This is a genomic window from Amycolatopsis sp. NPDC051373, assembly GCF_040689465.1.
Lineage (GTDB): Bacteria > Actinomycetota > Actinomycetes > Mycobacteriales > Pseudonocardiaceae > Amycolatopsis.
On the sequence record NZ_JBFBAE010000003.1, the window covers coordinates 1 to 226,027 of the forward strand.

Sequence of the window (226,027 nt, forward strand, 5' to 3'; positions counted from 1 at the left end):
GATTGAGCGGTGCGATCGGCCGCCCGGCCGATCGCACCGCTCAATCCACAAGCCGGCGCGATCTCGCGCCGTGGTTACGGAACAGGGGTGCTGTAGCGGCGCCACGCATTGGCGTTCCCCTGCGGCGCGGGCTGAAGGAGGTCGTGCCCAAGATCGCGGGCGCGATCAAGGCCTGAGCTCTCCCGCGCGCACCGGCGTCCTCCCGAGGAACGCCGCCAGCCGATCGGCCGCCGCCGCGTCCGGGGGCGCCGGCCGCTCGGGCGCGAACGGACCGCCCGGTGGCCGGGACTGGTCGCCGAACCGCGTCCGCCAGGACTCGAGCGCCTGCTCCGCGAGGTCGGGCACGAAGTCCGTGGGCTGACCCGTGGCGTCGGCGACGTCCCAGCCGTGCGCGAGGTACTCGTTGAGCCGCATGTGGACCAGCAGCGAGCCCGGCACGTCGCCGAGCGGCGTCGTCACCAGGCGCGTGGCCAGGCCGGGCTCGGCGAGCACCTCGCGCGCCCGCGCCACGGACGCCGTGAACGCGCCCGGTGGGTCGGCGCCGAGGTAGTCGCCGGGTGCCGCGGCCGGGCCCGCGCCGGCCCATTCCGCCACGCGCGCGTTGCCGTGCGCGAGGTGGTTGACCACCGCGCGCACGTCCCACTCCGCGCACGCCGTGGGCAGCGACCACTGGTCGTCGCGCACCGAACACACCACAGCCTGCACCACCGCCGCGGCGCGGTCGAAATCGTCGAGCATCACCATGCCGACCAGTGTGACGCTCACCACCGACAATTTTCCGACCGACACTGCAATTTGGCCCCGCCTCCGGCGGGGCGTGCGAGATCGCCTTTGAGCCGGGTTCCGGATGGGGGCGGTCGGATCGGCCGGGGGCCGATCGCGCCGCCCCCCATCCGGAAACCGGCGCGATCTCGCGTTGTGGTGAGGCAGGGGCCAAATTACTGCAGCAGCGCCACGCACTCCACGTGGTGGGTCATCGGGAACGCGTCGAACGCCCGCAGGTCTGTGAGCGAATACCCGTGGTCGGCGAAGGTCGCCAGGTCCCGGGCGAACGCCGCGGGATCGCAGGCGACGTACACGATCCGGTCGGGTGAACCCGCCGCGATCGCGTCCACGACCGCGCGCCCCGCACCCTTGCGCGGCGGGTCGAGCACGACCACGTCGACGGGCTTCGGCGCGTCCGCCAGGGCGTGTTCGACCCGGCCCGCGCGCCACGACACCTGCGGCAGGTCCGCGAGGTTCCGCTCGCCGTCCGTCACCGCCTGGCGGCCGGACTCCACGGCGAGCACGCGGCCGTCCTCCCCGACCTGCTCGGCCAGCACCGAGGCGAACAAGCCGACGCCGGCGTAGAGATCCCACGCGACCCCGCCGCGCGGGGCCTCGGCCCACTCTCGCACGAGCTGTGCGAAGGTGTCCGCCGCGAAGGGGTGCACCTGCCAGAAGCCGTGGGCGTCGAGGCGCCAGTCGCGGTCCGCGGCGTGCTGCACGGCGAGACCGCCGGACAGCTGGCGCGACTTCGTGCGGCCGTGGACGGTGGAGAGCTCACGCAGGTGCGTGTGCCCGTCGCCGTCGGTGGTCGTCTCGAGCTCGGTGCCCGGGCGCCAGCGCTTGGCCAGCGCCACGTCGAGCGTGCCCGGCACCGCGATCGGGCAGTCGTCTAGCGCGACGACGCGGTGGCTGTGGTGCGCGCGCAGCCCGGCGCGGCCGTCGCGCCCGGCCACGAGCCGCACGCGGCTGCGCCAGCCGAGCGGGCCGCCGTCGAGCGGCTCGACCACGACGTCGCGCGTGATGCCCGCCAGGCGTTCCAGCTGCTCGGCGACCACGGCCGCCTTCAGGGAACGCTGGTACTCCGGGTCGGCGTGCTGCCAGTCGCAGCCACCACAGCCCCCTGGCGCGGCCAGCGGGCACGGCGGCGTGACGCGGTGCTCCGAAGCGCCGAGCACCTCCACCGCGTCCGCCCGGCAGAACGAGCCGCCTTTGTCCTCGGTCACCTCGGCGCGCACGCGCTCGCCCGGCAACCCGTGGCGCACGAACACCACCCGTCCGTCCACACGCGACACGCAGTGGCCGCCGTGGGCGACCGGGCCGATCTCGAGCTCGACCACGCGGCCGAGCCAGTTCTCCGTCATTCAGCAGGTTCCTTGGCTTGTTTCGGGGTTTCCACAGGCTTCGCGGCCGCTGCCCCGCCGCTCGCCGCGAACCCACGCCGCACGTCACCGGCCGCGGGACGGGCCCGGCGACCGCGCTCCGCCGCCTTCGCCGACGACTCCAGCTGCCACGGCACGCTCGCGACGATGACACCCGGCTGGAACAGCAGCCTTCCCTTGAGCCGCAACGCGCTCTGGTTGTGCAGCACCTGCTCCCACCAGTGACCCACCACGTACTCCGGGATGAACACGGTGACCACGTTGCGCGGGTTGTCGCCGCGCACCCGCTTCACGTAGTCCAGCACCGGCTTCGTGATTTCGCGGTAGGGCGACTCGACGACCTTCAGCGGCACCTTGAACTTGTGCGCCTCCCACTCGGCGGTGAGGCGGCGGGTGTCAGCGTCGTCGACGTTCACGGTCACGGCCTCGAGCACGTCGGGCCGCATCGCCTTGGCGTAGGCGAGCGCACGCAGGGTCGGGCGGTGCAATTTGGACACCAGCACGATCGCGTGGTTGCGCGAAGGCAGCACAGTCGGGGTGTCGCCGAGCTCCTTCAGCTCCTCGGAAACACGGTCGTAGTGCTTCCGGATCGCCGTCATCAACGCGTAGATCGCCACCATCGCGGCGATCGCGATCCACGCGCCGAGCAGGAACTTGGTGATCAGCACGATGATCAGCACGGTGCCGGTCATCGTGAGACCGATCGCGTTGACCGTCTGCGAGCGCCGCATCCGCCGCCGCACCGCGCCGTCGGTTTCCTTGGCCAGCAAACGGTTCCAGTGCCGAACCATGCCGGTCTGGCTGATCGTGAACGACACGAACACACCCACGATGTAAAGCTGGATGAGCCGGGTGACCTCCGCGTCGAACGCGATGATCAGCACCAGCGCGAAGACCGCGAGGAACAGGATGCCGTTGGAGAACGCCAGCCGGTCGCCGCGCGTGTGCAGCTGCCGCGGCAGGTAGCGGTCCTGCGCCAGGATCGAGCCGAGCACCGGGAAACCGTTGAACGCCGTGTTGGCCGCCAGCAGCAGGATGATGCCGGTGGCGAAGGAGATGTAGTAGAACGCCGGCGGGAAGCCGGCGAACACGGCCTGGGCGATCTGCGTCACGATCGTCTTCTGCTGGTACCCCTGCGGCGCGCCCTGCAGCTGCTCGGCCGGATTGTCGGCGAAGTTCACCTTGGTGATCACGGCGAGCGTGATGATGCCGATGAGCATCGTCACCGCGAGCACGCCCATGAGCAGCAGCGTGGTGGCCGCGTTCTTCGACTTCGGCTTCCTGAACGCCGGCACGCCGTTGCTGATCGCCTCGACCCCGGTCAGCGCCGCCGCGCCCGAGGAGAACGACCGCAGGATCAGGAAGACGAACGCGAACCCGGTCCACGTGCCCTCGGAGTGCAGCGTGAACCCGGCGCTCTCCGCCCGCATCGTCGTGCCCGTCGCGGCCTCGATCAGCCCCCACACGACCATGACCAGGATGCCGATGATGAACCCATAGACGGGGATTGCGAAGGCTTTGCCCGATTCGCGCACTCCGCGCAGGTTCAGCGCGGTCAGCACCGCGACGATCACCACGGCGGTGATCACCTTGTGCTCGGCGACCCACGGGATCGCCGAGCCGATGTTGGCGACACCGGACGAAGTGGACACCGCGACGGTCATCACGTAGTCCACGAGCAGGGCGCTCGCCACCGTGAGGCCGAACTTGCTCCCCAGGTTGGTGCCGGCGACCTCGTAGTCACCGCCACCGCTCGGGTAGGCGTGCACGTTCTGCCGGTACGACGCCACGACCGTCAGCATGACCAGCGCCACGGCCACCCCGATCCACGGCGCGAACGCGTACGCCGACAGCCCGGCGAAGCTCAGCGTCAGGAAGATCTCTTCCGGCGCGTACGCGACGCTGGAAAGCGCGTCCGAGGCGAAGATCGGCAGCGCGATGCGCTTGGGCAGGAGCGTGTGGCCGAGCCGGTCACTGCGGAACGGACGTCCGAGAACCAGGCGCTTCAACACGGTCGGGAACTTCGACACCCTGGTGAATCTACAGCGCAGCGGAGCTGCTCCGTTGAGGGCGGTGGAGGGGAGGACGGTGGAACCAACCGGGGCCCGGCAGGGTAGGTTCGCCCGTGGTGCGCGAGGGTACCCACGAACGGGTTTACCCCACCTACGAGGAGGCAAGGCGTGCACGTGGTGATCATGGGGTGCGGCCGGGTCGGCGCATCCCTGGCCGCGGCGCTGGAGCGTCTCGGCCACGAGGTGGCCGTCATCGACAAGAACCCCCAGGCGTTCCGCCGGCTGGGCCACGACTTCCACGGCCAGCAGATCGTCGGCGTCGGTTTCGACCGGCAGGTGCTGATCGAGGCCGGCATCGAAGAGGCCGGCGCGTTCGCGGCCGTGTCGAGCGGGGACAACTCCAACATCATCTCCGCGCGGGTCGCGCGCGAGAACTTCGGCATCGAGCACGTGGTCGCGCGGATCTACGACCACAAGCGCGCCGCCGTGTACGAGCGGCTGGGCATCCCCACCGTCGCGACGGTGCCGTGGACCACCGACCGCTTCCTGCGGACCCTGCTGCCGGACGGCGTCGCGTCGGTGTGGCGCGATCCGTCGGGCAACGTCGCGCTGCTGCAGTTGCCGCTGAACGAGGGCTGGGTCGGGCGCAGCGTGCGCGACCTCCAGGACGCCACGGGCGCGCGCGTCGCGTTCATCATGCGGTTCGGAAACGGCGTGCTGCCGGACAACAAGACCATGGTGCAGGCCGACGACGTCGTGTACGTCGCGGCCCGCTCCGGCACCGTCAGCGACGTGACGAGCGTGGCCGCTCGCGCTCCGGAGGAGGAGAACTGATGCGGGTCGCGATCGCGGGTGCCGGCGCCGTCGGGCGCTCCATCGCCGTCGAGCTGATCGACGGGCGGCACCAGGTGATGCTGATCGAGCGGGAGGCGGACCAGTTCGAGCCCGAGAGCGTGCCGCAGGCCGACTGGGTGCTCGGTGACGCGTGCGAGCTCTCGAACCTCGAGGAGTCCGGCATCGAGCGCTGCGACGTGGTGATCGCCGCGACCGGCGACGACAAGTCCAACCTCGTGGTGTCGCTGCTCGCGAAGACGGAGTTCGCCGTGCGCCGGGTGGTGGCCCGCGTGAACAACCCCGCCAACGAATGGCTGTTCACCGACGCCTGGGGCGTCGACGTGGCCGTGTCGACCCCGCGCATGCTCGCCGCGATGGTCGAGGAGGCCGTGAGCGTCGGCGACCTCGTGCGGCTGATGACCTTCCGCCAGAGCCAGGCGAACCTCGTGGAGCTCACGCTGCCCGAGGAGACCCCGTTGGCCGGCAAGCCCGTGAGCGACATCGCGCTGCCCCGCGACGCCGCGCTCGTCACGATCCTGCGCGGCGACCGCGTGATCGTGCCGCAGCCGGAGGACCCGCTGGAAGCCGGTGACGAGCTGCTGTTCGTGGCGACGTCGGACGTCGAGCCGGAGATCCGCACGGCCCTGGGATACTGAGAAACACAGGAAAGGCCCCTCATGAGCGTGTGAGGGCCTTTCCTGTGTCTCGGGGAAGGCCGTTAAACCTCCGGAGTCGGCGTCTGCGCGTACTTCTCGCGAAGCCGGGCCTCGACCTCCGCGTCGGTCTCCGGCTTCGGCTCAGTCTCGGCCAGCGCCTTCAGCCGCTTGTCCGAGCGGCGGACCGCCCAGACGACAACGAGCAGGCCCAGCGCGTAGAGCGGGTAACCCATGGCGATCTTCGCGAACGCGAGCCAGCCGGTGTAGTCGCTGTTGTAGAGCCAGCGCTGCACCACGAACCGCGCGGCGAAGATCACGGCCAGCGCGAGCGTGGCGACGTCGTAGCCGTAGCGCGAGGGCTTGTCCTTGCGCCAGGCCTGGCCGGCGCCGTTGAGTGCGCTCCACACCACGCCGGCGATCGGCCAGCGCACGAGGATCGACAGCACGAACACGCCGCAGTAGGCGAGGCTCGCCCAGATGCCGAAGAGGAAGAACCCCTTGGCCGAACCCGTGCGGAACGCGATGAACGCCGCGATCGCGACCCCGAAGAAGCCCGAGATCGCCGGCTGCAGCGGTTCCTTGCGCACGACCCGCAGCACCGTGATCGCCACGGCGCTGCCGACCGAGCCCCAGATGGCCGCGGTGAGCCCGAAGAAAGCGTTCACCAGCACGAACACGATCACCGGCACCGACGAGTAGAACAGGCCCGACACGCCGCCCATCTGCTCCAGCAACGTGGGTTCGGGCTTCTCGGTGTCGTTGTCCGTGTCGTGCTTTTCGTCCCCGCCGCCGGGCACGTTCGTCTCGTCGCGGGGAGCGGGTTCAGTCACGGGAGTCGATCAACCTACCGGGCTCTGGAGTTCGTAGTACGGGTTGTACAGCACCTTCTGGCCGTCACGCTCTGCCATCCGGCCGCGGACCTTGATGGTCCGACCCGGCTCGATACCGGGGATCCGGCGTCGGCCCAGCCAGATTAGCGTCACGCCCTGTGTCCCGTCGAACAGCTCGGCCTGGAGCGTCGGAGTTCCCTCGCTCGGGCACAGCTCGACGCTGCGCAGCCTGCCGAGCACTGTCGCCTCTTCGCCGGACCGGCAGTCACAGGCGCGGCGAGCACCTTCGGCCCCTGACCTCTCGGACATCTCGTCGGCGTCGAGGTCCTCGACGTCGCTGGTCAGCTTGCGAACCAACCGGCTGAAGTAGCCGCCGTCCTTGGCGGACATGGTGTGCTCCTGTGCTCCGGGGCCCCCGACTTCGCGGCCCGTGCGTAATCCAGCGTAGCTGTGGTTCACATCAGCGAAACGGGTTTGCGCCAAGATCGCAACGTGACGTCCGCAATCCGGAACCTCCCCGTGGTCCTGCTGCCCGGTACGGGGTCCGACGAGGTGTTCGTTCAGTCGGTGTTCACCGGCCCGTTGGCGTTGGTGGGCGCCCGGCTGATCGCGCCGCCCCCGCCGCCCGGCGCCGCGCTCGCCGACGGGTACCTCGAAGAGCTCGACCGGCTCGCGCGCGTCCACGGATCGCTGGTCGTCGGCGGCATCTCGTTCGGCGCACACCTGGCCACGGAGTGGGCGGTGGCGAACCCGGGCCGTTGCGAGGGGCTGGTGTGCGCGCTCCCGGCCTGGAACGGCGAACCCGGGTCAGCGGCCGCGGCCGTCGCCGCGCGGGCCTCAGCGGATCTGGTGGCCTCTCAGGGCGTCGACGGCGCGTTGGCCGCCGTCGCCGCCGGGAGCCCGGGGTGGCTCGTCGACGAGCTGTCGCGGGCCTGGCGACGGCACGGCGACGAGCTGGTGGCGGGCCTGCGGGTCGCCGCGGGACGGCGGGCGCCGTCGTTGGCGGAGCTGGCGACGGTCGCCGTGCCGGCCGGGATCGGCGGGTGCGCCGGGGACCTGGTGCACCCCGTGGCGGTGGCGCGCGAGTGGGCCGGGGCGCTGCCGAGGGGCGAGCTGGGCGTGGTCGAGCTGGCCGGCTTCGGACGGGACCGCGAGGTGCTGGGGCGCGCGAGCCTCGTCGGGTTCCTGAAGGGCTGGTTCGGGTCCGCCGTGGGCCCGCGATGAAAACCAGGTGGTGAAAAGAAATGAAAGAAGGCCCCGGCACAGGTGAGTGCCGGGGCCTTCCTTCGCTTGACTGTCAGCCTTCTTGCTGCTCGGCGATGTGCTGCGCGACGGCTTCCGGGAGCGTGATCGGGAGCGGCGTGCGCACCGGCATCGGGGAGTCGCCACGGTCGACGATGGTGTGGCGCACGATCATGCGCAGCACGTCGGGAGCCTGCGCGGACTGCGACTGCGGGCCGGCGATCACGCCGCGCAGCATCCAGCGCGGGCCGTCCACGCCGACGAAGCGCAGCGCGACGTCGCCGACGATGGCCGACAGCTCCAGGCCCCACTCGCCGCGACCCACCGTCACCTTCGCGCCGTCGGCCCGCAGCTGGTCGGCCAGCTCGGTGCCGACCTCGCGCCACAGACCGCCCGAACGCGGCGCCGCGTAGGCGCTGACGGTGATCTGGCCCTGCTCGGTCACGACGTGGACCGCGCGGACACCGCCGGCCTCCGGGTCCATCTCGACCTGCACCTGCGAGCCGTCCGGGACCGGGACCCGCACCGAACCGAGGTCGATGCGCGGGATGCCGTCCTCTTCGGCGTCGGCGACGTCGAAGGGCCCCTGCTCGGTCTCCGACAGCTGGTTCTCGGGTTCGACCGCGTCGTCGGCGTCCGCCCCGGTGTCGCCCGCGGCGCCGCCGCCGGGCTCGGTCCGCCCGTCGTCGGACTTGCGCTTGCGTCCGAAGATCCCCACTACTTCTCCGTTCCTTCCCCAGTGCCCGCGTCCGTGCCGGGCACGTGCGGGACCAGTGTGGCGTGCCCGCCCGTCGAGCCGTAACCACCGGCGCCACGTTCGGTGTCACCGAGCTCGGCGACCTCGACGAACTCGGCGCGCTCGACCCGCTGGATCACGAGCTGCGCGATCCGGTCGCCGCGCGCGAGCACCACCGGCTCGTGAAGATCATGGTTGATGAGGCAGATCCGGATTTCACCGCGGTACCCCGCGTCGATCGTGCCGGGGGTGTTCACCACCGACAGCCCCACGCGTGCCGCGAGCCCCGAACGCGGGTGCACGAACCCCGCGTGGCCGGGCGGCAGCGCGATCGCGACGCCGGTGCCCACCACCCCGCGTTCGCCGGGCCCGAGGACGATATCCGAGGTGGTGACGAGGTCGGCGCCGGCGTCGCCCGGCCGCGCATACGCGGGCAACGGGACACCGAGGTCGAGCCGGGTGAGGAGTACCTGAACGCTGGAGGACACGGGCGGCGAGACTACCCTTGTCGCGTGGCTGACACCGTGAACACCGCCGTGAAGCGCGGACTGGCGCACTCCGAACGGCTGTACGTGCCGTGGTGGGGCTGGCCGCTGCCGATGCTCGGCGCGATCCTGCTCGGCGTGGAGATCCACCTCGGGTACCCCTCGATCCCGGTGTGGATCCCGCTGCCCATCGCCGTCGTGGTCATGGGCGCGCTCGTGCTGTCGCTCGGCCGCTCGCGCGTGCGGGTGACGGGCGGTGACGAGCCGGAGCTGTGGGTCGGCGACGCGCACCTGCCGCTGCGCTTCGCCGGTGTGGTCGAGATCCTCGAGAAGGACGACAAGCGTCGCGCGCTCGGGCGCGACGGCGACCCGGCCGCGTTCGTCCTGCACCGCGGCTGGGTGGGCCCGGCGGTCCGCGTGCAGCTCACGGATCCGGCCGACCCCACGCCGTACTGGCTGTTCAGCACGCGCAAGCCGAAGCGCGTCGCCGAACTGCTGCGCGCCCGTTCCTGAGCGAACGCGCCTGAGTTCCGCGGAACCGGTCCCGCGGACGCGGAAGGGGGCCGGCCTGGTAAGCCGACCCCCTTTACCCAGCTCGCGAGCGAGCTTCCCCGGACCGCCGCGACTGTGTTTCCCCTGAAAAACCTGTTCCCTGAAGTCCTGTACGAGATCCCCGTACGCCGTCAGGCGCAGGCTGTGCTCAGGCGCAGTCGCGACAGATCAGCCGGCCGCCGTTGTCTTCGGCGAGCCTGCTGCGGTGGTGCACCAGGAAGCAGACCGAGCAGGTGAACTCGTCAGCCTGTTTCGGCACGACCTTCACGGTCATGTCCTCACCGGAAAGCCCGGAAAGGTCGGCACCAGGAAGCTCGAAGTTCTCGGCGTTCGCGTCCTCGTCGACGTCGACGACGCCGGACTGGTTCTCGTTCCGCCGGGCCTTCAGCTCCTCCAACGAGTCTTCGGCCAGCTCGTCGGCTTCGCTGCGGCGCGGAGCGTCGTAGTCGGTAGCCATGTGTCCCTCACCCCTGCGAATCAGCTTGTCTTGTTCTTCCGGTCCCCCGGGCGTGCCCGTGAGCCGGTCGTGCCGCTGGTCAACGTTCCAGGGCCCCTGTTTGTGCCCGGCGCCCGCAGTGACCGAGGTCTCAGCCAGGTGCCCCTCTTCCTGCGGCCGGAGCCCGGGAAGGGTAGCTCACCGTTCGCCGAGCTCCGCACCGAGTCGCGCATTGCTTGAATTTCGTCACCCGACAGGGGGAATCCGCAGGTGAGACGGGTGACGTCCGTTGAGGTTGCCCACGGGTCGCGAAGATCACCCGGCAGCGTTGTCCGCTTGCTCCCGCGGAGGTCTCCGTGGTGCGATCAGCGGACCGGGGATTCGCGGCCCGGCCTCGGCGGGGACGGGGCGGGCGCAGGGTGACCCGCGCCACCGGGCGCGGCGCGGAACGCCTAGGCTGGGCGGCTACGGCGGCCCTCACAGTGTCGCCTGGTACACCGGGGACGACACCGGGGGACGACATCGACTGGGGCGCGCGGCGCCACGGGGTTGTGGGGTCCTGCGGGGCGGGGTCCGCGGACGGGGTTTCCGCGTTCGGGAAGGGACGGGGCAGGTGGCGTCGGGGAACGTCTCGGGGGACCGTGGTGCGCGGCCCTATCGCAAGCACCGGCCGCTGCCCGCGCTCATCGTGATCGGGGTGCTCGCCCTCGGCGCGGTGTTCGTGTGGGTGAACGCCGTGGTCGGCCGAGGGGACGTCGACGAGGCCGTGCTCTGCACGCCGGCCCCCGCTCCGCCTCCGGGCACCACTTACACGACCGTGGCCCACAACGGCCTCGACGACCGCTCCCCCGTGCCGCCCGACAAGGTGGCGCTGAAGGTCCTCAACGCCAGCACCACGCGCGGCCAGGGCGGCATCACGACCACGGCCCTGCGCGAGCTCGGCTTCACCGCCATCGGCGACCCGGCCAACGACCCGGCCTACCCCAAGGGCGACGCCAAGTGCCGCGGCCAGATCCGCTACGGCGAGAACGGCGCCGCGGCCGCCCGCACGGTGAGCCTCGTGGTGCCGTGCGCCGAGCTCGTGCGCGACAACCGCAAGGACGCCAGCGTCGACCTCGTCACCGGCACCCTCTTCGACGACGTCCGCCCGCGCCCGGAGGCGCGCCAGATCCTCCAGAAGCTCGCCGACTGGTCCAAGTCCCACCAGGGCGGGGGCGGCAACGAGCAGTCCTCGGGCCCCGGCGCGCCCGTGATCGACCAGACGCTGCTCGCCGCGGCCCGCGACGTCGCCTGCTGACCCTGGACCCCCGGGCGGGGGTCCAGGGCGGGCGTCAGACGCTCTTGGCGTCCAGCGAGGCCAGCACCTGCCGCAGCGGCTCCGCGATGCCGGGCGCCGCCGCGAAGGTCACGTCCTCGCCCAGGTCGGGTGCCGAGCCCGGCAGGAGGATCGTCGCGCCGGCTTCGGCCGCGACGAGCGCCCCGGCGGCCCAGTCCCAGCGGTGCAGGCCGTGCTCGAAGTACGCGTCGAGCCAGCCCGCGCCGACCGCGCACAGCTCCAGCGAGGCCGCTCCGCCGCGGCGGATGTCCCGCACGTGCCCGAGCAGCTCGCCCGCGAGTGCGCCTTGACGCACGCGACGGTCGCGCGCGTAGGCGAACCCGGTGCCCACCAGTGACAGGTCCAGGCGCGTCGGCGAGGACGCCGACAGGCGCCGGCCGTCGAGCCAGGCGCCCTGGCCCCGCGCGGCCGTCCAGCGACGGCCGCTGACGGGTTCCACGACCGCGCCGGCCACCGACACCCCGTCGACCTGCGCGGCCAGCGACACCGCGAACGCCGGCAGCCCGTAGAGGAAGTTCACGGTCCCGTCGATCGGGTCCACCACCCACGTCACGCCGGACCCTGCCGTGGCGCCGCCGCCCTCCTCCCCCAGCACCGGTTCGCCCGGGCGCAGCTCGGCCAGCCGCTCGCGCACCAGCTCCTCGGACTCCTTGTCGATCGCGGTGACCACGTCGGTGTCCGCCGACTTGGTGTCCACGCGGACCACGCCGCCCGCCTGCATGGCGGTCCAGGCCGCCCGCACCAGCCCGGCCGCCTCGACCGCCACCTGCTCCGCAACGCTTTTCAGCAACGACTCGTCAGCTCCCACGTCCGACATGTCACCACATCCGGTTAAAGTCTCCGAAGCAGACTTCTGAATCGTGCGAGAAGGGACCACGTCAGTGACGGCGACCCGAGGTTTCGGAATCGACATCGGCGGCAGCGGGATCAAGGGCGCGCTGGTCGATTTGGAAACGGGACAGCTCATCGGCGAGCGACACCGGATCGAGACGCCGCAGCCGTCGACGCCCGAAGCCGTCGCGGACGTGGTGGCCGAGATCGTGCGCATCGCGGAGTGGGACGGACCGGTCGGCGTGACGCTGCCGGCGGTGGTCAAGAAGGGGGTCGCGCACACCGCGGCCAACATCGACCACGCCTGGATCGGCACGGACGCCGACGCGCTGTTCGCCAAGCGGCTCGGCAAGAGCGTCGCGGACGTGGCGATGCTCAACGACGCCGACGCGGCCGGCGTGGCCGAGATCCGGTTCGGCGACGAGGCCGCGCGCACCGGCGTCACCGCGCTGCTGACCTTCGGCACCGGCATCGGCAGCGCCGTGTTCCACGACGGCAAGCTCGTGCCCAACACCGAGTTCGGCCACCTCGAGGTCGACGGCCACGACGCGGAGAAGCGCGCCGCGGCGTCGGTGAAGGACAACGAGGGCCTGAGCTACCACCAGTGGGCCAAGCGGGTACACCGTTACTTGACCGTGCTGGAGAACCTGATCTGGCCGGATCTGTTCATCGTCGGCGGCGGCGTGAGCAAGAAGGCGGAGAAGTGGGTGCCGCTGCTGGACGTCCGGACCCCGGTGATCGTGGCTTCGTTGCAGAACAACGCGGGCATCGTCGGCGCCGCCGCGGCTGCGGTCGAGGGCATCGCGCACTGACCCGGACCCGCCCGTGAACGGCCGTGAAACCTACGCGCGGGTCACGGGAAGGTCACGTGCGGGTACCGTGCGGCAGGCCGGAGGGTGATCGCTTCGCGACGCACTGCCCGGCCGTCGTTACAATGGAAGGCGGCCCACGGCTGCGGGAGTGAAAACCGCAGGCCGAGGCGTGTTCCCCGAATGTGAGGCAGCCGAGGTGGCGATACCTCGGCTCGTCATGATCGACCGCTGCGAAAGGGCGTAAGTGGCAGCCGCAAGAACCGCAACCCGAAGCGGGACGAAGACAGCGACCGCAGCCGGCGAGCCGGCCGACGAGGCAGCCACCGGCGCGGCGAAACCCAAGACCGCCACCAGGTCTGCCGGCGCGAAGAAGGCTCCGGCCAAAAAGGCGCCGGCCAAGAAGGCCACCACCAAGGGGTCCAAGACCGAAGACGGCGACCCGGACGGCCCGGCCGACCTCGACGAGGCCGAACTCGACAGCCCGGACCTGTCCGACCTGGAAGAGGTCGAGGTCGACGTCGTCGACGAGACGGTCAACGACGAGGTCGCCGAAGACGACTCCGACGACTCGGAAGAAGAAGCCGAGGAGACGGAGACGCCCGCCGCGCGCCGCCGTAGCAACGCAGCCGCCGAGAAGGGGCCGAAGTCCGCCTCGGACAACCCCGACTTCGTCTGGGACGAGGAGGAGTCCGAGGCGCTGCGCCAGGCGCGCAAGGACGCCGAGCTCACCGCTTCGGCCGACTCGGTGCGCGCCTACCTCAAGCAGATCGGCAAGGTCGCGCTGCTCAACGCCGAGGAGGAGGTGGAGCTCGCCAAGCGCATCGAGGCGGGGCTCTACGCCGCCGAGCGCGTGCGCACCGCCGAGGAGGAGGGCGAGAAGCTCGTCACCCAGATGCGCCGCGATCTCAAGTGGATCGTGCGCGACGGCGAGCGCGCCAAGAACCACCTGCTCGAGGCGAACCTCCGGCTGGTGGTCTCCCTGGCCAAGCGCTACACGGGCCGCGGCATGGCGTTCCTGGACCTCATCCAGGAAGGCAACCTCGGCCTGATCCGCGCGGTGGAGAAGTTCGACTACACCAAGGGCTACAAGTTCTCGACGTACGCCACGTGGTGGATCCGCCAGGCGATCACCCGCGCGATGGCCGACCAGGCCCGCACCATCCGCATCCCGGTGCACATGGTCGAGGTCATCAACAAGCTCGGCCGTATACAGCGCGAACTCCTGCAGGACCTCGGCCGCGAGCCGACGCCCGAGGAGCTCGCCAAGGAGATGGACATCTCGCCGGAGAAGGTCCTGGAGATCCAGCAGTACGCGCGTGAGCCGATCTCGCTGGACCAGACCATCGGCGACGAGGGCGACTCGCAGCTCGGTGACTTCATCGAAGACTCCGAAGCGGTCGTCGCGGTCGACGCGGTGTCGTTCACGCTGCTGCAGGACCAGCTCCAGTCGGTGCTGCAGACGCTGTCCGAGCGCGAGGCGGGCGTGGTCCGGCTGCGCTTCGGCCTCACCGACGGCCAGCCCCGCACGCTCGACGAGATCGGTCAGGTCTACGGCGTCACGCGTGAGCGTATCCGCCAGATCGAGTCGAAGACGATGTCGAAGCTGCGGCACCCGTCGCGGTCCCAGGTCCTCCGGGACTACCTGGACTGATCGCTCGGTCTCGACGAGGAACCCCGTCACCGGAATCCGGTGACGGGGTTCTTTGCTGTGCGCGAAGATCCGCTGGGCACTGATCAACCGGGAACTGATCGATCGGGCATGCTCCGATCAAGCGCTGGCTCGACCGGCCACTGTGGACGAAGAAGGGCCGAAGCAGAGGACTGGACCTCTGTCGGCGGGTCGCCGGCAGGCACAGAGGTCCAAACCATGACCGGTATGTCCGTTTCCGGCGTTCCGCAGCCGTTCGCAGCATTTCCGTCCGCCCTCGGAAACATTTCCGGAACGTGATCCGCGGTATTCGCCCACACACCCACCGCGACGAGCCGCACGTAGTGAATACCTCGCTGGCCCCGCCCACCGCAACAGCCGAAAGTCGGTCCTTCACGTGCCTGCGGCGGAAATCGTGATTATTTGGTTGCCTGGGAACGAAGATCGGAGGGCCTTCTCCGGATTATGCTGCGCCGACAACGAGCGTCAGCAGCATTCGGAAGGCAGCACCGGCTAGTGTTTTCGACGAAAACTCAATCGGGCGAGAGTCAGGCGTGGCCGTCGGTACGGAGTGGAACCTCCGTTCCCGGTGAATCGAGGAAATCGTGATCGGCTTCCTCCTCCGCCGCCTCGTCAACTACGTGGCATTGTGCCTGGTCGCCACCTTCGCAGCCTTTTCCTTGGCGTCGCTGGCTTTCAGCCCGCTCGACGCGCTGAAGCTGCGGAACCCACCGGCTCCGCAGTCCACTATCGACGCCAAGGCGGCCGAGCTCTACCTGAACCAGCCCATCCCCGAGCGCTTCTTCACCTGGCTCGGCGGAGTGCTGCAGGGGAACTTCGGTCGCACGGTCGCCGACCAGCCGATCACCGACGAGCTCTTCCGCCGTGCCGGCGTGAGCCTTCGGCTGTTCTTGCTGGGCATCACGATCGGCATCATCATCGGCGTGCTCGTCGGTGTGGTGAGCGCGATCCGGCAGTACAAGGTGAGCGACTACGTGGCCACCACGTTCTCGTTCGTCGTGCTGTCCACCCCGGTCTTCGTGATCGCCACGATCCTCAAGGCGGGCGCCCAGTCGGTGAACGACAACCTGCTCGGCGGGTACCAGTTCTTCATCGTGCAGGGCGAGACGAGCGGCATCGACGGCAGTTTCGGCGACGTGCTGCTAGACCGGTTGCAGCACATCATCGTGCCGACACTGGCGATCGTGCTGACGCAGGTCGCGTACTACAGCCGCTACCAGCGTTCGGCAATGCTCGACGTGCTCGGCTCCGACTTCCTGCGCACTGCACAGGCGAAGGGCCTCACCCGCCGGCGCGCGCTGTTCAAGCACGGCCTGCGCACGGCGCTGATCCCGATGGCGACGCTGTTCGCGTTCGGCTTCGGCCTGCTCATCACGGGCGGCATCTTCACCGAGCGGATCTTCGGCTGGTACGGCATGGGCGACTGGCTGGTGACCGGGATCCAGAAGCAGGACACCAACATCGTCGCGACCGTGACGCTGTTCATCGCGATCTGCGTGCTGCTGGCCGGGTGGCTGGCCGACGTGCTCTACGCCGCGCTCGACCCGAGGGTGAGGATCTGATGGCCGCTCCCGTGAACGAGGCCGACATCGCCGACTCCGCCGTGCTGGCGGTCGACCCGCGCAGCGATGCCGAAAGCAGGTCCTCCAGCCGCGGCAAGCTCGTGCTGCGCCGCTTCCTGCGCAACAAGCTCGCGGTCATCTCGCTGGCCGTGATCGTGCTGTTCTACGTGCTGGCCTTCACCTACACCTGGTACTCGCCGTGGTCGTACGACGAGCTCGACCCGCTGTCGAACCTGCTGCCGCCGGACGGGAACCACTGGTTCGGCACGAACCAGATCGGCGGCGACATGTTCGCGCAGACCATGCGCGGGCTGCAGAAGTCGCTCACGATCGGCCTGCTGGCCGCGCTGTTCTCCACCGGCGTCGCCTCGATCGTCGGCGCGGCCGCCGGTTACTTCGGCGGCTGGACCGACCGCATCGCCATGTGGGTCGTGGACCTGCTGCTGATCCTGCCGCCGTTCCTGATCATCTCGATCCTCTCGCCCGCCTTCCGCGGCAAGACGTGGCTGATCCTGGTCGGCCTGATCGCACTGTTCCAGTGGATGATCACCGCCCGCATCGTGCGCGGTATGACGCTGACGTTGCGCGAACGCGAGTTCGTGAAGGCCGCGAGGTTCATGGGCCAGCCGTCGTGGCGGATCATCGCCAAGCACATCGTGCCGAACATGGCCTCGCTGCTGATCATCGACGCGACGATCAACGTCGGCGTCGCGATCATCACCGAGACCTCGCTGTCGTTCTTCGGGTTCGGCGTGCAGTCGCCCGACGTCTCGCTCGGCACGCTCATCGCGAGCGGTACCGACGCGGTGCGCACCTTCCCCTGGCTGTTCTACATCCCGGCGGGCTTCCTCGTGGTCACCGTGCTCGCGGTGAACTACGCGGGTGACGGCCTGCGCGACGCGCTCGATCCTTCTTCGTCGCGGTCGCGGCGCAAGGAGCGCAAGCGCATCGCCGAAAAAACGAAGTCCCCCAGCACCACAGGAGCCACAGCATGACCGCCTCGCTCGCACTGGGCGCGGAGACCGAGAAGCCCACCGGCACGGTCCTGGAGGTCTCCGACCTCGACGTGTCGTTCCCGTCCGAATCCGGCCGCGTGCACGCGGTCCGCGGGCTCTCCTACCAGGTCGCGGCCGGCGAGGTGCTGGGCATCGTCGGCGAGTCCGGTTCCGGCAAGTCGGTGTCGTCACTCGCGGTCATGGGCCTGCTCCCGCCGCAGGCGCGCATCTCCGGCTCCATCCGGTTCCAGGGCAGCGAGCTCATCGGCAAGTCCGACACCGAGCTGTCCAAGCTGCGCGGCAAGAAGATCTCGATGGTCTTCCAGGACCCGCTCTCGGCACTGACGCCCGTGTACACCGTGGGCGCGCAGATCGCCGAAGCACTGCTGGTGCACGCCAAGGGCTCGATGTCCAAGCAGCAGGCCAACAACCGGGCCGTGGAGCTGCTCGACCTCGTCGGCATCCCGAACGCCGCCGCGCGCGCCAAGGCGTTCCCGCACGAGTTCTCCGGCGGCATGCGCCAGCGCGCGGTGATCGCCATCGCGATCGCCAACGACCCGGACCTGATCATCGCCGACGAGCCGACCACCGCGCTCGACGTCACCGTGCAGGCCCAGGTGCTGGAAGTGCTGAAGACCGCGCAGGAGGTGACCGGCGCCGGCATCGTGATCATCACCCACGACCTCGGCGTGGTCGCCGGGTTCGCCGACCGCCTGATGGTCATGTACGCCGGGCGCGCCGTGGAGCAGGGCCCGGTCGAGACCATCTACGCCCAGCCGCGGATGCCGTACACGCTGGGCCTGTTGGGCTCGATCCCCCGCGTCGACGCGCACGAGAAGCAGCCGCTGGTCCCGATCGAGGGCCAGCCGCCCTCACTGGTGAACCTGCCCTCGGGCTGCCCGTTCGCGCCGCGCTGCCCGCTGGTGATCGACGCGTGCCACCAGGCCGAGCCCGCGCTGTTCACGATCACGCCGGGCAACCCGAACGCGCCGGTCGACACCACCCACCGCGCCGCGTGCATCCGCACCGAGGAGCTGGCCGGCCCCAAGGCCGACGCGGCCGAGGTCTACGGCGCCGAGGTGATCGAGGAGGCGGCGGTCGCGAAGCTGCCGCGCGCTCAGCGCACCGCGGTGCTCGATGTGCAGGACCTGCAGAAGCACTACCAGATCACCAAGGGCGCGGTGCTCAAGCGCAAGGCCGGTGTGGTCAAGGCGGTCGACGGCATCAGCTTCGACATCGTCGAGGGCGAGACGCTGGGCCTGGTCGGCGAGTCCGGCTGTGGCAAGTCGACCACGCTGATGGAGATCCTCGAGCTGGCCGCCCCCCAGAACGGGTCGGTGGCGGTACTCGGCCGCGACGTCGCGAAGCTGAACGGCAAGGGGCGCAAGGAGATCCGGCGCGACCTCCAGGTGGTGTTCCAGGACCCGATGGCCGCGCTCGACCCGCGGCTGCCGATCGGCGACATCATCGCCGAGCCGATGGTGACCCACGGCTACGGCAAGGCGCACATCGCCAAGCGCGTGCCCGAACTGCTCGGGCTCGTGGGGCTGCGCGCGGAGCACGCCGACCGGTACCCGGCGGAGTTCTCCGGCGGGCAGCGCCAGCGCATCGGCATCGCCCGGGCGCTCGCGCTCGAGCCGAAGCTGATCGTGCTCGACGAACCGGTGTCCGCGCTGGACGTGTCGATCCAGGCCGGCGTGATCAACCTGCTCGACGAGCTGAAGGCGAAGCTCGGCCTCTCGTACCTGTTCGTGGCCCACGACCTATCGGTGATCCGGCACATCGCCGACCGCGTGGCCGTGATGTACCTCGGCAAGATCGTCGAGATCGGCGATGTGGAGACGGTCTTCGACGCGCCGCAGCACCCGTACACGCAGGCGCTGCTGTCCGCGATCCCGATCCCCGACCCGATCAAGGAACGCGAGCGGACGCGGATCATCCTCACCGGTGACCTGCCCAGCCCGGCGAACCCCCCGTCGGGTTGCCGGTTCCGCACCCGCTGTTTCGTGTTCTCCCAACTGTCCGAACAGGACAAGCAAAAGTGCATCGACGTCGAGCCGCCGCGCGAGTCCCGCGCGGACGACCACGACGTCGCCTGCCACTACGCCAAGACCCGCGAAGTCGTGTAGCCATCCGTTGGCACACAGGGAAAGAAAGGTAAACATGATGCGACGGAGAATGGCCGCGATCGTGGCTCCCGTTGCCGCTCTGGGGCTCCTGCTCGCCGCTTGTGGCGGCGGTTCCTCCAGCGGCGGCAACAGCGGACTGCAGGACGCCGGCAGCCAGCAGGTCAAGACCGCGGACATCAATGCGATGCCGGTCGACCAGCTCAAGGACGGCGGCGACCTCAAGTGGCCGGTCGACCAGCTGCCCGACAACTGGAACTACAACGAGGTCGACGGCACGGTCGCCGACGGCGCTTACATGGACGGCGCCATCATCCCCTACCCGTTCCCGCAGAACGCGGACGCGACGGTGGGCGTCGACCCGAGCTACCTCACCTCGGCCGAGGTCATCAGCACCGACCCGCAGGTGGTCGAGCTGAAGATCAACCCGAAGGCCAAGTGGAGCAACGGCCGGCAGTTCTCGTGGGAGGACTACGCCGCGCAGGCCAAGGTGCTCAACGGCAAGGACCCGGCCTACCAGGTGTCGGGTACCACCGGGTACGAGGACATCGCCAAGGTCGAAAAGGGCACTGACGACCAGGACGTGAAGATCACCTTCGCGAAGAAGTTCGCGGAGTGGAAGTCGCTGTTCAGCCCGCTCTACCCCAAGGAGCTGAACGCCGACCCGGACACGTTCAACAAGGCCTGGGCAGCCAAGCCGCTGATCACCGCCGGCCCGTTCAAGGTCAAGAGCATCGACCAGACCGGCAAGACCGTGGTCTTCGAGCGCGACCCGAACTGGTGGGGCCCGAAGCCGAAGCTGGACACCGTGACCTACAAGGTCGTGGAGCGCGCCGCGCTGCCGGACGCCTTCGCCAACGGCCAGATCGACTTCTACAACCTGAACAACGACATCAACGCCTTCAAGCGCGCGCAGGCCGACCCGAACACGGTCATCCGCCAGTCCAACAACCCGGACTACACGCACGTGACCTTCAACGGCGCGTCGGGCGCGATCCTGGCCGACAAGGATCTGCGCGTGGCGATCATGAAGGGCATCGACACGGTCTCGATCAGCAAGGCGATCCTCGGCCAGATGCAGAAGGACACCACGCCGATCGGCAACCACCTGTACCTCAAGGGTTCCAAGACCTACGAGGACAACTCGGGGCCGTACAAGTACAACGCGGACGCCGCGAAGGCCGAGCTCGACAAGCTGGGCTGGAAGCAGTCCGGTGACCTGCGCGCCAAGGACGGCAAGCAGCTCAAGCTGCGCCTGGTGATCCCGTCGAGCACCCCGATCAGCCAGCAGACCGGCCAGATCATGCAGTCGGAGCTGAAGGCGATCGGTGTCGGGCTGGACATCCAGGCCGTGCCGAGCACCGAGTTCTTCAAGAACTACGTCAACGTCGGCAACTTCGACCTGACGCTGTTCCGCTGGCTGTCGAACTCGTTCCCGATCGGCGGCAGCAAGGGCATCTACTACCTAGACCCGAAGAACATCAACCAGAACTACGGCCGCATCGGTGACGACAAGCTGAACCAGCTGCTCGACACCGCGGCCCAGGAACTGGACGACACGAAGCGGGCCGCGGACATCAACGCCGCCGACAAGGAGATCTGGGCCCTGGGTCACCAGCTCCCGATCTTCCAGTCGCCGGGTGCGTTCGCCGTGCGCAAGACCCTGGGCAACTTCGGTTCGCCCGGCTACGCGAACACCCCGTACGACTACACCAAGATCGGCTTCGTGAAGTAACGCTGTACCCCCGGGAGAGCGGCGCGGGCCCCGGCCCGCGCCGCTCTTTCCTTTGTAGACACCTAAGGTGACACTCATGCGTAGTTTCCTGCGGCTGCGGCCGGTGCGCCACGTCCTCGTGACGAGCGGCGTGGTGCTGCTCGTGTGCGCGGCCGTGTTCGTGTTGCAGCTGCTGGAGTTCTCCCACGCGCAGGCCGACGTCCGGGGCATCACGGCGCAGGCCACGGGCACGGTGGTGCGCGGCGGCGAAGGCTCGGCGACCGTGCGCTTCCCGGTGGCCGGCGGGTCTCTCACCACGGCCGATGTCGCGCTGGACAGCTCGGCGCCGAAAACCGGCACGAGCGTGCCCGTGCTGTACGACCCCGCGCAGCCGTCCCGCGCGCTGATCCGCGACGCGACCCCGATCGTGACCGCCGACCGCGCGACAACCTACGCCACCGTGACCGTGGTCGCGGCCGCGGCGGTGCTGGCGGTCGATCTTTTGCTGCTCTTCACACGCTTCATCCGGCCCGCGCGAGCCGCGGCGTCGACGGCACCGATCCCGGTGCGACGGGTGAAGGTGCAACGCGGTCTGCTCACGCGGTCCTGGCTCGAAACCGAGACGGCGTCACCGCGCTGGATCCCGGTGTACTTCTCCCCCACCCTGATCGGCCTGCCCGCGCCGACGAAGGTCGTGGTGCGCGGCGACGTGCGCCGCGACCGGCTTGTCGCCGTCGAGGTGGGCGACGAGCTGCTGTACTCGGCCGGCTCCGTGCGGGCCACCGAGCCGCGCGGCCGCCGCACCGACAACCCCGTCGAGCCCGACGAAGAACGCGCGCTCGCCGCGGCGCGCCCGGTGTCGCTGGCCCGCCAGTTCCGCGCCGACCTCCCGGTGCTGGCCGTCGCCCCCGTCGTCGGCGCGTTCTGGGCTTTCGTCGACGGCAGCGGCTTCAGCGGGTGGCTCGTGGTCACCGTGCTCGTCGCCGCGTTCGGGTTCTGGTGGGCCGCGCTGCGCGGCTCCGACCCGTCAGTCTGAGCCCAGCTCTGCGAGGACGGCGGCCAACTCGTCGTAGGAGTCCGCGAGCTTGTCCGCCTGGTCGAGGCGGTGGCGCTCCAGCCGCAGCGCGCCGAGGTGGCGGGCGCGGTAGTAGAGCATCCGCCGCCGGGCCTCGGGTGAGGTGTCGAGCGGGCCGTAGGCCTCCCAGAACGTGTCCCGCTCCGTGCCGGGTTTGGCCAGCGCCATGCGGATCGGCCAGTCGGCCGCCGGGTCGCCCCACCAGCTGCGGTCGTGGTCGTAGACGCCGGTGACGCGGAGGTCGTCGGCGAGCATCACGTTCACCGTCCACAGGTCACCGTGGAGCAGGCGCGGTTCGGTGACCTCGTCGAGCAGCGCCGAGTCGCGGGCGGCGAGCTTGCCGATCTCCCGCACGTCGGCGGCGTCGAGGCCGAGGTCCTCCAAGTCGAGCGCGTTGTCGGCGAAGAAGGCGACCAGCGCTTCGCTCCACGTGGCGAAGTGCGGCCCCGCGACCGGGCCGAAGCCGGGCCCGCGCACGTCGTGCACGAGGCGCGTCAGGCGGCCCAGCTCGCGGAAGAACGGCCCGCGCTCGGCGGGTGGGTGGCTCGGCAGGACGTCGGGCCCGGCGCGGCCGGCGAGCACGGCCTGCACCACGTAGTCGCGCGGGACCACCTCGTGGGTGAAGTCGGCCGCGATCGTGCGCGGCAGCAGGTGCGCGATGGGCGCGAAGTAGGGCGCGGCGATGTACTCGTTGCGCATGAACTGCCACTCGGTCCGCGCCTGGCGCGCAGGCTCGGGGGCCACGCGCAGGATCACCGGCCCGTCGGCGAGCTCCACGCGGTAGGTCGTGTTGTAGCCGCCCCAGCCCAGCTCGATCGCGGCGCGGACCACGGTGGCGGGCCCGAACACGCGCTCGCACACCGCTTCGATCTGCTCGGGGCCGAGCTGCTGCTGGAACGCCCCGATGGGGCGGTCGAGGGGGCGGAAGTCCATGGGCTCATCCTGGCAGCCCCGTCAGCGGCACCTGATCACGAGCCGCACCCCTTCCGCTCAGGGCACCGCCAGGCCCTCGCGCCTCAGCAACTCCTCGATGCGCAGCCGTTCGAGATCGCGGTCGATGCCCTCGGGCAGCGACTCGAGCCGGTGCTCGACGTCGACCGCGCGGCAGGCCGTCTGCAGCAGCTCGTCGTAGGCCTGGCGGGTGCCGATGCGGCGGGCCGCCGGAGTGCCGGGCGGGTACGACGCGAGCACGCGGTGCACCCGTCGCAGGTCCGCGGAGAGGCGCTCGACGGGCGGGCCAGCCGGCTGGAGCTGTTCGCGGCGGCGGTCATGCAGCCAGCGGTAGAGGGTGGGCACGCGCAGCGCGCACCAGAAGAGCGCCGAGGGGGCGATGCTGACCACGGCGAAGAGGACGAGAGGCCCGGCCACGCTGCCGGTCGCGTCGGCCACGCGTCCAGTGTAAGCCGCGTCACAGGTGATCGCGCCGGCGTTTGCGAGCCTGTCCGGCGAACAGGACGGCCGCTCCCACCGCGAGCAGCACTGCGCTGGCCGCGATGTGCAGCTGCGGGGGCAGCAGGTGCAGCTGCACGAACCAGCTCGGGTTCGTGGAGCCGGCGAGCCGGTTGATGAGCCCGCCGGCCCCCTGGATCACGAGCAGGAGACCGAGGAGCTCGATCACGAGGTCACCTTCTGCTTGCTCGCCTCGTCCTTCTTGCCGAACAGCTCGGTCCACAGCGGGCCGGCAAAGAGCCAGATGCCCACGAGACCGCCGAGGCGCGGCAGCCACTCCCACAGCGGCCCGACCTGGCCCGGGCGGCCGATCAGGAAGATCGCGGCGAGCAGCAGCACCGCGGCGATCACACAGGCCAGCACGCACTTGTACCACTCACGCCACTCGTGGCGGACCTTCGCCTTGCCCCGCAGCTTCGGCGCGAGCGGCGGGCCGCCGGCGAAACGGTGGGCGAAGCGCACGTCGGCCCAGCGGACCATGCTCGGGCCGAACACGATGCTGAAGCCCAGGTACACGGCGGCGAGGCCGTGCGAGAGGTTCGGGGTGGTGCCGCGCGCGAGGTCGACGACGGTGGCGACGAGCACCACCAGGTCGATCACGGGCACGGCGGCCAGCAGCACAGTGCTGACCTTCTTCAGCTTCAGCGGGTAGCGCGCCACCAGGCCGCCCACGAGGACGACCCAGAAGGCCACTTCACCACCGACGATGAACAAGGTCGCCGGGTTGTCGACGAGGTAGTTCCCGATACCGTGCATGCCCCTAATGTCTCGCGATCTTGCCTGGGAAGAATCGGTGAAGAGCACGATCGGGGGGTCATCACTTAGTAGGACGACCGCCAGTGGCCCTTGTGCTTCCATGGGGTCGTGCCGCTGCGAGGAACCCGCGCGCCGGCCCTGTTCAAGCCCCGGGAGCTGCCCCCGTGGCAGCAGGACGGCCTCATCGGCCTGTTCGTCTTCGTCGTGGGCCTCGCGCTGTACCTCACCGACGTCTACCGCCTGATCCCCGGCCCCGACCACTTCGGGCTGTGGGTGCGGCTGGTGGAGCTCGCGGCGCTTTGCGGCCTGTCGTTCCTGCGCCGCTGGGTGCCGGGCGGCCTGCTGCTGGCCACGGGTGTGCTCGCGGTCGACCTGGTGCTGGGCCCGTCCCTGCCGGTCGTGGCCGTGTACACCGACTTCCTGTACGCGGCAACGCTCTACGGGTCGCGCCGCATGAGCCGGGTGATGATCGGCGTGGCGGCCACGGCCGCGCTGGCCGTGCTGGTCGCCGCGCTGGCCGTGTCCGCGCAGTGGCGCGTGGCCGTGATCGGCGCGCTCGGGATCCTGCCGTTCCTGCTGGTGCCGGTGTGGTGGGCGGCGAACGTGCGCCAGCAGCGCGACATCGCCACCACCGAACGCGCCAACGCCGAGCAGCTGGCGAAGATCGCCGAGCTCGACCGGCGCGCCGCCGTGGCCGCCGAGCGGGCCCGGATGGCGCGCGATCTGCACGACGTGATCGCGGGCCACCTCTCGGCCATCGCGATCCAGTCCGAGGCCGCGCTGTCGATGGCCGAAGACCCGAAGATGTCCCGCGCGGTGCTCGAGGCCGTGCGCGAGAACAGCGTGAGCGCGCTCGATGAGATGCGCACGATGATCGGCCTGCTGCGCGCCGCGTCGGAAACGGGCGACGACGAGTACGAGACCACCGCCCCCGCGCGGCTCGCCGAGCTGTCGCGGCTCGTGGAATCCGCGCGCGCCACGGGATTGGAGGTCGTCGTCGAATCCACAGTGGACTCCTCCGCCGGCTTGCCCGCCGCGGTCGACCTCACCGCGTACCGGATCGCGCAGGAAGCGCTCACCAACGCGGTGAAGCACGCGCCGGGTGGGCGGGTGGTGGTGGACCTGCACTGCGACGGCGGCATACTCACCGTCGAGATCGGCAACGAGCTGCGCTCGGCGGCCGCGCGCACCGGTGGCACGGGCCACGGGCTGCTGAGCATGCGCGAACGCGCGAGTGCCGTGGGAGGGAAGCTGAGCGCGGGCCCGTCGGGCTCGGACTGGGTGGTCCGCGCCGAACTGCCGCTGGTGGAGGGACACGCGTGACGGTCAAGGTGGTGGTGGCCGACGACCACGGGGCGATCCGGGCGGGCCTCGGGCTGATCCTCGGCAACGCCGAGGGCATCGAGGTGGTCGGCGAAGCCGCCGACGGGGCCACCGCGGTCCGGCAGGCGCGAGCGCTGCGGCCCGACGTCGTACTGATGGACGTGCGCATGCCCGGCACCGACGGCATCACCGCCACGCGCGAATTCGTCGCCGAAGGGCTGGCGCAGGTCCTCGTGCTCACGACGTTCGACCTCGACGAGTACGTGGACGCCGCCCTGCGCGCCGGTGCCGCGGGTTTCCTGCTCAAGTCTGTCGAAGCGCCGCGGCTGATCGAGGCCGTGAAGCTCGTCGCCGCGGGCGAGGGGGTGCTGGCCCCACAGGTGACGCGCAAGCTCATCACGGCGTTCGCGCAGTCGGCCGGAAAACTTGTCACCACGCCCTCGGGTCTGGACGACCTCACCGACCGCGAACGCGAGGTGCTCGGCTGCCTCGGCGCCGGCCTGTCCAACGCCGAGATCGGCACCCGCCTGCACATCGGCGAGACCACGGTGAAGACGCATGTGTCGCGCGTACTCACGAAACTCGACCTGCGCTCACGCCGCGATCCTCGCGCAGGAAGCCGGGCTCGCACTGGACTGAAGTCCGCGCCGAGCAGCCGATCTGCGGGCCGGCCCGTGAGCTTCTAACGTTCTTCCATGGGTGTGCGGAGAACGTTGGACGTGGACGAGGTCCTGAAGCGCCAGGACTCGGGCGAGCTGAAGCGGCGGCTCAGGGGACGCGACCTGGTGGGGTTCGGCGTCGGCATCATCATCGGGACCGGGATCTTCACGCTCGCCGGCGTCGAGGCCAAGACCCACGCCGGCCCGGCGGTCACGCTGTCGTTCGTGATCGGCGCGATCGTGGCCGGGCTCGCGGCGCTCTGCTACGCCGAACTGGCGTCGAGCGTGCCGACGGCCGGCAGTGCCTACACCTACGCGTTCGCCACGCTCGGCGAGGTGTTCGCGTGGATCATCGGCTGGGACCTGCTGCTGGAGTTCGCGCTCGGCGCCGCCGTGGTGTCGCGCGGGTGGTCCGGGTACCTGGCGAACCTGCTCGGGTTGTCGCCCACGTGGTTCGGCGAGGACGCGAAGGTCAACATCGGCGCGGTGATCATCATCGCCGTGCTGACGGTGGTGGCCGTGTTGGGGATCAAGGAATCCGCGTGGCTCACCAACCTGCTGGTGTGCGTGAAGGTCGCGGTGTGCGTGCTGATCGTCGTGGTGGGCGTGTTCTTCGTCAAGGGCGCCAACCTCACGCCGTTCATCCCGCCGGCGCAGCCGCCCTCGGGGGGCTCGGGCGTACTGGAACAGCCGGTGGTGCAGGCCGCGCTCGGCCTCGAGCAATCCGTGTACGGCATCGCGGGTGTCGTGACCGCGGCGGCTGTGGTGTTCTTCGCTTACACCGGTTTCGAGGCGCTGGCCAACCTCGGCGAAGAGACCATCAACCCGCGCAAGGACCTGCGCGTGGGCATCCTCGGCGCGCTGGCCGTGTGCGCCGTGCTCTACATCGCCGTCTCGATCGTGCTCACGGGCATGATCCCGTTCACCGACATCGACACCGGCGCCCCGCTCGCGGCCGCGTTCGACAGCGTCGGCCAGCACTGGGTCGGCGCGCTGATCTCGCTCGGCGCGGTGACCGGCCTGACGTCGGTGATGATGGTCGAGCTGGTGACCATCGGCCGCATCGGCTTCGCGATGGGCCGCGACGGCCTGCTGCCCAAGGCCATCGGCACCACCCACCCGCGCTGGGGCACCCCGCACCGCATGACCATCCTGGGCGCCATCCTCATCGCGGCGCTCGCCGCGTTCGTGCCGATCTCCGCGCTGTCGGACATGGTCAGCATCGGCGCCCTCTCGGCGATGATCATCGTCGCGCTGGCCGTGCCGGTGCTGCGCAAGCGCCGCCCGGACCTGAAGCGCCCGTTCAGCGTGCCGTTCTCCCCCGTGGTGCCGATCATCGCCGCCGTGGCGTGCTTCTACCTCATGCTGAACCTCGACGTGCTCACCTGGATCCGCTTCGCCGCGTGGCTCGTGCTGGGCCTGCTGATCTACTTCTTCTACGGCCGCAAGCACTCCCGCCTCGCGCCGGGCAACCGGGCCGGGTCGACCACTTAGGCGAAGCCGGGCCGCAGGCCCGCGCCGGCGACCGCTTCGGCGAGCTCGCCGGCGTGGGCCGCGTCCGCGACGAGCAGCAGCACTCCCGAGGCGGCCAGCGCCGCCGTGACCCATTCCGCCGGCTGGTCGTGGATCCCGTTGTCCCCCAGCACGGCGTAGGTGTCCACAACGGACAGCAGCGTGCCTTCGGCGCCGATCCGCACGCCGGCCACCAGTACGTGGTGGTGGCCCGGCGGGCGCCACCGGTTCGTCCACAAGGGAGGTACGCCGGTGTGGAGGTAGTCGAGCAACGCGCGTTCCGGGGTGTCGGGCGAGCCCAGTTCGGCCGGGTCCAGCCGCGCGAGCACCGCCACTCGCGGCAGGTCCCACAGCGCCACGAGCAGGTCGACCAAGGCTTGCGGGGACCACTCCCCTGTCGCCGGGACGACCCGCAACCGCTTGCCCGACAACGCTTCCACGGCGGCGGCCAGCGCTTGCGGCTCAGTACCCGCTGTGGCGGCGTCGCACGGGACGGGAAGCCGGAAGACGTCCCGGTTCTTCGCCCCGGCCGGCGGTTCGCCCGGCGCGCGCACGGTGCCGGCCGCCACCGCGACCTCGTCCTGGTCGGTCACGGCGCAGCCGGCCGCCCGCAGCACGGCCAGCGCCGCGAAGGCCGCCGAGAGCCCGTCCTTCTGAGGCAGCTCGGCGCGCGCTTCGGCGATGAGGCGCGCGGCTCCGGGCAGCCAGTGCACGGCGGAGAGCTCCGCGTCGGCCACGCGGTCAGTACCGCCAAGCGTGGGCCGCGACGATCTCCTCCGGCGTGCGGTCCGCGGCCCACGCCGCGTCCGATGCGCGGACCGCGCGGAACGCGCCCAGCAGCTCGTCGCCGAGAACGCCGGCCACGCGGGGGGACGCGAGGAGCGCCGCGTCCTGTTCGGCAGGGTTCGCGGGCAGCGGCAGCACGCCGCGGGTCTCGCGCTCGCCCGCCGTCCAGCCGCCCGGGTCTTCGGCGATCGGCTCGGGCAGCGGGGCGCCGTCCTCGATGCCGGCCATCCCGGCGGCCAGCACGACCGCCAGCGCGAGGTACGGGTTGGCCGACGCGTCGGAAGCCTTGAGCTCGACGTTCGCGTGGTCCGGGCCGAGCAGGGCCGAGCCCGGCACGTACCGCAAGGGCGCTTCGCGGTTCTCCACGCCCCAGAACGCGTACGCGCCGGCGAAGTAGCCCGGGCGCAGCCGCAGCGTGGAGGGCACGCTCGGGGCCGTGACGGCCGTCAGGGCGGGCAGGTCGCGCAGCAGGCCGCCGAGGTAGGCGGCGCCTTCGCCGGCGAGATCGCCGGGGCGGCCCTCACCCGCGAGCAGGTTGCGGCCGCGGCGCCGCACGGAGGTGTGCAGGTGCCAGCCGTTGCCGGCCGCCGCGAGGCTGACCAGCGGCGCGAAGCTCACGGCGAGGCCGTGGGCGAGCGCGGCGGCGTGGATGGTCTGGCGGGCAAGGAGCTGGTCGTCCGCGGCCGACACGGGGTCGGTGGCCGCCAGCGACAGCTCCAGCTGCGCCACGCCGTACTCGGCGTGCAGCTGACCGATCTCCAGGCCGTTGGCGGCGAAGTCGTGCAGCAGCGCGGCGACGAACGCGTCGAGGCGGACGAGCGCGTGCGGGCTGTAGGCGGGGCCGGGGTGCCCGGGAGCCGTGACGACGTCGGTGCTGCCGGCGGGCGTCACGGCGAACTCGAGCTCGTAGCCCGCGCGGAACTCCAGCCCGCGCCGGCCGGCCTCGGCGACCTGGCGTTCCAGCACCGAGCGCTGGCAGTAGGGCCACGGCGAGCCGTCGGCGGCGACCTGCCGTGCGGGCGCCCAGGCGAGCGCGGGCTGGCCGGCGAGGCGGCGCAGGCGTTCGAGCACCGGCACGAGCCGGATGTCGCCGGACGGCGTCGCCAGGCCCGCGTGGCCGTAGGTGATGGCGTCGTGGCTGTCGAACACGGCGAACAGCGAGGTCGCGCCCACGCCGCGGGCGGCGGCGCCCGCGAGGCCGTGGATGGGCACGATGCGCGAGCGCGGGATGCCGTTGTTGTCGGCCCAGGACAGGTGCACCCCGCCCACCCCGGACAAGGCCAGGTCCTTCGCGACCGCCGACGCCGCCTTGGTCATCGCCACCTCCGGGGTTCGGGTCAGTATCGCGGCTCCGGCGAGACATCGTCGAACGCGGGCTCGTCCCTGCGGCGCAGCGCGACCCCGGCGACCACCGCGAGGGTGCCCAGCGCCTCCGGCAGGCTCGGCACCTGCGCGAGCAGCGCGTACCCCGTTACGCCGGCCGTGACCGGGAGCAGCGCCAGCAGCACCGCGAAGCCGGCCCGGCCCACGCGCCGCAGCACGAACTGGTCGAGCACGTAGGGCACCACCGTCGACAGCACGCCCACGCCGATGCCGAACAGCAGCATACGTGGCGAAGACCACACCTCACGGGTGCCGAGCGCCAGGGGCGAGAGCACGACCGTGGCCACGGCGAATCCCACCGCGAGGCTGTCCACGCCGTCGCCGGCCACCGCGACGCGCTTGCCGAGCCCGATGTACCCGGCCCACGCGGCCGCCGCGACCAGAGCGAACACGACGCCCGACGCGCTGCCCTCCAGCCGCACGTCGGCGATCGCGACGACGCCGACGGCCACCAGCGCCAGCGCGCCGAGGTCGCGGCGCGTGCGCGACCCCACGGCCGCCACGACCACGGGCCCGGCGAACTCCAGCGCCACGACCGTGCCGAGCGGAAGGCGGGCGATGGCCTCGTAGAAGGCCACGTTCATGACGGCGGTGACCACGCCGAACGCGGCGGCGAGCAGGAACCGCCGGCCCCGCCACGCAGCGCGGGCAGGCCGGCGCCACGCGAGCAGCACCACGGCGGCGCCCAGGCAGCGCAGCCAGGCCACCCCCGAGGGGGAGGCGTGCCCGAAAAGCCCGACCGCGATGGCCGCCCCGGCATACATCGAAATTCCGCTGAGAACGAACAAGACCGGGGCCGGAATGGCCGTCGCACGTTTTCCGGATAGCACAGAACCCACTCGCGCATGGTGCCTGACCTCGGAAAACGACTACGCAGAGGCACCCTTGTCCTAAGGGGCGGGATGGGACTACGGCAACTGGGGTAATTCGGCGTGACACAGGTCCCACCGGTGCGGGAACACTTGCGGGCCGCGAAACGTCTGGAACAGTGGAAGCACGAACACCGCGGAGCCGGAGGCGATCCCGCCGAGGGCATCACTTCCGAAGTGGGCGTAGCTGGATCGAGGTACTGGGTAACCAGTACCGGGACGGAGGGAGACCCCCATGACATCACCCACGCTCACCCGCCCCGAATTGACCGCCGCCGACCGATGCGACCGGTGCGGGGCTGCGGCTCAGGTACGCGCCGTCCTCAGCTCCGGAGGTGAGCTGCTCTTCTGCGGGCACCACGCCCGTGAGCACGAGGCCAAGCTCAAGGAACTGGCCGCGGAGATCCAGAAGTAGGGGTCTCGAAAGACCACGCCGAGACGAACGACTCGGCCCGAAGGCGGCGGGTGCCCGATGCACCTGCCGCCTTCGGCGTATCGAGACCCATTCGCGGTGAAACCGAGACCCCGGCGACTTCGCCACTTGCAACTTCACGTTTTGCACCGGGTGCTGAATTGACAATTCCTGTCCGGTCCGAAACCGCACCGAAACCGAATACCAGGCACTTCAGTGGCAAACGCCACACCCGGCAATTCCCAGTGGGCGATCGCCGGGAAGTCCGTGAAGGGCACCTTGCGGGACTCGGAGTCCGGCAAGGTGCCCTTCACGAAACTGCCTAGACCGTGTCGAGGACGACCTCGAACGCAACCTCGGCGGCGCCCAGCAGCTTCACGTCCGCGCCCAGCGCCGAGCTCACGATCCGCGTCCCGCCGACGGCCCGGCTCACCAGGCTGCGCCGGCGGACCTCGGCGGCCACGGCGCGGATGACCGAGTCCGGCAGCACCGTGAGCAGGTCGCCCAGCACGACGAGCTGCGGGCCCAGCAGGTTGACCACGTTGACGAGCCCGAGCGTGAGCCACTCGGCGAACTCCTCGAGCCGGGAGAGCGCCGCCTCGGGGTCACGGGCCAGCTCCCGCAGCTCGAACAGGATCGCGCCCCGCGCGGTGTCCTCCGGCAGTCCCAGGGCCCGGCACAGGGCCGCCTCGCCGATCTCGGTCTCCCAGCAGCCACTGCTGCCGCAGTAGCAGGCGCGTCCGCCCGGGCGGACGACCATGTGGCCGATCTCCCCGACGTAGCCCGCGCCGCCCCGCAGCGACGAGCCCTGGGCGATGACGCCGCCGCCGACACCGACGTCGGCGGACACGAACACGGCGTCGGACGATCCACGGGCCGCGCCGCGCAGGTGCTCGGCGACGGCGCCGAGTTCGGCGTCGTTGCCGACCAGCACGGGGATGCGCAGCACGCTGGACAGGCGCTCGCCGAGGGCGACGTCGGTCCAGCGCAGGTTCGGCGCCTCGTGCACGTGGCCGTCGGCGCGCCGCACGACCCCGGGCACCGACACCCCGACGGCCACGGGCGTTACCCCGAGGTCGCCGGCCAGCACGGCGGCCGACTCGATCACGTGTGTAATCACTTCGTCGGCCTCGCGCATCCGGCCGCGCAGGTTCCAGCTGTTGCGGCCGAGGATCTGGCCGCCCAGCCCCACGAGCGCGATCGCCACGTGCTCGACCTGAAGGTCGACCGCGAGCACGACCGCCGCGTGCGGCTGGGGCAGGACCAGGAGCGAGGGGCGGCCCGCCCCTCGTCCCGGCCTCGGCACCTTCTCCTCGACGACGCCCGCTTCCGCGAGCCCGTCGACGAGGGTCTTGATCGTGCTCCGGTTGAGCCCCAGCTCCGCGGCCAGGGTCGCCCGGGTGCTCGGCCCGCCGACGTGCAGCAGGCGGAGCAGGGTCGTGCGGTTGTGCCGGCGCACCTCGTCGGGTCGTGCGACGGACGAACTCGTCACCGGCTTGAACGTGACATCGGGCGTCAGCGTGCCGACGCAGCCGCTCGGCGCCGCGACAGCGCGTCGACGGTCGCCGCGAGCAGCAGGACGAGACCGGTGACGATGTTCACCACGGCGGCGGTCTGCTGGAGCAGGCCCAGGCCGTTGTTCACGATCGCCAGCACGGCACCACCGATCACCGCGTCGATGATCCGGCCCTTGCCGCCGAACAGCGACGTGCCACCGATGACCGCCGCGCCCACCGCGAACAGCAGCGTGTTGAGGCCACCGGACTGCGGGTTGACCGAGCCGATCTTCGACGAGTACACGATCGCGCCGATCGCCGCGAACGTCGAGCTGATCACGAACACGCTGGTACGCAGCTTCGGCACGTTGATACCGGCGCGGCGGGCCGCTTCCTGGTTGCCACCGACGGCGTAGAGGTGCCGGCCGTAGCGCGTGCGGTTGAGCACGTAGGTGCCCGCGACGAGCAGCGCCAGCACGATCGGGACGACGAAGGGCACGCCCTCGATCACCACGAGGTTGTTGGACGAGCGGTTGACGGTGAGCAGGTACGTCGCGACTCCCGCGATCACCGCGACCAGGCCGACCTTGAACAGCACGATCGGCGTGGGCTGCACCACGAGGCCACGCTTGAGCCGCGAGAAGTGCTGCCCCAGAGCCACGAGCGCGTAACCACCGGCCGCGACGATGAAGAGGATCCAGCTGCCCAGCACCGACAGGTTTCCGTTGGCCACCGCGTTCAGCGTCTGGCTCGTGCTGATCGGCAGCGTGCCGCCCTCACCGATGAACTGCAGGATCACGCCCTGCCACACGATGAACAGCGCCAGGGTCACGACGAACGACGGCATGCCGATCTTCGAGACGAGGAAACCGGTGATGCAGCCGATGGCCGTGCCGGTGCAGATCGCGATCAGCATCTCGAGCCACGCGTTCACCGGGACACCGATGAGGATCACCACGATGCCGATCCCCGCCACCACCGCCCCGGCCCAGATCCGCTGCAGCACGGCCAGGATCACGGCGAGCGCGAGCACGGCGATGAACGTGATGAACACGCCGCTGCCCATGGTGCCCAGCAGGTTCCCGTTGTGCACGTAGTGCAGCGCCATCAGCGAGGCGCACACACCGGAGGCCGTACCGGCCGACAGGTCGATCTCGCCGAGCAGCAGCACGAACACGATGCCCATCGCGATGATGGTCTGGCCCGCGCCCTGGGCGAGCAGGTTCGCGATGTTGCGAAGCGTGAAGAAGTCACTCGAGAGGGCGCTGAACAGGATCGCCAGGACGATCACGCCGAGCACGGCCGGGACCGAGCCGAGCTGGCCGTCCTTCATCCGCGCGAAGTAGTCCTTGATCGCCTCGCCCGTCGACATCGACGTGGTGTCGATACCGAAGTCGGCGATCGCGTTCGCCTGGTCCGGCTGCGGGGCCTTGGCTGGAGTCTCAGTCATCTGCGATTCTTTCTCGTTGCTCACAGCACGACGGCTTCGGGGCGGGCCAAGCCGAGATCGCCCGACCGGCCGGCGGTGATGAGTTCGACCACCTGGTTCGTGGTCACATCCTTGGTCTGGACCTCGGCGACGAGCCGGCCCAGGTACAGCACGTCGATACGGTCGGCGACCTCGAAGACGTCGGCCATGTTGTGGCTGATCAGCACCACGCCGAGGCCCTGCTCCGCGAGCCGGCGGACCAGGTCCAGCACCTGCCGGGTCTGCGCGACACCGAGGGCGGCGGTCGGCTCGTCGAGGATCACGACCTTGCTGTTCCACAGCACCGACTTGGCGATCGCGACCGTCTGGCGCTGACCACCGGAGAGCGCGGAAACGGGCGTGCGCACGGACTTCACCGTGCGCACCGACAGGGAGGCCAGCGTTTCACGCGCGGCCTTCTCCATGCTGGCCTCGTCGAGCAGCCACTGGCTGCCGCGCTCGCGGCCGAGGAACATGTTCTGGACGATGTCGAGGTTGTCGGCCAGCGCGAGGTCCTGGTACACGACCTCGATGCCGAGATCGGCCGCGTCCTTCGGGCTGTGGATGTGGACGTCCTGGCCGTTGAACCGCACGGTTCCCGTGTCGTACGGGTGGATGCCGGCGATGCACTTGACCATCGTCGACTTGCCGGCGCCGTTGTCGCCGACGAGCGCGGTCACTTCACCCGCCCGCACGGCGAAGTCCACGTCGTGGAGGACGTGGACCGGGCCGAAGCTCTTGTTCAGACCTTTGATGTCGAGAATGGGCTCGCTCATGGGGTTCGCATATCTCTCGCGTGGGTACCGGGCCGGGATGCGTTGTCGGGGAACGCATCCCGGCCCGGCTGTTTGGGGGTGTGCTACTCAGTCAGCTCAGGAGATGCCGTACTGGGTGCACTTGGCGGCGAGGTCGCCGGTGCAGATGTCCGACGCCTTGACGTAGCCCTGCTGGACCACGGTCTTGATGTCGTTGACGGTGATCAGCTGCGGCGTGAGCAGAACCGACTTCAGGTCGCGGTTGTTCTGCGGGTCGTGCAGCGTGCCGGTCGCGATCGCGTCGGCGGCGGCCTTGTCACCCTTGGCCAGCGCGGCGGCCAGCTTCGCGGTGTTCTCGGCCTCTTGCTTGATCGGTTTGAAGATCGTCAGCGTCTGGTCGCCGCGCAGGATGGCCTGCAGGCCGGCCGCGGTCGAGTCCTGGCCGGTGACGGGGACCTTGCCGTTGAGGCCGTTCTTCTGCAGCACGGTGATGACCGCGCCGGCGAGCTCGTCGTTCGCCGCCACGACGCCGTCGACCTTGCCGCCGGCCGAGGTGAAGATCTGCTCGAAGGTCGTGCCGCCGAGCTGCGGGTCCCAGTCGTTGATGGCCTGCTTGCGGACGAGCTTCAGCGCGCCCGAGGCGTACAGCGGCTTGAGGACCTTGTCGTGGCCGTCGCCGAACAGCGTGGCGTTGTTGTCCGTCGGAGCGCCCTCGATCTGGACGACCGAGGCACCCGGCTTGTTCTTCAGCGCGTCGACCATGCCCTGGGCCTGGATCTCGCCGACCTTCTCGTTGTCGAACGAGACGTAGTAGTCGGCCGAACCGCCGAGGCTCGGGCGGTCGTAGTCGATGACCGGGATGCCCGCGGTCTTCGCCTTGGCCTCGATCGCGGCACCGACGGCCGGGTCGGACGGGGCGATGACCAAGACCTTCACGCCCTGGCTGATGAAGCCGTCGGCCAGGGTCGAGAACTTCTGGTTGTCACCCTGGGCGTTCTGGATGTCGGCGGTGAAGCCCTGGGCCTGGAGAGCGGCCTGGAGCATCGGCTTGTCGAACGCCTCCCACCGGGCGGAGGTGGCGGTCTCGGGCAGGATCACGCCGACCTTGCCGTTCGCGCCGCCGCCGGCGGGGGCGGAGGCCGAGCCGGAGGCGGAGCTGTCCCCCGTGCCCCCGGAGTTCGAGTTGGCACCGCACGCGGTCAGCACCAGGCCGGCGCTCACCGTGGCGGCAAGGAGGGTAAGGGTTCTGCTGCGCATCCTCGTTCCTTCCGGATCATGCTCGCGGGGCGGTGATCCGGAAGGCCCGGCGCACCGACGCGCATATGTTGTGGCCGACAACATATGCCGCTGAGCAGCTTCGCGGAAGATAGCTGGATCGATTAAATGACACCAATTGGACACGGTTTCGCAACACGGCCCGACCACAGCCCGGAAAGGGTAAATCCACTGACGGAGTGATCGCCAGTGCGCACCGAGCGTGACGAGATCGACTTCGCTGACTCTTCGTGAGCCTGACGCCTCAACGGGGTCGCCCACACACGTTCAGTAATCAACCCCGCCACACCCTCCGCATCGCCCCACTGTGGCGTTGGTTGCGTTCAACGCACCCGATGGGGTGTTTGGGCGGATCGGAGGCGAGGAAGCAGGGGTCACCAGGAACGCAGCGTGACGATCCGCTCTTCGAGCTGCTCCACGGTCGCCATGGCGGTCGGCGGGCCGCCGCACACCCTGCGTAGCTCGTTGTGGATCGCGCCGTGTGCCTTCTTCGTGCGGTGGTGGTAGACGCCGACCAGCGCGTTGAGCTCCTTGCGCAGCGAGCCGAGGCGCTCGCTCACCGACTGGGGCCGCGCGGCTGCCGGAGCGGCCTTCTCGGCCTCGGGCTTGCGGCGCTTCTCGTCGGAGAGCTGCTCCTCCTGCCGCTTGCGCAGCAGGGCGCGGACCTGGTCCGGTTCGAGCAGCCCGGGCAGGCCGAGGTACTCCTGCTCCTCGTCCGAGCCGGAGAAGACAGCGGTCCCGAACGAGTTACCGTCGTAAATCACCTGATCGAGCTCGGCCGACGCGCCGAGCGAGGTGAACGCCTTCTCCTCTTCGCCCGGTTCGTCCTCCGTGCGGTTGGCCTGGGCGAGCAGCTCGTCGTCCCAGCCGTCCTTCTCGCGGTGGGGCTTGCCGAGCACGTGGTCGCGCTGCGCCTCCAGCTCGCTGGCGAGCTCCAGCAGCACGGGCACGCTGGGCAGGAAGACGCTCGCCGTCTCGCCCTTCTTGCGGGCCCGCACGTAGCGGCCGATGGCCTGGGCAAAGAACAGCGGGGTCGAGGCGCTCGTGGCGTACACGCCGACCGCCAGCCGCGGCACGTCGACGCCTTCGGAGACCATGCGGACCGCGACGATCCAGCGGTCGGTGGAGTCGGAGAACTCCTTGATGCGACCCGAAGCCTTCGGGTCGTCCGACAGCACGAGCGTGGGCGTCTGGCCGGAAAGGCGTTCGAGGATCTTCGCGTACGCGCGCGCCGACTCCTGGTCGGTGGCGATGACCAGGCCGCCCGCGTCCGGCACGCCCTGGCGCACCTGCGACAGGCGCGTGTCGGCGGCCTGCAGCACCGAGGGGATCCACTCGCCCGACGGATCGAGCGCCGTGCGCCAGGCCCGCGCGTTCTGCTCCGCGGTCAGCGGCTCGCCCAGGCGCGCCGTGAACTCCTCCCCCGCGCTCGTGCGCCAGGAGGCCTCGCCGGAGTAGGCGAGGAAGACCACGGGCCGGACCACGCCGTCGGCGAGCGCGTCGGCGTAGCCGTAGCTGTGGTCGGACTTGCTGCGCTGGAAGCCGCCCTCGTCGGGCTCGTAGGTGACGAACGGGATGGCCGAGTCGTCGCTGCGGAACGGGGTGCCGGTGAGCGCCAGGCGCCGCACGGCGGGCATGAACGCCTCACGCGTCGCGTCGCCCCACGACTTCGCGTCGCCGGCGTGGTGCACCTCGTCGAGGATCACCAGGGTCTTGCGGTTCTCCGTGCGCACGCGGTGCAGCGTCGGGTGCGCGGCCACCTGCGCGTAGGTCACGGCGACGCCGCGGTAGTCCGACGACGTGACACCGGTGGTGTTGCGGAAGTTCGAGTCGATGTCGATGCCCGCCGCCGCGGCCGCGCCCGCCCACTGGTGCTTGAGGTGCTCGGTCGGCGTGACGATCGTGACCGCCTCGATGGTGCGGTCCGACAGCAGTTCGGCGGCGATGCGGAGACCGAACACGGTCTTGCCGGCGCCGGGCGTCGCGACCGCGAGGAAGTCCTTCGGCTTGCTTGAGAGGTACTTCGTGAGCGCCCGGCGCTGCCATGCGCGCAGCGGACGCGCGGTGGTGTCCTGCTCGGCGGGTGGTGCCCCGAGGACCCCCTGCGTCGTCGTCTCGGACAACCTCGCTCACCCCCTCCCCAGGGCCGCGAATCGCGGCCGTGACGTGCGAAAACCCCCACTGTGGTACCGGCTTCGACGCCGGCGACTGCGGTGAGGGCACTTCGGGCAGCTTACCTTCCGGGCACCGCGGCGCCCGGCACCGCCACGGGTGATGTCCCCCGACACGCCCGGAGAGGGGACCCGCGACGAGCCAAATTCCCGCGAATGGACCATGCTGGGACCCACCATGGGTGAGGTGAGACCGGACGCCGAGGCGGCGACGGCGACGAAGACGGCGCGCAAAGGGCCGTGGCGCCTCATCACGCGCACCTTCGCCAAGGCCTGGGACGGCAACATCTTCTCCGAGGCGGCCGAAGCCGCGTTCTGGCAGACGCTCTCGCTCCCGCCCCTGCTGCTCGGGCTGCTGGGCAGCCTCGGCTTCGTCGGCGAGTGGTTCGGCCAGGGGGTCGTCACGGCCGTGCACGACCGCATCATCACGTTCTCCCGCACCATCTTCAGCACCAATGCGGTGCAGGAGATCATCGAGCCGACGGTGAACAGCATCCTCACGGTCGGCAAGGGCGAGATCGTGTCGGTGGGCTTCGTCATCTCGCTGTGGGCGGGCTCGTCGGCGATGTCGTCGTTCGTCGACGCCATCACCGTGGCCCACGACCAGTACGGCGTGCGCAACGAGGTGTGGCAACGGATCTTCGCGCTGCTGCTGTACCTGTGCGGGCTCGTGATCCTCGTCGTCGGGCTGCCGCTGCTGGCGATCGGGCCGGACCTGCTGCCGGAGTTCTTCCCGGTCGCCTGGCGCAGCACGGTGTCGGCGTGGGTCGGCACGCTCTACTACCCCGTGCTGAGCGTGATGATCGTGCTGGCGCTGACCACTCTGTACAAGCTGGCGCTGCCGCGGCGGCTGCCCTGGCACCGCGGGCTGCCGGGCGCGGTGCTCGCGATGCTCGTGTTCCTGGTCTCCAGCATCGGGTTGCGCATCTACCTCAACGCGATCACCAAGACCGGCTACACCTACGGCGCGCTCGCCGCGCCGATCGCGTTCCTGCTGCTGATGTTCTTCATCGGCCTGGCCGTGGTCGGCGGCGCGTACTTCAACAGCGCGATCCAGGAACTGTGGCCCGCCAAGGCGACCCGGCGCCAGCGCCGCAAGTGGCGCCGGCTCGAGATGGAGCGGGCCAACGAGCGGATGCGGGCCGAGGAGGGGCGCAAGCTCTGGGACCGCACCACGATCCCGTTGCGGCGCCCCAAACGCCCTGACACCGCGGACGGGGCCGAGCCCGAAGTGGCGCAGGAGGAAGCGGTTCCGGACGAGGACGCGGCGGACGAGCTGCCCGACCGGTCCGGTCACGACGCCGCGCGCAAGCTGCCGTGAAGGGCACCTCTCGGCAGAGATGCCCTTCACCGGCCTGGGTCAGCCTTGCCGGAAGCGCCAGGTCTTGCTGTCCACGGCGATGCAGACGCTCGGCGACATCACGATCACGCGCAGGGTGCTGTCGCGCTCGTCGAAGTCGATGCCCTCGACCTCGAAGTTCCCGCTGCACCCGCTCTGCAGCGGCAGCTGGCCCCGCGACGTCACGTGGCCGGTCACGTCGGAGCCGGACAGGGGCGCGTCGAGGTCGACCTGCAGCAGCGGTTTGGTGGTGCCGAAGAGGCTGCCGTCGGGGTCGTCGGAGGCGCACATCAGCCGCGTGGCCGTGACGAAGTCACAGCCCTGCACATCGCGGACCTGGTGGTCGAGGCGGATCGCGGAGGCGTAGGTCAGGTTCTGCGCCGGGTCGGTGAAGGCGACGCCGGGCATCGGGTGCACGAGGAGGCGGTCCATCGTGCCCCACTCGCCTGCCACCAGCCAGCGCGCGTCGGGCGAGACGGCGGCGAAGGAGTTGTTGCTCGCCTCCCATGGCTCCAGCGCGTGCCGGTAGTCGGTCTGCGTGCCGTCGGGCGCCTGCACGCGGAAGAGCTTCGCGCCGCGGTCGTCGCGCTGGTAGGGCTCCACGTACCAGCCCTGCGCCGAGCCAGGGTCGCCGACGTGGTTCCAGCCCTGCACGGCCAGCCCGACGTCGACCGTGGCGACGCCGGTGTAGCGGATGGTGGTGCCCGACGGGCGGACGATCGTGGCGAGGCCCTGGCTCTCGTCGAGCGGGCGGGCGCGGTCGGACCCGACGGCGGTCCACCCGGTGACGGCCTGGGCGAGGCCCGGCACGGCGGCCGCGAGCACCACGACGAGGGCGAGGACGATCCCGGTTCTGCGCATGTGGAAGTCTCCTGCGGGAAGGAACTGGCGGGATCGCAGATCTACCAGTTCTTCCCCGGCTCCACAGCCACAGGTGAATGATTTTCACGTTTGTTCGCCCGGGCGTGCCTGAGCGGCCACGCCCGGGGCGGGTCGTCGGGACCTGCTCGTCGTGCCTACTTGTCCCCGCCGGGGCGAAGGCCGTCGTAGATCTCCTTGCAGGCCGGGCAGACCGGGGAACCCGGCTTGGGCGACTTCGTGACCGGGAAGACCTCGCCGCAGAGCGCCACCACGTGCGTGCCCATGACCGCGCTCTCGGCGATCTTGTTCTTGCGCACGTAGTGGAACATCTTCGGGGAGTCGTCGTCAGTCGACTCGGTGCTGTCGGTCTCCGGCTTCGTCAGCGTCTCGGTGCTCACGAGTCCATCATGCCTCAGTCACGCGGGTGCCGGAATCACCGGCCGTGCGACTATCGTCAGTGCACTCACGGGCGCCGGAGGGCGGGAGCCGCGTCATGGACGGACCGATCGCGACCAGGCCGCACATGCCGGGCTACGGCATCGCACCCGCTTCGGCCGGGCTGCTGCCGTGGCACTGGGCCGACGAGCGGCTGCGCACCTCCCACGACTACTGGCTCGCCACCGTCACACCCGCGGGCCTGCCCCACCTCATGCCCGTGTGGGCCGTGTGGACCGGCGCGGTGCTGTGGTTCTCCTCGTCGCTGCGCTCGGTGAAGGCGCGCAACGTCGCGGCCGGCTCGGCCGTGTCCGTCGCGACGGAGGACCCCGAGGAGCCGGTGGTGGTCAGTGGCCCGGCCGAGCTCGCATCCGACGCGAAGGAGATCCGCGAATTCCTCGACGCGATGAACGCCAAGTACGACACGGGGTACGGGATCGACTTCCTCGACCCGGCCGTGAACGCGTCCGTGCGGGTGCGGCCCGAGACGGTGTTCGCCTTGCGGGAGAAGGACTTCACGACTTCCCCGACGCGCTGGGAGTTCACTTCGTGACGGCCTGGGGCGCCGCGGTCGCGCACGTGGGCGGCGACGAGGACGTGGCCCGCGAGGCCTGGCGCGAGCTCGAAGCACGCTACGGCGAACCACACCGCCACTACCACGACCTCGCCCACGCCTCGGCCGTCGCGCGCGACGGTGCGCAGCTGGCCGCCGAAGCCGGCGTCGGCCCCGACGAGTGCGCCGCCGTCGCACTGGCCGCGTGGGCGCACGACGTGGTCTACGACGCCGTGCCGGGCGAGGACGAACGCGCGAGCGCGGCCTGGCTGCGCCGCTGGCTCACCCGGGCGGGCGCCGGCGCGCACCACGTCGGGCGCGCCGAGGCCCTCGTGCTCGCCACCGCGGCCCACGAAGCGCCGGAAGACGACGAAGCGGCCACCGCCCTGCTCGACGCCGACCTCGCCATCCTCGGCGCCACCCCCGCGGTCTACGCCGGGTACGCCGCCGCCGTCCGCCGCGAGTACGCGAAGTACGACGACCCGGTCTGGGCCGCCGGGCGCGCCGCGGTGCTGGCGAACCTGCTGGCCCGGCCCCTGCTGTACCGCAGCGAATCCGCGCGGGCCCGCTGGGAGACGGCTGCGCGGCGCAACCTGGCGGCCGAGCTGACCCGCTGGCGGGAGTACGCCGGCGATCACCGATGATGTCCGTCCGTGACCACACAACTCTTCCTCCACGAGGAGGTCGCCTCGGCGTTGCGTGACGGCCACCCCGTCGTCGCCCTCGAGAGCACCATCCTGTCGCACGGGCTGCCCCACCCCCGCAACCTCGACGTCGCCCACCGCCTCGAGCAGGTCGTGCGCGACGGCGGCGCCGTGCCGGCCACGATCGCCGTGCTCGACGGGCGTCCGGTGATCGGCCTGTCGCCCGCCGAGCTGGAGCGTGTGTGCGCGCCCGGCGCCGGGCTGGACAAGCTCTCGCTGCGCGACCTCGGCCCGGCCGTCGGCCTGGGCCGCTCGGGCGCGACCACCGTGGCCGGCACGTCGGCGCTGGCCGCGGCGGCCGGGATCGGCGTCTTCGCCACCGGCGGCCTCGGCGGGGTGCACCTCGGCGCGGCGCAGAGCTGGGACGTGTCGGCGGACCTCGGTGTGCTCGCGAAGGTGCCGACGGTCGTGGTGTGCTCCGGCGTGAAGTCGGTGCTCGACATCGCGGCGACGCTGGAAGTGCTGGAGACCAACTCCGTGCCGGTGCTCGGCTACCGCACCGACGAGTTCCCCGCGTTCTACCTGCGCTCGTCGGGCCACCCGGTCGGCTGGCGCGTGGACGACGCGGAGGAAGCCGCCGCCGTGATCGCCGCACACCGCGCGTACGCGGATTCCGGTGTGCTGCTGACGAACCCGATCCCGGAAGAGTCCGAAATGGACCGCGAGGTGCACGACCGGCTGCTGGCCGACGGGCTCGCGAAGCTGCGCGAAGGCGGCGTGCACGGCTCCGATGTGACGCCCGTGCTGCTGGAGCACTTCCACACCGCGAGCGGCGGCGTGAGCATCGACGCCAACGAAGCCCTGGTGCTCAACAACGCCAAGCTCGCCACCGAGGTCGCCGTCGCATCGGCGGTGCGCGCGTGACCGGCATCGTGGTGGTCGGCGACGCCGGCCTCGACGTGGTCGCCCGCCACGACGAACCGCTCCCCCACGGCGGCGACGCCCGGGCACAGATCCGGTTCACCGGCGGCGGCGCGGGCGCGAACACCGCGCTGTGGCTGCGTTTCCTGGGCGCCGACACCACGCTCGTGGCCCGCATCGGCGACGACTCGGGCGGCCGGCTGATCAAGGCCGAGCTGGAGGCGACGGGCGTGCGCTGCGCGTTCGCGGTCGACCCCGAGGCCGCCACCTGCTGCGTCGTCGTGATGGTGGACGCCGAAGGACAGCGCAGCATGCTCGCCGACCGCGGCGCGAACAAGCGGTTCCGGCCCGAGGACGTGACGCCCGAGGCGCTGGCCGGCGCGAGTCACCTGCACCTGTCGGGCTACGTGCTGCTCGACCCGTCGTCGCGGCCCGCGGGCCTCGCGGCACTGGCGGCGGCGAAGGAGGCCGGGCTCACCACGTCGGTCGACCCGCAGGCGGCGGCGCACATTCACGCCCCGGCGGCGTTCCTCGACGACGTGCGCGGCACCGACCTGCTCATGCCCAACACCGAGGAACTGGTGGCGCTCACGGGTTCGGCCGATCCGCTGTCGGCCAAGGAACTGCTCGGCACCGTCGGCGCGGTCGTCGTGACGGCCGGCCTCGGCGGCGCCGCGTGGGTCGACGCCCACGGCGTGACCACCGTGCCGGCGGTCGAGGCCGAGTGCGTGGACTCCACGGGCGCGGGCGACGCGTTCGACGCGGGTGTGCTCACCACGTGGCTCGCCGGGCAGTCCACTGTGGATGTCCTGCGCGAGGGGACGCGGCTGGGCGCGCTGGCCGTGAGCCGCCTCGGCCCCCAGCCCTGAGCCTGAAAACCCGTGGATGCTGCCGGCGAGAACCGGCGGCAGCACCCACGAGCGGGCTTCAGCCGTCGATCACCCGGTGTTCGCGGTTCTCGATCTGCTTCGCCTCCCGCTCGTAGCGGTTGACGTTCTGCGTCTTGCGCGGCGGCCGGTCGTTGGCGATCAGCACCGCGATCCACGGCAGCGGCACGGAGATCACGAGGAACGTGACCGCGAGCCACCACGTGTGGTAGGTCAGCCCGGCCAGGATCAGGCACGGAATGCGGCACACCATCATGATGATGTACTTCTTCTTGCGTGCGGCCAGCTGATCGTCGTAGGACGGCTCCGCCTCGGTGATCAGCACCGGGGCCGGGCGGGGATCGGAACCTCGGGCGGGCTCGTTCACAGCACCACCTCCACGTCTTCCATGCTCCCACTCCGGGCCGTCATCCGACACCCGGGTGGGACATCCGTGACAACGCGGCGACGACGAGCGTCTCCACGCCCGCGCGCAGCGTCGGGTGCAGGATCGGCGCGAAGCGCGGCGAGTGGTTCGACGGGATGTCGCTCTCGAACCGCCCCTCGGTCATCGCCGTGATCACCTCCTGCGGTTCGAGGCCTCCGACCAGCCAGAACACCGACGGCACCCCGGCCGCCGCACCGAACTCGCCGAAGTCCTCACTGCCGGTCACGAGCGGCGCCGGCAGCACGGTGCCCTCGTCGAAGTGCCCGCGGAACACCTCGGTGAGCTCGTCGGAAGCGGTCTCGTCGTTCGAGGTGGCCGGATAGGAATTGAGCAGCTCGATCGTCGGCGGCTTCGGCGCGTTCGCGCCCACGGCCTCGGCGTTCACGATGCGTTCGATGGCCGCGCGCAGCCGCAGCAGCACCGCGTCGTCGAAGGCGCGGGTGTTGACTTCGAGCACGGCGTCGTCGGCGATGACGTTGCCGACCGAGCCGACGTGAAGCGAGCCGACGGTGACCACCGCCGGTTCGGTGGCCGCGACCTCGCGGGAGACCACCGTCTGCAGCTTCAGCACCACCGACGCCGCCATCACGGCCGGGTCGACGGTGGTCTCGGGCCGCGAGCCGTGGCCGCCGCGCCCGTGCAGCGTGATGCGCAGCGTGTCGGAGGCCGCCATGAGCACACCCGGCCTGGTGAGGACCCAGCCGGCCGGACCGGGCACGAGGTGCTGGCCGAAGACCACGTCGGGGCGCCCGGCGAGGTCGAACAGCCCGTCGGCGATCATCTCGGAGGCACCGCCGTTCCCCTCTTCCGCGGGCTGGAACACGACCAGCAACGTCCCCGCCCAGTCCTCGCGCGCGGCGGCGAGCAGGCTCGCGGCGCCCGATAGCCAGGTCGCGTGCATGTCGTGCCCGCAGGCGTGCATCACGGGCACGTCCTTGCCCGACTCGTCGACGCCGCGCGCGGTGCTCGCGTAGTCGAGGCCGGTCTTCTCCTCGACCGGCAGCGCGTCGATGTCGGCGCGCAGCATCACCGTGGGGCCTTCGCCGTTGCGCAGCACGCCGACCACGCCAGTGCGGCCGACGCCGGGGTGGACCTCGAACCCGTCGGCCTCGAGCCGGCGCGCCAGCTCGGCCGCGGTGCGGGTCTCGGCGAACGCCAGCTCGGGGTGGCGGTGGAAGTCGACGTAGAGCGCCTCCAGGCCGGGCAGGGCCGCGGCGAGCGGAGCGAGGACACGTTCGACGGCATGGGAGGTCACGGAACCCATCGTGGCAGGCTTACCCACCGTGAGCACGAACACGCCTCTGCCCGACCTGTCCGACGACGTCTGCGCGCGGTTGCGCGAGGCCTTCCGGCGCGCCGACTACGACGCCGACGGGGTGGTCGACGCCCTCGGCGGCGCCGCCCACGCGGCGCTCGGCCGCGGCGAGCCCGAGCCCGCCCGGCGCGCGAGCCTCGACGCGGGCGACCTCGGCACGCTCGTGCGGCTGTTCCTGCTCGGCCTCACCGAGTCCGAAAAGTCCGTTGAGTCCGCTTTTTCGCCGCTGACACCGGAAGCCGCCGTCGCAGCGGGGATCCTCGCGACCGCTGAGACTTCTCATGACGGCGACGGGTACAAAGCCGCCCTCGACATCCGCCCGCACGGCGACGAGGAGGGCTCCTGGTGGGTCGTGGCCGACCTCGACGCCGACCTGCTCGGCCACGTCGTGCCCGAGGACCACGTGCTCGGCGTCGGCCACGCGTCGCTCAGCCTCATCCGCGCCACCAGCCGGCGCCCGGTCGGCACACTGCTCGACGTCGGCACCGGCAACGGCGTGCAGGCCCTGCACGCCACGCGCCACGCCCGGCGCGTGACGGCCACGGACGTCTCCGCGCGGGCGCTCGCGCTGGCCGCCGGCACGTTCCGGCTCAACGAGCTCGACGTGGAACTGGTGCGCGGCGAGTGGTTCGCGCCGGTCGCGCGCCGCCGGTTCGACCAGATCGTGTGCAACCCGCCGTTCGTGGTCGGACCGCCGCGCGTGGACTACACCTATCGCGACTCGGGCCTGGCCGGCGACGACGCCAGCGCACTCGTCGTGCGCCAGCTTCCGGGGTTCCTCAACGACGGCGGCACCGGGCAGCTACTGGCTTCCTGGCTCCACACGGGTGGCGAAGACTGGGCCGATCGGGTGGCGCGCTGGCTGCCGGCGGAAACGGACGCGTGGTTCGTGCAGCGCGATGTCGCCGACCCCGCGCTGTACGTGGGCACCTGGCTGCGCGACGAGGGCATCGACCCGCGCTCGCCCGAAGGCCGGGTGAAGGCCGCCGCGTGGCTCGACTGGTTCACCGAGAACCGCGTGCAGGGCATCGGCTTCGGCTTCGTCACGCTGCGCCGCGCGGCCGGGAAGACGCCGACCGTGGTGTGCGAAGACCTGCGCCAGGCCTACGACGACCCGCTGGGCCCGGAGGCGGCGAACTGGCTCGACCGCGTCGACTGGCTGCGCACGCACGGCGACGAGCTCATGGGCACCGCCTTCCGCGTGCCCGACAGCGTGCTGCTGGAACGCGTCGACTCCCCCGGCGACGAGGGCTGGGAGACCACCGTGCGGCGCCTGCACCGCACCGACGGACCCGGGTGGCAGCACGAGGTCGACGAGCTCGCCACGCGGCTGCTGGCGGGCTGCCGGGGCGTGCTGGCACTGGAGGACCTCGTGGAACTGCTGGCGGCCGCGCAGGGCCTCGACCCGGCCGAGCTGGCCGCTGCCGCGCTGCCCGTGGTGCGCGAGCTCGTGCGGCACGGGATGCTCGTGCCGGCTTCGGTTCTGACGTCACGGTGAAGGCCGTCGCGGCGCGCGTCACCCGGGCGAGTGTGACGGTCGACGGAGAGGTGACGGGCGCGTTCGAAGAACCGGGACTGTTGGTGCTGCTGGGAATTCACGCCGACGACGATCGGGTGAAAGCGGCGACGATGGCGCGCAAGCTCCACGAACTGCGGATCCTGCGCGACGAGCAGTCCTGCGCGACCGCGGGCGCGCCGTTGCTGGTGGTGTCCCAGTTCACGCTCTACGGCGACACGCGCAAGGGCCGCCGGCCGTCCTTTGTCGCCGCCGCGCGCCCGGAAGTGGCCGAGCCCCTGGTGGACGCCGTGGTGCAGGAGTTGCGTGACCGTGGGGCTTCCGTGGCCACCGGGCGCTTCGGCGCCATGATGGCGGTGGAGAGCGTGAACGACGGTCCGTTCACCGTTCTCGTCGAGGTCTAGACCACTGTCTACTCGGTGCCCGGGAACGTAACCGGGCACGAAGAGGTTCACCCCGTGCGCGGATTCTCATGGAATTCTCATGATTATTCCCGCTGTGGCACGCTTCTCAGCAAAAGCTCAGTTTTGGTGGAGCAACCAGGCGACGGGTGTGGCCGTCCTTTCTTCAGAAGCCGGGAACGTTTTGGAAACCCGGCGCGTTACCACAAGTGTCCAGCTAAGCCGGCTGGGCCGGAGGCCAGGGTTTCCACAGGGCCTGACACCGAAGGCACAGCACCGGCGAGACACGTTCAGCCCGTGACCGGGGAGGCAGAGAATGTCAGTCCAGACTCTCGAACGCGAAGCGCGCGGGATTCGCGAGCGTGGGATTCCAGCACAGCAGAACGAGGAGCCCGTGAGTGTGGGGACGCTCACGGACGCCGACCTCGACGCCCAGAGCCCGGCCGCCGATCTGGTGCGTGTGTACCTGAACGGCATCGGCAAGACCGCGCTGCTCACCGCGGCCGACGAGGTCGAGCTGGCCAAGCGCATCGAGGCGGGCGTGTTCGCGAAGCACATGCTCGACACCGCCGAAGACCTCACGACCAAACGCCGCACCGAGCTCACCGCGCTGGTGCGCGACGGGCACGTGGCGAAGAACCACCTGCTGGAGGCCAACCTCCGCCTCGTGGTCTCGCTCGCGAAGCGCTACACCGGCCGGGGGATGCCGCTGCTCGACCTGATCCAGGAGGGGAACCTGGGTCTGATCCGCGCGGTGGAGAAGTTCGACTACTCCAAGGGGTTCAAGTTCTCGACCTACGCCACCTGGTGGATCCGCCAGGCCATCACCAGGGGGATGGCCGACCAGGGTCGCACCATCCGGCTGCCGGTCCACCTCGTGGAGCAGGTCAACAAGCTCGCCCGCATTCGCCGCGACCTGCACCAGCAGCTCGGCCGTGACGCGACGCACGACGAGCTGGCCTCCGAATCGGGCATCCCGGTCCACAAGATCGCGAACCTGCTCGACCAGTCGCGCGACCCGGTGAGCCTCGACATGCCCGTGGGCGCCGAGGAAGACGCCCCGCTGGGCGATTTCATCGAGGACTCGGAAGCGACCGACGCCGAGAGCGCCGTCATCTCCGGCCTCCTGCAGGACGACCTGCGCCGCGTCCTCGCGACGCTCGACGACCGCGAGCAGCACGTCATCCGCCTGCGCTACGGCCTGGACGACGGCCAGCCCCGCACGCTGGACCAGATCGGCAAGCACTTCGGTCTCTCGCGCGAGCGCGTGCGTCAGATCGAGCGTGAGGTCATGGCGAAGCTTCGCCAGGGCGAGCGGGCCGACCGCCTGCGCGCGTACGCGTCGTAAGCATCAGTAGTCCGAAGACCCCGTGGCCCCCGGTCCACGGGGTCTTCGGCGTTTCAGGGAGTTCGCAAGATCGCGGGTGTGAGCGGCGACCGATCACCGGCGTTTGAGGCTGTTGGTGACTGGGTAGCAAGGTGTGGGCAACACCCGTTCGGCCGCGTTGACTTATGACCTACGTCACGAGACTGTCGTGCCAGGCGAACGGAACGCCAGGTGAGCCACGCGGAACGGGTGTACGCATCCGTCCGCTTTCCCCGGGAGGTCGGGTCCGTCGGGGTGGACCCGGCCTCCCGAACCAAACTCCGGGGGCCGCGCGGACGGCCATTGGGCAGCCGCGAACGACCCGGGCCGAGTGCCCTGCAACACAGTCGTCGCGCGGGTGTGCGGGGAGCCGGGGGTCGCTGAGTACCGTGGTCGGATCCCGATCAGGGCAAAGGAGCCTGGCTGTGCCGTCCACCACGTTTCAGCACACCGAAGTCCTGCCGCTCGGCAAGGACACCACCACCGAGTACCGGCTCGTCACGGCCGACGGCGTCGAAACCGTCGAAGCGGCCGGCCGGAAGTTCCTCAAGGTCGACCCCGGGGCGCTGACCACGCTCGCCCGCACGGCCATCACGGACATCCAGCACCTGTTGCGTACGTCACACCTGCAGCAGCTGCGGGCGATCGTCGACGACCCCGAGGCGAGCGGCAACGACCGGTTCGTCGCGATGGACCTGCTGCGCAACGCGGCCATCTCGGCCGGCGGCGTGCTGCCGATGTGCCAGGACACCGGCACGGCCATCGTCATCGGCAAGCGGTCCGAGGGCGTCCTCACCGGCGGCGACGACGAGCGGGCCCTGTCGGAGGGCATCTTCGACGCCTACCAGCAGCTGAACCTGCGCTACTCGCAGATGGCGCCGACCAACTTCTGGGACGAGCGCAACACGGGAACGAACCTGCCCGCGCAGGTCGAGCTCTACCACAAGGACAACACAGCCGGGGAATCGTCAGATCCTTCCTACGAGTTCCTGTTCATGGCCAAGGGCGGCGGGAGCGCGAACAAGACGTTCCTGTACCAGGAGACCAAGGCCGTGCTGAACCCCAAGCGGCTCGCCCGGTTCCTGGACGAGAAGCTGCGCAGCCTCGGCACCGCGGCGTGCCCGCCGTACCACCTGGCGATCGTCGTCGGCGGCATGTCGGCGGAGTTCAACCTGAAGGTCGCGAAGCTTGCCTCGGCGCGCTACCTCGACACGCTGCCGACCGAGGGTTCCGAGCTGGGCCACGCGTTCCGCGACCCGAACCTCGAGCAGCAGGTGCTGGAGATGACGCGCCAGTTCGGCATCGGCGCGCAGTTCGGCGGCAAGTACTTCTGCCACGACGTGCGCGTGATCCGCCTCCCCCGCCACGGAGCTTCGTGTCCGGTCGGCATCGCGGTCTCGTGTTCGGCCGACCGTCAGGCCAAGGCGAAGATCACCGCCGACGGCGTGTTCATCGAGCAGCTCGAGCGCGACCCGGCGCGGTTCCTGCCGGACGTGACCGAGGACGACCTGTCCGACGAGGTTGTGAGCGTGGACCTCAACCGCCCCATGGACGAGATCCGCGCGCAGCTCTCGCAGCTGCCGGTGAAGACGAGGCTGTCGCTGTCGGGGCCGCTGGTCGTCGCGCGCGACATCGCGCACGCGAAGATCGCCGAGCGGCTCGACGCCGGCGAGGAGATGCCGCAGTACCTCAAGGACCACCCGGTGTACTACGCCGGCCCGGCGAAGACGCCCGACGGCTACGCGTCCGGTTCGTTCGGCCCCACCACGGCCGGGCGCATGGACTCCTATGTCGAGCAGTTCCAGGCCGCGGGCGGCTCGATGGTGATGCTCGCGAAGGGCAACCGCTCCAAGCAGGTCACGGCCGCCTGCCAGAACCACGGCGGCTTCTACCTCGGCTCGATCGGCGGCCCGGCCGCGCGGCTGGCCAAGGACTGCATCAAGAAGGTCGACGTGGTCGAGTACCCCGAGCTCGGCATGGAAGCCGTGTGGAAGATCGAGGTCGAGGACTTCCCCGCCTTCATCGTCATCGACGACAAGGGCAACGACTTCTTCGCCGCAACCAGCGAACCGGTGCTGCAGATCAGCTTCCGCTAGCCGAACAGAACCGGCGCCCCCGCCCACCGAGCCCGGTGAGCGGGGGCGCCGTCTTCGGTCAGTCGTCGGTGATCTGCGCGGTCAGGCGGTCCAGCTCGGCCAGCTCCGCCGACGACAGCGCGAGCATCGACTTCGGCGGCTCCCCCAGGATGCGCTCGGCCCGTTCCGCGGCCACGGCGCCTGGGGCCGTGACGGTGACGACCCGGCTGCGCCGGTCCTCCGGGTGCGGTTCCCGCAGCACGAGGCCGCGGCGGACGAGCTCGTCGACCACGTGCGTGGTGTAGGGCCGGTCGGTGTTGAGCTGTTCGGTGAGCTCGCTCATCGTCAGCGGCCTGGCCGCGACCCGGCGCAGCGCCTTGATCTTGATGAAGCTCATGCCGAGCGCCTCGCACACCTCGCGTTTGCGCTCGTGCCGGTCGAGGACGAGGGCCCGCAGCCGAGCCCACACGCGGGTCGCGATCTCGTGGTCGTCGGCGCTCATGTCAGGCCTTCACCAGTCCCGTGTCGGCTTCCTCTTCGACGCCCACACGCCGCGCCGTGGCGTATGCCCAGCGCGTGGTGGTCACCAGCCCCAGCACGAGCACCAGCAGCCCGCAGCCACCGATGATCCACCAGCCGGCGTGGCTGGCGGCCGCGAGGCCCTCGGCGAACGGGCCGTGGACGCGGGCGGTGACGACCGCACCGATCACCGCCACCCCGAGTGACGTGCCGACCTGCCGGCTCGTCGACGCGATCGCCGCGGCCACGCCGGCCTGCGCCCGCGGCATCCCGGACACCGCCGCGTAGGTGATGGGGGCGTTGACCAGCCCGAACCCGATGCCGAACACGACGTAGGCGATGATCAGCCGCCACAGCGGCGTGGTCGAAGACAGGTCGAGCATCAGCAGCGCGCCGATCACGGTGCCGATGCCCGCCCCCACCAGCGGCAGCCGCGCGCCGCGGGTGCCCACGAGCCGGCCGGAGATGGGCGCGCAGATCGCGCACATGATGGCCATCGGCAGTGTCAACAGGCCCGCGTGCAGCGCGCTGAAGCCGCGGGTGTCCTGCAGGTAGAGCGAGTTGAGGAAGAGGAACCCGGCCATCGCCGCGATGCCGGACACGGCGGTGAGCGTGGCGCCCGAGAATGGCGCGCTGCGGAAGAACCGGGGCTCCAGCAACGGGTCCCGCCGCCTTCGTTCGTACGGCACGAACACGGCCAGCGAGACCAGCGCGAGCACGAACGCGACGAGGATCCGCGGCGAGCCGTACCCGAGATCGCGGCCTTCGATGATGCCGTAGGTGAGCCCGGCGAGGAACACGATCACCAGCAGCTGGCCCACCGGGTCGATCCGGCGCGGCCGCGGCGCGCGCGACTCCGGCACGAACACCGCGGTGAGCACGACGGCCGCGATGACCACCGGCACGTTGACCCAGAAGATCGACCGCCAGCCGGCCGCGCCCACGAGAACACCGCCCAGCACCGGGCCCACGGCCATGGACAGCCCCATCGTGGCGCCCCACATGCCGATCGCGCGCCCGCGCTCCTTCGGGTCGGTGAAGGTGTTGGCGACGATCGACATCGCCACCGGGTTGAGCATCGAGCCGCCGATGGCCTGCAACGCGCGGAACGCGATCAGCAGCCCCACGCTGGGGGCGACACCGCAGAGCAGCGAGCCGACGCCGAACAGCACCAGGCCCGTCTGGAACGTGCGCCGCCGCCCGAGCCGGTCGGCCGTCGACCCCGACAGCATCAGCAGGCTCGCAAGCACGAGCGTGTAGGCGTCGATCGTCCACTGCAGGCTCGACACCGACGCGCCCAGCTCGTGCTGGATGGAGGGCAGCGCCAGGTTCACGATCGTGTTGTCGAGCCCGACGATGAACAGGCTCATGCAGCAGACCGCCAGCACGATCTGCCGCCGCCGACGGCTGAGCTCCGGCACGGCACCCCTCAAGGTCATCACGGAAGTTAGTTGTAGAACCCTAACATTTAGCACACTACAACTAACTGTCCGCGCCTACCGCCGAACGCGGTACAGCTCACGCCGCATTGCGGTCAGCCAGGGAACATCTTCGTAAGCCGGGCGAGGGTCTTCTCGATGCCGTCGGCGTTGCGCTTGGGGTAGCCCATCAGCTTCAGCGCCAGCGGTGAACGGGCGGTGGAGTAGTCGAATGTCTCGGTCACGGTGGTCCGGCCGTCGCCCGCGGGCTCCACCAGCCAGCGCCAGCGGTGGCCCCCGAAATGGAGCCACGCGATGAGCCGGTTCTCCTCGAACTCCACCACGGTGTTGCTGATTCGGTACGGCGCGCCCATTTTCATGTCCATCCCGAACGTCGCGCCGAGCGAAAGCCGCGAGGGAGCGCCGTCACGGCCGGCGCGAACGGTGCCGGACCCGTCGATCAGTGGGTGGTTGGCCGGATCGGCGAGCAGGTCGAAGAGCTGCTCCGGCGAGGCGGCGACGACGGCGGTGCGCGAGATCTGGCGGGTACCCATGCCCGGTGAGCCTAGGGCTCCGTCGGTGCACTCACGATTCGGACGGCGGGCGCCGCGGGGAAGATCACCCAGGTGCCAAGGTGGGAGGTGGCACCCGGGTGACCGTCCGGCCGGTGCCGGGCGGCTCGGGCCAAAGCCCCCCGAACGAGCCGCGCAGCGCCGGCATTTGCGAAGCCGTCACCGAGGCGGCGACTGCTTCAGGACCACCGTCCGCTCGCCGAGCGGCGCGGCGAGCGCGACGGAGATGTAGGGGTAACGCAGGTCCATCGTGCACATCTGGCCGGTCTGCGCCTTGGTCTCGCTCAGATCCAGCACCACGTGCTGCGCGGTCTGCTCGATCGCCTCGCCGAGGGCGTGGCCACAGCCGCCCTCTTCGGCACGGACGTTGATGATCGTGCCGCCGTTGGCCGTGTAGACCTCGTGCGGGAAGCCCGGTGGCAGTGCCTTCGCGTCGACCTTGTCCGCAGGAACCGGCGTGCTGCCGGCCGGCACCTCGAGCCGCGGTTTGCCCGGCGGGTTGGGCAGGGGCTTCGGCACCGGCGACGGCGAGGTCGAGATGCTGCCGCTCGGCGCCGCGGGGTCGCCTCCGGACGCGGGGTTCGTGGCCATGGTCCCCTGGGCGCCGCAGGCTGTCACCGTGGCGAGGATCAAGCCTGTGCCGACGAGCTTCGTCAAGTACCTCATGAGCCAAGGACGGAACGGGGGGAGCATCCGGTTGCATCCGCTCACGGGCCGGGGCGCAGCACCAGCTGCCGGCCACCGAGCGGCTCGGCCAGCGGCACGGGCAGCGACACCTCGCGCACGTGCATGGGGCACATCTGGCCGTGGGGCGCCTTGGTGACCGTGACGACCACGACGGCCTGCTGCGCGTTCTCCTCGCCGGCGGCGGCCATGATGTGGTCGCAGCCGGCCTCGTCGGCGTGGATCACGACGACCTTTCCGCCTTGCGCAAGCGTCACGTCGTGGGGATAGCCGGCGGGCAGCGCCGACGCGTCGATCTGGCCGGCGGCCGGTGCCGTGTCGCCGGGCGGCGGGCCCTGCGTCGGATGGGTCTGCGGCGGGCCGGACGGGGACGGCAGCGGCATCGGCGGGGGCAGCTTGGTGGAAGGCGGCACTGACGGCACCGACGGCACCGACGAAGAAGGCGACGAGCTCGCAGGGCCCGGTCCGGCCGGCGCGGCCCCTCCGCCGCCGCACGCCGCGGCCGAAAGCAGCAGAACGCTCACACCCAGGACTTTCACCATTGTCCGCATACCATGCGGACGGAATCCGGGCCGGGGTGGTTGCACGGGCCGGCCGGAAACTTCAGTCGAGCACGTCCGGCAGGTCGCGCACGGAGTCCAGCACGTGCGTCGCCCCGGCTCCGGTGAGTTCGGCGCGCGTGCCGGCGCCGGTCAGCACCCCGGCCACCACACGCGCGCCCGCGGACAAGCCGGTGCGCACGTCCGACTGCGTGTCCCCGGCGACGGCGACGCAACGCACGTCGGTGACGCCCAGGCGCAGCACGGCCGTGAGCACGAGGTCGGGGTACGGGCGGCCGCGCAGGCCCTCGCCCGGGGCGAGCGCGAGGTCGGCGAGGTCGCGCCAGCCCAGCGCCTCGAGGATCGTCTGCTGCGTGACGGCCGCGAAACCGGTGGTCAGCGCCACCTTCACGCCGCCGTGGCGCAGCCCGCGGATCACGTCCTCCGCGCCGGGCACGGGCTCGCACTCCCCCGCCGCGACGAGGTTGGCGTAGGCGCGTTCGAACTCGGCGTTGGCGCGCTGCGCGAGGTCCTCGGTCGGCAACAGAGCGCGGAAGACGGTGATCTTCGACTGGCCCATGGTGGCGTGCACGTGGGCGAGCATCGCCGGGAAGCGCTCGTCGGTTTCGGACACTCCGGCGCTCGCGATCGCGGCGGTGAAGGCGCGCACCACGAGACCGTCGTCGACGACGGTGGTGCCGGCGAGGTCCAGCACCACGAGCTCGGTCGTCACAGGCCCAGCTCCCGCGCGGTGTCCGCGGCGATCGCCGGCGAGCACGTCATGCCGCGACCGCCGGGCCCGGTGACGAGGAAAGCTTTGTCCGCCAAGCGTTCCCGGTGCACGATCGCGGCCGGGTCGAGTGCCTGGGCGTACACGCCGGCCCAGCGGCGGCGGATGCGCGGCAGCGGCCGGCCGAGCAGCGCGCCGGCGACTTCGGCGAGGTGCTCGTACGGGTCTTCGGTCACGTCGAAGCCGAAGGGCTGGTCGTACTCGTGCGTGTCGCCGATGGTGAGCGAGCCGTCGAGGCGCTGGACCATCAGCAGCTGCATCTTGTGGGCGGCGGCGACGTCGCCCTGGGGCTGGGTGCGGCCGAGCTCGGCGAGCGCGTCGCCGCGGAAGGCCGGGTAGTAGCGGAAGCTGTCGGCGTCGGCGACGCTCGTGGTCAGCGTCTCGCCGAGGGGCTCGGTCTGTGCCATCTGCAGCCGCACGCGGCGGACGGGGACCTCACCGGCGAGCTCGCGAACGAGGCCGCTGAGCCACGCTCCCGTGCAGAAGATCGTGACGTCGCCTTCGTGGTGGTCGCCGTGGTCGTCGGTGACGCCGGTTTTGGTCAGCGTGCGGACTTCGCGGCTGGGCAGCCACGTGTAGCGGCCGGTCTTTCGCAGCGACGCGCGCAGGGCGGGCTGGGCGGTGCGGGGTTCGACGGCCGCATCGCGCTCGCACCACAGCGCGGCCATGAAGTCACCGCGCAGCGCCGGGTTCAGCCGGCGGGTCTCGGCCGGGGTGAGGAGTTTGAAGCCGCGCTCGGCCGCGTCGGCGTTCGTGGTCGCGGCTTCGGCGACGGCGCGCTCGGCTTCGGTGCGCAGGACCGTGAGCGAGCCGTTGGCGCGAAACCCCAGCGCCGGCGTCTGCTCGGCGATCGCCTGCCAGAGCTCGCGGGCGCGCAGCGCCGTGGTGAGCTCCGGACCGGCCGCGCGGCCGCTGACCCAGACGAGGCCGAAGTTGCGCACGGAGGCGCCGCGGGCTTCGGGCTCACGTTCGAGGTGGACGACGTCGTGGCCGCGGTGGATCGCCTGCCACGCGTGCATCGTGCCGAGGACGCCGCCACCGACGATGAGGATTCGCACGAGCGCCACGGTCGTTCAGCGGTGGGAATGGGGAGTTTCGCGGTGGGGAACGGAGAGTGAAGACGTGCGGTGCAGTGACTCGGGGTTGTATCCGTCAGAGGCGGCCGGTGGCGACGAACACCGCGAGGGCGAGGATCAGGGCGTTGACCGTGACGTTGCGCCACTCCGCGGCCTTGTGCCGGACGACCGCGAGGCGCGCGTGCATGGCCATGGCGCCGATCATCACCACGACCAGGCCGACGGCGGCCCAGCCCGTGAGGCTCGGTGCGACGCCGGTGAGCTGGGGCAGGATGAGGCCGACCACGGCGATGAGCTCGCAGATCGCGGTGAACCGGACCACGGGCAGCGGGTAGGCGGCGGCGCCGGTCTGGCCGGTTTCGAGCAGGCGCTCCCGTGACATCGTGGACTTGAGCGAGCCGGACAGGGCGAAGAGCAGGGCCAGGACGATCTGCCCGGTCCAGAGTGCGGCGTTCACAGGGTCTCCCTTCGAAGGACGGTCGCGAAGGGAACGAGGGAGCGCCGCGAGGTGTGACAGAGCTGATCTGCCGACCCGTCCGGCCGTCCGCTGTGGTTGGCTGTCGCTGCCCGTCACCGGTGAGAGGAACCCACGATGCCGCTCGCACGCCGGTTGGGGCTGGCCGATGCCGTGTTCCTCGGACTCGGGTCGATGGTCGGCGCGGGCGTGTTCGCGGCGTTCGCGCCCGCGGCCGGCGCCGCGGGGGCCGGGCTGCTGCCCGCGCTGGGGATCGCGGCGGTGGTGGCGTTCTGCAACGCGACGTCGTCGGCACGGCTGGCGGCGCGGCACCCGGAATCGGGCGGCACCTACGTGTACGGACGGGCGCGGCTCGGCGAGTTCTGGGGGTACCTCGCGGGCTGGGGGTTCGTCACCGGCAAGACCGCGAGCTGCGCGGCGATGACGCTGACCGTCGTGGCATACGCGGCCCCCGGGCTGGGGCAGCCGTGGCGCGCGGTGATCGCCGTCGGTGTCGTGGCGGCCGTGACGGGAGTCAACCTCCTCGGGGTGCACCGGTCGGCCCTGGCGACGCGGGTGATCGTGGTGGTCACGCTGGTGGTGCTGGCGGTGGCCGTCGCGAGTGCGGCCTCAGGTGGGTTCGTGGCCGAGCCGTTCGCGCCGTTCGACGGGAGCGGGGTGCTGACGGCGGCGGGGTTGCTGTTCTTCGCCTTCGCCGGTTACGCGCGGCTGGCGACGCTCGGGGAGGAAGTGCGAGACCCCGCGCGGACCATTCCGCGGGCGATCCCGCTCGCCCTCGGGCTGACGCTGGTGGTCTACACCGTGGTCGCCGTCGCCCTGCTGCTCACGCTCGGGCCGCAGCGGCTGGCGGCGAGCGCGGACCCGATCGCGGAGGCAGCGGCGCCGTGGCTCTCGCCGGTCGTGCGGGCCGGCGCGACGCTGGCGTCGCTGGGTTCGTTGCTGGCGCTGGTTCTCGGCGTCTCGCGCACGACGTTGGCAATGGCCCGTGACGGACACCTGCCGCGCGGGCTCGCGGTGGTGCACCCGCGGTTCGGGGTGCCGCAGCGGGCGGAGCTGGCGGTGGGCGTGGTGGTGGCGGTGCTCGCCACGACGGTGGATCTCCGCGGGGCGATCGGGTTTTCGTCGTTCGCGGTGCTGGCGTACTACGCGATCGCCAACGCGGCGGCGTTGCGGCTGCGGGCGGACGAGAACCCGGCGCCGCGGTTCGTCGCCGTGCTGGGGCTTTTCGGATGCGGGGTGCTGGCGTTCAGCCTGCCGTGGCCGTCGGTGGCGGCAGGGTGCGCGGCGCTGGCGCTCGGGGCGCTGGCCTACGCAGTGCGGCGGCCGACCGGCCGGCACTGAACCGGTTCCGTGGCACGAGGGGACCGCTCGCCCGAAAGATCCGAAGAAAGTTGGTTGTCCGGTTGTCCGGGGTCTGGTGTAGTCGAGTCATCACTCCCCGTATCCCCGTTCCTATGTGGACACCGGAAGGACGGATCCCCCATGACCTTCAAGAGACGGTTCACCCTGCTCGGAAAAGCTCTCGTCGGCGTCACGGCGCTGGCCGCCGCGGTCGGGCTCGCGACCCCCGCCGTGGCCGGCCCGCCGCCGTCGACGAACGGCACCCAGGTGGTGGGCGGCAGCCGGGCAGCGCAAGGTGAGTTTCCTTGGATGGTAAGGCTTTCCATGGGCTGCGGCGGCGCGCTGTACACGCCGCAGATCGTGCTCACCGCCGCCCACTGCGTCTCGCGCACCGGCTCGAACTCGTCGATCACGGCGACGCTCGGCGTGGTCGATCTGCAGAGCTCCAGCGCGAAAAAGGTGCGCTCCAGCTACGTCTACCGGTCCACCACGTACGACACGACCGGCGGTGACTGGGCGCTGATCAAGCTCGCGAGCCCCGTCAGCGGCGTCCCGACGCTTCCGCTCGCATCCAGCGCTTCCCTGAACACCGGCACGTTCACTGCCGCGGGCTGGGGCGCCGCGACCGAGGGCGGCGCACAGCAGCGTTACCTGTTGAAGGCGCAGGTGCCGTTCGTCAACGACTCGACGTGCAAGGCGCAGGGCGGCGACTACTCCGGCCTCATCGCGAACGCGGAAATCTGCGCGGGCAACGTCTCCGCCGGCGGCGTCGACACGTGCCAGGGCGACTCCGGCGGCCCGATGTTCCGCCGCGACACGGCCGGCGAGTGGGTACAGGTCGGCATCACGAGCTGGGGCACCGGCTGCGCCCGCGCCCACGCGCCCGGCGTGTACACCGAGGTGACGAGCTTCGCGAGCGCGATCGCTTCGGCGGCTTCGAAGATCTGACCTCCTGCGGACCGGAAGCGGCGTGCACCGTTCGGGCACGCCGCTTCCGTAACGTGAGCAGCCGATTACCCGACTTGCCGGAAAGGGGCGAACCACAGGGGGCGGCATGCGCGGGAGCACACGGACGGAGGTCCTCGCGGGCCTGGTCTCGGCCGAGGCGGCGGGGGCGTACGACCGGCTTCACGCCGCAGGCCGGCTGCCGGTCGGCGTGGGCGCATTCGACGCGGACGCCCCCGCCGAGCGTGAGCTGCAGGAGGCGGGGGTGATCAGCTTCGGCGGTTCGGGCGCGGACCGGTTCGCGCGTGCCGTACCACCGGCCGTCGCGTTGCGGCGACTGCTCGATCGGCAGCACCGGCACATCTCCGAGCTGCAGGCCGATCTCGCGGGCACCTGGGAACGGTTCACCGCACTCGTCGCTCCGACCGGCGGCTTCACCGCGGTCGATCGCGAAGGGGTTCGCGCCATCGAGGACCACGACGAGCTGACCCGGCTCGCGTCCGGCCTCTACCGCTCCCCGCGGCGGCTGCTGCGTGCCACGTTCACCGGCAGCACTGGCGGGCACCGGGTGAGCGAGGGTGTGCTGCTGCCGCCCGCCGACGCCCTCGCGGCGGGCGCGGCGTTCCGGATGATCTACGACACCGCCCACGCAGCCGACGGCTGGGGCGCCCGCAGCATCCGCGAGTCCACGGCCGCCGGTGAACAGGCGCGGGTCCGCAAGTCGGTGCCGTTGCGGATGATGCACGTGGACGACACCGTCGCGCTGGTCACGATCGATCGCACGGGCGCGTCGGGTGCGCTGCACGTGACCTCGCCCGAGCTGTTGAAGCTGCTCGCCGAATGGTTCGACGCGCTGTGGGCCGCGCCGGACACCGTGCCGCTCGACGGTGCCGACGGCGACGAGCTCACCCCCGCCCGTCGCCGGGTGCTGTCCCTGCTCGCCGCGGGGCTGACCGACGAGGCGATTGCCCGCAGCACCGGCACTGGCGAGCGGACCGTGCGCCGGCACGTGTGCGCGATCCTCGAAATCCTGCAAGTCGAGAGCCGATTCGCCGCCGGTGTGGCTGCCGCCAAGCGCGGCTGGGTGTAGCGCGGTCACCCGGTGGCCGGAACCGGACATTGGCCGGAAAATCACTCGCCGGGTCTCTCCGGCAGCCGCGAAGGTGGGACGAACGGGTCGAGGGGCGACCCGGTCAGGGGAAGGATTTCGATGCGCAGGATTCTCACGCTCGCCAGTGCCGTGGCGCTCGTCGGTACCGCGGTCTTGGCGGCAGCACCGGCCGGACAGGCGGCCGGGCGGTACTCGATCGTCAGCACGTGCCCGGGCAGCATGGTCAGTGGCTTCCCGAAGACTTTGCACAACGCGGTCGACGAGACGCAGGGCACCGTCGAGCTCAGGTATTCCAGTGCCAACGGGGGCACGAACTGCGCGAAGGTCTACGACAACGCGTCAGGCAAGCACGCCATGAGTGTGACCATGACCGTCGACGGGATTGCCGGCTCGGGACAGGACTCGGGCACCTTCGAGACCTACGCGGGCGGCGTGCTGGTCACCGGCACCAACGGTCACTGCGCACACGTGAGCGGCACGCTGGTGATGGGCACGCACTCGATCGACCACTTCAGCTTCAGCTCCGGCCCGGTGGCCTGCGGCTGACGGGGGTGAGGTCCTTTCAGGACGGATCGTCCTGAAAGGACCTCACCGCGTCTTGTCCAGCCGATCGAGCGCCGCCTCGTAGCCATTCACCAGTTCCGCCATCACCTCGGCCACCGGGCGGACACGGTCCATCCGGCCGACGATCTGCCCGACCGGCATCGACACCACCGCCGGGTCGTCCGCGGCGTGGATGCGGTTGTGGGCGTGGGAGACCAGGAGGTTCTGCAGCGGCATCGGCAAGGGCTCGGGCGCGTCGGGAGCGGCCCAGGCGTCCGTCCAGCGCGTTTTGAGCAGGCGGGCGGGTTTGCCGGTGTAGATGCGGGTGCGGACGGTGTCGGCCGACGTGGCGTGGGCCAGCGCCGTCTGCATGGCGCCGGAGCCCGGCATGGTGCGGCGGTATTCCTCGGTGGCGAGCCAGAACGAGCCCATCCACACCCCCGACGCGCCGAGCGCCAGCGCGGCCGCGGCCTGCCGGCCGAAGCCGATGCCGCCGGCCGCGAGCACCGGGACCTGTGCGCCGACGGCGTTGGCGATCTCCGGCACCAGCACCATCGACGCGACCTCGCCGGTGTGCCCGCCGGCCTCGTACCCTTGCGCCACCACGAGATCCACGCCGCGTTCCACGTGCCGCGCCGCGTGCGCACCTTTGCCCGCCAACGCCGCCACGGGCACACCGGCGCCGTGCGCGCGCTCGATCACGTCTTCGGGCGGCGAGCCCAGCGCGTTGGCGATGAGGCTGATGCGGTGCTTGAGCGCGACGTCCACATGGGACCGCGCGACCGAATGTGACCACCTCGACGGGGGTGCCGTCTTCGCGTTTCGCCACTGGGGGCGGTGGTTCGGTCGGTTGTGTTTCGGGTGCTTCCGCGGGCAGGAAGTACGCGATGCCCGCGTGCGTGAAGGTCTACATCCCGCCGCGCGGCGCGTGCCCCACCGACGGCGTGCCGACCACCGATGAGGTCGAGCTGCCGGACACCGGCATCGTCACCACGTTCTGCATCGTCAACGTCCCCTTCCTCGGCCAGCGCATCAAACCGCCGTACGTCGCGGCCTACGTGCTGCTCGACGGCGCCGACATCGCCTTCCTGCACCTAGTGCTCGGCTGTGCCGCCGAGGACGTGCGGATGGGGATGCGCGTGCGCGCGGCGTGGCGCCCGCGTGAGGAGTGGTGGACGTCGCTGGAGAACATCAGCCACTTCGAACCGACCGGCGAGGCCGACGCGCCGTATGAATCCTTCGCCCACCACTTGTGAGGGGGACGCATGCCCGAAGTCGCCGTCGCCGGGTTCGCGCAGGCGCCAAACGTCCGCGAGACCGCCGGCACCACCAACGGCGTGGAGATGCTCGTGCCGATCCTGGCCGAGGTGTTCGCCGCGACCGGATTGTCCCCAGCGGACATCGGGTTCTAGTGCTCCGGCTCGTCGGACTACCTGGCCGGGCGCGCGTTCTCCTTCATCGCGGCCGTCGACGCCATCGGCGCCTTCCCGCCCATCCACGAGTCGCACGTGGAGATGGACGCCGCGTGGGCGTTGTACGAGGCCTGGCTGAAGATCCGCATGGGTGAGGTCGACACCGCGCTCGTCTACGGCTTCGGCAAGGCCAGCGCCGGGCAGCTGCGCCGGGTGCTCGCGCTGCAGCTCGACCCGTACGTGCTCGCTCCCCTCTGGCCCGATTCGCTCGCCATCGCCGGCCTGCAAGCGCACGTTGGTCTGGACGCCGGGCTGTGGTCCGAACCGCGGCGAGGCAGGCAAGGCACTCGCCCACGCGACGAGCGGCCCGGCCCTGCAACAGAACCTCCTCGCCGTGCTGGAGGCGCGATGACCAAGCAGCGGTGCTCGGCACCGGCCAGACGCACCACCGCGCGAAGCGCACCGACGTGTCCATGCCCGGCCTGCTGCGCGAAGCGATCGACCGCGCGATGGCCGACGCTCAGGTCGGCTGAGCCGACATCGAGGCCGTGGTGCTCGGCAAGGCCCCCGACCTGTTCGAAGGCGTGATGATGCCCGAACTGTTCCTGGCCGACGCGCTGGGCGCGACCGGAAAACCGTTGCTGGCGCGTGCACACCGCGGGTTCCGTCGGCGGCTCGACCGCGCTGGTCGCCGCGTCGCTGATCCAGGCCGGAGTGCACCGGCGCGTGCTGATGGTGGCATTCGAGAAGCAGTCGGAGTCCAACGCGATGTGGGGGCTCTCGATCCTGCCGCCGTTCCAGATGCCGGTGGGCGCCGGCGCGGGCGGGTACTTCGCGCCCCACGTGCGCTCCTACATCCGGCGTTCCGGCGCGCCCGCGTACGTCGGGGCGATCGTCGCCGCGAAGGATCGGCGCAACGGGGCGCTCAACCCGTACGCGCACTTGCGCCAGGCCGACATCACCGTGGACTCGGTGCAGGCGTCGCAGATGCTGTGGGGCCCGATTCGCTACGACGAGACCTGCCCCTCCCCCGACGGCGCTTGCGCCATGGTGCTCGGCGACGAAGCCGCGGGCGACGCCGTGCCGGGCGGGGCCGCGTGGATCCACGCCACGGCGATGCGCACGGAACCCACCACGTTCGTCGGCCGTGACCAGGTGAACCCGCGGGCCGGGCGCGATGCGGCGAAAGCGCTGTGGCACGAGGCCGGGATCACCGATCCACTGTCCGAAGTGGACGTCGCCGAGATCTACGTGCCGTTCTCCTGGTTCGAGCCGATGTGGCTGGAGAACCTGGGGTTCGTGCCGGAGGGCCAGGGCTGGAAAGTCACCGAGGCCGGCGACACGGCGCTCGGCGGCCGGCTGGCGGTGAACCCGTCGGGCGGGGTCCTGTCGTCGAACCCGATCGGCGCGTCGGGGATGCTGCGGTTGTCCGAGGCGGCCAAGCAGGTGATGGGCCGCGCGGGCGCCTACCAGGTCGACGGCGCGCGCGTGGCGCTCGGCCACGCGTACGGCGGCGGCTCCCAGTACTTCAGCATGTGGGTGGTGGGCTCGGTCAAGCCCGGCTCATGACCGGCGGCGGCCGCGCAGCGCGAACAAAGTGCCCAGCGCCCCGAGCACCGCGCCGAGCGCGAGGGGACCGGCCGTGTGCCGGCGCGGCGCGACGACCGGCCGCAGCTCCGTGGGCGACGGCGGCGGGACCGGTTTCCGCGGCGCGTCTCGAGCCGTGGCCGTCCAGGCCGTGATGTACACGAGCATGCGCGCGATCAGGGAGATGAAAAACAGGAGACCGATCACGGAGCCGAACGCGACGCCCGAGGGCGACGCGCTGATCAAGTTCAGGTAGATACCGCCCGCCTGCTTCAGCAGCTCGAACCCCAGCGCCGCCGCCACCGCGCCGCGCATCGCGCTGCGCCAGCCGACGCGCTCGCGCGGCAGCCGCGTGAGCACCCACAGGAACACCAGCCAATCGGCCAGCAGCGCGAGCGGCACCGACGCGGCCGAGAGCACGGAATGGCCCCAGCTGGTGTCGTCGACGCCGACGAGTTTCAGCAGGTAGCGGCCCATGGCCGTCCCCGACACCGTGATGCCGAACGACACCAGCAGCGCAGCCGCGAGCCCCAGCAGCGCGAGCACGTCCATGAGAATCGTGCGCAGCAGCGGTGCGTCGGAGCGGTTCTGGCCGTACATGGCGGTGAGCGCGTCACGAAGGGAGTTCATCCAGTTCCACCCGGAGTACAGCCCGACGACGAGACCCGCGACGCCGACGCTGGTGCGCTGCTCCACGAACCCCGTCAGCAGGTCCGAGGCTTTCTCCCCCAGCGCCCCGGGCAGCGTGCCGGAGATGGCGTGCAGCATCTGGTCGAGCAGGTGCGGCTGCGTGGCCAGCACGAACCCCGCGGCCGACGACGCCAGCATCAGGATCGGCACCAGCGAGAGCAGGCTGAAGTACGTGATCGAGGCGACGTAGTGGTAGCCCCCGTACTCGAGGTACCGGTTGGTGGCCAGCGCGAGGTGGTCGAGCCAGCGGTACCGGGCACGCGCGCGGGCCCACCGGCTCGGCCCAGGCAGTTGACGGTTCACGGTCACTGTCTACCCAGCCGCGGCCGGGTTTGTCGCACCGGACACACCTTTCACGCCAGGACCACGGGTTTGTCGTGATCGTCGGGCGGCGGCGCGGTGTCGGTGGTCGCGAACACGGTGGCGCCGAGGAAGTCGAGCTCGCAGCCGAGCGGCGTGAGGAATCCGGTGTCGGCGGCGTCGCGACCGGTGGCGATGCGGAGCATCACGGGGCGCGGGGCGAGGCGGGTCGCGTCGAACACGAGCCAGCGCCCGCCGACGCCGGCCTCGAACACGGCGTGGAAGTCCATGGGTTTCAGGCCAGGGGCGTAGACGGTGGCGAAGCGGGCGGGGATGCCCACGGCCCGGCAGAGCGCGATGCAGGCGTGGGCGAAGTCGCGGCAGGCGCCTTCGCCGGCTTTCAGGGTGGTGGCGGCGTCGCGGCCTTGGGGGGTGGCGGGGACGTAGCTCAGCCGCTCGTGGACGTGGTCGGCGATGGCGCGGACGCGGGCGCGGTCGTCGCCGTGGTCGGGCTTCAGGGCGGCCATGCGGTCGGACGGGCAGAAGCGGCTCGGGCGGGTGTAGCGCGCGAGGTCGGCGAGCGTGACGGGCTCGGCGGTGGCGCGGCAGAGCGTGCGTTCGCCGTGGTAGGTCACGCGGTGCTCGCCGGCGGGGAGGTCGTACACCTCGGCGCGCGTGCCGTGGTCGAGCTCAGCGGCGCGAGGGGCGCCGGCGGCGGAGACGGTGAGCTCGTCGGTGTCGGCGTGGACGGCGGCGACCGAGATCGCGGCGAGACCGGGCTTCGTCACCCGGACGCCGAACTCGACGTCGACCGTCACGCGTTGCGCCACCTGGCCATCATGCCGGTTTCGGGCGGATCGGGCCTGGTCAGGCGTAGCGGACCGGGTAGTGCTTGATGCCGTTGAGCCAGCCGGAGCGCAGGCGCTGCGGGGGCGCGACCTCGGCGATGCCGGGCATGACGTCGGCGATCGCGGAGAAGATGAGGTCGATCTCGAGGCGGGCGAGGTTGGCGCCGAGGCAGTAGTGCGAGCCGGTGCCGCCGAAGCCGACGTGGGGGTTGTCCGCCCGGAAAACGTCGAAGCGCTCGGGCTCGTCGAACGCGTCGGGGTCGAAGTTGGCGGAGCTGTAGAACATGCCGACGCGGTCGCCGCGGCGGATGTGCGCGCCGCCGAGCTCGGTGTCGCGCGTGGCGGTGCGCTGGAACGCGACCACGGGCGTGGCCCAGCGGACGATCTCGTCGGGCGCGGTCTTGGGCTTTTCCTCGCGGTAGCGCGCCCACTGGCCGGGGTGGTCGAGGAAGGCCTTCATGCCGTGGGTGATGGCGTTGCGTGTGGTCTCGTTGCCCGCGACGGCCAGCAGGATCACGAAGAAGCCGAACTCGTCGGAGCCGAGTGCTTCGCCGTCGACGTCGGCCTGCACGAGCTTGGTGACGATGTCGTCGACCGGGCAGCGGCGGCGTTCCTCGGCCATGTTCCAGGCGTAGCCGACGAGCTCGGCGCTCGCGGTGAGGGGTTCGAGCTCGTACTCGGGGTCGTCGTAGGCCACCATCTGGTTGGACCAGTCGAAGATCTTCATGCGGTCCTCCTGCGGCACACCGATGAGCTCGGCGATGGCCTGCAGGGGCAGCTCGCACGCGACGTCGGTGACGAAGTCGCCTTCGCCCTTGCTGCGCGCTTCGGCGACGATGCGCTCGGCGCGTTCGCGCAGGGTGTCCTCGAGCTTGGCGATCGACTTCGGAGTGAAGCCCTTCGAGACGACGCGACGCAGCTTCGTGTGCTGCGGGGCGTCCATGTTGAGCAGCACGAGGCGGTTAGCGTCGAGGTTCTCCGACGTCATCTGGTCGTCGAACCGGATGATCGCGGTCTTCTCCCACGACGAGTACAGCTGGCTGTCGCGCGAGACCTCCTTGACGTCGGCGTGGCGCGTGACGACCCAGTAGCCGTCGTCGCCGAAGCCGGCGGTGTTGCGGCGCTGCGGGTTCCACCACACCGGCGCCGTGCGCCGGAGCTCGGCGAACTCCTCCAGCGGCAGGCGGTTCGCGTAGAGGTCCGGGTCCGTGAAGTCGAAACCGGCGGGCAAAAGCGGAGCGGCCACGGCTGCCTCCTGCACCGGGATCGGCGATGATTCGCGCACTGCAACACGTTCTATGGCTCATTGGAGCATACGGTGTTAACTTACGGAACCCCGTTTGGTGATACCCGTTTACTTTACCGATTCTGCGCTGGTGAGCGAGCGCTCAGTTGGTGAAGATCGAGATCGTCCGGCAGCTGGGAGTTCTTGTGCTTAACTGTAACATGTTCTAATTCCGGATGGGTGAACACTGTTAGTTCTTCCGGCGAGCCCGTGATCGTGGCGGCGGTGCGCACGCCGATCGGCAAACGCGGCGGCCGGCTCTCGGGCCCGCACGCGGCCGAGCTGCTGGGCGCGGCGGACCTCGCGGTGCTCGACCGCAGCGGCATCGACCCCGCCCTGGTCGAGCCGGTCATCGGCGGCGCCGTGACCCAGGCCGGCGAACAGGCCGGCAACATCACCCGCACGGCTTGGCTCCACGCCGGCCTGCCGCCCACCACCGGCGCCACCACCATCGACGCGCAGTGCGGCTCGGCTCAGCAAGCCACGCACTTGATCGCGGGGCTGATCGCGGCGGGTGCCATTTCGGTCGGGGTGGCGTGTGGGGTGGAGTCGATGAGCCGGGTGCCGTTGGGGGCGAACCGGTGGGTGGGGCGGCCGGGTCAGGTGGGCCGGTGGGGTCGGCTGGGCCCGCCCGCTCCGGCGTCTCCACCGGATCGCCGCGGCCGGAGTCGTGGTCGATCGCCATGCCGGACCAGTACCGCGCGGCCGAACGCATCGCGGTGCGGCGCGGCCTCACGCGCGCGGACGTCGATGAGTTCGGTGCTTCTTCGCAGCAGAAGGCCGCAGCCGCGTGGGCGGCCGGTCGGTTCGACCGCGAGATCGTCCCGGTGAAGGCCCCCGACCCCGTATTCGGGGAACCCCGCCTGATCACCCGGGACCAGGGCCGTCGAGAGACCACTGTGGACGGTCTGGCCGCGTTGAAACCCGTGCTGCCCGACGGCCTCCACACCGCCGGCACGTCCTCCCAGATCTCCGACGGCGCCGCCGCGCTCCTGCTCATGGACGCCACGCTGGCGCGCTCCCTCGGCCTGCGCCCCCGCGCGCGCATCCTGGCCCAAGCCCTGGTCGGCGCCAAACCGTACTACCACCTCGACGGCCCGATCCAGGCCACCGACCGCGTGCTGGCCCGGGCCGGCATGACCATCGACGACCCGGACCTGTTCGAAGTCAACGAAGCGTTCGCCTCTGTCGTCCTCTCCTGGCAGCGCACGCACTCCCCCGACCCCACGCACGTGAACGTCAACGGCGGCGCCATCGCCCTCGGCCACCCCGTCGGCTGCACCGGCGCCCGCCTCCTCACCACGGCGCTGCACGAACTCGAACGCCGCGACACCGCAACCGCCCTCGTCACCATGTGCGCGGGCGGCGCCATGTCGACCGCGACGATCATCGAACGCTTCTGAGTCCGGCCGCGGATCGGCCTACGCTGGGGCGATGAAACTGACCGCGACCGTGCTCGGCGCGCCCGACCCGCGGGCGCTGGCGAAGTTCTACCAGGCGCTGCTGGGGTGGCCCCTCGGCGCGGACGAGCCGGACTGGGTCACGCTGCGGCCGCCCGAGGGCGGGCCCGGGCTGTCGTTCCAGCTGGAACGTGAGCTGGTGCCGCCGAGGTGGCCGCAGGAGCCCGGGTACCAGCAGATGATGCTTCACCTGGACATCGAAGTCGACGATCTGGCGCAGGCAGGCGCGAAAGCCGTCGCGGCCGGGGCGCGGCTCGCGCCGTTCCAGCCGCAGAAGCACGTCCGCGTGTACCTCGATCCGGCCGGGCACCCGTTCTGCCTGTGGGCCCGGGCCTGAACCGGCTCACGACAGCGGCACGGCGACGACCCCCGGCGGCCGCTGCCCCGGCTCACGCCGCCACACCGCGGCGAAGGCCTGGGCGAGCCGCTTCGGAACTTCCACCTGCGCGCCGCCTTCGTGGAAATCGACGGTCACCAACGTCGCCTCGACATCCCAGGGCACGCGGCGCAGCAGCTTCGCGTAGTCCGCGCTCGCGGACCCGAACCCGAGGACCCGGCGGGCACCGAGCCGGTGCACCTCGTACTGGATCGCGGCCCCGAGCGTGCCGGGCGGCCAGTCACGAAGGCGGAGTTTCCGGTCGTAGAACGCGATCTGCTCGTCCGCCCTCGCGACGCCGTAGCCACCGCTGAGGATGAGCAGCCGCCCGGACGCCGCGGCGTCAGGCAGCGCGTCGCCGACGTGCCGGTAGAAGTGGCCGTTGTAGCGCTGCCACGCCGGCAGCCGCGTCCGCTCGTCGACAGCGGAGCGGGGCAGGAGTTCCTCACGAGCCCGGAGCAGTTCCTCGGGCCAGTCGGCACGAGCCGCCGGGCGGGGACTGCCGCCGGTGACCTTGGCCTTCGACGGTCCGATGATCAGCAGGGTGCCGGGCTCGTCGACCAGGTCCTCCACCAGACGCATGCCCGCATTCAACCACCCGGCCCAGCGCCGTCACCGCACGCGTGCACCTGCGGGCAGGCCGAACCCGGCCTTACCCCAGGCCGCCGGCAGACGCTCCAACGCGCGCAGCCGAAACCCAGTCAGACTCGAGCACACGGCACCGCCCGTCCCGACCGACCGCCGCCCCGACCCTCACGCAACCCCGGCAACACTCAACCCAGCACCCTGCGCTCCCCCGGGCCGCTGTCCGGCCGCGCGAAACGCACACACGCGAGCAAGCCAACCCCGCACCACCCCACGTAACCCCAGGCCGCCGCAAGACACCCCAACACACGCAACCGAAACTCGATCAAACACCACCCGACCCGCGTCCTCTCGCAACCCCGCATCACTCATCCCAGCACCGTCCGCTCCACCGGGCCGTTGTCCGGACGTGCGAAACGCACCCAAGCACCCCCCGCGTGCCAAGACTCCACGAACAGCGTGTTGTCCGCGACCCACGTGTAGACCGCTTCGTGGATGTCCAGCTCGAAGAGGTGGCTGCCGGAGTCAGCGCGGTCGTCGGTGATTTCCCGGGCGACGCCGGCGAGTTTCGCGTCGCCTGGGCCGTTTTCCTCGATGCCGGGGAAGGCGTGGAGGGCGAAGCGGCCGTCGTGCTGGAGGTCGCGGGCTTTGCGGGCGTCGAGCATCGAGCCGACGTACAGGGAGCCGTCGTCGCGGAAGGAGACTTCGGAGCCGCTCACGCGAGGTGAGCCGTCGCGGCGCAGGGTGGCCAGGACGTGGGACTCGCCGCTGAGGAAGCGTTCGTGGATGCGCTCGGCCAGCGAGGGGGCGGCCGCCGCGAAGGTCTGCCAGGTGGTCATGCGAACGAGTCAAGCACGCGCCACCGACAAAACAAGCTCAAGCGCCGTACACCGGTTCAGGTGAAGGCGCGGAAGCCAGCAACGAAGCCACCACCGGTCCCAGCTCGGCCGGCTCCCCCTCGACGGAGAGGGAAAGCCTTGAGCGACAAGCGGATGACAGCCGACGAGGTCGTCGCCGAGCTGCGCGACGGCATGACGGTCGGCCTCGGCGGCTGGGGTTCGCGGCGCAAGCCGATGGCCCTCGTGCGGGCGATTCTGCGCTCCCCGCTGAAGGACCTCACCGTCGTGTCCTACGGCGGCCCGGACGTCGGTCTGCTCGCCGCCGCGGGCAAGATCCGCCGGCTGGTCTTCGGGTTCGTCACGCTCGACTCCGTCCCGTACGACCCGTGGTTCACCCGCGCCCGCGAAGCCGGCGCGTTCGAGGTCACGGAGTACGACGAGGGCGTGCTCGGCACCGGTCTTTCCGCCGCGGCCCAACGGCTTCCGTTCCTCCCGACCCGCGCCGGCCTCGGCTCCGACGTCGTGACGCTGAACCCCCACCTGCGCACGATCCACTCCCCCTACGCCGACGGCGAGGAGCTCCTGGCCGTCCCCGCGCTCAAGCTCGACGCGGCGCTCGTCCACCTCAACCGCGCCGACGCCCGCGGCAACGCCCAGTACCTCGGCCCCGACCCGTACTTCGACGAGCTGTTCGCCCTCGCCGCCGACCGTTGTTACGTCTCCGCCGAACGCGTTGTCCCCACTTCGGAGCTGCCCGCCACGCCCCTGCAGAGCCTGCTGCTCAACCGCGCGAGCGTGCACGGCGTCGTCGAAACCCCGCACGGCGCGCACTTCACCAGCGCCGTGCCCGACTACGGCCGCGACGAGAACTTCCAGCGCCACTACGCGAGCTCGGCCAAGGACCCGGACCGGTGGCCGAAGTTCGCCGACCGGTTCCTGTCCGGCGACGAAGCCCGGTACCAAAGCGAAGTCGCCCGGTTCGCCGAGGAGGCGGCATGAACCTACGATCGCGCCGGCCCGCTCGTGCCGCCGACCGGGTGCCGGTGTCCCGCAAGGCCCAGGAGGCGCCATGACCGAGGTGACGCGTGCCGAGTACGCCGTGATCGCGTGCGCGGAGCTGTTCCGCGGCAACGGCGAGATCCTGGTCAGCCCCATGGGTTTCCTGCCCTCACTGGGCGCGAGACTGGCGCGGCTGACGTTCGAGCCTGATCTGCTGCTCACCGACGGTGAGGCGTCCCTCGTGACGGCCGACGGCGTCGTCGAAGGCTGGCAGCCGTTCCGCAAGGTGCTCGACACCGTGGTGCCGCACGGAAAACGGCACGTCGTGATGGGTGCGAACCAGCTCGACCGCGAGGGCAACCAGAACATCTCCGCCATCGGCCCGCATGCGAAGCCCGAAGCAGCTTCTCGGCGTACGCGGCGGGCCCGGCAACACCGTGAACCACCGCACGAGCTACTGGGTGCCACGCCACAGCCGGCGGGTGTTCGTCGACCGCGTGGACGTGGTGTCGGGCGTCGGCTACTCGCGGGCGGACGCCCTGCCGTACCACGACGTGTACCACGTGGTGACCAATCTGGGCGTGCTCGACTTCGGCGGCGCGAACCACTCGCCGCGGCTGCTTTCCGTGCACCCTGGAGTCTCCGTCGAGGACGCCACCGCGGCGACGTCGTTCCCGCTCGACACCTCCGGCACCGGACAGACCCGCGCACCCGGCAACGACGAACTACGGTTGATACGAGAAACCCTGGACCCGAAATCGCTGCGCGACAAGGAAGTTCCGTCGTGAGAACCGCGCTGACCGACCTCGTCGGCGTCCGCCACCCCGTCGTCCAGACCGGCATGGGCTGGGTCGCGGGCCCCCGGCTCGTCTCCGCGACCGCCGAAGCAGGCGGTCTCGGCATCCTCGCCTCGGCCACCATGACCTACGACGAGCTGGCCGCCGCGATCAAGGAAATCCGCTCCCGCACCGAAAACCCCTTCGGCGTCAACCTCCGCGCCGACGCCGAAGACGCCGCCCGGCGCGTCGATCTGATGATCACCGAAGGCGTGAAAGTCGCGTCCTTCGCGCTGGCTCCGAGGCGGGAGCTGGTCACCAAGCTCAAGGACCACGGCGTGGTCGTCCTGCCGTCGGTCGGCGCGGTCCGGCATGCGGAGAAGGTTGCGGCCTGGGGCGCCGACGGCGTCGTCGTGCAGGGCGGCGAAGGCGGCGGGCACACCGGTGGCGTCGCCACGACGCTGCTGCTGCCCGCCGTGCTCGACGCCGTCGACATCCCGGTGGTCGCAGCGGGCGGCTTCTTCGACGGCCGAGGCCTGGCGGCCGCGCTCGCGTACGGTGCGGCCGGGATCGCGATGGCACCCGGTTCCTGCTCACGCGCGAAAGCACGGTGCCCGACGCGGTGAAGCAGCTGTACCTGGACCACGACCTCACCGGCACGGTCGTCACGCGCAAGGTCGACGGCGTCGGGCACCGCGTCCTGCGCACCGGACTCGTCGACGCGCTGGAGAAGTCCGGCCCGCTCGCCGGGTTCGCGCGCGCGGCCGGGAACGCCGCCCGGTTCCGCCGGCTCAGCGGGCTTTCGTGGGCCGCGCTCGCGCGCGAGGGCCTGCGGCTGCGCACAAGCGGGCGAACACGGGCGCAAGTGCTGATGGCCGCCAACACGCCGATGCTGCTGCGCGCGGGCCTCTTCGACGGCGACCCGGCGGCCGGTGTGCTGGCGTCCGGGCAGGTCGTCGGGCTGCTGCGTGACCTGCCGCCGGTGGCGGACCTGATCGAGGGAATCGTGGCCGACGCGGAGGCGATCCTGCGCCGCCTCGGCGACGGCCGTTGTGCTTGACTTCAAGGCATGATCTCGGAAAGCCGCTGCCCGGTCGCGGAGGGCGAGCTCGCCGTCAGCACCGGTGGCGAGGGCCCGATGCTGCTGCTCATCCCCGGGGGCACCGGCGGCGCGGACTCGCTGCGCGCGCTCGTCAAGCAACTGCAGACGGACCACACCGTGGTCACCTACGACCGGCGCGGCCACTTCGCCAGTGCGGACACCACGTCGGGTCCGGTGCCGGTTTCTCTGCATTCGGACGACGCACTCGCCGTGCTCGACCACGTCGGCGCCGGCCCGATCCCCGTGTTCGGCACCAGCGCCGGCGCGCAGATCGGCCTCGACCTCGTGGCGCGCCACCCCGAGCGGGTGTCCGTGCTCGTCGCGCACGAACCGCCTGCCGTGCAGCTGATGCCCGACGCCACGGGCTGGCTCGAGGCCGCGAACGACCAGATCCGGCTGGCCCGTTCGGGTGATCTGATGGGCGCCGTCACGCGCTTCGCCGACGGCATCGCGGGCGCGGCGCTGCCCGATCTGCCCAACCTGCGCCTGCCGCACGAGGCCGACTGGCTGCGCCTGTTCGACCGCGAGCTCGCCGAGTTCTTCGACTACCTACCGGACCTGCGCGCGTTGCGCCGCGCGAGCACCGAGATCGTGCCCGTCGCCGGCGAGGCCAGCCGCGGCCGTTACCACTACCAGCCGGCGAAGATCCTGGCGCTCGAGCTGGGCCTGCCGTTCGTCGAGGTCCCCGGCGCGCACCTGGCGCCGCAACGCAACGCGCCGAAGTTCTCGGCCGCGCTGCGCGAGCTGCTCGCGTCGGCGCAGGCCTGACCGCTCACCACGTCAGGGGCAGCTCGGCGAACGCCGCGTGCTCGGCATCGGCGCGCAGCCCCGGTTCTTCGGCCGGCACGGCGAAGTGCCCGTCCGGCACCAGCCGCGGCAGGGCCGTGAAGACCGCCTGCAGGTCCAGCCGGGCCGGTGGTGCGCCGAGGCAGTCGTACGGGCCGTCGCCGAACGCGAGGTGGCCGGTGGCGTCCCGGTGGACGCCGAACTCGCGGGCGTCCGGGAACGCCGCCTCGTCGAGGTTCGCCGCCACCGCGCTCAGCAGGACGAGGTCGCCGGGTTCGACGCGGTGCTCGCCGATCGCGAAGCCGGCCTTGGCTCGACGAGGCGAGGAGCACGACGCCCTTGTCGATCGCGGCCGTGGTGGTGGCGTGTCCCGCGTAGAGCAGCAGTGCCGCGTACCGGGCGGCTTCGGCGGGCGGGACATCGCGGACGAGCTCGGACAGCAGATCGTCCGCGGGGTGGTCGAGCTTGCCGCGAGCGACGTCGGGCCAGGTCTTCACCGGGCGGCGCGCCGAACAGGCGCCGGATCACCAGCTCCGGGAACGGAGCCGAGAAAGCCGCGTGGAAATCGGCAGGCGGGCCGGGCAGCTCCGCGAGAAGCCGCTCCGCCAGCGCCTCGACATCGTCGCGCAGCGTGGCCAGCCGCCGGGCGGCGAAGGCGCCGCTGAGCAGGCGGCGCATCCACCGGTGCTCGGCCGGGTCGCTGGCCGGCAGCGGCTCGAGCCGTGGGTCGGCGAAGAGCCGCTAGACCTCCGCGCACCCCAACACGACCCACGGCTCACTCACGCCGCACGCAGCCGGTTGCGGTAGACGAACATCGCCAGCAGCCCAGCGCCGATCACGGCATAGCCCACGGGCTTGCCCTCGGCCAGGAACGTCGCGGTCGGCAGGGCGATCGCCAGCACCAGCAGCACCGCCGCGTGCACGGTGAGCATCCCGCCGATCATCGCCGTCATCACGGTGATCCCCCTGCGCTGGGCCGGCTCCGGCGCGGGACGGCCTGTGAACCGGTGGACCAACAGCAGCAAGGGCTTCCCGATCACCGCCGAACCGATCAGCACGAGCCCCACCGGCCCGGTGAGCACCGCCTCCTGCAGTTTCAGCACGAGCTCGTTGCCGCCGGTGAGCCCCAGGACCACGAGCATCACCACGAACCCCGCGATCGCCACCACCCCGACCGGGTCCAGCCGTCGGCGGACGGCGAACTCGCCCACCGTGACGAGCAGCGGGATGGCCGCGGAGATCGCGAGCGCCACCACTTCGCTCCCCACGACGGGCTTCAGCAGCAGGTACACCACCAGCGGCAGCGCGACGTTCAGCACGAGGCTCGGCAGCAGCCGGCGCAGCAGTTCGGGTTTCATCAGCAGGTCCTCCCCATCGGTGATTCGGACCTGCTCAGCGTGGCTTCCGGCGCCCCTCACCGCGTCGGCGCCAGGGTGGGAAATCCTTGTCCACCCACGGGTCTACGCGGGCGCCCGCTCCGCCGATCGACGCCGCAGCAGCCCCGCTCCCGCCGCCACGACCAGGAGCCACAGGAACACCGCCGGGGCCAGCGTCTGACCCGCCAGCCCCAACGTCAACGGGATCGCCAGGCCCGGGATCGCCGTCACCACGGCCCACTGGACCCCGCGGCCCGCCGCCAGCCCGGCGAGGGAGCCGATCACCGCGAACGCCGCGATGCTGCCGCACAGGAGCCAGCGCGTGGACGGTTCGAGATGGCCTTCGGAAACCGACTCGACGGCGTCGCCCAGCGCGCCGGCGAACGCGGCCAGCAAGCTGGCCACCAGGCAGTGCAGGGGCAGCAGCAGGCGCGGCCCGAGGGCGTCGGCGGCCAGGTACGGGATGCCACCGAAGCCCTGGTTGAGCGAGGTGCCCCAGAGGGTCGCGAGCAGGGCCAGCGCGGCGATCACCGTCAGGAACACGCGGGAGTGGTTCCACTCGGGGATGGCGGCCATCGCATCGGTGACGTTGAGAACGCCTTCGCCGAGCACGATGATCGTGAACAGGCCCAGCCGTTCGCCGAAGTGGACGGTGTCGAGGCGGGCGAGTGTCGGGCGCGGGCGGGCGCCGTCGTGGTGTGCGAGCTTCGCGGTGATGTTCGCGACCAGCCGGTCACCGGACACCGCGAACGTGATGACGAGGTCGAGCGCCAGCCCCAGCGCCCACAGCCCGTAGCGCCACGGCGAGTCCACCCAGAGCGACACCACCCACGGCACCACGCCGAACCCCAGCTGCGCCACCGGCCAGTCGACGATCACGCGCACGCCGCGGCGGCTCTCCCACACGCGGTCGGCCAAGGCGCGCACCGCGATGTAGGCGATGGCGAACACCTTCGCGTGCTCGCCGTGGATGTCCTCCACCGACGCGGCCATGAACGCGAGCCCGGCCATCGCCAGCAGCACGGGCATCGTGCGGGCCGCGCCTTTCGCGACGTTGCCGTAGACGGTGAAGCACATCCACGCCGTCCAGAAAGCCAGGAAGCACACCACGTACAGTCCGACGTCGCCCCAGGACGTGCTGCCGTGCACCAGGTGCGCCAGCTGCGCGACCCCGGCCACGGCCACCAGGTCGAAGAACAGCTCGAGCCAGGAGGCGTGCCGTTCCTCGCTTTTCTCGATCGTGGTCATGGCCGACAGTATGGTCGCGCGATCTACACCCGAGGGTTGAAGACTCCAGCGCGCCCCGCCGATATCGTCGGCCGGGTGTCCGACGCACCCGTGAACAGCGCCGACCACCGCGTCCAGCGGCTGGTCTCGGTGCTCATCCTGGTGCTGCTCACGTGGCTCGCGGCGAAGTCCGAACCACACCCCGCGCTGCACGGCCAGGGGCTCGGGGTGCTGCTCGGCCTGCTCGGCGTGCTGCTCGGCGGGGCGATGCTGATGTCCGGCGTGCAGCAGTGGCGGCTGCCGGCGCCGGTCGAGATCGGCTTGTTCGTCCTCGTGCTGGCCAGCTCCGTGACGCTGGTGTGGCTCGAACCCAACGGCACCGGGTTCTTCGGCGGGTTCCTTCTGGCGGCCACGGCGTCGGCGCGGCTGGACCCGCGCAGGGGTGGGATCGTCGCCGGTCTGGTCGTGGCGACGCTCGTGGCGGCGAGCCTGTTCGGGGCGCGTCACGAGGCCGTGCCGACGCTGCTGAGCGCGCTCGGCGTGCTGGCGTTCTACCGCCTGGGCGTCTACATGCGAAAGCTGCGCGAACGCACGGAAGAGCTCGAACAGACCCGTGCGGCCCAGGTCCGCGCGGCAGCGCTGGCCGAGCGCCAACGGCTCGCGCGCGAGATGCACGACGTGCTCGCGCACTCGCTGTCCGGCCTGCTGCTGCACCTCGAAGGCGCGCGGCTGCTGTCCGTCCACAGTGGAGCTGATCCGCGGCTGACCGACACTGTGGAACGCGCCCACCAGCTCGCGCAGAACGGGCTCGCCGAGGCGCGCCAGGCGATCGGCGCGCTGCGCGGCGAGGACCTGCCCGGCCCGGAACGGCTGCCGGTGCTGGCGGCGGAGTTCGAACGCGACACCGGGATCCCGTGCGAGGTCACCGTGAGCGGGCAGGCACCGGAGCTGGCCGCGCAGACGCGGCTGACGCTGTACCGGGTGGCGCAGGAGGCGCTGACCAACGTCCGCAAGCACGCCGACGCCGAGCGCGTGGACCTGCGGCTGAGCTACGAACCGGACGGCACGCTGCTGACCGTCGAGGACCTCGGCAGCCCGGGTGCGGCACCCGGCGACCACGGCTACGGCGTGAGCGGCATGCGCGAACGCGCCGAACTGCTGGGCGGGCAGCTCGACGCCGCGCCGACCGGCACCGGGTTCCGGGTGAGCCTGTGGGCGCCGGCGTGATCCGCGTGCTCGTGGCCGACGACCAGCGCGTGGTCCGCGACGGCCTGTCGATGCTGCTCGGGCTGCTGCCCGGCGTCGAGGTCGTCGGCACCGCGGCCGACGGCGATCAGGCGGCCGAGCTGGCCGGGCGGCTGAAGCCGGACGTCGTGCTGATGGACCTGCGCATGCCGCGCTGCGACGGGATCGAGGCCACGCGCCGCATCCGCGCCCGCGACCACGACGTGCAGGTCGTCGCGCTCACCACGTACGCCGACGACAAGTCCGTGCTCGACGCGTTGCAGGCCGGCGCCCGCGGCTACCTCACGAAAGACGCCGGGGCCGACGACATCCGCCGCGCGCTGAGCCAGGTGACGCGCGGCGCGGCCGTGATCGACCCCGCGGTGCAGCACCACCTCGTCGACGCGCTCACCTCCGGCACGCCCCGCCCGGCGTCCGCCTCCGCGCCCGACGGCCTGACGCCGCGCGAGGTGGACGTGCTGACGTTGATCGCCGACGGCCTGTCCAACACCGAGATCGCGCACCGGCTCTTCGTGGCCGAAGCCACGGTGAAGAGCCACATCAACCGCATCCTCGGCAAGATCGGCGCGCGCGACCGGGCGCAGGCCGTCGGATACGCCTACCGCCACGGGCTGACTTCGGGCTGAGGCCGCCGTAGAGTCGGCCCATGGCTGAGGTGCTTCCGTGGCTGCTCGATTCCGACCCGGCGCTGCGCTGGCAGGTCGAACGCGACCTGGCGGGCTCGCCACCGGAGGTCTGGGAGGCGACGCGCGCCCGCGTCGCCACGGAGGGGTTCGGCGCGCGGCTGCTCGCGCTGCAGGACCCGGACGGCCAGTGGGCCGGCGGCGCGTTCTTCCCCGCCGAGTTCCAGGGCTCGCCCGAGGACGGCCAGCCGTGGACCGCGACAACCTGGTCCCTCAACGCCCTGCGCGACTGGGGCCTCGACGCGTCGGTGCTCAACGGCGCGGCCGAACTGCTGGCGCGCAACAGCCAGTGGGAGTACGAGAACCTGCCGTACTGGGACGGCGAGGTCGACGTCTGCATCAACTCGTGGACGCTGTCCAACGGCCTGTGGCTGGGCGCCGACGTCCACGGCATCGCCGAGTGGTTCATCGAGCACCGCCTGCCCGACGGCGGGTGGAACTGCCTCTGGGTCGAGGGGGCCGAGCGCTCGTCCGTCCACTCGACCCTCAACGCGCTGAAGGCCTTGCTGGACTACGAGAAGGCCGGCGGCTCTGTGGCTGATGTTCGCCTCGGTGGCGAGGAATACCTGTTGTCCCGCAACCTTTACCGGCGCCGGTCGACCGGCGAACCGATCGCACCGTGGGTTCGGTTCTTCAGCTACCCCTTCCGTTGGTTCTACAACATCCTCAACGCAGCCGACTACTTCCGCGCCGCCGCCCTGTTCGACGGCACAGCCCCCGATCCGCGCATGGCGGAGGCCATCGAGATCATCCGCGCCGCACGGCAGCCCGACGGAACGTGGCTGCAGGCCCGCCGCCACCCCGGCGAGGTCTGGTTCGAAATCGACGCGCCGGGCGGGGAACCGTCGAAGTGGGTCACCTTCCACGCGCTGCGGGTGCTCGACTGGTGGGACTCTGACACACCCTGAGGACGTCGGACGGTCCCTCGGGCCAGTCAAACCCCCGCCCTCTCTGGGGGCGTGCCCATGTCCATTCTATCGCCCCACACCGACAAAACCGGCCATCGCGGCGCTGGGGGGCCTGGTTGTCCACAACCCGGTTTGCCGGTGGACAACCAGGCAAGTCCTTCGCGAAGCGCCGTGCGGTGGTCGGCTACGTCGAGACCTACGGGCAGCGGCGACTCCTCGTGCGCTCGCGTGGGGCGCCCGGCTGGTGAGCATGACCCACAACGCCATCGCAGCAGCCGTGCTGCGCGGCGAGCCGGTGCAGTTGTCCGAACGGGAGTCGGCGCTCGCGGAGTGGGCCCGAAAAGCGACCCGAATGCGACGACCGCCGAGGACGCGGCCGCGCTGCGCGCCGCCGGTCTGGACGACCGCGAGATCTTCGAATCCACCACGTGGATCGCGCCGCGGCTGACGTTCGCGACGGTCAACGACGCCCTCGGCGCAGCTCCCGACCCCGAGCTGCGCGCTAAAGTCCCCGCCGCGGTCCGGACAAACGGTCACGTCCGGCAGGTGACGGTTCACTCGTGCGGGTGCGAGGACGCGTCCGTCCCTGCCGCGCCCGGCTCGGCGGTGTAGGCCTGAGGAGGTCGCCGCCGAGGGGAGAGAGCATGAAGCTGGGTCGGGCGCTCGTGCTGGCCGTTGTCGTCGCTGTTCCGCTCGCCGCACCTGCCACAGCCACGCCGCCGGACGCCGCCACGGCCCAGGTCGCGCAGGCGGTGCGCGCGGGGACGCTGGGCGAGGACCACAGCGTCGCCGACTCGTGCACCGGCGTCGTGCAGGGGCACCAGGTGGACCTCGGCTGCCTGACGAAGGTCGTCACGCGCGACAAGGCGTCGGCCGATCCCCTCACCACCCCCGCGCCCGCCGGGTTCTCGCCCGCCGACCTGGCGCGGGCCTACCACCTGCCGGACGCGAAGACCGGCGAACGCGGCATGGTGACGATCGTCGGCATCGGCGCGTACCCGACGCTGGAGGCCGACCTCACGACCTACCGCGGCCAGTTCGGCCTGCCCGAGTGCACCACGGCCACCGGCTGCCTCAAGATCACCGACTACCACGGCGGTCCGGCGCTCAAGCCCGTCGACGGGCTCGGCGAGATCGAGGAGGCCTACGCCACCGAGACCGCGCTCGACGTCGACCTCGCCTCCGCCGCGTGCCCGATGTGCCGCATCACCATGGTCCAGATCCCGATGGACGTCGGGCGCCTGCTCAACGCCGTGCTCCTGCAGCTGCCCGGCCAGCTCGCCGACGACTTCGGCACCGCCGTGAGCTACGCGGCGAGCCTGCGGTCGAGCGCCGTGAGCATGAGCTACGGCGTGCCCACCGGACTGCAGGGCGACTACCTCAGCAGCGGCGCGCCCGCCGTGGCGCTGCACCACCCGGGCATGGCCGTGGTCGCCGCGTCCGGCGACAAGGGTTATCTCGGCGGGCCGCAGCTGTGGCCGCAAGAACTGCCGTGGGTCACGTCGGTCGGCGGAACGTCGCTGAGCGGATCCGGCGGCTCGTTCGCGCAGAAGGCCTGGGGCAGCCTGTTCACCCCACACGGCGAGCAGCAGCGCTGGGTCGGCGCCGGCAGCGGCTGTGCCCTCGACCTCGGTCCCGCGCAAGGGCAGCCGGCCGCCATCGCCGCCAACTGCTCCGGCCACCGCGCGGGCTCCGACGTCTCCGCGGTCGCCGACCCGCTCACCGGCGTCGCCGTCTACCGCTCCTACGCGCCAAACGGCGGCAAAGCCGGCTGGCTCATCGTCGGCGGCACCAGCGCCGCCTCGCCCTTCGTCGCCGGCCTCTACGCCCGCGGCGGCCGGCTGTCCGGTGTGGACGGTCCGAACACTCTGTACAGCGCCCCTTCCGGCACGATCGCCGACGTCTCCTCCGGCTCCAACGCCCAGCACGGCCCCGCCGACTGCGCGCAGTTCAAGCCCGTCGTCTGCTCCGCCGGCCCGGGCTGGGACGGCCCGACCGGCCTGGGCGTCCCGGTGGGACTCGGCGCGTTCTAGCCGCACGCGATGAGGACGTACCGCTCGACGAAGAACCTGTCGAGCACCGGCAAGAGGGCGGCTTTCGTTGTGGTGTCCCGGTTCGCGAGCACCGCGCGGATGATCGGCCCCTGGGTTCTCCGCGCCCGGCGCGGCGGACAGCGGTGACAGCGCCTCGGCAGAGAGCTCGCAGTCCTCGGCGATGGCACCGGAGAACCGGCAGCAGCAGATTTCCTGGGCGGTGATTTCGTCGACGTTGCGCGCCCGGGCGCACTTCAGCCGAGCATGCCGGCGACGACACCGCGGCGCTTCAGCCCCGGACGAGCCGAAGCACCGCAGACGCATCACACCGCGCGCACGCCGTCCTGCCAGACCTCGCGGACGTTGGCCGCCAGGTCGGCGAAGTCGTACGGATCCCCGGCCACCACCACGATGTCCGCGCGGTGACCAGGAGCCAGCCGGCCCAGGTCGCCCTCCATGCCGAGCAGCCGGGCGGCCGACGACGTGGTCGCCACGAGCACGTCGGCCGGGCTCATGCCGCACGAGCGCATCAGCTCCAGCTCCTCCAGGTTCGTCCCGTGGGGACCCACCCCGCTGTCCGTACCCATCGCGATCCGCACGCCCGCGGCGACCGCCCGGCGCACCGAGTCGGCGTGGACCTCCGCGACCTCCTTGGCCTTCTGCACCACGGCGTCCGGCAGCGAAGCACCCGCCGCGGCCGCGCGGATGACGTTGACCGGCGCCACCAGCGTCGGCACGAGCCAGGTGCCGCGGGCCAGCATGAGTTCGATGGCCTCGTCGTCGAGGTAGATGCCGTGCTCGATGGAGCGGATGCCGGCGCGCACGGCGTTCTTGATGCCCTCCGCGCCCTGGGCGTGGGCCATCACGGCGCGGCCCTGCATCTGCGCCTCGGTGACGAGGACGTCGAGCTCCTCCAGCGTGAACTGCGAGTGCCGCGGATCGTCGCGGGGTGACAGGACGCCGCCGGTGGTGCAGACCTTTAGCACGTCTGAGCCGGCGCGCAGCAACGTCCGCGCGACGCGGCGCATCTCGTCCGGGCCGTCGGCCGTCGCGTCGGGGCGGCCGGGGTGGGGCAGCGACAGCGGAAGGCAGTGGCCCGAAGGCATCCAGCCGTCGCCGTGGCCGCCGGTGGGGCTGATCAGGCCGATGGCGATCTGCAGCCGCGGCCCGGGGATCAACCCGTCGGCCACGGCCTGCTTGATGCCGAGGTCGGCGCCTGCCGCGTCGCGTACGGTCGTGATGCCGAGCTTGAGCGTGGTCCAGAGGTTCCGGGCGGCCTCGTAGAACTGGTACGAGAACGGCTTCTGCACGCGCGGCAGCAACCCGAGGTCCGACACCGTCACGTGCACGTGGCAGTCGAACAAACCGGGTAACAGCGTCGCGCCGGTGCAGTCGACCGAGCGGTCGCCGTCGAGGCCGGTGCCGACCTCGACGATCCGGCCGTCCTCCACCACGACGTCGGCCGGGGCGGGGGCGCTGCCGGTGCCGTCGAACACCGAGCCGCCGCTGAACACCGTACGGGTCATACCGGTTCTCCTGTCTTCACGGGAACACCGGGCCGCGTCACGGCCCGCTCGATGCCGGTGGCCACGGCGAGCACGACGACGTTGGCCGCGAGCCCGATCAGGCCGACGTTCACGGTGCCGGCGAACTTCGTGTCGAAGAACGTCAGCCAGATGACCACGAGCTCGCCGGCGATCAGCCCCGCGAGCACCGGGCCCTTGCCGACCGGCACCTTCTTGAGGAAGCCCAGCAGGTTGGCCGGCGCGAGCTGCACCGAGCCGGAGTACGTGAGCAGCAGCAGGTTCGCGAGCAGATCGGGCCGGAAGATGCCGAGCACCAACGCGAGCGCGCTCGCGAGCACGACCGTGCCGTGGTTGATCCAGAACTGCCTGCGCTCCCCGCGCACCCGCGCGATGTTGCGCGCCACCAGCGACGAGATCCCGATCAGGATGCCGGCCGCGGGCACCATCGCGGTGGCCGTGGCCGCCACGACGACCAGCCCCGTGACCCAGCCCGGCAGCGCGTCCTTGCTCAGGGTCAGGAGCACGCCGTTGGGGTCACTGGTCTTGTCCACCACGAGGATCGCGGCGAACCCGATGATCATCGGCAGCAGCAGGCACAGCTCGTAGATCGGCATCCACGTGTAGTTGCGCCGCAGCACCTTCGGGTCGCGCGCGGCCATCAGCGCGGGCCACGAGTGCGGCAGCGTCATGAGGCCGACGCCGATCGCGCTCACGAGCATGCTGGTGATGAACCACGTGTGGTCGTTGGTGCCGGCGTGGATGAACAGCTTCTCCGGGTGCAGCTGCTCGATCTTGTGGAACACGCCCGAGACGCCGCCCGCGAAGTGCGCCGGCACCGCGATGATCAGCACCACGAGGACCACGAGCATGATCGCGTCCTTGAAGTACGACGTCGCGGCCACGCCCCGCAGCCCGGCCCACAGCACGAACGCGACGATCAGCACGCTGCCCAGCACCATGCTCAGGTTGCCCGACGCCGCGTCGCCGGTCACGAGCCGCACGATCAGGCCGAGCCCGGTGATCTGCAGCTGCAGGTAGGGCAGCACGAAAATCACGCCGAGCACGGCCGAGAGCGTGCCGAGGAACTTGCTGGAGAAGCGGTCCTCGAGGAAATCGCCCTGCGTGAGGTACCCGCGTTCCTTGCCCATCCGCCACAGGCGTTTGGCCAGGAAGAACAGGACCACGTAGGCGATCGGCACATACGGCAGCGCGTAGATCGCCGCGACGCCGCCGGAGAACGCGAGCCCCGCCATGCCGAGGAAGGTGAAGGTGGTGAACACCTCGCCGGCCTGCAGGAACCACATCGTGAGCGCGCCGAACTTCCGGCCGCCGACGGTCCACTCGCTGAGATCCGCCGCGGGCTTGCGCCGCCCGACGAAGCCGAGCACACCGATGAGGACGATGCCGACGAGCGTGAAGGTCAGGATCATCAGTCGTCACCCGCCCCCGCGCGCGCCATCATGCGCTCGCTCAGCAGCAGGGCCGGGGTGAACATGAGGCACCAGAAAGCGCCCCACACCAGCATCTTCGGCAGGCCTAGCCACAGTCCGGTGGAGTTGACGAACGGCAGGAACGGCATGAGGACCAGCGCGATCACCGGGATGATCGGCGGGAGGTGGTAGCTGCGCATGTGATCACGCTGCCAGGACCGCGAGCTGCCGGCACGCCAGCTCGGCGAGCAGGGTCGCGCCGTCGGCGAGCACCGAGTCGTCGAACGCGGCGCGCGGTGAGTGGTTGTTGGGTGCGCCGACCGGATCGTCCGACCGCGACGCGCCGAGGAACACGAACGCGCCCGGCACCTTCCCGAGCACCCGGGAGAAGTCCTCCGACCCCGTCATCGGCTGTTCCAGCAGCTCGAACCGTTCCTCGCCGAAGACCTCACGCACGGTGCCGGCGATGAACTCGTGGCCGGAGTCGTGGTTCACCAGCACGGGGTACTCGGCGTCGTAGGTGATCTCGACGTCCAGACCGTGCGCGGCGGCAATGCCCTCGCACACGCGCACGACCTGCGTGCGGATGCGCTCGCGCACCTGCGGGTCGAACGAGCGCACGGTCGCCTCGAACACCGCGTCGTCCGGGATCACGTTGCGCCGCGTGCCGGCGTGGAAGCTGCCGACGGTGAGCACCACCGGCTCGAACGCGCCGAACCCCCGGGTCATACGCGTCTGAAGAGCGGTGACCATCTCGCACGCGGCCGGGATGGGGTCACGCGAAGCCTCCGGCGCCGAACCGTGGCCGCCCGCGCCGACCACCCGCACCTTCACCGCGTCGGACGCGGCCATGAGCGGCCCGGGCCGGCAGGTGAACAGGCCCCGCGCATGGCGCGAAGACGAAACGTGCAGCCCGTAGGCGGCGTCGACCTGGCGGCCGGACGCGGTGAGCACGCCCTCGTCGATCATGTAGCTCGCGCCGTCGCAGCCTTCTTCACCGGGCTGGAACATGAACACGACGTCGCCGGCCAGCTGGTCGCGGCGGCAGACGAGCAGCTGCGCGGCGCCGACGAGCCCGGCCGTGTGCAGGTCGTGGCCGCAGGCGTGCATGGCGCCGTCGATCTCGGAGGAGAACTCCTCGCCGGAGGCCTCCGTGACGGGCAGCGCGTCCATGTCGCCGCGTAACAGCACGGTGCCGCCGGGTCCGCCGCCACCGCGCAGCACGGCGGTCACCGACGACAGGTCACGGCCGAGGCTGATCTCGAGGCCGAGGCCGTCGAGGGCCTGAAGCACCTTTTCCTGGGTGCGGGGCAGGTCGAGGCCGATTTCGGGGGTTCGGTGCAGCGATCGGCGGAGCGCGACGAGGTCGGGGCGGAGCGCTGCGGCGTCGGAGCGCAAGGACATGGGTCTCCCTCGCTGGAACATCGACATATGCTGGCCCGAAGATGATGCGAGTGTGGAACGCTCCTGCCGGCCGAATCGCAGGAATCCGCCAAATCGGTGCCGCGCGGACGAAGGATCGGCCATGTTGAGCGAGAGCGACCTCAAACTCCTCGACGCGCTGCAGACCCGGCCGCGCGCGACGTGGGCCGTGCTGGGCCAGGCGCTGGGCATCGGGGCGGTGACGGCCGCGCGGCGTTGGGAGACGCTGGTGGCGCGCGGGCAGGCCTGGCTCACCGCGTACCCGGGCGGCGAGCTGGTGGCGCAGCTGGCACTGGCGTTCGTGGAGATCGACTGCGCGCCGGGTTCGGCGTTGGCGGTGGCCCAGCGCCTCGCGGCCGACCCGCACGTGGCGACGGTGGAGTACCTGGCCGGGCACTGCGACCTGCACATCCACCTGGTGGCGCCAACGCTGCGCGCGATCTCCGACTACGTGCTGCACCGGTTGTCGGCGCTGCCCGGCGTCACGGCGACGCGCACGGTGGTGTCGCCGCGCTTGTTCACCGAGGGCAGCCGGTGGCGCGTCCGCGCCATCTCGCCGGGCGAGCGGGAGGCTTTGGTGTCACCCTCGGCGCGGACGTCCGGACCGTTGCGCTTCGGCGAGCTGGACCGGGCGCTGATCCTGGCCCTCGGGGAGGACGCCCGGGCGTCGGCCGCTTCGCTGGCGGTGGAGCTGGGTGTGGGCGCGAGCACCGTCCGGCGCCGTCTCGAGGCCCTGCTGGCCCGCGGCGCCGTCCGGCTGCGCTGCGAGATCGCGCGGCCCCTGTCCCCCGCGCCCGTCACGGCGATGCTCTGGCTGCGCGTCCCGCCCGACAAGCTCGAGACGACCGCGCGCTCGCTCGCGATGCTGCCGGAGGTACGCATGTGCGCCGCCCTGAGCGGGGCGGCGAACCTGATGTTGGTGGTGTGGCTGGGTTCCCAGCACGACCTGCCGGCGCTGGAGGGCTCGCTCGCGGCCAAGCTGCCGTGGCTGGAGATCGTCGACCGCGCCGTGACGCTGCGCGGGATCAAGCTCATGGGCCACCTGCTCGACGACGAGGGCCTCGCCGCCGGCCACCTCCCCCTGGACTTCTGGTCCGCGGTGACGAAAAACCCTTGACCGGTCCGGCGGGTGCGGGGGGATGTGGGAGGGAAGCGCCCGCCGGACCGGCAAGGAACCCGACCCGGCGAGTGGGGGGTGGGTGAAGGAGAGGGAACCTCGCCGAATCGGAGCTTTTTTGGGGGGTGGTCAGCCGGTTTCCGATGTGGACACCGGGGACACCGGCAACACACCGGAGAACCGCCCGGAACCTGCTGCCCTGCCGCCGCCCTCACGCCACGGCAGGTCGGCAGCGGTGTCGCGCGCCGCGCCGGCCGGGTCCTCGCGACCGTCGCGGTCGAAATCCTCGACGTGGTAAGGGAAATTCATGACTGCTCCTGAATCTTTCCGTGTTCCGTCAACGCCAAGGGTGCCCGCGCAGAGCCCGAGCGAGACATCGCACCGCGCCGCCGGTCCTGGCGGCGGAATCGCAGGACCCGGGTTCCCACCCGCCGGCGGCCGCGACGCGCCGTGAACTCCGCGTGGCTCGGGGAGATTCGCATCGAAACTCCTTTCCTGGTCTGGTCGGGTCCGCATCGGCCGGCGCAACGGGTGCTGTGAGGGGTCGTGGCGCCGGACGGGGCGGGGGCGGCCCGGGTCCCAGCGGTGCCCGAGCGAGGCACCACACCGGGCCGCCGGCTCCCGGGTCATTCCTTACAGCGCTTGCCCGTGTTGATGCAGGAGACCACGCGGTTCATCTGCGACTGCGTCATGACGTTGGCGAAGTCGTCGTGATCCGAGCGGGGGTTGTGCTTCTCCTCGGGAAACGCGTCCACTTTGTACTGTCCCTTGACCTGCACGTCGTGCGGGATGTTGTAGACCAGGGTGATCTTCAGCTGCGGCACGGCCTTGAAGCCGCGCTTGCAGTTACCGTTCGCGTCGGAGAAGACGATGTGGGTGCGGTGGTTGGCGCTGTCGATGTTCTTGCCGTCCCAGCAGTTCGGGAAGGCGTGGATGCGCTCGACCTTGCTGCCGTCGGGGCAGATCGGGTAGTGGTCGGTCAGCCGGTCCTCGAAGCCGGAGCACGTCCAGCTCGCGCGGGCGTTGGCGGGACCGTTGGCGCCTTCCTTCGCGTCACCGTAGAGCACTCGCAGGAACCGCGGCATCGCCACGACTTTGCGAGCGCCACCGCTGCCGAAGGACAGCGTCGCGGAAACCACGCGCTGGATCTCGCCGTCGTTGCCGGCGACCTCGTTCTCGCCGTTCACGCCCGGCAGCTCAGCGGCCGCGCCGTTGTCCTGCTTCTGGTCCTGCTCCGTGGCGCTCTCGCCGCCGGTCGGATCGCTGTTGGCGCCGCCGTTGTCGAGGCCTGTGCTGTCGGAGTCCTGCACGGCGCAGCCGGCCAGCGCGGCCGGGTCTTCCGGCTTCACGCCCTGCTCGGCCATCGTGTCCGAGATCTTCTTCAGCGACGCGGACCGCTTGCCCTTCAACGACTTCAGCACCGCATCGGAATCCTGCCCGGCCTCGACCTGCTTGTCGGCCTGGTCGACCTGCGAGTCCATCGCGTCGAGCTCGGTGTTGACCGCGTCCATGGCCGCGTCGGGCACGTCGGGCAGCTCGCTCGCCACGTCGGGGCACTCGACCTGCGGCTCGGCGGCTTCCTTCGCCGCGTCGGCGCGGTCGGCGGCCACGTCCTCACTCTCGGCCGGGGCTGCCGCTTCGGAAGACGCCGGGGCTTCCTCCTCCTCCTCGTCGTCGGTGTCGATGCGGACCACCGGCCAGTAGTAGGTGGACTTGTCACCGTTCTTGCACGTCGTGCCGGCACGGGCGAGGCTGCGGTTGGTCGAGTCGGCGTTCGTGGAGAGGTTGCCGACGTAGTCGTGCAGGTGCTGGGCGCCGTTGCGCACACCCGGCTGCGCGATGAAGTTGTCGGGGTTGAAGTGGCCGTTCTCGTTGCGTCCACAGTCGACGGTGAACGTGCCGCGCGCGCCGCGGTTCTGCGCCCGGCTCACGTTCGAGCCCTTCGGGACCTTGGTGATGTCCAGGAAGAACGACTTGTCGGCCGGGTCGGCGCCGGCGCGGTCGGGCTCGCCGGACGTCGCGTTCACGGCCAGCGCGCCGACCGCGAGGGCCAGGCCGAGCGCACCGGTGACGATCGTGACGCGCTTCGCCGGCCGGTGACGGGGATGGTTCCTGGTCATGGTGCTGTGCTCACCTCGTTCGATCCTCCGGGCGCGCCGAACTACGGCCGCGGCCCGGGTGTGAACTACTTGGAGTCGAGACGCTCAGCAGCTCGGATGCGGGGGAATCCGGTGCCGGCACTGGGGAATACGGACGGGAAGTCGAAGTGGTTCAAAAAGAAATCGCCGCGTTATCCGCACGTGATCGGCAGGTCAGCCCCGAAAATCCATAAAGGACAGAGTATTTCCCCAGCAGGGAGGGTCAGCGATCGACGACCACGAGCAGCGTGCCGTCGTCGGCCCGGACCTCGAATCGCGTGATCTCGTCGGCAGGCAGCGACGTGCCGCCCGTCACATGCAGCGGATCGGGGGAACCCGGGATCCCGTAGCCCTTCGCGGGCACGGACCAGCCCGTGACCGTGCGGATGTCTCCGGCCGAGGAGATCGCGAGCAGCTGGTAGTTCATCGGTCCCGCGACCCCGCTCAGATCGAGGCCCACGGAGCTGCCCCACTCGCGCGGCGTCACGGACACGCGCGCCGTCACGGCCGAAGCGCCCTGACCCGACGACGTGCCACCGCCGGGCGCGGACAGCGAGGAAGACGGCGACGGCGGGACCGAAGTCGGCGCCGCCAGGCTCACCGCGGGACCCGCGGCGTCGGCCGGGCGCACCGCGAGCGTGACGAGCGGACCCGCCACCACGAGCGCCACCGCGGCCGCCGCGGCGACGAGCCCGAGGCGCCGGCGCCGCTTGCGCTTCACCGTCGCCTCGGCCATCAGGGCGCGCAGCACGCGCGGACCGGGCGCCAGCGTGCGCCCCGGCGTGACCGGTACCGGCGGCTCCGGCCAGGTCTTCTTCACGAGGTCGAGCACGTCGGGCAACTGGTGGAGCTCGACGAGGTCGAGCTGGCAATGCGGGCAGTCGAGCAGGTGTTCCTCGAACCGCGTGTTGTCGGCTTCACTGAGCACGCCGAGCACGTACGCGGCGAGGTCGGTGTGCGGGGATCCGGCCACCGTCACGTCACCCCCGCTCGCGCATGGCCTTCCGCAGGGCGCGGACGGCGTGGTGGATTCGCGATTTGACGGTACCGGGCGGCACTCCCAGGGTGGCGGCGACCTCGTTCACGGTCCGGTCGGCCAGGTACGTCTGCTGCACCGCCTCCCGGTGCTCGGGAGAAAGCCCTTGCAGCGCCTCATAGAGGATCATGGCCGCCACCGTCTTGTCCGACTCGTCGGACACGAACACGGCATCGGACTCGATCTCCTCGAGCTCCTGCGGACGAACACTGCGGCTGCGCCAGCCGTCGATGACGATGCGCCGAGCGACGGTGAACAGCCACGCGCGCAGCATCGCCGGCCTCCGGTCGAGCTTGTCGGCGTTGCGCCAGGCCTTGATCAACGTCTCCTGCACCACGTCTTCGGCCCACTGCCGGTCGTGACCGGTCAGGCGCAGCGCGAAGCCCATCAAGGCTCCACCGAACTCTTGGTACAACGCTTTGGCCAGGTCGTCATGAAGTCCGGGGGTTTCGGTTTCATGATCGTCCGTCGGGCTCAGCGTTCGATTGTGCCGTCCCACGCCGCACATCTTTGTGGCAACGACGCCATTTCGTCCAGTACCAAAATCACCGGCTTTGGTCACGAAAGTTTTTTGAACCGTGTCGAACCTGTGTCCGTATCCCCCGTCGAAGACCCCGACAACGCGTCGTTCCCCCGCGACGCACCGCATTCACCCTGGGCTTACTGTCCACAGTGGATAAACTGCGCCCTTTTCCCGCCGTTCCGCGTGACGGCGCGCAGTTCCGCCCCCTGGAGGAAGCCGTGAACCGCTTGTTCCGCACAGCGGCACCGCCCGTTGTGTGCCTGGCCGCATTCACTTTGTTGACCGCATGTCAGTCCGGAACCGCTCCCGGTGGCTATATCCCGAGCCCCGCGGGCCCGATGAGCATGCCGATGCAGATGCCGGCCGACCAGACCGACCCCGCGAAAGCCGCCCTGCGGGCCGCGCGCGCATTCGACCTCGGCGACGTCGTCGTGGACGGGAGCGGTTTCGCCGTCTACCGCTACGACCGCGACAGCGCCAAGCCGTCGCGGTCGCGCTGCACCGACGAGTGCGCCGAGAAGTGGCTGCCCGTCCGCGCGAGTGGTGACGTATCACTCACCGGCATCGACCGTGATCTCGTGGGCAGCGTCACGCGTCCCGACGGCACCGATCAGGTCACCCTCGCCGGCTGGCCGCTCTACCGCTACACCGGCGACGAGATGCCGGGTCAGACCGCCGGGCAGGGCGCCGACCGCGCTTGGTTCCCGCTCACGCCCGAGGGCGGCAAGATCGCGACCACCACCGATTCTTGGCGGGCCGATGCGTTCCGGATCTAGCCGTTTCCGCAAGTTCTTCCGCGTCGTGCTGGTGGTGTTCGCCGCCGTCGTGGTGCTGCAGCCCCAGCCGCCGGCGTCGGCGCAGACCGGCGTCGACGCCGGTGACGAGCTGCTGCTCGTGAAGGTGCGCCAGGCCGGGCTGTGGGAGATGCCGGCCGGCACGTGGGCCGAGACCCGCGGCGCGAGCCCGAAAGTGCGGGAGGTCGGCGCGGCGATCATGGTCGACCACGGCCGGCTCGACGTGCTCACCCGCCAGCTCGCCGCCAAGCTCGGCGTCACGCTGCCCACCGAGCCGTCGGCTCAGCAGCTGGGCTGGCTCAACGAACTGCAGAGCGCTCCCACCCCGCAGGACTTCGACCGCCTCTTCGCGAACTTGCTGCGCGCGGCCCACGGGCAGGTGTTCTCCGTGATCGCACAGGTCCGCGCCGGCACTCGCAACCCCGAGATCCGCGCGTACGCGACCGTCGCGAACCAGGCCGTGCTGCGGCACATGACGCTGCTGGAAAGCACCGGATTCGTCGACTACACCGCGCTGCCGCAGTCCGCAGTGGCCGATTCCGCGGCGCCCGCCGGCGCCGCACTCGACGTGCGGACCACCGACGTGCTCACTGCCGCGCTGCTCATCCTGCTGGTCGGCGGCGCGACGCTGCTCGGGGTCCGCTACGCGAAGTCAGGTCGCCTGCGCGGCGGCCGGCTCCGCCCTGACTCAGGAGAAACCCATGGTTGACACCGTCCACGAGGCGGTGACCACCCTCGCGCAGCAGACCACCGACCCGGCCGCCCGCGGCATCGCGGCGTTCTCGGCTCGGCTGTCGTACGCGTTCATGTGCCTCACGCTCTGCTGGGGCGTGCTCACCGCCACGGGCTGGGTGCGCTCGGTCACCGGCCGCAAGGCCCTGCGCAGCGGCCACCTCATGCTGTCGACGCTCGCGCTCGCGTTCGGCTGCCTGCACGCGGTGGGTTTCCTCTACCTCACCGTGAACCCGTACTCGCTGGCGTACATCTCGATCCCGTTCATGCCGGGCACGCTCGCGCGGCACACGTTCGGCATCGTCGGGCTGGAGCTGATGCTCGCCATCGCGTTCACGACGTGCGTGCAGCGCTGGACGTCGTACCGGCGGTGGCTGTGGCTGCACCGGCTGGCCTACCCGGCCGTCGCGCTCACGGCGCTGCACGCGTTCTTCGGCGCGATCGCGAACGGTCACCTCGCGGCGATGTGGCTGGTCGGCATCACCCTGCTCGTGCCGCCGTTCACGCTGGCGCTGCTGCGGTTCCTGCCGCCGCGGACGCTCGAGCGGATCGGCCTCGTCGAGGAGCAGGTGGCGTGAAACTGCCCGGTAGCGGGCCGCGCGTGAGTGTCGACAACGACCGGTGCGAGCTCTACGGAATCTGTGCGATGGAGGCCCCCGGCCTCTTCGACCTCGGCCGGGACGGGCGCCTGCGCTTCCGCAAGCGCCTGCTCGAACCCGAAGACATGACCCAAGCGATCGCCGCGGCCCGGGTGTGCCCGATGCAGGCGGTCGTGCTGAGAGGGGAACTCGATGGCTGACGGCGACCGGATCGTCATCGTCGGCGCAGGTGTCGCCGGCTTGCGCGCGGCGGAACGATTGCGTGAGCTCGGCTTCGACGGCGAGATCGTGGTGGTGGGCGACGAGGCCCGCCGCCCGTACCACCGGCCGATGATCTCGAAGCAGCTCGTGATGGGAGCGGCGCGACCGCCGGACACCACGCTGCGTGCCTACGGCGACCTCGACGTCCACTGGCGCCTCGGCACGCGCGCGACGCACCTCGACACCGTCGAGCGCGTCGTGCACCTGCCCGGCGGTGAATCGCTTTGGTACGACGGGCTCGTGCTGGCCACCGGCGTCGTGCCGCGACACCTGCCCGGCTCGCCGCGCCACGACCCGCGCGTGCGGGTGCTGCGCACGATCGACGACGCGCTGGCCGTGCGGCACTGCCTGCACGCGAGCAACAAGCCGGCCGTGGTGATCGGCGGTGGCTTGATCGGCAACGAGTTCGCCGCGAGCATGCGCCACCTCGGCCGCGACGTCACGCTCGTCGGCCACGCGAAGGCGCCGCTGCACCGCTTCGGCAGCCGGATCTCCGACGCCGTGGTGAAGCTGCACAAGGAGCACCGGACGAAGCTGGCGATGGGCTCGGAGGTGCGGCACTGGATCAGCACCGACGACACCGTCGGGCTGCACCTGACGAACAACAAGCTGCTCGTGGCCAGCTGCGTGGTGCTCGCGATCGGCAGCGTCCCTGCAGTCGACTACCTGCGCGGCTCGGGCCTCGACGTCGAGGACGGTGTGCTGTGCGAGCCGACGCTGTTCGCCAAGGGCGCCGACGACGTGGTCGTGGCGGGTGACCTCGCGCGCTGGCCCAACCTGCGTTTCGACGAGGTGCCGCGCCGTGTTGAGCACTGGATCAACGCCGTGGAGTCGGCGCGCGCGGCCGCGGAGAACCTGATCGCGGGCCGGTCGGCGGCCACGCCGTTCGCGCCGCTGCCGCGGGCGTGGTCGACGCTCTACGACGTGCGGCTGCAGATGGCGGGCATGCCGTCGCTCGGCGAGGACACCGTGTCGCTCGCCGACGGCATCACCGGGTTCATCCGCGCCGGGCAGCTCGTGGGCATCACGGCGTGGGACAAACCGCGCGCGATGCTCGACTGGACGGCCGAGCTCGACCGGCGGCTGCCGGTGCCGGAGCACATGCCGTCCTTGGCCGCACCGGAGCCCGTCGAGACCTGGCCGGACGAGCAGTTCGACACCGATGAGCGGTTCGACACGCAGGAGTTCTACGCGCAGTTCGCCGACGAGTTCGACGCGGCGGAGGACTTCGCGCGGTGAGAGCCGGGGGTGGCCGCGCGCGGCGGCCGCCCCCTTCCACCGGTCACCACACCGTCCCAGCGGCTGGGCGGTGTGGTGACCGGCCCTTCGGCTTTTGGCGCGGCTACAGCCGTTCGACGATCGTGACGTTGGCGGTGCCGCCGCCTTCGCACATCGTCTGCAGGCCGAACCGCGCGTCTCGCCGTTCGAGCTCGTGCAGGAGCGTGGCGAACAGTTTGGTGCCCGACGCGCCGATCGGGTGGCCGAGCGCGATGGCGCCGCCGTTCACGTTCACGCGATCCGGGTCCGCGCCGGTCTCGTCGAGCCACGCGAGCACGACGCTGGCGAACGCCTCGTTGACCTCGAACAAGTCGATCTCACCGATCGTGAGGCCGGTCTTGCGCAGCGCGTGCGCGGTCGCGGGGATCGGTCCGGTGAGCATCCAGACCGGATCGGCGGCTCGCACCGACAGGTGGTGGATGCGCTCTCGGGGCTTGAGCTTGTGCTCGCGCACGAACGCTTCCGAGGCCAGCAGCGTCGCGCTCGCGCCGTCCGAGAGCTGGCTGGAAACGGCGGCCGTGATGCGGGAACCTTCGGAAAGCGGCTTCAGCGTGGCCATCTTGGCGAGGCTGGTGTCGCGGCGGGGACCTTCGTCCACGCGGAAGTCACCGTAGGCCACGAGTTCGGCGTCGAAGCGCCCTTCGTCGATGGCGGCGGCCGCGCGTTCGTGGCTGCGTAGTGCGAACTCCTCCAGCTGTGCGCGTGAAAGGTCCCAGTGGCGCACGATGAGGTCGGCGCCGCGGAACTGTGAGACCTCCTCGGCGCCGTAGCGCTCCTGCCAGCCTTTCGAGCCCGAGCCCGAGCCCGAGAACGGGTCGGGGAACCCCAGCTCGCGCCCGGCGAGCATCGCCGAGCCGATCGGCACGGCCGACGTGTTCTGCACCCCGCCCGCGAGCACGAGGTCGGCCGTGCCGCTGAGCACGGCCTGCGCGGCGAAGTGCACGGCCTGCTGGCTCGAACCGCACTGGCGGTCCACCGTCACGCCCGGCACGTGGTCCGGGAACCCGGCGGCGAGCCACGCCGTGCGCGCGAGGTTGCCGGCCTGCGGCCCGAGCGTGTCGACGCAGCCGAGGATCACGTCGTCGACCATTTCGGGGTCCACCCCTGCGCGATCGACGACCGCTTTGATCACGTGCGCGCCGAGGTCGGTCGGGTGCACCGCGGCGAGCGCGCCGCCGCGCCGGCCGACGGGCGTGCGCACGGCGTCGAGCACGTAGGCCTCAGCCACGGCGCCTCCGTTTCGCGATGCCGTCGAGCAGGATGCCGAGGTACTGGCCGGCGACGTCGTGGGCGCTCAGCGCGCCTTCGGGGTTGTACCAGCGCACGGCGACCCAGACCGTGTCGCGGATGAAGCGGTAGACGAGCTCCACGTCGAGATCGGGGCGGAAGACGCCGGCCTCGACGCCGTCGGTGAGGATGCCGTTCCAGAGCTTGCGGAACTCGGCGTTGCGATCGTTGAGGTACGCGAAGCGCGGCAGCTGCATGAGGTGCTGGGCTTCGTTCTGGTAGATCGCGACCTCGGCGGGGCGCCGGTGGATCGAGTCGAACGACGCGACGACCACGGCTTCCAGCGTCTCGCGCGGGCCTTTGCGCTCCGCGACGATCTCCGCGTAGGCCCCGAACAGCTCGTCGAGGAAGCCGACGTCGGCGGTCCAGGCGCGGACCTCGTGGATGCCGTCATCGCCTTCGATGTGCTCGGCCGCTTCTGCCCGCCCGGCCCGTGGACCGACGCCGCGGTACTGCCGCTGCTGCTCGACGACGACGTGCTGGCCTCGGTGGCCGCCGGCGAAACCCTCGTATCGCTCTCCTTCCCGCCTTACGTTCCCTATGCCCTCGACGCCGACATCGCCGACGCCCGCTACCTCGTCGACGGCACCCGCCTCCGCAGCTTCACGCCCGGTAGTGCCCTCTCCTCTCGCGACGCAGCGCGCCGCCTGCTCGAGCCCCTGCCCGGCGCCGACGTCGGCCCCGCGCTCGCACCGGCGCGCGCATTCGACCTCGGGGCCCTTCTCACCGCGGCCCAGTTCCTCGGCGCCGCCGGTGGCTTCTCGAAGCCTCGGTCACCCATGCCCTCACCCGCCGCCAGTTCGGCCGCGAGATCGGCCGCTACCAGGCTGTGCAACACCTCCTCGCCGACGTCGCCACGGCCCTCGAACTCGCGACGCCCCTCCTCTACGGCGCCGCCGTCACCGGCGAGCCCGCCGACGTCTCCGCCGCCAACGTGTCCTGGCGGCGATCGCGCCGTGACGTTCACGCCCGAGCAGGACGACCTCCGTGCCAGCGTCCGCAAGCTCCTCGACCGTGAGGCCGAGCCGTGGCCCGCCCTGTGCGCTCAGGTCGGCGTCGCCGCCCTCACGGTGCCCGAGCGGTTCGGCGGGTTCGCCACCGAACCGGCGACCCAGCCGGCGGACCCAAGCCACCGGGCCAGCCTGATCCGCCCGTCCAGTTCCACCGACTCGGCCGACCCAGCCCATCCGGACCAGTCCATCGGCCTCACCGAGGTGCAGATCGTCGCGGAAGAGCTCGGCCGCAACCTCACCGACGTGCCGTTCCTCGGTTCCTCCGTCCTCGCCGTCACCTCCCTTCTCTCCACCACCAACACCAACGCCACCAACACCGGGGCCCCGGCTCTGGCCCGCCTGCTCCCGGCCTTGGCCGAGGGCACCGTCGGCGCTCTCGCCTGGACCGCCGACGGACGCTGGGACCCGCTGCAGCCCGCCTTCACCGCGGACGAGTCCACAGTGGATGGAACGGCCCACTACGTCCTCGACGCCGCCGACGCCGACGTCCTCCTGGCCGCCGCCAGGACCCCGGACGGCCCCGCCCTCTTCGAGGTCGATCCCGCACGCCCCGGCGTCCGCCGCGAACCCGTGCCGACGATGGACGAGACTCGCCACCTCGCCACCGTGACGCTCGACCGGGCCCGTGCGCGTCCGCTAGGACGCGTCGACCTCGCACGGGTCCGCGACGTCGCCTGCGCCGTACTGGCCGCCGAACAGGTAGGCGCGGCCTCACGGGCGCTGGAGCTCACCGTGGAGTACACGCGGCAGCGGGTGCGGTTCGGCCGCCCGATCGGGAGCTTCCAGGCGCTCAAGCACCGGATGGCCGACCTCCACGTGCTGGTGGAGACCTCCCGCTCCGCCGCCTACGCGGCGCCGGCGTCGCCCCGGCTCGCGGCGGTGGCGAAGGTGCACTGCAGCGAGGTGCTCGGCGAGGTCACCGCCGAGATGATCCAGCTGCACGGCGGCATCGCCATCACCTGGGACCATCCGCGCACCGGTACTTCAAACGAGCACACGCGGCCGCGCAGCTATTCGGCGCACCCCATCACCACCTTTCGCGCGTCCCCCTAGCGGGGTGGGGTCACCCCCCGTACGGGTTCTGGGGTCTGCCGGGTTCTGCTCGGCCGGCTTCCCCGAAAAACTCGACGAGGTGACCACAGACAATCTCGTCCTCCCGGCCGCGGCCGGTCCCGGCAGCGACTTCGCCCGCCTCTCCCGCCGCATCACCGACGCGGGGCTGCTCGCGAGGCGCCCCGGCTACTACACGGCCAGGATCGCCGTGGTGACCACGCTGTTCGCCGGCGGCTGGATCGCCTTCGCGCTCCTCGGGGACTCGTGGTGGCAGCTCGCCGTCGCCGCGTTCCAGGCCTTCATGTTCGGTCAGATCGCCCTGCTCTCCCACGATCTTGCCCACCGCCAGGTGTTCCGCACGCGACGCCCGTCCGAAGCCGCCGGACTCCTCGCGGGCAACCTGGGCGTGGGCATGAGCTACGGCTGGTGGATGGACAAGCACACCCGCCACCACGCGAACCCCAACCACGAGGAGCTGGATCCCGACGTCGAGCCCGACATCCTCGTGTGGTCGCAAGACCAAGCCCGCGCCAGCCGCGGTGTGCCCCGGTTCATCGGACGGCACCAGGCGTTCTTGTTCTTCCCGCTGCTCACACTCGAAGGCCTGAACCTGCGCTGGTCCGGCATCCGCGCCGTCGCCCGACCTGGCCTGCGCCGCCGCGGCGTCGAGGCGACTCTCCTGGCGCTGCACTTCGCGGCCTACCTCACCGCGTTGTTCGTGGTCCTCCCGCCGGGCCTGGCCCTGCTCTTCTTCGCTGTCCATCAGGGACTGTGGGGTGTCTACATGGGATCGATCTTCGCACCGAACCACAAGGGCATGCCGACGCTGACCGGCCGCCCCCAGCTCGACTTCCTCCGCAAGCAAGTGCTCACGTCGCGCAACGTCCGTGGTGGCGCGGTCGTGGACGTCGCCCTCGGCGGCCTCAACTACCAGATCGAGCACCACCTCTTCCCGAGCATGCCGTCGGTGCACTTGCGACGCGCTCAGCCGATCGTGCAGGGTTACTGCGCCCAGCTCGGCATTCCCTACCTGCAGACCAGCCTCGTGGAGTCCTACCGGCAGGCGCTGACCCACCTCCACGAAGCTGGGGCTCCTCTCAGGAAGCGTTCGTAGACTCGAGGGCATGCTCAGGAAAACTGTCTCGGCACTCGGTGACCTTCCGGTGGCCTTCGGCGCGAAGGCCACCGGCGCGCGTGCCGAGCGGATGCGCCGCTCGCCGCAGTACGCCGACGGCGTCTTCCACAACGCCTCACCCACGCGCTCGGCCCCTTCGCCCTCGGCCGCCGGTGGCATCCTGCGCGAGCTGCTCTTCGGCGACGACCGCGACCGCCGCAAGCCTTCCGCGGAGATCCCGCTCGTGGCCGACGCCGCCGCCGACTCCGACGAAGGCCTGTTCCTCACCTGGTACGGCCACGCCTCGACGCTCGTCGAGATCGACGGCGCCCGCGTGCTGTGTGATCCGGTGTGGAGCGACCGGGTGTCGCCCGCCGCTTTCGCGGGCCCGCGCCGCCTGCACGCCGCGCCGGTACCGCTGGACGCGGTCGGCCGGGTCGACGCGATCGTGATCTCGCACGACCACTACGACCACCTCGACCTCGCCACCGTGCGCGCCCTGCTCGAGGCGCACGACGCGCCGTTCCTCGTGCCATTGGGGGTCGGCGCGCACCTGGAGCGGTGGCACGTGCCGGCTTCGCGAATCGTGGAGCTCGACTGGCACGAGGAAGCCGAGATCGCCGGCATCCGGTTCGTGGCGACGCCGGCCCAGCACTTCTCCGGCCGCGGCATCGGCAACGACAGCACCCTGTGGACGTCGTGGGTGATCTCCGGGCCGCAGCACAAGGTGTTCTACAGCGGGGACACCGGCTACTTCGACGGCTTCGCCGAGATCGGCGAGGAGTACGGCCCGTTCGACGCCACGCTCATCCAGATCGGTGCGTACGCCCCGCACTGGCCGGACATCCACATGACGCCCGAAGAAGGCATCGCCGCACACATCGACGTTCGCGGCGGGCTGCTCCTGCCCGTGCACTGGGCGACGTTCACCCTTGCCATGCACCCTTGGGGCGAACCCGCTGACCGCGTGTGGCGCGAGGCCAAGGCGAACGACCTCGCCCTCGCCGTGCCGAAGCCTGGCCAGCGGATCGACGTGGCGAACCCGCCCGCTGTGGACGGTTGGTGGCAGACCCTGGGGTGACGCCCTGGGTCTTCGCTCGCCGTCCGTGAGGCGGCGCTCCGGTCTCCAGCTGAGACGAACCTGTTTGCGCGCCGCCGAATTGACTTCTGCTGGGTACATCGCTGATCCGTTCTCACGTGAATGTGTGTCGGTGTGCTGCTCGAGATGTGCTGCTCGAGTGCAGAAATGATTGCTGCTGAAGGATTTTCGCGCCGATGAGGACGGGGCGGAGTCGCACCGCGTCCGGCTGCTTTGATGAATTCGACGTTAGCGCACCCCAGGCGGCAATTGCCGCCCTTCACCCGAGCGACCACTCGATCGTGCGAACATGTGTTCGAATCGATGACATCGGCGGATCACCGTGGGCATGATGGAACGGTGCTGCTCCAGTGATCCTTACTCGTCACCCATATCCGGGCGCCCACCTGCTGCAGATCCCGCGTCGGCAAGACGCTCCTGCAGCCTCGCGTGCCGGAACTGGTACACCTCGCCGACCTGACGCAGCACCCCGCGCCGGTGCGCGTCGGCGAGGAAAGCCATGAATCCCCACGGAATCCGGCCGCGCGACGCCAGCCAGAGCCGGGTGAACGCGAACGCGCCCCACGCCCGGGCCAAACACACACTCACGCCGACCGAAAGGCCGAACAGACCGCCACCTGCCACCGCCTGCACCGCGCTGGTCGCGGGCAGGAACACCTGTCCACCGATGACCGCGCCGGCGATTCCGTAGGCGATACCACCCAGGTTCGCCACGAGGTACCGGCCCAGCAGCCCGGCGGCCACCCCGCCCGCCAGGCCGAGCACGACGTCGTAGTGCCCGTTCAGCACTTCGAAGGTGGACTCGGCGGGGGTGAGAGCCAGTGCCAAACCGTAGAAGAGACCCAGGGAGACCATGAATGACAACGTGAACGAGAGAGCCGCGGCACGATCGTGGCGCAGCACGGTCTTCGGGCTGGACACCCGGTTCGCGTCGAGCGGCGTGCCCAGCCAGACGTGCACGCCGATGGCCAGGCCGAACACGAGCGCGAGCAGGCTGACCACCCAGGCCGGGAGCGACCAGCCGAGGCCGAGGCAGACTCCGATCACGGCGCCCACCGCGAACCGGCGGGCGAAGCGGCCGGCGGTGCCCGCGAACCTCGGTTCCACTCGTAGCGGTCCTGGCCGGCGCCCGACGCTGTGCGTGACGCAGCCTGCGATCGCAAAAGAGCCTCCGTAGATCGCCCCGATCACCGGGCCGGCGGCCAGCCAACCGGTGAGGGCGAACAGCACCGCGGGCGGCAGGCCGAGGTACAGGCCGACGACGAGCCTCGGCACGGCGCGGTCGAGCTGCCACCAGGCGAGGTCGCCAGTGCGTTCGCGCTCATGCAGCCGCGCGAGGAAGGTGAGCCAGCGCTCGGCCTCCGCGGGGTCGTAGTCGCGCGGCCGGTGTGGGCGGACGAGCTGAGCGGGAGGCGCGGGTTTGCGGGTGTAGACGGCGGGGAGGTACGCGTCGAGGAGGTGTCGTTCGACGGATGCGCGGTCCGGGAATCGCGTGGGGTCGCAGAGTTCGCCGGGGTCGGTGGCGGGGTTCGCGTAGGCGGTCCTGGCGAGGTCGACCATGAGGGGCGTGCGCAGGGCTTGGGCGAGCGGCCCGGTTGGCTCGCGGCGAAGGCGGCGGACGAGCGGGTCCCAGCGGGTTTCGCCCGAGCGTCGGCGTGCGGTGAGGAAGGCGATCGTGTCCTCGATCTCGACCGGCTCGATCTCGACCACCGCGGCCCGGGTCAGGAAGGAGCCCGCTTGGCGGACCGCGAGCTCGTACTCGGCGCTGCGGCAGGTCACCACCAGCGGGCGGCCGGCGCCGACGGCCTGGTCGAGCGCATCGATGGCGGCGGTGTGGAGGCCGGGCGGGGTTTCGTCGAGGCCGTCGAGGACCGGAATGATCCGGCCTTCGAGGACCAGGCGCAGGCCAGCGTCCTCGCCGTAGGCGGCGGTGTTCGCGAGGCCCGGGTATTCCTCGACCAGCTTGCGCGCCAGCCAGGTGTGCAGGTGCTCGCGGTGCGGGTTCCAGGAGGCGAGCGGCAACAGCACCGGCACCGGCTCGCCCGGTGGCGGGTCGGTAAGCAAACCGAGAGTGAGGAGGATCGCCAGCACGGACTTTCCGGCGCCGGGCTCGCCGAGTACCACGAGCTGACGGGCCGGGACCTGCCGGAACTTCGCGACGACGTCGGTCAGGTCGCCGCTCAGCACGAGGCGGTCCGGGCCCTCGCCGGGGCGGGCGCCGAGCACTGCTGACGCGGCGGCGGCGACCTCGCGCTCGGTGCTCGACCAGTTCAACGGCACCGGCTCCGGCCGCTTGAGCGAGCGCATCTCGGCTTCGGCAGTCCACTGCCGGGTGATTGCCGCGGCGAGCTCCTTCGCCGCGCGGTCGAGCTCGTCCGGGGGTGCGGCGGTGGCGGGCGCGTCGCCGGCCGGGCGGTTCTCGCCGCGGAGGATTCGTTCGTGCAGGTCGCGGACGTCGGGGCCGGGGTCGATGCCCAGCTCTTCGGCGAGGTCGGTGCGCAGGCGCTGGAACACCTTGAGCGCGTCTGCCTGCCGGCCGGAGCGATCGAGCGCGAGCATCAGCTGGGCGTGCGGCCGTTCGCGGAGCGGGTGCTCGGCGACGACCTCGGCGAGTTCGTCGACGACCTCGCGGTGCTGGCCGAGCGCGATCTGCCAGTCGACGCACGACTCGAACGCGTCCAGGCGCTGCTCGTCCAGCCGTCCGGCACGGCTGACCAGCACTGAGGTTTCGAGCCCGTCGAGTGCGGGACCGCGCCAGAGCTTGAGTGCGGCGCGCATCTCGCGCACGCCGTCGCGCAGGGCGCCCTTCTCCGCGAACCGCCTCGCGTCGGCGATGCCCTTGGTGAAGCGGAACAGGTCGAGCTGGTCGTCGGCGACGGTGATCCGGTAGCCGGGACCGTCGGTGACGATGAGGCGCTGCTCGGCGTCACCGAGCCGTTCGCGCAGCGCCGACACGCAGTTCTGCACCTGCTTGGTGGCCGTGGCGGGCGGCTCGCCCTCCCACGTGGCCTCGATGAGCCTCGCCATGGGGACGACGGCGTTGGGGGTGAGCAGCAACGTCGCCAGCACGCGCTGATGCCGGGTTCCCGGGAGGGGCAGCCGTCCCCCGGCCGTCCAGATCTCCAACGGACCCAGCACACAGAAGTCCATCCACAACCCTCCCCGGGCCGTGATCATACCTGCGCTGACCTGCGTGAGGACGGCGCGATGATGGCGCGAGGACGGATCTCGGCACGGTTGAGCCATCCGGTCGCCCGCTCCGGGGTGACCGCTCAAGGGGAGAGAACCGCCATGTCGAAGATCCGTTCCGCCGCCGCGATCGCGGCCGCCGTCGCCGGTGTCGCCGCCGGCACCGTGCTCGCCGCAGCGCCGGCCTCCGCCGCGACCGCGCCCTGCCCGGCGAACTACTACTGCTTCTACCAGGACAAGGACTACAACGCCGGCGTCTACAACCAGCGCTGGCACCTGAACTACAGCTCCACACCGTCGGGGAGCTTCAACAACCCGCCGCAAGCGACCAAGGGTGACCGGCGCAGCGAGCTGTCGTCGATCATCAACAACGGCAACCGCACCATCTGCCTCTACAACCACCGCGGCGTCCTGGGCGACAAGCTGATCCTGAAGGTCAGCCCGTTCAAGGACTACAAGAACCTCGCCGACATCCCGGGCGCCAACGACAAGGCCGACTCCTGGAAGATCAACGCCTGCTGATCTCTCCTCTTCGGACCGAGCCGCCGGCGCCGTGAGGGGTGCGCCGGAGGCTCGGTCCGGTCGTCTCGCGGGGCGCGCGTGGCACGCTAAACGGCATGAAGCTCAAACTCGACCTGCACGACATCTACAACCGCAGCGGCGAGATCGACCGGGCGCTGCGGGCGGTGATCGACGAGGCGGTGGCCAAGAAGGCGCCGCTCGTGGAGATCATCCCGGGCAAGGGGTCCGGGCAGCTGAAGAAGCACGTGCTGCGGTTCTTGGAGCAGAAGGAGATCAAGGCGCTCTACCACCGGGTGGAGAAGGACAAGGACAACTTCGGGCGGGTGTTCGTGCATTTCCGCTGGAAGTGAGGCTCGGGCGCGCTACAGCCAGTCGTCCGGGCGGGGCCAGGGCAGGAGGGCCGCGAGCCGGTCGGGGACCGGTTCCGTGACGGTGTACTGGCCGCGGTGGAAGAGGAGCGGCCGGGCGTCGGAAGTGTCGCCGAGGGCGGTCACGCGGCCGATGACGACCTGGTGGTCGCCGGCGGGGTGCACGGTCTCGAGGGCGCAGTCGATCCATGTGAGGGCGCCGTGGATCAGCGGGGCGCCGGACGGGGCGGGGTGCCAGGCGACGGTGGCGAACTTGTCGTCGCGGCGGGCGCCGAAGGTGGCGCTGAGGTCGCGCTGGTGCTCGGCGAGGACGTTGACCGCAAAGCGACCCGTGTCGGCGAGGACCGGCCAGGTGCGCGACGCGCGGGCCACGCAGAACAACGCCAGCGGCGGATCCAGCGACAACGCCGCGAACGACTGACACGCGAACCCGACGGGAGTGGCCCCGTCGCGTCCGGTGACGATGGTGACGCCGGTGCAGAAGTGCCCGAGCACGGCACGGAATCGAGACGGATCGAGTACGGCGGTCATCCAGGGCTCATCGACGGTGCCGTAGGACGCCAGGTCGCCGGTGGCTCCGAGGCCACGGCGGGCGGGCGTGGGCGGAGAAGACTGCGAAGCGACGTGGCCATCGGGAACGGAAGCAGAAGTCGCAGTCCCACAAAGACACGCGGCGCCGAGGCACGCGGAAACGCTGCAAAGCAACGCGGCCATCGAGAACCGACGCTGAAGCCACAGGCCCACAAAGACACCGCGGTGCCTGCGCACGCGGAGACAAATGCGAAGCACCGTCGTCATGGAGAACTGACGCTGAACGCGCGGCCCCACAACGACCCCGCGACGCCAGCCCGGGCCGAGACAACCGCGAACCGCCCTCATCATCGAGAATCGACGCCGAGGTCCTGTCCTCACAGCGACACCGCGATGCCGGCGTGCGGAAAAAACTGCCAAGCACCGTCGTCATCGGGAACCGACGCTGAAGTCGTGGCCCCACAACGACACGGCGGTGCTTTCGCGGGCGAGCCAGGTGGTGTCGTCGACGTGGCGGCCTTCGCAGCCGTATTCGAGGTCGAAGCCGCCGGGGGTTTTCATGTAGAAGGAGAGCATGAGGTCGTTGACGTGGCGGCCGAGGGTGGCCGACAGCGGCACCGAGCGGCGGTGGGCGCGGTCCAGGCAGCGGCCGACGTCGTCGGTGGATTCGACTTCCAGCATGAGGTGGACGATGCCGCTGGGGGTGGGCATCGGGAGGAACGCGAGGCTGTGGTGGCGGGGTTGCAGCCGAAGAAAGCGCAGCCATGCGGGTGGGCCGTCGGCGGGGCGGCCGATCAGCTGGGGTGGCAGGCGCATGGAGTCGCGGAGGCGGAAGCCGAGGATGTCGCGGTAGAAGGCGAGCGCGGCGGCGTCGTCGTGGGTGGACAGGACGACGTGGCCCAGGCCTTGGGGGCCGGTGACGAAGTGGTGGCCGTAGGGGCTGACGACGCGGCGGTGCTGGAGGGCGACGCCGTGGAAGACTTCCAGTGTGGTGCCCGAGGGGTCGGCGAAGGTGATCAGTTCGGTGACGCGGCGGTCGGCCAAGTCGTCGGGCGTGCCTTCCTTGTAGTGCACGGAAGCGGCGGCCAGGCGGATGCGGATGTCGTCGAGTTCCTCGGCGTTGGCGGCTTCCCAGCCGACTTGTGCGAGGCGGTCGGCGGGGCCGGGGACGATGACGAGGCGGGCGGGGAAGTCCTCCATGCGCAGATACAGCGCGTCGGGGTTGGGGCCGGTGCCTTCGACCAAGCCCAGGACCTTCAACGCATAAACGCGCCAGGCGGGGACGTCGGTTGCTTCGACGCGGAGGTAACCGAGGGAGCTGATGGCCATTACGCACGCCCGAGGAAGTCGAGGGCCGGGCGGACGTACCTCAACGAACTCATGGCCCCAGGAAGTCGAGTGTGAGGCGGTTGAACTCGTCGAACTTCTCGAGCTGGGCCCAGTGCCCGCAGCCGCCGAAGACGTGGAGTTGGGCGCGCGGGATGGTTTTCAGGGCGAGGAGGGCGCCGTCCAGGGGGTTTACGCGGTCTTCGCGGCCCCAGACGAGCAGGACGCGTTGGCGTAGGCGGTAGGCGTCGCGCCAGAGGAGGCCGTCCTCGACCGACGATGCGAACGACTGGCCCAGCGAGCGCATGGCGGCCAGGGATTCCGGTGAAGAAGCGGCGGCGAAGCGGTCGTCGATCAGCTCGTCGGTGATCAGGGACTGGTCGTGGACCATGATGCGCAGGAACGCGGCCATGCGGTCGCGCGTGGGGGAAGCGGCGAAGCGGCCCAGCAGGCGCACGCCCTCCGTGGGGTCGGGTGCGAAGAGGTTCACGCTCAGGCCACCCGCGCCCGTCAGGACCAGGCGGCCGGCGCGCGAAGGGTGGTCCAGGGCCAGGCGTACGGCGGCGCCCGCGCCCAAGGAATTGCCGACGAAGTGGGCGCGCGCGATGCCGAGCGTGTCCATGAGGCCAACGATGGCGTCGGCGCTGTGGCGGAAGTAGTGGGGGTGCTCGGTGGGCTTCGACGACTGCCCGAAACCCGGCTGGTCGACGGCCAGCATGCGGTACACCTTGCCGAACTCGGGCAGGGTGCGTCCGAAATTGGACCACGCCGAGGCGCCCGGACCGCCGTCGTGGAGGAGGATCAGGGTTTCGGCATGCTCGGTGCCGGCTTCGTGGTAGTGCAGCGAGAGCCCACTCGGGACAGTAACGAAATTGCCCATCACACCATCGCATTCTCGACGGGCAGCCCGAAGGCGCCGGTGCCGAACATGACGTACGCGCGCTCGGCGTCGTTGGCGGCGTGGACGCGGCCGGCGTGCGCGTCGCGCCAGAAGCGCTGGATCGGGGTGCCGCGTTGCAGCGCGCGGCCGCCGGAGTTTTCGAAGAGGCGGTCGATCGCGGAGATCGCGCGGTCGGTGCCGCGGACCTGGTCGCGCCGCACGCGCAGCCGCGTGGAGAACGGCAGCTTTTCACCGCGGCACGCCAACTGGTACAGCTCGTCGATGTTGTGCGTAAGCTGCAGCCACGCGGCGTCGATCTCGCTGGCCGCCTCGGCGATGCGGATCCTGGCGAACGGATCGTCCTGCGCCTTCTCCCCCGCGTACGCCGCTCGCACGCGACGCCCTTGGTGCTCCACGTGCGCGTCGTACGTGCCCTGCGCCATGCCGATGATCGGTGCGGTGATCGTGCTCGGGTGCACCGAACCGTAGGGCAGCTTGTACAACGGCCCCGGGTTCACCTCCTGGCCCGGCGTCCGGCATTTGGACGTGGCCACAAAGGACAGTGCGCGGTGCGCGGGCACGAAGACGTCTTCCACCACAACATCGTTGGACCCCGTCCCGCGCAGGCCCACCGTGTCCCACACGTCCACAAGGGAATAGTCGGACAGCGGCAGCAGGTACGTGCAGAAGTCCACCGGCGCGCCGTCCGCGAACGCCGGCGCGCCCAGCAGCACCCACGTGCAGTGGTCGCAGCCGGACGAGAAGCTCCAGCGGCCCGACAGCCGGTAGCCGCCGTCGACCACCGTCGCCTTGCCCATCGGCGCGTACGACGACGAGATCCGCACGTCGTGGTCCTCGCTCCACACCTCTTCCTGCGCCCGCGCGTCGAACAGCGCCAGGTGCCACGGGTGGACGCCGAGGATGGACACGACCCAGCCCGTGGACCCGCACGCGCTCGCCACGAGCTTCACCGCGGTGTAGAACGTGACCGGGTCGGCTTCCAGCCCACCATACCGCTTCGGCTGCAGCAGGCGAAAGAACCCGGTCTCCTGCAACGCCTTGACGGACTCGACCGGCACGCGCCGCGCGTCCTCGGTCTCCTGCGCGCGTTCCCGCAGCACCGGGAGCAGGTCACGCACTCCCGTGATCACGGCAGGCAGCTCGCTCATCGGCCGTCCTCTCGTTCGACGAGACCAAGAATAGAACACGTTCTCGTTTTGTCGACGCGATTGGACTCCGGAGCACTGCTCTTCCCTGCCCGACGACCGGAAAACACGCAGTCGGCCAGCGACAGACCGCTCACGTAGGACCTGGAACAGATTCCCACCGCCGTCCGCCCCGCCGCGTACAGACCGCGAACGCCGGCCACCGCGCCGGTGTCCTCGTCGACCACGAGCCCGCCCAGCGTCAGCATCGGGCACGGGTAGCCGAGGCTCGGCTTCACGGACACGTCGATCAGCGAGAACGGTGGAGTGTCCAGCGGCCTCGCGAACTCCGCGGGCTTGCCCAGCGGATCCCGGCCTTGCCGATACGCGGCGTACGTCTCCCGCAACCCCTCCGGGCCGACACCGGCACGCCGGGGTATCGAGCTGGGATTGTCGGTGGGCGGGCGGGTCGCGGAGATGGACCGGATCTCGGCGTGGCGGTTCCTCACGCCGCCGGCCGCGTTCCTCGGCGGCTTGCTCGTGGACGTCGCCGGGCGCTGGATCATCGACGAATCCCGTTACGGCGCGGCGATCGGCGAGCGGATGATCACCGCGCACGGCGGACGGGGCTGGCTGCTCGTCGACGAGCCGGTGGTCGCCGAAGCTCGGCGGGACGGACGCAAGCAGGGGCAGTGGTTCGCGCGGTTGCAGCTGTGGCACCTCCTGGGCCGCGGGCGCGTCACGGGTGCTTCGTTGGAGGAAGTCGCGCGAACCGTCGTCGGCCGAAGTCCCCAGCGCAAGCCCGCCGCGGTACGCCGGTGCATGCCGGCGCACCAGCTCACGATTCGCGATGAACCCGCCCGCCGCGAGCACCACACTCCGGCGCGCGACGATCCGCACCTCACGCGAATACCGCTCTTCCAGCCGCTCCACGCGCCGGTGCAACGAGCGTCGAAGCGGTAGCACATAAAATCCCCGGCTTCGCGGCGTACGAAGCCAGCAATGCATGCCGACGCCGCGCCCAACGCCCCACTCGAGTTCCGCTGGGTGCCCGGCTACAGCGACTACCACCCCGAAGCCCCCGGCGGACGCGCCGCAGGCCGCTCCGTCGAACCGAAGCCGCTCGACGCGAAGCTCCTGGGTGACGACCTGGCTCGCCTGGAGCCGCCGTACAGCGCGCCGCCGCTCGGCGTCCCGATCACCCAGTCCGACTATCGCTGGCTGAGCCTGCTCCCCGCCACCCCCGCGGCCTCGCCCGCGTCGCCGAACTCGGCGCTCGCTGGTTCGCCGGGAGACTCCGCGGGCAGCAGCCGATCGCCATGGGGCAAGCGCTTGCGGCCGGGCTTTTCCTGGGGCTCAGGCGCGCCGGCGTCGACGTCCTCCTCGACGCCCCGCTCGTCGAGCTGACGACGGACGACGGCCGCGTCACCGGCGTCCGAACCACCGCCGGCGTCTTCCACGCCCGGCGCGGCGTGCTGCTCGCGTGCGGCGGCTTCGAGCACAACGAGGAGATGCGCACCAAGTACCAGCGCGCTCCGATCGGCACCGAGTGGACCGTCGGGGCCGCTGCCAACACCGGCGACGGCATCGCGGCCGGCCTGAAGCTCGGCGCGGCCACCGACCTCATGGACGACGCGTGGTGGGGCCCGTCGATCCCGCTCACCGGCGGCCCGTGGTTCGCCCTCGCCGAGCGGTCGAGGCCCGGCTCCCCCATGGTCAACGCGCGCGGCAGCCGGTTCGTCAACGAGTCCGCGCCCTACGTCGAAGCCGTCCACGCGATGTACGGCGAAGGCGACGGCCCCGCCGAGCACATCCCCACGTGGCTCGTGTTCGACCAGCGCTACAAGGACCGCTACCTGTTCACCGGCATCGGGCCCCGCCGGCCGCTGCCCGGCCGCTGGTACAAAGCCGGCATCGTCGCGAAGGCACCGACGATCGAAGAGCTGGCCACCAGCATCGACGTACCTCCCGAAGCCCTGCGAAGCACCGTCGAACGCTTCAACGGCTTCGCCCGCACCGGCGTCGACGAAGACTTCCACCGCGGGCGAAGCGCCTACGACCACACTACGGCGACCCGCGCAACCACCCCAACCCCAGCCTCGGCCCGCTGGCCAAACCGCCGTTCTACGCGGTGAAGATCGTGCCCGGCGACCTCGGCACCAACGGCGGGCTGCGCACCGACGAGCACGCCCGCGTGCTGCGCGAAGACGGCTCGGTCATCCCCGGGCTCTACGCGGCGGGCAACACCAGCGCGGCCGTGATGGGCCGCACCTACGCCGGACCCGGCGCGACGATCGGGCCCGCGATGGTGTTCGGCTACCTAGCGGCCGAGCGGCTCGCGACCGAAGATCGGACCGGCACGGGAGGCAGCCAGTGACGTCACCACCGCGAGAGACCGTCCGCACGATCGAACGCCGGCACGCCGCCCACACGCTTCGCCCGCGGCTGGCACTGCCTCGGCCTCGCCGGCACCCTCCGCGACGGGAAACCCCACGCCATCGAAGCGTTCGGCACGAAGCTCGTGGTCTTCGCCGACTTGTCGGGCCGGCTCAACGTGCTCGACGGCTACTGCCGCCACATGGGCGGCGACCTCACCCAGGGCTCGGTGAAGGGCGATGAGGTCGCGTGCCCGTTCCACGACTGGCGCTGGAACGGCGCCGGCAAATGCGTGTCGATCCCTTACGCCAAACGGGTTCCGCTTCGCGCGCGGACACGGTCTTGGCGCGTGCTTGAGGAGAACAAGCAGCTGCTCGTGTGGCACGACCCCGAAGGCAACCCGCCGCCCGACGACGCGGTGATCCCCCGCGTCGAGGGCGCGTTCAGCGACGAGTGGAGCAACTGGACCTGGGACTCGATCCTCATCGAGAACGCCAACTGCCGCGAGATCATCGACAACGTCGTGGACATGGCGCACTTCTTCTACGTCCACTACGCCTACCCCACGTACTTCAAGAACGTGTTCGAAGGCCACGTCGCCACGCAGTTCCTCAACACCAAGGGCCGCCCCGACATCGGGATGGCTTCGAACTACGGCGGCGAGGACAACCTGCTGCGCTCGGAAGCCTCGTACTTCGGGCCGTCGTACATGATCAACCACCTGGTGAACTCGTTCCAGGGCTTCGAGATCGAGAACGTGCTCATCAACTGCCACTACCCCGTCACGCCGACGTCGTTCGTGCTGCAGTGGGGGATCATGGTCAAGAAGCTGCCAGGATCTCCGATGAGCACGCGGACAAGATCGCCGCGCGGCTCGCGAAGGGCATCGGCGTCGGGTTCCTGCAGGACGTGGAGATCTGGAAGAACAAGACCCGCATCGACAACCCGTTGCTGTGCGAGGAAGACGGGCCCGTGTACCAGCTGCGCCGCTGGTACGAGCAGTTCTACGTGAACGCCGACGACGTCACCGAGGACATGACCCGCCGCTTCGAGTTCGAGGTCGACACCAGCAAGGCCAACGAGGCGTGGGCCGCTGAGGTGGCGGAGAACCTGGCGCGACAGCGCGCCGAGGCGGAAGAGGCAGGCGTGTGACGGCAGAGGTCACGGAGTTCCTCACCGCCGGGCTGCGGCCGCACGAGTGCCGCGGCTGCGGAACGTGCGTGCTGGTGAAGAAGAACAGCCTCGCGCACACGAGCATCCAGTGGACCACCGACGCTTCCCACAGCTGTCCCGTTTCGCCGCGCACGTGGCCGCCGGCCGGCATCCCGCGTTGCTCGACACGTGCGGGAAGCTGGCCGGCAGCATTGCCGACGCCGTGCGCGACGGGAGCCTCGCCGTGGCCGACGTGTCCCGCGACGGCAGCACGGTCGAGGTGGTGCGCGGTGGCTGACGTCGTGACGCTGACCGTCGCGGAGGTGATCGTCGAGACCGCCGACGCGCGCTCGATCGTGTTCACCATCCCGGAAGGACATCAAGCGGCCTTCGCCTACGCGCCCGGCCAGTTCCTCACGCTGCCGATCCCCAGCGACCGCACCGGGTCCGTCGCGCGGTGCTACTCGCTGTCGAGCGCGCCGTACGAAGGCCGGGTGCAGGTCACGGTGAAACGCACGGGCTTCGGCTCCGGCTGGGTGTGCGAAGAGCTGCGGGTCGGCGCGGAGATCGATGTGCTGCCGTCGGCCGGGGTGTTCGTGGCGTCCTCCTTGGACGACGACTTCCTGCTGTTGGCGGCGGGCAGCGGGATCACCCGGTGATGTCGATCCTGAAGTCGGCGCTGCGGCACGGCACCGGTCAGGTCGTGCTCGTCTACGCCAACCGCGACGAAGCGTCCGTCATCTTCGCCCGGGAGCTCGCCGAGCTCGTGACACAGCACCCGGACCGGCTCACCGTGGTGCACTGGCTCGAAAGCCTGCAGGGCCTGCCGTCCGCGCGCATGCTCGAAACCCTCGCCGCGCCCTACCGCGGCCACGACGCGTACCTGTGCGGGCCGGCGCCGTTCATGGCCGCGGCCAGGACCGCGCTGACCGAGCTCGGGGTGCCGCGCGAGCGAGTCCACGTCGAGCAGTTCCACTCCCTCACCGGGAATCCGTTCGAGCAAACACCCGAGCCTGAAGCCGCCGGCGACGAGACGGCCCGGCTCACCGTCGATCTCGATGGCGAGACGCGCACCGTCGCTTGGCCCCGGCAGCGGAAGCTGCTCGACCACCTGCTCGCCGAGGGTCTCGACGCGCCTACTCGTGCCGCGAAGGCCAGTGCAGCGCTTGCGCGTGCCGCCTTGTGTCGGGTGAGGTGAAGATGCTGAACAACGAAGTGCTGGACGCCGAAGATCTCGCCGATGGGATCGTGCTGGCCTGCCAGTCGCTGCCCGTCACCGACGAGGTGTCGGTCAGCTACGAATAGCCGAAAACCAAGGAGACTCCGTGCCCATCGACCCCGCGCTCGCGAGCGGTGCCGACCTCGGCGAGGTGCGGTTCGCCTGGACGCCGTCCGACGTGCTGCTCTACCACCTCGCGCTGGGCGCGGGCGCCGATCCGGTCGACGAGCGCGAGCTGCGCTACGCCTACGAGCAGGACCTGCGCGTGATCCCCACGTTCGCCACCGTCGCGGTGAACCTGCGCACGTTCACCCCGCCCGCGCTGAAGTTCCCGGGCGTGGACATCGACCTCGCGAAGGTGTTGCACGGCACGCAGGAGATCGAGCTGCACCGGCCCATCCCCGTCGACGGCGAAGCGGTGGCGCGCACCCGCATCACCGACGTGTTCGACAAGGGCAAGGCCGCGGTTCTCGTGCAGGAGACCACGGTGTCCGACACCCAGGACGATCCACTGTGGACGGCTCGTTCCGGCATCTTCGCCCGCGGCGAAGGCGGGTTCGGCGGCGACCGCGGGCCGTCGCGGAAGCTCGCGTGGCCCGAGCGCGAGCCCGACGCCGTGCTCGACACCCCGACGCTGCCCCAGCAGGCGCTTTTGTACCGGCTGTGCGGCGACCGCAATCCGCTGCACGCCGACCCCGCGTTCGCGAAGGCCGCCGGGTTCGACCGCCCGATCCTGCACGGCCTGTGCACCTACGGCGTGGTCGCGAAGGCGCTCACCGACGCGTTCCTCGACGGCGACCCCACGCGGATCCGCTCGTTCGGGACGAAGTTCGCCGGCGTGGTCTTTCCGGGCGAACCGCTGCGCACGCGCGTGTGGCGCGAGAGCGACCGGCTGCTGGTGACCACCACCGCTCCGGAGCGTGACGACACTCCTGTGCTGTCCGACACAGTGCTCGTGCCGCGCTGAGCCGACCGCCAGTATTACGGTGTCGGAAAGGACACCGGAACAGGGACGGGACGGCGGATGGCGGACGAGCACGCTCTCGGTCAGCACAGCGGCACCTTCTTCGTGGTCCGCGGACCGGTGGAGCCGGGTGACAAGCGCGGCCGGGAGCTGGGCTTCCCCACGGCGAACATCGCGCTGCGCAACCAGAGCGGGCAGGTCGGCGACGGTGTCTGGGCCGGCTGGGCCGAGCGCGCGGACGGCACGCACGTGGCCGCCGCCGTGTCCGTCGGGCGCCGCCCCACCTACTACGGCGCCGACGGCTACCGGCTCGTCGAAGCGCACCTGCTCGATTTCAAGGGCGACCTCTACGGCGAGACGCTCACGGTGTGGCTCGGCGCGCACCTGCGCGAGCAGCAGAGGTACGACTCCGGCGAGGAGCTGATCGCGGCCCTCGACCGCGACGTCGCCGCCACGCGCAAGTGGATCGAGGAGAACCCGGTGAGCGAGCTGCCGGACCTCGGCACGCCCCCGCCCGACGGCGAAGTGCGCCGAATCGGCTGAACCGGCCACACTCCGTCACACCGCAGCGAGCAGCAGGTACCCCATACCCGCACCCATCACCGCGCGGCACACCGTGCGCGAGGTCAGCCCGGGTGCGGCCGCGCCGCGCGTGCGCACCGCGATCACTCCCGACCGTGCTGCGTCGGCCACGAAGTACACCGCGCCCAGCACGGCGAGCAGCGGTACCGCGAGCCGGGCGTCCATTGAGGACATCGTGAGCCACGGGCCGTGGACCATGCCGTCGTGGGGCATCGCGGTCACCATGTACAGCATCGCGGCCGCCGACAGCGCGTGGTGGCCGCAGCCTGAAGCGTGCGCCGCGTGCGCCTGACCCCGCCCGCGCCACCAGGCGAACCCGAACCAGGCCGCCGTGAGCACGAACACTGCCTGCCAGCCCGCCGCGGGGATCGGGCCGCCGACGGGCGAGAGCATCGCTACCATAGCGACCACGAGCAGCAGCTCGGCGAGGTCGGCGTGGCGCAGGCCGTGGCCCAGCCGTGCGTAGTCGAGTCGCACGAGCCGCAGCACGCACGGCAGCGCGAGCACCGCGAAGACCGCGGTGAGCAGCCACGCCACCAGCACCGGTGCACTCATGGCGAGCCCGCGAGGACGGTGGATCCGGACATCGTCGTGCCTGCTTTCACGCTGCGTCGCTGATCTCCGCTCCACGGTGACATTCCACGGCGGGTGAGCACCAGCCAGCAAAGAGGTGAAAGCCGTTGCCCCACAAGAATTACCGCCCTTGTGGAGCTACCCGTACGGGGCCAGGGTATGGGTCGCGCTCAGTGACGAGTCAAGACCAGTCCACTGGTGGGGACGCCGGTGCCCGCGGTCACCAGCACCGTCTCGGCGTCGCGCACCTGGTTCACGGCCGTGCCGCGGATCTGGCGCACGGCCTCGGCGATGCCGTTCATGCCGTGGATGTAGGCCTCGCCGAGCTGCCCGCCGTGCGGGTTGAGCGGCAGCGCGCAGTCCGGCGTCAGGGTGTCGCCGGCGATGAAGTCCTTCGCCTCGCCACGGCCGCAGAAGCCGAGCTCCTCCAGCTGCATCAGCACGTACGGGGTGAAGTGGTCGCAGAGCCCCGCGACGTCCACATCGGACGGTCCGAGCCCCGACCGTGCCCACAGCTGCCGGCCCACCACACCCATCTCGGGCAGCGCGGCGAGGTCGTCGCGGTAGTAGCTGGTCATCACGTACTGGTCCGGCCCGCTCCCCTGGGCCGCCGCGGCGACCACGGCCGGCGCGTGACGCAGGTCGAGCGCGCTCGACGCTCGTGACCACCAGCGCCACCCCGCCGTCGCTCTCCTGGCAGCAGTCGAGCAGGTGCAGCGGTTCCGCGACCCAGCGCGACGCCTGGTGCTCGGCGAGCGTGATCGGCCGGCCGTGGAACCACGCCGCCGGGTTGGTCGCGGCGTGCGCGCGATCCACCACCGCGACGCGGCCGAAGTCCTCGCTCGTGGCGCCGTAGTCGTGCAGGTAGCGGCGCGCGATCATGGCGACGGTGGCGGCCGGCGTCGCCATGCCCATCGGGTAGTGGAACGCATTGTCCACACCGGACGAGTTCACCTGCGTCGCCGCGGCGGCCGACACGCGGCCGAAGCGCTGTTCGGAGCGTTCGTTGAAGGCCCGGTACACCACCACGACGTCGGCGACACCGGTGGCCACGGCCATCGCGGCCTGCTGCACCGTCGCGGCCGCGGCGCCGCCGCCGTAGTGGATGCGGCTGAAGAAATTTGAGCTCCGGGATGCCGAGCTCGCGGGCCAGCGCGATCTCCGCGGTGCCGTCCATCGTGAACGACACCAGTCAGTCCACTTCGGACGCCGACAGGCCGGCGTCGGTCAGCGCGTGCGTCACGCATTCGGCCGCCAACCGGAGTTCGCTGCGACCCGAATCCTTGGAGAACACCGTGGCCCGATTCCGGCGATCGCCGCCGCGCCCGCCAACGTCACGGCGCACCACCAGGCAGGGCGAGGGAGAGCGCGCCGGTCAGGTGTTCGCCCAGGCTGCCGGTGGCGGACACGGCGAGCTCGACGTCGTCGCCGGAGCGGGAGACGACCTGACCGGTGAACGTGAGCCTGTCCCCCGCGTAACACGGCACGCCGAGGCGGATCTTGATCGAGCGGATCAGTGCCTCGGGCCCGGCCCACTCGCTCACGAACCGTTGCACGAGACCGGTGTCGGTGAGGATGTTGAGGAAGATGTACTTCGAACCCCGGGCGAGGGCGGCGTCGCGGTCGTGGTGCACGTCCTGGAAGTCGCGGGTCGCGAGCGCGGTGCTGACCACGAACGTCGTCGTCGCCTCGATCCGCAACGACGGCACGACCTCACTCATCGTGCCACCCGCCACGCCGGCAAGGTCAGCTCGTCGTCCACCCGCACGAACGCGGCGACCACCGGCAGCCCGACCCGCACCTCGTCCGGCGCCGCGTCGAGCAGCTCCGCCATCACGCGCACGCCTTCCTCCAGCTCCACCAACGCCACCACGAACGGCAGCCGCTTGCCCGGCACCGGCGGGTGGTGGTGCACGACGTAGCTGTAGACCGTGCCGCGCCGCTCGCGACGACGTAGTCCGGTGTCGCCGCCAGCGAGCCGTCGGGCGACATCGGGCCCGGCGGGTGCCGCAGCGTGTCGCCCCACCGCTGGATGCGCAGCTCGCCGTCGGACAGCCGGCCCAGAAGAACTCCGTGTCCCGGCTGATCACCGGCCCCAGCACGGGCGCCGGTGGTTCGGAAACGGCCGCGGGCCGGAACTTCAGCACTCGGAACACCATGTCCGCCACCGGCTCGCCGTCCACGGTCCACGACGGCCGCGTGGTCACGAACCAGCCCTCACCCAACGCGGTACGCTTCGGCCCGGCGACGTCCAGCAGCTCCGTCGTGGCCGCGACGCGCTCCCCCGGCCGCAGATAGCGGTGGTAGGTCTGGTCGGAGTTCGTCGCGACGAACGACGTGTACCCGGCTTCGTCGAGCACCGCCATGATCGCGCCCATCGGGTCGTCGTCCGCGCGCCCGCCGTGCAGCCCCGCCATCGTCCACACCTTGCGCCATCGCCGCGGCGCCACCAGTCCCTTGTGGACGGAAGCCGACGCGACCGCGGGATCGACGTAGACGGGATTGGCGTCCCCGATCGCCTCCACCCAGTTGTTCACCATGGCCTGGTTCACCGGATCCCGCGCGAGCCGCGGCACGCACGGTCCCGCGGCGGCGATCTTCGCGGCGGCTTCCTCGATCGTCGTCATCGCGGCACCCTCGGCAGTCCCAGCCTGGCGGAGGCGATCAGCTTGCGCTGGATTTCGCTGACGCCCCCGCCGAACGTCAGCACCAGGTTGCGTTTGGCCAGCACGTCGAGCCACTCGGCGAGCTCGGCCGTCTCCGGGTCGGCGAGGTCGCCGTGGCGCCCCACGAGCTCTTCCAGCAGCCGCCCGATCCGCTGGATGCGCTCGGAGGCGAACACCTCCGTCGCCGACGCGTCGGCCACCGCGACCGGGCCCGTCCCCGAAGCAACCTGCCCGTCGAGCAGCTCGTTCACGCGCGCCACCGCGAACGTCTCGGCCAGCACCGCGCGCACGTCCGGCAGGTCGAGCAACGGCAGGCCGTCCGGGTGCGGCGCGCGGCGGCCCACGCCCACACGCGGTCGTGCAGGCCGCCGATCCGCCCGGCCGGGCCGAGCATCACGCGCTCGTGGTTGAGCTGCGTGGTGATCAGCCGCCAGCCCTCGTTCTCGCGGCCCACCAGCAGGTCCGCCGGCACGCGGACGTTCTCGTAGTAGGTGGCGTTCACGTGGTGGGCGCCGTCGCAGGTGATGATCGACGTCCACGAGTAGCCGGGGTCGCACGTGTCGACGACGAGGATCGAGATGCCCTTGTGCTTGGGCGCGTCGGGCGAGGTCCGCACGGCGAGCCAGATGTAGTCCGCGTCGTGGCCGCCGGTGGTGAAGATCTTCTGGCCGTTAACCATGTACTCGTCGCCTTCCCGGACCGCGCGGGTCCGCAGCGAAGCCAGGTCCGTGCCCGCCTCGGGTTCGGTGTAGCCGATGGCGAAGTGGATCTCGCCCGCGAGGATCCGCGGCAGGAACCGCGCCTTCTGCTCCTCGGTGCCGAATTCCTGCAGCGTCGGGCCCACCGTCTGCAGCGTCACCGACGGCAGCTGCACGTCGGCGCGCGCGGCCTCGTCCACGAACAGGTGCTGCTCGGTCTCGCCGAACCCCTGGCCGCCGTAGCGCTTCGGCCAGCCGACGCCGAGCTTGCCGTCGCGGCCCAGGCGCCGCACGACCTCGCGGTACACCCGGCCCGTGGCGCTCCCGCAGCAGCACCCGGTGTTCCTCGGGCGTCAGCAGGCCCGCGAAGTACTCCCGCAGCTCGGTGCGCAACGTCTGCTGCGCGGCCGTCAGCTCGATGTGCGTGCTCACCCGGCCACCCGCTCCCCCAGCCGGCCCAGCCGGTGCGCGGCGCCGCCGATCGCCCGGCCGAGGTCCTTCACCGCCGAGGAGTAGCGGTGCAGCGGGTACTCGCGGTCGACGCCGAGGCCGCCGTGCAGGTGGTGGCACGTCGCGAGAGCGGCAGGCGCCTGGTCGGTGAGCCAGTAGGCGGCGACGTCGAGCTCCGTGTCGGCGTCGAGGCCCGCCGCCAGCCGCCACCCGGCCGACGTCGCGGCCAGGTGCACGGTCCGGGCGGCCACGTAGACGTCGGCGATCTGCTGGGCCACGGCCTGGAACGCGGCCAGCGGACGGCCGAACTGCGTGCGTTCGGCAAGGTGGCGCGTGGTCAGGGCGAGCGCGCCGGCCAGCAGCCCGTCGCCGAGCGCCAGCGCGCCCGCGAGCGCGAACCGGTGCAGCGTGGCGACGGCGTGGCCGGGCGAGCGGTCGCGCAGGAACTCCGTGTCGGCGAGCCGCACCCCGGCCAGCCGCACGGGGTACTCGGGTGAGCCACCGGAGCTGGGCGTGCGGACGAGATCGACGCCGTCGGCGCACGGTCGATCAGCGCCACGGCGGTGCCACCCGGCAGCGCGACCGGGGTGAGGATCCGCGTGGTGTCCGCGGCATACGGCACGCCCGTCTTCACGCCGGTGAGCTGCCACACACCGTCGGCGGCCTCTCCGACGGTGTCGGGAACGGTCGTGAGCGGCGCGGACGGCTCGTGCAACGCGGCGCGGCAGCCGCGCGGCCGGCTTCGGTCAGCACGGGCGGCGACCTCCGCGAAGCCGAGCCCGTCGCCCCCGAGGTCCGCGGGCAGTGCGAGCGCGAGCAGCCCAGCGCCGGCCAGCGCGCGCCACTGCTCTGCCGCGTCGGCGGATTTGCCGAGCACCCTTGCGGACAGCGCGGTGGTCTCGGCCTGCGTATCGTCTGGGGTGAAGTCCACGCCGGTCCCTCCCTCCGGATGGCCGTCACAAGTGGAACACGTTCTAGTCTTAACCGGAAGGGGCGGGCTCGGCAACCCCCGGTGGCCTCGGCAACCGGGTACGCCAGAAGCGGAACAGGCCGTCGAGCGAAGAGGGGTGCCGAGTCGACGTGGGTGCGGAACAGGTTCTCCTAGGCGCGCTCAGCGACGTCGGCTGGCAGGCGACCCGGAAGGTGGCCACGATCCCGCCCACGGCCGGGGTGCCGGACCCGGAGCCGCTTTCACTGCCGGGCCGCGGCCAGACCGTGGTGGTCGACGTCGGCCCGCGCCAGGCACCCGCGATCATCCTGCTGCACTCCGTGGCCTGCACCGGCCTGCTGACCTGGTACCCCGTGCTGGACCGGCTTTCCGCGCACTACCGCGTGGTCGTGTTCGACCAGCGCTGGCACGGGCAGGGCATTCGCTCCCACGAGTTCACGCTGCAGGACTGCGCCGACGACGTCGTGGCGGTGGCCGACGCGCTCGGCATCGACCGGTTCATGATCGCCGGCTACTCGATGGGCGGCATGGTAGGGCAGATGGTCGCCTATCAGCAGCGCGAGCGCGTGAGCGGGCTCGTCCTGTGCTCCACGGCGAGCTACTTCCGCCGCGGCGTACGCCAGCGCGTGGCACTCGACCTGTTCGGACGCACGCTGCAGCTCATGCGCGACCAGGCCAAGATCGGCCTCGTCCCCGGCGACCCGCGCCGCGAACGGCTCGCGCGCCTGGAAGACCACCGGTGGGCGCTCGCCGAGTTCCGGTCCACGAGCCCCTGGGCCATCGCCGTCGCGCTCGACGAGATCGGCCGCTTCGACTCCGCGCCGTGGCTGCACACGCTGCGCGTGCCGACGTCGGTGGTCGTGACCAGCCGCGACGGCTTCATCGCGCCGGCGCACCAGCGGTCACTGGCCCGGCGCATCCCGGGCGCGGCGACGTACGAGATCCCCGCCGGGCACACGGCGTGCGTGCTCGCAGCGAACCAGTTCGTGCCGGCACTGATGGCGGCGTGCACATCGGTGCACGCGGCGATCGCCGACGAGGAAACCGGCCGGGTGCGCGAAGAAGAACCCGACTCGGCATGAAGATCAGTAGCTGGAAACCAGGTCCGCGGGGCTGAGGGAGATCCGGTAGGGCACCTCGAGGTGCACGGTCTCGTCGCCGGTGGCCTCGGCGTCGAGCACGAATTCGGTGCCCTCCAGGCGAAAACAGCTGAGCGTGGGCTCTCCTGGTTCGATCACCCAGTAGAACGGGCAGCCGGCCGCGGCGAGGCGGGCGGGTTTGAGGTGGCGGTCGATGTAGCGGCTGGACGGGGAAACGACCTCCACCGCGAGCACCGGCACGCCCACGAGCGCGCGCTCGGTGAAGGTCTCGCGCCGGCCGACCACCACGTCGGGGATCATCACGGTGAACTCGTCGAGCACGACGTCGACCGGTGCGGGGAGCACCTCGCAATCCGCGGGGCACACCGGGCTGAGCGCCGCGAGCAGGCGCGCGACGACCCTCTGGTGCAGCGGACGCGGGGACGGGCTCACCAGAAGCGTCCCGTCCACCAGTTCGTATCGATGGCGTTCATCCGTGATCGCCTCCAGGTCCCGACGGGTGAGACGGTCGCCGTGTGCGAACGACGGGACTGTCATCATGCTGCCCCCAGGACGGGCCGATCGGAAAACGACTAGGCCAGCGTAGACGGGCACACGCCGCAGCGCGAACCGTCCTCCTTCGAGCGGGAAACCCGGGCGGCCTATTCGTCCGCGCACCGTCCGGCGCTCGCCATCACGCAGGGTCACGAAAACGCGGAGAAACAGACCCGGACAGCCCAGGAGAACCCCCTTCGACAGGGCCGTTCGAGTTATGTGAGCGAATTCCCAAAATGGCCATTCCAGGTAGGGTAATACGACACCAATGGATTACCCGTTAGACTTCTGAGCTGGGCCGAAACCGATCTTTCGCGATGCCGTAAACGTCCCCCGTCCCGCGCCACATCACGTTATCATTGCGCGATCCGCCAATGCGGGAAACCCCGAGTAAGGTGAACTTCACCATTCCGCATCACGTTCGCTCTGCGTGATTAACCGGATGGACAAGAAAATCACGCATTCTGACTCGACCTTCGCACGCGTCAGCACACTTCGGTGGTGGTCATGCCTGCCCCGTCCGCACCCAGCCGACCCGTCTCCCTCTTCCGCCTCGACGGCACCGGCGCCGAGTCCGACCTGCTGGTGTCGCTCAAGCCCGAGCAGGTCACCACCGACACGACGGTGGACCTCTCCGGCACACGCGCGCGGCTGGTCGCCGGCGCGTTCCACACGGAGATCCCGCAATGGCTTCCGCACGCGAGCGCGTTGACCGGCAGCGAACTCGACCTCTCCTCCACGTTGCCGTTCGCCGTGCTGCTCGTGCCGCGTCCACCTTGGACATACGCGGTGTCCTGGGGCTCCGGGCACCTCGTGCTCAACGACGAGTACGTGGAGCAGGGTTTCGGGCTGCTGTTCGGGATTCGCCGCCTCGACCCGTTCGACCTCGGGCTGGTGTCGAGCGCCGCGCTCGACGTCTCGGCACGCGCCACGCAAATCTCGATCCCGGGCGGTGGCGAGCTTTCCGCGTTCCGGCTGGAGCCCTACGGGGACCTCGTGAACCGGCTGGCCGGCTCGGCGGACCTGACCGACCTCACCTACGGGCGCGTGACCGGCAAGCGCTACCGGATCCGCGTCGGCAACTCCCTCTACGTGCCGCTTGCGAAGGAACCACAGGCTTTTCTCGCGGATCTCGACGCCGTCGGCGCGGTGGTGGACGAACCCGACGCGTCCTCGGCGCTGCGGTTCGTGGCGCAAACGCGGCCGCTCGACCGCCACCACCGGCTCGTGCCGACGCTGGAGGCGCGCCTGGCCGAAGCGCTCGGCGGCGACACCGACGCGTCACTCGGCCTGGCGTGGCCCGCGACCGCGGTGAACGACGCCGAGAACGCCGGCTCGTTCCGCATCACCGGCCTCGGCTCCGGCGGGCCATTGCACGTCGAGTCGCGCCTGGAGCTGGAACACCTCACCGGCCGCCTCGCGCAACTGCCCGAGGACAAGCGGGTGAAGGCCCTGCGCGCCGGGCACGTGGTGACGTGCGCCGACGAGGCCGGCGAGGAGGAGACCGGATCACCGGTGCAGGTCGCGAAGTGGCTCGTGTTCGAGACGACGATCGGGCACACGCGCTACGTGTTCCACCAGGGCCGCTGGTACCGCATCGGCGAGACGTACGTGGAGCAGATGCGCGAGCAGGTCTCGCAACTGCTCGCGCGCAAGTACGAGTGGCCGGACCTCACGTGGAAACCCACCGGCGAGCCCGACGACGAGAACCGCTACTGCCGCCAGGTCGCCACGCTCGACGGGTACGTCTGCCTCGACCGCGACACCGCGACCACGCCGCTGCACCCGCGCTTCGAGCTGTGCGACCTGCTGGGCCCGCGCAACGAACTGATCCACGTGAAGTGGCTTGGCCGGGCGACGGCCGCCAGCCACCTCTACACCCAGGCGCTCGTGTCGGCCGAGGCGCTGCACGACGAGCCGGAAGCGTTGGCACAACTGGCCGAGAAGGTGTCCACATCGGACGACGGACGCGTGCTGACCGAGGCGCCGGACACCGTCGTGCTCGCCGCCGCCGGCCGCGCGTGGAACGTCGACGAGCTGTTCACCCTGTCGCAGGTCGCGCTGCTGCGCCTCGACCGGGCGGTGCGCAGCCTGCAGGCGACGCTGAAGTTCGCCGATATCCCTTACGTGGCTAAGAAGAAAACCACAGCGCAGCCCGCGAAACGCCGCCGGAAGGCGTGCCGCGGTTAGGCTGACCGCCGAACCCCGACGGCAAGGACGGTACGGCTGTGACTCCTGATCCCGAGATCCGTGCCCGGATCGAAGAGCACTGGCGGGCTTCCGAGCGCGGGGACATCGACGTCGAGCACGCGATCTACGCCGCCGACGCGATCCTGGACTACCCGCAGTCCGGCGAACGGTTCCGCGGCCGCGACCGCATCCGCGCGCAACGCGGCGGCCACCCGGCCGAGCGGCACTTCACCATCAGCCGCATCACCGGCAGCGGTGACCTCTGGGTCAGCGAATGCGTGATCACCTACGACGGCGCGCCCACCCGTTCGGTGAGCGTCATGGAGTTCACCGACGGCTTCGTCACGCACGAGACGCAGTACTTCGCCGACCCGTTCCCCGCGCCCGAGTCGCGGGCGGCGGTGGCGGAACGGATGCCCGACTAGGCCGGTGAGGCCTTCAGCAGCTCCGTCATCGCCTCGGGCAGGGCCTCGGCCAGTGGCCACAGGTCCTTCACGAGTTCCTTGGCGCCGAGCAGGCCGACGCCGACCTTGCCCTCGTAGGAGAAGACGGTGATGTTGAGCCCGGCGCCGTGGAAGACCGGGCCGAGCGGGTACAGGCCGGTGACGCGGGCGCCGAGCAGGTAGAGCGGCATCGGCGGGCCGGGCACGTTGGAGATGATCAGGTTGTGCACCACCGGGTGGCGCTCGGCCAGCCGCAGCGAGGAGTAGGCGCGCACGCCGAGGCCGAACGCCGTGGCCGGGGAGAACTGGGCCCAGTCGGCGAGCATGTCGGCGTCGATGTCGTAGTGGTGGTCCTTGGACAGGCGGTTGGCCTCGGCGAGCAAGAACACGCGCGCGGCCGGGTCACCCAGGTGGGTGGGCAGCGAGGCGAAGAACGCGGACACCTTGTTGCTGCCGTGGTCGCGTTCGGTGCGCTCGTGCACGGACACCGGCACGGTCGCCACCAGCGGGTCTTCCGGCAGCTCGCCGCGGCCGAGCAGGAACTGCCGCAGCGCGCCGGAAACGAGCGCCAGCACCACGTCGTTGACCGTGACGCCGAAGGCATTCTTCACGCGCTTCACGTCGGCGAGGTCGACCTGGGCGTAGGCGACGCTGCGGTGGCCGGTGATCGTGCCGTTGAGCGACGTGCGGGGCGCGGTGAACGGGACCGGCATCCCCTTGCCGCGCAACGTCTTGCCGAGCCAGCGGGGCACGAGCTCCACCAGTTCCGGCAGCAGCTTCGCCATCTCGAACGGGCGGTGCACGAGTCCTTCCACGCTTTCGCGCAGGATCTCGACGCGCGTGGGCAGGCCGCTGTTGTGCTGCTTGTCCCGCGGGATTTCCGGCAGCGGCGGCTCCGGCTCGAGGCCGGCGAGGTAGGTGATCAGGCTGGCGCCGCCGACGCCGTCGATGCTCGCGTGGTGCATCTTGATGAGCACCGCGATGCCACCGTTGGACAAGCCCTCGATCACGTAGAACTGCCACAGCGGGTGCGCGCGGTCGAGCTGCTGGCCGGCGATGTGGGCGCACAGCTCGGCCAGCTCACGGTCGTCGCCGGGGGCCGGCACGCCGATGCGGTGCAGGTGGTTGTCGAGGTCGAAGTCCTCGTCCTCGACCCACACCGGGTGGCTGAGGTTCCAGAGTGGATTGTGCAGTTTGCGGCGGAATTCCGGAATCAGCGCGACGCGCTCGGCCAGCCTTCGCTGTAGCTCGGCGAACGAGTAGCCGCCGGGGACGGTGGACCCGTCGAGCGTGAGCAGCCCGCAGACGTGCAAGACCTGCGCAGGGGTCTCCAGGTAGAGGAAACTCGCATCCAGGCCGCTCAGTCTCTGCATGTCGTCAGGGTAAATCAGAACCGCGGACGGGGCGGGGCGCGGCGGTAGCATCGGGAGGGTGAAACCGGCCTTCCTCGCTCGCCGGGCCACGCAGCTCGGCCTCACCGCCGTGGCCCTGCGCCCGCCGCGAAACCGCCTTACGTCGATCCCCGTGTTCTTCACCGCCTGGCTCACCGACGAGCTCGCTCCGCAGCTGCTGGCACTCACCGCGTTGGACACCGCGCAGCACATCGCGCGGCACGGGCGGCGGTCGTCGAAGGCCGGAGTCGCCTTGGCCGCGCTGTCGGCCGCCGGGCTGGGCGCGCTCGTGGCGACGGCGCAGAAAGCCCGCGGCGAGGTCGAGTCGGCGCTCACCGAGGCCTTCGGCCCGGACTACTCCGAGCGGCTGGCGCACCCGCCGAGCCCCCGCGACCTGGCGACGCCGTGGGGTCAGCTGGCGCTGCCGTTTCGCGGCGGCCACGACCCGGAGGTCGTGCGCGAGCGGAACATCCCCTACGCCCCGGGCGGCAAGCGGTTCCTGCTCGACGTCTTCCGGCCGGCGAAGCCGGTGACCGGCGCGCCCGTGCTGCTGCAGATCCACGGCGGCGCCTGGACGATCGGCACCAAGGACGAGCAGGGCCAGCCACTGATGCGCCACCTCGCGCGCTGCGGCTGGGTATGCGTGGCGATCAACTACCCGCTCGCGCCCGCCCACCGCTGGCCCGCGCATGTGGAGGCCGCGAAGCGCGCGCTGGTGTGGATCCGGTCGAACATCGCTTCGTACGGCGGGGATCCGGGCTTCGTGGCCGTGACGGGCGGCTCGGCCGGCGGGCACCTCGCCGCGCTGCTCGCGCTGAGCCAGAACGACCCGGCCCTGCAACCGGACTTCCCCGACGCCGACACCAGCGTGCAGGCGTGCGTGCCGCACTACGGCGTGTACGACATCGCGGCCACCAGCGGCGCGGCCGAGAGCCAGTACCGCTTGGAGAGCCTGCTGGCCCGCCGCATCTTCTCCCCCGACCGCGACCCGGTGACCTACCTCGACGACTACGTGGCCGCGTCCCCGCTCGACCGCGTCTCCGACTCGGCGCCACCGTTCTTCGTGATCCACGGCCGCAACGACTCGCTCGTGCCCGTCGAGGAGGCCCGCGAGTTCGTGGCCCGGCTGCGCGCGGCGTCCAAGCAACCCGTCGCCTACGCCGAACTCGCGGGCGCGCAGCACGCGTTCGACATCTTCCCCTCGATCCGCAGCGCCCACGTGGTCCGGGGCGTGGAGCGGTTCCTCGACCACACCTACCGGGCGTGGGCCGCGGCGGACCGGTAGTTCAGGGTTCGAGCGGGGTGTTCGGGTCCGCGAGCCGGACGGCGTCGAGCGGGCCTTCGCCGCAAGTGAGGGCCCGGGCGCTGACCTGCCGCCGTCCGCCGACGCCCTCTCCCCGCGGGCAAGGCGCGCGCCCTCGCGGCCCTGCGGACACAGCAACGGCCCCCACACTCCGGCCTTCCGACCATCGCGTGAGGGCCGCCGCACGGCGAGAAACCTCAGGGTTCAAGCGGCGCGTTCGGGTCCGCGAGCCGGTCGGCGTCGATCGGGCCTTCGGCGCGGATGAGGGCCTTGAGCTGGTCGCCGACGTCCCAGACGTTGACGTTCATGCCGGCCAGCACGTGGCCGTCGCGGAGCCAGAAGGCGATGAACTCGCGCGCCTCGACGTCACCGCGGAAGACGACGCGGTCGTAGGCGCCCGGGTCGACGTGGCCGTGGTACTCCATGCCCAGGTCGTACTGGTCGGTGTAGAAGTACGGGAGCTCGTCGTAGGTGGCGTCCTGGCCGGCCATCGCGGCGGCGGCGACGGCGGGCTGGTTGAGGGCGTTGGCCCAGTGCTCCACGCGCACGTGCTTGCCGAGCAGCGGGTGCAGCGCGGAGGCGACGTCGCCGGCGGCGAAGACGTCCGGGTCGGTGGTGCGCAGGGACGAGTCGACCACCACGCCGTTGTCCACGGCCAGGCCCGCGGCCTGCGCGAGCTCGACGTTGGGCGCGGCGCCGACAGCGACGAGCACTGCGTCGGCCTCGACCACGGTGCCGTCGTCGAGCCGGACGCCCGTGGCCTTGCCACCGTCGGTGGTGATGGCCTCGACGTGCACGCCGAGGCGCAGGTCGACGCCACGGGCGCGGTGCAGGTCGGCGAAGACCGTGGCGACCTCGCGGCCCAGCACGGCCAGCAGCGGCAGCTCCGCGACCTCCAGCACGGTCACCTCGGCCCCGGCCTCCCGCGCGGCGGCCGCGACCTCCAGGCCGATCCACCCCGCGCCGATCACGGCCAGGCGCGTGCCGGCGGTGAGCGTCTCCTTGAGCTTCGCGGAGTCGCCGAGGCGGCGCAGGTAGTGCACGCCCTCGGCGTCGGCGCCCGGGATCGGCAGGTGCCGCGGGCTCGAGCCGGTGGCCAGCAGCAGCTTGTCGTAGCCCACGGTCTCGCCGCCCTCGAGGCGGACCACGTGGTTGTCACGGTCGATGGCGGTGGCCGTGGCGCCCAGGCGCAGGTCCACGTCGTGCTCGGCGTACCAGCCCTCCTCGTGCACGAACACGCTGTCGCGCTCGGCCTTGCCGGCGAGGAAGTCCTTGGACAGCGGCGGGCGCTCGTAGGGCCGGTCGGCTTCGTCGCCGATGAGCGTCACCCGTCCGGCGAACCCCTGGGTCCGCAGTGCCTCAGCGGCCTTGGCGCCGGCCAGGCCCGCGCCGACGATGACAAAACCCTGCTCTGGCAAAGGAAACAACTCCTTTATGCGTTGACGCCCGTGAGTGCGAAGAACTCCTGGCGGGAGCGGGCATCCTCCCGCAACGTGCCCAGCAGTGTCGAGGTGACGGTGCTGGAGCCGGTGGCCTGCACGCCGCGCAGCGTCATGCACGTGTGCTCGGCCTCGATGACCACGCCGACTCCCTTCGGGCTCAGCTGCTCGCCCAGCCAGCCCGCGACCTGCTTCGTGAGCCGCTCCTGCACCTGCGGCCGGCACGCGAAGTGCTCGACCACGCGCGCGAGCTTCGACAGGCCGAGGATGCGGTCGCCCGGCAGGTAGCCGACGTGCGCGACGCCCGTGAACGGCAGCAAGTGGTGCTCGCACACCGACCGTACGGGGATGTCGCGGGCCAGCACCAGCTCGTCGTAGCCCTCGTCGTTGGGGAACGTGGTGAGGTCGAACGAGCGGGGCGTGAAGAGCTCCGCGTACGCGCGCGCCATGCGCTCGGGCGTGCCCTGCAGGCTCTCCGTGTCCAGGCTGACGCCGAGCGCCCGCAGGAAGTCGCCGGCGGCGCGCGCGGCGGCGGCGAGGTCGATGCCGGGGTCGGGTTCGTGGACGACGTGCAGAGCAGAGCCGGAGCGCATGGGGACCCCTCGGGGTTCGGCGGTTTTTCGTACATGATTATTGGTCTTATTGTCGGTCTCGGTCAAGGTGACCAGTTCAACAGGGTGAACTGACACTTGCGGACACCTTCATGGGCGTTATCGTGGACCCGTGACGACTGAGCACGCCGCTCCCGCGATCAAGGCCGTGGCCGCGCTGGAGGAGGACCTGCGCCGCGGGATGTACACGTTCATCCGCGGCTCGGCGCGGCCAGTCACGCGCGACGAGGCTGCCGCGTCGGTCGGGATCTCGCGCAAGCTCGCCGCGTTCCACCTGGACAAGCTCGTGGACGCCGGCCTGCTGCGCTCGCGCTACGAGGCCGTCGGCGGCATCCGCAAGGTCGGCCGCACCCCGAAGGTCTACGAACCCGCCGACACCGACTTCGCCGTCACCATCCCGCCGCGCCGCCACGGCGTCCTCGCCGACATCCTCCTCGACGCCGTGGTCACCGAAGCCGAGGGCGAATCCGCCCGCGTCGCCGCCCTGCGCGTGGCGGGTGAGCGCGGCGAGGAGCTGGGCACCACCGAACGCGCCTCCCTGCGCCCCGGCCGCCTCGGCGCCGAACGCGGCCTGACGCTCACCGAAACCGTCCTCGCCCGGCAGGGCTTCGAGCCGCGCCGCGAAACGCCGACTTGCGTGCGGCTGCGCAACTGCCCGTTCCACCCGCTGGCCGGCAAGGCGCCGGACCTCGTGTGCGGGATCAACCAGGCGTTCCTGGGCGGCATCGTCGCGGGTCTGGAGGTGCCCGGTGTCGACGCGGTGCTGATCGATCCCGCGCCCGGTGGGTGCTGTGTGGAGCTGCGGGCGGATCAGGCCGGCGGGTAGGCGGCGTCGAGGGCGCTCGTGGACGGTGGGCGGTCGAGCTGCCAGGTGCGACGGAGTTGCAGCAGGCCTTGCCTCGCGCGACTGCGGCAGGACGCCGCGGCGGGGAACGGCCCCGTGGCAGCGCGTTGTGGCGGCCTGGAGGTCGACGGCGGCTGGCGCGGTGCCGGTCGACCCGCGGCACGGCCAAGACTGCGGCGCACGGCGGATCACCCCGGCGGGTAGGCAACGTCAAGGGCACTCGCGGACGGTGGGCTGTCGAGCTGCAAGGTGCGATGGAGTTGCAACGGGCCTTGCCTCGCGCGGCTGCCGCAGGTCGCCGCGTCGGAGAGCGGTCCCGGGCCAGCGCGCGTTGTGACGGCCTGGAGGAAGACGGCGGCCGACGCGGTCCCGGTCGACCCGCAGCACAGCCGAAACAGCCGCGCACAGCCGATCACCCCGGCGGGAAGGCTTCGCCGAGGGCGCTGGCGGACAGTGGGCCGTCGAGCTGCCAGGTGCGACGGAGTTGCAACGGGCGTTGCCTCGCGCGGCTGCCGCAGGTCGCCGCGTCGGAGAGCGGCCCCGGGCCAGCGCGTTGTAGCGGCCTGGAGGTAGCCGGCGCGGTCCCCGTCGACCCGCAGCACAGCCGAAACTGCGACGCACAGCCGATCACCCCGGCGGGTAGGCGACGTCGAGGGCGCTCGTGGACGGTGGACCGTCGAGCTGCCAGACCGAGCCGGTGCGGAGGAAGCGGTACCAGCGGTGGTCGCGGCCGTAGCGGAGTTGCAGGGGGCCTTGGGTCACGCGGTTGCGCCAGGTCGTGATGGGGTCGGGGAGGCCGGTGTCCGAGAGGCAGGCGCGGGCGTCCGCGAGCGGGCCCGGGCCCGGGGACCACGTTTCGCGCAGGGCGGCGAGGCCGCCGCGGCCGGCTTCGCGCCAGGCGCCCGCCCGGGTGGTGAGTTCGGGCAGCGCGACACCAGCGGCCAGGGCCAGGGCGGGGAGTTCCTCGGGCGGGCGGGCGGCGGCGCGGCGGGCCAGGTCTTCCTCGAACGTCAGCTCGGCCGCGGTGCCACCCGAAACGAGCAGGTCGCGGGCGAGGGAGGCGGCGTCGGCGGCGAGGGTGCCGAGGGCGGCCGACGTCCAGCCCGTGCTCGGTGGTGGGTCGAGATCGAGGACGGCGGGCGGGCCGGCGACGTCGGGCACCGGCGGCAACCGGGGAACTGCCGTGACGCGGCGGGCGTACGCGCGCTTCGGGGTGAGGCCGGGGTCGTGGACCTTCTTGCGTTGCGGGCGGTCCGGGGCGCGCAGCGTGCGCAGCCGGGCGAGGACCTCGTCGCGGGGGCGGCCGCGGAGTGTGAAGAGCACGAACGGGTTGTCGTCGACCTCGTCGGCCACGACGTAGTACACGGCGGCGACGTGTTTGCACGGGTTCGCCGAGTCGGGGCACGAGCAGCGCGGCCGAAGGTCACCCGGGCCCGGGAGCAGGTCGGTGCCCGCCTCACGGGCTTGCGCGGCCAGCTCCTCGGGCAGCTCGCCGTCGAGCAACGCGGCGGTGTGGCCGAGGCGGCGGCCGACGACGTCGAGCAGCGTGTCCCACTGCCGCGGCGAGAACTCGCGCATCCGGATCGTCACGCGGTACGGCTCGGGCCGGCTCCCGCGCACGCGCGCGGTGACCTCGCCGGCGCCGACGTGCAGCTCGCTCACGGTGTCCTTGCGCGCGTAGGTGCGCCCGCGCGGCAGGCGGTTCGGGTCGACGCTCGCCCGCTGCTCCAGCGCCTCCACCCAGGCGCGGCCCCACCAGGTGTTGCCGAACGTCCTTCGGGGCGGCATCACCCACCTCCGAGCCGCACGAGGTCGGCGAGCTGGTCGTCGGACAGCTCCGTGATCCAGTCCTCCCCCGCGCCGACCACGGCCTCGGCCAGCCCGCGCTTCGCCTCGAGCACCGTGGCGATGCGCTCCTCCAGCGTGCCCTCGGCGATCAGCCGGTGGACCTGCACCGGCCGGTCCTGCCCGATCCGGTACGCGCGGTCGGTCGCCTGGTCCTCCACGGCCGGGTTCCACCAGCGGTCGTAGTGGATCACGTGCGTCGCGCGCGTCAGGTTGAGCCCGACGCCACCCGCCTTGAGCGACAACAGGAACACCGGCACCTCGCCGGACTGGAACGACGCCACCAGCTCGTCGCGCCGCTTCGGCCCGACCTCGCCCGACAGCAGCACGACGGGCAGCCCGCGGTCGGCGAGCCGGCGTTCGAGCAGGCGGCACAGCTGCACGTACTGGCTGAACACGAGCACGCTGTCGCCCTCGTCGAGGATCACGTCGAGCAGCTCCTCGAACGCGGCGAGCTTGCCGGAGCGGCCGGTGAGGACTCCCCCGCTCTCCTTGAGGAACTGCGCGGGGTGGTTGCAGATCTGCTTGAGCTCGGTGAGCAGCTTGAGCACCTGCCCGCGCCGCTGCACGCCCTGCGACGCGCGGATCTCGGCCAGGTTCTCGCGCACGACGGCTTCGTACAGCGTGGTCTGCTCGGCCGTGAGCGGCACGAACCGGTCGGTCTCGGTCTTGCGTGGCAGCTCCGGCGCGATGTCGGGGTCGGTTTTCTTGCGCCGCAACAGAAAGGGGCGCACCGTCGTGGCCAGCCGCTGCGTGGCGGTCTGGTCGCGGTCGCGCTCGATGGGCCGCGCAACGGTGCGGCGGAAGCGGTCGAGCGGGCCGAGCAGACCCGGTGTCGTCCAGTCCATCAAGGACCACAGCTCGGTGAGCCGGTTCTCCACGGGCGTGCCGGTGAGCGCCACGCGCGCGGCGGCCGGGACCTTCCGCAGCTCTTTCGCCGTGGCGGACAACGGGTTCTTCACGTGCTGGGCCTCGTCCGCGGCGACCAGGCCCCAGTCCACTTCGGACAGTGTCGCGCGATCGCGGCGGACCACGCCGTAGGTGGCGAGCACGACCTCGTCGGGCAGCAGGTCGTCGAGGTGGCGGCCGCCGCCGTGGAAGCGGCGCACGCGCACGTCCGGCGCGAACCTGGCGAACTCGCGTTCCCAGTTGCCGAGCAGCGACGTCGGGCAAACGACCAGCGTGGGCCCGGCTTTCAGCGCGCGGCGGTGCAGGTGCAGCGCGATGAGCTGGATGGTCTTGCCCAGGCCCATGTCGTCGGCGAGGCACGCGCCGAGGCCGAGGCCGGTCATCGTGGCGAGCCAGCCGACACCCGCGAGCTGGTACGGGCGCAGCGTCGCCTCGAGCCCGTCGGGCGGGGCGACGGGCGCGGGGTCGCGTTCCTTGAGCCGGTCGACCAGCCCGGCGAGCGCGGGCTGCGCGGCGAACTCGACGGTTTCGCCGTCCAGCTCCAGCTCGCCCGTGAGCGCCGCCGCGAGGGCTTCGGCGCCGGTGAGCTTGCGGTTGCGCTTGGCGCGCATCCGGGCGAGCAGGCGCGAGTCGAGCTTCACCCATTGGCCGCGCAGGCGGACGAGCGGCCGCTTGGCCTCGGCCAGCGTGGCGACCTCCTCGTCGGTCAGCTCGGCGCCGCCGAGGGACAGGCGCCAGCGGAACTCCAGCAGGCCGTTGAGGGGGAACGCGGGACCTGCCTCGCTGGCCGGCGCCTGCGTCGCGCTCGCCTTGGCGCGGACTTCGCCGGCGAAAAGATCCTTGGGCCACAACACTTCGATGCCGGCGCTGCCCAGCTCGCGGCCGCCTGAGCCGAGCAGGTCCACGACGTCGTCATCGGACAGGGCCAGTTCCGTCGGCGCGGCTTCGGCGAGCACGCGGCCGAGCGGCGGCCACGCTCGCGCGCCGCGGCGCAGACCAAGCAGCAGCTGCGTTTCCACTTGGTCGCCGAGGCGGTGCAGCACGGCGTCGGGCGCGTCCCAGAGCGTCGCGGCTTCGACGACCAGGCTCGGCTCCAGCGCGGACCGCACGGCCAGCACGCCCGCGAACTGCTCGTCTTCGCGTGCTTCGAGCCGCAGGATCAGCTGCGCACCGTGGGGCCCGCGGGCGTCCAGCTCCGTGAGCCACGCCGCCCCGTCCGGCCCGATCAACGTCGGCTCGGCCTCCGCGAACGCCGGCCCACCCGCCCCGACGGACGCGGCGGGGCTGCGCACGAGCACGTCGGCCGCCGCGTCCCACAACGCCCGGACCAGCGACTCCGGCGAATGCAGCCGGATCCGCTTCACTCCGGACAACGGCAACGCGTGCGCCTCCGGCGGCAACGCCGACGCAAGCCCCCGCACCAGCTCCTCGTCGGCGGCGTCGAGCGGCCCCACCCGCCACGACCCCACCCCACCGGCCGTGAGCGCCGGCCGCAACCGCCCGCGCGCCACGAGGTTGACCCCGGCGTTCACCACCGCCGACCACGCGGCGATCGCCGGGCTCACGTCGTCGGGCACCACCAGCAGCCGCGGGATCGCGCGCGCCAGCGGCACGAGGCGGGCGTCCACCTTGGTGCGTGCGAACTTCTTGGCATTGGGCAGCACGAGCTCGATCGCGGTGTCCCCCGCGACCTCGTCGCCCCACAACGCCAGCACACCCTCCCGCGGCGGGTCCGAGGGAAGGTAGGTGGCCTGGGTCAGTGCGCCGAACTCCACGCTCAGCACCGTAGGGCAGGGGTACGACAAACGGGTCAGCGCGGGAGGTCAAACGGCCGGTCGGGCAGGCCGGATCACAGCCGCGGCACGGTGGCGCTGGAGTGCGAGGCGAAGCAGGCGACTCCGCGACGAACCACCCGCCGCCGCCTCAGCGCGGGCCGGCGAACGGGTCAGCGCGGGAGGCCCAGCACCCGCTCGGCCACTGCCGAGAGCAGGACCTGCGTCGTGCCGCCGGCGATGGAGAGGCAGCGGGTGAGGAGGAACTCGTGGGTCGGCGGGGTGCCGGGGAGCAGGTCCGGGGCGGTCGAGGGCGAATTCCGCGACGGACTGGCGGTGGCGGACGCCCAGGAGCTTCGCGACCGAGGACTCCGCGCCGGGGCCCTGGTGGTCGAGGCGGCGGAGGGTGGCGCGCAGGTCCAGGACGGAGCAGGCGCTGCCGGAGCCGATGAGGGCGCAGAGCCGTTCGCGGGTGGACGAGTCGAGCGTGGAGCCAAGCCGCCCAGATCGCCCTGCTCTCCCAGACCGCCCAGGCTGACCGAGCCGACTGGGTCACCCCGGTCGCCGTGGTCTCCCAGACCGGCCAGGCCGCCCGGGTCGACCACACCGCCCGGGTCACCCACCTCTCCGCGGCCAACCTCGTCGCCCGGACCGAGCCGGCCGACCAGGCCACCCACCAGAGCCTCCACACCCTCGCCCGCCGCGGAGCCCTTGCCGAGGGCCACGCGTTCGCCGGCGAGGGTGGTGCGGGCCAGGCGCCAGCCGTCGCCCGGGGATGCGACGACGTCGGCGTCCGGGACGAAGACGTCGTCGAGGAAGACCTCGTTGAAGACGCTCGCCCCGGTGATCTCGCGCAGCGGGCGCGTGGTGATGCCGGGTGAGCGCATGTCGACGAGGAAGTACGTGATGCCCTTGTGTTTGGGCGCCTCGGGGTCGGTGCGGGCCAGGCAGATGGCCCAGTCGGCCTCGTGCGCGAGCGAGGTCCACACCTTCTGCCCGCTGAGGCACCAGCCGCCGTCGACGCGGCGGGCGGCGGTGCGCAGCGACGCCAGGTCGGAGCCCGCGCCGGGTTCGCTGAACAGCTGGCACCACGTCAGCTCGCCGCGCAGCGTGGGGCCGGTGAACCGCGCGCGCTGCTCGTCGGTGCCGTGTTCGAGGATCGTCGGGACGGCCCACGCGCCGATCACGAGGTCCGGCCGGCGCACGCCGGCCTCCGCAAGGGCCGCGTCGATGCGCAGCTGTTCGGCGGCTCCGGCGGCCCCGGCCGAAAGGCGCAGGCCAGTGCGGCGCCAGCAGTCCCGCGTCGGCCAGCGCGACACGACGGCCGTCTTCCGGCAGGGCGGCGATCTCCCCCACGCGCCGGGTGAGCTCCGGTGAGTCGTCCACGGCCACGTCGAGCGTGCGCCGCTGCCCCGCCAGCGCGAGGTCGGCCGCGCGCTGCCGCCACCGCCCCGAGCCGCCGAGCCAGTGCCGCAAGGCAAGAGCGCGGCGCAAGTACAGGTGCGCGGGGTGCTCCCACGTGAAGCCGATGCCGCCCAGCACCTGGACGCAGTCCTTGGCGTTGTCCACGGCCGCGTCGAGCGCCACCGCCGCCGCGCTCGCCGGGGCAACCGCGTGCTGCGGGCCGAAAGCCGCCGTTGCGGCGTCCCACGCCAGTGCCTCCGCCGCCTCGGCGCGGCACAGCATCTCGGCGCACAGGTGCTTCACCGCCTGGAACGCCCCGATCACCTGCCCGAACTGCTCCCGCACCCGCGCGTACTCGACCGCGGTCGTCAGGCACCACCGCGCGACCCCCGCCGCCTCCGCCACGGCCAAAGTCGCCGCGAAGTCCTCCGCGTCCGGCAGCTCCAGGACGTCCGCGACGGGCACCCGGTCGAAGTGCACCCGCGCGAGCGGACGCGAGAAGTCGAAGGGCGCCAACGGTTCCACGCACACCCCCGCGGCACCCGGCGGCAGCAGCACGTGACCGCTCGACACCGGCACCAGTAGCCACGCGCCGGCATCCGCACCCGGCACCGCTCCCGACGAACCCTGCAGAAACCCGTCGACACTCGGTGTTTCGAGCAGCACGGCCGCCCGCGCGCCACCGTCCGCGATCGCCTCCGCCACGTCCCCGCCGCCGAGCAGCAGCCCGGCCAACGCCGTGCTCAGCAACGGCCGCGGGGCCAGCTCCGAAGCCGCCGCGGCCAGCCCCGCAGTCAGATCCGCGACAGAGCCGCCTGCGCCACCCACCGACGGCGGCAACGCGACCCCGAACCCCAGGTCGGCAAACCGCGCGGGCAGCTGGGCACCGGCCCCCTCGGCCGCGCGCACGGCCGCGACCGGATCGTGGGCCCGGGCCCAGTCATGGATCGCGGCGGCCAGCGCCGCCTGTTCGCCGGTGAACGCGACCGCCATCGGGGCCTCCTCGCGGTACGGGACTACTCGCGGGTGTAGAACGTGTTACAGTTTTTCGGCCAGCGGGTCGGTAGTTGAACGTTTCGCCAGGGAAGGTACGCTGAACGCAGAACTGGAACGAGTTCCGCAAGACAGGAGAAGGCCGATGCCGGGCAAGGCGAAGGCTCCGGCGGCGAAGGCGCGCACCGGACTGGGCACGATCGGCGACGAGTTCGGCTCCGCGGCGCAGCGCGACCGCCGCCGCCGCATCATCGACGCCACGCTCGCGCTGGCCTCCAAGGGCGGCTACGACGCCGTGCAGATGCGGGCCGTCGCCGAGAAGGCCGACGTCGCATTGGGCACGCTCTACCGCTACTTCCCGTCGAAGATCCACCTGCTCGTGTCCGGCCTCGCGCGGCAGTTCGAGCGGGCGCAGGAGAAGCTGGAGCGCGCCGCGATCCCGGGCGAGACCCCCGCGGAGCGGCTGATGTTCGTGCTGGGCCGCAACACGCGGCTCATGCAGCGCGACCCGCACCTGACCGAGGCGATGGTGCGCGCGTTCATGTTCGCCGACACCTCCGCCGCGGCCGAGGTCGAGCTCGTCGGCCGGCTCATGGAGGACATGTTCGCGCAGGCCATGGGCATCGCCGAGCCCACGGAGTCCGATCGCGACATCTTCCACGTCGTCGCCGACGTGTGGATGGCCAACCTCGTGGCGTGGGTGACGCGCCGGGCGTCAGCCGCCGACGTCGCCCACCGCCTCGAGCTGTCGGTCCACCTGCTGCTGGACAAGTAGGGCCCGCCGGGCGCGGGCCCTACTCGGCCGAAGCAGTCAGGCAGTGAGCTTCGGCAGGACTTCCTTGCCGAAGACGTCGAGGAACTGGTCTTGGTTGCGGCCGACGTTGTGGATGTAGATGCGGTTGAAGCCGGCGTCGACGTACTTCTGCAGCGCCGCCCGGTGCACGTCGGGGTCGGAGGAGACGACCATGCGGCCCTCGAAGTCCTCGCGGCGCACGAGCTTGGCCATCTGCGCGAAGTCGAAGGGCGAACGCACGTCGGCCTTGGGGAACTTCATGCCACCGTTGGGCCACTGGTCCATGGCGTTGGTCCACGCGGTTTCGTCGTCCTCGGCCCAGGACAGGTGCACCTGCAGCAGCTTGGGCATGTCGTCGCCGTTCTTGCCGGCCTTCTTCGCGCCCGCGTTGAAGTTCTCCAGGATCCCCGCGAGCTTCTCGATCGAGGCGCCCGGGGTGATCAGCCCGTCGGCCAGCTCCCCGGTCTTGCGTGAGGTGTACGGGCCTGCGGAGGCGATGTACACCGGCGGCGGCGTGTCCGGCAGCGTCCACAGGCGCGTGGTGTGCAGCTTGAAGAACTCGCCGTTGTGCTTGACGTCCTTGCCCGTGAACAGCTTCCGGATCACCTCCAGCGCCTCGAACATCCGCCGCACCCGCTCCGGCGCCTCGGGCCAGTAACCGCCGATGATGTGCTCGTTGAGCGCCTCACCCGACCCGATCCCCAGCCACGTGCGGCCCGGATACGTCGCCTCCAGCGTCGCGGCGGCCTGCGCCACCATCGCCGGGTGCAACCGGAACGACGGGCACGTCACCCCGGGACCCAGGTCACCGGTGGTGTTCTCCGCCAGCGACGCCAGCATGCTCCACACGAACGAAGACTCACCCTGCTGCGGAACCCACGGCTGGAAGTGATCCGCCGCCATCTGCCCCGAAAAGCCCCGCTCCTCGCCCGCCTTCGCCAACCGAATCGACTCCCGCGGCGAAAACTGCTCCAACGCGGCCGCAAGACCGATCTGCACACCACTCACGCGAATTCCGCTCCTTCACCGGTACTTTTCGACGACCTCGACGAGGGCGTCGAGCTTGCTCAGGGTCTCCGCTTCGGGCCGCGTACCGAGCAGGAACGTGATGCGCTCCACCCCGGCTTCGGCGTAGGCCTCCAGCAGAGCCTCGTTCTTGCTCCCCACCGCGAACATCGACACCGGCGTACCGGGGGCGAACTCGTCGCGCAGGGCCATGAGTTTCCCGACCCGCTCGGGCACGACCACGGAGTTCGGCATCCACACGCCGCCGTGCCGGGCCGCCCGCCGCGCCGCGTGCCGGCTGTTGCCACCGACGTAGATCGGCGGGTGCGGCTTCTGCGCTGGCTTCGGGTACGCCACGGCGCGGTCGAAATGCGTGAATTGGCCGTGGAAGGTCGCTTCCTCGGCGGTCCACAGCTGCTTCATCGCGTCCAGCCGCTCGTCGAGCAGCCGGCCGCGCGCGTCCGGATCGGTGCCGTGGTCGCGCATCTCCTCGAGGTTCCAGCCCGCGCCCACGCCGAACACCACGCGCCCGCCCGAGAAGTGGTCGAGCGAGGCGACCTCCTTGGCCGTCTGGATCGGATCGCGCTGCGCCAGCAGGGCGACGCCGGTGCCCAGCAGCAGCGTCGAGGTCACCGAAGCGGCGGCCGTGAGCGCAACGAACGGGTCGTACATCCGGTAGTACATCCGCGGGAGCTCCCCGCCCGCCGGGTACGGCGACTGCCGGTCGGCGGGGATGTGCGAGTGCTCCCCGACGAACAGCGAGTCGAACCCGCGTTCCTCGACCCCGCGCGCGAGCGCGTCGGGCCGGATGCCCTCGTCGGTCACAAAACTGAAGATCCCGAACTTCACGAGGCCATCCCGTGGTCCGCCGCGAGCCGCGCGAAGCCGTCGAGCGCGGCCAGCGTCTCGGCTTCCGGCAGCGTGGGCAGCATGAAGGTGTAGCGCTCCACCTCGGCCGCGGCGTACCGCTTCACGGTGTCCGCGTCGGCCGCACCGCCGAAAACCGTCACCGGCACGTCCGTCCGCCCCAGCTCCGCCAGCTCCCCGCGCACGCGGCGGATGGCTTCGCTCGTCGTCGAGGAGATCGGCATCCAGGCGTCGCCGTGGCGAGCCAGCCGGCGCACCGCGGCACGGCTGTCACCGCCGATGTAGATCGGCGGGTGCGGCTTCGACACCGGCTTGGGCCACGCGAAGATCGGATCGAAGTTCACGTGCTTGCCGTGGTAGGACGCCTCGTCCTGCGTCCAGATCGCCTTCAACGCCTCGAGCTGCTCGTCCATCAGCGCGCCCCGGGTGGCCGGGTCCGTACCGTGGTTGGCCATCTCCTCCCGGTTCCAGCCCACACCGACGCCCAGCGCCACGCGCCCGCGCGACACGAGGTCCAGCGAAGCGATCTCCTTGGCCGTGTGGATCACGTCGCGCTGCACCAGAAGCGCAACGCCGGTGCCCAGCACCAGGTTCGACGTGTTCACCGCCGCGGCGGTGAGCGCCACGAACGGGTCCAGCGTGCGGTAGTACACCCGCGGCAGGTCACCGCCGCCCGGGTACGGGGTCTCGCGGCTCACGGGGATGTGCGAGTGCTCGGCGAGGAACAGCGAGTCGAAGCCCCGCTCCTCCAGCGCCTCACCCAGCACATCGGGGCGGATGCCTTCATCGGTCACGAATGTGGAGATCCCGAACTTCATTGGATCATCGAACCACGGTTCACCGGTGGCTCGCCGCGAGCCGGGCGAGGTCGTCGAGCGCGGCCAGCGTCTGGGCTTCCGGCAGCGTCGGCAGCATGAACGTGTAGCGCTCCACGCCGGCTTCGGCGAAGCGCTTCACCGCGTCGGCGTCGGGCCCGCCCCCGAAAACGGTGAACGGCACGTCGGTACGGCCCTGCTCGGCGAGCCATTCGCGCACGCGCTTGATCTCGTCGGACGGCGTCTGCTGGCGCGGCAGCCACGCGTCGCCGAGGCGGGCCAGCCGGCGCAGTGCGGCCGGGCTCTCGCCACCGATGTAGATCGGCGGGTGCGGCTTCTGCACGGGCTTGGGCCACGCGAAAATCGGGTCGAAGTCCACGAACTTGCCGTGGTAGGCGGCCTCGTCCTGCGTCCAGACGGCCTTGAGCGCCTCGAGCTGCTCGTCGATCAGCGCGCCACGAGTGGTCGGGTCCGTGCCGTGGTTGGCCATCTCCTCGCGGTTCCAGCCCACGCCGACGCCGAACGCCACCCGGCCACGCGACACCAGGTCGAGTGAGGCGACCTCCTTGGCCGTGTGGATCACGTCGCGCTGGATCAGCAGCGCGATGCCCGTGCCCAGCACGAGGTTCGACGTGTTCACGGCCGCCGCGGTCAGCGCGATGAACGGGTCCAGCGTGCGCTTGTACTTCCCGGGCAGGTCACCGCCACCGGGGTAAGGGCTCTCCCGGCTCACGGGGATGTGCGAGTGCTCGGCGAGGAACAGCGAGTCGAAACCCCGCTCTTCCAGCGCCTCACCCAGCACGTCGGGGCGGATGCCTTCATCGGTCACGAACGTGGAGATCCCGAAGTCCATGCCTCGTTCTACCCGCTGCGGCGACGCGCTATTCCCACGGCGGTTGACACCTCACCGGATCGGTCGGCACGATAAAAATCAGCACTTGTTGAAAAGGAGGTCCGCCATGAGCGCCGAGAACACCGACTTCGAGCAGGTGTACCAGGGCCAGAGCCCGCTGGGCGGCACCGTGCCGTGGGACATCAAGGCCCCGCAGCCGGCGCTGGTCGCTCTCGAGGGGGCCGGCGGGTTCCGCGGTGAGGTGCTCGACGTCGGCTGCGGGCTCGGCGAAAACGCCGTGTTCCTCGCCTCGCGCGGACACCACGTGACTGGCGTCGACGGCGCCCCGACAGCCCTTCGCGAAGCACAGGCACGGGCCGCGGCGAAAGGGCTGGAGATCAGCTTCGAGGTCGCCGACGCCACCCGGTTGGAGGGCTTCGAGGGCCGATTCGACACCGTCCTCGACAGCGCGCTCTACCACTGCCTGACCGAAGAGCAGCGGCGCAGTTACATCGCCGCGCTCGTCCGGGTCACGCGCCCCGGAGCGCGGCTGCACCTGCTCTGCTTTTCCGAAGCGGTGCCCGAGAGCTTCCCCGGGCCGTTCCGGATCGGCGAACGGAACCTGCGGGAGACCGTCGGCCGCGGCTGGCGGATCACCAGCTTGGACCCGGCGCTCTACACCACTTCCCTCACGCTGGAAGAGCTGCGCGACGCAGCTCGCACGATCCAGCCGGGCGAGGACGGCGACCTCACCGCATTGGACGAGCTGGAGCAGGACGAGCAGGGCCGGATCCGCGCGCCGGCCTGGCAGCTGGCCGCCGAACGCGCGTGATCCGGCCCTTTCGTTCGAAGGCGCGTCAGACGTTGCGCCGGTACTGACCGCCGACCTCGAAGAACGCGTCGGTGATCTGGCCGAGCGAACAGACCCGCGCGGCATCCATCAGCACCCCGAACAGGTTGCCGCCGCGGGTCGCCGCCTCGCGCAGAGCCTTCAGCGCCTGCTGAGCGTCTTCGGCGTGGCGGTGCTGGAAATCGGCGAGCCGGTCGAGCTGGGACTTCTTCTCGTCCTCCGTGGCGCGGGCCAGCTCGACCTCCACGTCCTCCTCACCCGCGTGCGGGTTGCGGAAGGTGTTGACGCCGATGATCGGCAGCGTGCCGTCGTGCTTCTTGCGCTCGTAGAGGATCGACTCGTCCTGGATCTTGCCGCGCTGGTAACCCGTCTCCATCGCGCCGAGCACGCCGCCGCGCTCGGAGATCCGATCGAACTCGACCAGCACGGCTTCCTCGACCAGGTCGGTGAGCTCGTCGATGATGAACGAGCCCTGCAACGGGTTCTCGTTCTTCGACAGGCCCCACTCCTTGTTGATGATCATCTGAATCGCCATCGCGCGGCGCACCGACGACTCCGACGGCGTGGTGATGGCCTCGTCGAACGCGTTGGTGTGCAAGGAGTTCGCGTTGTCGTAGAGCGCGCACAGCGCCTGCAGCGTGGTGCGGATGTCGTTGAAGCTCATCTCCTGCGCGTGCAGCGAGCGGCCCGAGGTCTGCACGTGGTACTTGAGCTTCTGCGACCGCTCGTTGGCGCCGTAGCGCTCGCGCATGGCCACGGCCCAGATCCGCCGCGCCACCCGGCCGAGCACCGAGTACTCGGCGTCCATGCCGTTGGAGAAGAAGAACGACAAGTTGGGCGCGAAGTCGTTGATGTCCATCCCGCGCGCGAGGTAGGACTCGACGTAGGTGAACCCGTTGGACAGCGTGAAAGCCAGCTGCGAGATGGGGTTCGCCCCGGCTTCGGCGATGTGGTAGCCGGAAATCGAAACGGAGTAGAAGTTGCGCACCGCGTGCTGGATGAACCACTCCTGGATGTCCGCCATCATGCGCAGGCTGAACTCCGTGGAGAAGATGCAGGTGTTCTGTCCCTGGTCTTCCTTGAGGATGTCGGCCTGCACGGTGCCGCGCACGTTCTTCAGCGCCCACGCGCGCAGCTCGGCGGACTCCTCCGCGGACGGCTCGCGGCCGTGCTCGGCGCGGAAGGCATCGAGTTTCTGGTCGATCGCGGTGTTGAGGAAAAACGCGAGAATCGTCGGCGCCGGGCCGTTGATCGTCATCGACACCGAGGTGTTCGGCGCGGTGAGGTCGAAGCCGTCGTAGAGCACCTTCATGTCCTCGATCGTCGCGATCGAGACGCCTGAGGTGCCGACCTTGCCGTAGATGTCCGGGCGGGTGTCGGGGTCGTGGCCGTAGAGGGTCACGGAGTCGAACGCCGTGGACAGGCGCTTGGCCTCGGAGTCGGCCGAAAGCAGCTTGAACCGGCGGTTGGTGCGGAATGCGTCGCCCTCGCCGGCGAACATGCGCGCCGGGTCCTCGCCGTCGCGCTTGAACGGGAACACGCCTGCCGTGTAGGGAAAGTACCCGGGCAGGTGTTCACGGCGCAGGAACGAGAGCAGCTCACCGGACTCGGTGTAGCGCGGCAGGGCGACGCGCGGGATCCGGTTGCCCGACAACGTGTCGCGCCACAGCTGCGTGCGCAGTTCCTTGTCACGGACCTTCACCACGAGCTCGTCCTCGCGGTACTCCTCCGACAACACCTGGAACCGCTCCAGCAGCTGGGTGGTCTCGCCGTCCACATCGGACTCGGCGGCGGCGAGCAGCCCGTCCAGCGCGTCGGTGGACGCGTCCACTTCAGACAGTGCGACCTTCGCGGCGGCCAGGTGCTCGCGCTTGCGCACGACGGCGACCTGCTTCTCGGTCTGCTCGTGGTAGCCGCGCACGGCCTCGGAGATCTCCGAGAGGTAGCGCGCCCGGTTGCCCGGGATGACCGTGCTCGCGTCGGTGGACACCTTGCCCTCGACGGCGGGCAGCACGCCGGCCGACACCGACAGCCCGCGCTCGGCGAGCTGGTCGCGCAGGTTCTGGTACAGCGCGGTCACGCCGTCGTCGTTGAACTTCGCGGCGCTCGTGCCGAACACCGGCATGTCCTCGGGAGCCTTGTCGAAGGCCTCGCGGTTGCGCACCAGCTGGCGCGCGACGTCGCGGCGGGCGTCCTCGGCGCCGCGGCGCTCGAACTTGTTGATGGCCACGACGTCGGCGAAGTCGAGCATGTCGATCTTCTCCAGCTGCGACGCGGCGCCGAACTCGGGCGTCATCACGTACAGCGACTCGTCCACGTAGTCGACGATGCCCGCGTCGCCCTGGCCGATGCCCGGCGTCTCCACGATCACGAGGTCGTAGCCCGCGGCCTTGCACGCGAGGACCGACTCGCGCAGCCCGGCCGGAATCTCGCCGCTTGCGGTGCGGGTGGCGATGGAGCGGAAATACACCGGTGAGCCGCCGAGGCAGTTCATCCGGATGCGGTCGCCGAGCAGCGCGCCGCCGCCCTTGCGCCGCGACGGGTCCACGGCGAGCACCGCGATCCGCAGCTTGTCCTCCTGGTCGAGGCGGAAGCGGCGGATGAGCTCGTCGGTCAGCGACGACTTGCCGGAACCGCCGGTGCCGGTGATGCCGAGCACGGGCACGTGGCGCTTCTCGGCGGCCTCCGTGATCGCGGCGAGCCAGTCTTCGGGCAGTTTTTCACGCTGCAGCTGGGTGATCACCCGCGCGAGCGCCGGCACGTCGCCGGAGAGCAGCTTGTCGACAGACACCGGCGGCTGAGCCGAGAGGTCCACGTCGCAGGCCTTGATCATCGAGTTGATCATGCCCGGAAGGCCCATCTCGTAGCCGTCCTCGGGCGAGAAGATCCGCGCCACGCCACGCGAGTGCAGCAGGTCGATCTCTTCGCGGACGATCACGCCGCCCCCGCCGCCGAACACCTTGATGTGCCCCGCGCCGCGTTCGCGCAGCAGCTCGACCAGGTAGGAGAAGTACTCGACGTGGCCGCCCTGGTAGGCGGAGATGGCGATACCCTGCACGTCTTCGGTGACGGCGGCGGTGGCCACCTCGTCGACCGAGCGGTTGTGCCCGAGGTGCACGACCTCGGCACCCTGCGACTGCAGGATCCGCCGCATGATGTTGATCGAGGCGTCGTGACCGTCGAACAGGCTCGACGCGGTGACGAACCGGACCGGGTTCTCGGGGCGGTAGAGGTCGCTGCTCATCCTTCCAAAATACTTGGACTTCCTACTATTGGAAACCCGAGCGGCGGTGACGCAGGTCTCAAGCCGGTTCCTCGCGCGGTTGACAGGAGCCAGCTGGAAGCTATATTCAACCTACAAGTTAATCAACCAAGCGATTGAGTACCGATGGCCACTGATCAGCTCAGCACCACCTTCGCCGCGCTGGCGGACCCCACCCGGCGGGCCATCCTCGCCCGCCTCGCCCGGGGCGAGGCGACGGTGAACGAGCTGGCCGAGCCGTTCGAGGTGAGCCTGCAGGCGGTGTCGAAACACCTGAAGGTGCTGGAAGCGGCCGGGCTCATCACCCGCGGCCGGATGCGCCAGTGGCGCCCGTGCCGGCTCGAGACGAAGCCGCTCGTGGTCGTGGCCGACTGGGTGAACGAGTACCGGCAGTTCTGGGAGGCGGGGTTCGACCGCTTGGACGAGCACCTGCGGCTCCTGCAGGAGCCCCGGAAGGAGACCGAGTCATGACACAACGGGACCTGACCATCACGCGCGTGTTCGACGCCCCACGGGAGCTGGTGTTCCGCGCGTGGACCGAGCCGGAACGCCTCGCGAGCTGGCTCGGCCCGGAGAAGTTCGCCGCCTCGGGAGTCACGATCGACCTGCGGCCCGGCGGCACGTGGCGCGCGCGGATCCACAGCGACGAGTACGACGTCGAGCGCTGGATGCAGGGCGCCTACCGCGAGATCAGCCCACCCGGGCGGCTCGTGTTCACGTTCTCGTGGGACCAGCCCGACGACGTGGTCGGCGAGACGGTCGTGACCATCACGTTCACCGAGGTCGGCGACAAGACCGAAATGACGTTCCACCAGGCGCCGTTCCCGACCGAGGAAGAGCGCGCCGGCCACCAGGACGGCTGGAGCTCCACCTTCGAAAAGCTCGCCCACCACCTCGAGGAGGCCCGATGACCACCGCACTCCCCCGCGTCGTGTCCGCCCAGGACTGGCAGGCCGAACGCGATGCCTTGCTGGTCAAGGAGAAGGAACTGATGAAGGCGGCCGACCACCTCACCGCCGAGCGGCGCCGGCTGCCGATGGTGCGCTTCGACAAGGCGTACGAGTTCACCTCGGCCGAGGGCCGGAAGAGCCTGCTGGACCTGTTCGACGGCCGGCGTCAGCTGATCGTCTACCACTTCATGCTGCACCCCGGCGACGAAGCGGGGTGCCCCGGCTGCTCGATGGTCGTGGACAACGTGCCGCACCTGGCGCACCTCAACGCCCGCGACGTCACGTTCGTCGTCACCGCGCCCGCGACGCTGCCCGAGATCGAGCGCTACAAGGCCCGCATGGGCTGGGACTTGCCATGGGTCTCGGCGAACGGCAGCGACTTCACCGAGGACTGCGGCGTCGGCCGGTTCTTCGGGATCAGCGTGTTCCTGCGCGACGGCGACGACGTCTACCGCACGTACTTCACCAGTGGCCGCGGCGCCGAGACGTTCCTGGCTTCGCACCGCTACCTCGACATCACGCCGTTCGGCCGGCAGGAGGCGTGGGAGGAGGAGTCCCGCGGCTCCGACGAGCCGGGCGGCTGGTGGCGAAGGCACGACGAATATTGAGGGCGCAGAGAGTTCACCGCGGAAGCGGGCCGATTCCTGGGGGATCGGCCCGTTTCCGCTGCCTCGGCAAGGTTCCTTCGCCACCGATGTCCGGTCGCGGCGACCGGCTCCGACCGTAGGCTGAACGGCGTCCGGCAGGGACGCCACTCGGTGAAGGAGCCTGGTCATGGGTGAGCTGGTGTACTACGTGCACGTCTCGGTCGACGGTTGCGTCGAGGGCCCGAACGGCGAGTTCGACTGGCCGCGGATGGGACCGGAGCTGTCGGCCCACTCGCACGAGCTCTCCGAGCGCGCCGCCGTGTTCGCCTACGGGCGGCGGGTGTGGGACATGATGGCGGGCTTCTGGCCGCGCGCGGAGTCCATCTCGGACGATCCGCACGACATCGCGTTCGCGCCGGTGTGGCGGAAGACCCCGAAGGTCGTCTTCTCGCGCACGCTCACCGAGCCCGGGTGGGACACCGAGGTGCTCAGCGGCGACCTGACCGAGGAGGTCACGGCACTGAAAGCGCGGCACGCCAAGGACATCCTGCTCATGGGCGGCGCCGACGTGCCCGCGCAGCTGAGCCGGCTCGGGCTGATCGACGAGTACGACGTGCTCGTGCACCCGGTGGTGCTGGGCGGAGACAAGCGGCCGTTCGCCGTCGATGCCGAGCGGCTAGGCCTGCGGCTCGTCGAGTCCCGCGTGATCGACGATGCCGTGGTGCTGCTGCGGTACCGCCGGGCCACCGAAGTGAGGTGACCCGGCCGCAGCAGCACTGAAGGACAGGGTCACCGGGTTTTGGCCGCCCGCAAGGCGATCCACTGCCGCATGGCGTACTCGACGAGCGTGATCAGCGTCTGCTTCGTCGACTCCCGGTCCCGCGCGTCACAGCGGACGATGGGGATGCTGGGGTCGATCGACAGCGCCTCGCGCACGTCGTTGATGTCGTGCTCCAGCACCCCGTCGAAGGTGTTGACGCCGACGATGTACGGCAGGCCGCGGTCCTCGAAGAAGTCGATCGGCGCGAACGAGTCCGCCAGGCGGCGGGTGTCGGCCAGCACGATCGCACCGATGGCGCCCCGCACCAGGTCGTCCCACATGAACCAGAAGCGCTGCTGGCCCGGGGTCCCGAACAGGTACAGGATCAGGTCGGCGTCGAGCGACACGCGGCCGAAGTCCATGGCGACCGTGGTGGTCGTCTTGTTCGGGGTCTGGTCGAGGTTGTCGATGCCGCGGCTCGCGTCGGTCATCATCGCCTCGGTGGTGAGCGGAACGATCTCCGACACCGAGCCCACAAAAGTCGTCTTGCCCGCTCCGAAGCCGCCCGCCACCACGATCTTCGCCGATGTCATGGTCGGGGGCGCGGTTTCCCGCGGTGCCTTAAAGCCGACGGAGTCCACTCAAAACCCTTTCCATCAACATCAAGTGTGCTTCGGCGCCGTCATTGCCCGAAATCGTCCGGTGCACGGTGACGAGGCCCGCGTCGGCCGCGTCACTGATCAGCACCCTGGCGACACCCAGTGGCACCCGCAGGATCGCCGCGATCTCGGCGACCGAGCGCGGGGTCCGGCACTCTTCCATGATCGAGATGCTCTCGATCTGTTCGGCCGCCGCCTCGGGGAAGCCCCCCGCGACGACGTGGTCATTGGTGGAGATCAGCGTCTCCAGCTCGAGCGCGTAGTTCGCCCGGGTCCGGCCGCCGGTGAGAGCGTACGGCCGCACGATCGACGTCTCCTCGGCCGGGTCCACCCGATCGGTTCGATCCGGCCGGGTGAACGCGGCGGGCATCACGAACTCGCCGCTGGGCGGTCCGGGGTCGAAGAGCCCGCCTGGTCTAGGCCCATCCGCATCGGTACTGCCCGGTGGAGAGACTAGAGAGGTCACTCGATCTCCTAACTCGGCCGGCGGCACTGGCGCCGCCGGCGGTTCCTCCGCCGCGTGCGCTCCCGCGGGCGGGGGTTCGGGGGACTGGGACTCCTTACCGGTCTTCTTCCGCTTCTTGCGCGAGCGGCCCGAATCGAGGCTGAAGCCGTTGAGGAGGTCGGCGAAGGTGCCGTCGTCCTCAACGCGGGCAGCACCGGGAGCCCCCGCGCGCGGGGGTTCCTCGCTGTCTCCGGGCTCTCCGCCGAATAATCCGGGCCCCGTGCTCATCGCGTAATCATCCCACCGGTTCACCGATCAGCGACCCACCCGCGCCCTGCAGCTGCGCACGGAGTTCCGGGGTCAGGATCTGCCCGACGCGGTCCACGAGCATCGTCATCTCGTAGGCCACCTGGCCGATGTCGCAGTTCGGCGCCGCGAGGATCGCGAGGCACGAACCGTCGCTGATGGACATCAGCACCATGATGCCGAGCTCCATCTCGACCACGGTCTCGTTCACCGCACCCGCCTCGAAGCAGCGGGCCGCACCCTGAGTGAGACTCACGAGCCCGGAGGCGACAGCGGCGAGCTGGTCGGCGCGATCGAGCGGCAGGCGGTTGGAGGCCGTGAGGAGGAGCCCGTCGGCCGACACCACCACGGCGTGCGCCACACCCGGGACCCGCTCGGCGAAGTCGTTCACCAGCCAGCCGAACTGGTTCTGCTGCGGCTGAGCCGTACTCGGCGAGGTCATTCACCCTCCAGTGTTTCGTGGTTGGTCTCAGTGGCCTGCCCAGTGCGGTGCCGGCCGCGCTGGATGCCCTGTTGGAAACTGCTCAGGCGGCCACGCACGTCGTGCGCGTCGCGAGTCGGACGAGGGTTCGCCGCTCCGGCGGGCGGCGGAGCGCTCCCGGGGAGCAGCTGCTCCCCGCGGCGGCGCCGGGGCAATCCTGCCGAAGTGAACGAAGAGGGCGTCGACTGGGACACCGATTGGACCGTCCGCCAGCCCTCGTCGGACCCGAAAGCCCACTCCGTGGCGGGTGTCCCGGCCGCGGCGGCCTCCAGGTTCGCGACCGCGGCGGGCACCTGGCCCGGGTCGACGGCCGGCGGTCCGGGCGGCAGGTTGCTGGCGGCCGGCCGCCGGGTGGGCAACGACTCGGGCGCCGCGGGGCGGCCGGGCACCTCGCCGTCGGGGCGACGCGTCGGGCGTGGGGTGGGCGACGGGCGGGTCGCCGTGCCGTTGCCGTTGCTGCCATTGCCGTTGGTCTCGGTCGGGGTCGGCCACCCGCCCTGCGGGTCGAACGCGGGCGGCACCGGCTGGTCCGCCGCGGGCTCGGGCTGAGCGGTGCGGGCCGCGCCGAACACACCCGCGACGCCGCGACGGTCCGGCCGGGTCTCGCCGTCCTGCTCGCGCTCGTCCGCGGGGGTTACCGGCTGGGCCGTACTGAAAGCGTTCGCGACGGCCGGGCGGTCCGCCGAAGTCTCAATGGACTGACCGGTCTGCTCGGGCCGCCCAGCCTGCTCGGCGGCTTCCGCCGCGGCCACCGCCGCGTCGAGGGCACCGACGAAACCGGGGTACTCGGCCGTGGTCTCGTTGTCTCCCACCGGGCCCTGCTGGTCCGGACCACCGATGCCGAACGCGTGCGCGACGCCCGGGCGGTCCACCGGGGTCTCACCGGTCTGCTCGGCGGCCGGACCGAAACCTGGGGCCGCGAACCCGGTGCCGGGCTCGCCCTCGAGGCGGTCGAGCGCCGCGGCGCCCAGACCCTGCTGTTCGGTGACCGGCTCGACGACCCCGTCGCGGACCTGCTGCCGGCCACGGTTCACCCCGCGCTGGAAGCTGGTGAGGCGACCGCGGACGTCGGCCGGGTCGCGCACCGGCAGGCCCGGTGCGGCCGACTCCGCGGCGGGCAGCTGGTCCGGCGTCGCACTGCCCGGCATGAGCTGCTCGCCCCGGCGGCGGCGCGGCAGGCCCGCCTTCGTGAACGCCGTGGGCTCGACCTGGGAGGCGGCCTGGACGGTGCGCCAGTTCTCGTCGCTCGCGAAGTCCCAGTTGCGCTCGTCCTGCTCCGGCGTGGTCACCGGGGCGACGCCGGGCTCCGGCTCCGCCACGTCGGCCGGCGGCTGCTCCCCCGGCTTCGGCTCGGTCTTCGCGCCGGCCGTGCCGTCGGTGTCCGCACCGGTTTCACCGGACTCGCCGGGCTTCGCGACCGGCTCGGCCGCGGGCTGGTCTGTACCGGTCTTGGCCGGCGTCTCGTCCGCGGGCGGCGCGGGCGAGCGGAACCAGACCGAGAGCATCTCGTCGAAGATCGGCGTGTTCTCGATCGTCGTCTCGGCGGCCGTGGGCGGCGGCACCTCCGGCACCTTCTGCGCCGCCTCGTTCCACCACTCGCTCAGGGTGGTTCCGTTGGCGGAGAACAGATCCTTGCCCGAGGGCAGCTCGCGGGCACGCTCGTCGGCGGGCTCCGGGCGCGCTTCGGGCTCCGGCTCCGGACGCGGCGGCGGCACGTCGACGATCTGCGGCAGCTGCGGCACCGGCGGCTTGGCCGGCGGCGCGTCGTCGCGCGGGATCGGGCTGAACAGCGCGGTCCCGGAGATCTCGAGATCCGACGGCGGGCGCACGCCCGGGTCGACGGTGTGGCCGTTGGCGAACCCGGCGAGGTCGCTCGCCGAGGGCCACAACTGCTGCTCGTCGGCCCCCTGGTTCGGCTGCTGAGGCACGAGCGTGCGGTCCACGGCCGGACGCGCCGAGCCGTTGACCGGACGCTGGCGGCGCGGCAGGCCGCCGGGGCTCGCGGGAGGTGCGGCGACGCTGCCGAACGGGCCGGCCTGCTGCGGCGGGTTCTCCAGCGCGGCACCGGTCATGACCAGCTCAGGCGGGACCAGCACGGTGGCCCGCACGCCGACGATGTCCTTGCCACCGTGCAGCGAGACGCCGATGCGGTGGCGCCCGGCGAGGCGGCCGACCACGAACAGGCCCATGCGGCGCGAGGTCGCGAGGTCGACCGAGCCGGCCTCGGTGAGGCGGCCGTTGGCCTCGACCACCTCGTACTCGTTCATGCCGATGCCCTTGTCGAGGATATCGACGTTGAGCGAGCCGTCGTCGGCCAGGCGCGTCGCCACGGTCACCTGCGTCTCCGGCGCGGAGAACGCGGTGGCGTTGTCGAGCAGCTCCGCGATGAGGCGCTGGACGTCGCTCGCGGCGAACCCGACGATCTTCACCGCCGGCGGCTGCTGCACCGAGACTCGTTGGTACTGCTCGATCTCCGACACGGCGGCGCGCAGCACGTCGTGCGCGGCCACGGGCTGACCCGAGCGGCGGCCCGGCTCGGCGCCGGAGAGGACCATCAGGTTCTCGTTGTTGCGCCGCATCCGGGTGGCGAGGTGGTCGAGCTGGAAGAGCGTGGCGAGCTGGTCGGCGTCCTCCTCGTCGCGCTCCAGCCGCTCGATCAGCTGCAGCTGGCGCTGCACGAGGCTCTGGCTGCGGCGCGAGAGGTTGACGAACACACTGCTGTAGCCCGCGCGCATCGCGGCCTGCTCGGTCGCGAGCCGCAGCGCCTGGCTGTGCACCTTCTCGAACGCGCGCGCGACCTCGCCGATCTCGTCGGACGCCCGCACGGGCACCGGCTCGACCTCGACGCTCTGCGCGCGGCCTTCCTGGATGTTGCGGACGGCGGCGGGCAGGTCCTTCTCGGCGACGTCGAGCGCGCTGCGGCGCAGGGTCCGCAGCGACCGCAGGATCTGGCGCGTGATGAGGAAGACGACGGCCGCGGCGGCGACCATCGCGGCGAACAGCAGCACCGCGAGCAGACCCGCGCTGCTGCTGGCGTCCTCGACCAGAGCGGCGGACGCGGCGGTGGCGTCGGCGCTCATGCGGTTGCCGACCTCGGAGAGCTGCCCGACCACCGCGTTGGACGCGTTGTTCCACTCCTGCGACTGGACCTGCGACAGCCCTTGGTCGCTCGTGGGGCCCTGCTCGCCGAGGACGATGCCGACCATGCGCTTGCGGTCGTAGGCGGTGTCGGGCTTGAGCGTGCTCTCGAGGTCCTGGCGCTGCGGCGCGGTGGAGGCCGCGTTGAAGTCGTCGATGCGGTCGTCGTACCGCAGTTCGGCGTCGCGGACATCGCTGAGCTGCTGCGGTTCCAGCGTGTGCTTCTCGATGCCATAGGACACCAGCGCCTGGCTGACCGAGACCTGTTCCTTGGCGGCCTCGAGGTCGTGCAGGGCGTTCGCCGTGCCGCCCAGCGCGTCGGCGCTGGCACCGGCGGCCACCGCGGTGTCGGCCCCGATGAGGGCACCGGTCACGGCGTTGTAGTCGCCCACCGCCTCGGCGGCGTCGAGCAGGCCGGCGCCGACCTGCTGGCGGATCACGGCGATCTCGTTGACCTGCGCGGTCGCCGAGTTCACGGCACCGGACACACTGGACTCGGATCCGCCGACGCGGTTCGCCGCCGTGATGAATGGTTCGACCGCGGCGTCGGTGGCCGCGCGGGCGGCTTTCAGCTCGGGCGTGACGCCGGCGGTGCCCGCGGTGAGCTGCGCCGCGGTGAGCGTGCGCTCCTTCTGCAGGCCGTCGGTGAGGTTGCGCAGCTGGGTGCTCAGGCCGACCAGCTTGTCGATCCGCTCGTAGTCATCCGAACGGCTGACCTGTCCCACGATCGCGGTAATGCCCAGCACCAGCGCGAGGACGATGGGGACCAGCGTCACCGCCGAGAGCTTGACCGGAATGCTCCAGTCCCGCCAGCGCAGCGCCGCTCGCCAGCCCGAGGACCGGCTCGGTCGCCGAGGCGGGCGGCCGAGCAGCTTCTCAACAGGCACCTGGCCATCTCCTGCAACGGTCACGAAAGTGACTCCCTGTCCCGCGTCGTGGCTGCTCGTGGGTGACTTCCGGTACTCCCGGAACGGTCCACGGCATTCCGCCGACCCGCGCGATCGACCCCGTGAGGACACGACCGTGCAGACCTGACACCGTGATCACCGGCGTGCTGCTTCCCGGGACTTTGCACGTGCACGGCGCAAGTTGCGTACTGCACGGCGGTGGTCGAGGTCAACTTGTCTGTGCCTATCGATCGCTGCGGTCAGCTGGGCCAAAGAATCGTACACCAATCCCGGCCGGGGATATTCTCTTCCGCTTCGCACGGCTGACCTGGGAAAAGTCGATTCGGCCCAGGCCTCGGGCGGGGATTGGACCCCGGGCGGGGCCGAAGAGGGAATTCCAGTTACCGGTTGCTCCGGGTCACGGCGTCCGGCCGTCACCCGATCAGCCCACGCAGGGTAGTCGAATCCCTCAGAGGATCTACGCTCCGTGCCCCCATCGGGTGGGCCACCCCCAAAGATGAACCCGATGTTGTGGTCTGGCAGCAACTCGCCGCCCGACCCGGTGATTTCTTTCGCGATCGGTCACTGGCCAGCGAATCCTCGCCCCGACCCCACCGGAGGGACGCCGGACCGGGGCGCCGGCCCCGCACTTTGACTACCCCGTGTCACGGTATTCGTCCGATCATTGTTCGCAACTCAACCATTTGCCGCAGCGTTCCTCAGCTGCGACAACGTGGCGTGACATACGCTCTCACTATTACGAGTGATCTGTTCGTGATCTTCATTGACGGTGTCGTTTTCGCACATTTCCAGCCGGAAAACGAATTCCGGAGACCCTTCCGGAGAACCGGCTTTTTCTCGGGCGAGACGCCGTCGTTACTATGGCCGCCTCCCAGTCCGCAAGGGCAGACCGGGTGCCACTCGAACGAGGGGCCCCGACCCGGCCACCGCCACGGACGCAAGTTGCCGGAGGCAGCCATGCACAACGTCGCGAACACCCCCGCGGCGAGCACCCCGCTCGAGGAGACCGGACAGCTGCCGGCCATGTTCGCCCGCGAGGGCGTGGAGCCGGCGCCGTCGACCCGGCGCGGTCCCGACTACGACCTCATCCAGCGCAGCCCCGAGTTCACCGCGCTGCGCCGGCGGTTCCGCAGATTCGTGTTCCCGATGAGCGCCGGCTTCTTCGTCTGGTACCTGACCTACGTGGTGCTGGCCGCGTACGCGAACGACTTCATGAGCACCCGCGTGTTCGGGCTCGTCAACGTGGGCATGCTGCTCGGCCTCGCGCAGTTCGCAACCACGGCGCTGATCACGCTCCTCTACGTCCGGTTCGCGAACCGAGAGGTGGACCCGCGGGTCGCCGAGCTGAGGGAACGGGCCGCCGTGACGGAAGGAACCCGCCAGTGACCACCACCGAGCTCGCCGAGAGCGTGCCGGCGAGCAACCCGCTCGTGAACACCGGGGTGTTCGCACTGTTCGTCGCGATCACCCTGTTCGTCGTGTACCGCGCGGGCAACCGCGGCAAGAAGACCACCGCCGACTACTACGCGGCCGACAGCGCCTTCACCGGGCGGCAGAACGGCATCGCGCTCTCGGGCGACTTCCTGTCCGCCGCATCGTTTCTGGGCATCGCGGGCGCCATCGCGATCCACGGCTACGACGGGTTCCTGTACTCCATCGGCTTCCTGGTCGCGTGGCTGGTCGACTTGCTGCTGATCGCCGAACTACTGCGCAACACCGGCCGCTTCACGATGGGCGACGTGCTGAGCTTCCGGATGAAGCAGCGCCCGGTACGCGCGGCGTCGGCCACGTCGACGCTCGTGATCTCGTTCTTCTACATGCTCGCGCAGATGGCGGGCGCCGGCGGTCTCGTCGCGCTGCTGCTCGACGTGCACTCGCGGCTCGGCCAGGCGCTGGTCATCGGGGTGGTCGGCCTCGTGATGGTCGTCTACGTCCTCGTCGGCGGCATGAAGGGCACCACCTGGGTGCAGATCATCAAGGCGAGCATCCTGCTCGTGGCCGCGACGCTGATCACCGTGTTCCTGCTGGGCAAGTACGGCTTCAACTTCTCCAACTTGCTCACCGCGGCCACCGACCGCAGCCCGATGGGCACGCAGCTGCTCGAGCCCGGCGGCTCGTATGGGGGCAGCGGCACCACACGCCTGGACTTCGTGTCGCTGTCGCTCGCGCTCGTGCTCGGGGTCGCGTCGCTGCCTCACGTGCTGATGCGCTTCTACACCGTGCCCAACTCGCGCGAGGCTCGCCGCTCGGTGGTCTGGGCCACCGTCTGCATGTTCGTGTTCTACCTGTGCACGCTGGTGATCGGCTTCGGCGCCGCGGCGCTCGTGGGCAGCGACGAGATCAAGGCCGCGCCCGGCGGCGAGAACTCCGCGGCCCCGCTGCTGGCCCTGCACATCGGCGGCACGCTGCTGCTGGGCATCGTCTCGGCCGTCGCGTTCGCCACGATCCTCGCCGTGGTGGCGGGCCTGACGATCACCGCGTCCGCCTCGTTCGCCCACGACGTCTACGCGAACATCTTCAAGCGCGGCAAGGCCGAACCGGCCGACGAGGTCCGCGTCGCGCGCCTGACCGCCCTGGTCGTCGGCGTGATGGCGATCCTCGGCGGCATTCTCGCCAACGGCCAGAACATCGCGTTCCTCGTGGCCCTCGCCCTGGCGGTCGCCGCGTCGGCCAACCTGTCGACGCTGCTGTACTCGCTGTTCTGGAAACGGTTCAACACCACGGGCACGCTGTGGAGCATCTACGGCGGCCTCGCCGCGTGCCTGATCCTGGTGCTGTTCTCCCCGGTCGTGTCCGGCGCCGCCGACTCGATCTTCAAGAGCGTGGACTTCCACTGGTTCCCGCTCAAGAACCCGGGCCTGGTCTCGATCCCGTTCTCGTTCCTGTGCGGCTTCATCGGCACGATGGTCGGCCGCTCGAAGGCGGACGAGGCCAAGCACGCCGAGATGGAGGTCCGGTCCTTGACCGGCATCGGGTCTTGACGGACTCGCAGCGGTGAGAGGGGGCGGGCCCTGGATGGGGCTCGCCCCTTTTTCTTGTTGGGACGACTCGGGTTTCAGACCGGCAGCGTGCGCAGCCGACACTTCCGGACACGCTCGGCCGGGCCGATCACGAGGACCTGGCCGGTCGGCACCGCCACCTCGACGGCTGCGAACGCGGCTGCCGCGCCGCATGGCTCTCGCCGCCCGGCCGGCGGAAGTGGTCGTCGACGAGCGGGAACTCCGAGAGCGTGGTGCGGGCGAGGTTGCCGAAGCCGGCCACCACGGGCACGCCGAACGCGGCGAGCTTCTCCTGCGGCCGCGGCACTTCCGGCCGGCCGGCACCGTCCACGGTGAACATCGACCCACGCAGACAAGGCAAGCCGGACACCGGCGCGAAGCTCACCCGCGCAGGCCGTCCATCATCACCTTCATCAAGCGGGCCGCGTCCTCCTCCGAAGCGTTCTTCGCGGCCGTGCCGATGCCGTGGCCGAGGCGCAGGACGTCGGTGCCCGAGACGTCGGCTCGGACGTCACCGGTGGCCTGGGCCGCGGCGACCAGGTCCCCGCACGCGGTGCGCAGGCGGGTCTGGCACCAGAGGAACGTCTCCGAGCCCGAGTCGATCGACGCCTTGAGCAGGGCAGCCAGGCCGTGGCGCTCGATGACGTACGCGACCTGCTCCCCCAGCCACGCCTGAAGCGCCTCCCACGGCGGCAGCTCTGCGGTGAGCACGGCGGCGCGCGAGGCGAGCTGGTCGATCTCGTCGCGGTAGACGGCTTCCATCAGCTTCTCGCGCGTCGGGAAGTGGCGGTAGAGCGTGCCGGCGCCGACGCCGGCGCGCTTGGCGATGTCGTCGAGCGGGACGTCGACGCCGTGTTCCGCGAAGGCGTCCTTCGCGGTCGCGACGATGCGGTCGTAGTTCCGCTTGGCGTCCGCTCGCATCGGCCGCGCTGCCTCCGCCGTCATCCACGCACCTCCTCGCACCCGGCTCCCCGGAAACGGAGAGATTCTCCGAATTCCCTTGCGGAACCGGAGACACTCTCCATATTATCGCGGACGCAACCAAGTGGAGAGTTTCTCCACTTACTTCGTCCCTCTCTGGGGAGTCCTCCTTTGACCGAGTTGACCGAGCGAACCTCGTCGACCGAGCCTAGGCCGAGACACCGGACCGCCGCGTCCGGGCTCGTCCTCGCCATCGTGCTGACCTGCCAGCTCATGCTGATGCTCGACGCCACGGTGATGAACGTGGCGCTGCCCCGCATCCAGTCCGACCTGGGCTTTTCCGCCACCGGCCTGTCGTGGGTGATGACCTCCTACAGCCTCGTGTTCGGCGGCCTGCTGCTGCTCGGCGGACGCGCCGGCGACCTGTTCGGCCGCCGCCGGATGTTCGTGCTGGGCACGGCCGTGTTCACGCTCGCGTCGCTGGCCGGTGGGCTGAGCACGTCGGCCGGGTTCCTGATCGCCGCGCGCGTGGCCCAAGGCGTCGGCGCCGCGATGGCGGGGCCAAGCACGATCGCGCTGATCACCACCACGTTCACCGAGGCCAAGGCCCGCGTGCGCGCGCTTTCGCTGTTCTCCGCCGTCGCCAGCGGCGGGTTCGCGATCGGCCTGATCGTGGGCGGCCTGCTGACCGAGTGGATCTCGTGGCGGGCCACGCTGTTCATCAACGTCCCGTTCGGGCTGGCCATCGCCGTGCTCGCGCCGCGCTTCGTGCCCGCGCCGCCGCGCCGGGCCGCGCACCTCGACGTGCCCGGGGCCGTGCTCGGCACCTTCGGCGTCGCTTCGCTCGTGCTGGCGTTCACCCACGCCGCGTCCGACGGCTGGGGCGCGCCACTCACGCTGGCGGCGCTGGCGGCCGGGGTGGTACTGCTGATCGCCTTCGTGCTCCTGGAGCAGCGCGTGGCCCATCCGCTGGTCCCGCTGTGGCTGTTCGCCGAACGCAACCGCGCAGCCGCTTACGCCAGCTTCTTCCTCGGGCCGATGGCGATGATGTCGATGTTCTTCTTCCTGACGCAGTTCCTGCAGGACGTGCGCCACTTCGCCGCGCTGGCCACCGGGTTCGCGTTCCTGCCGATGGCCGCGTCGATCTTCACGCTCAGCCGGCTCATGCCGCGCCTGCTCGCACGCTTCGGGCCGAAGCCGCCGGCCGTGACGGGCACGGTGCTGATGGTCTCCGGCGTCGCCTGGCTGTCGATGCTGACGCCGGACAGCGGGTACGTCGCTTCACTGCTCGGGCCGCTGCTGCTGATGGGCGTCGGCGGCGGGCTGGCGTTCTCGCCGCTCAACGTGATCATCATGTCCACCGTGCCCGCCGACGACGCGGGGGCCGCGGGCGGCGTGCTGCAGACCATGCAGCAGGTCGGCAGCACGCTCGGCCTCGGGATCCTGGTGACGGTGTTCGGCGCGGCGACGCGTTCGGCCGCGGCTTCGGGAGCAACCGGGACGCCGTTGCTGGTCGACGGGATGACGGCCGCGTTCCTCGCGGCGAGCGGGCTGGCCGCCCTCACCGTCGGGGTCGCCTTGACCTTCCGACGGGGGAAGGCCGTGACGGCGTAGAAGATGCCGGCTTAGAAGATGTCCTTGCCCGCATGCACCCGGTGCGTCACGCGGCGTTCGACGATGAACGAGACGAACGGGACGCAGCCCGCGAGCAGCACGAGGATCGTGCTCTTGATCGACCAGCGGGCCTTGATCGCGAGGTCGATGCTGCAGGCCAGGTAGATCATGTAGAGGACGCCGTGGATCGGCGAGTACACGGCGGCGGGCGTGGCGTTGCCGAAGCCGTACTCGATCACCATCGTCGCGCACAGCACGAGCAGGCCGACACCGGTGGTCCACGCGGTGGCGCGGAACCGCACCAGGGCTCCGTTCAGTCGCGCCGGGCGGGTCTGAGCCGCACCGTCGGTGCTCGTGGTCATGGGTTCGTCCTCACTTCCGAGGTGGTGGTTCAGGCCTGCTGGTCGCGGGCGTTGAGCTCGCGCAGGTAGCGGTTGTACGCGGCGAGCTCGTCGTCCTCTTCGGCCACGGGCCGGGGCGCCGGGGGACGCGCGGGCGTCGAGACTCTTGGCGCGGGCACGGTGACCGCGGCCTGCTCGGCCTGGGCCTCGGCGCTCTCGCCCTGAGTCTCTTCCCGTTCGCGCAGCTTCTTGATCCGCCAGAACATGAACGCGGGGAACAGTCCGAACAGCGGCCACTGCAGCACGTAGCCGAGGTTCTGGAACGTGCCGTTGGCGGAGGTGAACCGGTCCCACTGCCACCACGCCAGCCCGCAGCACAGCAGCAGGCTCACCACGCACGTCGCGGCGATCAGGAGCCTGCGCCCGAGCGGGGACACGGCCGGGCCGGAGTTCACTGCCACGGCCCTGACGCTAGCACTGGGAACCGGGGCCGAAGCTGAGAGGCGGGCCCGCACGTGGTCCGCCTCTCAGCCGGTGACCTCGCGGTTCGCACGGATTTCACACCAGCGGGAATTCGGGCCGGGCCGGATTTCGGACGAACGGGTCTCAGCCGGCCCGCACGACCTTCGCCGACTGCGCGTACCCGTCGGCGAGGCCGAAGACCTTCTGCGCGTATTCCGTGGAGTTGTTGTACGACAGGATCCCCGACCACCAACCCGACGGCGTGGCCATGTCGCGCCCGCCCGCGCACAGGTAGCGCCCGGCGGCCAGCGCGGCGTCGTCGATCTGCTGCGGGTCGCCGAGACCGTCGCCGTTGCCGTCGGCCGCCCACTTGCGCCAGGTGCTGGGGATGAACTGCATCGGGCCCACGGCCCGGTCGGCCACGGCGTCGCCGTCGAAGCGGCCGCCGTCGGTGTCACTGATGGCGCGCACGCCCGACGAACCGTCGAGCGGGACGCCGATGATCGGCTTGGACGGGCGGCCGTCCGCACCGAGCACGGCACCGCCGTACTGGCCGTGGTTCGACTCGATGCGGCCGATGCCGGCGAGCGTGGCCCACGAGATGCGGCAGCCCGGGTCGGCCGAGCGCATCGCGAGCTCGGCATTGCCGTACGCGCGCAGCGCCCGCGCGGGCACCCCGGTGACGGCGGCGACCTTCTTGGCCCAGTCGTCGAGCGGGTCGGCGGTGGAGTGCACCGACTGCGGGGTGGTCTGCTGGTCGGCACCACCCGCGACGACGGCGCTGACGGGAGCGATCGAGCCCGGCCGCACGTCGGCCGCCTTCACGCTCAACGCGGGGATGTCCGTGGTGGTCGGGCTCGCGACCGGCGCCGACGCCCGCGTGATGAGCCACGTGCCGCCACCCGCCACCGCGAGGACCACCAGAACCACCGCGAGCCGCACCGCCACGGCCGCGCCCCCTCGGGCACGGCGTCGCGCAGGTGCGCCCGCGGGGGCGGCCTCGGTCTGGGTCTCGGCAGCGGTCTCGCCGTCGACGTTTCCGGTGAGGGGCACGAACTCCGGTCCTCCAGCGTGGCGGTCGGTCGATCAGACAACGAGCCCGCGCAGGTTAGCGTTACGGACGAGTTCGGATCGCTGCCGCCACGCCGGTTCACCCGGCCGTGTCGAGAGGGTGGTTCAGGCGGACTTCTGCTGCCGCGCGAGACGCGCGACGCACCAGGCCGGGGCGCTGCCACGACGAAGGTGCTGGAGCACGGTCATCGGGCCCAGCCGGCGGCTGAGGTCCGAGGGCCGCAGGCCCGCCGCGCGGTAGTCGAGGGCCCGCTGGTCGAGCGGGCTGATGCCGGCGTCCCACCACAATTCGGCCTCGGCGACGTCGCCGACCATCTGCCACCATCCGGCGGCGGCCACGAGCAGCTCGTCCGGGACCTCGGGCAGCCGGACTCGCATGGCGTCGAGGTAACCGGGGTCCGCGGCGTCGACCTGCGCCCAGCGCGAGGGACCGGATCGCGCGCGCTGACCGGGGATGCCGGGCGGAGCCTGAGGCGCGTCGGCCAGCCAGGCGGACGTGATGCGGTTGACCTCCTGCTCCTCGGCGGTCTGCTCGCGCTCCGCGGCCCACTGCCGGATCAACGCGTCCACTCCGGGATCTCCGGTCATCCCTGCCTCCTCATTGGTCCCCGACGGGCCGGCCCTGACGCCTGCCCCGTTGCGCGTCCACGACTTGCACCCAATGCGCGTGACCGAGCGGAAAAACCCCCGCTGTGACCCGGCTCCCGGGGGACCGGAGAACCGGCTGATCACGCAATGTGAGCACCGTAGGGCCGGGCCTGCTTTCTGCGCCATACCCCAGGCCCCTCAAATTCCTTGACCAGGCCCTTTTAGGGGGCAATCCACCCGGATGGTCGAGCGATCAGCCCGGATCCCGGGATCACGTCACTCTGGGTAATTACCGGCGGGTAACGAGGCGTGCGGTGATCACGCGAACAGGGTCTGGAAGAACGTGATGATGGCCTCGGCGCCGTCGCGCAGCCAGCCGAGCACCTGGTGCACGAGGTTGGCCGACTGGGTGGGCTGGGTGATCAAGAAGAACAGCACGAGGACGACCACCCCGATGACCACGATCTTCTTCACGCCGCCTGACATGGCACCATCCAATCCGCTCCCCCGGGAGTCCAGGGCTCACTCTAGTGACGAGGTGCCATCACGGCCCGCTCGGCAATCGCTCAGCGGGACGCGTGTCACGACCGGGTGACCACTTTTCCGAACGAGTGAGGCCGGTCCTGCTGGACCGCCCACTAGGCTGCCGCGATGAACGACGTGGTTCTCCGCCCGGTGCTCGACGCCGACCTCGACCTCCTCGAGGCCCTCACCAACGACCCGGCCACCGCGGGCGAGTTCCAGTGGTTCGGCTGGCACGACGCCGGCTACCTCCGCCGCCGCTGGCGCGACGGCAGCATCATCACCACCGAAGGCGGCCTGCTGATCCCCAGCCTTGACGGCGCCCTCCTCGGGTTGCTGTCCTGGCACCGCTCCCGCTCCGGCCCCAGCTCCTACTGCTGGAACGTGGGCCTCGTCCTGCGCCCCGAAGCCCGCGGCCACGGCCACGGCACCGAGGCCCAGCGCCTGCTGGCGGAGTACCTGTTCGCGCACACGCAGCTCAACCGCGTCGAGGCCACGACCGACGTGGCCAACCGGGCCGAACAGCGGTCCCTCGAAAAGGCCGGCTTCACGCGCGAGGGCGTGTTGCGCGGGTACACCTTCCGGGACGGTGCTTGGCGGGACAGTGCGGTGTATTCAGTGGTGCGGGCGGATCTCGAGCAGCGCTGAGCCGCGGCCTCGCGCCGGCTGAGGGTGCGTGCGTGGCCCCGTGGCGGGGCCGGTTCTCGAGTAAGGCGGAAACCCGTCAGGCGATGGCGCCCGCCGTGCGTAAGGCGGCCACGTCGGCGGCGGACAGGCCGAGGTCCGCCAACACGTCCGTCGTGTCCGTGCCCGCTTGGTGGGGCGCGTGGGGTGTCGAAGGCGGGGTGCGGTCGAAGCGCGGCGCCGGGGCGGGCTGGACGGTGCCGCCGATGTCGACGAAGGTGCCGCGCGCCGCGTTCTGCGGGTGGGCCGACGCTTCCCACGGCGAGAGCACCGGCGTCAGGCAGGCGTCGGTGCCTTCGGCGCGGGCGACGAGGTCGTCGCGGGTGTGCTTGCCGACGGCGTCGGCGATGAGCTCCCGCAGCTTCGGCCACTGCGTCTTGTCCAGGTGTGGCGGCGGGTCCGCCAGGCCGAGCACCTGCACCAGGTCGCCCCAGAAGCGCATCTCGATGGCGCCGATGGCGACGTACTTGCCGTCGGCGGTTTCGTAGGTGTCGTAGAACGGGGCGCCGCCGTCCAGCAGATTGTCGCCGCGGGCGCCGGACCAAGCGCCGGCGGCGCGGAGGCCGTGGAGGCTGGTGGTGAGCAGGGCGGCGCCCTCGACCATGGACGCGTCGACGACCTGGCCGCGGCCCGAGGACGTGCGCTCGTACAGCGCGGCGAGCACGCCCATCGCGAGCATCAGGCCGCCTCCGCCGAAGTCGCCGACGAGGTTCAGCGGTGGCACGGGCGCGGAGCCGGCGCGGCCGATGGGCTCGAGCGCGCCGGCGATGCCGACGTAGTTGATGTCGTGCCCGGCCGCCTGCGCGAGCGGACCGTCCTGGCCCCAGCCCGTCATGCGGCCGTAGACGAGCCGCGGGTTGCGCGCGTGGACCACCGAAGGCCCCAGCCCCATGCGTTCCGCGACGCCGGGCCGGAAACCTTCGATGAGCACGTCGGCCTGGTCGGCCAGCTTGAGCACCACCTCGACCCCCTCGAGCGTCTTGGTGTTGACGCCGAGCGAGCGCCGGCCGCGCGCCAGCGGGTCGTTCGGGATGCCGAGCACGTCGGCGCCCGGCGTCGCGCGGTCCACGCGCACGACGTCGGCGCCGAGGTCGGCGAGGATCATGCAGGCGAACGGCGCGGGCGCGAGCCCGGCCAGCTCCACCACCTTCAGCCCGCCCAGTGGTCCGGCTTTCACGGCGGAAAGTCCTTTCGTCGAGCCGAAAATCTCAGAGCGTGCGGGAGATGATCTCCTTCATGATCTCGCTGGTGCCGCCGAAGATCCGCGAAATCCGGACGTCGGCCCAAGCGCGCGCGATCGGGTACTCGGTCATGTAGCCGTAGCCGCCGAACAGCTGCACGCACTCGTCGACGACCTTGTTCACGCGCTCGGTCGTCCACAGCTTCGCCATCGCCGCGCCCTGCACGTCGAGCTCGCCCTTGAGGTGGCGTTCGATGCACTGGTCGAGGAACGCGCGTGACACCGCCGCCTCCGTCGCGGCCTCGGCGAGCTTGAACTTCGTGTTCTGGAAGCCGAAAATCGGCCGGCCGAACGCCGTGCGCTCCTTGGTGTAGTCGATCGTGAGGTTCACGGCCGCCTCGAGCCCGGCCACCGCGGTCACGGCGATGATGAGCCGCTCCTGCGGCAGCTGCAGCATCAGCTGGACGAAGCCCTGGCCCTCGGCGTCGCCGAGCAGGTTGGCGGCGGGCACGCGCACGTCGTCGAAGAACAGCTCCGCGGTGTCCTGGCCCTTGAGGCCCACCTTGTCGAGCACGCGGCCGCGGCGGAAGCCCGGCGTGTCGGTCTCGACCACTATCAGCGACACGCCCTGCGCGCCCGCGTCCGGGTCGGTCTTGCACGCGACCACCACGAGGTCGGCGTGGAAACCGTTGGTGATGAACGTCTTCGCGCCGTTGATCACGTAGTGGTCGCCCTCGCGCACCGCGCGGGTCTTGATGCTCTGCAGGTCGGACCCCGTGCCCGGCTCGGTCATCGCGATGGCGCCCACGAACTCGCCGCTGGCGAGCTTCGGCAGCCACTCGCGCTTGCGCTCCTCCGACGCGTACGACAGCAGGTAGTGCGCCACGATTCCGTTGTGGACGGTCACGCCCCACGCGTTGTCCCCGGACCGGGCCTGCTCCTCGTACAGCACGGCCTCGTGCGCGAAGGTGCCGCCGCCACCGCCGTACTCCTCGGGGATCGACAGGCACAGCAGCCCGACCTCACCCGCCTTGCGCCAGATCTCGCGGTCCATCTTCTTCTCCGCCGCGAACCGCTCCTGGTGCGGCACGATCTCCTTCTGCAGGAAGGACCGGCTCAGCTCCCTGAGGTCTTCGAGTTCGGTGGTGCTCCACGAGCTCTTCTGCATCTGCAACGGCACGGCGACGCCTCCTGCGAAGCTGGAAAACATTACGCGTGGAAGGTAAGTTCTGTTCGGAATGTACATCCGCGCAGTCCGGTACGTAAAGCGGGAGAGGCGATGACCGAGGTCAAGGCGCACCGCACCCAGGCGCAGCGCCGGGAGCAGACCCGCACTGCCCTGCTCGACGCGACCGTCGAGTGCCTGGTCGACATCGGGTACGCCCGCGCGTCGATGCAGGAGATCTGCGCCCGGGCGGGCGTGTCGAAAGGCGCGGTGCAGCACCACTTCGCCACGAAGGCCGAGCTGATGGCGGCCGCCGTCGAGCACCTCACCACGAAGCTGCGCACGCAGCTCGCGTCGTCGCTGGAAGGCCTGCCGGGTGGCGCCTCGGGCGTCGAGGCCGCGATCGACCTGCTGTGGGCGGGCTACTCGGGCACGCTCTCCACGGCCGTCACCGAGCTGTGGGTGGCCGCGCGCACCGATCCGGAGCTGCGGGCGGCGATCCGGCCCGTGGACCGGGCGCTGGGCCGCGCGACGCTGGCGCACGTGAGCCAGGTGGCGGGTGACCTGCCGAAAGAACGCGCGGAGACGCTGTTCTGGCTCACCGTGAACCTCACCCGCGGTCTCGCACTCGACGCCGAGCTGGGCGGCGACCCGAACCGGCGCCGCAAGCTGCTGCAGGAGTGGAAGCGGATCGCGGTGCTGATGTACTCGCAGCCCTGAGCCGATCCTGGGCCAGTCTGAGCCGATCCTGGGCCGACCGGTGGCAGGATCACGCCGCCCCTTAGCGCGACGGGGTTCTTCGTGGTGGAATCGCAGATGCCCTGAGCAGGCGAAGGAGCCACGATGACCAGCGCGCCGCAGTACCCGCCGCCACCCGTCGCCGAGCCGGGTGCGGTCTCGCGGCTGCTCGCCGGGATCCTCGGGGTGTTCTCGGCCGCTCTCACGGTGGCGGGCACGTTCCTGCCGGCGGCGGCGTCCAGCGTGACGGTGAACGGCCGGTTGCAGAGCTCGTTCTCCGTCAGCGCGTGGGCCCGGGACGTCGAAACGGCTCCACAGTCGGAGCAGGACCTGTTCGGGGTCAGCCACGTCGCGCGGTTCGGCATCCCGATCACGGTCGCCGCGGTGGTGCTGCTCATCGGCGCCGTGCTCGTGTTCACCCGCGCCCGCGCCGCCGCGCGAATCTTGCTGATCACCGGCAGCGCAGGCCTGGTCGCGGCGGTGTGGACCATGAGCATGGACGTGTCGGCCAGCCTCAGCTTCGAGCAACGGACCTCCGTCGTCGTCGCCCACTACACCACCGGCACCGGGTTCTGGGTGATGCTCGGCGGTGGTGTGATCGCGGTGCTGGTGCTGGCGCTCGCCGCGTTCGGCGGCGGCCGCTGGACCGCGCCGTGGACACCGCAGCCGTACTACTACAACCCGCCGGTGAACGACGAACCGGTGATCTACTCCCTCACCGACCCGGCACCCCCGCAGTCCTGGGCCGAGCCGCCCGCGCAAGGCGAGCTTTCACCGGAGTCCGAGCCCGCCGAGGAGTGGACTTCCCCGCCGTTCCCGCCGCACGACGTTCAGCCCGCGCCGGGCGTCGAGCCGCCGGGCAAGCACCGCGACGACACCGATACGTGAATCTGATTCAGATTTCCCGTTCGACCGCCGTACCGCCGGTATGCTGTACTCGTCGGTAACACCGGTCTGAACGGAGACGGCATGACCAGCACGACACCGGCGAACCTCAGCGGCGAGACGGCCCTGCCCGCGACGATCGGGGGTGTCGCAGGAGCGCCCACGGCGGCGCGCGCGGCCCGGCTCGTCGCGCGCGTGACCGGCGGTGCGGACTCCGCGCCGATCCGCATGACGGCGCCGTTCACGGGGCTGCCGATCACCACGATCCCCCAGGCCACCGACGCCGATGTGCGCGCGGCGTTCGCGACCGCGCGCACGGCCCAGCACGAGTGGGCGGCCCGGCCGGTCGCGCAGCGCCAGCGGTTCCTCGTGCGCCTGCACGACCTGATCCTCGCCCGCCAGGCCGAAGCCCTCGACCTCGTGCAGGTGGAGGCCGGCAAGGCGCGGCTCGACGCGTTCGACGAGGTGAGCGCGGCCGCGCTGGTGGCGGCCTACTACGGCAAGCACAGCGCGAAGATCCTGGCGCCGAAGCGTGCGGCCGGGGTGATCCCCGTGCTGACGAAGGCGGGCGAGCTGCGCCACCCCAAGGGTGTCGTCGGCATCATCTCGCCGTGGAACTACCCGGTGGCGCTCACCGCGATGGACGTGTTCCCGGCGCTCGCGGCGGGCAACGCGGTGGTGCAGAAGCCCGACAACCAGACGGCGCTTTCCGCGTTGTGGCTGCAGGAACTCGCGTCCGAAGCGGGGCTGCCGGACGGGCTGTGGCAGGTGGTGCTCGGCCGCGGCTCGCAGGTCGGCCCGGCGCTGCTCGAAGAGTGCGACTACCTCTGTTTCACCGGTTCCACGCCGACCGGCAAGGACCTGGCGACGCAGATCGCGGCCCGGCTCACCAGCTACTCGCTCGAGCTCGGCGGCAAGAACCCGATGATCGTGCTGCCGGACGCCGACGTCGCCAAGGCCGCGACGGGTGCGGTCACCGCGTGCTTCTCCTCCGCCGGGCAGCTGTGCGTCTCGGTGGAGCGGATCTACGTGCACGAAAGCGTCCGAGACGAGTTCACTCGCGCCTTCGTGGCGCGCACGGCGGCACTGAAGCTGGGCGGCGAGCTGGGCTTCGGCCCGCAGATGGGGTCGTTGACGTCGCCGAGCCAGCTCGAGACGGTGTCGGCGCACGTCGAGGACGCGCGGGCCAAAGGCGCGCGCGTGCTCACCGGCGGGCGCGCGCGGGCGGATCTCGGTCCGCTGTTCTACGAGCCGACCGTGCTCACCGACGTCACACCGGACATGGTGCCGTTCGCCCAGGAAACGTTCGGGCCCGTGGTGTCGATCTACGGCTACACCGACGTCACCGACGCCATCGAGCGCGCCAACGACACCGCCTTCGGCCTCAACGCCAGCGTCTGGTCGCGCAACGGCCGCGCCGGCTGGGAGGTCGCGGCCCGGCTGAAGGCCGGGACGGTGAACGTGAACGAGGGCTACGCGGCGACGTTCGGCAGCGTCGGCGTGCCGATGGGCGGGATGAAGGACTCCGGTGTCGGCCGCCGCAACGGCGCCGAGGGGCTGCTGAAGTACACGGAGGCGCAGTCGATCGCCGTGCAGCGCGGGCCGGTGCTGCGGCCGCCACGCCGGGTGCCGGGCGGGGTGTGGGCGCGGCTGATGACGTCGAGCATGAAGCTGTTGCGGCACCTGCCCTGGCGGTGATCAGCCGAGGCCGAGGAGCTCCACGGCCGTGCGGTCGAGGATCGCGGCGATGTCGTCCGAGGGCAGGCCGGAGCGTTCGACGTAGGTCACGGCCTCGGTGAACCCATCGCCCTTTTGGTACGGAAAGTCGGTGCCGAGCACCAGGCGGTCGGCGCCGAGCGTTTCGGCCGCGAGGCGCAGCGCCGGCACGTGGTTGTGCCCGACGGTGTCGTAGAAGATCCGGCGCGCGGCGAGGCTCGGCTTTTCCGGGGTTTCCGGTGCCTCCCAAGGGTTCTGGCGGTCGATGCGGGGCAGCAGCATCGGCAGCGCGCCGCCGAGGTGGGGCAGGATGATCTTCATGTTCGGGAACCGGCTCGGGATCCCGGCGACGATCAGGTGCAGCAAAGCGACGGTGTCCTCGATCGGCGCGCCGATCTGCCACGTGAGCTCCGGCCCGATCAGCGGCGATTCGGCGCCGACGCCGGCCGGGTGCACGAACAGAACACTGCCGCGGCGGTCGAGCTCTTCGTAGACGGGCAGGAACGCCGGGTCGCCGAGCGTGCGGCCCAGCACCGACGTGGTCACGGCGGCGCCCAGGAAACCCAGCTCGTCGAGCGCGCGGGTGAGCTCGCCGAGCGCCGCGCCGGTGTGCGGAAGCGGCAGGGAGGCGAACGCTTTGAACCGATGGGGGTGCTGCTGGACGAGCTCGGCGTAGTCGTCGTTGACGAACCGCGCCGCCGCCACGGCGGTCTTCTCATCTTCGAAGTGCGGCGGTGCGGGCGTGGTCGAGAGCACCTGCAGGTCGATGCCCGCCGTCGCCATCTGCTCGAACCGCGAATCGAGCTCCGCCGCGGTCGCCCCCGCGCCGAGCCGGCCCTGCGCGGTCGCCTTCTCGTTGCCCGAGCGGGCCAACAGGTCCAGGTACGCCTCGCTCCACAGGTGAGCGTGCACGTCGACGCGCATCCCCGGCTCCTCCCGACGTGGTTAGCATGCTATTTGATCACCAAGTCAACCACTGCCGAACAGGTTCGGCACGCGGCGGGTCCCGGCGCGGAGCCGGCGACCGACAACCGCACCGCAAACCGGCAAAACCGTCCGGGCGCAGTGGCGTCGGTCCTTCGTGGCCGGGGTCGTGAGCAGGCCGCATTCGGGACGGCCTCGTCATGGTGGGCGGCGCGAGAGCACCACGACCGACCACCCGCTTGCACGGCGCGGAGCTCGCCGCAGGCAACCACACGGTAAACCGGCAAAACCGTCCCGGGCGCAGCGAGCCAGCCCCCACTGCACACGCCCTCGGCAGGCCACGGTCGGGACAGCCCGGGCGCAACGGCCAGCACAGGACACCACAACCCGGGACAACCCACTCCCCAAGGCGCGGAGCTCGCCGCAGGCAACCACCGCGAACCGGCAAAACCGTCCCGGACGCAGCCGGCGTCAGTCCTTCGTGGCCGGAGTCGTGAGCAGGCCGCGGTCGTAGGCGATGGCGACGGCTTCGGCGCGGCGGCTGGCGCCCAGCTTGGCCATGACGCGGGAGAGGTGAACGGAGACCGTCTTCTCGCTGATGTAGAGCTCCTCCCCTACCTGGCGGTTGGTGCGGCCGAGCGCGACGCGTTCGAGGACGTCGCGTTCGCGGTCGGTGAGGGGGTTGGGGCGGGTGGGCGCGGCGACGGCCGGGGTGATGCCGGGCAGGTCGGTGCGGGCGCGGTGGGCCAGGTCGCGCGCGGCGTCGCGCAGGGGCAGCGCGCCGAGGGCGGACGCGACGGTGTGGGCGGACGTCAGGGCGTCTTCGGCGGGCAGGCCGTGGGCGAGCAGGGCCTGGGCTTCGAAGTAGCGGCACATGGCTTGCTCGTAGACCGCGCCGTAGTCGAAAGCCGTGGCGGCGGCGGACCACAGCGCCGGGTCGGCCGGGCCTTCGAGGCCGGAGGCGGCGGCTTCCAGGCGGGCGAGCCAGGCGTGGCCTTCGGGCCCGAGGGTGCCGGATCGCGGGCTGCCCTCGACGGCGGTGCGGCGGCCGTGTTCCAGCAGGCGGCGGCCGACGGACACCAGGTTCTCGGCGGTGCGCTGGTCGCCGTGCAGGCGGGCGTCGGCGGCGAGGGCGGCGACCGAGGTCAGGCCCAGCGCGACGATCCGGAGGCCGCCCAGCAGCCAGGGCTCGATCTTCTCCAACCACGCCACCAGTTCCTCGGTGACGCGCACGGCTTCGGTGTGATCGCCGCGCCAGGTCGCGAGCTCGATGGCCGCGTCGCCCGCCGAGAGGGCGATCTGGATGTCGGCCGCCCACTGCTGGCGCAGCCCGGGCAGGAGGCGCGCGGCGTCGTCGAACCGGCCGCGCGCGACGAGGAACAGCACCCAGTTGGCGAGGATCCGGGCGGCGACCGCGCTCGACACCCCGCGCGCCGCGCGCCCGGCCGCGTCCTCCGCGGGCCAGTCGCCGCTGAGGTAGCGCAGGTAGAGCTGCCGCGCGCGCAGCTCGAGCCCGAAGGAGCTCCACGTGAGCCCCGACTCCTCCGCGCGCGTCACGCCGTTGGCCGCGTGGGTGAGGGCTTCGGCCATCTCGGCCTGGTCGTCGTAGCTCAAGGCGAGGAAGTACAGGCCGCGCAGCTCGACGTTGAGGGCCTCGGCGTCGCGCGCTTTGCGAATGCCCTCGCGCAGCCGTTCCCGCGCGAGCGCCGCGTCGCCCGCCGAGTCGGCCAGCGTGCCCAGCGTGATGAGCCCCGACGCCTCGGCTCCGACCGCGCCTACGGCTCGCGCGTCGGACACCGACGTGAGCGCGTTGTCTAGGGCCTCGCCGGGCTGGTCGAGCAGCCGCAGGAACCCCGCGCGGGTGGCGAGCACCCACGCCCGCGTGGCGCTCGGCTCGCTGTCCTTCACCAGCTCCCACGCTCGGTCGACGGCCAGCGTCGCCTCGTCGAGCGTGCCTTCCAGCGCCAGCAGCGCTTCGGCCAGCCGGCGCCACACCTTGGCCGACCTCAGCGTCGGGGTGTCGGGCCCGAGCAGCTCCGTGGCCGAGCGCGCGAAGGCCGCCGCCCGCTCCGGCTCCCCCGACGTGCCCGCGAAGTACGAAGCCTCGTGAAGCAGCTTCAGCTCGTCGACGCCCTCGGGCCGGTCCGCGACGGCCACTGCGTCCCAGATGGACAGTGCCTGTTCGGCGTGCCGCAGGGCCGCCCCCGGTGCGCCCAGCTTCTCCGCCTCCGCCATCGCGCTCAGCAGCGCGGGCAGCGCCGTGACGAAATCGCGGCTTTCAAGGCTGTGGAACGCCAGCTTGGCGTCGTGCCCGCGCCCCTGCGGGATCGCGCGGATGCGGGCCGCGTACGCCGCGTGCGTGCGGTTGCGCTCCCCGGGCAGTAGATCCGCGTACACCGCTTCCTGCAGCAACGCATGGCGGAACACGTACGAGCCGTCCTCGATCACGAGCACGTGGTGCTGGACGGCCTCGCGCAGCGCCTCGTCGAGCTCCTGCTCGCCGATGGCCGCCACCTCCGCGAGCGCAGCGTGCGACACCGGTTCGTTGGCCACGGAGATCACCCGCAGCACGCGCCGCGTCTCCGCCGGGAAGCGTTCGAGCCGGGCGAGCAGCACCTCGGCGAGCCCTGCGGGCAGGTCCCGGCAGTCGGCGTCCGTGGCCAGCAGCTCTTCCACGAAGAACGGGTTGCCCTCCGACCGCGCGACGATGTCGGCCACCACGTCGGCCGGCAGCGGCTCGTCGGCCAGCGCCTCCACGAACGCCCGCGCTTCCGCGGGCCCGAACGGCGCCAGCGCGACCTGCTCCACCGTGGCCAGGCGCACCAGCTCCGAAAGCAGCCCGCGCAGCGGGTGGCGGCGGTGCACGTCTTCTTCGCGGTAGCTGCCCACGACCAGCAGCCGCTGCGCGCGCAACCTGCTGGCCAGGAAGGACAGCAGGTTGCGCGTCGTAGAGTCGGCCCAGTGCAGGTCCTCGAGCAGGATCACCACCGGCCGCGACTCGGCGACCTCGGTCAGCACCCCCAGTACCGCATCGAACAGCTGGAGCTGACCCAGGTCCTGTTCCGGTCGCGGCCGGCGCATGACCTCGCGCTCGCTGGCCGACACCTGGCCGTGTTCCCCCGGTCCCATCGGCTGGGGCTCCCCGCTCTGCGGCAGCAGCCGCGCGAGCGCCGGCCGCGACCGCACCGCGGCGGCGACCACCGGATCCCCCGACGAGCCCAGCGGCGCCAGCGCCTCCGCGAACGGCAGGTACGGCAGCCCGCCGTCGCGCACGTCGATGCAGCGGCCGGTGAGCACCAGCGCACCGTTCGCCGCGACGTGCTCACCGAGCGCGGTGAGCAGCCGGGTCTTGCCGACGCCCGCGTCGCCCGCGATCAGCACGGCGCCGGCCTCACGCCGCTCCGCGCGAGCGAAGGCGGCGCGAAGCCGCCGCATCTCGTGAGTGCGGGCGACCAGCGGGATTCCGGAGCCTAAGCGGGGCACGAGGAGCATTCTGTCCTACCCCACCGACAGTTCCGCCATGCTTTTCGCCGAGGGCGTGACACCCTCGGCGAACAGGTCGTTCACCGCGCCAGGTGATCGGCGCGGGAGGCCATCTGCGCGGCCGTGCGGCGTTCCTGCGCCGGCACGGTCACGCTGGTCACCCGGTGGGCCCGCAGCCACCGCACGACGCGGCTCTGCTTGGTCATCCGCGCGTCGCGCCCGGCCTTCCGCAGTTGCTCCTCGCGGTAGGCCACCTCGGCGCTCATCGCGTCCAGGAGCTGGTAACTCATCGCTTCTTCCCCATCCTCTGCGAGTGCCTTCTTCCGTGACACTCACAGTCGTCCTGAGGCGGGGCCGCCGGCATCGGGCGATCACCCCGTCCTGGACGCCAAACGACCCCTTACCCGAGGCGCCGACCGGCGAAGAGCAGGTCGGCGGGGTAAGGGGTCGCCGGATGGAACGTCAGTCGCGGGCCGGGCCGCCGGCGCGCACCGCCGCCAGCAGTCCCCGCCAACCCGAAGCGGGGAGGCGGAAAGCACCCCCTTCGGGGTCCTTCGAGTCGCGCACCGCGGCGTCGCCGCCGACGAACGCGATCTCGACGCAGTCGTTGCCGCCGCCGCTGTGGCTGCTCTTGCGCCAGGTGGCCCGGGAAAGATCCGCGTCCGGCATCATGTTCCCCACTTCCTCACTGTGTCCTCGGTTCCAGGTGGTGCACTGCAGCCGGCGCGGTTGACCGATCGGCGAACCGGCCGGCCGCCTCGGTGATCAAGTCGACCGAGTCGTCCGGTTTCAGTGCGGCAGCGCGCAGGTGGTCGAACATCAGCGCGTAGCGCCGGACGTCTTCGGGTTGTTCGAGGTACAGGCCGCTGGACGTGCTGTCGTCCACGTAGACGACGTCGGGGTCGGCCTGCTCGGGGAACCCCATGATGAGGAACGGGCCTTCCATGCCCGGGTGCGCGCCGGCTCCGAAGGGGACCACCTGGATGGTCACGTTGGGTTTCTCGGCGACCGAGGCCATGCGGTAGAGCTGCTCGGCCATCACCTCGGGGCTGTCGACCACGCGGTGCAGCACGGCCTCGTCGACCACCGCCCAGTACTCCGGCGGCGGCGTGTCGCTCAGCAGCTCCTGGCGCGCCATGCGCGCGGCCACGCGACGCCGGATCTCGGCGTCCTCGGCGTCGGGCCGCAGCGCTCTTATCACGGCGTGGGCGTAGCGCTCGGTCTGCAGCAGACCCGGCACGAGCAGCGCCTGGAACGCGCGCAGCGAGGTCGCGTCGGCCTCCAGGCCCACGAACGTGCCGGTGAACACCTCGTTGTACGCGTGCCACCAGCCGCGCTTGCGCGCCTCGCGGGCCAGCTGGACGAGCGCCTCCTGCTCGTCGCCGGTGATCCCGTAGAGCGCCAGCATGTCCCGGGCGTCGCGCGGGGTGACGCCGACGTGCCCGGTCTCGATGCGGCTCACCTTCGAGGCGGAGCACTCGAGCTTCTCGCCCACCTCGTCGATGGTGAAGTCGGCGGCTTCCCGGAGCCGCCTCAGCTCGCTCGCGAGCCTCCGGCGGCGAACGGTGGGTCCCTGGCCTCTCGCCACGACAGCACCTCCGGATCGTCTTACGCGATGCGCGCACCGTAGACCAACGCTGACCAACGCTGCCCGCACCGCATATCTAACCAGCCGTCCGACTAGTCAGTGGGGTATTAACACTGCGGAATTCCCGCCGCCACGGCGGGGCTCCGCCCTGCAATTTGCAGATTGCGCTTGTACTCTGACACCCGTGTGAACCGGAACCGGTCACGCCGCGCCGGTCGAGCCGGCCGCCATGATCGGTCCGGGTTCCTGAGCAGCGTAGACGACGACCAGCCGGAAACAGACACCGAGTGCGCGGGCGTTTCCGGCCGAAGGCGTCCGGGGCCGCCCCCCGACCGGTCCCGGGCACCTTCACCTTCGGTTGTCAGTTGTTGCCAGACCATCCGAGGCACACTCCGGCGATTACCCGGCTACGCATTTCGCATTTTCCGCCACCCGGAAGTGTGGTTGATTCCGCACACCTCACTCAGCGACACACTCTCAGTAGAACCGGCTGCGACCGTCCTCACAGGACGCGCAGCAGTCCCTCCTGGACGACCGTGGCGATGTGCGTGCCGTCCTGCGCGAAGAAGCGGCCCGTGGCCAGCCCGCGCGCGCCCGACGCGCTCGGCGAGGTGCTGTCGTAGAGGAACCACTCGTCGGCCCGGAAGGGCCGGTGGAACCACAGCGCGTGGTCCAGGCTCGCGCCGAGAACCTTGTCGACGTCCCAGTAAACGCCGTGGCGCGCGAGGATCGAGTCGAGCAGCGTCATGTCGGAGGCGTAGGTGAGCACGCAGACGTGCAGCAGCTGGTCGGCGGGCAGCGCGCCGTCGGCACGCATCCACACGCGGTTGCTCGCCGGCCGCTCGCCCGTGGCGCGCGTGATCCACGGCGGTTCGCCGACGTAGCGCACGTCGATGGGACGCGGGCGCTCGGTGAAGCGCAGGCCGAAGCCGGCTGTGCGTTCCTGGAACGTCGGCAGCGTTTCGGGGGCGGGCACGTCGGGCATCGGCTCGCCGTGCTCGAGGCCCTGCTCGTCCTTCTGGAACGAGGCGGACAGCGCGAAGATCGCCTTGCCGTGCTGGATGGCCGTGACGCGGCGGGTGGTGAACGAGCGGCCGTCACGGATGCGGTCCACCTCGTAGAGGATCGGCACGCTCGGGTCGCCGCCGCGGATGAAGTAGGCGTGCAGCGAGTGCACGCGCCGGTCCTCGGGCACAGTGCGCCCGGCCGCCACCAGGGCCTGCCCGGCGACCTGGCCGCCGAACACGCGGACCGGGGAGTGCGCGGGCGAAACCCCGCGGTAGAAGTCCTCCTCCACCTTCTCCAGGTCGAGGAGATCGACGAGCCGGTCGAGCACCGCCTGCCCGCCGCCGGCGGCCTCGTCGAGCCCGGCGGCGGCGGTCCTGGCGATATCGGTCATGCCCGAACCTTATTCGGTCGGCATAAACCTCGTCCCTTATGCGTGGTCGTCTTCACCGAGGCGGTGCACGTGGATCAGGTTCGTGGAGCCGACGGTCCCGGGCGGGGAGCCGGCCACGATCACCACGAGGTCGCCGCGCTGGTACTTGCCCATCTGCAGCATCGCGTGGTCGACCTGCTGGATCATCTGGTCGGTGGAGTCGACCCGCGGCACGATCGTGGTCACCGTGCCCCACGTCATCGACAGCTGGCTGCGCACGCAGTCCTCCGGCGTGAACGCCATCAGCGGCAGCCGCGTGTGCAGGCGGGCCAGGCGGCGCACGGTGTCACCGGACTGGGTGAACGCGACGAGCGCCTTGGCGTTGAGCCGCTCGCCGATGTCGCGGGCGGCATAGGAGATCACGCCGCGCTTGGTGCGCGGGACGTGCGTGAGCGGCGGGACGACCGGCGAGTCGGTCTCGACCGCCTCGACGATGCGGCCCATCGTCTGCACCGTCTCGATCGGGTAGCGCCCGACGCTGGTCTCGCCCGAGAGCATCACGGCGTCGGTGCCGTCGAGCACCGCGTTGGCCACGTCGGAGGCCTCGGCGCGGGTCGGCCGGGAGTTGTTGATCATCGACTCGAGCATCTGCGTCGCGACGATGACCGGCTTCGCGTTCTCGCGGCAGATCTGGATGGCGCGCTTCTGGACCAGCGGCACCTGCTCCAGCGGCAGCTCGACGCCGAGGTCACCGCGGGCGACCATCACCGCGTCGAAGGCCAGCACGATCGCCTCGAGGTTGTAGACGGCCTCGGGCTTCTCGATCTTCGCGACCACCGGCAGCCGGCCCTTGCCGACGCGGTCCATGACCTGGTGCACCAGGTCGATGTCGGCCGGCGAGCGCACGAAGGACAGCGCGATGAAGTCGACGCCCAGGTGCAGCGCGAACTCGAGGTCCTCGATGTCCTTCTCGCTCAGCGCCGGGACGGAGACGTCCATGCCCGGGAGCGAGACGCCCTTGTTGTTGCTGACGGGGCCGCCTTCGGTGACCTCGCAGACCACGTCCTGACCCTCGACGCCCGTGACCACGAGGCCGACCTTGCCGTCGTCCACCAGGAGGCGGTCGCCCGGCTTCGCGTCCTTCGCAAGGCCCTTGTAGGTGGTCGAGACGCGGTCGTGCGTGCCCACCACGTCCTCGACGGTGATGCGGACGACGTCGCCCGTGTGCCACTCGGCCGAGCCGCTGGCGAAGGTGCCCAGGCGGATCTTCGGACCCTGGAGGTCACCGAGAATGCCCACCGCCCGGCCACTCTCGGCCGCAGCGGCCCGGACCAGGTCGTAGACCTGCTTGTGGTCGCTGTGGCTTCCGTGGCTGAAGTTCATCCTCGCGACGTCCATTCCGGCGTCGACGAGTGCCCGCATCTTCTCCGGAGTGGAGGTCGCGGGACCCAGCGTACAAACGATCTTCGCGCGTCGGCTCACGTTCGATGACAGTAGTCGCTCATCCCTCTCACGTCTGTACCGATACCGAAAGTTCGGAGGAAGTGTTCAGAAACCATTCAGATGACTAACCTCCGTAAGTATGACGGCGGTTCGGCGGCTCGCGCTTGCGATCGCGGCGTTCGCCCTGGTCGGGGCGTGTTCCGCGCCGTCGCAGCCTCCGTGGCGGCTCGTTGACCTGCCCGTTTCCGGTACGCGCGTACTGGGATTCGTCCCGGCTTCATCGGGAATCGTCATGACCGGCTCGGTGCCGGGGCCCGCCGGACGGGCCCCCGCGGCGTGGTTCGGCGGTCCGGCGGGGGCGCCGTGGACGCCGGTGCCGGTCCACCCGGCGACGGGCTACGGGCGGCAGGCGGAGCTGACGCTGCCGGCCGCGGCGGGTTCCCGGCTGCTCGCGCTGGGCTCCGCGTACGGCGGCGCGCACGCCAACCCGCGCCCGACGATCTGGACGGGGTCGGTGGCCGAGGGGCTGACCGAGCACGAACAGCCGGTGGAGCTCCTCGGTGGCGAGCGCGCGGTGACCACATCCGGGTCCGCGGCCGGTCCGGCGGGGTACGTGCTGACGGGCCAGTGGGACCACCGGACCGGCGGCGTCGGCGCGTCGGTCTGGACCTCGGCGGACGGCGCTTCGTGGGCGTTGCGCGAGGACCCGGCGCTGCTCAGCACCACCGGCGACCAGACCCGCGCGCTGGCCGCGGCAGGCGGCGGGCCGGGTTATGTGGCCGTCGGCGACGCGCGGGCGGGGCTCTCCGTACGACCGGTGGCCTGGACGTCAGCCGACGGTTCGGCGTGGACGCGGGTTTCGCTGCCGTCCCCGGCCGGCTCGGCCTCGGTGTGGCGCGTGACGTGCTCGGCCTCGGACTGCGCCGCCGTCGGCGCGACCAGTGAACAGCGCCTGGCCTGCTGGCGTTCGGGTCCTTCGTGGACGGCGTCCGCCGGCGGCCCGGTGATTCCCGCGTCGCAACTGCTGGAGGTGACCGGCCTGACGCTCGACTCGTCGGGCCGGCTCGACGTGGCGGCGAAGGTCGACGGCCGGCTGCGGCTCTGGCGCGTCGGGCAACGGTGCGAGGACTTCGCGGAACTGCCGCTGCCCGAGGCGGCCCAGTCGCTGGCGTTGATCGCGGACGGCCCTGACCTGCTCCTGGCCACGACCACGGAATCGGGGAGCAAGGTCTGGTGTTACCCGCTCCCCCGCTGACTGGCCCCGGTGGCACGGCTGTTCGCTCGCGCACGGTTCGGCGGCCCCACGACCCGCCAACGCCGACAACTTCGGAGCAGGCAGCCCGACCTGAGATTATGCAGCCGCCCGCGCGTCAGGCAGGCGTTCTGCGCACTGCCGCTCCGGTCCTACAGCACGGTCTCCGCTCGGCCCTAGCGGCGCGGTTGCTCGCTCGGCCCGACGTGGTCGCGCGCCCACTCGTTGAAGGCGCGCAGCTGGCGCCAGGACTTGCGGACGCGGTCGAAGGCCTCGCGCTCGTGGAGGAAGTCGGCGGGTTCCCACGAGCGGGCGGCGTAGACGGAGCGGTAGCGCAGCAAGTCGAGGCGCGGGTGGTCCTCGGCGAAGCCGCGGGGACGGGACTTGAGGCGGTCGCCGTGGATGTCGAAGCCGGCGCGCTTCAGCTTGGCCAGGATCTGTTCCAGCACGGGGCCGTGCAGCTCGGTGTCGACGGCCGTGCGGAAGCGCGCGATCTGGTCGGACGCGAGGTGGAAGCAGCCGCCGCCCACGCGCAGGCCCGCGGGGCTCAGCTCGACGTAGTAGGCGCCGCCGCCGCGGCCCGCCTCGATGACGCCGCCGCAGTGCGTCTTGTACGGGGTCTTGTCCTTCGCGAAGCGCACGTCGCGGTAGGGCCGGAACACCTTGCCATCGCCGAAACCCTCGCCGAACTCCGGCTCCAGCTCCTTGAGCAGCGCCTCCATCGGCTCGCGCACGTCGGACTTGTAGGTCGCGACGTGTTCGTCCCAGTAGGACTTGGAGTTGTCGGCCTCGAGCCCGTCGTAGAAATCGACGGCGTACTCACCGAATCCCGTGAACTTCACGCCGAGCACGATAATCCGCGCCCCCGACAGTTTCTCCGCCGGACACTTCTTCGCCGAACGAGGGAGACCCCGCCGGAGCGGCTCCGGCGGGGTCGGTGTGCCTGGGGACCCGGTGCGGCCGGCGCGCCCCTGCGCCGCCGGCCACACCGGAAGCGGTCACTTCGCGACGGCCGTCATCAGCTCGCCGTTGGACGTGTCGCCGGACAGCTCCCACACCATGGCGCCGCCGAGGCCCTGCTGCTTCGCGTAACTGATCTTGCCGCCGATGGTGCTCGGGGTGTCGTAGCTCCACCAGTTCGAACCGCACTTCGCGTACGCCGTGCCGGCGACGGTGCCGGTCGAAGGGCAGCTCGACTTCAGGATCTTGTAGTCCTCGATGCCCTGCTCGTACTTGCCGGGCGCCGGACCCGTGGCGGAACCGCCGGGCGCGCTCTGCGTGACGCCGGTCCAGCCGCGGCCGTAGAACCCGATGCCCAGCAACAGCTTCGACGCGGGCACGCCCTTGCTCTTGAGCTTCTGGATGGCCGCGTCGGAGTAGAAGCCGGCGGTGGGGATGCCGGCGTAGGAGGTCAGCGGCGAGTGCGGAGCCGTCGGGCCCTGTGCCGCGAATGCGCCGAAGTAGTCGTAGGTCATCACGTGGTACCAGTTCACGTACTGCGCGGCGCCCGCGTAGTCGGCGGCGTCGATCTTGCCGCCGTTGGTGCCGTCGGCGGTGATCGCGGCGGTGACGAGCTTCGACGAGCCGAACTTGGCGCGCACGGCCGCCATCAGGTTCTTGAATGCCGCCGCGCCGCTGGTGTCACAGCTCAGGCCACAGGCGTTGGGATACTCCCAGTCGAGGTCGATGCCGTCGAACAGGCCGGCCCAGCGCGGGTCGTTCACGAGGTTGTAGCAGGAGTTCGCGAACGCGGCCGGGTTCTTCGCGGCCTGGCCGAAGCCGCCCGACCAGCTCCAGCCGCCGAACGACCAGATCACCTTGAGGCCGGGATACTTGGCCTTGAGCTTCTTCAGCTGGTTGAAGCTGCCCGCCAGCGGCTGGTCCCAGATGTCGGCGACGCCATCGACGCTGCCCGCCGCGTCGTAGGTCTTCTGGTAGTCCGCGTAGGCGTCGCCGATGGCGCAGCCGCCGTTGGTGACGTTGCCGAACGCGTAGTTGATGTGGGTGAGCTTCGCGGCGGAGCCGGAGGTTTCGATGTTCTTCACGTGGTAGTTGCGGTCGTACACACCCCAGTCGGTGAAGTAGCCGACCACCTTCCCGACCGAGGCCTGCGGGGCGGCGGCCGACTCCGTGGCCGTCGTGGCCGCCGTGGACACGGGCGCGGCCACAGCCGCTGCGGCGAGTGCGGCGCTGGCCAGGCTGACGAGCGCCAAGAAGCTCTTCCTGCGCGGACGGGGCATGCCGGCTCCCTTCGGGGAGTCACACCAGGTGACCGAACGGGGACAGTGGGGACTCTCACACCGTAAGAGGACTAGACCATTAGGTCAATGGTCTAGTCCAGGGAATCAACCGGACAATTCGGTCGCTCGATGTCGATCACCCGCGGGGCGAAGTCGGCCTGGTCACGGTGCGCCGGAGCGGTCGCGTGCGCCCCGAAGCGCTCGGGCCCGCGTGGCGCTCGCGAAGGTGGGCGCAGGCATCGGCGGCATCGCGGTTGGGGCCGCGACCGGCGCCGAGCGACCCGGGCACCGTGCCGCACTCGGGCGTTTCGAACGCGAACCCCGCGAAGCTGCGCACCGGACACCCGCGGCATTCTCGGATTCCGGCGAGGCCGACACACCCGAGAAGCCGCAGCCGAGCCAGCGGCGTCAGGCAGGTGTCTCGAACGTGATGCCCGTAGCCGCCGCGCGGCGTTCGCCCCAGGCGTACAGGGCGGTCAACGCCGGGCCGAGGGCTTCGCCGTCCGGGGTGAGGCGGTATTCGACGTGGGGGACGCGGCCGTCGAGGGCTTGGCGGTGGACGAGGCCGTCGGCGGTCAGCTCGCGCAGCTGCTGGGTGAGCATCTTTTCGCTGATGCCCGGCATGAGGCGGCGCAGCTCGCCGTAGCGGTGCACGCCCTCCTTGAGATGCGCGAGGATCACCGGCTTCCACCGGCCGCCGATGACGTCGACAGTGAGCTCCACCGGGCACCAGTACCGCCTGCCCGCCATCACGGCCTCCTCGCTACGCACCGGAAAGTAAGTGGTTGCCCGGCCGAGCCGGGTGCGCTCTGCTGGCCTGATGATTGTGGAATACCTGCGCTACACCATCCCGGCCGACCGCGCGGCGGCGTTCGAGGCCGCGTACGCCGACGCGGCCGGCTCGCTCGCGAAGGCACCCGAGTGCGTCGGCTACGACCTCAGCCGCTGCGTCGAAGACCCTACGCGCTACGTGCTCGCGATCCGCTGGACCTCGGCCGAGGCGCACCTCGAAGGCTTCCGCCGCGGCCCGCACTTCCCGCCGTTCTTCGCGGCGATCCGCGCCTACGTCGGCGACCTCGACGAGATGCGCCACTACGAGCCGACGGCCGTCACCGGCGAGGGCGGCGCCCGGCCACCGACGCTGTACGAGTGGGCCGGCGGCGGCCCCGCGCTGCGGCGCCTGACCGAGGTCTTCTACCGCCATGTGCCCGAAGACCCGCTGCTGGAACCAGTGTTCCGCGGCATGGACGCCCACCACGCCGAGCACGTCGCGGTCTGGCTCGGCGAGGTGCTCGGCGGCCCGGCGGACTACACCGCCCACCACGGCGGGCACCCGCACATGATCGGCCGGCACCTCGGCCGCGGGATCACCGAGGAGCAGCGCCGCCGGTGGGTGTCGCTGCTGCTCGACGCCGCCGACGAGACGGGCCTGCCCGCCGACCCGGAGTTCCGCGCCGCGTTCGCCGGGTACCTGGAGTGGGGCAGCCGGCTGGCCGTGCTGTTCTCGGCGCCCGGAGCCGAACCGGCGACGGACGAGCCGGTGCCGCACTGGGACTGGACGATGCCGCCGTGGCAGGCGCCCGCCTCCTAGGCGTCGTACGTGCGCCCGTAGCCGCCGATCCGCCGCACACTGTCCACAGTGGAACCGTGCGCCCGCGCGCCGGGTGGGGGCGGGCCCCACCCGGCGCGGAAGGAACTCAGCCGAAGAAGACTTCGGCCTCTTCGTAACGCTCCAGCGGCACCGTCTTCAGCTCGGCGGTCGCCTCCGACAGCTTCACGCGCACGATGTCGGTGCCCTTCAGCGCCACCATCACGCCGAAGTCGCCGTCGGCCACCGCGTCCACGGCGTGCAGGCCGAAGCGGGTGGCGAGCACGCGGTCGTAGGCGGTCGGGGTGCCGCCGCGCTGCACGTGGCCGAGCACGACCGCGCGCGACTCCTTGCCGGTGCGGTGCGCGATCTCGTCGGCCAGCCAGGTGCCGATGCCGCCGAGGCGGACGTGCCCGAAGGCGTCCTTCTCGCCGGCGACCAGCTTCTCCTCGCCGCCCTCGGGCAGCGCGCCCTCGGCGACGACGATGATCGGCGCGTACTCGTTCTCGAAGCGGCGCTCGACCCACTCCACGACCTGGTCCACGGAGAAGTGGCGCTCCGGCACCAGGATCACGCTCGCGCCGCCGGCCAGGCCGGAGTGCAGGGCGATCCAGCCGGCGTGGCGGCCCATGACCTCCACGACCAGCGCGCGGTGGTGCGACTCGGCCGTGGTGTGCAGCCGGTCGATCGCCTCGGTCGCGATGGAGACGGCGGTGTCGAAGCCGAACGTGTAGTCGGTGGCGCCCAGGTCGTTGTCGATCGTCTTGGGCACGCCGACGACGCCGATGCCGTCGTCGGTCAGGCGCTTCGCGACGCCGAGGGTGTCCTCGCCGCCGATCGCGATCAGCGCGTCGATCTCCTGCTCGGCGAGCACGGCCTTGATCTTCTCGACGCCGCCCTCGACCTTGTACGGGTTGGTCCGCGACGAGCGCAGGATCGTGCCGCCGCGCGTGAGGATGTCCTCGACGTCGCGCAGGCCGAGCGGCTTGCTCTCGCCCGTGAGCGGCCCCTGCCACCCGTTGCGGAAGCCGGTGAATTCCCAGCCGTGCACCTCGATGCCCTTGCGGACCACCGCGCGGATCACCGCGTTCAGGCCCGGGCAGTCACCGCCACCCGTCAGCACACCGACACGCATCTCTTGCCTCCGTCTTTTCTCACGTTGGAGATCGCAGTCACATTTCGGACGCCAGAGTAGCCGCAATCGTCTGGATCGGTGCAGGGCGTACCACCTGGCGAATCGGTCCTCGCGTCCACACGGTGGCCGCGTGTGCTAGCTTGATCGGCGTGCAGCGCTATTTCTGGTTTACGAAGCCGGCCCCGGGTGGGCGCGGCGGCGTGAACCTGCGCTGAGCCCCCACCCGAGCCGGATTCGAAACCGGCTCGGCGAGTTCCCGCGGGTCGGTGTCCACCAGGAAGGAACCACCCGCCGTGACCACCCCGCAGCTGACCGCTGGGCCCGCCGACGCGAGCACCCTCGACAACCAGCGCACCACGTCGATCAGCCCGCTGATCTCCCCCGCCTTACTGCGCGAAGACCATCCCGTGGACGCCGCCGTGGCGAAGGTCGTGCACGCCGGGCGCACCGAGACCGTCGACATCCTCGACGGCCGCGACGACCGCCTCGCCGTGGTCGTGGGCCCGTGCTCGGTCCACGACCCCGAAGCCGCGATCGAGTACGCCCACAAGCTGGCCGCCAAGGCCGACGAGCTGCGCGGCGACCTGCACATCGTGATGCGCGTGTACTTCGAGAAGCCGCGCACCACGCTGGGCTGGAAGGGCCTGATCAACGACCCCGACCTCGACGGCACCTTCGCCGTGAACAAGGGCCTGCGCCTGGCCCGCAAGCTGCTGCTCGACGTGTCGGCGCTCGGCCTGCCGGTGGGGTGTGAGTTCCTGGACCCGATCACGCCGCAGTTCATCGCCGACATCGTCACGTGGGGCTCGATCGGCGCACGCACGGCGGCGAGCCAGGTGCACCGCCAGATGTGCAGCGCGCTGTCGATGCCGGTGGGCATCAAGAACTCGGTGGAGGGCGACATCCAGGTGGCGGTGGACGCCGCGCGCGCGGCCGCCGCGTCGCACGTATTCCCGGGCATCAACGTCGACGGCCTCGCGGCGCTGCTGACCACCTCGGGCAACCCCGACTGCCACGTGATCCTGCGCGGCAGCTCGCAGGGCCCGAACTACGACGCCGCCTCGGTGACCGAGACGCTCGGCCGGCTCGCCAAGTCCGGCCTGCCCGAGCGCGTGATCATCGACGCGAGCCACGGCAACAGCAACAAGGACCACGTCCGCTCGCGTGAGGTCGTGCTGGAGCTGGCTTCGCGCATCGCGGCGGGAGAGCGCGGGATCGTCGGGCTGATGATGGAGAGCTTCCTGGTCGCGGGTGCCCAGAAGCTCAACCTGGGGCACGGCTCGGAGCTCACGTACGGGCAGTCGATCACGGACGCCTGCTTGGATTGGGACACGACGGCGGATCTGCTGGACACGCTGGCGGGTGCGGTGCGGGCGCGGCGCTGAGTTTCAGCAGCCGGGCCGGGTGTGGAGCCACGCTGACGCGGCCGCGATCACCTCGTCGGTGGTCGCGGTCGCGGGCAGTGGGTGGTCGGGGGCGATCGGGGTGTTGCCGTAGACGCGGCCGGTCCGGTCCATCTCCTGCACGGTCGTGATCAGCAGTTCGGCCCCGTCACTGAGCCGGAAGACCGCGTTGCCGGTCGCGAAACCCGCAGTGGGTTGGCCGAATGTGGCGGCACGGGCGAGGCCGCGGAAGGCGATGAGGGTCGCCTCGCCCGAGCTGCCGGTGAGGGCGGAGGTGACGACGGCGACGGGCCGCGCGACCACAAAGCGGCGGCTCCGCGCGACCACAAAGCCGCCGGGCCGCACGACGGCTGATCGGCGGTGCCGGACGTGCGGCCGCTGTACAGAAACAGGCCGCGGGCGTTGATCAAGTAGTCCGTGGCGACTTCGGCCGAGATGTCGCCACGGCCGTGACCAGGCCGAGCACCACCAGCACCACGAACCCAGCAAGCACCCGACGCATCCCCGCGCCCAGTCGCGAAACCTCAGCGGCGCCGGAACGCCGGTTCGATCACTTCCCAGCGTTGCAGGTTGTGTTTCGCGTCGGCAAGCGCATCGTGCTGATCCGTAGGCGCCAGCGGCAACTTCGGCTTCCCCGCGTCTTCCCACCGCTGGCGCAGGTCGCGCGTAAAGCGGGGCAGCTGGCGTGGCAGGGCGGGCATCGGGCCCCACAGCTGGGCCAGCGCCACGTGGTCGTAGGCGGCGAACCAGGCCCACAGCTCGATGCCGCCGGGGGGCTTGCCGAAGAACTCGAGTAGGTCGGCGCGGATCTTCTCGCGGCTGCGCCACGCCCGGTCCGCGGGCGAGGGCAGCTTGGGCAGCACGTGGTCGCGCACCCACGGGCCCGCCTTGGCGGGGTCGAAGTCGGTCGACACGGCGTAGAACTCGCGGCCGCGCTCGTCAACGACACCGATCGAGACCAAATCGATCGTCACGCCGTCCTCGATGAACTCGGTGTCGTAGAAGAAACGCATCACGGAAAATTACCAGCGGCGCGAAGCGCCTCCGTTGAGGGTGGCGGCGGGGAGGAAGGCGGAGCCTAGTGGGCTAGCCGACTTTGCTGTCGGGCACCCGGGCGGCGTCGCGGCCCGAAGGCTGTGCGGGGACCTTGGGCTTGGCGCCGGAGTCCTCGGCGGCGAGCAGTTCCTTGGCCTTCGCCGCGTAGATGTCCACGTACTCCTGGCCCGAGAGCTCCATCAGGGCGTACATGATCTCGTCGGTGATCGAGCGCTCGATGAAGCGGTCGCCGGCGAGGCCGTCGTAGCGGGAGAAATCGAGCGGGGCGCCGAAGCGGATCTCGAGGCGGCGCGGCCACCACATCTTGGAGCCGATCGGGTTGACCTTTTCCGTGCCGATCATGGCGACGGGCACGACCACGCCCTTCGACTCCAGGGCGATGCGGGCGACGCCGGTCTTGCCCTTGTAGAGGCGGCCGTCGGGCGAGCGCGTGCCCTCGGGGTAGATGCCGAGCAGGTGGCCCTGCTTCACGAGCCGGGTCGCCGTGTCGAGCGCGGCCTGCGCCGCGTTGCCGCTGGAGCGGTCGATGGGGAACTGCCCGACGCCGGTGAAGAACCACTTCTTGAGCAGGCCCTTGAGACCCGGCTCGGTGAAGTACTCCGACTTCGCCGGGAACGTGACCTTGCGCTTCACGCGGATCGGCATGAAGAACGAGTCGGCGACCGCCAGGTGGTTGCCGGCGAGGATCGCGCCGCCGTCCTCCGGGATGTTCTCGGCGCCGACGACTTTCGTCGGCCACAGCAACTTGAGCAGTGGTCCGATGAAGACGAACTTCATGAGCCAGTACAGCACCGCGCGCCAGTCCTTCCCGAGGCTCAACCATCGTTCCCAGTGGTCAAGCCTACGAAACCCGGCGGTGTGCGCACAATGCGGGACGAGCCGCTACTGGGTGGCAGCGATCGATCTCACAGCGGTACCAGGCAGTTCCGGGCACCGGCCGGGGCCCCACAAGACCACTCGACCGTGAGAGCATGGAGGACCTAGACCGCTTCGATCGGAAGGGCGTTCGTCATGGGCGTGCTCGCCGGCGCGGAACCGTTCGCCCACACCGGTTCCTCTGGGGCCGGGTTCCTGCTGTGCCACGGCTTCACCGGGACGCCGGCCGGGCTGCGGGCCTGGGGTGACCACCTGGCCGCGGCCGGGTTCAGCGTTCGCTGCCCGCTGCTGCCCGGACACGGCACGCGCTGGCAGGACCTGAACCGGACCACGTGGGAGGACTGGTACGGCGCCGTCCGCGAGGAACTGCTCGCCCTGCTGGCCGAGAACGACACCGTGTTCGTCGGCGGGTTGTCGATGGGCGGCACCCTCACGCTGCGCCTCGCCGAGGAGTTCGGCGACCGGATCGCCGGGATCGTGCTGGTCAACCCGTCGGTCACGCGGCTGAGCGACGACGCGAAGCTGCTGCCGCTGCTCGCGCGCGTGATCCCGTCGATCCCCGCGATCGCCAACGACATCGCCAAGCCCGGCGTGACGGAGCTGGCCTACCCGCGCACGCCGGTGCGGGCCGCCGCGAGCCTGGCGCGCCTGTGGAAGCTCGTGCGCGCCGAACTGGGCAAGGTCACGCAGCCGGTGCTGCTGCTGCACTCCGCCGTCGACCACGTGGTGGAGCCCGAGAACTCGCGGATCGTGCTGGCCGGCGTCGCCAGCACGGACGTGACCGAGGTGGTGCTCGAGAACAGCTTCCACGTCGCGACGCAGGACAACGACGCGGAACTGATCTTCAGCCGCAGTGTCGACTTCGCCCGGTCGCTGCGGGCGGGACAGGTGGGTGCCTGATGACCCGGGGGAAAGGCACGGACGGACCCGAGGACGTCGACGCCACGTTCGCCGAGATCGTGGCCGACCTGCGAGCAGAGGGCGTGGGTTTGTTCCTCGAAGAGGACGCGCTCGAGCTCGCCGACGACACCGCGGGCGAGCAGGCGAGCGACCCGACCCCACCGCCGGCCGCCAAGACCGACACGAAGCCCGACAAGCCCGAGAAGGCGCCCGAAACCGGCGACACCTGGCGCACGGGCGGCGCCACGTGGGACGCCACGATGTTCAGCGACGACCCGGCCGAGGACGACGAGCACTTCGTGCCGCCGGAGCCGCCGCCGCTGCCGCGTCCGCGCAAGGGCGCGTTCGTGGTGCTGTTGTTCTTCGTGGTGGGGCTGCTCCTGCTGATCGTGCCGAACCTGATCGGCGTCGGGCCCGCGCTGGCGACGCCGCTGGGGATCCTCGCGCTCGCCACCGCCATCGCGCTCCTGCTGCTGCGGGTGCGCCAGGGCCCGCCGCCGGGTGCCGACCCGACCAACGGCGCCCAGGTCTGACCGGGCGGGTATGCGGATCGACTTCAGTCCTTCGCGCCGTTCGACGATCGGTGCGGAGTGGGAGCTGGCCCTGGTGGACCGGCGCAGCGGCGAGCTGGCCTCGGTCGCGGAACGGATCCTCGACGCGGTGCGCCCCGACGGCGCCGACGAGCACCCCAAGATCAAGCAGGAGCTGCTGCTCAACACCATCGAGGTGATCAGCGGCGTCTGCACCACCGTCGCCGAGGTGAAGGCCGACCTGGCCGAATCGCTCGACGTCGTGCACAAGGTCACCGACCCGCTGGGCGTGGAGCTGTTCTCCGCGGGCACGCACCCGTTCTCCAACTGGTACCGGCAGAAGGTGACCGACAAGGCGCGCTACGCCAAGCTCATCGACCGAACCCAGTGGTGGGGCCGGCAGATGCTGATCTACGGCGTCCACGTGCACGTCGGCCTCGACCACCGCGACAAGGTGCTGCCGGTGCTCGACGCGCTGCTCAACTACGCGCCGCACCTGCAGGCGCTTTCGGCGTCTTCGCCGTATTGGGGCGCGGAGGACACGGGCTACGCGTCGAACCGCGCGCTGATGTTCCAGCAGCTGCCCACGGCCGGGCTGCCGTTCCAGTTCCGCGAGTGGGCGGAGCTGGAGCACTACGTGTCGGACATGTTCACGACCGGCGTGATCGACCACTTCTCCGAGATCCGCTGGGACATCCGGCCCGCGCCGCACTTCGGCACGATCGAGATGCGCGTGTGCGACGGCGTGCCGACGCTGGAGGAGGTCGGCGCGATCGCCGCGCTGACGCAATGCCTCGTCGAGGACTTCAGCACGCGCCTCGACCACGGCGAGCGGCTCCCGACGCTGCCGCCGTGGCACGTGCAGGAGAACAAATGGCGCGCCGCGCGCTACGGCACGGACGCGATCATCATCCTCGACGCGGCCGGCCGCGAGCGGCTCGTCACCGACGACCTCACCGACCTGCTGGAGAAGCTCGAACCCGTCGCGCGGCGGCTCGACTGCGTGGCGGAGCTGCGCGACGTCGAGACGATCCTGAAGTACGGGCCGAGCTACCGGCGCCAGCGCGCGGTGGCCAAGCAGCACCACGGTTCCCTGAAAGCCGTCGTCGCGTCGCTGGTCGCGGAGATGCGCGACGGGATCGCGCGTTAACCGGCGTCCAGCTCGCGCAGCAGCGTGCCCGGGCCCATGATCGACGCGCCCAGCGCGGTGACCCGGGACCGCAGCTCGCGGTCGGCCGTGACCACCACGACGTGGTCGCCCGGGCGCGCCTGGGCGGTGACCTCGACGATGTGCGAGTCGCCGTCGGCGGGTGCCGTCGCGATCTCGACTCCGGGCACCGGTTCGACCCCGCGCGCCTGGCCTTCGACGACGAGGACCACCCGCGGCCACCACTCCCACGTCGGCCCGGCGGCGAGCCCCGCGACGGCGTCGGCGATCCCGCGCTCGGCCAGCAGCGCCAGCCGATCCCGCAGGCGCTCGGCGGCGCCGCGACGGTCGCGCCACCAGCCGTCGGGCCGCGAGCCGACGACGTTGGCGCCGTCGACGATCAGCACGAGCTCGCGGCCGAGCTGCTCCCGCAGCCCCGGCCACGACTCGGCGAAGTCACGGTGCAACGGCAGCTCGGCCACGTCGCCGGGCGCGACCCAGCGCAGCTCGGAGCTCTCCTGGTTGGCCACGCGCGCGTCGAGCGCGCCGTCGGCGGTGGCGAGCACAGTGGTGTAGTGCCAGGTCCCGTGGTCGAGCACCGACGCCGACAGCGCGCGGAACGCGGTCTTCGGCACGTCGGCCTCTTCCCACGCTTCGCGGGCCGCCGCCTCGCGCACGGTCTCGCCCGTCTCCAGTGCGCCGCCGGGCAGGGCCCAGGTGCTGCCGTTGTGCACCCACCAGGCGCGCCGCTGCAGCAGCACCCCGCGTGCGGGATCGGACAGGAGCAGCCCGGCCGCGCCGTGCGCACCCCAGTGCAGCCGCCCGCACGAACACCGCACGAACCGGTTGGCGGTCATCGGCGTCACCCGGCCAGCCTTCCACAGGAAGCCTGCCGGACGCAGCCTCCTGGTGGACGACTGTGATCGTCAGCCGCGTTCGCCGAGCCGCTCCGCGACGAACGCCGTGCAGGCGTCGAGGTTGTCCTTCAGTCGGCCCGCGCGCTTGCGGAGGACTTCCAGTTCGAGCCGCGTCGGCGGCCGGTTCTCCCTGAGCCGCCAGACGACTCCGGCGAGGCGGATCGACAGGCCGTAGGTCACGGCGTCGGCCGTGTCCAGGAGTTCCTGCAGCATGCGCTGGTCACCGGTGGTGAGTCCCGGGGCACTCGGCCGGGGTTCACGAGTGCCCCGGGACGCGGTGGCCCTGCCGCCACCCGACGTGGCGACAGGGGTCGAGGCGTCTCCGGAAGGTGCGGCCGGAGAGCGGCGCGGGGCGTCAGGTGCGGCGGCACCCGGGCTGTTCTGCGGGTCTTCGCCGGCGACGCGGAGTCGTGCGGTCATGGGTCAGCTCCGAGCTTTCGAGAGTCCGGCTGCGCGCGGCGCGGCGTCCGGACGCGGAGCCGGAACGCCCAGCGCGCGGCGGAACGCCGTGTCGCAGCTCGGGCAGGTCGGGTCGAGCCAGGGTTTGCCGGGGCTGTGGATGTCGTTCTCCCCCACGGTCTTATCCGCGCCGCACAAGGCGGCGAACGTCGCGCCGGCGTCGAGTGATCCGTGGTGCACGGCCGCTCTCGCGTGACGCTGACCTGCCGCCTGTTGCCACACGTACATGAAGCCCTCCCCTGGATCTGCTGTATCGCTACCCCTGAGATGGTGACCTGTGCATGCACAGTTTTCAAGCAAAGTTGTTAGATGCACCCGAATGAGGTGCACCGTTTCTGATAGATTTTGTGCATGCCCAGCACACGCGCGACACCCCGGCAGGTCGAACTCGGCGCACTGTTGCGCAGGATTCGCAAGCGTGCCGGGCTCTCCCAGCCGCAGGTGGCGGCGTTGGTCAACCGGTCACACTCACATATTTCGCGACGCGAGCGCGGCGAACTCGGCTTCGAAGAGCAGGCCGAACTCGAACGCACTTTGACGGTCACCGGCGCCACCAGCGAAGAGACCATCGAGGCGCTTCGCCTCTTCCGCGACGGAGCCGACCCGAACTGGCTGATTCCCGGCATCGCGCGAGACCTCGCGGTCGTCACCGAATACGAATCAGTGGCGAACAGCATCTTCGCATTCCAGCCATCGGTGATCCCCGGTCCATTGCAGACCGAGGAGTACGCCCACGCCGTGATGGTCGGAGGATCGAGCACGGAAGTCGGGATCCAGGACCGGCTCAAACTGCGGATGGCGCGGCGAAAGACTTATCTGGCTGGCAGCACGCGGTTCGAAGCCATCATGGGCGAGCAGGCGATCCGCTATCCGGCCTGTCCCCGCGATATCGCGATCCGGCAGCTACGAGACCTTTGCGAGGTTGCCGCGCTGCCGCACATCTCGATCCAAGTCATGCCGTTCCGGCTCGGATATCACCCTTCGAGAGAAGGCGGATTTGTCTTGATGCGCTCGGACGCGACGACTGTGGTCCACGTCGAGCATTACCGTTCGTCGTCTACGCTGACCAACGCGCGTGACATCAAGGACTACCTGGACGCGGCGGACAAGATCCGTCGTGACGCGGTGGGTGCTGTTGCTTCGGCGCGGCTCATCGCGGAGATCGCGGATGAGTTGGAGCGGACTGGATGAACGAAGGTGCTTGGCGGACGTCGTCGTACAGCGGTAATCAGGGAGAGTGCGTCGAAGTGCGCACGCTCGTCTGGCGGACGTCGTCGTACAGCGGCAGTCAGGGCGAGTGCGTTGAGGTGAGCACGCTCTCCGAGCAGGCCGGTGTGCGCGACTCCAAGGATCGCGACGGCGGCATCCTGCTGCTCGGCGGGGAGGCCTGGCGGGCGTTCCTCGAACGCCTCTGACCATGCGATTAACGTGCCCCCAGCATCCCGACGGTGCTGGGGGCACCTTCGTTTCAGGGCTCAGCCGGCGACTTCGGCGACCGGTGCCTTGGCCGCGTCGAGAGCCAGCGCCGCGGCGCCGACGATGGCGGTGTCGTCGCCGAGGTGGGCGGTGCGGATGCGGGCCAGCGGCCGGTACCGCGCGCCGGTGATGGCGCCCGCGTAGTGCTCACGCGCCTCGTCGAGGAACAGGGGCGCCGACTCGGAAACGCCGCCGCCGATCACGATGATCTCGGGGTCGAACACGTCCGCGACCAGCGCCAGGCCCTCGCCCAGCCACTTGGCCAGCTCGGCCATCGCCCGCAGCGCGATGGGGTCGCCGTCGCGGGCGGCGCCGGCGACGCGGCGGCCCGTGACCGAACCCGGGTCGCCCGCGACCTCGCGCGAAAGGACCGTGGAGCGGCCCGGGTAGCGAGCGAGCAGCTCGACGGCGGTGGCGGCCAGCGCCGTGCCGCTGCAGTAGCGCTCCCAGCAGCCGTACTTGCCGCACGGGCACGCGCGCCCGCCCGGTACCACGGTCAGGTGGCCCAGTTCGGGGGCGACGCCGTAGGCGCCGCGGTAGATCTCGCCGTCGAGCAGCAGCCCGGCGCCGATGCCGGTGCCGAGCGCGACCAGCGCCGCCACCTGTGCGCCGCGGGCCGCGCCGAAGCGATGCTCGCCGACCACGGCCGAGTTCACGTCGTGCTCCAGCGTCACCGGCAGGCCCACGCGCTTCTCGATGCGATCGGCCACCGGCGCGTCGCGCCAGGCGAGGTGCGGCGCGAACATCACCGACCGGCGGTCGCGCGCCACGAACCCGGCCACGGCCAGGCCCACGGCCGCGACGTCGTGGCGGTTGCGCAGGTCCTCGACGACGCCGGCGATGGCATCCTCAAGCGCGTTTTCCTCACTCGGTGTCCCGACGCGTGCGGTGTCCAGGAGCGATCCCCGCTCGTCCACCACACCGGCGCGCACGCTCGTGCCGCCGACGTCCACCCCTATCGTCAGCACTCAGTTCTCCTGCTCCGGCCGCCAGTCTTCCCGCTTGCGGACGGCGATGTGCTGCACCCGGGCGGCGGCTCCCGGGTCGTCCGCGGGCACGGTGGCGTCCCTGGGGCTGGGCGCAGGTCTGGGCGCGGGCGTGAAGCCCGGCATGTGCACACCCTCGTCGGGCTCCCAGCGGTCCGCGAGCACCGCCCGCAGCAACGCCACCAGCTGCGCCGCCTGCTCCAGCAGCCGGGCGGCGAACTCCGGCCGTTCACCTCGCACGACGGCGACGATCGCACACAACGGGCACCAGTCACACCCCGAAAACCCCGCAGTCCCCGCGGCACCCGGCTCGGTGTCGTGGGACGGCTCGTGGACCTCATCGCGGCCGTGCCCGGCGGCCATCAGCCCTTCCAGCCACGGCGCGGCCCGCTCGACCACCAGCTCCACCAGCAGGCGGATCTCCTCGGCCAGCCGCAGGCCTTCGGCCGCGTACCCGGGCTCGTCCTGTTCGCTCACGCGCGACCCCGGTCCCCGGCCAGGCTGATGACCAGGCCGCCCGCATCGGATTCCGCGCCGGTGATTCGGCACGGCCGCAGCGTCTCCGGCAGGGCGATCAGCCTGCGGAAGCCGTCCACGGTGATCGCCAGGTCGTCGTCGACGCGGGCGAGGTCCACGTCGGCCTCCTGCTGCAGCGGGATCGCGACACGCAGCCGGAAGCCGTCGGCCTCCGGCGTCACCTGCAGCAGCGGCGTCACGGGCTTTCCGGTGCCGGACAAGGGATCCCGCGTGCCGTAGAGCTCACGCGCCAGCTCGGCGAGCGCCTCGGCGCCCACCGGTTCACTCGCCCGGTGCTCGACGCGCGCGAGGTCGGCCGGCCCGAACCCGGCGGCCGCGAGCTCGGCCAGCACGGCGTCCTGCTGGGCGCGCCGTGTGCGCAGCCAGGTGGCCGCCGAACCGCGCCAGAACCCGGGCGCGGGCATCAGGCGGTTGGCGATCAGCCCGTCGACGGCGATTCCGCGCAGGGCCAGCGACGTGAGCGTGCGGCGAGTCTCGGCGACCACCACGCGCTCCGGCGTGAGGACCAGCCGCACGGTGGTGGTTGGGTCGGTGAGCAGCTCGCGCAGCGAGTCCAGGTGCGCGCCGAGGCGCCGCACGGCGGCGACGCGACCACGCCGGCCGTGCGTCTTGTTCAGGTACCCCGCGACGGCCTCGGGCAAGGCCAGCAGGCGCAGCGTCTCGGCGGTCGGACCGCAGTCGACCACCACCGTGTCCCACGGCCCGTGCCCGGCCAGGCGCTGCACCTCGCCGAGGGCGAGCAGCTCGTCGACACCCGGGAGCACGGTCAGCTCCTCGGCGTCGAGCGTCTCGAGCCCGGCGCCGGCCAACAGCGTCCGCAGCTGGTCGCGCAGCTCGTGCCAGGTCCGGTCGGCAAGCGCACGGGAGTCGACCTGCGCGGCCCACAGGCCCGCCGGGGAGCCGTCTCGGCGCACGTCCACTTCGGACGGTTCCGCGCCCAGCGCCGCGCCGAACGCGTCGCCGAGGGAGTGCGCCGGGTCGGTGGAGACCACGAGGGTCTTCCTGCCGCGCCCGGCCAGGGCGGTGGCGGTGGCCGCGGCGAGCGTGGTCTTCCCGACACCCCCCTTGCCGGTGAACAGCAGGATCCGCATGTCGCCTAGCCTTCGGCCCGTCGCTTCAGCTCCTTGAGCGCCGTGTCCATCACCATCTTCTCGGCCTTGCGCCGGAGCAGGCCGATCATCGGCAGCGCCAGCTCCACCGAGAGCGTGTAGGTGACCTTCGTGCGCCCGTCACGCAGCGCTTCGAGTGCGTAGCGGCCGTTCTGCGCCTTCTGCATCTGGCCCTTGACCAGGTGCCAGCTCACGCCGAGCCCGGTCACGTCCCAGTCGTACTCGAGCGTGTAGACGTCCTTGATCGGCCCGGCGTCCAGGGTCAGCTTCACCTGTTTGGCCCGCCCGGCGTCGTCGGTGCCCAGCACCTCGACCTCCTGGACGGCCTTGGCCCACTCCGGGTACGCGGGGAAGTCGGCGATCACCGTCATCACCCGTTGGGGCTCGGCGTCGACCTCGATGGACTGCGTGGACTGCTCGGCCATGGGACGAAGCGTAGCCGGAGAGCCGCGTCACCAGCGCAGCACGTACGGCTGCCCGGTCTCCTTGAAGTGACCCACGTTACGGCACTCGGTGTAACCGAGCCGCCGCCGCGAGGCCAGCGGCTGGTGCACATGGCCGAACACCGACCAGCGCGGCCGCTGCTCGCGGATGAGCGCCAGCAGCGACCGCGAGCCCAGCTCGGCGCGCCGCGCGACCACGTCGTAGGTCAGCTCGGCCACCGCCGGGGGGATGTGCGTGCAGAGCACGTCGACGCCCGACAGCTTGGCAACGCCCTCGTCGAACTCCTCACGGGCCCGCAGGTAGGGCCGCCATGCGGCGCCCTTGCGCGGCCGCGGCACCACGCCTTCGGGCAGCACCGCTCCCCCGACGAACCCGAACCGCAGGCCGCCGATCGTGGTGACCTCGCCGTCGAGCACCTGCACACCGTCGCCGACGAACTCCGGCCACAGGTCGGGCGAGTCGACGTTGCCGGGCGTGGCGTAGGTCGGCGCGGTCATCGAGGCGAAGAGCGTGGCGTACTGCTCTCGCATCGCCTCGTCCACGGCCGCGGCCGGGTCGTCGAGCGTGGCCCACAGCGTGCGCGAGTAGGCCACGGTCTCGTCGCGGGTGCCCTCGCGACGCAGGCGCGCGAACTGCGCCACCTTCTCCGCGCCGAACAGGGCGCCCATGATTCCCTTGTCGTGCTCGCGGTAGTCGACGAAGTCCAGCAGGTCGCCGAGCACGACCAGCGCGTCGGCCCCGTCACCCGCCCGCTTCAGCGCGTCGGCATTGCCGTGCACGTCCGAAACGACGTGAACCCGCACAAGACCCTCCTAGTCAGTGGCCTCGAGGTCGGTGGTCTCAAGGTCTTCGGCCCGCGGCGGGATCCCGGGCTCGCGCCCGTCCTCGAGGACGCGCTTGAGCTCCAGTGCGAGGTGCTTCGCCGCGCGGGCCCGCCGGTCGAACTCCCGGCGCAGCTCACGCGGAGTCAGGGTCCGCGGCGCACCGCCGGGGCCGGCGGGCGTCGCGCGCAGGAAGTAGTGCAGCACGGTGCCGTCGAGCACGGGTTCCAGCCAGACCTCCATCGTACCGACGAGCGCACCCGTCACGGTCCAGCGCAAACCCTTGTCACCACGGTCGGTGTACACCTGAAGGGAAAGGTCCGGCCAGTACCGCCGCCAGGCGCCCGGGTCGGCGAACGCCGCGGCGATCGTGCTCGGCGGCACCACGATGAAGGTCTCGTCCACGAGATCGAGAGCGGGTGGTCCGGGGTTCACAGGCGCAGAATGTCACGACTTCGTGCGGCGGGTCGGCGCGGCGTGGTCTTAAGGTCTACGGCAAGCTAAGTTGACCGGCGGGTAACCCCGCACGCGTCGAACACGGAGGTCCACGTGCGCGAATACAGCGCCCCCGCCGGGAAGCCGGTGACCGACGACGAGAACCTGGCCGACGTCGTCTGGGCGAACGCCGAGCGGTTCTCCGACGTCGTGAGCTTCCGCCGGCAGGTGGAGGGCACCTGGCTGGACGTGACGGCCAAGGACTTCGCCGACCAGGTCGCGGCCGTCGCCAAGGGCCTGATCGCCGCCGGCATCGGCCACGGCGACCGGGTCGCGCTGATGTCGAAGACCCGCTACGAGTGGACGCTGATCGACTTCGCGATCTGGGCCGCGGGCGCCGTCACCGTGCCGATCTACGAGACGTCGTCACCCGAGCAGGTGCGTTGGATCCTGTCCGACTCGGCCGCCAAGGCCGTGCTGGTGGAGACCGGCACCCACCACGAGTCCGTTGACGCGATCCGCGACCGGCTCACCACGCTGCGCCACACCTGGCAGATCGAAGGCGCCTCCCCCGCGGTCGACGAACTCACCGCGCTCGGCGCCGAGGTCACCGACGAGAACCTGCACGCGCGCCGCCGCGAGGTCAGCGCGGGCGAGCTGGCGACGATCGTCTACACCTCGGGCACCACGGGCCGGCCGAAGGGCGTCGAGCTGACGCACCGCAACCTGCTGGCCGAGATCCGCGCCGACATCGAGGCGTTCCCCGAACTCATGGAGCAGGGCAACTCGCTGCTGTGCTTCCTGCCGCTGGCTCACATCCTGGCCCGTGCGATCGCCGTGACCGCGCTGTCGGCCCGCGTGACGCTGGGCCACACGCCGGACGTGAAGAACCTCGTCGCGGACCTCGGCACGTTCCGGCCGACGTTCGTGGTCGCCGTGCCGCGCGTGTTCGAGAAGGTCTACAACTCGGCCAAGCAGAAGGCCCACAGCGAGGGCAAGGGCAAGATCTTCGACGCCGCCGAGGCCACCGCGGTCGAGTACAGCGAGGCGACGGACAAGGGCAGCGTCTCGTTCGGGCTGCGCGCCAAGCACCTCGTGTTCGACAAGCTCGTGTACAGCAAGCTGCGCGCGGCGCTGGGCGGCCGCTGTGTCGCCGCGGTGTCCGGCGGCGCTCCGCTGGGCGTGCGCCTGGCCCACTTCTTCCGCGGCATCGGCGTGCCGGTGTTCGAGGGCTACGGCCTCACCGAGACCTCGGCCGCGGCAGCCGTCAGCGCCAAGACGGCGTTCCGCGTGGGCACCGTCGGCAAGCCCGTGGCGGGCACCTCGGTGCGCATCGCCGACGACGGCGAGATCCTGCTCAAGGGCAGCGTCGTGTTCGGCGCGTACTACAACAACCCGCAGGCGACCGCCGAAGCACTCACCGACGGCTGGTTCCACACCGGCGACCTGGGCGAGCTGGACGGCGAGGGCTTCCTCAAGATCACCGGCCGCAAGAAGGAGATCATCGTGACGGCCGGCGGCAAGAACGTCGCGCCGTCGGGCCTCGAGGACACGATGAAGGCCTCGCCGCTGATCAGCCAGGCCATGGTGGTCGGCGACCAGCGGCCGTTCATCGCCGCGCTGGTCACCATCGACGAGGAGTTCTTCCCGTCCTGGAAGACCCAGCACGGCAAGCCCGCGCAGGCCACCGTCTCCGACCTGGCGGCCGACGCGGACCTGCTCAAGGAGATCCAGACGGCGGTCGACGAGGCCAACAGGCAGGTGTCGCACGCCGAGGCGATCAAGAAGTTCACCGTGCTGGCCAAGGACTTCACCGAGGCGAGCGGCGAGATCACGCCCTCGCTGAAGCTCAAGCGCAACGTGGTGAGCAAGAACTACGCGTCCGACATCGAGGCGCTCTACAAGAGATGAAACGGACGGGAACCGCCGTGGCGTTCGGGTCCCCCGTGCGCCACGGCGGAAATCGTCGGTCGGGTCAGTTCTGCGGGAAGCCCTGCTGCTGTTGCTGCTGCTGGTACTGGGGCTGACCCTGCGGCTGCTGCGGAGCGTGCTGAGCCTGCTGCTGGCCGGGCTGCTGCGGCGCACCGTCGGGCACCACGTACACGGCCGTGCCGTAGGCGGCGATCTCGCTGGCGGTCTGGGCGATCTCGTTGCAGTCGAAGCGCAGCGCGAGCACGGCGTTGGCCCCGTGCGCCATGGCTTCCTGCGAGAGTCGGCCCAGCGCCTCGTAGCGCGAGTCGGACAGCAGCTTCGACAGGCCCTTGAGTTCACCGCCCGCCATGGCCTTGAAGCCGGCGCCGAGGTTGGAGAACATGTTGCGGCTGCGCACGGTCAGGCCGAAAACCTCGCCGAACACGCGAACCACGCGATAACCGGGCAGATCGTTCATCGTGGACAGCATGATCGGGAACTGCATGGGGGGTGCGGGTTGGGTCATGCGCCGGATCGTAGCCATCCGCGGCGCCGTCCACCGGCGAATCAGACTGTGATTCGCTCGTTCCAGTCGATGTGGTGGTCGTACAGCCAGCCGCGCTCCTCGCCGACGTCCTGGCCCGCGCTGGCCGCCACGAGTTTCTCCACGCGGGTGCGCCGCAGCTTCTCGTAGGCGGCGAACGCGGAAGGCGCGTCCGGCAGGTCGCGCAGGCACAGCGCGAGCACCACGCTGTCCTCCAGCGCCATCGACGCACCCTGCCCGGCGGCCGGCGAAGCCGCGTGGGCCGCGTCCCCGACGAGCACCATCGTGTCGGTGGACCAGACCCGGGTGGTGGGCACGTCGTAGGAGTGGCCGCCGAAGACGTCGTCGCCGGTCGCGGCCACGATGTCGGCGCACGGCAGCGGGTCGCCGTCGAAGGCCGCGTGGGCGAACTCGCGCCAGCCGGCCGGCGTGACGGCGGCAATCTCGTCGCGCGGGCGTTCGGTGTCGGGTATGCGGGCGAACCAGAAGGTGGCGCCGTCGTGCGCGGTGGTGAAGCCGAAGGCCGCGCGGCTGCCACGGATCATGCGGTATATGCCGGGTGCGACAGGCAGGCCCTCGGCGCGGGTGTAGCCGTAAACCACGGTGAGGCCCGTGAAGCGGGGGCGGTCGGCGTCCGGGTCGATGAAGGTGCGGACCTCGGAGCGCACGCCGTCGGCGCCCACGAGCACGTCGCCGGTCGCGGTGGACCCGTCGGCGAACGTGGCGACCACGCCGGACGCACCGGTTTCGGCGGAGACTGGTTCGGCGGAGACCAGGCGGCGGCCGTGCTCCACGGTGATCCCGCGGCGGCCGGCTTCTTCCTGGAGCGCGCGGTAGAACGCGGCGCGAGTGAGCGTGCGCGGCCCGGCGAGCTCACCGGTGTCGAACTCGCGCGTGCCCATCGTCGTGCCGTCCGGCCCAACGAGTTCGACGCCGAGCGCGGCGAACGACGCTTCGTTCACGGGGCCATCGGCGTCGATCGCCTTCAGCGCGTCCATGCCGTTGTGCATCACCGTGAGGAACGCACCGGCGTCGGCTCCGCCGGAGGGGTAAGCCTCGAAGACCACGGGCTCGTGGCCGGCGCGCTGCAGCGCCATCGCCGTGACCGTGCCCGCGACGCCACCGCCGGCGATGAGAACGCGCATCGAAATCCCCCTGGAGCCGAGTCCGTGCCACCGCCGACCGTACCGGGCGGCGGTGGCACGGGTGGCTCAGGCGGTCTGGGCGACAGCGAGGCGCAAGCACACGACGAGCGCGCGCACGGCCTCTTCGACCTCTTCGAGCACCGGGAAGGTCGGGGCGATGCGGATCGTCGCGTCCTTCGGGTCGTCGCCGTACGGGTGCGTGGCCCCGGCCGGGGTCAGCGCGACGCCGGCCTCCTTGGCCAGGCGCACGATCTCCTTGGCGGTGCCCTCGGGCACGGTCAGCGAGATGAAGTACCCGCCGGTCGGCTTGGTCCAGGTGCCCAACCCCGAGTCGCCGAGCTCCTCGGTGAGGATGCGGTCGACGGCCGCGAACTTCGGCGCGATGATCTCCGCGTGCTTGCGCATGTGGGCGCGCACGCCGTCGGCGTCCTTGAGGAACATCGCGTGGCGCAGCTGGTTGACCTTGTCCGGGCCGATCGTGCGCTTGGCGAGCACACCCGACCACCACGCGATGTTGGCGGGCGACGAGCCGAAGAATCCGACGCCGGCGCCGGCGAGCGTGATCTTCGAGGTGGAGCCGAACACGAACGCGCGGTCGGCGTTGCCGGCCTCGGCGCACAGCGCCAGGACGTCGGCGACCTCGACCTCGGTGTCCGTGAGGTGGTGCACGGCGTAGGCGTTGTCCCAGAAGATGCGGAAGTCCGGCGCGGCCGTGGGCATCGCGGCCAGGCGGTGGGCAACCTCGTCGGAGAAGGTGACGCCGGTCGGGTTCGAGTACTTGGGCACGCACCAGATGCCCTTGATGCCGACGTCCTCGGCCACGAGGCGCTCGACCACGTCCATGTCCGGGCCGTCGTCGGTCATCGGGACCTGGATCAGCTCGATGCCGAAGCGCTCGGCGAGCGCGAAGTGGCGGTCGTAGCCGGGCACCGGGCACAGCATCGCGATGCGCGGCTCGTCGGCCCAGCGGCGCTCGCCGCCCGGCAGCGTGCTCAGCAGCGCCTGCACCACGGTGTCGTGCATGAGCTCGAGGCTCGAGTTGCCGGCCGCGAGCAGCTGGTCGACGGGGACCTGCAGCGCGCCGGCGAAGATCCGGCGCAGCTCGGTCAGGCCCTTGAGGCCGCCGTAGTTGCGCGTGTCGGTGCCGTCTTCGGCCTTGTACTCGCCGTTGGGCAGCGTGAGCAGGCCCGCGGAGAGGTCGAGCTGCCGGGGGGACGGCTTGCCGCGGGTGATGTCCAGGGAGAGGCCGCGCTCGACGAGCGCCGCGTAGTCGCGACGGGCGGTGTCGACGTCGACGGGAGCAGTGGTCATGGGCTCAACGCTAAACCGCGCGTCGATACCATTTCGGGTGACCCCCTGTCCAGGGTCTACCGTGGGGTCTCGTGCGTCTCGTGGTCCATGCCGATCAGCGTCAGTTCTCGTTGCGGGACAACACCGCCTGGGTCCCCGGCGACGGTGGGTGGTCCGACGAGGCGGTGAACTCGCACCGGATCGCGGTGGAGCCGTCGTCGCTCGCGATCGCCACCGCGCGCTCCGACCTGGTCGAGGTGGACGTCGCCGTGCACCCCGGCCCGCCGGCCGTGCTCGCCGACGCCGAGCACGTGGTCGAGGCCGACCTGGCCGTGGCGGGCGGGAACGTGACGCTCGCCGGTCCGGCCGACTACCCGGGCCAGGAGCGCGTGCTGGAGCTCGCGCCCGGCCATTACCGCGTGCGGGTGTCCTATGTGGAGAGTGGCCCGCCGGCCGTGACGTGGAACGAGCACGAGTACGGCGAGCACTTCCGCTACGTCGTGGACCTGTGGCCGGTTGCCGAGCCGGCGCCGGTCACCGTGGTGCGTCAGGGCGCCACGGTCTGGGACGGCTGAACGGCCGGAAGCGGCCATCCGGGACCCCTCCCGCTCGTGCGCTCTTACCGTCTTCGCAGAACAACGCGGAAAGCGGGGAGAGGCAGTGCGGGACAGCCAGAAAGCCGAGATCGCCCAGATCTCCGAGGCCGTGGCGCGGTCGATGTTCACCCAGGCCGCGATGTACTGGGGTATCGACCGCGAGGTGCACGCGCGCCTGCCCGAGACGATCCGCCGCCACGCCGAGGGCCTGCTGCCCCCGCTCGCGCGGGCCGCGGTCGCCGACGCGACGCCGGACCTGGCCGAGGCCCAGGCGTCGGTGGAGCTCGCGCTGCGGGACACGCTGCGCGCGTCGGCGGCCGAAGCGGTGGAGACCACGTCGGCGCAGCTGCTGCCGGAGCTGGCCGAGCGCGCGGTGCAGGCGGCGACGCCCGACGTCGAGTCCATGCGCGCGAAGCTGGTGTCCACGGCCACGCCGGAGGTAGCCGAAGCCCTGCGCGAGCAGACCGCCAAGACCGTGGGCGAAGCCGTGGCACAGGCCACCGCCGAGCTGCGGACCACGCTCGCCGACCAGCTTCGGCGCACGGTGCTGCCGGACCTCGCCCGCGAGGCCATCTCGAAGGCCACGCCCGATCTCGGCGAGGCCCGCGAGCACCTGCTGCACGAAGCGACGGCCGCGCTGTCCGGCACGATCGAGAAGGCCGTGGCCGAAGTGGCGCGGCAGGCCAAACCCGACCTCGTCGAGCGCGTGTCGGCCGTGGCCCTGGCGCGCGTCCGCTCGGCCGTGCAAGCGGCGGCTGAGAAGGAGCTCGCCCGGTATTCGCCGACCGTCGTGTCGGTAGTGCTGCCGCAGGGCAAGCCGATCGAGCTGGCCGAGGACACCCACTCCGTGCTGCCGGAGGTGCTGGTCGCGCTGCACGCGCGCTGCCACGTGCTGCTCGTCGGTCCCGCGGGCACCGGCAAGTCCATGCTGGCCAAGCACGCGGCGCAGGCGCTGGGCCTGCAGTTCCAGGCGCTTTCGCTGGGCCCGACCACCCCGATGAGCAAGGTGTTCGGCTACTACGACGCCAACGGCCATTACCACGACACGCCGTTCCGCCGCGCGTTCGAGCACGGCGGCGTGATGCTGCTCGACGAGCTCGACAACGGCCACCCCGGCCTGCTGGCCGAGCTCAACCAGGCGCTCGCGCTGGGCGTGTGCGCCTTCGCCGACCGCATGGTCACCGCGCACGCCGACTTCCGGCTCGTGGCCACCGGCAACACCTACGGCACCGGCGGCGACCGCCAGTACGTCGGCCGCCAGACGCTCGACTCGGCCACGCTGGACCGGTTCGTGGTCCTCGACGTGCCCATCGACGAGGGCCTGGAGGAACGCGTCGCGCTGCGGCACGCACCTTCGCACCCGGACGAGGTGGAGGAGCTGGTGGCGTCGATCCGCGAGCTGCGCGCGACGGCGCTGGCCAAGAAGCTCCCCGTGATCCTCTCGCCACGCGCCAGCATCGACGGCGCGAAGCTGCTGGAAGCCGGCGCGACCATGGAGCAGGTCATGCAGTGGCGCGTGATCCGCGGACTGTCCGACGCGCACCGCGCGGCGCTCGGGCTGGACTGACGCCGTGCTGCCCGAGTGCTTGCCGCCGATGCTGTCGTGGCACGAGTTCGTCGAAGCCGCCACGGCCTCACCCACGATCGACGCGCCGGGCAGCCGGGAGACCGGCACCGACTGGCCGGGCGCGACGTGGGAGGAGGCGCTGCGGCTGGCCGTCGACGGCTGGCCGGTCGCCCTGGAGGAAGCCGGCATCACCGTCGACGAGCTGCGCGCCGGCGCGGGCCTCGGCCACCAGGTGACCGAGCTGGAGCCGTCGTGGGACGTCACCGGCAGCGAGGTCGACATCGGCGCGTACCTCTCCGGGGTGCCCGAGTGCATGGTCGACGCCTTGCCCCGCCAGGTCTCCCGCCGCGGCAAGGTCGTCACCTTCCTCATCCCGGCCGCCTACTCCAACCGCATCGCCCACGACGTGATCATCAACCGAGGCCTGGCGCTCGTGACCCTGTGCGCGGCGATCATCGACGCGGGCCACAGTGTCGAGATCTGGTCCGGCTTCACCGGAACGTTCACCATTGCCCGCGAGAAGCTGCGCACGCACGCGGTCGCCCGGGTGATCTCGGCCGGAGAACCGCTCGACGTCGGCCGCCTGATCTTCGGCGTCGCCCACCCCGCGATGCTGCGCCGCCTCTGGTTCGGCGTCTGGGACGCGCAACCGGCGGCGGTCGCGCAGACCGTCAACGACCACAACTTCGGCATCGCCTGCGACTGCCGGCCGGACGACCTGCCGGCCGAGGTGACGGATCCGTATGTGTTCCCGTACCTCACCGAGCAGGACCGCCAGTGGGACGATCTGCCGACGGCACTGGACTGGGCGAAGGGGCTGTTCGGGGAGCTGGGGCTGATCCAGCACTGACTGCGCTGCCCTCGAAAACACCGTGCGCACCGCGGCCGCGGCGGCCAGACTGGGCTCGTGCACATGATCGACTTGCCCGATGTCGTCCGCGGCGCCCTGGAGCTCGAGCGCACCGAGCGCGGCCTGGTGCCGCACCGGTTGCCCGCGTGGGCGAGGGCACGGGGGGACGCGCAGCTGGCCATGGTGGAGGCGCAGCCCTCCGGGGTGCGGCTGGTGTTCCGGACCGCGGCGACCGTGGTGGAGCTGGACGCGGTGCGCACCAAGGTGTCCTACGTCGCCGCGGCGACGCGGCCCGACGGGGTGTACGAGCTGTTCGTGGACGGCGCTCCCGTCGGCGCGGGAGCGGTCGGCGGCGGGGACGAGTTCCTCGTCGACATGACGACCGGCGGCACCGAGGTGCGCCGCGGCGAGCCGGGCACGGTGCGGTTCGCCGGGCTGCCCGCGCGGGTCAAGGACGTCGAGATCTGGTTGCCGCACAACGAGTTCACCACGCTCGTCGAGCTGCGGGCCGACGCGCCGGCCAGTGCGGCGAACCCCGACGGCCGGCGGATGTGGCTGCACCACGGCAGCTCCATCAGCCAGGGCTCGGGCGCGGCGAGCCCCACCACGACTTGGCCGGCGGTGGCCGCGAGGCACGCGGGCGTGGAGCTGACCAACCTGGGCTTCGGCGGCAGCGCGCTGCTGGATCCGTTCACCGCGCAGGTCATGCGCGACACCCCGGCCGACGTCGTGAGCGTGAAGCTCGGCATCAACATCGTCAACGCCGACCTCATGCGGCTGCGCGCGTTCGGCCCCGCCGTACACGGGTTCCTCGACACGATCCGCGCCGGCCACCCGACCACGCCGCTACTGGTCGTCTCGCCGCTGCTGTGTCCGATCCACGAGGACACCCCCGGCCCCGGCGCCCCGGTCTTCGAGGACGACGGCGTGGTCCGCTTCCGTGCGACCGGCGAACCCGGCCCGGGCAAGCTGACGTTGAAGGTCATCCGGGAGGAACTCGCTCGGGTCGTCGCGCAGCGCGGCGACGACCCGAACCTGCACCTGCTCGACGGCCTGGCCCTCTACGGCGAGCAGGACTTCGCGGAGCTGCCCCTGCCCGACGCCCTGCACCCGGATGCCGAGACCCATCAGCGCGTCGGCGAACGCTTCGCACACCTGGCGTTCGGCGTGGGCGGGCCGCTCGCCTAGGCCGCGAACGGGTACCCGCCTGGCTCGGCACGACGCACGCCGGGCCGAGCCAGGGCCCCCCGATGAGCGATCAGTAGCCGGATACTCCGCCGGCCGTGCCCGTGCCGTTCGTCGTGGTCGCCGGCGCGACCCCGCCCGGGGTGACCACCAGTGCGTGCCAAGTCCCCAGCACGCCGTCACCCTTCGTCTGCCCGGGGGCGCTGTCCTGGGCGTAGGTGTAGACGGGCTTCCCGTTGAAGGTCGCCTGCTGAATACCATCGGAGCGGGTGAACGTGGCGAGCTGCCCGGGCAGGCTCACGCCGTTCGCGGGCTGCGCCGGGCCGGTGATCGGCGGCCAGAGCGACTTGCACCCGCTGTCGGTGCACGCCGACATGCCGGGCTTGTCTTCGTCGAACGTGTAGAGCGTGAACCCCTTGGCGTTCGTGAGAACCGTCCCGAGTGAGGTGTTCGCCTCGCCCACCGTCGCGGGCGCGGCCGCCGAGGAGGCGGGCGCTTGAGCACCGGCCGGCGGGGGCGCCGAGGTGGCCATGCTGCCGCTCCCGCACGCGGCCAATCCGGCCATCGCCGCGGCCGCGGTACCCGCGATCGCTAGAATCCTGAGGTTTTTCACGGTTTCCACCCTTCTCCTTCGCGACTCCCCCACCCGGAACCACGTAGTGCCGTGGTGCCAGGTTCGACCGGAACCCCTTGCAGCGGCACACATCACATCAAGTCGTCCACTGTGGACATACCAGAGGTGAATCGGGTCACTGCGGTGAACGGAGACGGCTCGGCTTTCGTGTGACTGGTGCGGTGCGCGGTCACCCGGCCGGAACATTCCCGGCGAACGCACCGAATTCGCCCGCGAAGGAAGGGGCTTACAGCGGATCGAGGCCCGTGATCTTCCACGACCCGTCAACGCGGCGCGCGGTCACGGCCAGCTGCGCGACCGAAGACTGCGGCGCTCCCCCGCCGGGCAGGATCGTCTGCTGGTCCAGGAAAAGCAGCAGCGTCGCGTCGTCGCCGTGGAGCGTGCGGACGCCTGCGGAGCGGACGGTGGTGGTGCGGATCAGCTTGCCGTCGGTCGCGCGTTTGCTCGCGGTGGCGAACTGCGCGTGGTACTGGCCGACAGCCGGACCGGTGAGCAGTTCGGCGGCCGCCCGCGAGGTCCGGTCGAGGTTGGCGTAGTCGTAGGAGAACAACGCCTTCACGCCGGCGCTCACCTGGTCACGCACCTGGGTGGTGGTGGCCTGGTCCACCAACGCGTCGTCGTCGCGGGGCTGCAGCGCCGAGGCCTGCACGGCAAACCAGACCGCGCACGCGAGCGCCACCACCGTCACGGCGATCGACCAGCGCTTCACGAGCCCACCGCCTGGACGCCGCCGACCTTCCACGTGTCGCCGTCACGCGTGAAGTCCACGGTCAGCCGCGCCTGTTTCGGCACCGGCGCGCCGCCGCCCGTGCTCACGCGCACGTCGAGCACGGCGATGACCCGGGCCGTGCCCGCGGCCGGGTCGAGGTCGGTGACCGCGGCCTGCAGGAGCGACGCCGTGGAGACGGTCTTGGTGCTCGTCGCGCGGTCGAGCTGCAGCTGCCGGTCGCCGGCGAGGTTCGCCCCGTACTGCCCGGTGGTGGCGCCGATCCAGCGATCCACGTCGGCGCCGCCGGTGTGGTAGTCGATCGTGTTGAGGGCCACCAGTTCCGTGCTCGCGGCGGCGAGCACGGCATCGCGGTCGCGGCCGCGCGCCAGGGCGTCGTCGTGCGCCGCGCGCCACCACGACCAGCCGAACCACGCGGCCGCCAGCACGGCCAGCACGGGCACGACCACGAGCAGCCGCGCCTTCATCACGACCCGCCCAGCAGCGCCCCGAGGCCGCCGGCCGGCGGCATGAGCAGGCCGAGCAGACCCGGCAACTGGTTCGCGTCCGGAGTGGTCGACGGCGCCGATTCCTTCGGAGCGGCCGGGATCGCGGGCGGCTTCCCGGCGTACGGCGCGTTCTGCGCACCGCGGACCTCGACGGGGCTACCCGGCGGCTCGGCGCAGTAGGCGTTCATGTTCACCGGCGCCTCGGTGGTGTCGTTGGCCGGGCGCTGTTTCGTGCCCTCGTAGCCCTTCGTGCACGACGCCGGGTCGAAGAAGTTGAACACCACGCCCAGGTGCCCGGTGCCGTCCGGTGAAGTCGACGGCGAGAACGCCGAGATCACCGGGTAGGCGACCAGCAGCTCCTCGATCGCGTCGGTGCGCGCGGAGGTGATCTGGGCGGTGGTCAGGGAGTTCGCGAAGATCACGCCGAGATCGGTGCCCGAGGTGGCGAGCACGTCGCTGATCTGGCGGCTCAGCTGCGGCGCCTGGTCGATCACCGTTCGCAGGTCGGGGTCCGAAGACTTGAGCTGCGCCGCGATCGTCTTCAGCCCGCCGGCGAAGTCGGTGATGTTCTGCGCCTGGCGCTCCTGCGTGGCGAACACCGTGCGCGAGTTGGCCAGCAGCCCGCGCGTCTGCGGGATGTACTGCGCGGCCTTGGCGGTGAGCGAACCCGTGCTGTCCAACAGCTTCTGCAGCTGCGGACCCGTGCCGGCGAACGCGTCGTAGGTCTCGTCGACCACGGTCTTGAGCGAGTCCGGGTGCACGCTCGCCACGAGATCGTCCAAATGCGACAGCACGGAGTCGGGCGACGCGGGCAGCGAGGTGCGGTCCTGCGTGATCACCGAGCCGTCGTGCAGGTACGGACCCGTCTCGCGGTCGGGCAGCAGGTCCACGAACTGCTCCCCCACCGCCGAGCGGTTCGCCACCTGCGCGTGGAGGTCGTCGGGGATGTCCGGACCGCCGGAGTCGAGGTCGAGGTGCACGTCGAGGCCGTGGCCGGTGAGCGTCATGGCCGACACGCGCCCGACCGTCACGCCGCGGTAGGCGACCTCGGAGTTGACGAAGATGCCGCCTGAATCGGCCAGCTGCAAGGTGACCTGGTAGCCGCGGGAGCCGAAAAGCCGGTCGAGGCCCGCGTACTTGCCGCCCGCGTAGACCACCGACACCACGGCGATCACCACGAACGCGATGAGCTGGATCCGCGTCTTGCGCGAGGTCATCCGGCACCTCCCCCGAGCAGGCCGCCCAGGAGGCCGCCGAGCAGCCCACCGGGTCCGGCCTGGTTCTTCGCCGGCGGCGCCGTGGTCGGCAACGGAAGGGGCAGCTCCGAAGTGGCCGATCCTGGCTGCTGTGAGGTCAGCCCCGCGATCTGGATCGGCGGCTGCGAGGTGTTCGTGAAGTTCTGCAGCAGCTTGTCGAGATCGAGGTTCACGGTCGCGTCGACGTTGGCGTAGTCGCCCTTGATCGTGTTGCCCGCGTAGTCCGGGAAGGGGTAGGTGAGCAGGATCTGCAACGCGTTGGGCAGGTCCTGGCCCGCCTCGCCGAGCTTCTGCAACGTCGGCTGCAGCGCCTTGAGATTCGCGACGAGCTGGTCGCGGCTGCGGTTCACCGTGTCGACGGCGACGCCCGAAAGCTTGTTGAGCGCGTTCAGCATCCCCACGAGCTGGTCGCGCTGGTCGGCCACGATCTTCAGGCCCGGCGCCAGGTTGTCCAGCGCGGTCTTGATGTTCTGCTGCTGCCCGGCGAGCGTGTGCGAGAGCTTGTCCAGCCCGTCGATCGCGCGCAGGATCTCACCCTTGTGCGAGTCGAGCTGCGTCGCGAGATCGTCCACTCGCGACAGCAGCGCGCGCATCTCGGGTTCGTTGCCGGACAACGCGTCGTTGAGCTCGTGGCTGATGTCCTGCAGCTGGCCGAGGCCGCCGCCGTTGAGGAGCAACGAAAGCGCGCCGAGGACTTCCTCGACCTCGGGGTTGCGGTTGGTGCGCCCGAGCGGGATCTGCGCGCCGTCGGCGAGGTGACCGGCGGGCTTCTCCTCGGTGGGCTGCCCCAGCTCCACGAACTTCTCGCCCAGCAGGCTCGACTGGCGCAGCTCGGCGCGCGCGTTTGCGGGCAGCTGCACGTCGCCGTTGACAGTCATGGCAACAAGGGCCGAGCGCGTGTCGGGCGTGAGCGTGATCTTGTCGACCCGGCCCACGGCCACGTCGTCCACCTTCACGCTCGCCTGTGGCACGAGGTCGAGCACGTCGGTGAACAGCGCCGTCACGTGGTACGGGTGCTCACCCAGGTCCGGCCCGCCCGGCAGCGGTGTGGAGTAGAGGCCGTTGAACCCGCCGTCGCTGCAGCCGGCGAGCACGAGCACGCCGGCGAGCACCCCGGCCAAGCGCCGCCGCTTCACTTGCCACCGCCGGAAAGCTGCGTCATCACGTCCACGAGCGGGAGCGGCAACGGAGGCAGCTGGCCGTTCTGCAGCGAGTTGAGCACCTGCGGCACGGTCGGCAGCTTGAGCGCGCCGTCGAGGACCGGCGCGAGCTGCTTGCAGATGTCGGTCAACGTGGTGGGCACGCCCTTCGGGGTGCCCGCGGCGAGGATGCGGCAGACGGTGAGGATCGGCGGGTTGGTGATCTCGTTGAGGTTGTCGCGCACGGCGATGGTGCCGGAGGCGGCATCGTAGGAGTTGATGAAGTTCGTGGCGCCGGTGGGCGCGATGTCGAGCACCTCGGCGAGGGCGGCGCGCTGGTCCACGAGCACACCCGTCAGCGAGGCCAACTTGTCCACATTGGACTCCAGTCCGGCCTTGTTGTCGGCCACGAACTGTTTCACGTCACCGAGCGAGGAGGCCAGGGAGCTCAGCGCGGCTCCGACGTCGGCCGAGTCGTCGGCGAGGAACCCGCTGACGTCGGCGACGCGTTCGTAGAACTCGTTGAGCTGACTGTCGCTTTGGGCGAGGGCATCCGTGAACGAGTTCAGGTTCTGGACGGTGGCGAACAGATCGTCCTTGGAGTCGTCGAGCGTGCCCGCGAGGTCGGCGAGGCGGCCGACGGTGGAGTTGAGGTCGGCGCCGTTGCCCTTGAGGTTGGCGGCCGCGGTGTCGAGGACGTCGGACAGGGCGCCGTTTTTGTTGGCACCCTTGGGTCCGAGCGCGGTGGAGAGTTTGTCGAGGCTCGCGTAGAGGTCGTCGAGTTCGACCGGCGTGGCGGTCTTGTCCCGGGCGAGGACGGTGCCACTCGCGAGCGTCGGGCCGCTGTCGTAGGCCGGGGTCAGCTGCACGTAGCGGTCGCTGACGAGACTCGGCGCGACCACGACGGCACCGACGTTGACGGGGATGGGCACGTCGTCGTTCACGCGCATGTCCACGCGCACGGCCTGCCCGTCCGGCGTCACGGCGGTGACCTCGCCGACGGGAACGCCCAGCACGCGGACCGAGGAACCGGCGTAGAGGCCGACGGTTTTGCCGAAGTACGCCGACAGTGTGGTGCCGCTACTCGTGCGGAACACGAGCCACAGCCCGGCTGTGAGAAGGAGCGCGGCCACGCAGGCAAAACCCAGCCAGGTCACCAAGTTGCGTTGAGTGCGAGTCTCGATCGTCATGCCGCCTCCGCGGGAGAAAGCACGTCGGCGGTCGTCATCGTCCGCCCACCCCCTGGTTCGGCGCCGCGATGGGCGGGGTGCAGCCCTCGGGGTTGATCGACAGCCCGCCCGCGGTGATCGTCGGCGGCAGCAGCCCGCACAGATAGCCCTCGAACCAGCGGCCGTTGCCCGTCGCGTTGGCGCCGACGCGCGCGAACGGCGCCATCAGCGCCAGGCCGCGGTCGAGGTTGCCCTGGTTGCGCTGCAGCACATCAGTCACCTTCCCCAGCGCGTCGAGCGTCGGCTTCAGCTGCGCCCGGTTGTCGGCGACGAGCCCCGAGAGCTGCTGCGAGATCTGCTGCGTGCCCTTGAGCAGCGCGCTGATCTGGTCGCGGCGGTTCTGCAGCTCGGTCAGCAGCAGGTTGCCGTCGCTGATCACCTGCTGCAGCTGGGTGTTGCGGTCCGAGAGCGTCTTGGAGATCGTGCTCGTGCCGGCCAGCAGCGTGTGCAGGTCGTCGTCGCGCGAGGACACCGTCTTCGACAGCGCGGACAGGCCCGAGAGCGTGTCCTTCAGGTACTGCGGGCTGTCCCTCAGCGAGTCCGACAACGCGGTGAAGCTGTCCGCGAGCTGCTTCGTGTCGATGTCGCCGACGGTCGTGGACAGCTGGTCGAACGCGTCCTGCAGCTGGAACGGCGTGCGCGTGCGCTGGATCGGGATCGTGTCGCCGGGGCTCTGCGTGCCGCCGCCCTTCGGGTCGAGCGCGAGGTACTTCTCCCCCAGCAGCGTCTTGATCTCGATCGACGCGGTGGACGCGTCGCCCACGCGTACGCCCTTCACTCGGAACTTCACCAGCACCTGCTTGTGCGCCAGCTCCACCGACGTCACCTGCCCCACCTTCACGCCGGCCACCTCCACCTCGTTGTCCGGCGCGAGTCCGGCGGCTTCGCCGAAGTAGGCGGAGTACGTGGTGCCGTTGCCGAACAGCGGGATGCTGTCGGAGAAGTAAGCCACGGCGGTCACGAGCAGGATCAGCACGAGCGTCACCCCGCCGACCGCCGCCTGGTTGCGTTCCTTGAGCCGCTTCACGGGCCACACCTCGGCGCGCGCTCAGTGGCAGGCAGCGGCACGATCGGCAGCGTCACGTCCAGCGACGAAATCCCGATCGTGCCTTCGATTCCGCACAGGTAGTAGTTGAACCAGCTGCCGTAGCTCAGGGTCCGCGTGAACTTCTCCAGGTTTCCCGGCAGCACCTGCAGCAGGTGGTCGAGCAGCTGGTCGGAGTCCGCGACGTTGTTCGACAGCGTGCCGAGCTGCTTGACGTCGTCCTTCACCGCCGGGCGCGCGTCGGCGAGCAGGCCCGACGTGGTCTCGGTCAGCTCGCCCAGCGCCCCCACGGCGTCACCGATCGGCTTGCGCTGCTCGGCCAGGCCGCTCACGAGCCGCTGCGTCTGGTCGATGAGGTCGCCCAGCTGCGGGCCGCGCGAGTTCACCGTGGTCAGGACCTGGTTGAGGTTGTCGATGACCTGGCCGATCACCTGGTCCTTGCCGGCGATCGACGTCGTGATCGACGCGGTGTGCGCCAGCAGGCTCGTGATCGTGCCGCCCTCACCCTGGAACACCTGGATGATCTCGGCCGAGAGCTCGTTGACCTCTTTCGGGTCCAGCGCTTGGAACAGCGGCTTGAACCCGTTGAACAACACCGTGAGGTTCAGGGCGGGTTTGGTGCGCTCGGGCGGGATCGTCGCGCCGTCGGCGAGGGTGCCGCCGCCGGTGACGTCGGTGCCGAGCGCGAGGTAGCGCTGGCCGACGAGGTTGCGGTACTTGATCGTCGCGGTCGTGAGCGCGGGCAGCTTGTACTGCGCGTCGACGGCGAAGCGCACATCGGCGAAGTTCTGCTCGCCCTGCTGCACGTCGATCGAGTCGACCTGCCCCACCTTCACGCCGGAGATGCGCACGTCGTCGCCGGGCTGCAGGCCCGAGGCGTCCGTGAACTTCGCGGCGAACCCCGCCGTGGTGCCGAAGTTAGTGTTCGCGATCGTGGCGGCGAGGATGCCGGTGAGCAGCACCGTAACGGCGGCGAAGATCAGGATCTTCACCAATGCGGGGACGAAGGACCTCACTTGAGCTCCACCTCCGCCCCTCGGTAGAGCGGCCCGACGAGTAGGCCGGCCCAGCCGGGCACCTGATCCGGCGTGGTGCCCATGGCGGGCGAGACCAGCAGGTCGATCAGCTGTTCCTCGTCGGTCGAGCCGATGACGGAAGGCGCGCCGCCCGATTCACCGCCACCACCGGACTGACCACGGCCGGCGACGGTGTTCGACGTGATCGCGCCCGAGGTGATCTCGCCGGGCAGAGACTCGGCGGGGCTGTGCGGCGGCGCGGGTTTCGTGGAGCCGTCCTTCACCGCGCCGTCGGGCGGGTACTGCGGCCAGTACCCGGGTTTCGGCACCTGCGGGTAACAGCGGGGGCCGCGTTTGTCGTCGTACTTGGGCTCGTCGACGCCCGGCAGGTACTTGCCGCGGCTCGCGGTGAACTCGATCGTCACGCGGCTGACCTCTGGGTGGGCCGTGCCCTTGCCGAATGCCAACTCGGCCTCCGGCACCGAAGCGGCGAGCTGCTTGAGCAGGCAGGGGTACTCGGGCGCGTACTTCGCGAGCACATCGAGCGTCGGCTGCACGGCCGTGGTGAGCCGGATCAGGTTGTCCTTGTTGACGTCCAGGAAGCTCGTGAGGTCGGCCGACGCCGCCGAGACCGAGGCGTACACATCGGACAGTCCCTGGCGTTTCTCCACAATGGTCTGGGTCGTCGTGGTGAGGTCGGCCAGCGCGTCGAGCAGATCGGGCGCGGCCTTGTCGTAGGTGGCCGAAACGTTGGCCAGCCCGGTGATGTCGGCCTTGAGGTCGGGCAGCGACGGGTTCAGCTGCCCGAGGTAGTCCGAGAGGTTCACGAGCGTCTGGCCGAGCTGCTTGCCCCGCCCGTCGAGCGCGGTCGAAACGGCGCTGAGTGTGCTCGAAAGTTTCTCCGGCTGCACGGCCTGCAGCAACGGCATCACGTCGTCGAGCACCTGTTCCAGCTCGATCGCCGTGCTGCTGCGGTCCTGCGGGATCACGTCGCCGGCTGCGATGTGCGCGGCGGGGATTTCGGGCAGCTGCAACGCGACGTAGCGCTCGCCGAAGAGCGTCTTGGGCAGCAGCCGCGCCGAGACATTGCTCGGGATCTCGTCGATCTTGTCCGGCTGCAGCGCGAGCTCGAGCTCCGCGTGGTCGCCTTTCGCGGTGACCGAACGGATCTCGCCCACGAGCAGGCCGCGCACCTTCACGTCGCCGCCCGTGCGCAGCTGGCTACCGACGTGGTCGGTCTCCAGCTTCACCAGCGTGACGGGCGTGAAGACCTTCTTGTAGATCGCGATCGTGGTGGTGAAGAACAGCGCCGCGACGACGAGGAAAATCAGCCCCAGCACCTGGTACCGGAGCCGCTTCAGCGTTTCGCGCCGCGTGCTCATCCGGAAATCCGCACGGTGGTGTTGGCACCCCAGATCGCGAGGCTCAGGAAGAAGTCGAGCACCGAGATCAGCACGATCGACGTGCGCACCGCGCGACCCACCGCCACGCCGACGCCGGCCGGCCCGCCGTCGGCGGTGTAGCCGTAATAGCAATGGGAGAGGATCACGATGACGCTGAACACGATCACCTTGGCGAAGGACCACAACACGTCTTCAGGGGGCAAGAACAGCGTGAAGTAGTGGTCGTAGGTACCGGCCGACTGGCCGTAGAGCCAGATGGTGATCTGCCGCGACGCGAGGTAGGACGAGAGCAAGCCGATCGCGTACAGCGGGATCACCGCGGTGACGCCTGCGAGCACGCGCGTGGTCACGAGGTAGGGCATGCTCGGCACGGCCATCACCTCGAGCGCGTCGATCTCCTCGGAGATCCGCATCGCCCCGAGCTGTGCGGTGAAGCCGCAGCCGACCGTCGCCGACAGCGCGAGCCCGGCCGAGAGCGGCGCGACCTCGCGGGTGTTGAAGTACGCGGAGATGAAGCCGGTGAGCGCGGCGGTGCCGAGCTGGTTGAGCGCGGAGTAGCCCTGCAGGCCCACGATGAGCCCGGTGAACAGCGTCATGCCGATCATCACGCCGAGCGTCCCGCCGATCACCGCGAGCCCGCCCGTACCGAAGCAGACTTCGGTGAGCAGCCGCCGGGTCTCGTGGCCGTAGCGGCGGATCGTGCGCGGCGACCAGGCGAGCGCGCGGCCGTAGAACGACAGCTGGCGCCCGAGTCCTTCCAGGCTCGCGCCCGGGCGCGCGATGATCTCGAGCGTCCGGTCGGACAGCGCGGGAGCCTCGATCGGTTCGGCGGTCACGTCAGAGCGCCTTCGGCGGCACGATCTTGAGGTAGATCGCGGTGAGCACGACGTTGATGAGGAACAGCAGCAGGAACGTGATCACCACGGCCTGGTTCACCGCGTCGCCCACGCCCTTCGGCCCGCCCGCGGGGTTCAGACCACGGAACGCGGCGACGACCCCGGCGACGAAGCCGTAGAGGAACGCCTTGATCTCGCTGATCCACAGGTCCGGCACCTGGGCCAGAGCGTTGAAGCTGGCCAGGTAGGCACCCGGAGTGCCGCCCTGGAGCACGACGTTGAAGAAGTAGCCGCCGAGCACCCCGACCACGCTGACCAGGCCGTTGAGCAGCACGGACACCACGATCGCGGCCAGCACGCGCGGCACGACGATGCGCTGGATCGGGTTGACGCCGAGCACTTCCATCGCGTCGATCTCTTCGCGGATCTTGCGCGCGCCGATGTCCGCGCAGACCGCGCTGCCCCCCGCGCCGGCGACGAGCAGCGCCGTGATCAGCGGAGCGGCCTGCTGCACGATGGCGAGCGCGCTCGCGGCGCCGGTGAACGACTGCGCGCCGATCTGTGTGGTCAGCGACCCCAGCTGGAGCGCGATCACGGCTCCGAACGGAATGGCGACCAGCGCCGTCGGCAGGATCGTGACACTCGCGAAGAACCAGCACTGCTGGATCCACTCACGGAACTGGAACGGACGCCGGAAGATCGCCCGCAGCACCTCCCAGGACAGCGTGGCGAGCCGGCCGACCTGGGTCAGCGCCGCGGTGCCCGGGAGGGTGATCGAGCCGGTCTCGCCCACCACACCTCCCAGTAGTCACCCCCGAGTCTTGTCCATACCTCCCGCCCGACTTCCGTTAGCGGTGTTCACTACTCGCTCTCAGTCGTGTGGATCACAGCAGAGCATGAGTCGCCGCGGCTCCCCCATCCGCCACCGGCGGCCTCGGAAACCATCACCGTGTCGGTCACGCCGGGGCTGGACGGAGCTCACCCCCGGCTGCCGCGCGCGCCCACCTCCGGCGCGGCGGCTTGGTCATCCCGCGGATCGCGAACTCGCTCGCGGTGCCGGCGACGAGGAAGGGCATGCCGGCGAGTCCCTCCACAGAGGACACGCTGACGATGGCGCCGCCGTCGAGGCGCTGGAACACGGACGCGTCACCGAGGTCGGCGGCGAGCTGTGTGCCCTCGGCGTCGAGCACGTCGGTGATCACCACACGCGCGCCTTCGGCCCCGAACGGGCGTGCGGCCGCCGCGCCCTGGGGGTCGACTCGCGCTGACCGAGGCCGCGACCCGGCTGCAGGGCGGCGCCGCGGCAAGACCCGGGGAGCCGGCGGATCAGTCCGACGGCGTGATGTGGCGCAACCGCCGCGGCCCGGTGTCCGGCCGGGTCGGCGGCGGGCCCAGCACCATGCGCGCGTTGGCCACGAAGGCGCCGTCGGGCGAGGCGAGGATCGGGTCGAGCGCCAGGGACCGGACTTCCGGGTTGTCCTCCGCCAGCGCGGCCACGCGCAGCACCATGTCCTGCAGCGCCGCCAGGTCCGCGGGTTCGTCACCGCGGTAGCCGGTGAGCAGGGGCGAGGTGCGGGGCTCGCGGATGAGCGTGGCAGCGTCGACGTCGGTGACCGGCACCGCGCGGTAGGCGCGGTCGCCGAGCAGCGTGCTGACCAGGCCCGAGAGCCCGAAGGACACGAGCGTGCCGAACGACGGGTCGTCCTGCAGCCCGATCACGCACGAGATTCCCTTGGCCGCCATGCGTTGCACGTAGAGCTCGTTGTCGCCGGAGACTTCGCACAGGTCGCGGTAGGCCACGCGCACGGAGTCCTCCGACGTGAGGTCCAGGCGCACGCCCGCGAGGTCGGGCCGGCCGCGCAGCCGCTCGTCCACCGCCTTGAGCGTGACGGGGTAGCCCAGCTCCGCCGCGGCCGCGACAGCGGCGTCCACATCGGACACCACGCGGAACGGCACCACGTCGACGCCGTAGCAGCCGAGCAGCCGCACCACGTCGTCGTCGGACAGCATCGTGGAGTGGCCGTCGGCCTCGGCGACCAGCTCGCGCACGATCGATTGCGCCTGCTCGACGTGCAGCCCGGCCGGGCGCACCAGTGTCCCCTGTGGACGCTGCCGCCATGCCGAATACCGCACCACGCGGGACAACGCGGTCACCGCGCGTTCCGGGCTCGGGTACGACGGGATCGAACCCCGCGTGGGCACACCGTCTTCGCTCAGCACGGCCAATTCGTCGGGCACGCCTTCGGCCGCGAGGAACGTGGAGACAACGGGTTTCGTGCGCTCGTGCTCCAGCACGGCTTCCTTCAGCGCCCGTGCGTAGGCCGTGCCGGGAATGAGGATCGGCGGGGCGAACACGGCGATGAGCGCGTCGGTCTCGGGCGAGTCGAGGGCTTCGCGCACGGCGGCGGCGAACGCGTCGGGCCCGGCCTGCGGGCCGATGTCCACGGGGTCGAAGGCGAGGTGCAGCCCCTGTGCCCGCGCGGTGTCGGCGGCGAGCAGCCCGATCGCACTCGAATTACCGACGATCGCGATCCGCGGCCCGGCCGGCAGCGGCTGGTGCGCGAACACCAGCGCGGCGTCGAAGAGCTGCGCGAGCGACTCCACGCGCACCACGCCGGCCTGTTCGAACAGCGCCTGCACGCTCGCCTCGTCGACCTCAGCCGACGTGGCGGCCAGCTGGGGACGCACGGCGTGGCGGCCCGACTTCACCGCGACGATCGGCTTGTTCCGTGCGAGCCGCCGCGCCAGGCGGGCGAACTTACGCGGGTTGCCGAAGGACTCGAGGTAGAGCAGCACGAGGTCGGTCTCGGGGTCGGTTTCCCAGTACTGCAACAGATCGTTGCCCGAGACGTCGGCGCGGTTGCCGGCGGAGACGAACGTGGACAGGCCCAGGCCGCGCGAACCGGCGTCGGCCAGGATCGCCGTGCCCAGCGCACCGGACTGGCAGAAGAAGCCGGTGTGCCCGCGGCGCGGCAGCTGCGGCGCGAGGGTGGCGTTGAGCCGCACGCCGGGCGCGGTGTTGAGCACGCCGAGCGCGTTCGGGCCGACCACGCGCATGCCGTGCGCGCGGGCCTCGCCGACGAGCCGCAGCTCGGCGTGCAGGCCGAGCGGGCCGGACTCGGCGAAGCCGCCGGAGACGATCACCAGCGTCTTCACCCCCTTGGCGAGACACGCGTCGAGCACGGACTCGACGAGCTCGGCGGGCACGGCGACCAGTGCGAGGTCGACCGGGTCCGGAATGTCGAGCACCGACGCGTACGCGCGCACGCCGCGCACCGAGCGGTGCTCGGGGTTGACCGGGAAGACCGTGCCGGTGAAGTCGGCAGCGAGCAGGTTGCGGAAGGCGACGTGGCCGACCTTCGTGTGGTCGGCCGAAGCGCCGATCACCGCGACCGAGCGCGGGTGCAGCAGGTTGTGCACGCTGCGCGCCTCGGCCGCCTGCTCGCGCGAGCGCGCGACGGCGAGCGACTCCTCCGTCGGGTCGATGCTGAACTCCAGGTGCAGCACGCCTTCCTCGATGGCGCGGCTGACCTGGTAGCCGGCGTCGCGGAACACGCGGACCATGGGCGCGTTCTCGGCGAGGACCTCGGCGACGAACCGGCGCAGCCCGCTCTCCGACGCGGCGGCGGCCAGGTGCTCCAGCAGGATCGAGCCGAGCCCGCGGCCCTGGTGCTTGTCGTCGACGACGAACGCGACCTCGGCCGAGGGGCCGCCGTCGAGCCGTTCGTAGCGCCCGACGGCCACGATGTCGCCGCCGAGCAGCGCGACGAACGCGACCCGGTCGTGATGGTCCACAGTGGAGAATCGCTGCAGGTCGCGCGGGGGGATCCGCGGGTAGGCGCCGAAGTAACGCAGGTAGCGCGTGCGCTCGGAAAGCCTGCTGTGGAAGGCGACGAGGCCGTCGGCGTCCGTGGGCACCACAGGCCGCAGGTGCACGGTGCCGCCGTCGGACAGGACGACGTCGGCCTCCCAGTCGCGGGGGTAGTCGTACGGGTCGCGCAGGCCGTTTCCGGGTGCCGGGTCTTCGGACATGGTCAGTCCCTGGGATCGTCCGGGTCGAGGCCGTGCAGCGGGAACACCGCGCGGCGGGTGTCGCGGATCGCGAGGTCGCTCGGGTCGTCGGCGGCGTCGCCCCACGGCTTGAACGCCGTGTCCTTCTCGTCGGTCATCGCGTGCGGGATCTCCGCGGTCGGCGCGGCCTTGGTGATCGAGGAGACCCAGCCGGGCGGCAGCGCCGTGTCGGGCGCGACGTCGCGGTCGAGCACCGTGGCGATCAGGTGCGTCCACGAGCGCGGGACCACGCGGATCAGCTGGTAGCCGCCCCCGCCGACGGCGAGCCAGCGCCCGCCGCTGTAGGTCTCGGCGAGGTCGCGCATCGTCGAGTAGATGGTGCGGTGCCCGTCGACCGACAGCGAAAGGTCGGCCAGCGGGTCTTCCTCGTGCGAGTCGACGCCGCACTGCGTGACGAGGATCTGCGGCTCGAACTCGGCCAGCAGCGAGGGGACGACCGCGTTGAACGCCCGCAGCCAGCCGGGGTCCTTCGTGTGCGGCGGCAGCGGGATGTTCACCGAGGTGCCGGCGGCCTTGCCGTTGCCGATCTCGGCGGCGTAGCCGGTGCCGGGCCAGAGCGTGAACGGGTGCTGGTGCAGCGAAACGGTGAGCACGCGCGGGTCGTCGTAGAAGGCGGTCTGGACCCCGTCGCCGTGGTGCACGTCGGTGTCGAGGTAGGCGATGCGGTCGAAACCGTGGTCGAGCAGCCAGGAAATGGCGATGGCGCAGTCGTTGTACACGCAGAAACCCGACGCGTAGTCGCGCATCGCGTGGTGCAGCCCGCCCGCGATGTTGACCGCGCGCTTCACCTCGCCCTCGGCGATCTTGCGCGCCGCGAGCAGCGTCGAGCCGACCACCAGCGCCGATGCGTCGTGCATCCCGCTGAACACCGGGTTGTCCCCCGTGCCCAGCCCGTGCCCGACGTCCCACCCGACGAGCGGCGCCTCCCGCACGGCCGCGAGGTACTCGGGCGCGTGGATGCGCAGCAGCTCCTCGTCGCCCGCCGCGGTGGGCACGAGCAGCTCGACGTCGTTCAGCACACCGAGCTCCGTGGCCAGCCGGATCGTGAGCTCCAGGCGGACGGGGTTGAACGGATGCTCCCCACCCAGGTCGTACCCCAGCAGTGCGGCATCCCAGACGACAGCAGGCGAGGACATGTACCGCACTGTACTGGCCCCGGCGTGCCCGAGCCGGGTTCGGCTTCGGGCGCTGTGCGGTGGTTCAGCCGACTGTCACGGCCTGGCGCAGGGGGCTGAGGGCTGAGGGCTGGGGCTGGGGGCTGGTCGGCCGGTGGCAGGTCGGTTCCGCCGGCTCGGGTCAGCCGCGCTCGGGACCGGTGGCGGCGGGGCGTTCGCGGTCGCGCGACCAGTGCGACCAGGAGCCGGCATACAGCGCCGCCGGCTCGGGGTGGCCCGCGACTTCCAGCGCGAGCACGACCGACGACGCCGTGACGCCGGAGCCGCAGTAGGCGCCGACGGGGGTGCCTTCTTCGAGCCCCAGCCCGGCGAACCGCGCGGCGAGGTCGGCGGGCGAGCGCCAGCGGCCGTCTTCACCGACGTGCTCGGCCGACGGCGCGCTGATCGCCCCGGGGATGTGGCCGGCGCGCGGATCGACCGGCTCGGTCTCGCCCGTGTAGCGCGCGTGCGCGCGGGCGTCGAACAGCACGCCGGCCCGGGCGCGGGCGGCGGCTTCGTCGGCGGTGAGCACCGGCATGCCGCCGGGGCGCACCTCGAAGTCGCCGGGTTCGGGGGTGGGGGCGTCGGTGGTCGTCTCGCGGCCCTCGGCGAGCCACGCTGCGTAACCGCCGTCGAGCACCGCCACCTCGGTGTGACCGGCCCAGCGCAGCAGCCACCAGGCTCGCGCGGCGACGGAGCCGTCGGCGTCGTCGTACACGATCACCGGCCGGCCGGCGCTCACGCCGGCTTCGCGCAGCTCACGCTGCAGGTCGGCGGGGTCGGGCAAGGGGTGACGGCCGCCGTCGCCGGGCGGCGCGGCCAGCGCGGTGTCGAGGTCCACGAACACCGCCCCGGGCACGTGGCCCTCGCGGTAGGACTCGGCGGCGGGCGGCCCGGCCAGGCGCCAGCGGACGTCCAGCACCACGGGGCGCCGCGCCTCGGGCAGGGCGGCGAGCTCGGCGGGGGTGATCAGCGGGTCCATACGCCCCATCCTGCAGGTCCGGGCGCCTCACGCGCACCCGGGCCGGACTTTTCAGCCCGCCCGGCTTGTTATGTCGGCGCGTGCCGTCGCTGTCGGGGCCAACGACTACGATGAGCTACGCGGACGAAGGGGACAGCGTGAACGATCTCATCGACACCACCGAGATGTACTTGCGTACCATCTACGAGCTTGAAGAAGAGGGTGTCGTTCCGCTGCGGGCACGGATCGCCGAACGCCTGCAGCAGAGCGGGCCGACCGTGAGCCAGACCGTGGCCAGGATGGAACGCGACGGGCTGGTGGTCGTGGCCGACGACCGGCACCTGCAGCTGACCGACCACGGTCGTGAGCTGGCCATCGCCGTCATGCGCAAGCACCGTCTCGCCGAGCGCCTCCTCGTCGACGTCATCGGGCTCGAGTGGGAACACGTGCACACCGAAGCGTGCCGCTGGGAACACGTGATGAGCGAGGCCGTCGAGCGCAAGCTGGTCAAGCTGCTCGACCACCCGACCACCTCGCCCTACGGCAACCCGATCCCGGGCCTCGACAAGCTGGGCGACGGCGACCCCGCGCCGCCCGCCGAGTCCGACCTCGTGCGCCTCGACGAGTTCGCCCGCACCGGCGGCGGCGACGTCGTGGTGCGGCGCATCGCCGAGCACGTTCAGCTCGACGAGTCGCTGCTCACCGAGCTCAAGTCCGTCGGCATCGTGCCCGGCGGCCGTGTCACGGTCGGCAAGGCCAACGGCGGCACCGTGACCATCGAGGTCACCGGCAGCGACTCCTCGGCGCAGGTGTCCACCTCGGCGCTGCACGCCGTGCTGGCGCAGGCCAGGTGAGCCCCGCCGAAGACGCCGCAGGTGCGTTCCACCGGATTCACGGCCGCGCTCCGGCCGGGGTCTGGTCCGCTCCCGGCCGGGTGAACCTGATCGGTGAGCACACCGACTACAACGACGGCTTCGTGCTGCCCTTCGCCCTCCCCCACCGCCTCGCCGTGGCGGCCACTTCGCGTGACGACGGCAAGCTCAACGTCGCCACCCTCGGCGACGACGGCCAGTTCCAGTACTCCGACCTCCTCGACATCGCTTCCCTCGAACCGGGTTCGGTCGAGGGCTGGGCCGCCTACCCCGCGGGCGTCGCCTGGGTGCTGCGCGACCACGGCCACGCCGCGGGCGCCGACCTGGTCATCGCCGGCGACGTCCCCTCCGGCGCCGGCCTGTCCTCGTCCCACGCCCTCGAATGCGCCGTCACGCTCGCACTGCTCGGCCTCGCCGGCGTCGAACTCGACGATGGCAAGCCGGGCACCCCGGCCCGCCCGGAGATCGCCCGCTGGGTGCAGCGCTCCGAGAACGACTTCGTCGGCGCCCCCACCGGCCTGCTGGACCAGACGGCGTCGCTGTGCTGCCAGGACTCCTGCGTGCTGTTCCTCGACGTCCGCTCCGGCGAGATGGAACAGGTGCCGTTCCCGCTCGCCGAGGCCGGCGTCCGCGTGCTGATCATGGACACGCGCACCAAGCACTCCCACGCCGAAGGCGGCTACGGCGAACGCCGCCGCGGCACCGAGCGCGCCGCCGAGCTGCTGGGCGTGAAGGCCCTGCGCGACGTCACCCTCGAAGGCCTGGACGCAGCGCTGGCCCAGCTGCCGGGCGACCTCGCGCCGCTCGTGCGCCACGTGGTCACCGAGAACCAGCGCGTGCTCGACGTCGTGGCCCTGCTGCGCGAGGGCCGCCTCACCGACATCGGCCCGCACCTGGACGCCTCCCACGCCAGCATGCGCGACGACTACCGCATCTCCACCTCCGAACTCGACCTCGCCGTCGACTCCGCGCGCTCAGCCGGCGCCCTGGGTGCCCGTATGACCGGCGGCGGCTTCGGCGGCTCGGCCATCGCGCTGGTCCGCGAGGCCGACCTGGAGCACGTCCGCGCGGCGGTCGAGCAGGCCTTCGAGGCCGCCGGGCTCCGCCGCCCGCGCACCTTCACCGCGGTCCCTTCCCGCGGCGCGGGGCGCGACACCGTCTGACGCGGTCTCGGCTTCTGGTGCTTGTGGCTCCGGGTGCTTGTGGCTCCGGTGCTTGTGGCTCCGGTGCTTGTGGCTCCGGCACTGCCCTCGGGACTCCGGTCTCGGGGGCAGTGCCGTGTCCGGAGCCCGCGCGTTCGCCGGCGGGCCGGATCGGCCGCGGCAACCCCCGGACGGCCGGGCGCGGCGCCATGAGGGGAGACTGTGGCGCACAGTCACCGCCCACACCGGAAAGGCCACACCGTGACGGACCCGCAGAGCCCCCTGAAACTGATCGTCACGGGTGGCGCCGGCTACGTGGGCAGCGTGTGCGCCGCGCGGCTCATCGAAGCCGGTCACCAGGTCACGGTCGTGGACGACCTGTCCACCGGACACGCCGACGCTGTACACCCCGACGCGCGCTTCATCGAGGGTGACGCCGCCGCCGTCGCCGCCGACGTCCTGGCCGAGGGCTTCGACGGCGTGCTGCACTTCGCCGCGAAGTCGCTCGTCGGCGAGTCGATGACGGACCCGGCGAAGTACTGGGAAGGCAACGTCGTCACCTCGCTGCGCCTGCTGGAGGCCATGAAGGCCCACGGCACTCCGCGCCTGGTGTTCTCCTCCACCGCGGCCACCTACGGCGAGCCCGAGTCGTCGCCGATCCCGGAGACCGCGCCCACGCAGCCCACCAACACCTACGGCGCGTCCAAGCTCGCGATCGACCACGCCATCACGAGCTTCGCCCGCGCCCACGGGATCGCCGCGGTGAGCCTGCGCTACTTCAACGTCGCCGGCGCCTACCACGCTTTCGGCGAGCGCCACACCACCGAAACCCACCTCATCCCCCTCGTGCTCCAGGTCGCCACCGGCGACCGCGCCCACATCTCCATCTACGGCGACGACTACCCGACGCCCGACCACACGGCCGTCCGCGACTACATCCACGTCGTCGACCTCGCCGTCGCTCACCAGCTCGCCCTCCGCCACGCGACGCCCGGCGAGCACCGCATCTACAACCTCGGCAGCGGCACCGGCTTCTCCGTGTTGGAGGTCGTCGAGTCCTGCCGCCGCGTGACCGGCCACCCGATCCCCGCCGAGGTCGCCCCGCGCCGCGCGGGCGACCCCTCGGTCCTCGTGGCCTCCAGCGAAAAGGCCGGCCGCGAACTCGGCTGGAAACCCGAGCGCACCGACCTCGACGGCATCGTCTCCGATGCCTGGGCGTTCACGCAGTCGCGCCGCTCCTGACCGATCTCCCTTCCGGCGGGTCCGGGCTCCGAGTGAGCCTGGGCCCGCCAGACGCGTTTTCCGTGCTGCGTCACCACTTTCCGGCGTCCTGGTCCAAGCCGAGCACCGGGAGCGACAAGCCCAGGTCCACGAGCTTCGCCCGCTGGTCGCAACAACCGCTGCCGGCGGCTCCGCGGACGCGAGCGACGCCCATCGACCTGCCGACGCCCTGGCCGGCTCCCGGCCGTGGCACCGCCCGCGCGGCGCGCCGACATCGGTCGGCCATCACACGGCGCCGAATCTGTCAGGACGGAGGCGGAGCCCGTCGCGGGGCCGAGGTCAGGCATCCGGGTCCAAGCCGAGCTCCGGGAGCGACAAGCCCAGGTCCACGGCGTCCGGCAGCGAAGCCAGCCCGGCGAGTCTCGACGGGTCCGTGCCCAGGTTCCAGGCCGCGTGGAGGAGCTGCGCGAGGACGTGGTCGGGGCAGGCGTCCAGGGCGTTGGTCAGGGCCATGCCCGCGAGGGCGCCTTCGCTGCGCATGAGGGCGGCGTACGCGACGAGGGCGGCGGCGTCCGCGCGGTGGGGCGCGGGCAGTTCGCGCACGAGCTCCAGCCACAGGCTCATCGCGGCCACGGCGACGGGCGACTCCGCCGGCACCGCCGTGGCGAGGCAGGCGTCGCGAACCTTCGGGACGCGCAGGGCGTGGGCGAGGCGCACCGCTTGGTCGTCGGACGGCGGACCTTCAGCTCGGCGGTGGCGGAAGAACGCCGCGCGTACCTCGGCGGCCGCCGCGCGCAGGTCGTCGGGATCCCACGGTGGGGCCGCGCGGGAGAGCAGGGCGCGGCGCCGCACCAGAGCCGAAGGAGAACGTGGCTCCAGCAGGGCCAAAACGTCGTCGCGGCTGGGGAAGGAGACGAAGCCGGCGTTGGTGATCGTCGCGGCCACCACCGTGTCGCGCGGATCCGGCAGCAGCCCGCTACAGGTGGGTTCGCGGTAGCACGCCCACGGTGCCCCGGCCGCGATCTCCGGTGTCCACAGTGGATGCATCACGGGCAGCTCGTACTCCTTGAGCGCGCGACTCAGTTCCCCGGCGAACTCGGCGTGGGGTAGCTCGCCGTCGGGGCCGGGCCGGCCGCCGACGATCACCACGGTGACGCCCGTGTGGTCGTCCACGCGGAAGCGCGGCGCGAGCGCATCCGCTTGCTCCGCAAGGAGATCGCCGGGTGGCAGGTCCGCGCGCAGGATCAGGCCGATTCGCGTGCCGGGCGGGCGGTGCCCGAGCAGCACCACGGAGTCGGCGGGCTTGAAGCCGAGCAGGTACGGGAGCGCCGCGATCAGCTGCGCCGGGTCGGTGAGCAGGGCCCGGGCCGTGCCGGGCGGGGTCGAGGTGGTCACGCACTCCACTGTGCGGCGGAAAACGGGCGGGGGAAGACGTCAGGGGAAATCTGTGGACAGCTGCGGCAGTTGTGGAAAACCGGCCCAGCCGCGCGGGCTGGACCGGGTTCGTGTCGGTGCCGTGTGCTAGGCGCTCAGCCGCAGTGCTCGAACGGGCTCGTGTAGGTGTCCGCACCCACCGAACCGCCCCACTTCACGCAGGTGGCGCCCGCAGTCTTCTTCACCGGCCCCGCGTAGTAGGTGAAGTTGCCGGAG

The 226,027-nt window shown here is 71.1% G+C and carries 206 protein-coding genes and 23 pseudogenes (1 of these 229 cut by a window edge); 96 read left to right on the plus strand and 133 right to left on the minus strand.

Annotated features, from left to right (window positions below; genetic code table 11):
- Window positions 1-165: 165 nt before the first annotated feature.
- The 3 genes from AB0383_RS05960 to AB0383_RS05970 all read right to left on the minus strand — a co-directional run bounded on the left by AB0383_RS05960 (window position 166) and on the right by AB0383_RS05970 (window position 4,177).
- Window positions 166-765 (minus strand): TIGR03086 family metal-binding protein, encoded by a 600-nt coding sequence (locus AB0383_RS05960; protein ID WP_366185549.1) that lies wholly within the window; start codon window positions 763-765, stop codon window positions 166-168.
- Between the two features lie 173 nt (window positions 766-938).
- On the minus strand, window positions 939-2,129 hold the full coding sequence (locus AB0383_RS05965; RefSeq protein ID WP_366185551.1) for a class I SAM-dependent RNA methyltransferase: 1,191 nt from the start codon (window positions 2,127-2,129) through the stop codon (window positions 939-941).
- A complete protein-coding gene (locus AB0383_RS05970) occupies window positions 2,126-4,177 on the minus strand; it encodes an APC family permease (protein ID WP_354873428.1) in 2,052 nt (683 codons plus the stop codon). Before AB0383_RS05970 ends, AB0383_RS05965 begins: the two co-directional genes overlap by 4 nt.
- Before the next feature lie 141 nt (window positions 4,178-4,318).
- Here AB0383_RS05970 and AB0383_RS05975 point away from each other — a divergent pair.
- Both AB0383_RS05975 and AB0383_RS05980 read left to right on the plus strand, forming a co-directional pair.
- Window positions 4,319-4,993 (plus strand): annotated as a pseudogene (locus AB0383_RS05975) (TrkA family potassium uptake protein); the annotation flags it as partial.
- Window positions 4,993-5,649, plus strand: coding sequence for a TrkA family potassium uptake protein (locus tag AB0383_RS05980; protein WP_364174334.1), 657 nt, complete (start codon window positions 4,993-4,995; stop codon window positions 5,647-5,649). The pseudogene AB0383_RS05975 and the gene AB0383_RS05980, both read left to right, overlap by 1 nt.
- A 62-nt stretch (window positions 5,650-5,711) precedes the next feature.
- Here the strand turns inward: AB0383_RS05980 and AB0383_RS05985 are convergent, their stop codons facing one another.
- Both AB0383_RS05985 and AB0383_RS05990 read right to left on the minus strand, forming a co-directional pair.
- The gene (locus tag AB0383_RS05985) at window positions 5,712-6,371 is read right to left on the minus strand and encodes a DUF3159 domain-containing protein (protein WP_364174927.1); all 660 of its coding nucleotides are present in this window, start codon (window positions 6,369-6,371) and stop codon (window positions 5,712-5,714) included.
- 117 nt (window positions 6,372-6,488) lie between these two features.
- Entirely contained in the window at window positions 6,489-6,869 is a 381-nt protein-coding gene (locus AB0383_RS05990; protein ID WP_220238342.1) for an OB-fold nucleic acid binding domain-containing protein, read from the minus strand.
- Window positions 6,870-6,971: 102 nt separating this feature from the next.
- Between AB0383_RS05990 and AB0383_RS05995 the strand changes: the two genes are divergently transcribed.
- A complete protein-coding gene (locus tag AB0383_RS05995) occupies window positions 6,972-7,703 on the plus strand; it encodes an alpha/beta hydrolase (RefSeq protein WP_364174336.1) in 732 nt (243 codons plus the stop codon).
- A 73-nt stretch (window positions 7,704-7,776) separates the two neighbouring features.
- On the opposite strand, the gene AB0383_RS06000 is transcribed toward AB0383_RS05995, so the two are convergent.
- Both AB0383_RS06000 and dut read right to left on the minus strand, forming a co-directional pair.
- Complete coding sequence (locus AB0383_RS06000; protein ID WP_364174339.1) at window positions 7,777-8,439, minus strand: DUF3710 domain-containing protein; 663 nt, start codon at window positions 8,437-8,439, stop codon at window positions 7,777-7,779.
- The gene (gene dut, locus AB0383_RS06005) at window positions 8,439-8,945 is read right to left on the minus strand and encodes a dUTP diphosphatase (protein ID WP_364174342.1); all 507 of its coding nucleotides are present in this window, start codon (window positions 8,943-8,945) and stop codon (window positions 8,439-8,441) included. The genes AB0383_RS06000 and dut overlap by 1 nt, the downstream gene beginning before the upstream one ends.
- A gap of 24 nt (window positions 8,946-8,969) precedes the next feature.
- Between dut and AB0383_RS06010 the strand changes: the two genes are divergently transcribed.
- Entirely contained in the window at window positions 8,970-9,455 is a 486-nt protein-coding gene (locus AB0383_RS06010) for a DUF3093 domain-containing protein (RefSeq protein ID WP_364174345.1), read from the plus strand.
- A gap of 187 nt (window positions 9,456-9,642) precedes the next feature.
- Here AB0383_RS06010 and AB0383_RS06015 read toward each other — a convergent pair whose 3' ends face one another.
- Window positions 9,643-9,951: a DUF4193 domain-containing protein gene (locus AB0383_RS06015; RefSeq protein ID WP_204090248.1), complete on the minus strand. Its 309-nt coding sequence runs from the start codon at window positions 9,949-9,951 to the stop codon at window positions 9,643-9,645.
- Window positions 9,952-10,543: 592 nt separating this feature from the next.
- Between AB0383_RS06015 and cei the strand changes: the two genes are divergently transcribed.
- Window positions 10,544-11,227 carry an envelope integrity protein Cei gene (gene cei, locus AB0383_RS06020; RefSeq protein WP_364174348.1) on the plus strand — a complete coding sequence of 228 codons (684 nt, stop codon included), beginning with the start codon at window positions 10,544-10,546 and terminating at the stop codon, window positions 11,225-11,227.
- A 34-nt stretch (window positions 11,228-11,261) separates the two neighbouring features.
- Here the strand turns inward: cei and AB0383_RS06025 are convergent, their stop codons facing one another.
- Entirely contained in the window at window positions 11,262-12,083 is an 822-nt protein-coding gene (locus AB0383_RS06025) for an inositol monophosphatase family protein (protein ID WP_364174351.1), read from the minus strand.
- Between the two features lie 64 nt (window positions 12,084-12,147).
- On the opposite strand from AB0383_RS06025, the gene ppgK reads away from it, so the two are divergent.
- From ppgK to AB0383_RS06060, 7 genes are all read left to right on the plus strand, one after another.
- Window positions 12,148-12,909: a polyphosphate--glucose phosphotransferase gene (gene ppgK / locus AB0383_RS06030; protein WP_364174354.1), complete on the plus strand. Its 762-nt coding sequence runs from the start codon at window positions 12,148-12,150 to the stop codon at window positions 12,907-12,909.
- 244 nt (window positions 12,910-13,153) lie between these two features.
- A complete protein-coding gene (locus tag AB0383_RS06035; protein WP_364174357.1) occupies window positions 13,154-14,560 on the plus strand; it encodes an RNA polymerase sigma factor in 1,407 nt (468 codons plus the stop codon).
- Window positions 14,561-15,162: 602 nt separating this feature from the next.
- Complete coding sequence (locus tag AB0383_RS06040) at window positions 15,163-16,140, plus strand: ABC transporter permease (RefSeq protein ID WP_220238333.1); 978 nt, start codon at window positions 15,163-15,165, stop codon at window positions 16,138-16,140.
- The gene (locus AB0383_RS06045; RefSeq protein ID WP_364174360.1) at window positions 16,140-17,135 is read left to right on the plus strand and encodes an ABC transporter permease; all 996 of its coding nucleotides are present in this window, start codon (window positions 16,140-16,142) and stop codon (window positions 17,133-17,135) included. The genes AB0383_RS06040 and AB0383_RS06045 overlap by 1 nt, the downstream gene beginning before the upstream one ends.
- Complete coding sequence (locus tag AB0383_RS06050; RefSeq protein WP_366185559.1) at window positions 17,132-19,264, plus strand: ABC transporter ATP-binding protein; 2,133 nt, start codon at window positions 17,132-17,134, stop codon at window positions 19,262-19,264. Before AB0383_RS06045 ends, AB0383_RS06050 begins: the two co-directional genes overlap by 4 nt.
- A gap of 37 nt (window positions 19,265-19,301) precedes the next feature.
- Window positions 19,302-20,996 (plus strand): ABC transporter family substrate-binding protein, encoded by a 1,695-nt coding sequence (locus AB0383_RS06055; protein ID WP_366185561.1) that lies wholly within the window; start codon window positions 19,302-19,304, stop codon window positions 20,994-20,996.
- 76 nt (window positions 20,997-21,072) lie between these two features.
- Complete coding sequence (locus AB0383_RS06060) at window positions 21,073-22,011, plus strand: DUF3592 domain-containing protein (RefSeq protein WP_364174369.1); 939 nt, start codon at window positions 21,073-21,075, stop codon at window positions 22,009-22,011.
- Here AB0383_RS06060 and AB0383_RS06065 read toward each other — a convergent pair.
- Genes AB0383_RS06065 through AB0383_RS06080 form a run of 4 tightly spaced genes read right to left on the minus strand, consistent with a single transcriptional unit; the run spans window position 22,003 to window position 24,255 of the window.
- Window positions 22,003-22,983, minus strand: coding sequence for an aminoglycoside phosphotransferase family protein (locus AB0383_RS06065; protein ID WP_364174372.1), 981 nt, complete (start codon window positions 22,981-22,983; stop codon window positions 22,003-22,005). The genes AB0383_RS06060 and AB0383_RS06065 overlap by 9 nt on opposite strands.
- A 57-nt stretch (window positions 22,984-23,040) precedes the next feature.
- Window positions 23,041-23,439 (minus strand): hypothetical protein, encoded by a 399-nt coding sequence (locus tag AB0383_RS06070; protein WP_364174375.1) that lies wholly within the window; start codon window positions 23,437-23,439, stop codon window positions 23,041-23,043.
- Window positions 23,440-23,458: 19 nt separating this feature from the next.
- Entirely contained in the window at window positions 23,459-23,668 is a 210-nt protein-coding gene (locus AB0383_RS06075) for a hypothetical protein (protein WP_364174377.1), read from the minus strand.
- Window positions 23,665-24,255 (minus strand): hypothetical protein, encoded by a 591-nt coding sequence (locus AB0383_RS06080; RefSeq protein ID WP_364174380.1) that lies wholly within the window; start codon window positions 24,253-24,255, stop codon window positions 23,665-23,667. The genes AB0383_RS06075 and AB0383_RS06080 overlap by 4 nt, the downstream gene beginning before the upstream one ends.
- Before the next feature lie 108 nt (window positions 24,256-24,363).
- Between AB0383_RS06080 and AB0383_RS06085 the strand changes: the two genes are divergently transcribed.
- From AB0383_RS06085 to AB0383_RS06095, 3 genes and pseudogenes are all read left to right on the plus strand, one after another.
- A complete protein-coding gene (locus tag AB0383_RS06085; RefSeq protein ID WP_366185565.1) occupies window positions 24,364-25,578 on the plus strand; it encodes a histidine kinase in 1,215 nt (404 codons plus the stop codon).
- A pseudogene (locus AB0383_RS06090) lies at window positions 25,575-26,217 on the plus strand (response regulator transcription factor). The gene AB0383_RS06085 and the pseudogene AB0383_RS06090 overlap by 4 nt, the downstream one beginning before the upstream one ends.
- A 56-nt stretch (window positions 26,218-26,273) precedes the next feature.
- The gene (locus AB0383_RS06095; protein ID WP_364174386.1) at window positions 26,274-27,731 is read left to right on the plus strand and encodes an amino acid permease; all 1,458 of its coding nucleotides are present in this window, start codon (window positions 26,274-26,276) and stop codon (window positions 27,729-27,731) included.
- On the opposite strand, the gene AB0383_RS06100 is transcribed toward AB0383_RS06095, so the two are convergent.
- The 3 genes from AB0383_RS06100 to AB0383_RS06110 are packed head-to-tail and all read right to left on the minus strand — an operon-like array spanning window position 27,728 to window position 30,682.
- A complete protein-coding gene (locus tag AB0383_RS06100) occupies window positions 27,728-28,486 on the minus strand; it encodes a hypothetical protein (RefSeq protein ID WP_364174389.1) in 759 nt (252 codons plus the stop codon). The genes AB0383_RS06095 and AB0383_RS06100 overlap by 4 nt on opposite strands.
- A gap of 4 nt (window positions 28,487-28,490) precedes the next feature.
- Window positions 28,491-29,852 carry a glutamine synthetase family protein gene (locus tag AB0383_RS06105; RefSeq protein WP_364174392.1) on the minus strand — a complete coding sequence of 454 codons (1,362 nt, stop codon included), beginning with the start codon at window positions 29,850-29,852 and terminating at the stop codon, window positions 28,491-28,493.
- 20 nt (window positions 29,853-29,872) lie between these two features.
- Window positions 29,873-30,682, minus strand: a complete 810-nt coding sequence (locus tag AB0383_RS06110; RefSeq protein WP_366185568.1) for an EamA family transporter — start codon at window positions 30,680-30,682, stop codon at window positions 29,873-29,875.
- A gap of 340 nt (window positions 30,683-31,022) precedes the next feature.
- Here AB0383_RS06110 and AB0383_RS06115 point away from each other — a divergent pair, with 340 nt between their 5' ends.
- Complete coding sequence (locus AB0383_RS06115) at window positions 31,023-31,202, plus strand: hypothetical protein (protein ID WP_204090267.1); 180 nt, start codon at window positions 31,023-31,025, stop codon at window positions 31,200-31,202.
- Between the two features lie 319 nt (window positions 31,203-31,521).
- On the opposite strand, the gene AB0383_RS06120 is transcribed toward AB0383_RS06115, so the two are convergent.
- The 5 genes from AB0383_RS06120 to AB0383_RS06140 form a co-directional block, all read right to left on the minus strand.
- Window positions 31,522-32,691 carry an ROK family transcriptional regulator gene (locus tag AB0383_RS06120; protein WP_364174398.1) on the minus strand — a complete coding sequence of 390 codons (1,170 nt, stop codon included), beginning with the start codon at window positions 32,689-32,691 and terminating at the stop codon, window positions 31,522-31,524.
- A gap of 23 nt (window positions 32,692-32,714) precedes the next feature.
- On the minus strand, window positions 32,715-34,145 hold the full coding sequence (locus tag AB0383_RS06125) for an ABC transporter permease (RefSeq protein WP_364174401.1): 1,431 nt from the start codon (window positions 34,143-34,145) through the stop codon (window positions 32,715-32,717).
- A 20-nt stretch (window positions 34,146-34,165) separates the two neighbouring features.
- Window positions 34,166-34,939 carry an ATP-binding cassette domain-containing protein gene (locus tag AB0383_RS06130; protein WP_354873475.1) on the minus strand — a complete coding sequence of 258 codons (774 nt, stop codon included), beginning with the start codon at window positions 34,937-34,939 and terminating at the stop codon, window positions 34,166-34,168.
- 96 nt (window positions 34,940-35,035) lie between these two features.
- Window positions 35,036-36,175 carry a substrate-binding domain-containing protein gene (locus tag AB0383_RS06135; RefSeq protein ID WP_364174405.1) on the minus strand — a complete coding sequence of 380 codons (1,140 nt, stop codon included), beginning with the start codon at window positions 36,173-36,175 and terminating at the stop codon, window positions 35,036-35,038.
- A 392-nt stretch (window positions 36,176-36,567) separates the two neighbouring features.
- Window positions 36,568-38,316 (minus strand): DEAD/DEAH box helicase, encoded by a 1,749-nt coding sequence (locus AB0383_RS06140; RefSeq protein ID WP_364174408.1) that lies wholly within the window; start codon window positions 38,314-38,316, stop codon window positions 36,568-36,570.
- A 226-nt stretch (window positions 38,317-38,542) separates the two neighbouring features.
- Between AB0383_RS06140 and AB0383_RS06145 the strand changes: the two genes are divergently transcribed.
- Window positions 38,543-39,685, plus strand: coding sequence for a YihY/virulence factor BrkB family protein (locus tag AB0383_RS06145; protein ID WP_364174411.1), 1,143 nt, complete (start codon window positions 38,543-38,545; stop codon window positions 39,683-39,685).
- Between the two features lie 39 nt (window positions 39,686-39,724).
- On the opposite strand, the gene AB0383_RS06150 is transcribed toward AB0383_RS06145, so the two are convergent.
- Both AB0383_RS06150 and AB0383_RS06155 read right to left on the minus strand, forming a co-directional pair.
- Entirely contained in the window at window positions 39,725-40,564 is an 840-nt protein-coding gene (locus AB0383_RS06150; protein ID WP_364174414.1) for a hypothetical protein, read from the minus strand.
- A 155-nt stretch (window positions 40,565-40,719) separates the two neighbouring features.
- The gene (locus AB0383_RS06155; protein WP_364174416.1) at window positions 40,720-40,962 is read right to left on the minus strand and encodes a DUF3039 domain-containing protein; all 243 of its coding nucleotides are present in this window, start codon (window positions 40,960-40,962) and stop codon (window positions 40,720-40,722) included.
- A 95-nt stretch (window positions 40,963-41,057) separates the two neighbouring features.
- Here AB0383_RS06155 and AB0383_RS06160 point away from each other — a divergent pair, with 95 nt between their 5' ends.
- The 4 genes from AB0383_RS06160 to AB0383_RS06175 are packed head-to-tail and all read left to right on the plus strand — an operon-like array spanning window position 41,058 to window position 43,986.
- Window positions 41,058-41,552: a pyridoxamine 5'-phosphate oxidase family protein gene (locus AB0383_RS06160; RefSeq protein ID WP_364174419.1), complete on the plus strand. Its 495-nt coding sequence runs from the start codon at window positions 41,058-41,060 to the stop codon at window positions 41,550-41,552.
- Window positions 41,549-42,196: a hypothetical protein gene (locus tag AB0383_RS06165; protein ID WP_364174422.1), complete on the plus strand. Its 648-nt coding sequence runs from the start codon at window positions 41,549-41,551 to the stop codon at window positions 42,194-42,196. The genes AB0383_RS06160 and AB0383_RS06165 overlap by 4 nt, the downstream gene beginning before the upstream one ends.
- 9 nt (window positions 42,197-42,205) lie before the next feature.
- Window positions 42,206-43,120 (plus strand): pseudouridine-5'-phosphate glycosidase, encoded by a 915-nt coding sequence (locus tag AB0383_RS06170; RefSeq protein ID WP_366185574.1) that lies wholly within the window; start codon window positions 42,206-42,208, stop codon window positions 43,118-43,120.
- On the plus strand, window positions 43,117-43,986 hold the full coding sequence (locus AB0383_RS06175) for a sugar kinase (protein WP_366185576.1): 870 nt from the start codon (window positions 43,117-43,119) through the stop codon (window positions 43,984-43,986). Before AB0383_RS06170 ends, AB0383_RS06175 begins: the two co-directional genes overlap by 4 nt.
- Before the next feature lie 58 nt (window positions 43,987-44,044).
- On the opposite strand, the gene AB0383_RS06180 is transcribed toward AB0383_RS06175, so the two are convergent.
- Window positions 44,045-44,371, minus strand: coding sequence for a DUF3099 domain-containing protein (locus AB0383_RS06180; protein ID WP_364174431.1), 327 nt, complete (start codon window positions 44,369-44,371; stop codon window positions 44,045-44,047).
- A gap of 40 nt (window positions 44,372-44,411) precedes the next feature.
- Window positions 44,412-45,695, minus strand: a complete 1,284-nt coding sequence (locus AB0383_RS06185; RefSeq protein WP_366185578.1) for an amidohydrolase — start codon at window positions 45,693-45,695, stop codon at window positions 44,412-44,414.
- 19 nt (window positions 45,696-45,714) lie between these two features.
- Between AB0383_RS06185 and AB0383_RS06190 the strand changes: the two genes are divergently transcribed.
- From AB0383_RS06190 to AB0383_RS06205, 4 genes are all read left to right on the plus strand, one after another.
- The gene (locus AB0383_RS06190) at window positions 45,715-47,244 is read left to right on the plus strand and encodes a methyltransferase (RefSeq protein WP_366185580.1); all 1,530 of its coding nucleotides are present in this window, start codon (window positions 45,715-45,717) and stop codon (window positions 47,242-47,244) included.
- Window positions 47,241-47,666, plus strand: coding sequence for a D-aminoacyl-tRNA deacylase (gene dtd / locus AB0383_RS06195; RefSeq protein ID WP_366185582.1), 426 nt, complete (start codon window positions 47,241-47,243; stop codon window positions 47,664-47,666). The genes AB0383_RS06190 and dtd overlap by 4 nt, the downstream gene beginning before the upstream one ends.
- A 313-nt stretch (window positions 47,667-47,979) precedes the next feature.
- Entirely contained in the window at window positions 47,980-49,011 is a 1,032-nt protein-coding gene (locus AB0383_RS06200; RefSeq protein WP_364174441.1) for a sigma-70 family RNA polymerase sigma factor, read from the plus strand.
- Window positions 49,012-49,454: 443 nt separating this feature from the next.
- A complete protein-coding gene (locus tag AB0383_RS06205) occupies window positions 49,455-51,125 on the plus strand; it encodes a fumarate hydratase (RefSeq protein WP_366185584.1) in 1,671 nt (556 codons plus the stop codon).
- Window positions 51,126-51,183: 58 nt separating this feature from the next.
- Here AB0383_RS06205 and AB0383_RS06210 read toward each other — a convergent pair whose 3' ends face one another.
- The 8 genes from AB0383_RS06210 to AB0383_RS06245 form a co-directional block, all read right to left on the minus strand.
- On the minus strand, window positions 51,184-51,606 hold the full coding sequence (locus AB0383_RS06210) for a MarR family transcriptional regulator (RefSeq protein WP_220238307.1): 423 nt from the start codon (window positions 51,604-51,606) through the stop codon (window positions 51,184-51,186).
- Window position 51,607: 1 nt separating this feature from the next.
- The gene (locus AB0383_RS06215; protein ID WP_366185587.1) at window positions 51,608-53,062 is read right to left on the minus strand and encodes an MFS transporter; all 1,455 of its coding nucleotides are present in this window, start codon (window positions 53,060-53,062) and stop codon (window positions 51,608-51,610) included.
- A gap of 95 nt (window positions 53,063-53,157) precedes the next feature.
- On the minus strand, window positions 53,158-53,595 hold the full coding sequence (locus AB0383_RS06220) for an SRPBCC family protein (RefSeq protein WP_366185589.1): 438 nt from the start codon (window positions 53,593-53,595) through the stop codon (window positions 53,158-53,160).
- Window positions 53,596-53,772: 177 nt separating this feature from the next.
- Window positions 53,773-54,279, minus strand: a complete 507-nt coding sequence (locus AB0383_RS06225; RefSeq protein WP_364174452.1) for a hypothetical protein — start codon at window positions 54,277-54,279, stop codon at window positions 53,773-53,775.
- Between the two features lie 41 nt (window positions 54,280-54,320).
- Window positions 54,321-54,821: a hypothetical protein gene (locus tag AB0383_RS06230; protein ID WP_364174455.1), complete on the minus strand. Its 501-nt coding sequence runs from the start codon at window positions 54,819-54,821 to the stop codon at window positions 54,321-54,323.
- A 79-nt stretch (window positions 54,822-54,900) separates the two neighbouring features.
- Window positions 54,901-55,569 carry a phosphonatase-like hydrolase gene (locus AB0383_RS06235; RefSeq protein WP_364174458.1) on the minus strand — a complete coding sequence of 223 codons (669 nt, stop codon included), beginning with the start codon at window positions 55,567-55,569 and terminating at the stop codon, window positions 54,901-54,903.
- Window positions 55,566-56,684 (minus strand): TIGR03364 family FAD-dependent oxidoreductase, encoded by a 1,119-nt coding sequence (locus tag AB0383_RS06240; protein ID WP_366185592.1) that lies wholly within the window; start codon window positions 56,682-56,684, stop codon window positions 55,566-55,568. Before AB0383_RS06240 ends, AB0383_RS06235 begins: the two co-directional genes overlap by 4 nt.
- Window positions 56,685-56,778: 94 nt before the next feature.
- Complete coding sequence (locus tag AB0383_RS06245) at window positions 56,779-57,159, minus strand: DoxX family protein (RefSeq protein WP_364174464.1); 381 nt, start codon at window positions 57,157-57,159, stop codon at window positions 56,779-56,781.
- 135 nt (window positions 57,160-57,294) lie between these two features.
- Here AB0383_RS06245 and AB0383_RS06250 point away from each other — a divergent pair, with 135 nt between their 5' ends.
- From AB0383_RS06250 to AB0383_RS06265, 4 genes are all read left to right on the plus strand, one after another.
- Complete coding sequence (locus AB0383_RS06250) at window positions 57,295-58,518, plus strand: amino acid permease (protein WP_364174467.1); 1,224 nt, start codon at window positions 57,295-57,297, stop codon at window positions 58,516-58,518.
- A gap of 141 nt (window positions 58,519-58,659) precedes the next feature.
- The gene (locus AB0383_RS06255) at window positions 58,660-59,466 is read left to right on the plus strand and encodes a serine protease (protein WP_364174469.1); all 807 of its coding nucleotides are present in this window, start codon (window positions 58,660-58,662) and stop codon (window positions 59,464-59,466) included.
- Window positions 59,467-59,572: 106 nt separating this feature from the next.
- On the plus strand, window positions 59,573-60,553 hold the full coding sequence (locus tag AB0383_RS06260; RefSeq protein WP_364174472.1) for a helix-turn-helix transcriptional regulator: 981 nt from the start codon (window positions 59,573-59,575) through the stop codon (window positions 60,551-60,553).
- A 120-nt stretch (window positions 60,554-60,673) separates the two neighbouring features.
- A complete protein-coding gene (locus tag AB0383_RS06265; RefSeq protein WP_364174475.1) occupies window positions 60,674-61,120 on the plus strand; it encodes a hypothetical protein in 447 nt (148 codons plus the stop codon).
- Between the two features lie 42 nt (window positions 61,121-61,162).
- Here the strand turns inward: AB0383_RS06265 and AB0383_RS06270 are convergent.
- Window positions 61,163-61,912 (minus strand): annotated as a pseudogene (locus AB0383_RS06270) (nitronate monooxygenase); the annotation flags it as partial.
- Between the two features lie 77 nt (window positions 61,913-61,989).
- Here AB0383_RS06270 and AB0383_RS06275 point away from each other — a divergent pair.
- From AB0383_RS06275 to AB0383_RS06285, 3 pseudogenes are all read left to right on the plus strand, one after another.
- Window positions 61,990-62,373: pseudogene (locus tag AB0383_RS06275) on the plus strand (Zn-ribbon domain-containing OB-fold protein); the annotation flags it as partial.
- Between the two features lie 9 nt (window positions 62,374-62,382).
- Window positions 62,383-62,853, plus strand: a pseudogene (locus AB0383_RS06280) (lipid-transfer protein); the annotation flags it as partial.
- Between the two features lie 98 nt (window positions 62,854-62,951).
- Window positions 62,952-64,098, plus strand: a pseudogene (locus tag AB0383_RS06285) (thiolase domain-containing protein).
- Here the strand turns inward: AB0383_RS06285 and AB0383_RS06290 are convergent.
- The 3 genes from AB0383_RS06290 to AB0383_RS06300 are packed head-to-tail and all read right to left on the minus strand — an operon-like array spanning window position 64,093 to window position 67,200.
- Complete coding sequence (locus AB0383_RS06290; protein ID WP_364174478.1) at window positions 64,093-65,115, minus strand: YhjD/YihY/BrkB family envelope integrity protein; 1,023 nt, start codon at window positions 65,113-65,115, stop codon at window positions 64,093-64,095. The pseudogene AB0383_RS06285 and the gene AB0383_RS06290 sit on opposite strands and share 6 nt — an antisense overlap.
- A 44-nt stretch (window positions 65,116-65,159) precedes the next feature.
- Entirely contained in the window at window positions 65,160-65,936 is a 777-nt protein-coding gene (locus AB0383_RS06295; protein ID WP_364174481.1) for a transglutaminase family protein, read from the minus strand.
- A gap of 37 nt (window positions 65,937-65,973) precedes the next feature.
- The gene (locus AB0383_RS06300) at window positions 65,974-67,200 is read right to left on the minus strand and encodes a cytochrome P450 (protein ID WP_364174484.1); all 1,227 of its coding nucleotides are present in this window, start codon (window positions 67,198-67,200) and stop codon (window positions 65,974-65,976) included.
- A gap of 219 nt (window positions 67,201-67,419) precedes the next feature.
- On the opposite strand from AB0383_RS06300, the pseudogene AB0383_RS06305 reads away from it, so the two are divergent.
- Window positions 67,420-68,642 (plus strand): annotated as a pseudogene (locus AB0383_RS06305) (steroid 3-ketoacyl-CoA thiolase).
- 31 nt (window positions 68,643-68,673) lie between these two features.
- Window positions 68,674-69,036: a VOC family protein gene (locus tag AB0383_RS06310; protein WP_364174487.1), complete on the plus strand. Its 363-nt coding sequence runs from the start codon at window positions 68,674-68,676 to the stop codon at window positions 69,034-69,036.
- 6 nt (window positions 69,037-69,042) lie between these two features.
- Here the strand turns inward: AB0383_RS06310 and AB0383_RS06315 are convergent, their stop codons facing one another.
- Window positions 69,043-69,657: a hypothetical protein gene (locus tag AB0383_RS06315; RefSeq protein ID WP_366185598.1), complete on the minus strand. Its 615-nt coding sequence runs from the start codon at window positions 69,655-69,657 to the stop codon at window positions 69,043-69,045.
- Between the two features lie 371 nt (window positions 69,658-70,028).
- Window positions 70,029-70,499, minus strand: coding sequence for a pyridoxamine 5'-phosphate oxidase family protein (locus tag AB0383_RS06320; RefSeq protein ID WP_364174493.1), 471 nt, complete (start codon window positions 70,497-70,499; stop codon window positions 70,029-70,031).
- A gap of 138 nt (window positions 70,500-70,637) precedes the next feature.
- On the opposite strand from AB0383_RS06320, the gene AB0383_RS06325 reads away from it, so the two are divergent.
- The 4 genes and pseudogenes from AB0383_RS06325 (at window position 70,638) to AB0383_RS06340 (ending at window position 74,144) form a co-directional block, all read left to right on the plus strand.
- Window positions 70,638-71,498, plus strand: a complete 861-nt coding sequence (locus AB0383_RS06325) for a CoA-transferase (RefSeq protein ID WP_364174496.1) — start codon at window positions 70,638-70,640, stop codon at window positions 71,496-71,498.
- 70 nt (window positions 71,499-71,568) lie between these two features.
- A pseudogene (locus AB0383_RS06330) lies at window positions 71,569-72,286 on the plus strand (CoA-transferase).
- A pseudogene (locus AB0383_RS06335) lies at window positions 72,283-73,334 on the plus strand (nitronate monooxygenase). Before AB0383_RS06330 ends, AB0383_RS06335 begins: the two co-directional pseudogenes overlap by 4 nt.
- A 9-nt stretch (window positions 73,335-73,343) precedes the next feature.
- Window positions 73,344-74,144, plus strand: coding sequence for an alpha/beta hydrolase (locus AB0383_RS06340; RefSeq protein ID WP_364174499.1), 801 nt, complete (start codon window positions 73,344-73,346; stop codon window positions 74,142-74,144).
- A gap of 4 nt (window positions 74,145-74,148) precedes the next feature.
- Here the strand turns inward: AB0383_RS06340 and AB0383_RS06345 are convergent, their stop codons facing one another.
- The 3 genes from AB0383_RS06345 to AB0383_RS06355 all read right to left on the minus strand — a co-directional run bounded on the left by AB0383_RS06345 (window position 74,149) and on the right by AB0383_RS06355 (window position 76,786).
- Window positions 74,149-74,583: a cytochrome P450 gene (locus tag AB0383_RS06345; RefSeq protein WP_366185601.1), complete on the minus strand. Its 435-nt coding sequence runs from the start codon at window positions 74,581-74,583 to the stop codon at window positions 74,149-74,151.
- 358 nt (window positions 74,584-74,941) lie between these two features.
- Window positions 74,942-75,520 (minus strand): VC0807 family protein, encoded by a 579-nt coding sequence (locus AB0383_RS06350; RefSeq protein WP_366185603.1) that lies wholly within the window; start codon window positions 75,518-75,520, stop codon window positions 74,942-74,944.
- A 102-nt stretch (window positions 75,521-75,622) separates the two neighbouring features.
- Window positions 75,623-76,786: a low temperature requirement protein A gene (locus AB0383_RS06355; protein WP_364174510.1), complete on the minus strand. Its 1,164-nt coding sequence runs from the start codon at window positions 76,784-76,786 to the stop codon at window positions 75,623-75,625.
- A 75-nt stretch (window positions 76,787-76,861) separates the two neighbouring features.
- Here AB0383_RS06355 and AB0383_RS06360 point away from each other — a divergent pair, with 75 nt between their 5' ends.
- The 5 genes from AB0383_RS06360 (at window position 76,862) to AB0383_RS06380 (ending at window position 81,634) form a co-directional block, all read left to right on the plus strand.
- Entirely contained in the window at window positions 76,862-77,992 is a 1,131-nt protein-coding gene (locus AB0383_RS06360; protein WP_364174513.1) for a sensor histidine kinase, read from the plus strand.
- Window positions 77,977-78,636: a response regulator transcription factor gene (locus tag AB0383_RS06365; RefSeq protein ID WP_364174516.1), complete on the plus strand. Its 660-nt coding sequence runs from the start codon at window positions 77,977-77,979 to the stop codon at window positions 78,634-78,636. The genes AB0383_RS06360 and AB0383_RS06365 overlap by 16 nt, the downstream gene beginning before the upstream one ends.
- 20 nt (window positions 78,637-78,656) lie before the next feature.
- On the plus strand, window positions 78,657-79,601 hold the full coding sequence (locus AB0383_RS06370; RefSeq protein ID WP_364174519.1) for a squalene cyclase: 945 nt from the start codon (window positions 78,657-78,659) through the stop codon (window positions 79,599-79,601).
- Between the two features lie 330 nt (window positions 79,602-79,931).
- The gene (locus tag AB0383_RS06375; RefSeq protein ID WP_364174522.1) at window positions 79,932-80,213 is read left to right on the plus strand and encodes a hypothetical protein; all 282 of its coding nucleotides are present in this window, start codon (window positions 79,932-79,934) and stop codon (window positions 80,211-80,213) included.
- A gap of 32 nt (window positions 80,214-80,245) precedes the next feature.
- Window positions 80,246-81,634 carry a hypothetical protein gene (locus AB0383_RS06380; RefSeq protein WP_366185607.1) on the plus strand — a complete coding sequence of 463 codons (1,389 nt, stop codon included), beginning with the start codon at window positions 80,246-80,248 and terminating at the stop codon, window positions 81,632-81,634.
- Window positions 81,635-81,957: 323 nt separating this feature from the next.
- Here AB0383_RS06380 and AB0383_RS06385 read toward each other — a convergent pair whose 3' ends face one another.
- The 4 genes from AB0383_RS06385 to AB0383_RS06400 are packed head-to-tail and all read right to left on the minus strand — an operon-like array spanning window position 81,958 to window position 85,994.
- On the minus strand, window positions 81,958-83,160 hold the full coding sequence (locus tag AB0383_RS06385) for an amidohydrolase family protein (protein ID WP_366185609.1): 1,203 nt from the start codon (window positions 83,158-83,160) through the stop codon (window positions 81,958-81,960).
- Window positions 83,157-84,590: a sodium:solute symporter family protein gene (locus AB0383_RS06390; protein WP_366185611.1), complete on the minus strand. Its 1,434-nt coding sequence runs from the start codon at window positions 84,588-84,590 to the stop codon at window positions 83,157-83,159. The genes AB0383_RS06385 and AB0383_RS06390 overlap by 4 nt, the downstream gene beginning before the upstream one ends.
- Window positions 84,590-84,790, minus strand: coding sequence for a hypothetical protein (locus tag AB0383_RS06395; protein ID WP_220238265.1), 201 nt, complete (start codon window positions 84,788-84,790; stop codon window positions 84,590-84,592). The genes AB0383_RS06390 and AB0383_RS06395 overlap by 1 nt, the downstream gene beginning before the upstream one ends.
- Window positions 84,791-84,794: 4 nt before the next feature.
- Complete coding sequence (locus AB0383_RS06400; RefSeq protein WP_366185613.1) at window positions 84,795-85,994, minus strand: M20 family metallopeptidase; 1,200 nt, start codon at window positions 85,992-85,994, stop codon at window positions 84,795-84,797.
- Window positions 85,995-86,115: 121 nt separating this feature from the next.
- On the opposite strand from AB0383_RS06400, the gene AB0383_RS06405 reads away from it, so the two are divergent.
- Window positions 86,116-87,129, plus strand: coding sequence for an Lrp/AsnC ligand binding domain-containing protein (locus tag AB0383_RS06405; protein WP_366185615.1), 1,014 nt, complete (start codon window positions 86,116-86,118; stop codon window positions 87,127-87,129).
- Window positions 87,130-87,258: 129 nt separating this feature from the next.
- On the opposite strand, the gene AB0383_RS06410 is transcribed toward AB0383_RS06405, so the two are convergent.
- The 4 genes from AB0383_RS06410 to AB0383_RS06425 all read right to left on the minus strand — a co-directional run bounded on the left by AB0383_RS06410 (window position 87,259) and on the right by AB0383_RS06425 (window position 90,865).
- On the minus strand, window positions 87,259-87,438 hold the full coding sequence (locus AB0383_RS06410) for a hypothetical protein (protein WP_366185617.1): 180 nt from the start codon (window positions 87,436-87,438) through the stop codon (window positions 87,259-87,261).
- A gap of 317 nt (window positions 87,439-87,755) precedes the next feature.
- Window positions 87,756-89,249 carry a DUF1996 domain-containing protein gene (locus tag AB0383_RS06415; RefSeq protein ID WP_364174542.1) on the minus strand — a complete coding sequence of 498 codons (1,494 nt, stop codon included), beginning with the start codon at window positions 89,247-89,249 and terminating at the stop codon, window positions 87,756-87,758.
- A gap of 241 nt (window positions 89,250-89,490) precedes the next feature.
- Window positions 89,491-90,240, minus strand: coding sequence for a zf-HC2 domain-containing protein (locus AB0383_RS06420; protein WP_364174545.1), 750 nt, complete (start codon window positions 90,238-90,240; stop codon window positions 89,491-89,493).
- A 7-nt stretch (window positions 90,241-90,247) separates the two neighbouring features.
- Window positions 90,248-90,865, minus strand: a complete 618-nt coding sequence (locus AB0383_RS06425) for a sigma-70 family RNA polymerase sigma factor (RefSeq protein WP_364174548.1) — start codon at window positions 90,863-90,865, stop codon at window positions 90,248-90,250.
- Between the two features lie 311 nt (window positions 90,866-91,176).
- Between AB0383_RS06425 and AB0383_RS06430 the strand changes: the two genes are divergently transcribed.
- Genes AB0383_RS06430 through AB0383_RS06450 form a run of 5 tightly spaced genes read left to right on the plus strand, consistent with a single transcriptional unit; the run spans window position 91,177 to window position 94,451 of the window.
- Window positions 91,177-91,602, plus strand: a complete 426-nt coding sequence (locus AB0383_RS06430) for a hypothetical protein (RefSeq protein WP_364174551.1) — start codon at window positions 91,177-91,179, stop codon at window positions 91,600-91,602.
- On the plus strand, window positions 91,586-92,329 hold the full coding sequence (locus tag AB0383_RS06435) for a DUF4142 domain-containing protein (RefSeq protein WP_364174554.1): 744 nt from the start codon (window positions 91,586-91,588) through the stop codon (window positions 92,327-92,329). Before AB0383_RS06430 ends, AB0383_RS06435 begins: the two co-directional genes overlap by 17 nt.
- Complete coding sequence (locus AB0383_RS06440) at window positions 92,322-92,930, plus strand: ferric reductase-like transmembrane domain-containing protein (protein ID WP_364174556.1); 609 nt, start codon at window positions 92,322-92,324, stop codon at window positions 92,928-92,930. Before AB0383_RS06435 ends, AB0383_RS06440 begins: the two co-directional genes overlap by 8 nt.
- Window positions 92,927-93,151 (plus strand): ferredoxin, encoded by a 225-nt coding sequence (locus tag AB0383_RS06445; RefSeq protein WP_220238256.1) that lies wholly within the window; start codon window positions 92,927-92,929, stop codon window positions 93,149-93,151. Before AB0383_RS06440 ends, AB0383_RS06445 begins: the two co-directional genes overlap by 4 nt.
- Window positions 93,144-94,451 carry an NAD(P)/FAD-dependent oxidoreductase gene (locus tag AB0383_RS06450; RefSeq protein ID WP_366185622.1) on the plus strand — a complete coding sequence of 436 codons (1,308 nt, stop codon included), beginning with the start codon at window positions 93,144-93,146 and terminating at the stop codon, window positions 94,449-94,451. The genes AB0383_RS06445 and AB0383_RS06450 overlap by 8 nt, the downstream gene beginning before the upstream one ends.
- A gap of 103 nt (window positions 94,452-94,554) precedes the next feature.
- On the opposite strand, the gene AB0383_RS06455 is transcribed toward AB0383_RS06450, so the two are convergent.
- Together AB0383_RS06455 and AB0383_RS06460 are read right to left on the minus strand one after the other, a co-directional pair.
- Window positions 94,555-95,718, minus strand: coding sequence for an acetyl-CoA C-acetyltransferase (locus tag AB0383_RS06455; RefSeq protein ID WP_366185624.1), 1,164 nt, complete (start codon window positions 95,716-95,718; stop codon window positions 94,555-94,557).
- Window positions 95,711-96,127 (minus strand): annotated as a pseudogene (locus AB0383_RS06460) (TetR family transcriptional regulator); the annotation flags it as partial. The gene AB0383_RS06455 and the pseudogene AB0383_RS06460, both read right to left, overlap by 8 nt.
- Before the next feature lie 461 nt (window positions 96,128-96,588).
- Between AB0383_RS06460 and AB0383_RS06465 the strand changes: the two are divergent.
- The 4 genes from AB0383_RS06465 to AB0383_RS06480 all read left to right on the plus strand — a co-directional run bounded on the left by AB0383_RS06465 (window position 96,589) and on the right by AB0383_RS06480 (window position 100,038).
- Window positions 96,589-96,795 (plus strand): hypothetical protein, encoded by a 207-nt coding sequence (locus AB0383_RS06465; protein WP_366185990.1) that lies wholly within the window; start codon window positions 96,589-96,591, stop codon window positions 96,793-96,795.
- 574 nt (window positions 96,796-97,369) lie between these two features.
- A complete protein-coding gene (locus AB0383_RS06470; RefSeq protein ID WP_366185992.1) occupies window positions 97,370-97,843 on the plus strand; it encodes an acyl-CoA dehydrogenase family protein in 474 nt (157 codons plus the stop codon).
- Between the two features lie 79 nt (window positions 97,844-97,922).
- On the plus strand, window positions 97,923-98,957 hold the full coding sequence (locus AB0383_RS06475) for an acyl-CoA desaturase (RefSeq protein ID WP_366185626.1): 1,035 nt from the start codon (window positions 97,923-97,925) through the stop codon (window positions 98,955-98,957).
- Window positions 98,958-98,967: 10 nt separating this feature from the next.
- A complete protein-coding gene (locus AB0383_RS06480; protein ID WP_366185628.1) occupies window positions 98,968-100,038 on the plus strand; it encodes an MBL fold metallo-hydrolase in 1,071 nt (356 codons plus the stop codon).
- A 375-nt stretch (window positions 100,039-100,413) separates the two neighbouring features.
- Here AB0383_RS06480 and AB0383_RS06485 read toward each other — a convergent pair whose 3' ends face one another.
- On the minus strand, window positions 100,414-103,206 hold the full coding sequence (locus AB0383_RS06485; RefSeq protein WP_366185630.1) for a BTAD domain-containing putative transcriptional regulator: 2,793 nt from the start codon (window positions 103,204-103,206) through the stop codon (window positions 100,414-100,416).
- A gap of 141 nt (window positions 103,207-103,347) precedes the next feature.
- Here AB0383_RS06485 and AB0383_RS06490 point away from each other — a divergent pair, with 141 nt between their 5' ends.
- Window positions 103,348-103,767: a peptidase inhibitor family I36 protein gene (locus tag AB0383_RS06490; protein WP_366185632.1), complete on the plus strand. Its 420-nt coding sequence runs from the start codon at window positions 103,348-103,350 to the stop codon at window positions 103,765-103,767.
- 95 nt (window positions 103,768-103,862) lie between these two features.
- Complete coding sequence (locus AB0383_RS06495; RefSeq protein ID WP_220238245.1) at window positions 103,863-104,117, plus strand: Smr/MutS family protein; 255 nt, start codon at window positions 103,863-103,865, stop codon at window positions 104,115-104,117.
- A gap of 12 nt (window positions 104,118-104,129) precedes the next feature.
- Here AB0383_RS06495 and hsaB read toward each other — a convergent pair whose 3' ends face one another.
- The 5 genes and pseudogenes from hsaB to AB0383_RS06520 all read right to left on the minus strand — a co-directional run.
- Window positions 104,130-104,666: a 3-hydroxy-9,10-secoandrosta-1,3,5(10)-triene-9,17-dione monooxygenase reductase subunit gene (gene hsaB, locus AB0383_RS06500; RefSeq protein ID WP_366185635.1), complete on the minus strand. Its 537-nt coding sequence runs from the start codon at window positions 104,664-104,666 to the stop codon at window positions 104,130-104,132.
- Between the two features lie 429 nt (window positions 104,667-105,095).
- Entirely contained in the window at window positions 105,096-105,995 is a 900-nt protein-coding gene (gene hsaC / locus AB0383_RS06505; protein WP_366185637.1) for an iron-dependent extradiol dioxygenase HsaC, read from the minus strand.
- Between the two features lie 49 nt (window positions 105,996-106,044).
- On the minus strand, window positions 106,045-106,872 hold the full coding sequence (gene hsaD, locus AB0383_RS06510; RefSeq protein WP_364174587.1) for a 4,5:9,10-diseco-3-hydroxy-5,9,17-trioxoandrosta-1(10),2-diene-4-oate hydrolase: 828 nt from the start codon (window positions 106,870-106,872) through the stop codon (window positions 106,045-106,047).
- Complete coding sequence (hsaA, locus tag AB0383_RS06515) at window positions 106,872-108,041, minus strand: 3-hydroxy-9,10-secoandrosta-1,3,5(10)-triene-9,17-dione monooxygenase oxygenase subunit (RefSeq protein ID WP_366185994.1); 1,170 nt, start codon at window positions 108,039-108,041, stop codon at window positions 106,872-106,874. The genes hsaD and hsaA overlap by 1 nt, the downstream gene beginning before the upstream one ends.
- Window positions 108,038-108,457 (minus strand): annotated as a pseudogene (locus AB0383_RS06520) (hypothetical protein); the annotation flags it as partial. The pseudogene AB0383_RS06520 and the gene hsaA, both read right to left, overlap by 4 nt.
- Here AB0383_RS06520 and AB0383_RS06525 point away from each other — a divergent pair.
- A pseudogene (locus tag AB0383_RS06525) lies at window positions 108,453-108,788 on the plus strand (FAD-binding protein); the annotation flags it as partial. The pseudogenes AB0383_RS06520 and AB0383_RS06525 sit on opposite strands and share 5 nt — an antisense overlap.
- On the opposite strand, the pseudogene AB0383_RS06530 reads toward AB0383_RS06525, so the two are convergent.
- Window positions 108,786-109,017: pseudogene (locus AB0383_RS06530) on the minus strand (FAD-binding protein); the annotation flags it as partial. The pseudogenes AB0383_RS06525 and AB0383_RS06530 overlap by 3 nt on opposite strands.
- Before the next feature lie 23 nt (window positions 109,018-109,040).
- Between AB0383_RS06530 and AB0383_RS06535 the strand changes: the two are divergent.
- The 6 genes and pseudogenes from AB0383_RS06535 to AB0383_RS06560 form a co-directional block, all read left to right on the plus strand.
- Window positions 109,041-110,394, plus strand: a pseudogene (locus AB0383_RS06535) (FAD-binding protein); the annotation flags it as partial.
- Between the two features lie 33 nt (window positions 110,395-110,427).
- Window positions 110,428-111,545 (plus strand): annotated as a pseudogene (locus tag AB0383_RS06540) (Rieske 2Fe-2S domain-containing protein); the annotation flags it as partial.
- A 109-nt stretch (window positions 111,546-111,654) separates the two neighbouring features.
- Entirely contained in the window at window positions 111,655-111,843 is a 189-nt protein-coding gene (locus tag AB0383_RS06545) for a hypothetical protein (protein ID WP_366185639.1), read from the plus strand.
- Window positions 111,836-112,850: pseudogene (locus AB0383_RS06550) on the plus strand (ferredoxin--NADP reductase). Before AB0383_RS06545 ends, AB0383_RS06550 begins: the two are co-directional and overlap by 8 nt.
- A 20-nt stretch (window positions 112,851-112,870) precedes the next feature.
- Window positions 112,871-113,731 carry a MaoC/PaaZ C-terminal domain-containing protein gene (locus AB0383_RS06555; RefSeq protein ID WP_366185641.1) on the plus strand — a complete coding sequence of 287 codons (861 nt, stop codon included), beginning with the start codon at window positions 112,871-112,873 and terminating at the stop codon, window positions 113,729-113,731.
- A 57-nt stretch (window positions 113,732-113,788) separates the two neighbouring features.
- Complete coding sequence (locus tag AB0383_RS06560; protein ID WP_366185643.1) at window positions 113,789-114,271, plus strand: riboflavin kinase; 483 nt, start codon at window positions 113,789-113,791, stop codon at window positions 114,269-114,271.
- Window positions 114,272-114,286: 15 nt separating this feature from the next.
- Here AB0383_RS06560 and AB0383_RS06565 read toward each other — a convergent pair whose 3' ends face one another.
- From AB0383_RS06565 to AB0383_RS06590, 6 genes and pseudogenes are all read right to left on the minus strand, one after another.
- Complete coding sequence (locus AB0383_RS06565; RefSeq protein ID WP_366185645.1) at window positions 114,287-114,865, minus strand: DUF5134 domain-containing protein; 579 nt, start codon at window positions 114,863-114,865, stop codon at window positions 114,287-114,289.
- A gap of 188 nt (window positions 114,866-115,053) precedes the next feature.
- A pseudogene (locus tag AB0383_RS06570) lies at window positions 115,054-116,221 on the minus strand (lipid-transfer protein).
- Entirely contained in the window at window positions 116,218-116,604 is a 387-nt protein-coding gene (locus tag AB0383_RS06575) for an acyl dehydratase (protein ID WP_366185647.1), read from the minus strand. The pseudogene AB0383_RS06570 and the gene AB0383_RS06575 overlap by 4 nt, the downstream one beginning before the upstream one ends.
- A pseudogene (locus tag AB0383_RS06580) lies at window positions 116,601-117,510 on the minus strand (OB-fold domain-containing protein). The gene AB0383_RS06575 and the pseudogene AB0383_RS06580 overlap by 4 nt, the downstream one beginning before the upstream one ends.
- Window positions 117,507-118,679: pseudogene (locus AB0383_RS06585) on the minus strand (acyl-CoA dehydrogenase family protein). The pseudogenes AB0383_RS06580 and AB0383_RS06585 overlap by 4 nt, the downstream one beginning before the upstream one ends.
- Window positions 118,676-119,628 (minus strand): annotated as a pseudogene (locus AB0383_RS06590) (acyl-CoA dehydrogenase family protein). The pseudogenes AB0383_RS06585 and AB0383_RS06590 overlap by 4 nt, the downstream one beginning before the upstream one ends.
- A 149-nt stretch (window positions 119,629-119,777) precedes the next feature.
- On the opposite strand from AB0383_RS06590, the gene AB0383_RS06595 reads away from it, so the two are divergent.
- Window positions 119,778-120,728 carry an alpha/beta fold hydrolase gene (locus tag AB0383_RS06595; RefSeq protein WP_364174608.1) on the plus strand — a complete coding sequence of 317 codons (951 nt, stop codon included), beginning with the start codon at window positions 119,778-119,780 and terminating at the stop codon, window positions 120,726-120,728.
- Between the two features lie 3 nt (window positions 120,729-120,731).
- Here the strand turns inward: AB0383_RS06595 and AB0383_RS06600 are convergent, their stop codons facing one another.
- Entirely contained in the window at window positions 120,732-121,283 is a 552-nt protein-coding gene (locus AB0383_RS06600) for a Uma2 family endonuclease (protein ID WP_364174936.1), read from the minus strand.
- A 504-nt stretch (window positions 121,284-121,787) separates the two neighbouring features.
- Here AB0383_RS06600 and AB0383_RS06605 point away from each other — a divergent pair.
- Window positions 121,788-123,470 carry a TIGR04141 family sporadically distributed protein gene (locus tag AB0383_RS06605; protein WP_366185649.1) on the plus strand — a complete coding sequence of 561 codons (1,683 nt, stop codon included), beginning with the start codon at window positions 121,788-121,790 and terminating at the stop codon, window positions 123,468-123,470.
- Window positions 123,471-123,508: 38 nt separating this feature from the next.
- Window positions 123,509-123,895 carry a nuclear transport factor 2 family protein gene (locus tag AB0383_RS06610; RefSeq protein WP_366185651.1) on the plus strand — a complete coding sequence of 129 codons (387 nt, stop codon included), beginning with the start codon at window positions 123,509-123,511 and terminating at the stop codon, window positions 123,893-123,895.
- Here the strand turns inward: AB0383_RS06610 and AB0383_RS06615 are convergent.
- Complete coding sequence (locus tag AB0383_RS06615; RefSeq protein ID WP_366185653.1) at window positions 123,892-125,286, minus strand: wax ester/triacylglycerol synthase family O-acyltransferase; 1,395 nt, start codon at window positions 125,284-125,286, stop codon at window positions 123,892-123,894. The genes AB0383_RS06610 and AB0383_RS06615 overlap by 4 nt on opposite strands.
- A gap of 58 nt (window positions 125,287-125,344) precedes the next feature.
- Between AB0383_RS06615 and AB0383_RS06620 the strand changes: the two genes are divergently transcribed.
- Window positions 125,345-126,589 (plus strand): alpha/beta hydrolase, encoded by a 1,245-nt coding sequence (locus AB0383_RS06620; RefSeq protein ID WP_366185655.1) that lies wholly within the window; start codon window positions 125,345-125,347, stop codon window positions 126,587-126,589.
- Between the two features lie 215 nt (window positions 126,590-126,804).
- On the opposite strand, the gene AB0383_RS06625 is transcribed toward AB0383_RS06620, so the two are convergent.
- Together AB0383_RS06625 and folE are read right to left on the minus strand one after the other, a co-directional pair.
- On the minus strand, window positions 126,805-128,025 hold the full coding sequence (locus AB0383_RS06625; protein WP_366185657.1) for an FAD-dependent oxidoreductase: 1,221 nt from the start codon (window positions 128,023-128,025) through the stop codon (window positions 126,805-126,807).
- A gap of 14 nt (window positions 128,026-128,039) precedes the next feature.
- Window positions 128,040-128,639 (minus strand): GTP cyclohydrolase I FolE, encoded by a 600-nt coding sequence (gene folE / locus AB0383_RS06630; protein ID WP_220238222.1) that lies wholly within the window; start codon window positions 128,637-128,639, stop codon window positions 128,040-128,042.
- 199 nt (window positions 128,640-128,838) lie between these two features.
- Here folE and AB0383_RS06635 point away from each other — a divergent pair, with 199 nt between their 5' ends.
- Window positions 128,839-129,483, plus strand: coding sequence for a transcriptional regulator (locus AB0383_RS06635; protein ID WP_364174939.1), 645 nt, complete (start codon window positions 128,839-128,841; stop codon window positions 129,481-129,483).
- 645 nt (window positions 129,484-130,128) lie between these two features.
- On the opposite strand, the gene AB0383_RS06640 is transcribed toward AB0383_RS06635, so the two are convergent.
- The 3 genes and pseudogenes from AB0383_RS06640 to AB0383_RS06650 form a co-directional block, all read right to left on the minus strand.
- Complete coding sequence (locus tag AB0383_RS06640) at window positions 130,129-131,289, minus strand: SWIM zinc finger family protein (RefSeq protein WP_366185660.1); 1,161 nt, start codon at window positions 131,287-131,289, stop codon at window positions 130,129-130,131.
- Window positions 131,289-134,030 carry a DEAD/DEAH box helicase gene (locus AB0383_RS06645; protein WP_364174629.1) on the minus strand — a complete coding sequence of 914 codons (2,742 nt, stop codon included), beginning with the start codon at window positions 134,028-134,030 and terminating at the stop codon, window positions 131,289-131,291. The genes AB0383_RS06640 and AB0383_RS06645 overlap by 1 nt, the downstream gene beginning before the upstream one ends.
- A gap of 674 nt (window positions 134,031-134,704) precedes the next feature.
- A pseudogene (locus tag AB0383_RS06650) lies at window positions 134,705-136,424 on the minus strand (acyl-CoA dehydrogenase family protein); the annotation flags it as partial.
- A gap of 145 nt (window positions 136,425-136,569) precedes the next feature.
- Here AB0383_RS06650 and kstR point away from each other — a divergent pair.
- Window positions 136,570-137,199, plus strand: coding sequence for a cholesterol catabolism transcriptional regulator KstR (gene kstR / locus AB0383_RS06655; RefSeq protein ID WP_364174635.1), 630 nt, complete (start codon window positions 136,570-136,572; stop codon window positions 137,197-137,199).
- Between the two features lie 36 nt (window positions 137,200-137,235).
- On the opposite strand, the gene AB0383_RS06660 is transcribed toward kstR, so the two are convergent.
- From AB0383_RS06660 to AB0383_RS06675, 4 genes are read right to left on the minus strand one after another with little or no spacing between them, the layout of a single operon-like run.
- Complete coding sequence (locus tag AB0383_RS06660) at window positions 137,236-138,225, minus strand: TIGR03557 family F420-dependent LLM class oxidoreductase (RefSeq protein WP_364174638.1); 990 nt, start codon at window positions 138,223-138,225, stop codon at window positions 137,236-137,238.
- 15 nt (window positions 138,226-138,240) lie between these two features.
- Window positions 138,241-139,071, minus strand: coding sequence for an LLM class F420-dependent oxidoreductase (locus AB0383_RS06665; RefSeq protein WP_364174641.1), 831 nt, complete (start codon window positions 139,069-139,071; stop codon window positions 138,241-138,243).
- Window positions 139,068-139,907 carry an LLM class F420-dependent oxidoreductase gene (locus AB0383_RS06670; protein ID WP_364174644.1) on the minus strand — a complete coding sequence of 280 codons (840 nt, stop codon included), beginning with the start codon at window positions 139,905-139,907 and terminating at the stop codon, window positions 139,068-139,070. The genes AB0383_RS06665 and AB0383_RS06670 overlap by 4 nt, the downstream gene beginning before the upstream one ends.
- Before the next feature lie 19 nt (window positions 139,908-139,926).
- Window positions 139,927-140,757 (minus strand): LLM class F420-dependent oxidoreductase, encoded by an 831-nt coding sequence (locus tag AB0383_RS06675; protein WP_364174647.1) that lies wholly within the window; start codon window positions 140,755-140,757, stop codon window positions 139,927-139,929.
- A 106-nt stretch (window positions 140,758-140,863) separates the two neighbouring features.
- Here AB0383_RS06675 and AB0383_RS06680 point away from each other — a divergent pair, with 106 nt between their 5' ends.
- Window positions 140,864-141,568 (plus strand): class I SAM-dependent methyltransferase, encoded by a 705-nt coding sequence (locus tag AB0383_RS06680; RefSeq protein ID WP_364174649.1) that lies wholly within the window; start codon window positions 140,864-140,866, stop codon window positions 141,566-141,568.
- Between the two features lie 25 nt (window positions 141,569-141,593).
- Here AB0383_RS06680 and icmF read toward each other — a convergent pair whose 3' ends face one another.
- Complete coding sequence (icmF, locus tag AB0383_RS06685; RefSeq protein ID WP_366185665.1) at window positions 141,594-144,830, minus strand: fused isobutyryl-CoA mutase/GTPase IcmF; 3,237 nt, start codon at window positions 144,828-144,830, stop codon at window positions 141,594-141,596.
- 144 nt (window positions 144,831-144,974) lie between these two features.
- Between icmF and AB0383_RS06690 the strand changes: the two genes are divergently transcribed.
- The 4 genes from AB0383_RS06690 to AB0383_RS06705 all read left to right on the plus strand — a co-directional run bounded on the left by AB0383_RS06690 (window position 144,975) and on the right by AB0383_RS06705 (window position 147,145).
- Entirely contained in the window at window positions 144,975-145,319 is a 345-nt protein-coding gene (locus tag AB0383_RS06690; protein WP_366185667.1) for a metalloregulator ArsR/SmtB family transcription factor, read from the plus strand.
- Window positions 145,316-145,759: an SRPBCC domain-containing protein gene (locus AB0383_RS06695; protein WP_364174658.1), complete on the plus strand. Its 444-nt coding sequence runs from the start codon at window positions 145,316-145,318 to the stop codon at window positions 145,757-145,759. Before AB0383_RS06690 ends, AB0383_RS06695 begins: the two co-directional genes overlap by 4 nt.
- Complete coding sequence (locus tag AB0383_RS06700; RefSeq protein ID WP_220238209.1) at window positions 145,756-146,406, plus strand: DUF899 domain-containing protein; 651 nt, start codon at window positions 145,756-145,758, stop codon at window positions 146,404-146,406. Before AB0383_RS06695 ends, AB0383_RS06700 begins: the two co-directional genes overlap by 4 nt.
- A 166-nt stretch (window positions 146,407-146,572) precedes the next feature.
- On the plus strand, window positions 146,573-147,145 hold the full coding sequence (locus AB0383_RS06705; protein WP_364174662.1) for a dihydrofolate reductase family protein: 573 nt from the start codon (window positions 146,573-146,575) through the stop codon (window positions 147,143-147,145).
- Between the two features lie 29 nt (window positions 147,146-147,174).
- Here AB0383_RS06705 and AB0383_RS06710 read toward each other — a convergent pair whose 3' ends face one another.
- Genes AB0383_RS06710 through AB0383_RS06725 form a run of 4 tightly spaced genes read right to left on the minus strand, consistent with a single transcriptional unit; the run spans window position 147,175 to window position 153,061 of the window.
- On the minus strand, window positions 147,175-147,786 hold the full coding sequence (locus tag AB0383_RS06710; RefSeq protein WP_364174665.1) for an ATP/GTP-binding protein: 612 nt from the start codon (window positions 147,784-147,786) through the stop codon (window positions 147,175-147,177).
- Window positions 147,767-148,537, minus strand: a complete 771-nt coding sequence (locus AB0383_RS06715; protein WP_364174668.1) for a DUF742 domain-containing protein — start codon at window positions 148,535-148,537, stop codon at window positions 147,767-147,769. The genes AB0383_RS06710 and AB0383_RS06715 overlap by 20 nt, the downstream gene beginning before the upstream one ends.
- Window positions 148,538-148,544: 7 nt before the next feature.
- Entirely contained in the window at window positions 148,545-148,997 is a 453-nt protein-coding gene (locus tag AB0383_RS06720) for a roadblock/LC7 domain-containing protein (protein ID WP_220238205.1), read from the minus strand.
- Window positions 148,994-153,061, minus strand: coding sequence for a nitrate- and nitrite sensing domain-containing protein (locus tag AB0383_RS06725; protein WP_366185671.1), 4,068 nt, complete (start codon window positions 153,059-153,061; stop codon window positions 148,994-148,996). The genes AB0383_RS06720 and AB0383_RS06725 overlap by 4 nt, the downstream gene beginning before the upstream one ends.
- A gap of 978 nt (window positions 153,062-154,039) precedes the next feature.
- Here AB0383_RS06725 and AB0383_RS06730 point away from each other — a divergent pair.
- Both AB0383_RS06730 and AB0383_RS06735 read left to right on the plus strand, forming a co-directional pair.
- The gene (locus AB0383_RS06730) at window positions 154,040-154,468 is read left to right on the plus strand and encodes a DUF485 domain-containing protein (protein WP_364174673.1); all 429 of its coding nucleotides are present in this window, start codon (window positions 154,040-154,042) and stop codon (window positions 154,466-154,468) included.
- Window positions 154,465-156,063 carry a cation acetate symporter gene (locus tag AB0383_RS06735; RefSeq protein WP_364174676.1) on the plus strand — a complete coding sequence of 533 codons (1,599 nt, stop codon included), beginning with the start codon at window positions 154,465-154,467 and terminating at the stop codon, window positions 156,061-156,063. The genes AB0383_RS06730 and AB0383_RS06735 overlap by 4 nt, the downstream gene beginning before the upstream one ends.
- A gap of 127 nt (window positions 156,064-156,190) precedes the next feature.
- On the opposite strand, the gene AB0383_RS06740 is transcribed toward AB0383_RS06735, so the two are convergent.
- Together AB0383_RS06740 and AB0383_RS06745 are read right to left on the minus strand one after the other, a co-directional pair.
- On the minus strand, window positions 156,191-156,421 hold the full coding sequence (locus tag AB0383_RS06740) for a hypothetical protein (protein WP_366185674.1): 231 nt from the start codon (window positions 156,419-156,421) through the stop codon (window positions 156,191-156,193).
- Window positions 156,422-156,462: 41 nt separating this feature from the next.
- A complete protein-coding gene (locus AB0383_RS06745) occupies window positions 156,463-157,026 on the minus strand; it encodes a helix-turn-helix domain-containing protein (protein ID WP_364174681.1) in 564 nt (187 codons plus the stop codon).
- A 147-nt stretch (window positions 157,027-157,173) separates the two neighbouring features.
- On the opposite strand from AB0383_RS06745, the gene AB0383_RS06750 reads away from it, so the two are divergent.
- Complete coding sequence (locus AB0383_RS06750) at window positions 157,174-158,616, plus strand: MFS transporter (RefSeq protein WP_366185677.1); 1,443 nt, start codon at window positions 157,174-157,176, stop codon at window positions 158,614-158,616.
- An 11-nt stretch (window positions 158,617-158,627) separates the two neighbouring features.
- Here the strand turns inward: AB0383_RS06750 and AB0383_RS06755 are convergent, their stop codons facing one another.
- The 5 genes from AB0383_RS06755 to AB0383_RS06775 all read right to left on the minus strand — a co-directional run bounded on the left by AB0383_RS06755 (window position 158,628) and on the right by AB0383_RS06775 (window position 161,564).
- Window positions 158,628-158,978 (minus strand): DUF3817 domain-containing protein, encoded by a 351-nt coding sequence (locus tag AB0383_RS06755; RefSeq protein WP_366185679.1) that lies wholly within the window; start codon window positions 158,976-158,978, stop codon window positions 158,628-158,630.
- A gap of 29 nt (window positions 158,979-159,007) precedes the next feature.
- Entirely contained in the window at window positions 159,008-159,418 is a 411-nt protein-coding gene (locus tag AB0383_RS06760; protein ID WP_285969096.1) for a hypothetical protein, read from the minus strand.
- 145 nt (window positions 159,419-159,563) lie between these two features.
- Entirely contained in the window at window positions 159,564-160,367 is an 804-nt protein-coding gene (locus AB0383_RS06765; protein ID WP_366185997.1) for a lytic murein transglycosylase, read from the minus strand.
- Window positions 160,368-160,595: 228 nt separating this feature from the next.
- A complete protein-coding gene (locus tag AB0383_RS06770; protein WP_220238195.1) occupies window positions 160,596-161,078 on the minus strand; it encodes a helix-turn-helix transcriptional regulator in 483 nt (160 codons plus the stop codon).
- Between the two features lie 318 nt (window positions 161,079-161,396).
- Window positions 161,397-161,564 (minus strand): hypothetical protein, encoded by a 168-nt coding sequence (locus AB0383_RS06775; protein WP_220238194.1) that lies wholly within the window; start codon window positions 161,562-161,564, stop codon window positions 161,397-161,399.
- 165 nt (window positions 161,565-161,729) lie between these two features.
- Here AB0383_RS06775 and AB0383_RS06780 point away from each other — a divergent pair, with 165 nt between their 5' ends.
- Window positions 161,730-162,248: a GNAT family protein gene (locus AB0383_RS06780; protein WP_364174689.1), complete on the plus strand. Its 519-nt coding sequence runs from the start codon at window positions 161,730-161,732 to the stop codon at window positions 162,246-162,248.
- A 76-nt stretch (window positions 162,249-162,324) separates the two neighbouring features.
- Here AB0383_RS06780 and AB0383_RS06785 read toward each other — a convergent pair whose 3' ends face one another.
- Together AB0383_RS06785 and AB0383_RS06790 are read right to left on the minus strand one after the other, a co-directional pair.
- Window positions 162,325-163,461 carry a CaiB/BaiF CoA-transferase family protein gene (locus tag AB0383_RS06785; RefSeq protein WP_364174692.1) on the minus strand — a complete coding sequence of 379 codons (1,137 nt, stop codon included), beginning with the start codon at window positions 163,459-163,461 and terminating at the stop codon, window positions 162,325-162,327.
- A 31-nt stretch (window positions 163,462-163,492) separates the two neighbouring features.
- Window positions 163,493-164,644, minus strand: coding sequence for an acyl-CoA dehydrogenase family protein (locus AB0383_RS06790; protein WP_366185999.1), 1,152 nt, complete (start codon window positions 164,642-164,644; stop codon window positions 163,493-163,495).
- A 99-nt stretch (window positions 164,645-164,743) separates the two neighbouring features.
- Here AB0383_RS06790 and AB0383_RS06795 point away from each other — a divergent pair, with 99 nt between their 5' ends.
- From AB0383_RS06795 to AB0383_RS06805, 3 genes are all read left to right on the plus strand, one after another.
- Entirely contained in the window at window positions 164,744-165,349 is a 606-nt protein-coding gene (locus tag AB0383_RS06795) for a TetR/AcrR family transcriptional regulator (RefSeq protein WP_364174694.1), read from the plus strand.
- A gap of 123 nt (window positions 165,350-165,472) precedes the next feature.
- The gene (locus AB0383_RS06800; RefSeq protein ID WP_366185683.1) at window positions 165,473-166,255 is read left to right on the plus strand and encodes a DUF4064 domain-containing protein; all 783 of its coding nucleotides are present in this window, start codon (window positions 165,473-165,475) and stop codon (window positions 166,253-166,255) included.
- An 81-nt stretch (window positions 166,256-166,336) separates the two neighbouring features.
- The gene (locus tag AB0383_RS06805) at window positions 166,337-167,950 is read left to right on the plus strand and encodes a succinic semialdehyde dehydrogenase (protein WP_366185685.1); all 1,614 of its coding nucleotides are present in this window, start codon (window positions 166,337-166,339) and stop codon (window positions 167,948-167,950) included.
- On the opposite strand, the gene AB0383_RS06810 is transcribed toward AB0383_RS06805, so the two are convergent.
- The 7 genes from AB0383_RS06810 to pyk all read right to left on the minus strand — a co-directional run bounded on the left by AB0383_RS06810 (window position 167,951) and on the right by pyk (window position 176,823).
- Entirely contained in the window at window positions 167,951-168,892 is a 942-nt protein-coding gene (locus tag AB0383_RS06810) for an amidohydrolase family protein (RefSeq protein WP_366185687.1), read from the minus strand.
- 471 nt (window positions 168,893-169,363) lie between these two features.
- Entirely contained in the window at window positions 169,364-172,384 is a 3,021-nt protein-coding gene (locus AB0383_RS06815) for an AAA family ATPase (RefSeq protein WP_366185689.1), read from the minus strand.
- A 71-nt stretch (window positions 172,385-172,455) separates the two neighbouring features.
- On the minus strand, window positions 172,456-172,665 hold the full coding sequence (locus AB0383_RS06820) for a hypothetical protein (protein WP_366185691.1): 210 nt from the start codon (window positions 172,663-172,665) through the stop codon (window positions 172,456-172,458).
- A gap of 172 nt (window positions 172,666-172,837) precedes the next feature.
- Window positions 172,838-173,047 (minus strand): DUF397 domain-containing protein, encoded by a 210-nt coding sequence (locus tag AB0383_RS06825; protein ID WP_326837871.1) that lies wholly within the window; start codon window positions 173,045-173,047, stop codon window positions 172,838-172,840.
- A 13-nt stretch (window positions 173,048-173,060) separates the two neighbouring features.
- On the minus strand, window positions 173,061-173,963 hold the full coding sequence (locus tag AB0383_RS06830; RefSeq protein WP_364174708.1) for a helix-turn-helix transcriptional regulator: 903 nt from the start codon (window positions 173,961-173,963) through the stop codon (window positions 173,061-173,063).
- Between the two features lie 502 nt (window positions 173,964-174,465).
- The gene (locus AB0383_RS06835) at window positions 174,466-175,362 is read right to left on the minus strand and encodes an acyl-CoA thioesterase II (protein ID WP_364174711.1); all 897 of its coding nucleotides are present in this window, start codon (window positions 175,360-175,362) and stop codon (window positions 174,466-174,468) included.
- Between the two features lie 36 nt (window positions 175,363-175,398).
- Window positions 175,399-176,823, minus strand: a complete 1,425-nt coding sequence (gene pyk, locus AB0383_RS06840) for a pyruvate kinase (RefSeq protein ID WP_354873730.1) — start codon at window positions 176,821-176,823, stop codon at window positions 175,399-175,401.
- Between the two features lie 100 nt (window positions 176,824-176,923).
- On the opposite strand from pyk, the gene AB0383_RS06845 reads away from it, so the two are divergent.
- The gene (locus tag AB0383_RS06845; RefSeq protein WP_366185695.1) at window positions 176,924-178,039 is read left to right on the plus strand and encodes a hypothetical protein; all 1,116 of its coding nucleotides are present in this window, start codon (window positions 176,924-176,926) and stop codon (window positions 178,037-178,039) included.
- A 173-nt stretch (window positions 178,040-178,212) separates the two neighbouring features.
- Here AB0383_RS06845 and AB0383_RS06850 read toward each other — a convergent pair whose 3' ends face one another.
- From AB0383_RS06850 to AB0383_RS06860, 3 genes are all read right to left on the minus strand, one after another.
- Window positions 178,213-178,878, minus strand: a complete 666-nt coding sequence (locus tag AB0383_RS06850; protein ID WP_364174717.1) for a DUF2461 domain-containing protein — start codon at window positions 178,876-178,878, stop codon at window positions 178,213-178,215.
- 156 nt (window positions 178,879-179,034) lie between these two features.
- Complete coding sequence (locus AB0383_RS06855; RefSeq protein ID WP_366185697.1) at window positions 179,035-180,276, minus strand: glycoside hydrolase family 18 protein; 1,242 nt, start codon at window positions 180,274-180,276, stop codon at window positions 179,035-179,037.
- 408 nt (window positions 180,277-180,684) lie between these two features.
- Window positions 180,685-181,026 carry a helix-turn-helix domain-containing protein gene (locus AB0383_RS06860; RefSeq protein WP_364174723.1) on the minus strand — a complete coding sequence of 114 codons (342 nt, stop codon included), beginning with the start codon at window positions 181,024-181,026 and terminating at the stop codon, window positions 180,685-180,687.
- A gap of 70 nt (window positions 181,027-181,096) precedes the next feature.
- Here AB0383_RS06860 and AB0383_RS06865 point away from each other — a divergent pair, with 70 nt between their 5' ends.
- Window positions 181,097-181,867, plus strand: a complete 771-nt coding sequence (locus tag AB0383_RS06865) for an antibiotic biosynthesis monooxygenase (RefSeq protein ID WP_364174726.1) — start codon at window positions 181,097-181,099, stop codon at window positions 181,865-181,867.
- 106 nt (window positions 181,868-181,973) lie between these two features.
- Here AB0383_RS06865 and AB0383_RS06870 read toward each other — a convergent pair whose 3' ends face one another.
- Complete coding sequence (locus tag AB0383_RS06870) at window positions 181,974-182,999, minus strand: 6-phosphofructokinase (protein ID WP_220238176.1); 1,026 nt, start codon at window positions 182,997-182,999, stop codon at window positions 181,974-181,976.
- Between the two features lie 293 nt (window positions 183,000-183,292).
- On the opposite strand from AB0383_RS06870, the gene AB0383_RS06875 reads away from it, so the two are divergent.
- Entirely contained in the window at window positions 183,293-184,384 is a 1,092-nt protein-coding gene (locus AB0383_RS06875; protein WP_364174730.1) for a 3-deoxy-7-phosphoheptulonate synthase, read from the plus strand.
- A gap of 3 nt (window positions 184,385-184,387) precedes the next feature.
- Here the strand turns inward: AB0383_RS06875 and AB0383_RS06880 are convergent, their stop codons facing one another.
- From AB0383_RS06880 to AB0383_RS06890, 3 genes are all read right to left on the minus strand, one after another.
- Window positions 184,388-184,705 carry a S41 family peptidase gene (locus AB0383_RS06880; protein ID WP_366185701.1) on the minus strand — a complete coding sequence of 106 codons (318 nt, stop codon included), beginning with the start codon at window positions 184,703-184,705 and terminating at the stop codon, window positions 184,388-184,390.
- 221 nt (window positions 184,706-184,926) lie between these two features.
- The gene (locus AB0383_RS06885; RefSeq protein WP_364174736.1) at window positions 184,927-185,415 is read right to left on the minus strand and encodes a polyadenylate-specific 3'-exoribonuclease AS; all 489 of its coding nucleotides are present in this window, start codon (window positions 185,413-185,415) and stop codon (window positions 184,927-184,929) included.
- Window positions 185,416-185,488: 73 nt separating this feature from the next.
- Window positions 185,489-186,250 carry a lysophospholipid acyltransferase family protein gene (locus AB0383_RS06890; RefSeq protein WP_364174948.1) on the minus strand — a complete coding sequence of 254 codons (762 nt, stop codon included), beginning with the start codon at window positions 186,248-186,250 and terminating at the stop codon, window positions 185,489-185,491.
- 219 nt (window positions 186,251-186,469) lie between these two features.
- Here AB0383_RS06890 and AB0383_RS06895 point away from each other — a divergent pair, with 219 nt between their 5' ends.
- The 3 genes from AB0383_RS06895 to AB0383_RS06905 are packed head-to-tail and all read left to right on the plus strand — an operon-like array spanning window position 186,470 to window position 188,914.
- A complete protein-coding gene (locus AB0383_RS06895; protein ID WP_364174739.1) occupies window positions 186,470-187,234 on the plus strand; it encodes an alpha/beta fold hydrolase in 765 nt (254 codons plus the stop codon).
- A complete protein-coding gene (locus AB0383_RS06900; RefSeq protein ID WP_364174742.1) occupies window positions 187,234-187,767 on the plus strand; it encodes a hypothetical protein in 534 nt (177 codons plus the stop codon). Before AB0383_RS06895 ends, AB0383_RS06900 begins: the two co-directional genes overlap by 1 nt.
- A 10-nt stretch (window positions 187,768-187,777) precedes the next feature.
- Window positions 187,778-188,914 carry a glutamate--cysteine ligase gene (locus AB0383_RS06905; protein ID WP_364174745.1) on the plus strand — a complete coding sequence of 379 codons (1,137 nt, stop codon included), beginning with the start codon at window positions 187,778-187,780 and terminating at the stop codon, window positions 188,912-188,914.
- On the opposite strand, the gene AB0383_RS06910 is transcribed toward AB0383_RS06905, so the two are convergent.
- The 3 genes from AB0383_RS06910 to AB0383_RS06920 form a co-directional block, all read right to left on the minus strand.
- On the minus strand, window positions 188,911-189,768 hold the full coding sequence (locus AB0383_RS06910; RefSeq protein ID WP_364174748.1) for an NUDIX domain-containing protein: 858 nt from the start codon (window positions 189,766-189,768) through the stop codon (window positions 188,911-188,913). The genes AB0383_RS06905 and AB0383_RS06910 overlap by 4 nt on opposite strands.
- Window positions 189,769-189,837: 69 nt before the next feature.
- Entirely contained in the window at window positions 189,838-190,248 is a 411-nt protein-coding gene (locus AB0383_RS06915) for a hypothetical protein (protein ID WP_366185705.1), read from the minus strand.
- A 3-nt stretch (window positions 190,249-190,251) separates the two neighbouring features.
- Window positions 190,252-190,515: a zinc finger protein gene (locus AB0383_RS06920; protein WP_366185707.1), complete on the minus strand. Its 264-nt coding sequence runs from the start codon at window positions 190,513-190,515 to the stop codon at window positions 190,252-190,254.
- 123 nt (window positions 190,516-190,638) lie between these two features.
- Here AB0383_RS06920 and AB0383_RS06925 point away from each other — a divergent pair, with 123 nt between their 5' ends.
- Window positions 190,639-191,478: a helix-turn-helix transcriptional regulator gene (locus AB0383_RS06925; RefSeq protein WP_366185709.1), complete on the plus strand. Its 840-nt coding sequence runs from the start codon at window positions 190,639-190,641 to the stop codon at window positions 191,476-191,478.
- Window positions 191,475-191,702 (plus strand): DUF397 domain-containing protein, encoded by a 228-nt coding sequence (locus AB0383_RS06930; RefSeq protein WP_366185711.1) that lies wholly within the window; start codon window positions 191,475-191,477, stop codon window positions 191,700-191,702. Before AB0383_RS06925 ends, AB0383_RS06930 begins: the two co-directional genes overlap by 4 nt.
- 60 nt (window positions 191,703-191,762) lie before the next feature.
- Here the strand turns inward: AB0383_RS06930 and AB0383_RS06935 are convergent, their stop codons facing one another.
- The 6 genes from AB0383_RS06935 to AB0383_RS06960 are packed head-to-tail and all read right to left on the minus strand — an operon-like array spanning window position 191,763 to window position 196,095.
- Window positions 191,763-192,716 (minus strand): ROK family protein, encoded by a 954-nt coding sequence (locus AB0383_RS06935; RefSeq protein WP_285974727.1) that lies wholly within the window; start codon window positions 192,714-192,716, stop codon window positions 191,763-191,765.
- 15 nt (window positions 192,717-192,731) lie between these two features.
- Window positions 192,732-193,226, minus strand: coding sequence for a hypothetical protein (locus AB0383_RS06940; protein WP_364174762.1), 495 nt, complete (start codon window positions 193,224-193,226; stop codon window positions 192,732-192,734).
- Window positions 193,223-194,377: an ArsA family ATPase gene (locus tag AB0383_RS06945; RefSeq protein WP_364174765.1), complete on the minus strand. Its 1,155-nt coding sequence runs from the start codon at window positions 194,375-194,377 to the stop codon at window positions 193,223-193,225. The genes AB0383_RS06940 and AB0383_RS06945 overlap by 4 nt, the downstream gene beginning before the upstream one ends.
- A 5-nt stretch (window positions 194,378-194,382) precedes the next feature.
- Window positions 194,383-194,820: an SRPBCC family protein gene (locus tag AB0383_RS06950; protein ID WP_364174768.1), complete on the minus strand. Its 438-nt coding sequence runs from the start codon at window positions 194,818-194,820 to the stop codon at window positions 194,383-194,385.
- A 27-nt stretch (window positions 194,821-194,847) separates the two neighbouring features.
- A complete protein-coding gene (locus AB0383_RS06955; protein ID WP_366185714.1) occupies window positions 194,848-195,642 on the minus strand; it encodes a metallophosphoesterase in 795 nt (264 codons plus the stop codon).
- Between the two features lie 9 nt (window positions 195,643-195,651).
- Entirely contained in the window at window positions 195,652-196,095 is a 444-nt protein-coding gene (locus tag AB0383_RS06960; protein ID WP_364174774.1) for a polyketide cyclase / dehydrase and lipid transport, read from the minus strand.
- Window positions 196,096-196,209: 114 nt separating this feature from the next.
- On the opposite strand from AB0383_RS06960, the gene AB0383_RS06965 reads away from it, so the two are divergent.
- Window positions 196,210-198,006, plus strand: a complete 1,797-nt coding sequence (locus AB0383_RS06965; RefSeq protein WP_366185717.1) for a long-chain fatty acid--CoA ligase — start codon at window positions 196,210-196,212, stop codon at window positions 198,004-198,006.
- Between the two features lie 64 nt (window positions 198,007-198,070).
- Here AB0383_RS06965 and AB0383_RS06970 read toward each other — a convergent pair whose 3' ends face one another.
- The 3 genes from AB0383_RS06970 to AB0383_RS06980 all read right to left on the minus strand — a co-directional run bounded on the left by AB0383_RS06970 (window position 198,071) and on the right by AB0383_RS06980 (window position 201,006).
- Window positions 198,071-198,532, minus strand: a complete 462-nt coding sequence (locus tag AB0383_RS06970; protein WP_364174780.1) for a YbjQ family protein — start codon at window positions 198,530-198,532, stop codon at window positions 198,071-198,073.
- A gap of 41 nt (window positions 198,533-198,573) precedes the next feature.
- Window positions 198,574-199,695, minus strand: a complete 1,122-nt coding sequence (locus tag AB0383_RS06975; RefSeq protein ID WP_364174783.1) for an FAD-dependent monooxygenase — start codon at window positions 199,693-199,695, stop codon at window positions 198,574-198,576.
- 66 nt (window positions 199,696-199,761) lie between these two features.
- A complete protein-coding gene (locus AB0383_RS06980; RefSeq protein WP_366185720.1) occupies window positions 199,762-201,006 on the minus strand; it encodes an aminotransferase class I/II-fold pyridoxal phosphate-dependent enzyme in 1,245 nt (414 codons plus the stop codon).
- A gap of 71 nt (window positions 201,007-201,077) precedes the next feature.
- On the opposite strand from AB0383_RS06980, the gene AB0383_RS06985 reads away from it, so the two are divergent.
- The 4 genes from AB0383_RS06985 to AB0383_RS07000 all read left to right on the plus strand — a co-directional run bounded on the left by AB0383_RS06985 (window position 201,078) and on the right by AB0383_RS07000 (window position 205,186).
- Window positions 201,078-201,560: a hypothetical protein gene (locus AB0383_RS06985; protein ID WP_364174789.1), complete on the plus strand. Its 483-nt coding sequence runs from the start codon at window positions 201,078-201,080 to the stop codon at window positions 201,558-201,560.
- Window positions 201,561-201,645: 85 nt separating this feature from the next.
- Entirely contained in the window at window positions 201,646-203,148 is a 1,503-nt protein-coding gene (locus tag AB0383_RS06990; protein WP_366185722.1) for an AAA family ATPase, read from the plus strand.
- Between the two features lie 4 nt (window positions 203,149-203,152).
- On the plus strand, window positions 203,153-203,998 hold the full coding sequence (locus AB0383_RS06995; RefSeq protein ID WP_366185724.1) for a hypothetical protein: 846 nt from the start codon (window positions 203,153-203,155) through the stop codon (window positions 203,996-203,998).
- Window positions 203,999-204,061: 63 nt separating this feature from the next.
- Window positions 204,062-205,186 (plus strand): GDSL-type esterase/lipase family protein, encoded by a 1,125-nt coding sequence (locus AB0383_RS07000; RefSeq protein WP_366186002.1) that lies wholly within the window; start codon window positions 204,062-204,064, stop codon window positions 205,184-205,186.
- A 70-nt stretch (window positions 205,187-205,256) separates the two neighbouring features.
- Here AB0383_RS07000 and AB0383_RS07005 read toward each other — a convergent pair whose 3' ends face one another.
- The 15 genes and pseudogenes from AB0383_RS07005 to AB0383_RS07075 all read right to left on the minus strand — a co-directional run bounded on the left by AB0383_RS07005 (window position 205,257) and on the right by AB0383_RS07075 (window position 221,163).
- A complete protein-coding gene (locus AB0383_RS07005) occupies window positions 205,257-205,805 on the minus strand; it encodes a hypothetical protein (RefSeq protein ID WP_364174798.1) in 549 nt (182 codons plus the stop codon).
- Window positions 205,806-206,043: 238 nt separating this feature from the next.
- The gene (locus tag AB0383_RS07010) at window positions 206,044-206,526 is read right to left on the minus strand and encodes a hypothetical protein (RefSeq protein ID WP_364174801.1); all 483 of its coding nucleotides are present in this window, start codon (window positions 206,524-206,526) and stop codon (window positions 206,044-206,046) included.
- Window positions 206,523-207,011 (minus strand): hypothetical protein, encoded by a 489-nt coding sequence (locus tag AB0383_RS07015; protein WP_366185727.1) that lies wholly within the window; start codon window positions 207,009-207,011, stop codon window positions 206,523-206,525. Before AB0383_RS07015 ends, AB0383_RS07010 begins: the two co-directional genes overlap by 4 nt.
- Window positions 207,011-208,249 (minus strand): MCE family protein, encoded by a 1,239-nt coding sequence (locus AB0383_RS07020; RefSeq protein WP_364174807.1) that lies wholly within the window; start codon window positions 208,247-208,249, stop codon window positions 207,011-207,013. The genes AB0383_RS07015 and AB0383_RS07020 overlap by 1 nt, the downstream gene beginning before the upstream one ends.
- Window positions 208,246-209,424, minus strand: coding sequence for an MCE family protein (locus tag AB0383_RS07025; protein WP_366185729.1), 1,179 nt, complete (start codon window positions 209,422-209,424; stop codon window positions 208,246-208,248). The genes AB0383_RS07020 and AB0383_RS07025 overlap by 4 nt, the downstream gene beginning before the upstream one ends.
- Window positions 209,421-210,617: an MCE family protein gene (locus AB0383_RS07030; protein WP_364174813.1), complete on the minus strand. Its 1,197-nt coding sequence runs from the start codon at window positions 210,615-210,617 to the stop codon at window positions 209,421-209,423. The genes AB0383_RS07025 and AB0383_RS07030 overlap by 4 nt, the downstream gene beginning before the upstream one ends.
- 34 nt (window positions 210,618-210,651) lie before the next feature.
- Complete coding sequence (locus tag AB0383_RS07035) at window positions 210,652-211,683, minus strand: MCE family protein (RefSeq protein WP_364174816.1); 1,032 nt, start codon at window positions 211,681-211,683, stop codon at window positions 210,652-210,654.
- Window positions 211,680-212,717, minus strand: coding sequence for an MlaD family protein (locus AB0383_RS07040; protein WP_366185732.1), 1,038 nt, complete (start codon window positions 212,715-212,717; stop codon window positions 211,680-211,682). Before AB0383_RS07040 ends, AB0383_RS07035 begins: the two co-directional genes overlap by 4 nt.
- A complete protein-coding gene (locus tag AB0383_RS07045) occupies window positions 212,714-214,099 on the minus strand; it encodes an MCE family protein (RefSeq protein WP_366185734.1) in 1,386 nt (461 codons plus the stop codon). The genes AB0383_RS07040 and AB0383_RS07045 overlap by 4 nt, the downstream gene beginning before the upstream one ends.
- Entirely contained in the window at window positions 214,096-214,956 is an 861-nt protein-coding gene (locus AB0383_RS07050) for an ABC transporter permease (protein WP_220238142.1), read from the minus strand. The genes AB0383_RS07045 and AB0383_RS07050 overlap by 4 nt, the downstream gene beginning before the upstream one ends.
- Before the next feature lies 1 nt (window position 214,957).
- On the minus strand, window positions 214,958-215,752 hold the full coding sequence (locus AB0383_RS07055; RefSeq protein WP_364046841.1) for an ABC transporter permease: 795 nt from the start codon (window positions 215,750-215,752) through the stop codon (window positions 214,958-214,960).
- A 185-nt stretch (window positions 215,753-215,937) separates the two neighbouring features.
- Window positions 215,938-216,263: pseudogene (locus AB0383_RS07060) on the minus strand (SDR family NAD(P)-dependent oxidoreductase); the annotation flags it as partial.
- A 19-nt stretch (window positions 216,264-216,282) separates the two neighbouring features.
- A complete protein-coding gene (locus AB0383_RS07065) occupies window positions 216,283-218,988 on the minus strand; it encodes a GNAT family N-acetyltransferase (RefSeq protein WP_364174825.1) in 2,706 nt (901 codons plus the stop codon).
- Window positions 218,989-218,990: 2 nt separating this feature from the next.
- Window positions 218,991-220,163 carry an acetoin utilization protein AcuC gene (locus AB0383_RS07070; protein WP_366185737.1) on the minus strand — a complete coding sequence of 391 codons (1,173 nt, stop codon included), beginning with the start codon at window positions 220,161-220,163 and terminating at the stop codon, window positions 218,991-218,993.
- A gap of 160 nt (window positions 220,164-220,323) precedes the next feature.
- Window positions 220,324-221,163, minus strand: coding sequence for a sulfurtransferase (locus AB0383_RS07075; protein ID WP_366185739.1), 840 nt, complete (start codon window positions 221,161-221,163; stop codon window positions 220,324-220,326).
- Window positions 221,164-221,273: 110 nt separating this feature from the next.
- Between AB0383_RS07075 and AB0383_RS07080 the strand changes: the two genes are divergently transcribed.
- The 3 genes from AB0383_RS07080 (at window position 221,274) to galE (ending at window position 224,398) form a co-directional block, all read left to right on the plus strand.
- Entirely contained in the window at window positions 221,274-221,996 is a 723-nt protein-coding gene (locus tag AB0383_RS07080; RefSeq protein WP_304504291.1) for a metal-dependent transcriptional regulator, read from the plus strand.
- Window positions 221,993-223,177 carry a galactokinase gene (galK, locus tag AB0383_RS07085; protein ID WP_364174833.1) on the plus strand — a complete coding sequence of 395 codons (1,185 nt, stop codon included), beginning with the start codon at window positions 221,993-221,995 and terminating at the stop codon, window positions 223,175-223,177. The genes AB0383_RS07080 and galK overlap by 4 nt, the downstream gene beginning before the upstream one ends.
- Before the next feature lie 240 nt (window positions 223,178-223,417).
- A complete protein-coding gene (gene galE / locus AB0383_RS07090) occupies window positions 223,418-224,398 on the plus strand; it encodes a UDP-glucose 4-epimerase GalE (RefSeq protein ID WP_364174835.1) in 981 nt (326 codons plus the stop codon).
- Window positions 224,399-224,716: 318 nt separating this feature from the next.
- Here galE and AB0383_RS07095 read toward each other — a convergent pair whose 3' ends face one another.
- Entirely contained in the window at window positions 224,717-225,772 is a 1,056-nt protein-coding gene (locus AB0383_RS07095; protein ID WP_366185742.1) for a DUF4192 domain-containing protein, read from the minus strand.
- 134 nt (window positions 225,773-225,906) lie between these two features.
- Window positions 225,907-226,027, minus strand: a pseudogene (locus AB0383_RS07100) (M23 family peptidase); its annotated part runs 311 nt beyond the window's last position; the annotation flags it as partial.

Coding starts and splice junctions, on each gene's coding strand:
- AB0383_RS05965 (WP_366185551.1), bottom strand. CDS start 2,129: ATGACGGAGAACTGGCTCGGCCGCGTGGTCGAGCTCGAGATCGGCCCG.
- AB0383_RS05980 (WP_364174334.1), top strand. CDS start 4,993: ATGCGGGTCGCGATCGCGGGTGCCGGCGCCGTCGGGCGCTCCATCGCC.
- AB0383_RS05985 (WP_364174927.1), bottom strand. CDS start 6,371: ATGGGCGGCGTGTCGGGCCTGTTCTACTCGTCGGTGCCGGTGATCGTG.
- AB0383_RS05990 (WP_220238342.1), bottom strand. CDS start 6,869: ATGTCCGCCAAGGACGGCGGCTACTTCAGCCGGTTGGTTCGCAAGCTG.
- AB0383_RS06015 (WP_204090248.1), bottom strand. CDS start 9,951: ATGGCTACCGACTACGACGCTCCGCGCCGCAGCGAAGCCGACGAGCTG.
- AB0383_RS06025 (WP_364174351.1), bottom strand. CDS start 12,083: ATGTCGGACGTGGGAGCTGACGAGTCGTTGCTGAAAAGCGTTGCGGAG.
- AB0383_RS06045 (WP_364174360.1), top strand. CDS start 16,140: ATGGCCGCTCCCGTGAACGAGGCCGACATCGCCGACTCCGCCGTGCTG.
- AB0383_RS06050 (WP_366185559.1), top strand. CDS start 17,132: ATGACCGCCTCGCTCGCACTGGGCGCGGAGACCGAGAAGCCCACCGGC.
- AB0383_RS06055 (WP_366185561.1), top strand. CDS start 19,302: ATGCGACGGAGAATGGCCGCGATCGTGGCTCCCGTTGCCGCTCTGGGG.
- AB0383_RS06060 (WP_364174369.1), top strand. CDS start 21,073: ATGCGTAGTTTCCTGCGGCTGCGGCCGGTGCGCCACGTCCTCGTGACG.
- AB0383_RS06065 (WP_364174372.1), bottom strand. CDS start 22,983: ATGGACTTCCGCCCCCTCGACCGCCCCATCGGGGCGTTCCAGCAGCAG.
- AB0383_RS06080 (WP_364174380.1), bottom strand. CDS start 24,255: ATGCACGGTATCGGGAACTACCTCGTCGACAACCCGGCGACCTTGTTC.
- AB0383_RS06095 (WP_364174386.1), top strand. CDS start 26,274: ATGGGTGTGCGGAGAACGTTGGACGTGGACGAGGTCCTGAAGCGCCAG.
- AB0383_RS06105 (WP_364174392.1), bottom strand. CDS start 29,852: ATGACCAAGGCGGCGTCGGCGGTCGCGAAGGACCTGGCCTTGTCCGGG.
- AB0383_RS06110 (WP_366185568.1), bottom strand. CDS start 30,682: ATGTATGCCGGGGCGGCCATCGCGGTCGGGCTTTTCGGGCACGCCTCC.
- AB0383_RS06115 (WP_204090267.1), top strand. CDS start 31,023: ATGACATCACCCACGCTCACCCGCCCCGAATTGACCGCCGCCGACCGA.
- AB0383_RS06125 (WP_364174401.1), bottom strand. CDS start 34,145: ATGACTGAGACTCCAGCCAAGGCCCCGCAGCCGGACCAGGCGAACGCG.
- AB0383_RS06130 (WP_354873475.1), bottom strand. CDS start 34,939: ATGAGCGAGCCCATTCTCGACATCAAAGGTCTGAACAAGAGCTTCGGC.
- AB0383_RS06135 (WP_364174405.1), bottom strand. CDS start 36,175: ATGCGCAGCAGAACCCTTACCCTCCTTGCCGCCACGGTGAGCGCCGGC.
- AB0383_RS06145 (WP_364174411.1), top strand. CDS start 38,543: ATGGGTGAGGTGAGACCGGACGCCGAGGCGGCGACGGCGACGAAGACG.
- AB0383_RS06150 (WP_364174414.1), bottom strand. CDS start 40,564: ATGCGCAGAACCGGGATCGTCCTCGCCCTCGTCGTGGTGCTCGCGGCC.
- AB0383_RS06160 (WP_364174419.1), top strand. CDS start 41,058: ATGGACGGACCGATCGCGACCAGGCCGCACATGCCGGGCTACGGCATC.
- AB0383_RS06185 (WP_366185578.1), bottom strand. CDS start 45,695: ATGGGTTCCGTGACCTCCCATGCCGTCGAACGTGTCCTCGCTCCGCTC.
- AB0383_RS06200 (WP_364174441.1), top strand. CDS start 47,980: ATGTCAGTCCAGACTCTCGAACGCGAAGCGCGCGGGATTCGCGAGCGT.
- AB0383_RS06210 (WP_220238307.1), bottom strand. CDS start 51,606: ATGAGCGCCGACGACCACGAGATCGCGACCCGCGTGTGGGCTCGGCTG.
- AB0383_RS06215 (WP_366185587.1), bottom strand. CDS start 53,062: ATGACCTTGAGGGGTGCCGTGCCGGAGCTCAGCCGTCGGCGGCGGCAG.
- AB0383_RS06220 (WP_366185589.1), bottom strand. CDS start 53,595: ATGGGTACCCGCCAGATCTCGCGCACCGCCGTCGTCGCCGCCTCGCCG.
- AB0383_RS06225 (WP_364174452.1), bottom strand. CDS start 54,279: ATGAGGTACTTGACGAAGCTCGTCGGCACAGGCTTGATCCTCGCCACG.
- AB0383_RS06250 (WP_364174467.1), top strand. CDS start 57,295: ATGCCGCTCGCACGCCGGTTGGGGCTGGCCGATGCCGTGTTCCTCGGA.
- AB0383_RS06255 (WP_364174469.1), top strand. CDS start 58,660: ATGACCTTCAAGAGACGGTTCACCCTGCTCGGAAAAGCTCTCGTCGGC.
- AB0383_RS06260 (WP_364174472.1), top strand. CDS start 59,573: ATGCGCGGGAGCACACGGACGGAGGTCCTCGCGGGCCTGGTCTCGGCC.
- AB0383_RS06265 (WP_364174475.1), top strand. CDS start 60,674: ATGCGCAGGATTCTCACGCTCGCCAGTGCCGTGGCGCTCGTCGGTACC.
- AB0383_RS06310 (WP_364174487.1), top strand. CDS start 68,674: ATGAAACTGACCGCGACCGTGCTCGGCGCGCCCGACCCGCGGGCGCTG.
- AB0383_RS06315 (WP_366185598.1), bottom strand. CDS start 69,657: ATGCGTCTGGTGGAGGACCTGGTCGACGAGCCCGGCACCCTGCTGATC.
- AB0383_RS06320 (WP_364174493.1), bottom strand. CDS start 70,499: ATGACCACCTGGCAGACCTTCGCGGCGGCCGCCCCCTCGCTGGCCGAG.
- AB0383_RS06340 (WP_364174499.1), top strand. CDS start 73,344: ATGATCTCGGAAAGCCGCTGCCCGGTCGCGGAGGGCGAGCTCGCCGTC.
- AB0383_RS06345 (WP_366185601.1), bottom strand. CDS start 74,583: ATGTCCCGCCCGCCGAAGCCGCCCGGTACGCGGCACTGCTGCTCTACG.
- AB0383_RS06350 (WP_366185603.1), bottom strand. CDS start 75,520: ATGAAACCCGAACTGCTGCGCCGGCTGCTGCCGAGCCTCGTGCTGAAC.
- AB0383_RS06355 (WP_364174510.1), bottom strand. CDS start 76,786: ATGACCACGATCGAGAAAAGCGAGGAACGGCACGCCTCCTGGCTCGAG.
- AB0383_RS06370 (WP_364174519.1), top strand. CDS start 78,657: ATGGCTGAGGTGCTTCCGTGGCTGCTCGATTCCGACCCGGCGCTGCGC.
- AB0383_RS06380 (WP_366185607.1), top strand. CDS start 80,246: ATGAAGCTGGGTCGGGCGCTCGTGCTGGCCGTTGTCGTCGCTGTTCCG.
- AB0383_RS06385 (WP_366185609.1), bottom strand. CDS start 83,160: ATGACCCGTACGGTGTTCAGCGGCGGCTCGGTGTTCGACGGCACCGGC.
- AB0383_RS06390 (WP_366185611.1), bottom strand. CDS start 84,590: ATGATCCTGACCTTCACGCTCGTCGGCATCGTCCTCATCGGTGTGCTC.
- AB0383_RS06395 (WP_220238265.1), bottom strand. CDS start 84,790: ATGCGCAGCTACCACCTCCCGCCGATCATCCCGGTGATCGCGCTGGTC.
- AB0383_RS06400 (WP_366185613.1), bottom strand. CDS start 85,994: ATGTCCTTGCGCTCCGACGCCGCAGCGCTCCGCCCCGACCTCGTCGCG.
- AB0383_RS06405 (WP_366185615.1), top strand. CDS start 86,116: ATGTTGAGCGAGAGCGACCTCAAACTCCTCGACGCGCTGCAGACCCGG.
- AB0383_RS06410 (WP_366185617.1), bottom strand. CDS start 87,438: ATGAATTTCCCTTACCACGTCGAGGATTTCGACCGCGACGGTCGCGAG.
- AB0383_RS06415 (WP_364174542.1), bottom strand. CDS start 89,249: ATGACCAGGAACCATCCCCGTCACCGGCCGGCGAAGCGCGTCACGATC.
- AB0383_RS06430 (WP_364174551.1), top strand. CDS start 91,177: ATGCAGATGCCGGCCGACCAGACCGACCCCGCGAAAGCCGCCCTGCGG.
- AB0383_RS06435 (WP_364174554.1), top strand. CDS start 91,586: ATGCGTTCCGGATCTAGCCGTTTCCGCAAGTTCTTCCGCGTCGTGCTG.
- AB0383_RS06440 (WP_364174556.1), top strand. CDS start 92,322: ATGGTTGACACCGTCCACGAGGCGGTGACCACCCTCGCGCAGCAGACC.
- AB0383_RS06450 (WP_366185622.1), top strand. CDS start 93,144: ATGGCTGACGGCGACCGGATCGTCATCGTCGGCGCAGGTGTCGCCGGC.
- AB0383_RS06470 (WP_366185992.1), top strand. CDS start 97,370: ATGGACGAGACTCGCCACCTCGCCACCGTGACGCTCGACCGGGCCCGT.
- AB0383_RS06480 (WP_366185628.1), top strand. CDS start 98,968: ATGCTCAGGAAAACTGTCTCGGCACTCGGTGACCTTCCGGTGGCCTTC.
- AB0383_RS06485 (WP_366185630.1), bottom strand. CDS start 103,206: ATGGACTTCTGTGTGCTGGGTCCGTTGGAGATCTGGACGGCCGGGGGA.
- AB0383_RS06490 (WP_366185632.1), top strand. CDS start 103,348: ATGTCGAAGATCCGTTCCGCCGCCGCGATCGCGGCCGCCGTCGCCGGT.
- AB0383_RS06495 (WP_220238245.1), top strand. CDS start 103,863: ATGAAGCTCAAACTCGACCTGCACGACATCTACAACCGCAGCGGCGAG.
- hsaB (WP_366185635.1), bottom strand. CDS start 104,666: ATGACCGCCGTACTCGATCCGTCTCGATTCCGTGCCGTGCTCGGGCAC.
- hsaC (WP_366185637.1), bottom strand. CDS start 105,995: ATGGCCATCAGCTCCCTCGGTTACCTCCGCGTCGAAGCAACCGACGTC.
- hsaD (WP_364174587.1), bottom strand. CDS start 106,872: ATGGGCAATTTCGTTACTGTCCCGAGTGGGCTCTCGCTGCACTACCAC.
- hsaA (WP_366185994.1), bottom strand. CDS start 108,041: ATGAGCGAGCTGCCTGCCGTGATCACGGGAGTGCGTGACCTGCTCCCG.
- AB0383_RS06560 (WP_366185643.1), top strand. CDS start 113,789: ATGGCGGACGAGCACGCTCTCGGTCAGCACAGCGGCACCTTCTTCGTG.
- AB0383_RS06565 (WP_366185645.1), bottom strand. CDS start 114,865: ATGAGTGCACCGGTGCTGGTGGCGTGGCTGCTCACCGCGGTCTTCGCG.
- AB0383_RS06575 (WP_366185647.1), bottom strand. CDS start 116,604: ATGAGTGAGGTCGTGCCGTCGTTGCGGATCGAGGCGACGACGACGTTC.
- AB0383_RS06600 (WP_364174936.1), bottom strand. CDS start 121,283: ATGACAGTCCCGTCGTTCGCACACGGCGACCGTCTCACCCGTCGGGAC.
- AB0383_RS06605 (WP_366185649.1), top strand. CDS start 121,788: ATGCCTGCCCCGTCCGCACCCAGCCGACCCGTCTCCCTCTTCCGCCTC.
- AB0383_RS06615 (WP_366185653.1), bottom strand. CDS start 125,286: ATGCAGAGACTGAGCGGCCTGGATGCGAGTTTCCTCTACCTGGAGACC.
- folE (WP_220238222.1), bottom strand. CDS start 128,639: ATGCGCTCCGGCTCTGCTCTGCACGTCGTCCACGAACCCGACCCCGGC.
- AB0383_RS06635 (WP_364174939.1), top strand. CDS start 128,839: ATGTACACGTTCATCCGCGGCTCGGCGCGGCCAGTCACGCGCGACGAG.
- AB0383_RS06640 (WP_366185660.1), bottom strand. CDS start 131,289: ATGCCGCCCCGAAGGACGTTCGGCAACACCTGGTGGGGCCGCGCCTGG.
- kstR (WP_364174635.1), top strand. CDS start 136,570: ATGCCGGGCAAGGCGAAGGCTCCGGCGGCGAAGGCGCGCACCGGACTG.
- AB0383_RS06670 (WP_364174644.1), bottom strand. CDS start 139,907: ATGAAGTTCGGGATCTCCACATTCGTGACCGATGAAGGCATCCGCCCC.
- AB0383_RS06675 (WP_364174647.1), bottom strand. CDS start 140,757: ATGGACTTCGGGATCTCCACGTTCGTGACCGATGAAGGCATCCGCCCC.
- AB0383_RS06680 (WP_364174649.1), top strand. CDS start 140,864: ATGAGCGCCGAGAACACCGACTTCGAGCAGGTGTACCAGGGCCAGAGC.
- icmF (WP_366185665.1), bottom strand. CDS start 144,830: ATGAGCAGCGACCTCTACCGCCCCGAGAACCCGGTCCGGTTCGTCACC.
- AB0383_RS06690 (WP_366185667.1), top strand. CDS start 144,975: ATGGCCACTGATCAGCTCAGCACCACCTTCGCCGCGCTGGCGGACCCC.
- AB0383_RS06695 (WP_364174658.1), top strand. CDS start 145,316: ATGACACAACGGGACCTGACCATCACGCGCGTGTTCGACGCCCCACGG.
- AB0383_RS06700 (WP_220238209.1), top strand. CDS start 145,756: ATGACCACCGCACTCCCCCGCGTCGTGTCCGCCCAGGACTGGCAGGCC.
- AB0383_RS06705 (WP_364174662.1), top strand. CDS start 146,573: ATGGGTGAGCTGGTGTACTACGTGCACGTCTCGGTCGACGGTTGCGTC.
- AB0383_RS06715 (WP_364174668.1), bottom strand. CDS start 148,537: ATGAGCACGGGGCCCGGATTATTCGGCGGAGAGCCCGGAGACAGCGAG.
- AB0383_RS06720 (WP_220238205.1), bottom strand. CDS start 148,997: ATGACCTCGCCGAGTACGGCTCAGCCGCAGCAGAACCAGTTCGGCTGG.
- AB0383_RS06730 (WP_364174673.1), top strand. CDS start 154,040: ATGCACAACGTCGCGAACACCCCCGCGGCGAGCACCCCGCTCGAGGAG.
- AB0383_RS06740 (WP_366185674.1), bottom strand. CDS start 156,421: ATGTTCACCGTGGACGGTGCCGGCCGGCCGGAAGTGCCGCGGCCGCAG.
- AB0383_RS06745 (WP_364174681.1), bottom strand. CDS start 157,026: ATGACGGCGGAGGCAGCGCGGCCGATGCGAGCGGACGCCAAGCGGAAC.
- AB0383_RS06755 (WP_366185679.1), bottom strand. CDS start 158,978: ATGACCACGAGCACCGACGGTGCGGCTCAGACCCGCCCGGCGCGACTG.
- AB0383_RS06770 (WP_220238195.1), bottom strand. CDS start 161,078: ATGACCGGAGATCCCGGAGTGGACGCGTTGATCCGGCAGTGGGCCGCG.
- AB0383_RS06775 (WP_220238194.1), bottom strand. CDS start 161,564: ATGTCAGGCGGCGTGAAGAAGATCGTGGTCATCGGGGTGGTCGTCCTC.
- AB0383_RS06780 (WP_364174689.1), top strand. CDS start 161,730: ATGAACGACGTGGTTCTCCGCCCGGTGCTCGACGCCGACCTCGACCTC.
- AB0383_RS06795 (WP_364174694.1), top strand. CDS start 164,744: ATGACCGAGGTCAAGGCGCACCGCACCCAGGCGCAGCGCCGGGAGCAG.
- AB0383_RS06800 (WP_366185683.1), top strand. CDS start 165,473: ATGACCAGCGCGCCGCAGTACCCGCCGCCACCCGTCGCCGAGCCGGGT.
- AB0383_RS06805 (WP_366185685.1), top strand. CDS start 166,337: ATGACCAGCACGACACCGGCGAACCTCAGCGGCGAGACGGCCCTGCCC.
- AB0383_RS06810 (WP_366185687.1), bottom strand. CDS start 168,892: ATGCGCGTCGACGTGCACGCTCACCTGTGGAGCGAGGCGTACCTGGAC.
- AB0383_RS06815 (WP_366185689.1), bottom strand. CDS start 172,384: ATGCTCCTCGTGCCCCGCTTAGGCTCCGGAATCCCGCTGGTCGCCCGC.
- AB0383_RS06820 (WP_366185691.1), bottom strand. CDS start 172,665: ATGAGTTACCAGCTCCTGGACGCGATGAGCGCCGAGGTGGCCTACCGC.
- AB0383_RS06825 (WP_326837871.1), bottom strand. CDS start 173,047: ATGATGCCGGACGCGGATCTTTCCCGGGCCACCTGGCGCAAGAGCAGC.
- AB0383_RS06835 (WP_364174711.1), bottom strand. CDS start 175,362: ATGACCGATATCGCCAGGACCGCCGCCGCCGGGCTCGACGAGGCCGCC.
- AB0383_RS06845 (WP_366185695.1), top strand. CDS start 176,924: ATGACGGCGGTTCGGCGGCTCGCGCTTGCGATCGCGGCGTTCGCCCTG.
- AB0383_RS06855 (WP_366185697.1), bottom strand. CDS start 180,276: ATGCCCCGTCCGCGCAGGAAGAGCTTCTTGGCGCTCGTCAGCCTGGCC.
- AB0383_RS06860 (WP_364174723.1), bottom strand. CDS start 181,026: ATGGCGGGCAGGCGGTACTGGTGCCCGGTGGAGCTCACTGTCGACGTC.
- AB0383_RS06865 (WP_364174726.1), top strand. CDS start 181,097: ATGATTGTGGAATACCTGCGCTACACCATCCCGGCCGACCGCGCGGCG.
- AB0383_RS06870 (WP_220238176.1), bottom strand. CDS start 182,999: ATGCGTGTCGGTGTGCTGACGGGTGGCGGTGACTGCCCGGGCCTGAAC.
- AB0383_RS06885 (WP_364174736.1), bottom strand. CDS start 185,415: ATGCGTTTCTTCTACGACACCGAGTTCATCGAGGACGGCGTGACGATC.
- AB0383_RS06895 (WP_364174739.1), top strand. CDS start 186,470: ATGGGCGTGCTCGCCGGCGCGGAACCGTTCGCCCACACCGGTTCCTCT.
- AB0383_RS06900 (WP_364174742.1), top strand. CDS start 187,234: ATGACCCGGGGGAAAGGCACGGACGGACCCGAGGACGTCGACGCCACG.
- AB0383_RS06905 (WP_364174745.1), top strand. CDS start 187,778: ATGCGGATCGACTTCAGTCCTTCGCGCCGTTCGACGATCGGTGCGGAG.
- AB0383_RS06910 (WP_364174748.1), bottom strand. CDS start 189,768: ATGACCGCCAACCGGTTCGTGCGGTGTTCGTGCGGGCGGCTGCACTGG.
- AB0383_RS06915 (WP_366185705.1), bottom strand. CDS start 190,248: ATGACCGCACGACTCCGCGTCGCCGGCGAAGACCCGCAGAACAGCCCG.
- AB0383_RS06920 (WP_366185707.1), bottom strand. CDS start 190,515: ATGTACGTGTGGCAACAGGCGGCAGGTCAGCGTCACGCGAGAGCGGCC.
- AB0383_RS06925 (WP_366185709.1), top strand. CDS start 190,639: ATGCCCAGCACACGCGCGACACCCCGGCAGGTCGAACTCGGCGCACTG.
- AB0383_RS06930 (WP_366185711.1), top strand. CDS start 191,475: ATGAACGAAGGTGCTTGGCGGACGTCGTCGTACAGCGGTAATCAGGGA.
- AB0383_RS06945 (WP_364174765.1), bottom strand. CDS start 194,377: ATGCGGATCCTGCTGTTCACCGGCAAGGGGGGTGTCGGGAAGACCACG.
- AB0383_RS06950 (WP_364174768.1), bottom strand. CDS start 194,820: ATGGCCGAGCAGTCCACGCAGTCCATCGAGGTCGACGCCGAGCCCCAA.
- AB0383_RS06970 (WP_364174780.1), bottom strand. CDS start 198,532: ATGACCCAACCCGCACCCCCCATGCAGTTCCCGATCATGCTGTCCACG.
- AB0383_RS06975 (WP_364174783.1), bottom strand. CDS start 199,695: ATGCGCGTTCTCATCGCCGGCGGTGGCGTCGCGGGCACGGTCACGGCG.
- AB0383_RS06980 (WP_366185720.1), bottom strand. CDS start 201,006: ATGACCACTGCTCCCGTCGACGTCGACACCGCCCGTCGCGACTACGCG.
- AB0383_RS07000 (WP_366186002.1), top strand. CDS start 204,062: ATGATCGACTTGCCCGATGTCGTCCGCGGCGCCCTGGAGCTCGAGCGC.
- AB0383_RS07015 (WP_366185727.1), bottom strand. CDS start 207,011: ATGAAGGCGCGGCTGCTCGTGGTCGTGCCCGTGCTGGCCGTGCTGGCG.
- AB0383_RS07020 (WP_364174807.1), bottom strand. CDS start 208,249: ATGACCTCGCGCAAGACGCGGATCCAGCTCATCGCGTTCGTGGTGATC.
- AB0383_RS07030 (WP_364174813.1), bottom strand. CDS start 210,617: ATGACGATCGAGACTCGCACTCAACGCAACTTGGTGACCTGGCTGGGT.
- AB0383_RS07045 (WP_366185734.1), bottom strand. CDS start 214,099: ATGAGCACGCGGCGCGAAACGCTGAAGCGGCTCCGGTACCAGGTGCTG.
- AB0383_RS07065 (WP_364174825.1), bottom strand. CDS start 218,988: ATGTCCGAAGACCCGGCACCCGGAAACGGCCTGCGCGACCCGTACGAC.
- AB0383_RS07070 (WP_366185737.1), bottom strand. CDS start 220,163: ATGTCCTCGCCTGCTGTCGTCTGGGATGCCGCACTGCTGGGGTACGAC.
- AB0383_RS07075 (WP_366185739.1), bottom strand. CDS start 221,163: ATGGACCCGCTGATCACCCCCGCCGAGCTCGCCGCCCTGCCCGAGGCG.
- AB0383_RS07080 (WP_304504291.1), top strand. CDS start 221,274: ATGAGCTACGCGGACGAAGGGGACAGCGTGAACGATCTCATCGACACC.